The sequence below is a fragment of the Cupriavidus sp. 05T42 genome, from assembly GCF_056396345.1.
In genome coordinates this window covers 1-197,222 of record NZ_JBFTLH010000010.1, presented here as the reverse complement: position 1 = coordinate 197,222, position 197,222 = coordinate 1, and the positions used below count along the sequence as shown (strand labels likewise).

The window sequence follows — 197,222 nt, the reverse complement described above, 5'->3', positions numbered from 1 at the left end:
GCGAGTCGGAACCACCCCTTCCCATCCCGAACAGGACCGTGAAACGACTTTGCGCCGATGATAGTGCGGACTACCCGTGTGAAAGTAGGTCATCGCCAGGCTCTTATACCCAGAACCCCCAGCCCCATAAAGGCTGGGGGTTTTGCTTTTGCGGCGACGATTTCGTTCGCGCCGCGAAGCCCTCGTCATTTCAGCGTCGTATCGCTGTTGTATTCAGGGTACCGGAGTATTCCGGCGCGGATTTCGTTCTGTTATGTTTCCTACAAGCGCCGGGTCTAGGCGCGAAGCAGCGACGAGAAATTGGGTTTAGGGGGTTACATGGCGGCCACGAAGTTATGGCCCGCGCTTGCCAGCATGGCAGGCGTGTTGTTGTTGGCGGGATGTGCATCGAGCGGGGGAAATCCTCCCTTCGATCCGACGAAAATGGTCCCAGTGGCCGAAGTGGATTGCAAGACATTCGCGGCTAAAGCCGGCATGAAGTCGGCTGTTCACGTCGATGCGCTGGAGGCGGCGAATATCGCGACCGTGCTGGCCACGCAGCGGAATGCCGATGCTGAGGCTGGCGGCGACCCCGATGGCGAGGGCGAAGGCAGTGCTGCCGCGCCCGTGGCATTGCCCGAACTTCCTCCATTTTCAGCGTCCGCGTCGCTCGCCAATCTTCCTGCGGGCTGGCAGCCGTGGACGATCAACCGCAACAAGACCCCCACACGCTACACGCTGACCGAAGTGGATCAGCGCCTGGTGCTGCATGCCCAGGCCGACAGTTCCGCATCGGGGCTCTATGTGCCACTGACGCAGCGCGACCCCGGCATGCTTCGCTGGATGTGGAAGACGCGCGACGTGATCCGTAGCGCCGACAACGCGATGGGCCAGCGGGAAGACGCGCCTTTGCGCATCTTCGTCGCCTTTGATGGCGATACGGCCAAGCTGTCGCTGCGCGACCAGCTCATGTACGAAATGGCCCGCATCACCACGGGCCGTGAGATGCCTTACGCCACGCTGATGTACATCTGGGGCGGTCGCCGTCCCGCCGGCGCGGTGTTGAACAACCCCCATACGGATCGCGTCCGCATGATCGTGGTCGATTCGGGCACGCGCCACGCCAATAGCTGGCGCTGCCATGAGCGCGATCTGCGCGCGGACTACCGCAAGGCGTTCGGGACCGATCCCGGCAAGGTCATCGCCGTGGGGCTGATGACCGATACCGACAATACCAAGAGCCGCGCGGAGTCCTGGTACGGGGACATCGTCCTCGATTGACCGGGGGCTAGTCCTGGTCGATTGAGCAAGCGGAGGCCTGGCTTGGCGCCGTGTCCTCGAGCGCGAGCAGGGCGAACGTCGCCAGCCAATGGGTGGCGACGTAGTGGCCGCCCACCGCCTGCGGCAGTGACGCCTCGAGGTGATCGGACCACGCCCGCACAGCCAGCGGCTGGAGCGTCGGGGGCAGGGCGGGCCCCAGCAGCCGCCAGCACCATGCACGGGACAGGTTCAGGCCGTCCAGGTGCGACATCTTCGGGTCCGTGCGATCCGCCACCGTCACCGGCGTCAGCCAGGTCGCCAACTCGGCCTGCCCTGGCGAGAACATCTCCCACCAGTCCCCGAACGAGCAGTCGTCGTCGGTCACCTGCTGCATCAGGACCGCTTCGATCAATCCACCTGACAGGAACTCGTCGCCGCCCGGCTCGTAGCGGGCGGGATACCGTTGATCATGTCCGAACCAGCGGTGCGCGCGCCGGACAATGGCCTTGCGCAGCGCCAGATGCTGCGTGCTACGCGCGAAATGCAGCGCCATCACCAGCGCAAACGCGCTGTTGAAATGGGTGCCGGTCCGCACCGGGAAATCGGCGATTTCGATGGATTCGATCAGACGCAGCGCGAGGTGGTCGGCCAGGGGCGCACAAGCTGCTGCCCATTGCGCTGCCTGTGGGTCGGCAGCGCCCAGCAGCGTCAATTCCGACTGAAGCCGCAGCACCCACGCCCAGCCGTACGGGCGCTCGAACGTGCGCGAGCCCGGACGCTCGAAGTACGCCAACTCCGTCGCCAATGCCTCAGGGCGAAGTTGCGCGTCGAGCGTCTGCCGGATCTGCGGTGCGATCGGCAGGTCCGGGCGCGTCGCCAGCAGTCGCACCAGCAGCCAATGCATATGGACCGACGAATGCCAGTCGTAGCTGCCATAGAAGACCGGATGCGCCACCGCCGGCTCGGTGAGATCGCCGGCACGCGCCATCAGGTGGTCGAGCTTGTACGGATAGGGACGGACGATGTTGTCCAGCGCCACCCGGGCGAAGCCTTCCGCCGTGTTGTCGTCCAACAGCGTATGCGTCATCGCCGGCCTTTCCTATGAGCGGATTCTGAAAAGCTGCCCGCAATCAACGCCAAACTTAGGCGGCAGCGAGCCACTTCTCCACGAGTTTCACGAAGAACGTCGAGCCCACCGGCAGCAGCTCGTCGTTGAAGTCGTAGCTGGGGTTGTGCAGCATGCACGGTCCCATGCCGTGGCCGGCCTCGCGGTGCGTGCCCTCGCCATTGCCGATGAACAGGTAGCAGCCCGGCTTTTCCTGGAGCATGAACGAGAAGTCCTCGGCGCCCATGGTCGGCTCGACGTTGCCGTCCACATGGTCCGCGCCCACCACCTCGCTGGCCACGCCCACCGCGAACTCCGCCTCGGCGGCGCTGTTGATCGTCGGCGGGTAGTTGCGGCGGAATTCGAATTCGATGGTGCAGTCGAACGCCGACGCCACCGCGCGCGACACCTCTTCCATGCGCCGCTCGATCAGGTCGAGCACCGGCACCGTGAACGTCCGCACCGTGCCGCCGATCCATGCCTGATCCGGCACGATGTTGGTGGCATCGCCGGCGTGGAACTGGGTCACGGAGATCACGGCCGTGTCGATCGGCCGCTTGTTGCGCGTGATGATGCCCTGCAGCGCCGAGACGATCTGCGTGCCGGTGAAGACTGGGTCGAAGCCGTTGTGCGGCATGGCCGCGTGGGCGCCCTTGCCCTTCACGACGATGCGGAATTCATTGCTCGATGCCATCAGCGGCCCGGCCGTGGTGCCGAACGAGCCCACCGGCATGCCCGGCCAGTTGTGCATGCCGAAGACGGCATCGCACGGAAAACGCTTGAACAGCCCGTCCTTGATCATCTCGCGCGCGCCGCCGCCGCCCTCTTCGGCCGGCTGGAAGATCAGGTTGACGGTACCGTCGAAATTACGGTGCTCGGCGAGGTAGCGCGCCGCGCCAAGCAGCATCGCCGTATGGCCGTCATGGCCGCAAGCGTGCATCTTGCCGTCGTGCTGCGAGCGATGGCCGAAGGTATTGGCTTCCTGCAGTGGCAGTGCATCCATGTCGGCACGCAGGCCAATCGAACGGCCGCTGTTGCCGTTGCGGATCACGCCGACGAGCCCCGTCGTGCCAAGCCCGCGATGGACCTCGATGCCCCACGATTCCAAGCTTTTTGCGACCAGATCAGCGGTGCGCTGTTCTTCGAAGCAGAGTTCGGGATGGGCGTGGATGTCGCGGCGGAGGGTGCGGATTTCGGCTTGCGCCTGGAGGATTTCTGGGATGAGCTTCATGGTGCCGTACCGGGCAGTGGGATACCCCGATCATACCTGTCTGCCTGCAAAGCGCCAAAGACGGACCTTGGCGCCCCGACTTGGCGCACTGCAGCACAGCACCTCGCGCGCCCGCGCACCCCTCGCCGGGTGGGTTTCCCCGCATGGCGCTGCCGTTCCACTGCTGGAACAGTTCATGCTTGAAGTGCCTGGCCGGTCGCGCCCGGATCCGCGATGCAGAATGGACCGCACCAAAATGCGGCGATTTCTTATTGCGCAGGCGACGACTGCTCCTTATTGTCATTTCAGACTTCCCACAGGGAGAAACGCGCGATGTCCCTTCGCACTGTCAACAAGGTCAAGATCGCCATGAGCAAGAGGGTCGGCAATACCGCCGCCGCCGTGCTGCTGGCGAGCGCCCTCGGCCTCGGCCTGGCCGCGCCCGCCCAGGCGGTCGACCTGAAGATCGCCATGAGTTCGCCGCCGACCTCGATGGATCCGCATTTCTATAACCTGTTCTCGAACATCAACGTGTCCGAACACGTGTTCGACTCCCTGGTGAAGCTCGACCCGGACAGCCGCATCATTCCGGGCCTGGCCGAGTCCTGGAAGCTCGTGAACAACCTCACGTGGGAATTCAAGATCCGCAAGGGCGTGAAGTGGCATGACGGCACCGAGCTGACGACCGAGGACGTGGTCTGGTCGCTCGACCGCCCCGCCACGATCCTGAACAGCCCGGGCAAGTTCGACGTCTATACCAAGGCGATCATCAACAAGAAGGTGATCGATAAGTACACGCTCCAGCTGACCACCAACCAGCCGTATCCGTTGATGTTGAACGACCTGACGTCGATCTTCATGGTGCAGAAGAAGGCCACGCAGGGCCTGACGTCCGACGACTTCGCGCAGGGCAAGGGCATGGTCGGCACCGGGCCGTTCAAGTTCGTGAGCTACGCCCGCGACGACCGGGTCGAACTGGTCAAGAACCCCGACTACTGGGGCCCGAAGCCGGCCTGGGACAAGGTCACGCTGCGCTTCATCCCGAACCCGGCCACGCGCCTCGCCGCGCTGCTGTCCGGTGACGTGCAGGCCATCGAGAACGTGCCGACGCCGGACCTGCCCAAGGTGCGCCAGGACCCGAAGCTGTCGTTCTTCAGCAAGATCTCGCACCGCGTGATCTACCTGTTTTTCGATGCCAAGCGCGACAAGTCGCCGTACGTCACCACCAAGGACGGCCAGCCGATGGATAAGAATCCGCTCAAGGATGCGCGCGTGCGGAACGCCATCAGCATGGCCATCAACCGGCAGGGCATCAAGGACCGGCTGATGGAAGGGCTTTCCGAGCCGACCAACAACCTCGTGCCGCCCACGCTGTTCGGCTACAACCCGGCCCTGAAGACGGTGAAATACGATCCCGAAGGCGCCAAGAAGCTGCTCGCGGAGGCGGGCTACCCCAACGGCTTCGGCGTCACGCTGCACACGCCGAACAACCGTTACGTGAACGATGAGAAGATTGCCCAGACCATCGCCCAGAACCTGACGCGGATTGGCATCGCCACCAAGGTGGAAGGCATGCCGATGGCCACCTATTCGTCGAAGGGTATCAAGCACGAGTGGTCGTTCGGCCTGCTCGGATGGGGCGCCCAGACCGGCGAGGTCAGCTCGCCGCTGCGTGCGCTGCTCGCCTGCGAGGACTCGAAGAAGGGCTTCGGCACGACCAACTGGGGCGAGTACTGCAATCCAAAAATGGACGTCGTACTAGAGAAGGCGCTGGCCACGGTGGAAGACGCTGAACGATCGAAGCTGCTGCAGGAAGCCACGGCCATCGCCATCAACGACGGCGGCATCATCCCGATCCACCAGCAAGTCACCACGTGGGCCACGCAGAAGGGCATCACCTACGTGCCGCGTACCGACGAGCGCACTTATGCGCATAACTTCAAGCCGCAATAAGTCGGCTGGGGTCAATCGGCTGCACTAAGCTAGCAGCGGATGCCGTCGTGCAACGGTCCCTGACCTGGGGACCGTTGCCGGCGAAAGGATAGTGTCTCCACCATGCTGGTTTTCATCATCCGGCGCCTGATGCAGAGCGTGGTCGTGCTCCTCGTCATGTCGCTGCTCGTCTTTCTTGGCGTTTTTGCGATCGGCAACCCGGTCGACATCCTCATCAGTCCGCAGGCGGACCAGGAGGACATCAAGCGCACCATCGCCGCGCTCGGGCTGGACAAGCCGCTCTGGGAACAGTACTGGATCTTTCTGCAGAACGCCTTGCACGGCAACCTCGGCATGTCGTTCGCGCATGGCACGCCCGCACTGAAGCTGATCTTCGAGCGCATGCCGGCGACCATGGAACTGGCCGTCACGGCCATCCTGCTGGCCATCGTTCTCGGCATTCCGCTAGGTCTCTGGGCTGGGCTCCGGCCCACCGGCGTGGCCGGCAAGTCGATCATGACGATATCGATCCTGGGCTTCTCGCTGCCCACGTTCTGGGTCGGCCTGATGCTGATCATGGTGTTCGCGGTGCAGCTTGGCTGGCTGCCGTCGAATGGCCGGGGCGAGACCGTGCGGGTGCTGGGCATCCCGCTCAGCTTCCTGACCGTGGACGGCATCCGCCACCTGATCCTGCCGGCGGTCACGCTGTCGCTGCTGAACATCGCCATGGTGATCCGGCTCACGCGCGCCGGCACGCAGGAGGCCATGCTGCAGGACTACGTGAAGTTCGCCCGGGCCAAGGGCTTGTCGAACTCCCGCATCGTCGGGGTGCACGTTCTTAAGAATATTCTGATCCCGATCGTGACCGTGATCGCGCTCCAGTTCGGCTCGATCATCGCGTTCGCCATCGTGACCGAGTCGATCTTCGCCTGGCCCGGCATGGGCAAGCTCATCATCGACTCGATCCAGTTGCTGGACCGCCCGGTGATCGTGGCCTACCTGATGGTGATCGTGACGCTGTTCATCCTGATCAACCTCGTGGTGGACATCGTCTACAGCATGCTCGATCCGCGCGTGCGCATTGCCGACAACAAGGGCTGAGCCATGAGCGCGAGCACCGTACCGAACCCAACCAAGGAAGTCGCGATCCCGGCCGTGCCGGCGAAGGAGCAGACGCCGTTCCGCCGCTTCGCCCGGCAGTTCCTGGAGAGCAAGCTGGCCGTGCTGGGGCTGGTGACGCTCGGCCTCATCATCCTGATTGCGATCTTCGCGCCATGGCTGGCGCCGCAGAATCCGTACGACCTGGCCACGCTGGACGTGCTCGACGCACGGATGGCCCCGGGCGAACAGGCCGGCAGCGGCCTGACCTTCCTGCTGGGCTCGGACGAGCAGGGGCGCGACATCCTCTCCGCCGTGATGTACGGCCTGCGTATCAGTATCGGCGTGGGGGTGCTCAGCACGGTGATCGCGCTGCTGCTGGGGGCGACGCTCGGCCTGCTGGCCGGCTTCCTCGGTGGCCGCATCGAGGCGCTGATCATGCGCGTGGCCGATCTCCAGCTTTCGTTTCCGCCGATTCTGCTGGCGCTGATCCTGCTGGCCTTCCTGCGGCCGGGCCTCGGCAACATCGTTATCGCCCTGGTGGCGGTGCAATGGGCCTACTACGCGCGCACCACCCGCAGCGCGGCGCTGGTGGAGCGGCGCAAGGAGTACATCGAGGCCGCCACCTGCCTGGGCCTGCCGCCGGGGCGCATCATGTTCCGCCACCTGCTGCCGAACTGCCTGCCGCCGCTGATCGTGATCGCCGCGCTGCAGGTGGCATCGGCCATCACGCTGGAGGCCACGCTGTCGTTCCTCGGGCTCGGCGTGCCGGTCACGGAGCCGTCGCTCGGCTCGCTGATTTCGAACGGCCAGCAGTACATGCTGTCCGGCAAGTACTGGATCAGCTTCTTCCCGGGGATCGCGCTGGTGGTGACCATCGTGTCGATGAACCTCGTGGCCGACCAGTTGCGCGACGTGCTGAACCCGCGCCTGCAAACGCAATGACCGCCCAGGAGCGCGCATGAGCCAACCTACCCTGGTGGTCGAACACCTGAAAACGCAGTTTTTCACGCGCGCCGGCGTGGCCAAGGCCGTGGACGACGTGTCGTTCTCGGTCAACCGCGGCGAGATCATGGGCCTGGTCGGGGAGTCCGGCTCGGGCAAGTCGATGACCGGCTATTCGATCATGGGCCTGATCGATGCGCCCGGCAAAGTCGTCGACGGCCGGATCGCGCTGACCAGCCGCGACGGCGTGACGCGCGACCTCCGCGCGCTCACCCCCGCCCAGCAGCGCGACGTGCGCGGTAACCGCATCGCAATGATTTTCCAGGACCCGATGATGACGCTGAACCCGGTCCTGCGCATCGACACCCAGATGATCGAGGCCGTGCGCGCGCACGACAACGTCAGCAAGCCGGCCGCCCGCGAGCGGGCGCGCAACGCGCTGGCCCGGGTCGGCATTCCCTCGCCGGACGAGCGCCTGACCGCCTACCCGCACCAGTTCTCGGGCGGCATGCGCCAGCGCGTGGCGATTGCCATCGCGCTGCTCAACAAGCCGGACCTGATCATTGCCGATGAGCCGACCACGGCGCTGGACGTGACCATCCAGGGCCAGATCCTCTATGAGATGCAGTCGCTGTGCCGGGAATCGGGCACCGCGCTGATCTGGATCACGCACGACCTGTCCGTGGTGGCCGGGCTCGCGGACAAGGTCTGCGTGATGTACGCCGGCAAGATCGTGGAATCGGGCGATGTGCGCCAGGTGCTGGAGCATCCCGAGCACCCGTACACGCACGGGCTGATCGGCTCGGCGCCGTCGCGCAACCCGCGCGGCACGCCGCTGCGGCAGATTCCGGGGATGACGCCATCGCTGCTGAATCTGCCCGGCGGCTGCTCGTTCCGCGAGCGCTGCCCCTACGCGACCGACATCTGCAAGACCGAACCGCCGCTCGGCACCTCGCCAGACGGCCGGGAGCTGCGCTGCTTCCACCCGGTACTTGCCCAGCAGGAGGCCGCATGAGCCAGTCCGTGATCGATACTCCGGCGAGTGCCGCCAACATCACGCCGACCGAGCCCGCGACGCCTCCCGCGCCGCTGCTGGAGTTGCGCGCGGTGTCCAAGCGCTTCGTCAAGACGCTCGACGTGGCGGCCAAAATCGCCAATGTCTTCGGCGCGAAGCAGCGCGTGGAGGTGGTGCATGCCGTAGATCGCGTGGACCTGGCGATCCGCGCGGGCGAGGTGGTCGGGCTGGTGGGCGAGTCGGGCTGCGGCAAGTCCACGCTGGGCCGGATGGCCGTGGGGCTCCATACGCTGACCGAGGGCGAACGGTTCTGGCGCGGCGTGGATCTGGACCGCCTGCCGCCGGACAAGCGCCGCGAGAAGCAGCTCGCCATCCAGATGATCTTCCAGGACCCGTACGCGTCCCTGAACCCCCGGCTGCGCGTGCTCGATATCGTCGGCGAGGCACCCGTGGTGCACGGCATGGTCGAGAAGGGCGCCCAGAAGACCTATGTGGAAGACATGCTCGTACGCGTGGGCATGGATCCCACCGTGCTGCGCCGCTTCCCGCACCAGTTCTCGGGCGGACAGCGGGCGCGCATCGGCATCGCCCGGGCCTTGGCCGTGAAGCCGGAATTCCTGGTCTGCGACGAATCGGTGGCGGCGCTCGATGTCTCGATCCAGGCCCAGGTCCTGAACCTGTTCATGCGCCTGCGGGAAGACCTGAACCTGACCTACCTGTTCATCAGCCATGACCTGGGCGTGGTCAAGCACATCAGCGACCGCGTGGTGATCATGTATCTGGGGAGGGTGGTGGAGTCGGCGCCCACCGAGGACGTGTTCGCGGCGCCGAACCACCCGTACACGCAGGCGCTGCTGGCCGAGGCGCCCAAGCTGGAAGTGGGCAAGAAGACCTATGTGGCGATCCGGGGCGAGATCCCGTCGCCGCTGAACCCGCCGCTGGGCTGCCACTTCCACCCGCGCTGCCCGCACGCGATGCCGCGCTGCCGGGAGGAACAGCCGATGCTGAAGGAGATCGCGCCGCTACGCTTCTCGGCGTGCCATCTGAACGATATGGCTTGAAAGGGGCCCCTCCGCCCCAGGAGGGGCGCCCCAGGTGCGGTCAGCGAATCACCACGCCGCGCGAGTTGATGATCGTCATTTCGACGAATTTCGATCCCACGTGGTTCTCTGGCCCGTACTGGACGATGAAGCCGCCCAGATCCACGTTGCGCATGCTTTCCACGGCGGTGATGAACTTCTCGCGCGTGACCTCGCGCCCGGTGCGGCGCAGCCCTTCCACGAACGCCTTGGCGGCGATGAAGCCCTCGATACTGGCGTAGTCGAAGTCGTTCTGCTTGCCGGACGCCTGCAGCAGGCGCAGGTACTCGCGCACCACCGGCAGCGTGGCGTTGCCCGGGTGCGGCATCACCTGCGAGATGATCACGCCGCTGCCCAGCGGGCCCACTTCCTTGGCCAGCGCCTGGGTGCCGACGAAGGACACGTTGTAGAACTGGCCGCTGTAGCCGCGCCGCAGGGCTTCCTTCACGAACGCGCCCACGGTGCGGTAGGCGCTGATCAGCACGATGGCGTCCGGGCTGGCCTTCATGGCGCCCTGCATCGCGTCGCCGATCTCCACCGTGTTGCGGATCACCGACTCCTGGGCGACCAGCTTCACGCCGCTGTCGGCCGGGAGCGACTTGATCGCCTGCTCCACCCCGGCGATGCCGGCCTTGCCGTAGGCGTCGTCGTTATAGACCACGGCCACGCGCTTCAGGCCCGTGGTGCGGATCTGGCGCACGATGGCGGAAGTTTCCTCGTCGTAGCCGGCGCGCACGTGGAAGACGTAGCGGCTGCGCGGGTCGCGCAGCGACTGGGCGCCCGTGAACGGGGCGAAGAACGGCACGCGCGCCTGGTTGGCCAGTGGCACGGCGGCCTGGCTGGTCGGCGTGCCCACGTAGCCGAACAGCGCGAAGACGCGGTCTTCCTCGATCAGCTTTTTGGTGTTCTTGATGGCATCGTCCGGCTCGTAGGCATCGTCCAGCGCCTTGAGTTCGATCTTGCGGCCGAACACGCCGCCTTGCTGGTTGATGTAGTCGAAATAAAGCCGCGCGCCCGAGTTCATCTGCTTGCCGAGCACCGCGGTGGAGCCGGTCAGCGCGGCGGACTGGCCGAGCAGGATGGTGTCGGCCGTAACGCCGGTCTCGGCGGCCGTAGTGTTGGCCGCGCTTGCCGCGCCGGATGCGACGACGGCGCACGCCGCCAGCAGGCCGGCAAAGCGCCGGCGCGTGACCCCAGAATGCAAAACCATGTGAATCCCCGTCAAAAAATCCAAAGTGTTCTTGTGCTTCTGTACCCCGCGGCCCCCGCCCGGTCTGTTGCCTGTGAGGGGGTTCCGGCACGGTGGCCGGACTGTCGGGCGGTTTGCCCGGCAGCGCCGGAACATCATAATCGAATACAATCGGAGCCAAACAATTTCTCCCGGTTCGGGACCCTCCGGCGAGGCGCTTGCGCCACAGTCATGCCCCCAGACATGACGGCCGCCTGGCCCGCTCCGTCGCCAGAAATCCATCGCCCCAGGCCCCAAGGCCCCCCAGCCGCCCCACGTCCGACATCACCATGGCCACCCGTATCGTCCGCGCCGCCTGCCCCCACGATTGCCCCGACACCTGTGCGCTGCTCGTCACCGTCGAGGACGGCCGGGCCATCAAGGTGGCCGGCGACCCCGACCACCCGGCCACCCAGGGCGTGCTGTGCACCAAGGTTTCCCGCTATACGGAACGCACCTACCACCCTGACCGGCTGCTGACGCCGCTGCGCCGCGTCGGCAAGAAGGGGGAGGGCAAGTTCGAGCCGATTTCCTGGGACGAGGCGCTCGACGAGGTGGCCCGCCGCCTCGGCGCCATTGCCGCGCGCGACCCGCAGGCCATCATCCCCTACAGCTACGCCGGCACCATGGGACTGGTGCAGGGCGAAAGCATGGCCGCGCGTTTCTTCCACAAGCTCGGGGCTTCGCTGCTGGACCGGACGATCTGCGCCAGCGCGGGCGCCACGGCGCTGCGCTATACCTATGGCGCCAGCGTGGGCATGGACATGGAATACGTGGCCGATGCCAAGCTGGTGATCATCTGGGGCGGCAACCCGATCGCCTCGAACCTCCATTTCTGGACCCGCGCGCAGGAAGCCAAGCGCCGTGGCGCCACGCTGGTCGCCATCGACCCGTATCGCTCCCTGACGGCCGAGAAGTGCCACCGCCACATCGCGCCGATGCCCGGCACCGACGGCGCGCTGGCGCTGGCGATCATGCACGTGCTGATCCGCGACGATTTGCTCGATCACGACTACATCGAACGGCACACGGTCGGCTTTGCCGCGCTGCGCGAGCGGGCGATGGAATTCTCGCCGGCCCGCGCCGCCGAGATCTGCGGCGTGCCGGTGGAAGACATCGAATGGATCGCCGGCCTCTACGGCCAACTCGCGGTGCGTGAGCGCCAGCCAGTGGCCATCCGCCTGAACTACGGCATGCAGCGCGCCCACGGCGGCGGCCAGGCCGTGCGCGCGGTGGCGAGCCTGCCGTCGCTGGTCGGCGCCTGGCGTCACCCGGCGGGCGGCTTGCAGCTATCGACCTCGGGTTTCTTCCCGATCGACCACGCGGCGCTCCAGCGGCCCGACCTGCTGCCAGACTGGCCGCAGGTGCCGCGCACCGTGAACATGAGCACGATTGGCGACGCGCTGCTCGACGACGGCACGGGCGCCCAGGGCCCGAAGATCGAAGCCGTGGTGGTCTACAACAGCAACCCGGTGGCCGTGGCGCCGGAATCGGCCAAGGTGGCGGCCGGCTTCGCGCGCGAGGATTTGTTTACCGTGGTGCTCGAGCATTTCCGCACCGATACGGCCGACTACGCCGATATCGTCCTGCCGGCCACGACCCAGCTCGAGCATGTGGACGTCCACAAAGCCTACGGCCACACCTACTTCCTGGCCAACAACCAGGCCGTGGCGCCGATGGGCCAGGCGCTGCCGAATACCGAGATTTTCCGCCGGCTGGCCGCGCGCATGGGCTTCACCGAGCCGTGTTTTGCCGATAGCGACGAGGCCATCGCCGCGCAGGCCATCCTGCGCGAGGACAAGCGGGCCGAGGGCATCAGCTGGGATTCGCTGCGCGAGCAGGGTTGGCAGAAGCTGAACCTGCCGGCTGCGCCGTTCGCCGAGGGCGGCTTCCCCACGGCATCGGGCAAATGCGAGTTTTACTCCGAGGCGATGGCCCGCGACGGCCTCGATCCGGTGCCGGCCTATGTCCCGCCTTACGAGGCGCCGGCCTCGGCGCCCGAGCTGGCGGCCCGCTATCCGCTGGCGATGATCTCCCCGCCGGCTCGCAATTTCCTCAATAGCTCGTTCGTCAACGTGGACAGCCTGCGCGCCACGGAGGGCGAGCCGCACCTGGACATCCATCCGCTGGACGCCGCCGCGCGCGGCATCGTCCACGGCGCCATGGTCCGTGCCTTCAACGACCGGGGCAGCATGCTGGCCCGCGCCCGCGTGACGGACCGCGCGCGGCAGGGCCTGGTGGTGGGTTTGTCGATCTGGTGGAAGAAGCTGGCGTCGGACGGCAAGAACGCCAACGAACTGACCAGCCAGCGCCTGACTGACCTGGGCCGCGCGCCGGTCTTCTACGACTGTCTGGTCGAGGTGGCGCCCGCGCCGGCCGAGGTGGAGAGGGAGGCCGTGGCGTCATGATGCGCTGGCCGGCCCGCTGGCGCGTGGCGGGCACCCTGGTGGTGCTGGCCGTCGCGGCGCTGGCGGCCGGCTGCGACACGCTCGGCTATTACTATCAGTCGGTCGGCGGCCATCTGGGCGTGATGGCCAAGGCGGAGTCGCTCGACGACGCCATCGACGCCGCCCGCAACGCCAACGACACCCGCCTGGCCCAGCGCCTCACGCTGGCGCGGCAGATGCGCGACTACGCCTCGCGCGAGCTGAAGCTGCCGGACAACGGCAGTTATCGCCGCTACGCCAACCTGCATCGGCCCTACGTGGTGTGGAGTGTGTTCGCCACGCCGGAATTGTCGATGGAGCTGCGCAAGTGGTGCTTCCCCATCGTCGGCTGCATCACGTATCGCGGTTATTACGATCCCCAGGACGCCGAGCAGTACGCCAAGGATCTGCGCCGGGAAGGCTTCGAGGCCTACGTGGCCGGGATCCCGGCCTATTCGACGCTCGGATATTTCGACGATCCGCTACTCAATACCTTCGTCTACCAGCCCGAGGGCGAACTGGCCCGGCTGATCTTCCACGAACTGGCCCACCAGGTGGTCTACGTGCGCAACGACACCGCGTTCAACGAGTCGTTCGCCACCGCCGTGGAGACGGCCGGGGTGGAGCAATGGCTGGTGCACGCTGCCTCAGCGGACGCCCGCGCCAGCTACCAGATCTACGACAGCCGCCGGCGCGACTTCCGCGCCATGCTGCTGCGCACGCGTGACAAGCTCGTGGCGCTGTACCGCGCCCCGCTGGACGATGAGGCCAAGCGCCAGGGCAAGGCGCGGATCTTCACCGAACTGCGCGAAGACTATGCACACAAGCGCGCCGAATGGGGCAACTACAGTGGCTACGACCGCTGGTTCGACCAGCCCCTGACCAATGCCCACCTGGCCGCCGTGGCCACCTACCAGCAATGGGTGCCTGCGTTCACCGCGCTGCTGGCCAAGTCGGGCGGCGACTGGACCCGCTTCTACGCCGAGGCGCGCCGCCTGGGCGACCTTCCGCCGGCCGAGCGCGACGCAGCGCTGCGCCGGCTGGCGCCGCCGGCCACGGAGGTCACGCCACCGTCGCCGCCGCAGCCTCCGCCACCCAAGCCCCTGTCGGCACAATCCCCAGACAAAGGCGATACCGGCCGGTAGAACCCGACGCCTTCCCGCCCAATCCGTCAAGCCGCGTGTTTCCCGATGGTGGAGCGCGCGCCGCATGAGAAAATTGCCCTATGCCACCCCCCTCCAGGAAAACCGGCGCCGTGCCGCGCGCCGATGAAGCCGCCACGCTGGCCGACGACGGTCCGGCGCGCTCGCACGTTGCCGAGCGCCAGGAAGCACGCCGCCGCCAGATCCTGGATGCCGCCGCCCAGCTCTTCTATACGAAGGGCTACCCCGGCATGACCATGAACGACCTGTGCCGGGCGCTCGGCGTCACCAAGCCGGCGGTCTATTACTACTTCGCCGACAAGTACGAGATCTTCGACATCCTGTGCCGCGAGTCGGCCCAGACCTGCCTGCCGGTGATCCGCGAGACGGCCGACCCGGCGCTGCCCGTGCGCGAGCGCCTGCACGCCTGCCTGCTGGAGATGGCGCGGCGCTGCGTGCGCTGCCACGTGGCGGCGGCGCTGAGCTTCCGCGACAACCAGTACCTGAAGCCGGACACCGTGGCGTGGCTCAACACCATGGCGCGCGACTTCTATCGCGACCTCTACGTGCTGCTCGAGGAAGGGCGCGCCACCGGCGTGTTTGCCTTCGGGGATGCCCGCGTGACCGCGCATTCCATGGGCGGCGTGATCGGCTTCATGTACACCTGGCACGAGCCCGGGCGCATGGACGAGGAAACCCTCGCCCAGGAACTGGCGTCCAACATGATGAAGCTGGTGCTGCCGAGCTGAGGCCAGGCGGGGAGCTAGGGGTATTCCCTCGCCGCCACCCCTGAGTGGCGCATAATTCACGATTTCACGATTCCGGTGGGTGGAGGACTTCGTCTAACGTGTTGTCTGGCGAGGCGTGCACGTTTAGCATTCCCAAAAAATCGAACGACCATTCAGAAATTCAGGAGACGGTATGGAAAAGCTGTGGCTGAAACATTATCCGGCGGGCGTACCGGCAGAGATCGACGCCAGTCAGTTCCGTTCGCTGGCCCAGTTGCTCGAGGAATCGTTCCGTACCTACGCCGACCGTCGCGCCTTCATCTGCATGGACCGCGCCATTACCTATGGCGAGCTGGACCAGCTGTCCGCGCACTTCGCGGCGTGGCTCCAGTCACGCGGCCTGCGCCCCGGCGCACGCGTGGCCATCATGATGCCGAACGTGCTTCAGTACCCGGTGGTGCTGGCCGCCGTGCTGCGCGCCGGCTACGTGGTGGTCAACGTCAACCCGCTCTACACGCCGCGTGAACTGGAACACCAGTTGAAGGACAGCGGCGCCGAGGCCATCGTCATCCTCGAAAACTTTGCCGCCACGCTCCAGGCCGTGCTGCCGGCCACGCCGGTCAAGCACGTGGTGGTGGCCAGCATGGGCGATATGCTCGGCACCGTGAAGGGCGCCGTGGTCAATTTCGTCGTGCGCAACGTCAAGAAGATGGTGCCGGCCTGGGAGCTGCCGCACTGCGTGCGCTTCAACGACGTGCTGGCCGAGGGCGCCAAAATGACGCTCAAGCCGGTGGACACTGGCCCGGACGACATCGCCTTCCTGCAATACACGGGCGGCACCACGGGGATCTCGAAGGGCGCCACGCTGCTGCACCGGAACATTGTGTCGAACGTGTTGCAATCTGAAGCCTGGATGCAGCCCGCGCTGGCCAAGGGCGCGCCCATCGACCAGGTCATCACGATCACCGCGCTGCCGCTGTATCACATCTTCGCGCTGACGGTCTGCTGCCTGCTGGGCATGCGCAGCGGCGGCCTGAGCATCCTGATTCCGAATCCGCGTGACATCCCCGGCTTCGTCAAGGAACTCCAGAAGTACAAGTTCAACATGTTCCCGGCGGTGAACACGCTCTACAACGCGCTGCTGAACAATCCGGACATCGGCAAGGTCGATTTCTCGGGCCTGCGCGTGGCCAACGGCGGTGGCATGGCGGTGCAGGAGGCGGTGGCCAAGAACTGGCTGGCCAAGACCGGCTGCCCGGTCATCGAGGGCTACGGGCTGTCGGAGACCTCGCCGTCGGCCACCTGCAACCCCACGGACACGGACACCTTCTCGGGCACCATCGGCCTGCCGCTGCCTTCCACCGAGGTCTCGATCCGCGACGACGACGGCAACGAACTGCCGCTCGGCCAGCCGGGCGAGATCTGCCTGCGCGGCCCGCAGGTGATGGCCGGCTACTGGAATCGCCCGGACGAGACGGCCAAGGTTATGACGCCGGACGGCTTCTTCAAGACCGGCGACATCGGCATCATGGACGAGCGCGGCTACACCAAGATCGTCGATCGCAAGAAGGACATGATCCTGGTGTCGGGCTTCAACGTGTATCCGAACGAGGTGGAAGGCGTGGTCGCGGAGTGCCCGGGCGTGCTGGAAGTGGCAGCCGTCGGCGTGCCGGACCAGCATTCGGGCGAGGTGGTGAAGCTGTTCGTGGTGAAGAAGGACCCGGCGCTGTCCGAGGCCGATGTCATCGCGTTCTGCAAGGAGCGGCTGACCGGCTACAAGCGGCCAAAGTATGTCGAGTTCCGCACCGAGCTGCCCAAGACCAACGTCGGCAAGATCCTGCGCCGCGAACTGCGCGACAGCCGCAAGGCGGCCTAAGCCGCGTCGCAATCCGCTGCGATCAGCCGGGCGCCCTCAGCACTCGTTCGAGGGCGCGATCAGCGGCTGGGGCGCGCCGTCCGGATAGATCACCCGCGCGCAGGCGCCCGGGTCCAGCCCGGCCAGCGCCGGCGCGTTGACGTTCACCACGGTCCCGTCCGCGGCCTGCACCTTGTACAGGAACAGGTCGATCTGCTGCGGCGGCCGGCGGTTGAACAGCTGCGTCAGGTCGATCGAAAATCCCACCCCCACGGCGCTGCCGCCGCGCCCGCCGCCTCCACCCACGCCAGCCGCCCCCACGCCCACGCCATAGCCCGGGTAGCTGCCCCCATCGGGCACCTCCACACGGGTCAGGTACGTTCGCTCGATCACGCGGCCCAGCTTGACCGTGGCATTCATCGGCGCCACCTGCGGGGCGGCTGGCGGCGTCTGGGCACAGCCAGACAGGCCAGCCATCACAGCGGCCGTGGCGAGGGTCAGGATCGGGCGGAACAGGGTTTTCATGGCATCTCAGCCGGCAAGGCTGGTCTTGAGCCGGCCCAGCAGGCGGAACAGCGCGCGGCGGTCCGTCTCGGCCAGTCCGGAAAACAGGTGTTCCACCCAGCTCTCGTGCGCGCGGGCCATGCGCGAGAATGCCTCGCGGCCGGCGGGGGTCAGGCGGATCAGGTAGGCGCGGCGGTCCGTGGGCAACGCCTCGCGCGTGACCAGGCCCTCTTGCTGGAGCTGGTCGGTGATGCCGGTAACGTTGCCGCCGGTCACCATCATCCGGCGGGACAACTCGCCCATCTTGAGGCCCTCGGGGTGGCGGTCGAGCTGGGACATCAGGTCGAAGCGCGGCAGCGTCACCGCGAACTCCTGGCGCAACCGCGAGCGGATGTCGCCCTCCACGAGGTTGGTGCAGGTCAGCAGGCGCAGCCAGAGGCGCAAGGCCTCGTGGCTGGTCTCGCCGACGCGGGTCTCGAGATCTACCGGCGCAAGGTCGGCACTCGGGGGCGCCGCGTTGGCTGTGGGCGAAGTGGGCATTGCGATACCAGGGCAGGCAAAACGTTTGATACCTCAAGTATATGCGCTGGTCCGGTGCAATGCCCCGGAGATCCGCGTTCTGGATCGACGTCCTTAATCGACCTTGGCGCCCGAGTCCTTCACCACCTTCGCCCATTTGGCCGTCTCGGCCCGGATGAACGCCGCGAACTGCTCCGGCGTGTTGCCGACCGGATCGGCGCCCTGGGCCAGCATGCGCTCCCGCACGGCCGGCGTGGCCAGGCTCTTGGCCACTTCCTGCTGAATGCGATGGACGATGTCGGTCGGCGTGCCCGCCGGCGCCAGCAGGCCAAACCACGAGCTGGCCTCGAAGTTCGGCAGCTTGGCGGCGGCCGCCACGGTCGGCAGGTCGGGCAGGGCCGGCGAGGGCTTGGCGCTGGTCACCGCCAGTGCCTTCAGCTTGCCGCTCTTGATCAGTTGCATCGACGAAGGCAGGTTATCGAACATCAGCTGCATGGTGCCGCCGGACAGGTCGGTCAGCGCCGGGCCGCTGCCCCGGTACGGGAAGTGGACCATGAACGTCTTGGTCTGGGTCTTGAACAGCTCGCCGGCCAGGTGGATGGACGTGCCGTTGCCGCTCGACGCCATGTTCAGCTTGCCCGGATTGGCGCGCGCATAGCCGATCAGGTCATTGACGCTGTTGATCTTGTTCTGCTGCGCGAAGGCCGGGTTCACCACCAGCACGTTCGGCACCGACGCCACCTCGGTGATCGGCACGAAATCCTTGATCGGATCGAACGGCAGCTTGGCGTAGAGCGACTGGTTGATGCCGTGCGTGCCGACGGTGCCCATCAGCAGGGTGTAGCCGTCCGAGGCGGACTTGGCGACGATGTCCGTGCCGATATTGCCGCCCGCGCCCGGTTTGTTGTCCACCACCACGTTCCAGCCGGGCAGCTTCGACAGCTCGGCGGCCACGGCGCGCGCGAGGATGTCGGTGGTGCCGCCGGCCGGGAATGGCACCACGAGCCGGATCGGCTTGTTCGGGTACGGATCGGCGGCAAAGGCGGTGGACGCGGGCAGGGCGAGGGAAGCCAGGGCGGTGGACAGCAGCAGCGCAAGGGCGCGCCGGCGGGGGTGGTGCATGAGGGTCTCCTGTTGGCGGCCGGCTGTCTGGTCTTCCGGTCTCGGGGCCATTCTAGTCTCGCCAGCGCCACTTCGCGGATGAGGTGAAGCCCTTACCGACTGTGCCCGGGCGTGTCACGGAAACGAAAAAAGGCGCCCGCAGGCGCCTTTCCTCCCCAATCAGATGCTTCAGGTCAGAACTTGTGGCGGATACCCAGTGCCACGCCGATCTGGCTGTTCTTGCCCTGTTGCATGAAGTAGCCGTTGGCGAAGCTCACGGCCGAGGTATCGAAGTTCAGGCCCGAGTTCTTGGCGTAGCCGGCCGTCAGGTAGACGTCGGTGCGCTTCGAGAAGTTGTAGTCGGCGACGAAGCTGACCTGCCACGGGTTGGCCGGGTTGTCCTGGACGAATGCCGACGAGGCGCGCAGCGTCTTCAGATCGTCGTAGAAGTACGCAAGCGTCAGACCCAGCGGGGCAGTGACCTGGTAGTTCAGGCCAGCCCAGAAGTAGTCGTCGCGCTGGAGCGTGTTGCCGGCGTTGTCCTCGATCATGCCGTAGCGGTAGCCCACCATCGCCTTGAACGGGCCGAATGTGTAGCTGCCGGCCGTGCCGATCTTGCGCGACTTGCCCGCCGAGCCGATCGTGGTGGCCGGACGCCATTCGTCATAGGCCACCGTCAGGCCGAACGGGCCCGAGAGGTACAGCAGGCCGGCGCCGCCGCCCGCGTTGTTGTTGAAGTTGCCGGGGGCTTCGCCAGCCCCTGCGTTGGCCAGCGGCACGGGGCCGATGGCGGCCACGCCGGTGCCGAAGCTCCAGTGCGCTTCAGCGGTGACCGGGCCGAGCACGGCGGTGTACTTGACCGTGTTGTCCGAACGGAAGTTGGTACCCAGCTGGGCCACCACCGGTTCGTAGATCGTGGCATAGCCGGTCGGCGAGAAGTTCGCGAACATGTCGAACATCGTCGTGTACTGGCGGCCGAAGGTCAGGCGGCCGAGCTTGTCGCTCTGCATACCCACGTAGGCTTGACGACCGAACAGGCGGCCGCCTTGCTGCGAGCGGCCATCGTCGAGGCCAAAACCGGATTCCAGCACGAACAGCGCCTTCAGGCCGCCACCGAGGTCTTCGGTGCCACGCAGGCCCCAACGCGAGCCGGACAGGCCGCCGCCGGTCTGCAGGCCGACGCGGCTGCCGCCACCGGGCAGTGACGGCGGGCGGCCATTCGGGCCCCACGTCGCCGGATTGGTATTGAAGCCCGGTGCCAGGTGGTTGTTATATTCGATCGGCACGTCCACGACGCCGTACAGCGTCACGCTCGTCTGGGCGTTTGCCGCGCTGGCAAACGCGCCCATCGCGGCAAGCGCGATTAGCGACTTTTTCATGCTGGGTTATCTCCACTTAAGAATTATTAGATGAAGCGCCGAAGAACCTCCTGAGCCCTCTCTCCACTCTTCTGCGCTTAACTTCCATGGAAGCTGTCGGTCACTCTAGCAAAAGCGCGCATTTTGTTGACCCTGAGGTAAACGTCTTGTCTTGTTTTCACAACTCAGGGTTTCTGGGTACGGAAAACCAGTCCAGGCGCAGCGTTCCGGGCTGCTCGCGGCTTGCCGCCGGGGGCGTGCGGATGGGCGCCGGGTACAATGCGGGGAAATCCCGAGGCGCTGCCGGCCCCGGCCTCCCCCGTTGGTGGGGGATCGGATCGGCCGCGTGAAATGCCGCTCAAACGGGTGCTTGAAGCTTGACGCATCACTGATTGACCGAAATCGACAAGACATCGCAGACATGGATACGCTGATCCGAGAATTCGACGTGGCGCTGCGCGCCATCGCGGGCGCGACCCGGGCCGGCCGGCCGAACCCGGCTGACCGCCTGGCGCCGGAGACGGATGAACTGAGCGCGGATGCACGCCGCCATGTGGCCGGGCTGATGCGCATCAACCATGTCGGCGAGGTCTGCGCCCAGGCCCTGTACCAGGCGCAGAAGATCACGGCGCGCACCGCGCCGGTGCGGGCGCAGATGGATGCCGCCGCGCGCGAGGAGGAAGACCACCTCGCCTGGTGTGCCGAGCGACTGCGCGAACTCGGCTCGCGGCCGAGCCTGCTGAACCCGGTCTGGTACGCGGGCGCGTTCGCCATCGGCTTCCTGGCCGGCCGCGCCGGTGACCGCGTGAGCCTGGGCTTCGTCGCCGAGACCGAGCGCCAGGTCGAGCATCACCTGACCGGCCACCTCGACCAGCTGCCGCCCGCCGATGGCCGCAGCCGCGCCATCCTCGAACAGATGCGCGACGACGAGATCCGCCACGGCGATGCCGCGCGCGACGCCGGCGGCCTGCCGCTGCCCGCCCCGGTACGCGCGCTGATGCGTGCCGCCTCGCGCGTGATGACCACCACCGCCTACCGCATCTGATTCCCACCGGCGGCCAGCCGGATCGGCTGCCCGCCCGGCCTGTGGAAAAGTCCCGTGAGCCCTTGTGCAATCGGGGCTCGCGGCAAAACGTTGTATCCTTCGCGACAACGCGGAACGGAATTCGCCCAGCGTTGTCGGCAGTCCCTCCCTCGGCAGTTCTCAGGTGGTTTCTCTGCTTTGCTCCCTAAGATCTTCATTTCATTAAGGATTCACTTTCGTGGTGCGTGAAGTCAACGCGCTAAGTCTTTGTTCTGATTCAAAAAACACCGTTTTTCGCCCGATGGCGAGCCTTGACCCGCTATACCGCTTCCTCTAAAGTGGGAAATAGTGTGAGGAAGTGTATTTTTGTGTGATAAAGCGGCCTGCGTCTGCGATGATTTGAACAGACCGGACAGGATGGTTCGACCTGCCGCACGGCGCGTAAGCCGTCGGCAACCGGGGGGCATAGCTTGTTTCAGGGAGCATCGGCGCTGTCGCTCGATGCCAAGGGTCGGATGTCGATTCCGGCCAGGCACCGCGAAGCGCTGCAACAGCAGGCCGAAGGCCGGGTGACGCTGACCAAGCACCCGGATGGATGCCTGTTGCTCTTTCCCCGCCCCGAGTGGGAGACCTTCCGTAGCCGTATCGCGGCGCTGCCGATGGATGCGCACTGGTGGAAGCGGATCTTCCTGGGCAACGCCGCCGACGTGGAAATGGATGGCGCGGGCCGCGTGCTGATTGCACCGGAGCTGCGCAGTGCCGCCATGCTCGACAAGGAAGTCATGCTGCTCGGTATGGGCAGCCATTTCGAAGTCTGGGACGCCGCCACCTACGCCGCGAAGGAATCGCAGGCGATGGCACAAGGCATGCCGGACGCATTGAAGAATTTCTCTTTCTGAAGAGGTCATGAGCCCTACCGGAACGCCGGGGTCCACCACCCTGCGCCATCGCACCGTGTTGCTGGACGAGGCCGTCGAGGCGCTCGTCTGGCGGCCCGACGGCGCCTACGTGGACGGCACGTTCGGCAGGGGCGGGCACAGCCGGGCGATCCTGGCCCGGCTGGGGCCAGCCGGCACCCTCGTCGCGTTCGACAAGGATCCGGCAGCAATCGCAGAAGCGGGCACCATCGGGGATGCCCGCTTCTCCATTGAGCACGCGAGCTTTGGCGACATGGCCGGGCGGCTGGCCGACCGTGGTCCGCTGGCTGGCGTGCTGCTCGACCTGGGAATCAGCTCGCCCCAGATCGACGAGGCGGCGAGGGGGTTTTCCTTTCGTTTCGAGGGCCCGCTGGACATGCGCATGGACACCACGCGCGGCATGACTGCCGCCGAGTGGCTTGCACAGGCGGACGAGCAAGACATTGCCAGGGTGATACGAGACTATGGGGAAGAACGGTTTGCTGTACAGATTGCAAAGGCGATTGTTGCTCGCCGGAGCGAACCCGGCGATGGCGGAGCACTCGCCACTACTTCAGACCTTGCCGCGCTCGTGGCGAAAGCCGTCAAAACACGCGAGAAGGGTCAGGACCCTGCGACCCGCACCTTTCAAGCTCTACGGATTCACATCAATCAAGAGCTTGCGGACCTCGAGGCCGGGCTGAAGGCGGCTTACGAGCTGTTGCAGGTGGGGGGCCGCCTCGTGGTGATCAGTTTCCATTCGCTCGAGGACCGCATCGTCAAGCGGTTCATGCAGGCGCACGCGCGTCCGCAGCAGGACGCTGATCCCGCGCTGCGCCGCGCGCCGCTGCGCGCCGCCGACCTGCCGCAGCCTACGCTCAAGCTGCTGGGCCGCTTCAAGCCCGGCGCCGATGAGGTGGCCGAGAACCCGCGCGCCCGCTCCGCCGTGATGCGCGTGGCCGAAAAGCTGCCGGAGGCCCGCCCGGCATGAATCGCCTCACCTTCTTCCTCCTGGCTGCCCTCCTGCTCTGCGCGCTGTCCCTGGTCAGCGCGCAGCACCAGGCACGCACGCTGTTCGTGGCGCTGGAGCGCGCGCAGTCCGAGGAGAAGCAGCTCGATATCGACTGGTCGCGCCTGCAGTACCAGCAGAGCGCGCTCGGCAAGAGCGCGCGCATTGCCGATGCCGCGCGCACCCAGCTCAAGATGGCGCCGGCGCTGGCCGGCCGTACCCAATACCTGCAGGGCGTGGTGCTACCCAACACGCCGCCGGATGCCGAGCAACCGGCCGAAAAACCCGCCGCCGGGGGAGCCGCCAAATGAGCATGGCCCGCCCCTCGCTAAACCGCGCCCGCACTGGCCGCCAGGCGGCTGGTGGCGCCGCACGCCCGCGTACCGGCCAGTTCTCGGCCAGCCCGGTGCTGGGCCTGCGCCTGCCGATGTGGCGCTCCAAGCTGGTGGTGTTCCTGATGTTCGCGGCGTTCGCCGCGCTGGCCGCCCGCGCGCTGTGGATCCAGGGCCCCGGCAACCAGTTCTATGAGGCCGAGGGCAAGAAGCGCTTCCAGCGCACGCTCGAGCTGCCCGCCACGCGCGGCAAGATCCTGGACCGCAACGGGCTGGTGCTGGCCACCAGCCTGCCGGTCAAGGCGATCTGGGCTGTGCCCGAGGACGTCTCCAGCGACATCGAGCCGCAGCGCATCCGCCAGCTGGCGAAGCTGCTGGAGATGTCCGAGAAGGAACTCAAGGCCAAGCTGTCCGAGGACAAGAGCTTCGTCTACCTGAAGCGGCAGGTGCTGCCCGACGCCGCCGACAAGATCGCCGCGCTCAAGATCGAGGGCGTGCACCAGACGCGCGAGTACAAGCGGTTCTACCCGGAAGGCGAGGCGATGGCGCACATCGTCGGCTTCACCAACGTCGAGGACAAGGGCCAGGAAGGCGTGGAACTGGCGCGCGAAGGCGTGCTGGCCGGCCGCTCGGGCGCGCGCCAGGTCATCAAGGACCGGCTCGGCCGGGTGGTGGAGGACGTCGGCATCCTCAAGACCCCGCGCGACGGCGAGGACATGCAGTTGTCCATCGACGCCAAGATCCAGTACCTGGCCTACAACGAGGTCAAGGCCGTGGCCGAGCGCAGCAAGGCCAAGGCGGCCAGCGCCGTGGTGCTGGACGCCCAGACCGGCGAGGTGCTGGCGCTGGCGAACTGGCCCACCTACAACCCGAACGACCGCACCCGCCTCTCCGGCGAGCAGCTGCGCAACCGGGTGCTGACCGATACCTTCGAGCCCGGCTCGATGATGAAGCCGATCTCGATCGGGCTGGCGCTGCAGCTGGGCCGCGTCACGCCGTCCACGGTGGTGGCCACCACGGGCAAGTACCAGTTCGAGGGCGCCACGATCAGCGACACCCACAACTACGGCGCGCTGACGGTGTCGGGCGTGATCCAGAAGTCGAGCAACATCGGCACGACCAAGATCGCGATGCTGATGAAGCCGCAGGAAATGTGGGATATGTATACCAGTCTCGGCCTGGGGCAGGCGCCGAAGATCGGCTTCCCGGGCGCCGTGGCCGGCCGCGTGCGGCCCTGGAAGAGCTGGCGCCCGATCGAACAGGCGACGATGTCGTACGGCTACGGCCTGTCGGTGTCGCTGTTCCAGGTGGCGCACGCCTACACGATCTTCGCCCATGACGGCGAGCTGATCCCGGTATCGATCTTCAAGACCAACGGCCCGGCGACCGGCGAGCGCATCCTCAAGCCGCAGGTGGCGCGCGACGTGCGCGGCATGCTGGAAACCGTGACCGCGCCGGGCGGCACCGCGCCCGAAGCCCAGGTGATGGGCTATCGCGTGGGCGGCAAGACCGGCACGGCATACAAGCACGTGGGCCGCGGCTACGACCGCAGCAAGTACCGCGCGTCGTTCATCGGCCTGGCGCCGATGTCCAACCCGCGCGTGATCGTGGCGGTCAGCGTGGACGAGCCGACCGTCGGCAGCCACTACGGCGGCGCGGTGGCCGGTCCGGTCTTCGCGGCGATCACCGGCGGGGCATTGCGGGCGCTGAACGTGCAGCCCGATTCGCCGATCCGCCAGCTAATGGTGACGGACAAGGTGCAGGAGAGCGAGCCATGGGCCACGACGCCATGACGGCCAAGCCGCTGCTCCCCCTCGAAGTCTCCGCCCAGGCCAGCAACGCGCTGGCCTGGCTGCGTACGCACGCACCCGCCACGGCCCGCCTCACCGGCGATACGCGCCGCCTGCAGCCCGGCGATGTGTTCTTCGCCTACGTGCTCGGTAACGAACGGCTGGCCACGGATGGCCGGCCCCATATCGACAAGGCTATCGCCGCCGGCGCGTCGGCCATCGTCTATGAAGCCGATGGCTACGCCTGGACGCATGGCGATGCCGTGCCGCATCTGGCCGTCTCCCAATTGCACGAACTGGCCGGCCCGATTGCCGCCGGCTGGCATGGCGTGGCCGCGCGCGGCCTGACCGTGACCGGCATCACCGGGACCAACGGCAAAACCTCGTGTGCGCAATGGCTGGCCCGCCTGCTGCAGGCCACTGGCACGCGTTGCGCGACCATCGGCACGCTCGGCACTGGCTTCCCCGATGCCCTGCAGGCCACCGGCTTCACCACGCCGGACGCCGTCCAGCTTCAGGCCAGCCTGGCCGACCTCCACGACGCCGGCGCGCGCGCCATCGCCATGGAGGTGTCGTCGCACGGCCTGGAACAGGGCCGCGTGGCCGGCACCGGGTTTGCCGTGGCCGTGCTGACCAACCTGACGCAGGACCACCTGGACTACCACGGCACCATGGCCGAGTACGAGGCCGCCAAGGCGAGCCTGTTCCAGTGGGAGGGCCTGCGCGCCGCCGTGATCAACCGCGATGACGCGATGGGCCGCCGCCTGCTGGCCAGCAACGCCGCTGCCGTGGCCGCGCCGCAGGTGATCGAATATGGGATCGACGGCGCCGCCGGCGCCTCGGCCGCCCGTGGCCAGTGGCTGCGCGCCACCGGCGTGCGCGCCACGGCCAGCGGCACCGCCTTCCACGTCGACGGCAGCTTCGGCAGCGCCGACGTGACCACGCCGATGATCGGCAATTTCAATGTCAGCAACCTGCTGGCCGTGCTCGGTGCCGCGCTGGCGCAGGGCGTGGCGTGGGATGCCGCGCTCGCCGCGCTGCGCAGCCTGACGCCGGTGGATGGCCGCATGGAGCTGTTCGGCGGGCAGGACGCCCCGCTGGCCGTGGTCGACTACGCCCACACGCCGGACGCGCTCGCGCAGACACTGGCCGCGCTGCGCCCGGTGGCGCAGGCCCGTCAGGGCCGGCTCTGGTGCGTATTCGGCTGCGGTGGCGACCGCGATGCCACCAAGCGCCCGCTGATGGGCGGCGTGGCCGAGCGTCTTGCCGACGACATCATCCTGACCAGCGACAACCCGCGCAGCGAAGATCCGCGCGACATCCTCGAAGCCATCGCCGACGGCATGCAGGACCGTGCCCGCGCCCGGCTGGTCGAGGATCGCGCCGCCGCCATCCTCTATGCCATCAAGCACGCGGCCACGGCCGATGTGGTGCTGGTGGCCGGCAAGGGCCACGAGGCCACGCAGGAGATCCAGGGCAAGAAGCGCCCGTTCTCCGATCGCGAGCACGTACGCCTGACGCTGGGCACGCGGGGGGTGTCGGCATGAACCAGACCACGATGACCAATTTGCAGCAAGCCGCCGGCTGGATGGCCGGCGCCCGCGTGGTGGGTGATGCCTCGCGCACGTTCACGCGCGTGCATACCGACAGCCGTACCGTGGCGCCCGGCGACCTGTTCGTCGCGCTCCAGGGCGAGCGCTTCGACGCCCATGATTTCCTGGCCGATGTGGTCGCGCGTGGCGCGGCTGCCGTGCTGGTGAGCCGCGAGACCGGCCTCGATGTGCCGGCCATCGTGGTCCCGGACACGCGCATCGGCCTGGGTGAACTCGGCGCCGGCTGGCGCCGCCAGTTCACGCTGCCCACGGTGGCCGTGACCGGCAGCAACGGCAAGACCACGGTCAAGGAAATGATCGCGGCGATCTTCGCCGCCGCCGTGGGCGAGCCGGACCGGCTGGCCACGGGGGGCAATCTGAACAACGACATCGGCCTGCCGCTGACGGTGTTGCGCCTGCGCGCGCACCACAAGCTGGCGGTGCTGGAACTCGGCATGAACCATCCGGGCGAGACGGTCTATCTGGCCGGTATCGCCCAGCCGACCGTGGCCGTCATCACCAACGCCCAGCGCGAGCACCAGGAGTTCATGGTCAGCGTGGAGGCGGTGGCGCACGAGCACGCCAGCGCGCTGGCCGCGCTGCCGGCCGATGGCGTGGCCGTGTTCCCGGTGGATGCCGAGAGCGGGGGGGCGCATGCGCAGATCTGGCGCCAGGCGGCTGCCGGACGGCGCGTGATGGCGTTCGGGACCGATGCGTCGGCCGACGTGCGCGCCACGGTGTCGCTCGATGACGGCGTGCAGGTGCTCCATGTGACCGCGCCCGGCCAGACGTTCGACCTGCGCCTGCAACTGCTGGGCGCCCATAACGTGCGCAACGCGCTGGCCGCCACGGCCTGCGCGCTGGCGGCGGGCGTGGACGTGGCCGCCATCCAGGCTGGCATCGCCGGTTTCACGGCCGTGAAGGGCCGCCTGCAGGTCAAGCACACGGCGGCCGGCACGGTCCTGATCGACGACACCTACAACGCCAATCCGGACTCCATGCGCGCCGCCATCGACGTGCTGGCCGGGTTTGCCGCGCCGCGCCTGCTGGTGCTGGGCGACATGGGCGAAGTCGGCAACCAGGGCCCGGCGTTCCATACCGAAATTGGCGACTACGCGCGCACGCGCGGCATCGAGGCGCTCTGGGCCACGGGCCAGCTGGCGCCGCACGCGGTGCAGGCCTACGGGCCGGCGGGCCGCCATTTCGACAAGGCGGAAGACCTGGCGCAGGCGCTGGGCGAAGACAAGGAGGGCACGGTAGCCGGGGCATCGGCCGTGCTGGTGAAGGGATCGCGCTTCATGCGCATGGAACGGATGGTCGATGCGCTGGTCGCAACACCTTCCGCTCACTAACTGAAGACACACGATGTTATTGGCTCTGGCCCAGTGGCTGCAAAACGATTACAGCTTCCTGCGGGTCGTCAACTACCTGACTTTCCGCGCGGTGGCGGCCAACCTCACCGCGCTGGTGATCGGCCTCGGCTTCGGGCCGTGGGTAATCCGTCGCCTGACCGAACTGAAGATCGGCCAGGCCGTGCGCACGATCGGCCCGCAGACCCACCTCGTGAAGTCGGGCACGCCGACCATGGGCGGGGTGCTGGTGCTGCTCTCGATCGGCATTTCCACGCTGCTCTGGTGCGACTGGGGCAACCGCTTCATCTGGGTGGTGCTGCTGGTAACGGTGGGCTACGGCGCCATCGGCTGGGTCGATGACTACCGCAAGGTGGTGTATCGCGACCCGCGCGGCATGTCCAGCCGCGAGAAGTTCTTCTGGCAGACGCTGATCGGGCTGGTGGCGGCGGTCTACCTGGCGTTCTCGGTTTCCGAGGCCAGCAATGTGCGCGTGTGGAGCCTGTTCCTGAGCTGGATCGAGGGTGGCATGTGGGCCGATGTGCCGTACAAGACCAACCTGATCGTGCCCTTCTTCAAGGAAGTGAGCTACCCGCTGGGCGTGATGGGCTTCATCGTGCTGACCTACCTCGTGATCGTCGGCTCGAGCAACGCCGTGAACCTGACCGATGGCCTCGACGGCCTGGTGATCATGCCGGTGGTGCTGGTGGGCGGTGGCCTGGGCGTGTTTGCCTACGTGATGGGTAACACGGTCTACAGCAAGTACCTGCTGTTCCCGCACATCCCGGGCGCCGGCGAGCTGCTGATCTTCTGCTCGGCGATGGCCGGGGCGGGGCTGGCGTTCCTCTGGTTCAACGCGCATCCGGCCAAGGTGTTCATGGGCGACGTGGGCGCGCTGGCGCTGGGCGGCGCGCTCGGCACCATCGCCGTGATCGTGCGGCAGGAAATCGTGCTGTTCGTGATGGGCGGCATCTTCGTGGTGGAAACGGTGTCGGTGATGCTCCAGGTGACCTGGTTCAAGTTCACCAAGCGCCGATACGGCGAGGGCCGGCGGCTGTTCCGCATGGCGCCGCTGCACCACCATTTCGAGCTGAGCGGCTGGAAGGAAACGCAGGTCACCGTGCGGTTCTGGATTATCACGATGCTGCTGGTGCTGATCGGGCTGTCGACGCTGAAGCTGCGTTGACCGGATCCACTCTCTAATTAGTAAGGCGGGAAATCGAAGTGTTTGGCGTGTTGCAGAAACCTCATGTGCTGGTACTGGGCCTCGGCGAGTCGGGGCTGGCCATGTCACGCTGGTGCGGCCTGAACGGCTGCCGCGTGCGTGTGGCCGACACACGCGAGGCGCCCGCCAACCTGGCCTTCCTGCAGGCCGAGCTGACCACGGCCGAATTTGTTGCCGGTCCGTTTGCCGCGAACGTGGATGGCCTGCTGGACGACATCGGCCTCGTGGCGATCAGCCCGGGCCTGTCGCCGCTGGAAGCGGGCACGAAGGCCGTGCTCGACGCCGCCGCCGCGCGTGGCATCCCAGTCTGGGGCGAGATCGAATTGTTCGCCCAGGCGCTCGGCTATCTGGAAGGCGTGTCCGGCTACGCGCCGCGCGTGCTGGCCATCACCGGCACGAACGGCAAGACCACCACCACGGCGCTGACCGGAAGGTTGGTCGAGCGCGCCGGCAAGACCGTGGCCGTGGCGGGCAATATCAGCCCGTCCGCGCTGGACAAGCTGTCGGCCTGCATCGCCAGCGCCATGCTGCCGGACGTCTGGGTGCTCGAACTGTCGAGCTTCCAGCTGGAAACCACCCACACGCTGGCGCCGCACGCGGCCACCGTGCTCAACATCTCGCAAGACCACCTCGACTGGCACGGCAGCATGGAAGCCTATGCCGCATCCAAGGCGCGCATCTTCGGGCCGGCCGACAAGGCGTGCGTGCAGGTGTTGAACCGCAATGACCCCATGACGATGGCCATGGCGCGCGCCGGTACGGCGCTCGTCACTTCGGGTGCGCCGCTGGTCACCTTCGGCACCGATCTGCCCGAGACGGCTGGCAGCTACGGCGTGCTGCGCGAGGGCGGCATGCCCTGGCTGGTGCTGGCCGAACCGGACACCGAGGCCGACGCCGAGCCGAAGCCGCGCCGCCGCAAGGGGGCGCAGGTCGTCGAGGAAGCCGTGCCGGTGCGCCACAAGCGCCTGATGCCGGCCGACGCGCTGCACATCCGCGGCATGCACAACGCCACCAACGCCATGGCCGCGCTGGCGCTGTGCCGTGCCATCGACCTGCCGATGAACGCGCTGCTGCACGGCCTGCGCGAGTATCGCGGCGAGCCGCACCGCGTGGAATGGGTGGCGACGATCGACGAGGTCGAGTATTTCGACGACAGCAAGGGCACCAACGTGGGCGCCACGGTGGCCGCGCTGTCCGGGCTGGACAAGCGCGTGGTCCTGATCGCCGGCGGCGAAGGCAAGGGCCAGGATTTCTCGCCGCTGGCGCAGCCGGTGGCGCAGTACGCGCGCGCCGTGGTGCTGATCGGCAAGGACGCCGGCGAGCTGCGCGCCGCGCTGGCTGACACCGGCACGCAGCTGGTGGACGCCGCCACGCTCGAGGAAGCGGTCGAGAAATCGTCCCATCTGGCCGAGAACGGCGACGTGGTGCTGCTCTCGCCCGCGTGCGCCAGTCTCGACATGTTCCGCAACTACGTGCATCGCGCCGAGGTGTTCCGTGGCGCGGTGGAAGAACTGGCCCTGTCCCGGGGGATCCTGCCATGAGCGACTCGCAGGTCAAGCGCAGCGGTTTCATCGGCGCCACCATCGGCAATGCCTGGGGTGGGCTGCGCGACGCCGTGTCCGGCGTCAAGCCCACGCGCTCCCGCATGATGGAGTACGACCAGCCGCTGCTCTGGGTGGCCATCGTGCTGCTGACGCTCGGGCTGGTGATGGTCTACTCGGCGTCCATCGCGCTGCCTGACTCGCCGCGCTACGCCAACTACCGCGAGAGCCACTTCCTGGTGCGCCACGCGTTCGCGCTGTTCATCGGGCTGTCGGCGGGGCTGGTGGCGTTCCAGATACCGGTCAAGGTCTGGGATAAATACGCGCCCAAGCTGTTCATCATCGCGCTGGTGCTGCTGGTGCTCGTGCTGGTGCCGTTCGTCGGCAAGGGCGTGAACGGCGCGCGGCGCTGGATTCCGCTCGGCGTGATGAATTTCCAGCCGTCGGAGCTGATGAAGCTGGCCGTGGTGCTGTACGCGGCCAACTACACGGTGCGCAAGCAGGAATGGATGCAGACCGTGTCCAAGGGCTTCCTGCCGATGGGCGTGGCCGTGGTGCTGGTGGGCATGCTGCTGCTGCTCGAGCCGGACATGGGCGCGTTCCTGGTGATCGCGGCCGTGGCGATGGGCATCCTGTTCCTCGGCGGCATCAACGGCAAGCTGTTCGCCGGGCTGGTCGGGGTGGCGATCGGCGCGTTCGCGCTGCTGATCACGGCCTCGCCATGGCGCCGCGAGCGGATTTTTGCCTATCTGAGCCCGTGGGAAGAGAGCAACGCGCTGGGCAAGGCGTACCAGCTCACGCACTCGCTGATCGCGTTCGGCCGGGGCGAGTGGACCGGGGTGGGCCTGGGCGGCAGCATCGAGAAGCTGCACTACCTGCCCGAAGCGCATACCGACTTCATCCTGGCCGTGATCGGCGAGGAATTCGGCTTTATCGGCGTGCTGGTGATGATCGTGCTGTTCTACTGGCTCGTGCGCCGCGCCTTCGACATCGGCCGCACGGCGCTCCAGCTCGACCGGACCTTCGCCGGGCTGGTCGCCAAGGGCATCGGCGTGTGGCTCGGCTGGCAGACCTTCATCAACATGGGCGTGAACCTGGGCCTGCTGCCGACCAAGGGGCTGACGCTGCCGCTGGTCAGCTATGGCGGCTCGGGCATCCTGATGAACTGCATCGGGCTGGCGATCGTGTTGCGGATCGACTACGAAAATCGGGTCTTGATGCGCGGAGGGAAGGTATGAGCGATCCGCGCACGCTGCTCGTGATGGCTGGCGGCACCGGGGGCCACGTGTTCCCGGGGCTGGCGGTCGCGCACGCGCTGCGCGACGCCGGCTGGCGCGTGGTCTGGCTCGGCAACCGTACCGGCATGGAAGCCACGCTGGTGCCGAAGCACGATATCCCGATGGAATTCATCCAGTTCGGCGGGCTGCGCGGCAAGGGGCTGATCACCAAGCTGCTGCTGCCGCTGAACCTGCTGCGCGCGTTCTGGCAGAGCATCGGCGCGTTGCGCCGGGTGCGCCCGGACGTGGTGCTGGGCATGGGTGGCTACATCACCTTCCCGGCCGGGATGATGGCATCGCTGCTGGGCCGCCCGCTGGTGCTGCACGAGCAGAACTCGATTGCCGGCCTGACCAACAAGGTGCTGGCCAAGGTGGCCGACCGGGTGCTCTGCGCGTTCCCGGACGCGCTGCCGAACAGCGAGTGGACCGGCAACCCGGTGCGCGAGGAACTGGCGAGCCTGCCGGCGCCCGAGGCGCGCTACGACCATCGCACCGGCCCGCTGCGGGTGCTGGTGGTGGGCGGCAGCCTGGGCGCGGCGGCGCTGAACGACGTGGTGCCGAAGGCCATCGCGCTGCTGCCCGAGGGCCAGCGCCCGGTGGTGCGGCATCAGGCCGGCGCCAAGCAGATCGACATATTGCGCGCCAACTACGCCGCAGCCGGCGTGGCGGGCGACACCGTGCCGTTCATCGACGACATGGCGGCGGCCTATGCCGACGCCGATCTGGTCATCTGCCGCGCGGGCGCGATGACGGTTTCCGAAGTGGCCGCCGCCGGTGTGGCGGCCCTGTTCGTGCCGTTTCCGCACGCGGTGGACGACCACCAGACCACCAACGCGAAGTTCCTGTCGAAGCAGGGCGCCGCGTTGCTGGTGCAACAGAACGTATTGACCGCGGAGGGGCTGGCGCAGACGCTGGCCAGCCTGTCGCGGCCACAACTGAAAGACATGGCGCGCCTGGCGCGCGGCCTGGCCAAACCTGAGGCAACCCGGCGCGTCGCCGAGATTTGCCAAGAGATGGCGGGCCACTGACCTATACGAATCAATGAAGCACATCGTTAAAAACATCCACTTCGTAGGCATCGGGGGCGCCGGCATGAGCGGCATCGCCGAGGTCCTGCTGAACCTGGGCTACAAGGTCTCGGGCTCGGACGTGGGCAGCAACGCCGCCACGCGGCGGCTGGCCACGCTGGGCGCGCGCGTCTTCCATGGCCACGACGCCGGCCATGTGGAAGGCGCCAATGCCGTCGTGGTCTCGACGGCGGTCACCAATGACAACCCCGAGGTGCTGGCCGCCCGGGCGCGCCGCATCCCCGTGGTGCCGCGCGCGATCATGCTGGCCGAACTGATGCGCCTGAAGCAGGGCATCGCCATTGCCGGCACGCACGGCAAGACCACCACCACGAGCCTCGTGGCGTCGGTGCTGGCCGAGGGCGGGCTCGACCCGACCTTCGTGATCGGCGGCCGGCTGAACTCGGCGGGCGCCAACGCGCGGCTGGGCACGGGCGATTTCATCGTGGCCGAGGCGGACGAGTCGGACGCCTCGTTCCTGAACCTGTTCCCGGTGATGGAAGTCATCACCAACATCGATGCGGACCACATGGACACCTACGGGCACGATTTCGCCCGGCTCAAGCAGGCGTTCGTGGAGTTCACCCAGCGGCTGCCGTTCTACGGCATCGCGGTGCTGTGCGTCGATGACCCGAATGTGCGCGAGATCCTGCCGTTCGTCTCGAAGCCGGTGGTGCGCTACGGCTTTGCCGAAGACGCCCAGATCCGCGCGGTCAACGCCCGCCCGGTGGACGGCCAGATGCATTTCACGGTCCATCGGCAGCTCAACGGCCATGCCGAGCCGCCGCTCGACGTGGTGCTGAACCTCCCCGGCCTGCACAACGTGCAGAACGCGCTGGCCGCCATCGCCATCGCCACCGAGCTGGAGGTGCCGGACGCCGCCATCGTCAAGGCGCTGCGCGAGTTCCACGGCGTGGGCCGCCGCTTTCAGCGCTATGGCGAGGTGGCCACGGCCGACGGGCAGGGCACCTTCACGCTGGTGGACGACTACGGTCACCACCCGGTGGAGATGGCCGCCACGCTGGCCGCCGCGCGCGGGGCCTTCCCGGGCCGCCGCCTTGTGCTGGCGTTCCAGCCGCACCGCTTCACGCGGACGCGCGACTGTTTCGAAGATTTCGTGAAGGTGCTCGGCACCGTGGACGCGCTGCTGCTGGCCGAGGTCTACGCCGCCGGCGAGTCGCCCATCGTGGCTGCCGACGGCCGGGCGATGACCCGCGCGCTGCGCGTGGCCAACAAGGTGGAGCCGGTCTTCGTCGAGCAGATCGAGGACATGCCGCAGGCCATCCTGACCGCCGTCCAGCCGGGCGACGTGGTCGTGACCATGGGCGCCGGCACGATCGGCACGGTGCCCGGCCAGCTCGTATCGCAACAAGTTACCCAAGTTAGTCCGGCAGGAGGCCAGGCATGAGCTTCGTCGCCCATCCCAATATCGACCCGAAATCGCTGGGCAAGGTTGGCGTGCTGCTGGGCGGCCGTTCGGCCGAACGCGAGGTGTCGCTGATGTCCGGCAACGGCGTGCTGGCGGCGCTGCGCGCGCGCGGCGTGGATGCCCACCCGTTCGACCCGGCCCTGCAACCGGTGGCCGAACTGGCTGCCGCCGGCTTCGACCGCGTCTTTATCGCGCTGCATGGCCGCTACGGCGAGGACGGCACGATTCAGGGCATGCTCGAGATGCTGGGCATTCCGTACACCGGCAGTGGCGTGCTGGCGTCCGCGCTGGCCATGGACAAGCCGGCCACCAAGCGGCTCTGGATGTCCCACGGCCTGCCCACGCCGCGCTTTGCGGTGCTGCGCCCCGATACCGATTTCAACGCCGTGGTGGCGGATCTCGGCCTGCCGCTGATCGTCAAGCCGGCCCGCGAAGGGTCGTCGATCGGCCTGACCAGGGTCACGGATACCAGCCAGATGCGCGAGGCTTTCGAGAAGGCGGCGGTGCTGGATGACGACGTGCTGGCCGAGAGTTTTATCGACGGCGCGGAGTTGACTTGCCCCATCGTGGGCGAGGGCGCGACCGCCGAAGCGCTGCCGGTCATCAAGATTGTTGCGCCCGAGTCGAACTACGACTATCAAAATAAGTACTTTACTGACGTTACCCAATATCTGTGCCCCTCGACCTTGCCTGAGGCGCTCGAGAACGAGGTGCGCGCCCTGGCCGTAGAAGCGTTCCGTGTGCTCGGCTGCCGTGGCTGGGCCCGCGCCGACGTAATGCTGACCCGCGACAGCAAGCCCTACCTGCTGGAAATGAACACGTCCCCCGGCATGACCGGCCACTCGCTGGTGCCGATGGCGGCGCGCGCGGTGGGCATCAGCTATGAGGACTTCGTGATCCAGGTGGTGGCGCAGGCCACGCTGGACCTGCATCCGAACGAGCACTGGAAGCCCTGATAACCGTAATTCGACGAAAACACAGCTCCTGAACCCGACCCATGTGGCATAACGCGCGCCTCCTCAACCTGATCGCCTCCGTGCTCTACGCACTGGTGGCGCTGATGGCGCTCGGGGCGGGCCTGCTGTGGCTGGCCCAGCGGCCGGTGTTCGCCATCACCCATGTGGAGCTGCACGCGATGGACGGCCAGGCGCTGCGCCACGTGAATGGGCCGAGCGTGCGCGCCAACGCGCTGGGCAAGCTGTCTGGCAATTTCTTTACGTTGGACCTGAACACGGCGCGTCAGGCGTTCGAATCGGTGCCCTGGGTGCGGCACGCGAGCGTCCGCCGCGAATGGCCGAACGGGCTGGCGGTGGAGGTGGAGGAGCACGAGGCGCTGGGTACCTGGGGCAGCCCGGAAAGCGGCCGGCTCCTCAATACCTATGGCGAGGTGTTCGTCGCCAACACCGCCGAGGCCGAGGAAGATGCCCAGCTGCTGGCGCTCGACGGGCCGCCGGACAGCGAGGCCGAGGTGGTCGAGAAGCTGGAAGTCATGCGGCAATGGTTCAAGCCGCTGAAGGCCGAGCCCCTGTCGGTGGCGCTGTCGTCGCGCTATGCGTGGCGGACGCGGCTGTCGAACGGCATGGTGATCGAGCTGGGTCGTGAGCAGACCGATGAGGATCGGGCAGCCATGGAGGCGCGGGTCAAGCGCTTCGTGGCCGCCTGGCCGCAGGTGACCGAGCAGGTGGGCAAGCAGGTGGACTACGCCGACCTGCGCTACCCCAACGGCTTCGCGATCCGCGCGGCCAACGTCAGGTTCCTGACTGACGCCCAGGCTGCCGCGGCAGCCAAGGCGGCGGCCAAGGCCTCCGCAGGACCGGCCCCGGCAACGGTGCCGGCAGGCAATCCCAATAACAATCCGACGCGACTCAAGAGCAAGAACGCGGAGAAAACCCGATGAGCAAGGAATACAAGGACTTACTGGTCGGTCTCGACATCGGCACCTCGAAGGTGGCGGCGGTGGTCGCGGAACTGCGCCCCGACGGCAGCTACGAAGTGATCGGGATGGGCCAGTCCGAGTCCAAGGGTCTGAAGAAGGGGGTCGTGGTCAATATCGAGGCCACCGTGCAGTCGATCCAGCGCGCGCTGGAGGAGGCCGAGCTGATGGCCGACTGCAAGATCGCCGAGGTCTTCACCGGCATTGCCGGCAGCCATATCCGCAGCTTCAATTCGAGCGGGATGGTGGCCATCAAGGACAAGGAGGTCACGCAGACGGACGTGGCCCGGGTGATCGAGACCGCCAAGGCGGTCAACATCCCGACCGATCAGCAGATCCTGCACATCCTGACGCAGGAATTCATCATCGACGGCCAGGAGGACGTGCGCGAGCCCATCGGCATGAGCGGCATCCGCCTGGAGGTCAAGGTCCATATCGTCACGGGCGCGGTCAGCGCGGCGCAGAACATCGTCAAGTGCGTGCGCCGCTGCGGGCTGGAAGTGCATGACCTGATCCTGCAGCCGCTGGCGTCGAGCCTGGCCGTGCTGACGGAGGACGAGAAGGAACTGGGCGTGGTGCTGGTCGACATTGGCGGCGGCACCACGGACATCGCCATCTTCAGCGAGGGCGCGATCCGGCATACGGCCGTGATCCCGATCGCCGGGGACCAGATCACCAACGATATTGCGATGGCGCTGCGCACGCCGACGCCGGACGCCGAGGACATCAAGATCCAGTACGGCATTGCCAAGCAGGCGATTGCCGACCCGGACGACATGATCGAGGTGCCGGGCGTGGGCGACCGAGGCACGCGCACGCTGAGCCGTCAGGCGCTGGCGGCCGTGATCGAGCCGCGCATCGAGGAACTGTATTCGCTGGTGCACCAGGTGGTGCGCGAGTCCGGCTACGAGGAACTGCTGTCGTCCGGCGTGGTGATCACCGGCGGCACGGCGATGATGCCGGGCATGGTGGAACTGGGCGAGGACATCTTCCTGAAGCCGGTGCGCGTGGGTGTGCCCGAGTATCGCGGCAACCTGCACGAGGTGGTGAAGAGCCCGCGCTACTCCACGGTGATGGGCCTGCTGCTGGAAGGCCGGGTGCAGCGCATGCGTGGCCGCAAGGTGGCCGTGCAGAGCGGCTCGGTGAAGCAGGTGTGGACGCGCATGAAGGAATGGTTTGTCGGCAACTTCTGACGCTGGACGTGGTCAGGTTGTTTTAGGGATTTTTTTAGACGTTTTACGAGTCAGCCATGCGTCGCGGTCATCGAATCGCGCGATGGCACGTTGAGCAGGTTTTCTTCTTCTATTTTGGTTTCTTGTTCAGGAACCAAGGGCTGCGGCGGGGAGGCTGCAGCGTTTGGGGACTGATTTTTCACGGAGGCAGTGATGGACTTTGACATGATCGAATCGGAGATGCAGGACGGCACCATCATCAAGGTGGTGGGTGTGGGCGGTGCGGGCGGCAACGCCGTGCAGCACATGATCAGCCGTGGCGTGCAGGGCGTGGAATTCATCTGCATGAACACCGATGCCCAGGCGCTCAAGCGCTCCACGGCGTCGCGCGTGCTGCAACTCGGTAATACGGGTCTGGGCGCCGGCGCCAAGCCGGAGGTGGGTCGCAACTGCGCCGAACAGGCGCGCGAGCAGATCGCCGATTCCCTGCGCGGTGCGCACATGGTCTTCATCACTGCCGGCATGGGCGGTGGCACCGGTACCGGCGCCGCCCCGATCGTGGCGCAGGTGGCCAAGGAAATGGGCATCCTGACCGTGGGTGTGGTCAGCAAGCCGTTCGACTTCGAAGGCGCACGTCGCGCCAAGGTGGCCGAACATGGCTCGGGCGAACTGGAGTCGTCGGTGGACTCGCTGATCGTGGTGCTCAACGAGAAGCTGTTCGAGGTGATGGGCGACGACGCCGAGATGGACAAGTGCTTCCAGTGCGCCGACGACGTGCTGCACAACGCGGTGGCCGGCATTGCCGAGATCATCAACGTTGACGGCCTCGTGAACGTCGACTTCGAAGACGTGAAGACGGTGATGGGCGAGCAGGGCAAGGCCATGATGGGCACGGCAACCGTGTCCGGCGTGGACCGCGCCCGCCTGGCTGCCGAGCAGGCCGTCGCCAGCCCGCTGTTGGAAGGCGTGGACCTGTCCGGCGCGCGCGGCGTGCTGGTCAACATCACGGCCAGCCGCTCGCTGAAGCTGTCGGAAACCAAGGAAGTCATGAACACCATCCGCAGCTACGCCGCGGAAGATGCCACGGTGATCTTCGGTACGGTGTACGACGATTCGATGGGCGACGCACTGCGCGTGACCGTGGTGGCCACGGGCCTGGGCCGTTCGGCCAAGAAGCAGCAGCCGATGACGCTGCTGAAGACCGGCACGGACAACATCCCGATGCAGATGATGGGCGGCATGACCGCTGCCCCGGCGCATGCCTCGCCGGACTACAGCGGCCTGGATACGCCGGCCGTGTGGCGCAGCTCGCGTGAGTCGGCATCGGCTCACGTGGCGGCGCTGCAGGAAAAGGGTGTGGACACGTACGACATCCCGGCCTTCCTGCGCAAGCAGGCGGACTGAGTTGGCTACCGGCAGGGCGGCGGCTGCGGCCGTGCGCCTGGCGGGTTGCACGTGGTCTGATCCGCGAAGCCTGAGCGCTCCCTATCCGCTCGGCATTCGCCAGGACTGACGTAGCCCGTCAGCGCGCCCGGCTGCGCCGCGCCCGCGTCGGCACTGTCTCCGCCCGCATCCCGTTGCCGGGACAGGCGTGCCTTCGGCCGCCTCCCCGGACTGTTCCCGCCTTCCCGCGGCGGGATGCCTCGTCGTCCGCGCGGCGTGCCGAACCGGTGCGCCGCGCAGTCGTTTTTGTGGCCTATGATTGCAGTCAGGGTTTTCACCAGCCCGGACTTTCGTCTTTTTCGGCCTTTAGGAAATCGCCCCCATGATCAGTGTTGGCCAGCGCGTCCCCGACGCCACCCTGTACGAATTCTTCGAAACCGAGACCGGCGGTTGCGCGCTCGGACCCAATGCCTTCCCGGTGGCCGACCTGGTCAAGGGCCGCCGCATTGTCGTGTTCGGCCTGCCCGGCGCGTTCACGCCGACCTGCTCCGCCAAGCACGTGCCCGGTTTCGTCGAGCAAGCCGACCAGTTCCGGGCGGCCGGTGTGGACGAGATCTGGTGCCACGCGGTCAACGACGCCTTCGTGATGGGCGCCTGGGGCCGTGAGCAGCAGACCGGCGGCAAAGTCCGCATGATGGCCGACGGCGCTGCACAATGGGCCAAGGCCCTCGGGCTGGACCAGGACCTGAGCCAGCGCGGCCTGGGCGTGCGCGCCAAGCGCTACGCGATGGTGCTGGACGACGGCGTGGTCACCCACCTGTTCGTGGAAGCCCCCGGCGAATTCAAGGTCAGCAGCGCCGAAGCCGTTCTTGAGGCGTTGCGCGCCTGACACGGATTGGCTCGGCCGGAGTGATGTCTGGCCGACTTTGGTAACACTGGTTAACAACCCGACACAAAGTGGTGCGGCGCAATACACCAAGCGGTGGTAGTATGGCGTTATTAAAATTTGCGCCCAATAGCTTTTTATAATGTGGGCCACCTAAGAGATTGAGGCTGTCATGCTCAAACAGCGCACCATCAAATCCCTGGTGAAGACGGTTGGCATCGGTTTGCACTCGGGTCGCAAAGTGACGCTGACCCTGCGACCGGCCCCCGTCGATGCAGGCATCGTATTCACCCGTGTCGATCTGCCGGAACCGGTGGAAATTCCCGTGGCCGCCAGCGCCATCGGCGACACGCGCCTGGCGTCCGTGCTCCAGAAGAACGGCGCGCGCGTCTCGACGGTGGAACACCTGATGTCGGCCTGCGCTGGCCTGGGCATCGACAATCTCTATGTCGACGTGGATGCCGAGGAAATCCCGATCATGGACGGCAGCGCCGCGTCGTTCGTGTTCCTGCTGCAGTCGGCGGGGATCGAGGAGCAGTCGGCCGCCAAGCGTTTCATCCGCGTGAAGAAGGCCGTGGAAGTGCGCGAGGGCGACAAGCTGGCCCGGCTGGAGCCGTACTTCGGCTTCAAGCTCTCGTTCACGATCGACTTCCGCCATCCGGCCGTCGACAAGACCGGCCAGGCGTTCTCGATCGATTTCGCCGACACGAGCTACGTGCGCGAGATCGCCCGGGCCCGCACCTTCGGCTTCGCCCACGAGGTAGAAGCGCTGCGCGAAATGGGCCTGGCCCGTGGCGGCAGCCTGGACAACGCCATCGTGCTGGACGAGCACCGCATGCTGAACAATGAGGAACTGCGCTACGGCGACGAGTTCGTGCGCCACAAGATCCTCGATGCGATTGGCGACCTCTACGTGGTCGGCCATCCGCTGATTGGCGCCTACGTGGCCAACAAGTCCGGCCACGGCCTGAACAACCAGCTGCTGCGCGCGCTGCTGGCGGACCAGGAAGCGTACGAAATCGTGACCTTCGACAAGCTGGAAGAAGCGCCCGCCGCCTTCCTGCCGCAGGTGCAGCCGGCGTTTGCCTGAGCACCGCGCCCCCGGCGCAAACGACAACGGCCTCCCTTGGGAGGCCGTTTCTATTTAGTACGGCGGCGTCAGCGGTTGCGATGCCGCGCCAGCAACGCCTCCACCGCTTCCTTCAGCGGCGAGGATTCCAGGCTCTGCGCCAGTTGATCCATGCTGGTCAGCCCCACCGGCGGCAGGTTGGCCGTGCGGGGCTGGCGCGTGACCGGACCGGTGTCCCAATCCCCCCGCCCGACCTCCGGTTGTACCCGTACCCGGATTGCGGTAACCTGCGAGCCCCGCTGTTGCAGCCGGGTAAGCAGGGTCGGCACCACTTGCCGCACCCGCGCAGCCGCCGCGCCATGCGCGGCCAGCAACAGCAATGTCGCTTCCGCCTGCGGGCCCCGGTTGTCATGTTTGACACCGGCCACGGCGATCCCGTCCTGCAGGCCGCGGGGCAGGAGCGACAGGACTTCCGCTTCCAGTGACGCCAGTTCGCGCGCCGTCTGCATGAGCGCCGAAACCGGCCCGGACTTGTTCAGCCAATCGTTGAGTGGCTTGGCAACCGGCGTCTGGAGAGCGTGGTGAGTGAACATGCGCATGCGCGCATTCTAGCGCGCAATCCTGGCCACCGAGAGCCGGGATGCCCCGCCCGCATGCGCGACGAGGCCGGTCGGCCTCTTTTTTGTCGGCGAAGGGGGTAGGTCATGCAAATCATCGTGCTGCATCCGCGTGCGCCGCGGGTGTTCCGTCTTCAGCTCACGCCGTTGCGCGCCGGGCTACTTGCCATCGTGCTGTGCCTGCTCGTGGCCGCCGCATCTTCCGCTATCACCTGGTATGTCGCCCGTGCCCAGCCGGGCGCCGAGGCCTCCGGGCAGGCGCGCGACAACGCCTACCTGCGCGCCAACCTCGCCGTGCTGGCTGCCCGCGTCGGCGAACTCCAGGCCCAGATGGTCCGGCTCGATGCGCTCGGCGAGCGCGTGTCCGGCCTGGCCGGCATCGCGCCGCAGGACTTCGACTTCCGCCATCGCCCGGCCCGGGGCGGCCCCGCCGCGGTCGAGCGATCCACCGCGCTGACCCTGCCCGACCTGCGCGACGAACTGGCCCGGCTCGGCAAGCAGGCCGACCATCGCGTCGATTTCTTCGATGTGATCGAAGGGGCACTCATCGACCGCCAACTGCGCGAGCGCCGCACGCCGAGCGTGATGCCGGTGGCGGTGGGCTACGATGGCTCGAGCTTCGGCGCCCGCATCGATCCGTTCTCGGGCCGGCGCACCCGGCACGATGGTGTGGATTTCGTCGCCCCGATTGGTACGCCGATCGTCGCGGCGGCCGGCGGGGTGGTCGTGGCGGCCGAATGGCACCCCGAGTACGGCAACATGATCGACATCGACCATGGTAACGGGCTCAAGACCCGCTATGCGCATGCGTCGAAGTCGCTGGTGAAGGTGGGCGATCTGGTCCGCGCGGGGCAGGAAGTGGCGCGCGTGGGCAGTACGGGCCGGTCCACCGGCGCGCACCTGCACTTCGAGGTCCACGTCAACGGCGTGCCGCGTAACCCGATCGGGTTCCTGACCGCCGCCGCGCCGAACCCGGCCCCGGCACCGGCCATTGCCACGGCGCCCGTGCCGACCGATCGCACTGCCATCCGCTAACTGCGCGGAACATTGAAGGCGGCGGGAGAGTCCCAACCTGTCGAAGGTGGTCTGGCGGCTGTTGCGCCAGCGCAGAAGGAGCCTGTTTGGGTCCCGGCCACGACACCGCCACATGATAAACTCGGCGTTTTGCGCCAATCCACCCATTCCTCGCCGTCGTCCAAGCTGTATCCGGGCCGCGCGCGCAGGGGAAAGCACTCGATGATCACGGGCCTTCTCAAGAAAGTCTTCGGCAGCCGCAACGAACGGCTGATCAAACAATATCGCGGCATGGTCGTGAAGATCAACGCGCTGGAGCCGAAATTCGAACAGCTTTCGGACGACGACCTGCGCGGCATGACCGAGACCTTCCGCCAGCGCCACGCGGGCGGCGAATCGATTGACGCGCTGTTGCCGGAGGCGTTTGCCGTCTGCCGCGAGGCCAGCAAGCGCGTCATGAAGATGCGCCACTTCGACGTGCAGCTGATCGGCGGCATGGTCCTGAACGACAACAAGATCGCCGAAATGCGTACCGGCGAGGGCAAGACGCTGACCGCCACGCTGGCCGTGTACCTCAATGCCATTACCGGCAAGGGCGTGCACGTGGTGACCGTGAACGACTATCTGGCCCAGCGCGATGCCGAGTGGATGGGCCGCCTGTACAACTTCCTGGGGCTGTCGGTGGGGGTCAACCTCTCGCAGATGCCTCATGACGAGAAGCAGCGCGCCTATAACTCGGACATCACCTACGGCACGAACAACGAGTTCGGCTTCGACTACCTGCGCGACAACATGGTCTACGACCCGTCGCAGCGCGTGCAGCGCCCGCTGCACTACGCGATCGTCGACGAAGTGGACTCGATCCTGATCGATGAGGCGCGTACGCCGCTGATCATCTCGGGTCAGGCCGAGAACCAGACCGACCTGTACCAGCGCATGAACGGCATTCCCAAGCTGCTCGTGCGCCAGATCGGCGAGGAAAAGGCCGACGGCACCGGCGTGGAGACGCCCGGCGACTACTACGTCGACGAGAAGGGCCATCAGGTCTACCTGACCGAGGCCGGCCACGAGAAGGCGGAAGAGATCCTGAACCAGCAGGGCCTGATCGGCGAGGGCGAATCGCTCTACGCGCCGCAGAACATCACGCTGATGCACCACCTGTACGCCGCCCTGCGCGCGCACAGCCTGTTCCACCGCGACCAGCACTACGTGGTGCAGAACGACGAAGTGGTGATCGTCGATGAATTCACGGGCCGCCTGATGACGGGCCGCCGCTGGTCCGACGGCCTGCACCAGGCCGTGGAAGCCAAGGAAGGCGTGACGGTCCAGCAGGAAAACCAGACGCTGGCGACCATCACCTTCCAGAACTACTTCCGCATGTACGAGAAGCTGGCCGGCATGACCGGTACGGCGGACACGGAAGCGTACGAATTCCAGGAAATCTACGGCCTCGAGGTCGTGGTGATCCCAACCAACCGCCAGGCCCAGCGCAAGGACCTGCAGGACCAGATCTACAAGACGTCGAAGGAACGCTACGACGCTGTGGTGCGCGACATCCGCGACTGTTTCGAGCGCGGCCAGCCGGTGCTGGTGGGCACGACGTCGATCGAGACGTCCGAGTACCTGTCGGACCTGCTGAACAAGGAAAAACTGCCCCACCAGGTGCTGAACGCCAAGCAGCACGAGCGCGAAGCCGAGATCGTGGCCCAGGCGGGCCGCCCCAAGATGATCACGATCGCCACGAACATGGCCGGTCGCGGTACCGACATCGTGCTGGGCGGCAACGTGGAGAAGCAGGCCGGCTTCATCGAGATCGACGCAAGCCTGTCGGACGCCGACAAGGCCGCCCGCATCGCCCAGCTCAAGGACGAATGGCAGTCTCTGCACGATCAGGTCAAGGCCGCCGGCGGCCTGCATATCGTCGGCACCGAGCGCCATGAGTCGCGCCGGATCGACAACCAGCTGCGTGGCCGTGCCGGCCGCCAGGGTGACCCGGGTTCGTCGCGCTTCTACCTGTCGCTGGACGACCAGCTGCTGCGCATCTTCGCCGGCGACCGCGTGCGCGCGATCATGGAACGGCTGAAGATGCCCGAAGGCGAGCCGATCGAGGCTGGCATCGTCACGCGCTCGATCGAATCGGCACAGCGCAAGGTGGAAGGCCGCAACTTCGACATCCGCAAGCAGCTGCTCCAGTACGACGACGTGGCCAACGACCAGCGCAAGGAGATCTACAAGCTCCGCAACGACGTGCTGGAATCGAACGACGTCGGCGAGATGGTGGGCAACCTGCGCGAGAGCGTGCTGGTGGAGCTGTTCCGCGCCCACGTGCCTGCCGAGACCATGGAAGAGCAGTGGGACATCGCCAGCCTGGAAACGCGCCTGCGCGACGACTGGGGCCTGGACGTGCCGCTGGCCAAGACCATCGAGGGCGCCCAGAGCATCGAGGATGAAGAACTGCTGAATCTGGTGATGACCACGGCGCGCGAAACCTACGACGCCAAGGTCAACCAGGTGGGCCGGGAGTCGTTCGCAGGCTTCGAGCGCTCGGTCATGCTCCAGAGCATCGACACGCACTGGCGCGAGCATCTGGCCGCGCTGGACCACCTGCGCCAGGGTATCCACCTGCGCGGCTATGCGCAGAAGGACCCGAAGCAGGAGTACAAGCGCGAGTCGTTCGAACTGTTCGCGCGCCTGCTGGACGTGATCAAGAGCGAAGTCACCCGCGTGATCTTCAATGTGCAGATCCAGTCGCCGGAGCAACTCGAGCAGGCTTCGGAGCAGATTGAGGAAGGGCTGGCGCATCTGGAGAACGTGCAGTACAAGCACGACGAGTTTGCCGAACGCGCCGAGCCGGTGGAAGACGCCTCGCTGGCGCGCCGTGGCACCGCGCAGGCGGCCATGGCCGCGATGGGCGCGGACATGGCGGTGGCCGGCATGCCGAAGGTTGGCCGTAACGATCCGTGCCCGTGCGGATCGGGCAAGAAGTTCAAGCAGTGCCACGGCAAGCTTAGCTGAGCCGGGGACCCTCTCCCTCTCCCGCGACATCGTCCGGGAGAGGGGAGTCACAGACCGCACAATGCCCGCGCAAGCGGGCATATTTGTCAGATGCAACCAAGGAGCCGCACATGCCCGTGAACCTGCCGCTGCCTCAGGCAGAGAATTTGAAATCCGTTGCCGGCGTGGAGCTGGGTTGGGCCGAGGCGGGCATCCGCAAGGCCAATCGCAAGGATGTGCTCGTGGTCCGCGTGGCCGAAGGCAGCACCGTGGCCGGCGTGTTCACGCAGAACCGCTTCTGCGCCGCGCCGGTGCAGGTTTGCCGCGAGCACCTCGCCACGGGCCCGGGCATCCGCGCGCTGGTGGTCAACACCGGCAATGCCAACGCCGGCACCGGCGAACCGGGCCTGAAGGCCGCGCGCGCCACGTGCGACGCCCTGGCCGCCCAGCTTGGCATCGCCGCCAACCAGGTGCTGCCGTTCTCGACTGGCGTGATCCTGGAGCAGCTTCCGGTCGATCGCCTGACCGCCGCGCTGCCGGCTGCCATCGCCAATGCGCGCGCCGACAACTGGCTGGCCGCCGCCGAGTCGATCATGACCACCGACACGCAGCCCAAGGCCGCGTCGCGCACGGTGCAGATCGACGGCAAGACGGTCACGCTGTCCGGCATCAGCAAGGGCGCCGGCATGATCCGCCCGAACATGGCGACCATGCTCGGCTTCATCGCGCTGGACGCCGCCGTGGCGCAGCCGGTGCTCCAGGCACTGGTTTCGCACGCCGCCGACCATTCGTTCAACAGCATCACCATCGATGGCGATACGTCGACCAATGACTCGTTCGTGCTGATCGCCACGGGCAAGGCTGGCGTGTCCATTGACCGCGCCGACGGCCCGGCCTTCGCCGCGCTGCGCGACGCCGTGACGTCGCTGGCGCAGGAACTGGCCCAGATGATCGTGCGCGATGGCGAGGGTGCCACCAAGCTGATGACGATTCACGTGGAAGGCGGCAACAACGTGGCCGAATGCCGCCAGATCGCCTACGCGGTGGCGCATTCGCCGCTGGTCAAGACCGCGTTCTACGCCTCGGACCCCAACCTGGGCCGCATCCTGGCCGCCGTGGGCTATGCCGGTGTGAACGACCTCGACGTCGATCGCGTGAACCTGTGGCTCGATGACGTCTGGGTGGCCCGCGACGGCGGCCGCAACCCCGACTACCGCGAGGAAGACGGCCAGCGCGTGATGAAGCAGGCCGAGATCACCGTGCGCATCGCGCTGGGCCGCGGCAACGCCGAAGCCACCGTGTGGACCTGCGACCTCTCGCACGACTACGTGTCGATCAACGCCGACTATCGTTCGTAATTTTCTGAATTCGCCCCTGCCATGTCTGACCTTGCTGCCCGCCTCGATAGCTTTCTCGCCCGACTGGAACAATGGCTGCCGCCGCAACTGAGCGACGCGGACTGGCAGGAGGCGGTAGCGTTCCGCTGGCGCAAGCGTCAGAGCCTGTTCGGCAATATCGGCTATCTGCAGGCGATCAAGCAGCTTCCGCCGATCTATCTGGACGATCTCAAGAACATCGAGCGCCAGAAGGACGCCATCGTCGCCAATACGCGCCAGTTCGTGCAGAAGCTGCCGGCCAACAACGTGCTGCTGACCGGCGCGCGTGGCACCGGCAAGTCGTCGCTGATCAAGGCCTGCCTGAACGCGTACGTGAAGCAAGGGCTGCGGCTGGTGGAGGTGGACAAGGACGATCTGGGCGACCTCGGCGATATCGTCGAACAGCTGGCCCAGCGGCCCGAGCGCTTCGTGATCTTCTGCGATGACCTGTCGTTCGAGGAAGGCGAGTCGGGCTACAAGTCGCTGAAGTCCGCGCTGGACGGCTCGGTGGCCGCCCAGTCGGACAACGTGCTGATCTACGCCACGTCCAACCGCCGCCACCTGCTGCCCGAGTACATGAAGGACAACGAGACCTACCAGCACACGGCCGATGGCGAAATCCATCCGGGCGAGGTGGTCGAGGAGAAGATCTCGCTGTCCGAGCGCTTCGGGCTGTGGCTGTCGTTCTATCCGCCCAAGCAGGACGAGTACCTGGCCATCGTCGGCCATTGGCTCGGGCACTTCGGCTGCAGCGCCGAAGACATTGCCGCCGCGCGTGGCGATGCGCTGGTCTGGGCGCTGGAGCGCGGTTCGCGCTCGGGCCGGGTGGCGTGGCAGTTCGCGCGCGACTGGGGTGGCAAGCACGGCAAGCCCTTCGTGGCCGACGTGGGACCCCAGGCATGAGCGGCGCCGGCACGGTAGTGTCCCCGGACGGCCAGGCGCGCCCGGTCACCGAGGTGGCCGTCGGCGTGCTGGTGCGGCCCGATGGCCGCTTCCTGCTGGCGCAGCGCCCGGCGGGCAAGCCATACGAGGGCTACTGGGAATTCCCGGGCGGCAAGCTGGAGCCGGGCGAGACCGTCGAGGCTGCGCTGGCGCGCGAGCTGCACGAGGAACTCGGCCTCGATGTCACGCGCAGCGAGCGCTGGCATACGCTCGAACATGATTACCCGCACGCCTATGTGCGGCTCTATTTCTGCAAGGTCACCGACTGGGTTGGCCAGCCGGTCGGTCGCGAAGGCCAGGCGTTCTCGTGGCAGTACGCCCCGGTCGATGTCGGCCCGCTGCTGCCGGCGACGATCCCCGTCGTGGCATGGCTCGCAGAGGAGCGCCCCACGCCCTGAGTGGCCGCATGCCAGTCCCGTCGCCCCCGTCACCAGAAGTTGAACAACAAACACTGGAGGCCCAATGCAACGTGTCGACCGCATCGACGATGCCATCTCCCTGCCCGAGCTGACGCTGCGCGGCATCATCCTGGGCGCGCTGATCACCGTGGTGTTCACCGCGTCCAACATCTACCTCGGCCTGAAAGTCGGCCTGACCTTCTCCTCCGCCATTCCAGCCGCCGTGATTTCGATGGCCGTGCTGCGGCTGTTTCCGGGCGCCAATATCCTCGAAAACAACATGGTGCAGACGCAGGCGTCCGCCGCGGGCACCTTGTCGTCGATCATCTTCATCCTGCCGGGGCTGGTCATGCTCGGCCACTGGCAGGGATTTCCGTTCTGGCAGACGCTGTCGATCTGCGCGGCGGGCGGCATGCTCGGCGTGATTTTCAGCATTCCGCTACGTCACGCGATGGTCGTAAAGAGCGACCTGCCGTACCCCGAGGGCGTCGCGGCTGCAGAGATCCTGCGCGTGGGCAGCGCCAGCGAGGCGCCCGGCGAGGCCAAGCAGGCCACCGGACTGGCCGATCTGCTAGCCGGCGGCGTGGCGGCGGGGCTGTTCAGCTTCGCCGCGGGCGGGCTGCGCGTGCTGGCCGAAGGGGCCAATGCGTGGCTGGCGGCGGGCGCGTCGGTGGTGCGGCTGTCGATGGGGTTCTCGCTGGCGCTGGTCGGTGCCGGGTATCTGGTCGGCATCGTCGGCGGGCTGGCCATGCTGCTGGGCCTCGTGCTCACATGGGGCGTGGCCGTGCCGTGGCTGACCGCGATTACGCCGATGCCGGCTGGCGCCACGCTGGCGAGCTTCGGCACCTCGGTCTGGAGTACGCAGGCACGCTTTATCGGTGCCGGCACGATCGGGATTGCCGCGATCTGGACGCTCGCCACGTTGTTCAAGCCGATGGTCGAGGGCGTGCGGGCGTCGATGGGTGCGCTGCGCGGGAACAGTGCCGGACAAGGTGCCGGGCAGGGCGGCGAGATCCCACGGACCCAGCGCGACCTGCCGGCGGTCTGGATCGGCGCCATCACGCTGGTGCTGCTCGCGGTGCTGGCGGTCACGTTTGGCCATTTCCTCGCCCCGTCGCCGCTCGATGACGGCGCGATGTGGCGGCTCGTGGCCTGCGCCGTGCTGTTCGCCTTCGTGTTCGGCTTCCTGGTGGCGGCCGCCTGCGGCTATATGGCGGGGCTGGTCGGCTCGTCTGCCAGCCCGATCTCGGGCATCGGCATCATCGCCGTGATCCTGGTGTCGCTGCTGATCCTCGGCGTGGGCACGCTCGATGGGCTGATGGGCACGCCGGAGGGCGGCAAGTTCGCGATTGCGCTGGCGATCTTCACGACGTCGGCGGTGGTGGCGGTGGCGTCCATCGCCAACGACAACCTCCAGGATCTGAAGACCGGCTGGCTGGTCGGCGCCACGCCGTGGCGCCAGCAGGTAGCGCTGCTGATTGGCTGCGCCGTGGGCGCGGCGGTGATTCCGCCGGTGCTGGAACTGCTCTACAACGCGTACGGCTTTGCCGGCACGCTGCCCCGGGCCGATATGGACCCCGGCCAGGCGCTCGCGGCGCCGCAGGCCACGCTGATGACGGCCATCGCCACGGGCATTTTCACGCACCAGCTCAACTGGACCATGATCCTGATCGGCGTGGCGCTGGGCGTGGTGCTGATTGCCATCGACGAAATGCTGCGCCGCCGGGGCGGTGTGGCGCGCCTGCCCGTGCTGGCGGTGGGCATCGGCATCTACCTGCCGCCGACCATCAGCTCCGCGCTGGTGGTGGGCGCGGTGCTGTCGTGGTGGCTGCTGCGGGCCGAGCGCCGCCGCGCCGAGGCGCGCGGCGATGACGTGACGCTGGCGGTGGCGCACGCCGAGCGGCGCGGCACGCTGCTGGCGTCGGGGCTGATCGTCGGGGAGAGTCTGGTCGGCGTGGCGCTGGCGGCCATCATCGGCCTGTCCGGCAAGGAGGCGCCACTGGCGCTGGTCGGCGCAGGGTTTGCCACCACGGCCGAGTGGCTGGGGCTGGCGGTCTTCGTGCTGGTCTGCGTGGGGTTCTGCCGGCGCGTGCTGGCGACGCGGTAGGGCGCGGAGGAGGGGGCGCCGGGCGCCGCTCAGTCTTCCTCTTCTTCAGGCAGGTCCGCCGAGGGCGTCTCGCCGGGCTTGCCGCCGATCACATACTTCTCGGCCGCCCAGGCGCCAAGGTCGATCTGCTTGCAGCGGTCGGAACAGAAGGGACGGAACTTGTTTTCCTGCACCCACGGCACATCCTTGCCGCAGGTGGGACATTTGACGACGGCTGGCATCGGGAAGACTTCAGAAATTGCAGAGCTTGAGCAGGAACGGGATGTCGGCATCGACCGAACGCGGTCGCATGTCGCCGTCCTGCTGGGTGAAACGGACCCAGAGCATGTACTTGTTGGCGCTCATCTCGGGAATGAAGGCCAGCAGCGAGTCGTCGAGGTAGACCTGCATCAGCTGGTAGCTGCGGCCCGACAGCATCTGCTGGTAGCTGCCGCCCGTGGCGATGACTTTGCCGCTCTGGCCGGACTCGCGCAGCAGCCGCAGCACGATCGACGTGCCCATGCGCAGCGACGTGAGCGGGCGCGCCCACTTGAGGATATCAGCCTGACGGTCCTCGGCGGGGCGGTGCTGCCACGCGAAGTAGGCCGGCAGGTCGAATTCGCAGGTGCCGCCCGGGATGATGGCGCGGCTGCGGATGCTCGTGAGCCACTCGTTGTCGGCCAGCAGCTGGCCGGCCTTGCCCACGGTCTGGTTCAGCGCGGTAATGCCCTGTTCGATCTCGGCGATGACGTTGGCCAGCGCGTCCTGGTCGATCTGCGGATTGGCGCGCAGCGGCGAGAGCGCCTGGCGCTGGCGCTCCAGTTCCTTGATCAGGTCAGTCTTGAGGTCGGCGCGGCCGGCCACATCGATGATCTCGAAGATCGTCGTAATGGCCACGTGATGCTGCTGGGGGTGATCCTGCCCGAGGAAATAATCCAGCCGATCGAACAGGTCTTCCAGGCGCAGGAGCGTCCTGATGCGTTCGTTGAAAGGATATTCGTACAGGATCAAGGGAGGTATCCGTGCTGCGCGCCGAGGGGCCGGAAGCCGAAAGGCAGATTCAATCGAGTGCCCGAGGTCGGCGGTCTGGCGGAACTTCGGAAAATCCGTCAGTTAGCACGCTTTTCCCGGCATGTTCAGCGCATTCTATGCGAGTCGCGCCTCAAGGACAAATGCAATCTGCCCGTGCGGCGTACTCGGGGCGCGCCACGCTAGCCGGCGTGCTGACGATAGTAGGCGTCGAGCCGTTCCACCTGGGGCGCGAGGGCCTCGGGCGGGCCGTCGTTGTCGATCACATCATCGGCCACGGCCAGCCGCGCGGCGCGCGTGGCCTGCCGGGCCATGATCGCCAGCACCTGCGCGCGCGTGAAGCCGTTGCGCGCCATGACGCGGGCGATCTGCGTCTCTTCCTGGCAATCGACCACCAGCACGCGGCCCACGCGGGCGCGCCAGGTGCCGGATTCCACCAGCAGCGGCACCACATAGATCAGATACGGATGCTGGCCGCCCGCACGGACGGCGGCGGCGCGCGACTCGGTCAGCGAGCGGATCAGCGGATGGGTGATGCCTTCGAGCGTGGCCTTGGCCGTGGGGTCCGAGAAGACCAGGGCGCGCATGGCGTCGCGGTCCATGGCGCCGTCCGGGCGCAGGCAGCCGGGGCCGAATGCCGCCACCAGCGGGCCGATGGCGGCGCCGCCGGGCGCGGTAATCTCATGCGCGAGCAGGTCAGTGTCGATCAGCGCGGCGCCGCGCGCGGCAAACATGTCGGCAACGCGGGTCTTGCCGGAGCCGATGCCGCCCGTGAGTCCGATTTCCAGCATGGAGAAGCGTGTCGGTAGCGTGGAGGAATGGCGCCAACGATACCAGCTTTCCGGGCAGCGGCTGTCGGTCAGCGGCTGAAGGTCAGCCCCAGCGGCAGCACATCGGCGCCAAAGAACAGCACGATCAGCCCTGCGCCGGCGATGAACGGCCCGAACGGGAACGGCGTCTCGCGGCCCTGGCGCCGCACAACCAGCAGCACGATGCCGAACACCGCGCCCACCACCGACGACAGCAGCACCAGCGCCGGCAGCGCCTGCCAGCCGAACCAGGCGCCCAGCGCGCCCATCAGCTTGAAATCGCCATAGCCCATGCCTTCCTTGCCGCGCACGAGCTTGAACAGCCAATAGACACTCCACAGCAGCAGGTAGCCGGCGGCGGCGCCAATCACGGCATCGGCCAGCGGCGCGAAGGCGCCGTTCAGGTTCAGCAGCAGCCCGAGCCAGAGCAGGGGCAGCGTGATCTGGTCTGGCAGCAACTGGGTGTCGGCGTCGATCATGGTCAGCGCGACCAGGCTCCAGACCATGACGATCGCGGCCAGCGCCTGCACGGTCGGGCCGAAATGCCACATCGCCAGCCCGGTCAGCACGGCCGTGGCCAGCTCCACCAGCGGATAGCGGACACTGATCGGCGCCTTGCAGGCCGAGCATTTCCCCCGCAGGAACAGGTAGCTGACCACCGGCACGTTTTCCCAGGCGGCGATCTGGTGGCCGCAGTGCGGGCAGGCCGAGCGCGGCACCATGAGGTTGTAGCGGTCCGGGTGGGGCAGCGGCTCGTCTCGTAGTTCGGCCAGATAGTTGGCCTCGTCGTATTCCATCATCCGGGGCAGGCGATGGATCACCACGTTGAGGAAACTGCCCACCAGCAGGCCAAGCAGGCCGGCCGCCACGATCAGGAACAGCGGCGGCACGGCTTCAAGCGCGGATACAGCCTGCATCGGTCACACCACCTGGCCCAGCTTGAAGATCGGCAGGTACATCGCCACCACCATGCCGCCAATCAGCACGCCCAGGATCACGATGATCAGCGGCTCGATCAGGCTGGAGATGGCCGCCACGGCGTCATCGACCTCGCGCTCGTAGAATTCCGCCACCTTGAGCAGCATGTTGTCCAGCGCGCCGGACTCCTCGCCGATCTGCGTCATCTGAAGCACCATGTTGTCGAACACGTGCGTGGCCTGCATCGCGTTGGTCAGGCTGGTACCGATCCGCACGGCCTGTTCGATTTCCCGCGTGGCATCGTAATACAGCCAGTTACCGGCGGCGCCGGCCACGGATTCCATCGACTCCACCAGCGGCGTGCCGGCGGCGAACATCGTGGCCAGCGTGCGGGTCCAGCGCGCGATCACGGCCTTGCGGAACAGGCTGCCGAAGATCGGCAGCTTCAGCAGCGCCTTGTCGTGCCAGCGCTGGACCTTTTCCGAGGTCTTGCGCGCCCGGAGGTAGAAGATGATCGAGGCAATCGGTATCCCGATCACCAGATACCAGTACGTGACGAAGAAGTCGGACATGTTGATCACGACCATCGTCGGCGCGGGCAGGGCGGCGCCGAAGCTCGAGAACACGCCCTTGAACGCCGGAATCACGAACAGCATCAGCACCACGGTCACGGCGAAGGCCACGCAGAGCACCGAGATCGGGTAGATCATCGCGGACTTGATCTGGCTCTTCAGCGCGATCGTCTTTTCCATGTAGAGCGAGAGGCGCTCCAGCAGGGCGTCGAGAATACCGCCCTGTTCACCGGCGTCGATCAGGTTGCAGTACAGCGTGTCGAAGTACTTCGGCTGGCGCCGGAACGCAGTGGCCATGCTGCTACCGGCCTCGATGTCGAAGCGGATGTCGGACAGCAGCTGCGTGAAGTTGGGGTTGGCGTGGCCGCGCGCGATGATGTCGATCGATTGCAGCAGCGGAATACCGGCCTTGAGCATCGTCGAGAGCTGACGCGTGAAGTACGCGATGTCCTTCTCGGTGATCTTCTTGCCGCGCGCCGCCTTGCGCTTCTTCATCTTGACGACGGTCAGGCCCTGCTTGCGCAGCGTCGCGACGACCTCCGCCTGGCTTTCGGCCCGTTGCTCGCCCTTGAAGCCCTTGCCCTTCCGGTCCTTGGCTTCCCATTCGAAGATGTACTGCGTGGGCGCCTTCCGCCCTGATTTGGCCCGCGACGGCGCTGCCGTCCGGGCGCCCGCCGCTGGTGCGCGCGTCGCCATGATTTGACCCCCGACTAATGTCTATTGACTATTGTTTTACGTATTGGTGGTCGCCAGCACTTCTTCGAGTGACGTGACGCCCTGTTTGACCTTGAGCAGGCCAGATTCCCGCAAAGATAGCACGCCGTCCCGGCGCGCCTGCTCGGCGATTTGCAGCGCCGTGCCGTGCGACAGAATGATCTGCTGCATCGCTTCCGTGATCGGCATGACCTGATAAATACCGCAGCGGCCCTTGTAGCCGCTGCCGTTGCAGCGCTCGCAGCCCACCGGGTGGTAGGGCTGCCAGCTGCCGTCCGTGTCGGCCTCGGTGAAGCCGGCGTCGAGCAGGGCCGGCTTGGGAATATCGCCGGCGCGCTTGCAGGTGCAGAGCCGGCGCGCCAGCCGCTGCGCCGTGATCATCAGCACCGAGGACGCGATGTTGAACGGCGCCACGCCCATGTTCATCAGGCGCGTGAGCGTGGTCGGGGCGTCGTTGGTGTGCAGCGTGGAGAGCACCAGGTGGCCCGTCTGGGCGGCCTTGATCGAAATATCGGCGGTTTCCAGGTCACGGATTTCGCCGACCATGATGATGTCCGGATCCTGCCGCAGGAACGACTTCAGCGCCGCCGCGAAGGTCAGGCCGGCCTTGTCGTTCACGTTCACCTGGTTGATACCGGGCAGCTGGATTTCCGCCGGATCCTCCGCCGTGGAAATGTTGATGTCGCCCTGGTTCAGCATGTTCAGGAACGTATAGAGCGACACCGTCTTGCCGCTGCCGGTGGGGCCGGTGACCAGCACCATCCCGTACGGCCGCTTGATCACCTCCAGCAGCAGCGCCTTCTGCGCGGGCTCGTAGCCGAGCTGGTCGATGTCGAGCTTGTCGGACGAGGATTCCAGAATCCGCATCACGATCTTCTCGCCGAACAGCGTGGGCAGCGTGGAGACGCGGAAGTCGATCGCTTTCTCGATGACCTCCTTGGCGTCCTTGTCCTTGGGCAGCGAGAGCAGCAGCTTCATGCGGCCGTCCTGCGGCACGCGCTTTTCCGAAATGTCCAGGCGCGACAGCACCTTGATGCGGGTGGCGACCTTGTCGCGGATGTCGAGCGGCGGGCGGGCCACTTCCTGCAGCACGCCGTCCACGCGGAAGCGCACGCGGTAGAAGAACTCGAACGGTTCGAAGTGCAAGTCCGACGCGCCGCGCTGGAACGCCTCGGTCAGCAGCTTCTGGAGGAAGCGCACCACGGGGGCGTCGTCGATCTCGTTGCCCGGCCCGCCCTTGCGGACGCCGGCCGCGGCCGCCACCGGATCGTATTCGATCATCTTGGTGGCGGTGGGCGTCACGGGCGAGATGTTCTTCATCGTCCCGAGCGCCTCGCCGGCGGCGCGCACGTGCTTCATCAGCTTGTCGTGCTCCACCACCACGGTTTCCACCGGCAGGTTGAATTTCTGCTTGATGGCGTCCACGCCGGCCTGGTTGGTCGGGTCGGACAGCGCCACGATGAGCCGGTTCTCACGGCGGCCCAGGGGCAGCAGGCGGTGGGCGTGGAATTCGCGATTGCCGGCCAGCGCGGGCGGCACGCGATTGAGGTTGTACTGGGCCAGGTCCAGCAGCGGAAGCTGGTACTTGTCGGCGGCGAAGATCGCCACGTCGTGGGCAGACATGGTGCCGCTGCCGATGATCTCGTCAATCAGCTGCGACTTCTTCTCCCGGGCCGATTGCTCGAGCTGCGCGAGTAGCGCGGGGGCGATCCGTCGGCTCTGGGCGAGCGCAAGGCCTAGTGTCATGGCGAAATACGAGCGATGAGCGCGCGATCGGATGATGCCGGCCGGCGGCGCGTTTGACTGCGGCGGGATCGGGTGCAGAGGGTCCCGGACCGGGGCAGTTTGCCGCCGGGGTCACTTTTTGTAAAGCGACGGGGCGGGCGCGTTGGCGTTTGCGCGACACGTCCGCAACCCTACTTGCGCGGGGGAGGGGGAAGGGGGGCGGGAAACGAAAAAAGCCGCACATTGCTGTGCGGCTTTTTCGTGGACACCACGCTGGCGCATGACATCGAAATCTGGTCGGGGTGAGAGGATTCGAACCTCCGGCCTCTACGTCCCGAACGTAGCGCTCTACCAGGCTAAGCTACACCCCGATTTCTTGTTACTGCTAGGGTTTTTTCGCGCTGACTTGTCGGTGCGTTGTTACGACTGACGTTGCAGCGAGAAAGCACACAAGTGTATCAGCGTTTCCTTCAGTTGGGAAGGGGGAAATTGCATTGCCGCCTTTTCCGCGGCTTCTGCTTCGTGCTGCGCGGCGGCAAACGTCACCTCCAGCGCGCCGCTGGCATGGATGGCCGAGAAGACTGCATCAAAGTGTTCCGTGCCGCCCTGGACGATGGCCTCGCGCGCGAGTTCGCGCTGTTCCGCGGTGCCGTGCTCGAGCAGGTGGAGCAGCGGCAGCGTGGGCTTGCCCTCGCGCAGGTCGTCGCCGGCGTTCTTGCCCATCTGCTCGGCGCTGGCCGTGTAGTCGAGCATGTCGTCGATCAGCTGGAATGCCGTGCCGATGCGGCGGCCGTACTCGGCCGCGGCTTCTTCCATGGCGGGGTCCGCGCCGGCCAGCACCGCGCCCAGTTCGGCCGAGGCTTCGAACAGCTTGGCGGTCTTGTAGCGGATCACCTGGAGGTAGCGCTCCACGGTCACGTCCGGGTCGTGCATGTTCAGCAACTGCAGGACCTCGCCCTCGGCAATCACGTTGGTCGCATTGGAGAGGATCTCCATGATGCGCATGCTGCCGGCCTCGACCATCATCTGGAAGGCGCGCGAATAGAGGAAGTCGCCCACCAGTACGCTGGCCGCGTTGCCGAACACCGCGTTGGCGGTCTGGCGGCCACGGCGCAACTCGGATTCGTCCACCACGTCGTCGTGGAGCAGCGTGGCGGTGTGGATGAACTCCACCACAGCGGCGAGTTCGTGATGGCGATGGCCCTCGTAGCCGAACGCGCGCGCCGAAAGCAGCAGGATGACCGGACGCAGCCGCTTGCCGCCCGCGCCGATGATGTATTCGCCGATCTGCTCGATCAGGGGCACTTCAGAAGACAGGCGGCGCCGGATGACGGCATCGACGGCGCGCATGTCGGCAGCGACCGGGGCAAGCAAGGCAGTGGCGGAAGACTGGGACAAGATGGAATCACCGGTTCGCAAAACCGGTGGATTATATGCGATCGCGGTGTCGCCATGGCCGCTTGCATGCGGCCAGAACGGCCCAGAAGGGGCGGCGCCTATCTATAATGACGGCATGAACAAGGCCCCTGCCTCCCGCAGGCAGGTCCGCCGCACCGCCTGGTGGGTGGCGTTTGCCGCCCTTGCCGGGTTCCTGCTCGCCGACCTGATCTGATCCGCATTCCGGCGCGAAGTGCGCCAGTCGCCGCTGCGCAACGCTCCGGCAGGCTATGTATTTGTTTCCGTTGGCTTTTCTTTGACCTTTCCGTATCGCGCCCTTTGCGCTTTCTGGAAAACTGGTCTACAATCGCCGGTTCCTTCGGTTGGTTTGCGCTGTATACGGCGAGCCGCCGGACGGCAAAGCAGCAAGTCGGCGCACGAAACGGCGCCGGTCCCGTGAGATACCGGGGCAGCATTCAACGTTTCATTCACATCGAGAGGTTCGACAATGTACGCGGTCGTAAAAACCGGCGGCAAGCAATACAAGGTTGCTGCTGGCGAAAAACTTAAAGTAGAACAGATACCGGCAGACATTGGCGCAGAAATCACGCTGGACCAGGTGCTCGCAGTGGGCGCCGGCGACCAAATCAAGTTTGGTACGCCGCTGGTGAGCGGGGCTTCCGTCAAGGCTACCGTGATCTCCCAGGGTCGTCACGACAAGGTGAAGATCTTCAAGATGCGCCGTCGCAAGCACTACCAGAAGCGCCAGGGCCATCGTCAGAATTACACCGAACTGCGCATCGAAGCCATCGTTGCCTGAGCATTGCTCGGACAACAGGTATTCAACGCAATCAGGTAAACAGGAGTTAAGACATGGCACAGAAAAAAGGCGGCGGTTCCACGCGGAACGGCCGTGATTCGGAATCGAAGCGTCTGGGCGTGAAGGTGTACGGTGGCCAGGCCATCAACGCCGGCGGCATCATCGTTCGCCAACGCGGCACTCGCGTGCACGCTGGTGATAACGTGGGTATCGGCAAGGACCACACCCTGTTCGCACTAGTGGACGGTCACGTGCAGTTCGCCGTCAAGGGCGCTGCCAAGAAGCAGCAAGTCAGCGTCGTTCCGGCGGCCTGATAACAGCCTTTGCAGCCCGAAGGCCCCGCAACACTTGCGGGGCCTTTTCATTTCTGGCATGAATAAAGCCGGCCCGATCCATCTGGGAAGACCAATATGAAGTTCATCGACGAAGCCCGAATCGAGGCGATTGCCGGCAATGGCGGCAACGGGAGTGCGTCGTTCCGGCGCGAGAAGTTTGTGCCCTTCGGTGGCCCCGATGGCGGTGACGGCGGGCGGGGCGGCAGCGTGTTCGCGCAGGCCGACCGCAATATCAACACCCTGATCGACTACCGCTACTCCAAGAAGCACGTGGCCCGTAACGGCGAGAACGGCCGTGGCGCGGATTGCTACGGCGCTGCCGGCGAGGACGTCACGCTGCGCATGCCGGTCGGTACGCTGATCATGGACATGGACACCGGCGAGGTCATCGCCGACCTGACCGAGCACGGCCAGACCGTGTGCCTGGCCGAAGGCGGCATGGGCGGCTGGGGCAACCTCCACTTCAAGTCGAGTACCAACCGCGCGCCGCGCCAGCAGGTCGACGGCAAGCCCGGCGAGCGCCGCATGCTGCGGCTCGAACTCAAGGTGCTGGCCGACGTGGGCCTGCTCGGCATGCCGAACGCGGGCAAGTCGACGTTCATCTCGCATATCTCGAACGCGCGTCCCAAAGTGGCCGACTATCCGTTCACGACGCTGCATCCGAACCTCGGCGTGGTCCGTGTGGACCACGAGCAATCGTTCGTGGTGGCGGACATTCCCGGCCTGATCGAAGGCGCCGCCGAAGGTGCCGGGCTGGGTCACCAGTTCCTGCGCCACCTGCAGCGCACGGGCCTCTTGCTGCACATTGTGGACATCGCCCCGTTCGACGAGAACGTCGATCCGGTGGCCGAGGCGCGTGCCATCGTCAACGAATTGAAGAAGTACGACGAAACGCTGTACGAGAAGCCGCGCTGGCTGGTGCTGAACAAGCTCGATGTGGTGCCGGATGAAGAGCGCGCCACGCGCATGAAGGACTTCGTCAAGCGCTACAAGTGGAAGGGGCCCGTGTTCCACATTTCGGCGCTGACTGGCGAGGGCTGCCGTGAGCTGATCTACGCGATCAAGGACCATCTGGCCGCGATCAAGGCCGAAGAGGCCGCCGCGCTGGCCGAGCCCGATATCCGTCTGGACGACCGCCTGCACAACGTGGCGCCCGATGCCGGCGCTGGCGATCAGGGTGATCAGGGCAACCAGGCCTGACGCCTTGCGGCGAGGGCTAGCCAGTACCGCAGAATAACCAGAACACCCCGGCACCCGGAGACAGGATCCTCGCCATGCAATCGGTCATCGCCCAGGCAAAACGCATTGTCGTCAAGGTAGGCTCGAGCCTGGTCACCAATGATGGGAAGGGGCTGGACCACGACGCCATCGCGCGCTGGGCAGCCCAGATCGCCAAGCTGCGCGGCGCCGGCAAGGAAGTGGTGCTGGTCAGCTCCGGCGCCATCGCCGAAGGCATGCAGCGCCTGGGCTGGGTGCGCCGGCCCAAGGAAATCCACGAATTGCAGGCCGCTGCCGCCGTCGGGCAGATGGGGCTGGCCCAGGTCTACGAAAGCCAGTTCGGGCGCTACGGCATCCGCACCGCGCAGGTGCTGCTGACCCACGCCGACCTGGCCGACCGGGAACGCTACCTGAACGCGCGCTCCACGCTGCTGACGCTGCTCTCGCTCGGCGTGGTGCCGATCATCAACGAGAACGATACGGTCGTGACCGACGAAATCAAGTTCGGCGACAACGACACGCTGGGCGCGCTCGTCACCAACCTGATCGAAGGCGACGCACTGGTCATCCTGACCGACCAGCGCGGGCTGTACACGGCCGATCCGCGCAAGGACCCGAACGCCAGGTTCGTGGACGAGGCGCTGGCCGGCACGCCGGAACTGGAAGCCATGGCGGGCGGTGCCGGGACGTCGATCGGGCGGGGCGGCATGCTGACCAAGATCCTGGCGGCCAAGCGCGCGGCGAAGTCCGGCGCCCACACCACCATCGCCTCGGGCCGTGAGGCCGACGTGCTGGGCCGGCTGGCCGAAGGCGAGGCCATCGGCACCCAGTTGCTGGCGCCGACCGGCCGCCTGACCGCGCGCAAGCAGTGGATGGCAGATCACTTGCAGCTGCGCGGCCGGGTGGTCATCGATAACGGTGCGGTGGAGAAGTTGACCAGCGGCGGCAAGTCGCTGCTGCCGATTGGCGTGGTGGAGGTGCAGGGCGAATTTGCGCGTGGCGAGGTGATCGCCTGCGTGAGCCCGGCTGGCCACGAGGTGGCGCGCGGCATCACCAACTATTCGAGCGCCGAGGCGCGGCTGATTGCCCGCAAGCCTTCGTCCGAGATCGAATCGGTGCTGGGCCACCTGAACGAGCCGGAGCTGATTCACCGGGACAACCTCGTACTCGTCTGATTTCTGACGACAAACCGAGGCAAGATGAAGCAAAACGGCGAGGCCCCAGGGCCTCGCCGTTTTGCATTCCAGCCTTGCCGAAGCGCCGGGTTAGCGGCGCGGCGCGTAGGCGCGCAGGTCCTTGATCATCTTCTCCGGGCTGCCGGCCACGGTGCGGCCTTCGCAGAAGAAGTCGGTGGCCAGCGCGGCCGGGTAGGCGTTGCGGGCGCGGGTTTCCATCCGATACCAGGTGTCGCGGTCGTCGGCCCGGTTCGGAATCCAGGCCGTGGCGCCCTGCGGCAGGGTGGCGTAGAGCTTGCGCTCGAACGCGTCGCAGCGCATGCCTTCGTAGTTCACATTGCGTCCGCCGCCGGGGCTGGTGATGACCACGGTGAAGCGCACCACCTTGTCCGGGCCCACGCTGATGGACTTGCTGTCCACTGCGAAGCGGAAATCCCCGCTGCCGTTGACCGAGAACGGAATCAGGTCCGCTTCCTGGGGCAGCGCCGGCAGGCCGGTGTCGGCCTCCTTGAATACCTTTTCCTCGAACGGGTTGACCCAGGTGGACTCTTCCTCGGGCAGGCCCTTGCTGGTGGTCTTGCAGCCGGCCAGCGCCAGGCAGGCGGCGGCGAGCAACAGACCGGCGCGCACGCGCCGGCCGGTGAAACTAGTCATCGGAACTCCGTTGGGTAGGTGCCGGGCTGGCCGGCGAAGCGGGCACGGCTTCCTGGATCGCCGTGGCGGCGGTCTCAGGCACGACGCCGGACACAGCCATTGGGCGTGCGTCGTCCCCATGCCGGCCCTCGCCGCCATGGTGCCCGTTGTGGCCAGGATGGCCGTGATTCCCGTGGAAACCATGGTGACCATGGGTGCCATAGGGACTCAGCGGCGCGCGGCCACGATTCAGGAAGCGCGACAACTCGGTCAGCGCCATCTGGTAGACATCGCGCTTGAATTCGATGACCGCGTCCAGCGGCACCCAGTACTGGCTCCAGCGCCAGGCGTCGAATTCGGGATGGTCCGTGGCACGCAGGTGGATGTCGCAATCGCGGCAGACCATGCGCAACAGGAACCAGATCTGCTTCTGGCCCTTATAGTGGCCGCGGATTTCGCGGCGGATGAACTTGTCCGGCACCTCATAACGCAACCAGTCGCGCGTGCGACCGACGATCCTGACGTGCTCCGGAAGCAGGCCGACTTCTTCCTGCAGCTCGCGGTACATGGCCTGTTCCGGCGTTTCGCCGTACTTGATGCCGCCCTGCGGAAACTGCCAGGAGTGTTCGCCGATTCGCTTGCCCCAGAAAACCTCGTTGCGTGCGTTGATGAGGATGATGCCGACGTTCGGGCGAAAGCCTTCACGATCGAGCATGACTGCACCTCGAATCCTTTAGAATTACGTCGATTATAAAGGAAGCGCGCGGGTCGGCCTGACGCCGGGAATGCTGGTTTTCCCCGAGCGGGAAGGGCAGTTTCCGGCGCGTCCCGCCAAATGAAATGCCGCGCCTGGCCAGGCCGGCGCTGCCGGGCACTGCCCGACTCACGAGAAAGCAACGGATGAAAGCCTCGCAATTCTTCATTTCCACCCTCAAGGAAGCCCCCGCCGACGCGGAAATCGTGTCGCACAAACTCATGATGCGGGCTGGCATGATCAAAAAGGTCGGCGCCGGCATCTACAGCTACATGCCGGTGGGGCTGCGCGTGATCCGCAAGGTGGAGAACATCGTCCGCGAGGAAATGAACCGCGCCGGCGCCCTGGAACTGTCGATGCCCGTGATCCAGCCGGCCGAACTCTGGCAGGAGACCGGCCGCTGGGACAAGATGGGCCCCGAGCTGCTGCGCCTGAAAGACCGCCACGAGCGCGATTTCGTCATGCAGCCGACTTCCGAGGAAGTGGTCACGGACATCGCCCGCAGCGACATCCGCAGCTACAAGCAGCTCCCGGTGAACTTCTATCAGATTCAGACCAAGTTCCGCGACGAGCGCCGGCCCCGCTTCGGCATCATGCGTGGCCGCGAGTTCACCATGAAGGACGCCTATTCCTTCGACCGGGACCTGGACGGCCTGAAGGGCTCGTACCGCAACATGTACGACACCTACACGCGCATCTTCCAGCGTTTCGGCCTGGAATTCCGCGCTGTGGCGGCCGATAACGGCGCCATCGGCGGCTCGGGCTCGCACGAGTTCCACGTGATCGCCGATACCGGCGAGGACGCCATCGTCTACTGCCCCACCTCGGAATACGCCGCCAACATGGAAGCCGCCGAGGCGCTGCCGCTGGACGCCGCCCGTCCCGCGCCGGCCGAGGCCATGGCCAAGACCCACACCCCGGGCAAGGCCAAGTGCGAGCACGTCGCCGAATTCCTGAACATGCCGCTGGTGCGCACGGTGAAGTCGATCGTGCTGGCCAAGGACACCGACGCCGGCGCCGAGATCTGGCTGCTGCTGTTGCGTGGCGACCACGAACTGAACGAGGTCAAGGCGTCGAAGGTGCCGGGCCTGCTAGATTTCCGTTTCGCGACCGAGAACGAGATCGTCGACACCTTCGGCTCGCCCCCCGGCTACCTCGGCCCGATCGGCACGAAGAAGCCGGTGAAGCTGGTGGCGGACCGCACGGTGGCCAACATGGCCGATTTCTGCTGTGGCGCCAATGACCGCGACTACCACTACACCGGCGTGAACTGGGGCCGCGACCTGCCCGAGCCGATCGTGGCGGACCTGCGCAACGTGGTGGCCGGCGACGCCTCGCCGGACGGCAAGGGCACGCTGGAGATCTGCCGGGGCATCGAGGTGGGCCACGTGTTCATGCTCGGCACCCGGTATTCCGAGTCGATGAGCGCCACCTACCTCGACGAGAACGGCAAGACCCAGCCGATGCAGATGGGCTGCTACGGCATTGGCGTGACGCGGATTCTTGGCGCTGCCATCGAACAGAACTACGATGAGCGCGGCATCATCTGGCCGGCCGCCATCGCCCCGTTCGCGGTGGTGGTCTGCCCGGTCGGCTACGACCGCAACGAAGCTGTGCGCGCGGAAGCCGACCGCATCCATGCCGAGCTGCTGGCGGCCGGTGTCGATGTGATCCTGGACGACCGTGGCGAGCGCCCCGGCGTGATGTTTGCCGACTGGGAACTGATCGGCGTGCCGCACCGTGTGGTGGTGGGCGACCGTGGCCTGAAGGAAGGCAAGGTCGAATACCAGGGCCGCCGCGACGCCCAGGCCACCCCGGTGGCCGTGGCTGACGTGGTGGGCTATATGCGCACCCAGCTGGCCAGCTGAAATCCGCTGTTGAAGTAAGGAAAAGGAAGCCGATGCACGCGTCACGCCTGTTCACCCCCCGCCGCTGGTCCGTGCTGGCCGGCGGCCTGCTGCTGGCCGTCGCGGCGGCCACGGCCCATGCGGGGGCGCAGAAGGAGGAGGCGCTGGCCGACTCCGTGCGCGGCGCGCTGGCGGCGGCCATTGCCGATGGCAGGCCCGTCCGCCCGGCGTTCGCCTCGGGCGGCGAGCGGCTCGGCTACCTGAAATGGCTGGGCGAGATGTCGCGCCGGCTCGAATCCCGGATTCCCGAGCCGCAGATCCGCGTGGAACTGATCGAGACGGTCTACTACGAGGCCAAGCGGGCCGGGCTGGAGCCGTCGCTGGTGCTCGGGCTGGTCCAGGTGGAAAGCGGCTTCCGGAAATATGCGATCAGCTCGGCCGATGCACGTGGGCTGATGCAGGTCATGCCGTTCTGGGTGCGTACCATCGGCGACAGCGACGTGCGCAAGCTGTTCCACCTCCAGAGCAACCTGCGCTACGGCTGCACCATCCTGCGCCACTACCTGGACCGCGAGAACGGCGACCTGTTCCTGGCGCTCGGCCGCTACAACGGCAGCCGGGGCCGGCCGGAGTACCCGAACGCCGTGCTGGGCGCGTGGAAGCGCTGGCAGTATTCGGAATCGACGGTGACGATCGCCGGCGACCCGGGCGCAGCCGCCGTGCCGCCGCCGGCCACCTCGCGCCGCCTGCCGCCGGAGTCCCCTGCGCGCAACCCGTTTTCGCCGCAGCGACTGGCCAATCCGTCATGACATTCGACTCCCGCACCGACGCTGCCGGGGCCGCCGGGCAGGGCTACCACGCCTCCTCGCCGGAACTGGAGCGCTGGCTGGCCCGCCATATCAAGCAGGGATTCAACGCCGATGCGCTGGTGCTGTCGATGCAGCGCGCCGGCTACGACGCGACCTTCGCCCGGGCCATGGTGGCCGATGCGCTGGGCCAGCCGCACCCGGCCACCACCGACGCCACCAAGGCGCCCGCCGCCCGGGTACGGCCGAAGTCCGACATGGTGGGCCCGGACCCCGCCGGCAACGCCATCCGCGACGCGGGCCGGGACATCCCGGTGCTGTTCCGCATCGAGGCGCCGCGCGTGATGCTGCTCCAGGGCCTGTTCAGCGAGGCCGAGTGCGACGCCCTGGTGGCGCTCTCGCGTGACCGCATGCAGCGCTCGTCCGTCGTCAATCCCGCCACGGGTGACGAGAACGTCCACGAGGCCCGTACCAGCACCGGCGCGATGTTCCAGGTCGGCGAGCACCCGCTGCTCGAAGTGCTGGAGGCACGCATCGCCGCCGTGACCGGCGTGCCGATGGAGCACGGCGAGGGCTTCCAGGTGCTCAACTACAAGCCTGGCGCCGAATACCAGCCGCACTACGACTATTTCAATCCGAAGAATCCGGGCGAGGCGCGCCAGATGGCCGTGGGCGGCCAGCGCGTGGCCACGCTGGTGATCTACCTGAACAGCACGCCGGCCGGCGGCGCCACCACCTTCCCGCGAATCGGGCTGGATGTGGCCCCGGTCAAGGGCAATGCTGTGTTTTTCAGCTACAAGCTGCCGGACGGCACGCTGGACGACCGCACGCTGCACGGCGGCATGCCGGTGGTGTCAGGGGAGAAGTGGATTGCCACCAAGTGGCTGCGCGAGCGGCCGTACCGGGTCGGAAGCTGAGTCCGACGGACGGCCGCGCGCCGTAAATCAGGCCAGTCCGGGAGTCAGACCAGCGCGCGGATGGCGCCGAGGTTGCGCCAGTAGCCCTTCACATCCATGCCGCAGCCGAAGACGTAGCGGTCTGGCACCTTGAAGCCGCAGAAGTCCGGGTGCATCGGCTTGGCCTTGAGCAGGGTCTTCTCGCACAGCACGGCGGCGTGGAATTCCTTGGCGCCCATGTCGAGAATGCGCTCGCGGATGGCCGCCATGGTCTCGCCTTCGTCGAGGATGTCGTCCAACACCAGCACCACCCGGTCCTTGACCGACTCGCGCGGCGCCACGCGCCATTGCATCTCGCCGCCCACCGTCTTGTTGTTGTAGCGCGACAGGTGGATGTAGTCGAATTCCAGCGGAAACTGCAGCTTCGGCAGCAGCATGCCGGTGAAGACCACCGCGCCGCCCATCACCGACAGCACGAGCGGGAAGGCATCGCCCATGCGCGCGGTGATGTCATCGGCCATGCGGTCCAGCGAATCCTGCACTTCCGCGGCGCTAACGATTTCCTCGGAACTGGCCCAGAGTTCGCGGGCCTGGTCTGCGGTCATCATCATGTCTCTGTCCTTATATCTGTGGGTCTGGGCGATGCTTAGCGGTTGAACAGGCCCTTCATGCCGCCCTTCATCCCGCCCATCTGGCGCATCATCTTCATCATGCCGCCGCCCTTGAGCTTCTTCATCATGCCCTGCATCTGCTCGAACTGGTTCAGCAGGCGGTTCACTTCCTGCACCGGCACGCCGGCGCCGGCCGCGATGCGGCGCTTGCGGCTGGCCTTGATCAGCTCCGGCTTGGCGCGCTCGGCGGCGGTCATGCTGTTGATGATGCCCTCCATGCGGCGCACCGACTTCTCGGCCTGATCCATATTGGCGCCCTGCGCCTGCTGGGCGAACTGGGCCGGCAGCTTGTCCACCAGGCTGCCGATGCCGCCCATCTTCTTCATCTGGCCGATCTGCGCCTTGAAGTCCTCGAGATCGAACCCGCCGGTCTTCTTGATCTTCTTGGCGAGCTTCTCGGCGGCGTCCATGTCCACGCCGCGCTGGGCTTCCTCCACCAGTGCGAGGATGTCGCCCATGCCCAGAATGCGCTGGGCCATGCGGTCGGGGTAGAACGGCTCCAGGCCGTCGAGCTTCTCGCCCACCCCCACGAACTTGATCGGACGGCCCGTAATGTGACGTACAGACAACGCGGCACCGCCGCGTGCGTCGCCATCGAGCTTGGTCAGGACCACGCCGGTCAGCGGCAGCGCGTCGTTGAACGCCTTGGCGGTGTTCACGGCATCCTGGCCGAGCATGGCGTCGACCACGAACAGCGTTTCCACCGGTTTCAGCTCGGCGTGCAGCGCGGCGATTTCCGCCATCATCGCCTCGTCGATACCGAGCCGGCCGGCCGTATCGACGATCAGCACGTCGTGGTAGTGCTTGCGGGCCCAGTCCAGCGCCGCGCGGGCGATGTCCACGGGCTTCTGGTCCGGCTCGGACGGGAAGAAGTCGGCGCCAACCTGCTCGGACACCGTGCGCAGCTGGGCGATGGCGGCGGGGCGATACACGTCGCACGACACCGTCAGCACCTTCTTCTTCTTGTTCTCCTTAAGCCACTTGGCGAGCTTGCCGGAGGTGGTGGTCTTGCCCGCGCCCTGCAGGCCGGCCATCAGGATGATCGCTGGCGGCTGGACGTTCAGGTTCAGTTCGCCCGATTTCTGCTCGCCCGGCTTGGGGTCGACGGCTTCGTCGCCGCCGATGACCGCGGTCAGCTCGCGCTGGACCACGCCGACGAGGGCCTGGCCCGGGGTGAGGCTGCTGACGACTTCCTCGCCGAGCGCCTTTTCCTTGACGCGGGCGACGAACTCGCGCACCACGGGCAGCGCCACGTCGGCTTCGAGCATGGCAAGGCGCACTTCGCGCAGCATCTCGGCGGTGTTGGCCTCGGTCAGTCGGGCCTCGCCGCGCATGGTCTTGACGACCCGCGCCAGGCGTTGTGTGAGGTTATCCAGCATGGCAGTGGGGAGAGGTTCGGCTCGTGATTCGGCGTGGATGGGGCGCGCGCGTGGCGTTGTCGTGAGGCATCACGGACAAGGGCACGAGGGACAGGCCCTAGGGTAAACTGCGCAAATGGCCATTGTACTGTATGCCTTGACGGCACTTCTCTATTGCGGCCTGGCCTTTCACGGCTGGGCAACGCGCAACCCCCGGCTGGCGGCCGCTGGCGGGGGAGCTGTCGGTCATCCGGGCCATCCGGGCCCCGGCGGGCGCCCTGGCGCCGCCACGGCCGTGCTGATGGCGCCGCCCGGCGATGGCCGCGCGGACGGCCAGCCCGCATGGTGGCACGCCGTGGTGCTCGGCGCGCTGGTCAGCCACGGCATGCTGCTGCACGAAACCATCTTCCCGGCAGACCGCATGATGTTCGGCTTCGCCTTCGCGCTCTCCGCCATGCTGTGGCTGGGCGTGGGCATCTACTGGATCGAAAGCTTCTTCTTCTCGCTGGCCGGGCTCGGCCTGATCGTCTTTCCGGTGGCGATGCTGGCCGGCCTGATGCCGCTGGCCTTCCCGGGCGCGCAGATCCTCGGCTACGCCGCGCGGCCGCTGTTCAAGCTCCATTTCGTCATCGCCAACGTGGCCTATGGGCTGTTCACGCTGGCGGCGTTCCACGCCTTCCTGATGCTGCTGGCCGAGCGCCGGCTCCATGGCTTCAACCGGCCGACCAGCGCCGAAGCATCGTCCGGGCAATGGCTGGGCCGTTGGCTGGACCTGCTGCCGCCGCTGCTGACGCTGGAAAAGCTGCTGTTCCGGCTGATCGCGGCGGGCTTCGTGCTGCTGACGCTGACCATCCTGTCCGGCTTCCTGTTCTCCGAGCAGCTGTTCGCCCGGGCCTTCCGCGTGGACCACAAGACCGTGTTCGCGATCCTGTCCTGGGCGATGTTCGGCGGCATCCTGGTCGGCCGGCATTTCCGGGGCTGGCGCGGGCGCACCGCCCTGCGCTGGGTCATCGCCTCGTTCGGCATCCTGCTGCTGGCCTACGTGGGCAGCCGCTTCGTGATCGAAGTGGTGCTGCACCGCCTCTCCTGATCTAGTGATCTCCTGATCGTCATCGCCCCCATGGCAAGAATCTTCCTCCTGCTGGCCGTTGTGCTGGCGATCATCTGGTGGCTGCGCCAGCGCGCGGCCGCCCGCGACGCGCACGAGCAGCCGACCGCCCGCCCTGGCCCGGCGCAGCGCAAGACCGAAGGCGCGGCATCGTCCGAGCCGATGGTCCAGTGCGCCCAGTGCGGCGTGCACCTGCCGCGTGGCGAGGCCATCGGCTGGAACGGCCTGCACTACTGCCGGCGCAGTCATCTGCCCGATGGCTCGGAGATGTCCGGCCATGGCGACACCGACGCGCGCCCATGACCTCGCGCCGCTCGGCCTGGTCCCGCTTCAACGGCTGGCGCGTGCTGGTCGAGCTGTGGCGCCAACCCGAGCCGCCTGAATTCCACTGGCGCCTGCTGCGCTATTTCTGCTGGACCCGCGCGGCCGTGGCGCTGCTGCTGGTGGGCTACGTGTGGCTGCCGCTGGAACGCGCCGCGCCGGATCCTGGCGTGGCCGCCGGTGCCGCGGCCACCCTCGCCGCCAATCCGCGCATGGCCGCCGCGCTGCCGGTGGTGCTCCCCTACCTCTGCATCGCCATGGTCACGCTGGTGGGCACGCTGTGGCGCCGCCATTTCCATGTGCGCGTGCGCGTACAGGTGATGGTCGACCTGGCGCTGCTGGCCGGGATCTTCGCGGTGGTGGGCCGGCTGGGCAGCCACGCCGAAGGTCTCGCCATGATCTTCCTGCTGCCGGCGCTCGAGGCCGGGGCGTTGACCAGCCTGATGTTCGCGCTGTTCACGGCGGCGGTGTCGGCGCTGGTGGTAATGGGCCAGCCCTTCGTGCAGACGCTGCTGGTGCGCCAGGCCGATGCCAACCTGCTCGGTTCCGGCCTGTTCGGCCTGGTGTTCATGATCGCCGCGCTGGTGATGTACATGCTCGCCAACCGGCAGATCGCCCAGGAGCAGATTGCGCTGGCGCGCGAGCAGGAACTGCGCCTGCAGCAACTGGTGAACCGGCTCATGGTCAACGACATGCAGGACGGCGTGATGCTGGTGCGCGCCAACGGCGTGGTGGTGGCCGCCAACCCCGCGGCCGTGGTGCTGCTGGGCGTGCAGCCGCACGAGCGGATCCGGGAAGGGCAGGTGCGCGCCGGCGAGCGCGACAAGGTGCTGTTCGACCTGCGCCGCATCCCGCGCCTGCAGCCGCTGATGGAAATGCTGCGCGACTGGATCCAGACCAATGACGATGTGCCGCGCATCCTGCAGCTACTGCCGCTGCCGTCGCGCCCGTCGGCGCTGGGTGGGCCGATGCTGCATACCCGCCTGCGGCTGCGCTTCGTGCTGCCGGGGCTGGCCGGGCTGCGCTCCACGCTGGGCGGGGCGCTGACCGCGCCGAGCGCGCTCGATACCGTCGGCTGGAACGACATGTCGCCCGAAGGCGCGGCCCGGCTGCGTCTGGCCATCGCCCAGAACGAGGCCATGGCCTGGAGCCCCGAGGACGAGACGCTGCTGCGCAGCGAGATGCGCGACACGGTGCTGGTCCACATCGAAAGCTGGGAACGGATTGCCGAGCAGGTGCAGCAGGAGAAACTTGCCGGCATGGGCCGACTGGTGGCCAGCGTGGCGCACCAGATCCGCAACCCGCTCGCGGCCATCAGCCAGGCCAACGAGCTGCTGGCCGATTCCGGGGCGGGCGAGGGCAATATCGACGCCCGGCTGCTGCGCATCATCAGCGACAACGTGCGCCGGCTCGATCAGGTGGTGTCCGATGTGCTGCAACTCTCGCGCCGCCCCCGCACCGGCCACAGCGCGGTGGAGCTGGGCCAGGCGCTGCCCGAGATCGTGGAACGCTGGCGGCTGGAGATGCGCTCGCGCGGCGGCCCGCGCGCCGATATCAACGCCAATGCCATCCGCCTCGCCGTGGACCTGCAACGCCCGGTGATCTTCGATGCCGCGCAACTGCAGCAGGTGCTCGGCAACCTGCTCGATAACGCCTGGCGCTATTGCAGCCGGCTGCCGGGCGCCATCCGTCTGCTGGCCCATGCGCTGGATCAGCACCATGCCGAACTGATCGTCTGGAACGATGGCGCCGAGGTCACGCGCGAGCAGCAGCGCAGCCTGTTCGAGCCGTTCTTCACCAGCAACGCCCAGGGCACCGGGCTGGGCCTGTTCATGGCGCGCGAGCTGTGCGGCGCCAATGACGCCCAGGTGCGCTACGGCACCATCGCGCTGGAACCGTTGCTGGATCGCACAGGGCTGCTCGGGCCCGGCGCTCGCGATACACTGCCGGCCAAGGCGTTCGTGCTGACGATGCGGATCGAGACGCCCGACGTTGTAACGGCCGCCCAGGCCTGATCCGCCGCCCCCCGCAACCCAACCCCCACGCCATGTCCGCCAGACCGCCCGTTCCCGATCCGATTCTCGTCATCGACGATGAGGCCGACCTGCGCGAGCTGCTGGACATCTCGCTGCGCCGCATGGGGCACGACGTGGTGATGGCCGGCTCGCTGGCCGAGGCGCGGCTGCGACTGGCGGAGCGCCGCTACAGCCTGGTGCTGACCGATATGCGGCTCGGCGACGGGCTGGGCATCGACATCGTGCGGCAACTGTCGGCCTCGCCCGAGCGCACGCCGGTGGCCGTGATCACCGCCTACGGCAGCGCCGACAATGCCGTCGATGCCCTCAAGGCCGGGGCGTTCGACTACATCGCCAAGCCGGTGTCGCTCGACCAGCTACGCACCCTGATCCTGAACGCGCTGGGTCGCCAGCAGCGCGGCGCGGCGGAGGGCGGCGCGCGCAGCGCCGAGGCTGCCGAGGCCGCTGAAGCCGCCGACCGCGCCGCCGGCCTGCTGCCGGGGCTGTCCCCGGCCATGCAGGACGTGCGCCGCTCGCTGTCGCGGCTGGCGCGCAGCATGGCGCCGGTGGTGATCAGTGGCGAATCGGGCAGCGGCAAGGAGCGCGCGGCGCGCGCCATCCACGCCGTGAGCGCGCGCGCCGCGCATCCGTTCGTGGCCGTGAACTGCGGGGCGATTCCCGAGACGCTGATGGAGTCGGAATTCTTCGGCTACGTGAAGGGCGCGTTCACGGGCGCCGACGCCGAGCGCGGCGGCTTCTTCCACGCCGCGCACGGCGGCACGCTGCTGCTGGACGAGGTGGCGGACCTGCCGCTGACCATGCAGGTAAAGCTGCTGCGCGCGTTGCAGGAGCGACGCGTGCGCAAGATCGGCGCCAGTCGGGAAGACACCGTGGACGTGCGCGTGATGTGCGCGAGCCACAAGGATCTGGCCGCGATGGTCGCCGCCGGATCGTTCCGCCAGGACTTGTACTACCGCCTGAACGTGCTGGAGCTGCGCATGCCGACGCTGCGCGAGCGGGGCGAGGACATTCCGGTGCTGGCGCAGGTCATCCTCGAACACCTGGCCGTGCGCTACGGCGATGCGCGCCCGCGCCGGCTGTCCGGCCCGGCGCTGGCGCGGCTGGCGGCGTACCGCTTCCCCGGCAACGTGCGGGAACTCGAAAACCTGCTGGAACGCGCTTACGCCTTCGCCGAATCGGACGAGATCGCGGTGGCGGACCTCGGGCCGCTCGAAGCCGGCGTGGATCGCGCCAGCCTGCTGCAAGGCGCGCCCGTGCCGGTGCCGGAGACCGCGCCGACCGGTTATGAGACCTGGGGCAGCCCGGCCTGGTCGGCGGCCAGCCTGACGGCGCCGGAGGCGGGGGGTGCCGTGGCCGAGGCGCCGCCGCCGCCCCAGCCATCCATCGATCCGATGGTCGATGCGTTGCGCGACGTCACGTTCCCCATCGACCTGCCGGCCCGGCTCGAGGCCCTCGAGCGCGAATTGATCCTGCGCGCGCTGCGCCAGACCGGCTTTAATCGCACCACGGCCGCGCCGCTGCTGGGTTTGAATTTCCGCCAGCTGCGCTACCGCATCCAGCAACTCGAGATCCGCGACGAACGCGAAGGGCGCGATGGCCGGGAAGGGCGCGACGACAGCGAATCGATGGCGGAAGGCGAGGGCCGCGATGGCTGACGTGGCCGCAGACTGGCTGCCAGACGCCGACGGCTGGGTGCCGGCCGCGCGCCGCGTGCCATCGCCCAACTTCGACACCCGCCCCGAGGGCATGCCCGTCGACGTGGTGGTGCTGCACAACATCAGCCTGCCGCCGGGCCAGTTCGGCACGGGCGACATCGAGGCGTTCTTCCAGAACCGGCTCGACACCGCCCGCCACCCGTTCTTCGAAACGATCCGCGACGTCCGCGTCTCCGCCCACTTCCTGATCACCCGCGAGGGCGAGTTGGTGCAGTTTGTGGCGTGTACGCAACGTGCCTGGCATGCGGGCCAGTCAGCCTATTGCGGCCGCCAGCGCTGCAACGACTTCTCCATCGGCATCGAGATCGAAGGCGCCGACGACCAGCCCTTCACCCTGGGCCAATACGACACCGCCGCCCGCATCGTCGCCGCCCTGCGCACGACCTACCCGATCACCGGCATCGCCGGCCACAGCGACATCGCCCCCGGCCGCAAAACCGACCCCGGCCCGCACTTCGACTGGGACCGATTCGCCAGACTGGCCGATGTGACGCCAGCGCTGCTGCCTTATCGACGGGGTGGTTCCTGACCCGCCGCCCCCTTGTGCACGATGCCTCATATTCAGGCATTCGCCCGCGTGACAGCGATGTGAAATCCCCACACTTGGGCCGCCTATCGGCGACTCGCCACGATTAAAAAATTTTAGAAAATTTGTGCGCTGGCGCACGGGCCGCCGCCATCCCTTGGCGTAGCGCGGCTTGCGGGAATGTGGCGCCGCCGCACACCCCGTCCCCAGACCGGCATCTGACTTGTCAAGACTGGTCTTTCCGATTCGTTTCACTATACTTAGCCCAGTTTTTCGCAGTGACCACTATATCTAGTGGTACTACCGGGGAACCGGCCGAGGTGTGAAGCCTGCGCCGCAATGGATTGCGACGCAGGCGCCACAGTAGTGACGCGGCCGGCGGTATCGCAAGAGTCCCTAGCAGAATGAACGCCTGTGCAGTTTGGTTCTCGCCCCGGCAAGGCCGGTGTCGAGTGTCTTCTGAAGCGCATTTTGCTAGGGACTTTGTCACTTCATTACAAGGGTTAAAACAGGAGTTACCTCATGCAAACGGCCCAGAACGAACAACAAAACACGGGATCGGCGGGCGTTGTCGGCGCCGCCGGAACGTCGCAGCAGACCCCCGCCGCTGCCGGCGCCAACTATCAGGACTACAAGCTCATCCGCCGCAATGGGGCCGTGGTGGCGTTCGAGCCGAACAAGATTGCCGTCGCCGTGACCAAGGCCTTCCTGGCCGTGAACGGCGGCCAGGGCGCTGCCTCCGCGCGCGTGCGCGAGATCGTGGAACAGGTCACCCAGAACGTGGTGCGCGCGCTGCTGCGCAGCCGGCCGAACGGCGGCACCTTCCATATCGAGGACGTGCAGGACCACGTGGAACTGGCGCTGATGCGCTCGGGCGAGCATGAAGTGGCCCGTGCCTACGTGCTGTATCGCGAGAAGCGCACCCAGGAGCGCGCGCAGGCCAATGCGCAGACCGTGGCGCGTGTGCAACAGGGCGTGGCCTTCAACGTGAACGACAACGGCGTGAGCCGCGTGCTGGATCTGGCCGCGCTGCACGAGCTGATCGACACCGCCTGCAGCGGCCTGGGCAACGGCGTGAGCGCCGAGCCGATCCTCAAGGAAACGCTCAAGAACCTGTACGACGGCGTGCCGCTGAGCCAGGTGTACGACTCCGCCATCCTGGCCGCGCGTACCCTGATCGAGAAGGACCCGGACTACAGCCAGGTCACCGCCCGCATCCTGCTGCACACGATCCGCAAGGAAATCCTCGGCGGCGAAGTGACGCAGGCCGAGATGGGCTCGCGCTACGCCGAGTACTTCCCGAAGTTCATCGCCCGCGGCATTCAGGCCGAACTGCTGGACGAAAAGCTGGCCACGTATGACCTGGCCCGCCTGGGCGCGGCGCTGGACGCCTCGCGCGACTTCCAGTTCAACTACCTCGGCCTGCAGACGCTGTACGACCGCTACTTCCTGCACGTGGAAGAGCAGCGCATCGAAATGCCGCAGGCCTTCTTCATGCGCGTGGCCATGGGCCTGGCGCTGGAAGAGCGCGACCGCGAAGCCCGCGCCATCGAGTTCTACCAGCTGCTGTCGTCGTTCGACTTCATGTCGTCCACGCCCACGCTGTTCAACTCGGGCACGCGCCGCTCGCAGCTCTCGTCGTGCTACCTGACCACGGTGTCGGACGACCTGGAAGGCATCTACGAAGCCCTCAAGGAAAACGCGCTGCTGTCGAAGTTCGCCGGCGGCCTGGGCAACGACTGGACCAACGTGCGCGCGCTGGGCTCCCACATCAAGGGCACCAACGGCAAGAGCCAGGGCGTGGTGCCGTTCCTGAAGGTGGTGAACGACACGGCCGTGGCCGTGAACCAGGGCGGCAAGCGCAAGGGCGCCGTCTGCGCCTACCTGGAGACGTGGCACCTGGACATCGAGGAATTCCTCGAGCTGCGCAAGAACACCGGCGACGACCGCCGCCGCACCCACGACATGAACACGGCCAACTGGATTCCGGACCTGTTCATGAAGCGCGTGATGGAAAACGCCGAATGGACGCTGTTCTCGCCCGCCACCTGCCCGGACCTGCATGACAAGGTCGGCAAGGCGTTCGAGCAGGCCTACGTCGCCTATGAAGCCAAGGCTGCCAGCGGCGAACTGAAGCTGTTCAAGAAGGTGCCGGCCATCCAGCTCTGGCGCAAGATGCTGGGCATGCTGTTCGAGACCGGCCATCCGTGGATCACGTTCAAGGATCCGTGCAACATCCGTAGCCCGCAGCAGCACGTGGGCGTGGTGCACAGCTCCAACCTGTGCACGGAAATCACGCTGAACACGAACGAGAGCGAAATCGCCGTGTGCAACCTGGGTTCGGTGAACCTGGTGGCCCACCTGAAGCAGGAGGCCGACGGCACCCACGTGCTCGACCACGCCAAGCTCCAGAAGACCATCCGCACCGCGATGCGCATGCTCGACAACGTGATCGACATCAACTACTACGCGGTGGACAAGGCGCGCAATTCGAACCTGCGCCACCGCCCGGTGGGCATGGGCATCATGGGCTTCCAGGACTGCCTGCACGTGCTGCGCACGCCGTACTCCAGCGACGCCGCCGTGAAGTTCGCCGATACGTCGATGGAAGCGGTCTGCTACTACGCCTACGAGGCATCGAACGAGCTGGCGCAGGAACGTGGCCGCTACAGCACCTACGAGGGTTCGCTGTGGGACCGTGGCATCCTGCCGCAGGACTCGCTCAAGCTGCTGGCCGACGAGCGCGGCGGCTACCTGGAAGTGGACATGTCCTCGTCGATGGACTGGGACAGCCTGCGCGCCAGCATCAAGCAGCACGGCATGCGTAACTCGAACTGCATCGCGATCGCCCCGACCGCGACCATTTCGAACATCATCGGCGTGTCGGCCTGCATCGAGCCGACCTTCCAGAACCTGTACGTGAAGTCGAACCTCTCGGGCGAGTTCACGGTGGTCAACGACTACCTGGTGCGCGACCTCAAGGCACGCGGCCTGTGGGACGAAGTGATGGTGGCGGACCTGAAGTACTTCGATGGTTCGCTGGCCCGCATCGACCGCATTCCGCAAGACCTGCGCGACATCTATGCCACGGCCTTCGAGGTGGAGCCGAGCTGGCTGGTGGAGGCCGCGAGCCGCCGCCAGAAGTGGATCGACCAGGCCCAGTCGCTGAACATCTACATGGCTGGCGCGTCGGGCAAGAAGCTGGACGATACCTACAAGCAAGCCTGGCTGCGTGGCCTGAAGACCACGTACTACCTGCGCACGATGGCGGCCACGCACGTGGAGAAGTCCACGGTGTCGCGCGGCTCGCTGAACGCGGTGTCGTCGGGCAGCGACGGTGGCGTGTCGGCGCTGGAAGCCGCCGCCGCCTCGGCCCCGGCCATGCCGGAAGCCGAAGGCGCGGTCTGCACCATGCGCCCGGGCGACGCCGGCTTCGACGAGTGCGAAGCCTGCCAGTAAGCAAGACGTAACAAGCCCCCCAACGGTTTGCACCCCTCGCCCGCTTGCGGGAGAGGGGCCGGGGGAGAGGGCCGGCGCCCCCATGACGCGGGCGCCAGTGCTGGCCACCGCCAGCCATCTACGAATAACGGAGAAATAACATGCTGAGCTGGGACGACGACGTTCAAGCCAAGCCGCAGGCTGCCCCGCAGCCCGCGCTGCAACCTGCCACCCTGGCCGCCGCTGACGAGCAGGGCGCACTGCCGCCGGCCGCCACGCAGCCGGGCATCCTGGGCAACAACCCGAACGCCGCCGCCGTGCAGAGCGAGCGCCGCGTGAACGCCGCCGACAAGCGCGTGATCAACGGCTCCACCGACGTGAACCAGCTCGTGCCGTTCAAGTACAAGTGGGCGTGGGAGAAGTACCTGGCCGGCTGCGCCAACCACTGGATGCCGCAGGAAATCAACATGTCGCGCGACATCGCCCTGTGGAAGGACCCCAATGGTCTGACCGAGGACGAGCGCCGCGTCATCAAGCGCAACCTGGGCTTCTTCGTCACGGCCGACTCGCTGGCCGCGAACAACATCGTGCTGGGCACCTACCGCCAGATCACGGCGCCGGAATGCCGCCAGTACCTGCTGCGCCAGGCCTTCGAGGAGGCCATCCACACGCACGCCTACCAGTACATCGTGGAGTCGCTGGGCCTGAACGAGGCCGAGATCTTCAACGCGTACCACGAGGTGAAGTCGATCCGCGACAAGGACGAGTTCCTGATCCCGTTCATCGACACGCTGACCGATCCGTCGTTCAAGACCGGCACGCCCGAGAACGACCAGAAGCTGCTCAAGAGCCTGATCGTGTTCGCCTGCATCATGGAAGGCCTGTTCTTCTACGTGGGCTTCACGCAGATCCTGGCGATGGGCCGCCAGAACAAGATGACCGGTGCCGCCGAGCAGTACCAGTACATCCTGCGCGACGAGTCGCTGCACTGCAATTTCGGCATCGACCTGATCAACCAGATCAAGCTCGAGAACCCGCACCTGTGGACGGCCGACTTCAAGGCCGAGATCGCGGAGCTGTTCAAGCAGGCCGTGGACCTGGAATACAAGTACGCCGAAGACACCATGCCGCGTGGCGTGCTGGGCCTGAACGCGCCGATGTTCAAGTCCTACCTGCGCTTCATCTGCAACCGCCGCTGCCAGCAGATCGGCCTGGAGCAGCTGTTCCCGAACGAGGAAAACCCGTTCCCGTGGATGAGCGAGATGATCGACCTGAAGAAGGAGCGCAACTTCTTCGAGACGCGCGTGATCGAGTACCAGACCGGCGGGGCGCTGTCCTGGGATTGAAGTGATGGTGCGCTGACATCCCGGCGAGACAAACAGGCAGGCGACGCGATTGAGCGTCGCCTGTTTTGTTTTGTGGCCACCCGCCGCATTTTTCAGAATCGGCTCACATACCCGGGCCGGAATGCTCCCTACCATCGTCGACAGAGAGGTTCGCTTTCCCTGTCCGATGGACGTTCCAACTAGGAGTTTTCCGATGCAAGCCGTGGTTCTGCACCACCTGGGCGATATTCCGCGCTTCGAGTCCTTCCCCGACCCCGACACCACGCACTGCGAGCGGCTGGTGGGGGTGAGCGCCGCCGCCATCCATGCGATCGACCGGCAGGCCGCCGCCGGGATGCACGCCAGCAGCCCGCTCACGCTGCCGGTGGTGTGCGGGGTGGATGGCGTCGGTCATACGGCCGGCGGCGAGCGCGTCTATTTCAGCGCCACGCGGCGGCCGTTCGGCGCGATGGCCGAGTTCGCGCCGGCGGACTGGGTCGTGCCGCTGCCGGACGGCTTGCCGGGCGAGTTCGCGGCGGCGCTGGTGCGGCCGGCGCTGATGGCGTGGCTGCCGCTGGCGCACCGCGCCGAACTGGAGCCCGGCGAGACGGTGATGGTGCTTGGCGCCACCACGGCGGCCGGGCGCATGGCGGTTCAGGCGGCGCGGCTGCTCGGCGCCAGGCGGGTCATCGCCGCCGGGCACCGCCAGGAGGCGCTGGCCACCCTGGAGGTGGATGCGATGATCGACCTGCGCCTGTCACGCAACGCGCTCGAACACACGTTCTCGGCCTATGCGGAGGAGGGGATCGACGTGATCCTGGACTACATCTGGGGGGAGCCGGTGGAGTTGCTGGCGGCCGCGCTGGCCCGCTCGGACCACGTCGTGCCGTCTCCCGACGACCGCGGCGTGCGGCTGGTCTCGGTGGCCGAGCGGCCCGGGGGCGACATCGTGCTGCCCGCCCAGTCGCTGCGCGAGTCGCGGCTCCGGCTGATGGGCTACGGGCCGTCCAGCTACCCGCCGCTGGACTATGTGCAGGCGTACGTGGAGGACATCCTCATGTACGCGCTGGATGGCGACCTGCGCCTCGACGTGGAGACCCTGCCGATGGCCGAGGTGGCCGAGGCATGGGAGCGGGCGGGGCGGCAGGACCGGCGCATCGTGCTCACGCTGGACGAGCGCGAGGCATGAGGGCCAGCGCCGCCGCCCGGGGCGGGCGGGGGCCTTCCGGTCCTTCCGGGCCGTCAGGCAGCCTTGCGGACCTCGGGCTGGCTGGCGGCGCTGCCGTCGGCCTTGCGCTCGCCGCCGAGCGCGTCGGTCAGGTCGCGCAGCAGGCCGGCCAGTTCGCCCGCCATCAGCGCGAAATCGGCGTCGAAGCGCTCGGCTTCGTCATGCAGCGTGCCGTCGGCCTGTTCCTTGATCACGTCCAGCGGCGCCACGCGCTTGACCGCCAGGTTCTCGGTCAGCACGAAGGACACGCGGTCGTTCCAGGTCATGGCCAGCCGCGTGCAGCGCTTGCCGGCGGCGATATGGCGGCGCAGGTCCTCGGGGTCGAGCGGATGGCGCACGTAACGCACCGTGGCCTTGGATTCGGCGCTCGATTGCAGCTCGATTTCCTGGTCGACGGTGAACCCGGCGGGCGCGGTGTCAGTGGACAGCCATTCGGTCATGGCCGCCACCGGCGACTGGTTCACGTGCAGGCCCGCCACCGGCAGCGGATCGATGGCTTTGAACAGCATGCCGCGCACTTCATCGGCCTTGGCCGTGGCGGCGGCGTCGATGGCCAGCCAGCCGTTCACGGGATCGATCCAGACGCGGGTGTCGCGGCGGATGCTGAAGGCGCGCGGCAGCAGTTCCTCGGTGATCTGTTCCTTCAGTTCCTTGATCTGCTTGCGGCCCGGCTTGAAGCCCTGCTGCTCTTCCAGCTCGGTGGCGCGCGCCTTGGTCACCTGATTGACCACGGTGGCCGGCAGCAGCTTCTTTTCGGTACGGAGCACCAGCAGCATCTGCTTGTTGACGCAGTGCACAAGCTGGCCGTTGTCGCGCGGAGATGCCCAGCCCTGGGTTTGCGGTTCCAGGCTGGTGCCGGGGAAGAAGGCGTGTTTCGCCAGGCTGGCCTCTACGTCTTCGGCGCTGAGGGTCCACGGGGCGGTGAAGCGATGAATCTGGAGATTCTTAAACCACATGAGTATTCGGCCACGAGAACGGAAAGGGTCGAATTCTATCTGGTTGAGCGGGCGGTGCCGAGAAATGGCGGGAAATGGGGCGGGAAATGGGGCGGGAAATGGGGCGGGAAATGGGGCGGCAAGAAAAAGGCGCGCACGGCGCGGAGGTCACGCTCTCCGCGTCAGTGCGCGCCATGCCGCCGGGCCAAGCCGGCGGTGTCGGTGCGGATCGCAATGCGAATGCAAAGCGATCTCAAATATCGAGCTTCGAGATCTTGGTGCCTTCGAGGCTCAGGCCGGCCATCAGACCCGCGTTGGTCATGGCGAAGCCGACAATCGGATGCTGGGCCGTATTGGTGTCCAGCTGCCCGTTGGCGCCGATGGTGGCCAGTGCCACGGTGGCGTCGGCGCCGACCTGCCATCCATTGCTGCGCACGAACTTGTCGTACGAATCCTGCGTCAGGAACATCAGCACGAACGCCTTGGATTGCGCGCCGATCTGCCAGCCGATGGACCCCGAGATGGCGCGGTAGTAGCCGCGATTGGCGCCGCCGGAGCGCAGCACCCCATCGCCATACTCGCCGCCCACCACGAAGCCTGCCGACAGCAGTTTCGGGAAAACCAGGATGCCGCGTGCCTTGTTGCCAAGGTCCTGCGACCCCTTGACCGTGGAATACAGCCGATTCAGCGTGTCCGTGGCGCCGGCGTCAATCTCGCGCCGTTTGGCGGTCTTGTCGCCCGAATCGCCCGGGCCCGTGGTAGTACAGCCGGCGAGCGAAAGCGCGCCAAGGGACAGACCGGAAACCGTGACAAGACCGGCACCGCCAGCGGACAGGAAGGTTCGACGTTTCATTATTTCCTCCAGGAGGGTGGTGTGTTGCAACCGCCTCTAAAGCATAGGCGTCAAGCGCACATTGTTAAATGCGATTTTGTCTGACACTGGGCAGGAGAGACTCTGACACGCGGGCTGACATACTTTCTTGCAAATGCGCCAGCGCACTTTAGGAACCGCCCGCCCGTGCGGACGGTCTGTCGACCATGAAAAAGACATTCGCCCCCCTCTCTCCCTTGATTTCCTTCGGCGCGATCGTGCCCGTGGTGCTGCTGGCGGCGTGCGCGTCCCCGGCCTCCGTGGAGACCCCGAGCCAGAAGCAGGAAGTCGCCACGCTGAACTCAGGCTGGCAGGCCGAACGGGCCAAGTACATGGAATGCGTGCAGGACAAGGCCGACGACGGCGCGAAGGGCAAGGGCACCTCGAAGGATGTGGCCGCCGGCGCCCTCGACGCCTGCAAGGCGCAGCTCGGCGTGATGCACGACGCCTTCCAGTCCTATCTCTCGGCCCAGATGAGTTCGGCGCACGGCCAGACCAGCGCCCGGCAGGCGGCTGACCGCGTGACCACCGACACCCGCGAGAAGGCGCGCACCTACCTGACGCGCTACGTGGAGGTGGAGCGCTACAAGTCCGGCCAGCGCTGATCGCCGGGTCGGACGCTCCCATCCCCTATATATATATAGTCAGAGCATCGCCAGCGGCTCGGCCCGGCGTGGCGGCGGAAACAGCTTGTCGAGTTCGGCAAGCTGTTCTGATGTCAGGGGGTGCTCCAGCGCGCCGAGGTTCTCGCGCAGGCGGTCGCGGCTGCCGGTCTTGGGAATGGCGATGATGTCGTCCGAGGCCAGCAGCCAGGCCAGCGCCGCCTGGGCCGGCGTCATGCCGTGCGCCTTGGCAAAGCGCTGGAGCCCTGCATGGCGCAGCAGCCGGGCTTGCTCGATCGGGGAATAGGCCATGACCGGCACGCCGCGTGCACGCTGCCATGGCAACAAATCGAATTCGATGCCGCGCCGGCTCAGGTTGTAGAGCAGCTGGTTCGCCGCCACTTCGTCGCCGCCCGGCACCTCCCACAGCTCTTCCATATCGGACAGGTCCAGGTTGCTGACGCCGAAATGTCGGATCTTGCCGGCCTCGCGCAGCGCCAGGAACGCCGCCATGGTCTCCTCGAGCGGCACGCCGCCGCGCCAGTGCAGCAGGTAGAGGTCGAGCCGGTCGGTACCCAGCCGGCGCAGGCTGCGCTCGCACGCGGCCACCACGCCCTCGTGGCTGGCGTTGTGCGGGTAGACCTTGCTGACGAGGAACACCTCGTCGCGCCGGCCCGCGATGGCCTCGCCGATCAGCGATTCGGACAACCCCTCGCCATACATTTCAGCGGTGTCGATCAGCCGCAGCCCGAGGTCCAGCCCGAGCCGCAGCGTGGCGATTTCCTCGGCCCGCGTGTTGCGGTGATCGCCGATATTCCAGGTACCCATGCCCAGCGCGGGCACGCGCTCGCCGCCGGGCAGCGTGACGGTCTTCATCGATTGGCTCCGGTGTCATGAGGCGGCGTGCCGGCCACGCCGCGCTCCATCACACTAGTTAACAATGCCGGCCGGCACAAGGTGGCCGGCGCGGCGGAGCCACTCAACCGTGCTGGTGCCGGTATTCCTGGCTCAGTCCGCCATAGCCGTAGGCGGCCGCGCGGGCGTCGATGACGTGGATATACGACACCTTGTTCACATCGCCAATCACCTCGGAGAGCGCGGCGAACGTCTCCTTCAGGTACAGCGCCTTCTCGGCCTTGGTGTTGGTTTCGTCGGTCACGCTGATGTCGAGCTGGAAGGCGTTGCGGCCGTCGCTGCGGTCGGACAGCGCCTTGCCGCCGATGATCCATTGCTCGCGCGGCAGGTAGCCCACCGTGACGGCGATGACGTTCTCTTCCTTGCGCAGGATGCGCTGGGTCAGCTCGGCCACGGTGGCTGCGGCGCGGCGGGTCAGTTCGGCGTCGGGCTGGCCGGAGATCTGGAGGTTGATGTGGGGCATGGCTGGCTCCTTGTTCTGGATGGTGCGAACCGGAAATCGGTGTCGTGGAAACTATCGTAGTGGTCGCCGTTACATCGGAAAAGCAGGAATATGCGATACCATCCATCGGTAACACCGAATCGTAAAAATGCGAGATAGTGGGGTGTGACCAGGGACGGGAGCAGGCGCCATGCGGGGATTCGAGACCGATCAGTTGAAGACTTTCGTGACGGTGGCCGACAGCGGCAGCCTGTCTGCGGCGGCGCCGCGCCTGTTCCTGTCGCAGTCGTCGGTCAGCGAGCAGTTGCGCAAGCTGGAGGAGCGCGCCGGCGTGCCGCTGCTCACGCGCGGCAAGAAGGGCGCGGCGGTCACGCCGGCCGGTGCGCGGCTGTTGGAATACGCGCGCCGCATCCTCTCGCTGAACGACATGGCGATGCAGGAACTGCGCGGCCGCACGCTCGACGGCGAACTGCGGCTTGCCGTGACCGATTACTTCCGGCCGGGCGAGATTGCCGGCATGCTGCGCCGTCTGCGAGACCGCTATCCGTATCTGAAACTGCACGTCACGGTGATGAAGAGCGCCGCGATCGAGGCCGCCGCTGACTTGGACACCTTCGACATCGGCCTCAGCATGCGGCTGATCCGCGCAACGCGCGCCGAACGGTCAGAGCGCGGCGATCGTGCCGGCACGCTGCTGCGGCGTGAAGGGCTGGCCTGGGTGGCCGCGCCGGAGATCGCGGAGTCGCCGCAGCCCACGCTGCCGCTGGTACTACTGCCCGACACCTGCTCGATGCACCAGTTCGTGGTGCAACTGCTCATGCGCCGGAAGCGCGCGTTCGACATCGCCCACTCGGCGTCCGGCGTGGCAGGGCTGCACCTGGCGCTGGCGGCGGGGCTTGGCGTGTCCTGCCTCAATGCGTCGGCCATCGGGCCGGGCGTGACGCCGCTCGATACCGCCGCCGTCTCGCGCTGGCGCCTGCCGGCACTGCCCGATGCCGAGTTCTACCTGCTGCCCGCCCGGCGCGGCGAGAGCGAATTCATCGGCGAAGCGCGCCTCGCGCTGAGCGAGCAGTTCGGCTGACGGCTGTTATCGTTCGACGTAAATGCGCCGCAAGCGGCGCAAATATGTCTGACTTTGCATATTCTTCGCGTGATGCGTTGACCTCGCGTCCCCCAGTAAATGATAATGCGTCGCATTTTCGTAAAAATATTACAACGCATTACAGGGAAATATGAGTCAAAAGCCACATGCGGTGCGGACTGCCGTCCTCGCACTGTTCGCTGCCCACGCCTTGCCTGCCGGCATCGCCCACGCACAGTCGGAAACCCCCGCGCCCGCGCCGCAGGAGCTGCCTGCGGTCACCGTCAAGGCGGACGTCAGCCGGGAGCTTGGCGCCGGCTACAACCCGCCCAACGCGGTCAGCGCCACGCGTACCGAGGCGCCGCTGCGCGACATTCCGCAGACCGTCAACGTGGTCACCAGCGAGGTCATGCAGGACCAGCATGCCAACTCGATGCAGGACGTCCTCAAGAACGTGCCGGGCGTGAGCTTTTCCACCGGCGACGGCCAGCGTGACCAAGTGTCGATCCGTGGCTTCTCGGCCATCGCCGACCAGTTCGTGGACGGCATCCGTGACGACGCGCTGTACTTCCGCGACCTCTCCAACGTCGACCGCGTGGAAGTCATCAAGGGCCCGGCCGCCGTGCTGTATGGCCGGGGCTCGTCCGGCGGCCTGATCAACCGCGTGACCAAGAAGCCGGGCATCGACGTGGCCGACTTCAGCTTCAGCTACGGCTCGTGGGCCGACAAGCGGGCCGAAGTCGACGTCGGCAAGGTGTTCGGCAACGGCGCCGCGGCGTTCCGCCTGACCGGCGCGCTGGAGGATGCCGACAGCTACCGCTCGCAGCAATTCCTGCGCCGCTCGGCGATCGCGCCGTCGCTGGAGCTGCGCCTCGCGCCCCAGACCACGGTGTTGCTGCAGGCCGATTACCTCGAGGACAAGCGCGTTACCGACTTCGGCATTCCGGCGTACCGGGGCCGTCCGGTGAACGTGCGGCCCTCCACCTACTACGGCGCGGCCAACGCGCGCGATGTGGATACCTCGGAGTCGCGCGTGTACTCGGGCACGGCCACGATCAACCATCGCTTCAATGAGAACTGGTCGATCCGCAACGCCACGCGCTACTACCATTACTCGCTCGACCGTAACAACACGCTGTCCGGCACGGTCAACGAGGTGGCCCAGACCGTGTCGTTCAATCGTTCCAATGTGTATCGCGAAGAACACGGCTGGTTCAACCAGACCGACCTGACGCAGAAGGCCACGCTCTTCGGGATGCAGCACGAACTGCTCTACGGGGTGGAAGTCGGCCAGCAGAACAAGGACCTGGTCAACTACTCGCGCAACAACGTGGCCACGGTGAACCTGTTCAACCCGGTGCTGCCCGTGCTGCCGCTGCTGGTGGGCGGCACGCCATCGGCCAACAACCTCGGCATCTTCAAGACGCTCGGCCTGTACACGCAGGACATGATGACGCTGACCGAGCACTGGAAGGCGCTGGTGGGCGTGCGCTACGACCGCTTCGAGCAGGAGACCATCGAGCGCCGGCCGGGCCAGCCCAACCTGGCGCGCACCGACAACAACTGGAGCCCGCGCGCGGGGCTGGTGTGGCAGCCGTCGAAGGTGCAGTCCTACTACCTGTCGTGGAGCAAGTCGTTCCAGCCGTCGGGCGAGAACTTCTCGTTGGCCGCCAACAACGCCGAACTGGCACCGGAGACCACCAACAATACCGAGTTGGGCGCCAAGTACGACTTCCTGGACGGCAAGGCCAGCACCACGGTGTCGGTGTTCCGGCTCGAGCGCAGCAATATCAAGGTGGCGAATGCCACCGGCACGGCCCTGATGCCGATTGGCGAGCAGCGCACCGACGGCGTGGAGCTGAGCGGCGCCGCCGAGCTGGGGCAGGGCTGGAAGGTGCTGGCCGGCTATGCCTACCTGGATGCCACGGTGACGAAGTCGACCGCCGCGCTGGAAGGCAAGCGCGCCACGCTGACGCCGCGCCACTCGGGCAACCTATGGCTGACCAAGTCGCTCGGACATGGCTTTGGCGTGGGTGGCGGCCTGAACCTCGTCGGCGCGCGCATGGCCGATCCGGCCAACACGGTCACGCTGCCCGGCTATGTCACGGCCGACATGATGGCCTGGTACCGCCGGGGCCCGTTCGAGGCCCAGCTCAATGTCTACAACCTCTTCAACCAGGGCTACATCGTCTCCGCGCACGGTTCGAGTCCGAACCTGAACATGCCCGGCGCGCCGCGTAGCGTGGTGGCCACGCTGCGGTACCGGATGTAAGCGGTGCCGGCCTCGCTGGCATAGCAGAAAAACGAAAACGGCCCGTCGATGCGGGCCGTTATCTCGTCACAGCGTCGTCACAGCGTTGTAATCGTTACTCGGCGGTCATGTGCGCGTTCTTCGCCAGGCGACCGAGCCGCTCGCGCTCGGCATGGATGAACGCGACGAAGCTCTCCACCGAGCCGCCCGCCGGCTCGATGCCGTTTGGCAGCAGCCGCTCGCGGATCTCCGGCGTCTGCATGCCGGCGGTCAGCTCCGCATTCAGCCGCTTGATGATCGCCGGATCCGTGCCCTTCGGCGCGAAGATGCCGGCCCAATGGCCGATCCGCACCTCGGGCAGGCCCTGCTCGGCCGTGGTGGGGATGTTGGGCGCGGCAGCCATGCGCTTGTCCCAGGTTGCGCCCAGCGCCTTGAGCTTGCCGGCCTTGATCTGTGGCAATACCACCACGCTGGCCTCCGAAGTCGCCGCCACCTGGCCGCCGATCACCGCCGTGATGCTCTCCGAGCCGCTCTTGTACGGCACCACGGTCAGCTGCGCGCCCTTCTCCTTGAGCATCTCCTCGACGAAGTGGGGCGTGCTGCCGCTGCCGGCGGTGGCGAACGGCGCGCCACCCTGCTTCTTCGAGTACTCGATCAGATCCTTGAGGTTGTTCACCGGCAGCGACGGCGACGCGACGATGACCGACGGGCTGACCGCGATCAGCCCAACCGGCACGAGGTCATCGGGCGCATACGGCATCTTCGTGCGAATCAGGCTGTTGGTGACCGTGCCCACGGCGCCCACCAGGAAGGTGTAGCCGTCCGGCTTGCTCTTGGCGACGTAGTCCGCGCCGACCACGCCGCCGGCGCCCGGCCGGTTCTCGATCACCACGGGCTGGCCGATCCGCTTGCTCACCGCTTCGGCCCCCGCGCGAGCGACGAGGTCGTTGGCGCCGCCTGCCGTGAACGGCACGACGAACTTGATCACGTGGTTGGGCCAGGCGTCGGCGGCATGGGCCGGGGCGGTGCCGCACAGCGCGGCGGTGGCGAGGGCGAGGGCCATCGCCCCGCCATGGATGGGGATACGCATGCTTGTCTCCGGTATCTGTTGTGGTGTGTACCAACGTCGATGGTACCGAATGCGGCTGTCAATTGCCTGACGGCGGATCAGCGCAGCGGGGAGGGCGGCCGGCGCCCGGGGCGGGCGGCGGCGCTATTCATGCTGTGCACAGTGTGACGGCAAGGAGGGAGAGGAGGGCGAGGACGGCGTGCGGGAACCGATGACCGGTCAATGATCGCGTTCCCAGGTCTGGGTGCGGCCGATCAGGCTGATGCCGATGAAGCCGCGCACGTTGAGCTTCTTGCCGTCGTCCGCCAGCGCCATCTTGCACTTGTAAAGCTTGCCGGTCTCGGGGTCGAGGATCTCGCCGCCGGTGTACTCGTTGTCGCCCGTCTTGCGCAGGCCCGTCAGCAGCGTCATGCCGATGACCGGCTGGTCCTTGCGGGCGTCGGTGCACTTGTCGCAGACCTTGGGTTTGCTCTCGGCGGTCTCCACCAGGCTCTTCACGAGGCGCCCGCTGTAGACGCCGTCCTTCTCGGTGATCTCGATCACGCCGCGCGGCTTGCCGGTGGCGTCGTCGATGGTCTTCCACGTGCCGGCCGGCGTGGCCTGCGCGAGCGCCACGGCGCTGGCGGCGAAGGCGGCCGCGAACACGGTGGCGCGCAGCAGCGTGCGTGGGAGGGAAATGCGCATGAGGGTCTCCTGGTTCAGTGTGTCGGGATGGTGCGAAGGTGTCGCGACGCCAATCTACTGGCGCGCGCGCCGCACCGCAATCACCACTGCGCGTTTGCGTACGCACCAGCGGTGCGCCGCCGTCCCCCGCAATCGACCGCCGTACGGGGGTTTGCGGGATTATGCCGTGCAGCATGCGACGCCGCGCGGCGGGGCCGAAGCATTCCTCTAAGGGGAACTCCAGGGTCGTCCGGGCGCCTGCGGACGCTCGGCCGGTACCTCATCGACACCCCATCGGCACGCTGTGTTCTCTGACCACGCAGCGCTGTGTCGCACGCACGCGGTGCGACGCTGCATCGGGTGTGTCGCGGGTGGTGTCGCGCGCTGTCGAAGCGATGCCGGCGCGTGTCGATGACGTGTCGAAGCGTGTCCAAACATCGTCATCGCATCGCGCACGGTGACAAACCGTTGCGTTGACGCATCACTCTTTCGTCGTACTCGCGCAACTGTCGGATCGACGCACGGCGGTGTCGGCGCATGTCCGACGCGATGACATCGAACCCTCGCGCATCGATGCGCGTGAAGCGTGCCGAGCGAGTGCCGGAGCGTCGCCGTGCGAGGCCATCGCGGCGTGCGCGTGCGTGGCCAGCATGCCGTGGCGAGGCACCGTGCGCATTACATGCCATCGCCGTGAAAGCCAACATCCATGCGGCTTTCCGGTGGATCGCGCGGCGCGCCGCCGTGCGTGTTGACGGCGCGTTCGGCAGCCTTCGACAGTGTGCGATCGAGGGCGGCGAGGTGTCACGCGAGGCTGTGCGACGCAGTGCGCGACGCCATCGAATCGACGCGCATCGACCTCGCGGAGGAACTTCGGAAGGCGTGTGGAAGTCGAGATGAACAAGCGTGTCGATGATGCTGTCATCGCGATGCGTGAGCGAAGTAGATCGACTCGCTCGCGCACGCAAGTTTTTTTGCACTTTTTTCTTAACATCATCGAACAAACGAATTATGATTCGCCTTGACAAGAGTCTCAGTTCATTGCATCGACGTATCGCAGCGACAAGCAACAAGCAGAAGCAACGATGATGGCGATGACTCGATGCAGTGAATGCGGGTAGCCGAGGAGCACCAGAACTTTGACGCAGACCAAGCCGAACCGGCTTCTCAAAACGCGTGCAGTCTCCTGTAGCCCAGTGACGGGATGGGCGAGCTACCCCCGAATGATTGCCGTCTGCCGTGCGCGAGGCCATGCCCGCACCGCAGGCCTGCTGACCGATATCTCCTCTTTCCTGGTCGTGCGCCGACGTAACGGGCGGCGCGGGCCAATCGAATATTCCAGGGCGCGGCATGCCCCGGACACCCGCCTGCAGGCTGGCTTTGCCGCCCGCGGGGGTCCGTTGCGCTGCCGCTTGAACGCCGCGTGTCGCGGCATCCCTGTCACCGAATTCATTAGCGTGCGACCGAAGCTGTGCCGTGCGCCGATGAATCGCTCGCTCGACTGGAGTCACGCGGTATCGCGCTTCGGGTCGGTCGGGTCGCCATCCTAGGTCATTCGATATTTCACGCTAGTGAAGGAGTTATCCATGGCAACTGCTGCAAAGAAAAAGCCGGCGGCTAAGAAAGCCGCCAAGCCGGCCGCCAAGAAGGCCGTCGTGAAGAAGGTCGCCGCCAAGAAGGCTGCTCCGGCCGCCAAGAAGGCTGCTGCCAAGAAGGTTGCAACGAAGAAGGTTGCTGCCAAGAAGGTAGCCGCCAAGAAGGCACCGGCAAAGAAGGCCGCTGTGAAGAAGGTAGCCGCCAAGAAGGTTGCAACGAAGAAAGTTGCAGCCAAGAAGGTAGTCGCCAAGAAGGCAGCCCCGGCCAAGAAGGCCGCGGTCAAGAAGGTAGCCGCCAAGAAGGCCCCGGCCAAGAAGGCCGTTGCCGCCAAGAAGCCGGCCGCCAAGAAGGCTGTAGCCAAGAAGGCCGCTCCGGCCAAGAAGGCTGCACCGGCCAAGAAGGCTGCTGCTGCGAAGAAGCCGGCTGCTGCGAAGAAGCCTGCTGCTGCCAAGAAGCCTGCTGCTGCGAAGAAGCCGGCTGCCAAGAAGGCTGCTGCGAAGAAGCCGGCTGCCAAGAAGGCGCCTGCTGCCAAGCCTGCCGCGGCTCCTGCCGTTGCACCCGCTGCTGCTGCAAAGACCGCGCTGAACCCGGCTGCGGCCTGGCCGTTCCCGACGGGTACCCGTCCGTAATCGCTTCGCCTCGTGCGAACGATCACAACTGGGAAGCGCCAGGGCACGCATCGCGTGCCGCACTGACCGGATACCTCGTATCCGGTCCGCAAGACAGCTGTCTTGCCGACCCGCCGATGGCATTCGCCCGGCGGGTTTTTTATCGCCCAAAGAAAAACGCCGCGGCCCGGAGGCGCGCGGCGTTGGGGTCGGGCACGGTGTGCCCGGTCCGGGTGCGTGGTGCGATCAGTGGGTCACGCGCGTCACGCCGCCCGAGGACAGCAGGCGCACGCGCTCGCCGGGTCGGAACGCCTCGTCGGCTTCCTGGGTGATGGCGCGCATCTCGCCGTTGTCGAGCTTCACCGTGATCTCCAGGCCGCGACGCTGCTGGATCTTGTTCTCCGCCGCGCTGCCGGCCAGGCCGCCGATCACTGCGCCCAGCAGGCCCGCCGCAATCGCGCCGTTGCCGCCGCCGATGGTGCTGCCCGCCGCGATGCCGCCGATGGCGCCACCGGCCAGCGTGCCCGCGCCGGTCTGCCCGCCCTGGATCAGCACCTCGCGTACGCCCTCCACCACGCCGTAGCGCACGGTCTGCTCACGCTGGGCCTGGCCCGAGGTGTAGACGCTGTTGGAGTTCGACCAGCTGGCGCAGCCCGAGACCAGGCTTGCCGCCACCAGGACGGCCACGCCGCCGGTGCGGACGATGTTCGGCACGATGTTTCTCATGATTGACTTCCTTCCCGTAAAGACCCGCGCTCCGCGATGTCGGCGGATGCCGGCCGGGCGCCGCCGCCTTGTGGGCACGGCGCCGGCAGCGTCCGGCTTACGCGTAGCGGTAACCGAATGCGGACTGGAACCGGTTGCCGATGTCCTCGCGCGAGAGCCAGTGGTTCTGCGGCCCCTGGCGGGCGATCTTGAGCGCGCCCATGAGCGAGGCGAGGCGGCCGGTGGTTTCCCAGTCCAACCCGTTTTCGATGCCGTAGAGCAGGCCGCCGCGGAAGGCGTCGCCGCAACCGGTGGGGTCGACGACCTGTTCGGCGGGCACGGCCGGAATGGCGTACTGCTGGCCATCGGCAAAGATGCTGGCGCCGCGCTCGCCGTGCGTCACGATGAACGCGCGAACCTTGGCGGCAACCTCGGCGCTGGTCCAGGCCGTGCGGGACAGCAGGACCTGCGCTTCGTAGTCATTGACCGTCACGTAGCTGGCGAGTTCAATGAACTGGCGCAGGTCTTCGCCGTTGAACAGGGGCATGGCCTGACCCAGATCAAAGATGAACGGAATGCCGGCTTCGGCGAACTGCTGCGCGTGGTGCAGCATGCCCTCGCGGCTGTCCGGCGCCACGATGCCCAGGGCGGGCTGGCGGCCGGCCGTCAGCGCATCCTGCACGCTGTTCAGCTGCGACTGGCTCATCGCGCCCGGGTGGAAGGCGGTGATCTGGTTGTTGTCGAGATCGGTCGTGATCATCGCCTGCGCGGTGAAGGTGCCCGGCAGCGTGCGGATGTGATCCGTGACGATGTCGAGTTTGCGCAGGTAGTCCAGGTACGGGCCGGCGTCCTCGCCCACGGTGCCCATCACCACTGGCTCGCCGCCGAGCATCTTGAGCGTGTAGGCGATGTTGCCGGCGCAGCCGCCAAACTCTCGCCGCATGCCCGGCACCAGGAACGACACGTTCAGCATGTGGATCTGGTCGGGCAGGATGTGTTCGCGGAAGCGCCCGTCGAACGTCATGATGGTGTCGTAGGCAACGGAGCCACAGATCAAGCTGGCCATTCTTCCTCGCAATCGAATACGGATGATACGGTTGAAAAAGACGCCGCCCGTGCGGAGACGGGCGGCGGTCGTACTTGTCAGATACCGGTGATGCCGAAGGCCTCCGGCAGCTTACTTCAACGCGGCCAGGGCGGCGTCGTAGTTCGGTTCTTGCTTGATCTCGGGCACGAGTTCGCTGTACTTCACAGCGTTGTTTTCGTCGAGCACGACCACGGCGCGTGCGGCCACGCCGGCCAGCGGGCCGGTCTTGATGTCCACGCCATAGGCGTTCTTGAACTCGGCGCCACGCATGGTCGAGAGCGGCACCACGTTGGCCAGGCCTTCGGCCGTGCAGAAGCGGCCCATGGCGAACGGCAGGTCGGCCGAGATGGTCAGCACCACGGTGTTGTCCAGCGTGCTGGCAGCTTCATTGAACTTGCGGGCGGATGCCTGGCACACCGGCGTATCCAGGCTCGGCACGATGTTCAGCACCTTGCGCTTGCCGGCGAAGTCGGCCAGCTTCACATCCTTCAGGTCCTTGCCCACGAGGGAAAAGTCGGGGGCCTTGTCGCCTGCCTGGGGAAACTTGCCGCCAACTTCGATGGCGTTGCCGCCGAGGGTCACATTGCTCATGGTCACTCCTGTACTGGGATGGGATGTTCGTCCGCGCTGCCCGGTGCGAACCGGCGGCGCGGCGGGGCGCTGGATATCAGGGGTAGAAGATCAGCACGCGGTAGTTGGCCGCCGTCTGGTCTGTCCGGAATCGTACCCGAACCGGCAGCTCGCTGCCCGCGCGCAGGCCCAGCGTTGCGAAGGCACGCTGCGCGGGCTCGAGGTATTCGGTCGGTTGCAGCACGCGGCGCAGCAGCAACTGGTCTTGCAGGTCGGTCATCACCAGTTCGATCGCGGGCAGCGCGGTAGTGGCGCGGCCCTGGTTACGCATGGTGACGGCGAGCTGGTAAACATCGGTCGCCTCGTCCTGTTTCTGAAGCTGGGAGCTGTCGATGCGCAGCGCTTCGAGGTCGCGCCAGGGCGGCACCTCGCAGCCAAGTGGCGCACAGGCGGCCTCGAGCAGCGGACGCAGCACCGGCACGCGGCCGGCCAGCTGGCTGCGGCCGAGGTAGGCGCCCTGCAGCAGCGCGCCGATGGCCAGCAGCACCACGGCGATGCGCACCCAGACGCGCTTGCTGACAGGCACGACCACCTTGGCGCGTGCCGGGCGCGCGCGTTCGCGGTCACGCGCGTGGCGCAGGAAATCGGGGGCGAAGACCGGGCCCGGCGATACCTCGCGGCGGATCCAGTGGCGCGTGGTGGATTCGCGTGCGATGGCATCGGGCGTGCCCTCGCGCGACGTATCGAGCGCATTGGCGCTGGCCGACGCGACATCGTCCTTCCCTTCACGCGCGAATTCCTCGGCCGGCGCCACGGTGGGATCGGCGGCACGCAGGTATTCGCTCGCGCTGCGTACCGGCTCGGTATGCGGGAAGGGGTTGGTCGGCGGCAGCGGCTCGGCCGCCTCCGGCGTGGGGCTGGGGGATGGACTCGAGGACGGCACCGGCGGCCACGCGGCCCTGGCGCTGTACGCGCCGGACGGCGGCGGGCTGGCCGACGCCGGGGCGAATGCCGCAGCGGGGTCGAGTGACGAGTGCGCCGGCACGGCCGGGGCGGGTGCCGCCGGGGCAGGGAGAGGTTCGCCAAAGGCCGAATGATCGAGGGTCGGCCAGGGTGCCGACGGCGCGACAGGCGCGGGCGCTGCGGCTTCCTCTATGGGCTCGGGCTCGGGTTCGGGTTCCGGCTCGGGCGCAACTTCCGCCACGGACGCCGGTTCCGGTTCTGGCACAACCACCGGTTCCGGCTCGACTTCGTTCTCATGTTCCGGCGCCAGACCCAGTTCCACCTCCGGCTGCGGCGCCGGTGGCGCCTCGGGTGCTGGCTCTTGCCGTACCGGCGGCTGCTCGGCCTCCGGCATCATCATGGTCGGCGAATCGAGCGCCGGCACGTCATAGCCGGGATCGAAGCCCGGATCGAACGGCGTTTCCTGCGCATGGGCACGCGCGTTGGCCTGGGCCTGCTCGGCATGGGCCAGCGCAGCGGCCACGCTCGGGCCGGCAGTCGTTGACACCGTCGTCGGCACCGGCGCAGGCGTCGGCGCGGCAGCCGAGGCGGCCGGTACCGGCACTTCAATCAGGTGTTCGCGCGCGTCGAAGACGGTATCGCACTGTCCGCAACGGACCAGGCCCTGGCGCAGGCGCAACTGGTCCGCCACAAGCCGGAACGCGGTGCGGCAGGCCGGACAACGCGTGACAAGCTTGGCGGCAGCCATGGTGTCGAATCAGGAAGGGTTGGCGGAGGAGCTGGCGGCGTCGGCGCGGGTGCCGTGCAGGCAGACCCAGCCTTCCTCGCTGCGCCAGACCGACATGGCCAGCCAGGGCGCATAGGCGGCGGCCACTTCGTCCGCCTGCCGTTCCAGCACGCCCGAGAGGATCAGCCGGCCGCCCGGGCGCACGCGCGCACTGAGCATGGCCGCCATCAGCTTGAGCGGATTGGAGAGGATATTGGCCACCACGAGGTTGTAGGTGGCGTCTGATACGGAATCCGGCAGCGCGAAAGTGGCCGCCACCTGGTTGCGTTCCGCGTTGTAGCGCGACGCCTCCACGGCATTCGGATCGATGTCGATGCCGAGCGTATCGCCCGCACCGAGTTTCTTGGCGACGATGGCCAGGATGCCCGAGCCGCAGCCGTAATCGAGCACGGTCTCGCCGGCCCGCACGTTCTGCTCGAGCCACTGCATGCACAGCCGCGTGGTCGGATGGCTGCCCGTGCCGAAGGCCAGGCCGGGGTCCAGCTCCAGCACCACGGCGTCCGGCTCCGGGGCGTCGTGCCACGACGGCACCACCCAGAGCCGTTCGCCGATGCGGATCGGCGCGAACTGCGACTGGGTCAGGCGCACCCAGTCCTGGTCTTCCACCGCGCGCAACGCGTAGTCCGGCACCGGATCGGCATTCAGCGCGTTGGCGGCCGCAGCCACCACGAGCGCCGGGTCGGTCTCGTCGTCGAACAGGGCCACCACGCGCGAGCGGTTCCAGGCCAGCCGCGTCGGCTCGAGCCCGGGCTCGCCGAACAGCGGCTGCTCATCGGGCGTGTCGGCATCGGCGTCTTCCACCGAGACCGACAGCGCGCCGAGGTCGAACAATGCGTCGGACCAGGCCTCGGCCTGCTCCTGCGCAATTTCGATCACACATTCCTGGAAAGCCACGTGATTCCTTGCTGCGACGATGCCGGCCGAGGCGGGGCCTCAGGCCTTCTCGCCCTTGGCCACGGCCTTCTGGGCCAGGCGGTGTTCAAGATAATGGATGCTGGTGCCGCCTTCGACGAAGTTGGCATCGAGCATCAGTTCGCGGTGCAGCGGCACATTGGTCAGGATGCCGTCCACCACCATCTCCGACAGCGCGATGCGCATGCGGGCGATGGCCTGGTCACGCGTGGCGCCGTACGTGATGATCTTGCCGATCATCGAATCGTAGTTAGGCGGCACGAAGTAGCCATCATACGCGTGCGAGTCCACCCGCACGCCGGGGCCGCCCGGCATGTGCCAGGCGGTGATGCGGCCCGGCGACGGCGTGAACTTGAACGGGTCCTCGGCGTTGATCCGGCACTCGAGGGCGTGGCCCTGGATCTGCACGTCCTTCTGGCGGAAGCGCAGCTTCTCGCCGTAGGCGATGCGGATCTGTTCCTGCACGATGTCGATGCCCGTGATCATCTCGGTGACCGGGTGCTCCACCTGCACGCGCGTGTTCATCTCGATGAAGTAGAACTCGTTGTTCTCGTACAGGAACTCGAACGTGCCGGCGCCCCGGTAGCCGATCTTCTTGCAGGCCTCGGCGCAGCGGTCGCCGATGCGCTCGATCAGGCGGCGCGGGATGTGCGGGGCCGGTGCTTCCTCGATCACCTTCTGGTGGCGGCGCTGCATCGAGCAGTCACGCTCGCCCAGCCAGATGGCTTGCCGGTGCTGGTCTGCCAGGATCTGGATTTCCACGTGGCGCGGATTCTCCAGGAACTTCTCCATGTAGACCTCGGGGTTGCCGAAGGCGCGGCCGGCTTCCTCGCGCGTCATGTTGACGGCGTTGATCAGCGCGGCCTCGGTGTGCACCACGCGCATGCCACGGCCACCACCGCCGCCAGCGGCCTTGATGATGACCGGATAGCCCACGCGGCGCGCGGTGGCCAGGATTTCCTTGGGGTCGTCGGGCAGGGCGCCTTCGGAGCCCGGCACGCACGGCACGCCGGACTTGATCATGGACTGCTTGGCGGACACCTTGTCGCCCATCAGGCGAATGCTGTCCGAGGTCGGGCCGATGAAGACGAAGCCGGACTTCTCCACGCGCTCGGCGAAGTCGGCGTTCTCCGACAGGAAGCCGTAGCCCGGGTGGATGGCCTGGGCGTCGGTGACCTCGGCGGCCGAGATGATGGCCGGCATGTTCAGGTACGACAGCGGGGACGGCGCCGGGCCGATACAGACGGCCTCGTCGGCCAGCTTGACGTACTTGGCTTCCTTGTCGGCTTCCGAGTACACCACCACGGTCTTGATACCCAGCTCGCGGCAGGCGCGCTGGATGCGAAGGGCGATTTCGCCCCGGTTCGCGATCAGAATTTTTTCAAACATGGTCTCTCTCTGCGAGAACGGGTGCCGGCCCGGCAAGTCGGGCCCCGGCGCGGGGCCGGTGTTGCAAAGCAGGGCGCCACGCGGCGGCCTGAAGCGTGCCAAGCATGGGGGAGCAGGGGCGATGCAGGCCCGCCCCGATCCCCGTGCCGGGGCCGATTGGGCGCGGGCGACGGGGGCGCGGCGGGCAGGCTCGCATCAGCCGATCACGAACAGCGGTTGGCCGTATTCGACGGCCTGGCCGTTCTCGACCAGGATTTCCTTGATCACGCCGGCCTTGTCGCACTCGATTTCGTTGAGCAGCTTCATGGCCTCGATGATGCAGACGGTCTGGCCTTCCTTGACGGTGTCGCCCACGTTCACGAACGGGGCGGCGCCCGGCGACGGTGCGCGGTAGAACGTGCCGACCATCGGCGAGGTGACGACGTGGCCCGACGGAACCTGGGCGGCTTCCGGTGCGGCGGCCGGCGCCATCGGGGCGACGGGGGCAGCGCCCGGCAGGGCCTGCATCTGGGGCATGGCCATCGGGGCGGCGATCACCTGGGGCGGCGCCTTGACGATGCGTACCTTGCCGTCACCTTCGGTGACTTCCAGTTCCGAGATGCCGGATTCGGCCACCAGGTCGATCAGCGTCTTCAGCTTGCGCAGGTCCATCTTCTTATCCTCCAGAATCGGGTTGTCCGGTCTCCTCCCGAGGGAAGGAAACGGCGGCGGTGAGTCATTGATTGGTCTGCCGCGCTGGCCGCGAGGCAGGGTCCGGGCATTCCTGATGCTGTGCCGACGCGCGGGCAGCCTTCAATCGCCCGGGGCCGCGGCCGTCTGCCCCAGCACGTATTCCAGCGCCAGCAGGTAACCCTGCCAGCCCAGGCCGCAGATCACGCCCACGGCCTGATCCGAGAAATACGAGTGATGACGGAACGGTTCGCGGCGATGCACGTTCGACAGATGTATCTCCACGAACGGGATCGCCACGGCGGCCAGGGCATCGCGCAGCGCCACGCTGGTGTGCGTATAGGCTGCCGGGTTGATGAGGATGAAGTCCACCCCCTCGCCGCGTGCTGCCTGGATACGATCCACCAGCGCCCCTTCATGGTTGGACTGGAACGTATCAAGATCCAGGCCAGCCGTGGCGGCGCGTTTTGCCAGCGCATCGTTGATGTCGGCGAGCGTCGTGTGCCCGTACGTCTGCGGTTCGCGCGTGCCCAGCATATTGAGGTTCGGTCCATGCAGGACCAGCACCTTCCGGTAGCGCGCGGCGCCGTTTTCGGCGGAAGTTGAAGACACGGTAGCTCGACCAGATCAACGAAATTGCGCGGAGATTACCGTAGCTTAGAGGGATTTGTCTAGCACGCGATACAAGGCCACGTGGCGTGGCCGGCGCATTTCAGAGTCTTCTCACGGAATTTGGTGTCCGCGCGCTCAGACTGGGGTGGTAGTCACCCCATTGAGCGGAGATCCCGGGCAGTTGGGCCGTGTTTCGGCCCAGAAGCCCGATTTCACGCGCCGGGCAGCACCTTGCGCAATTCCTCGGCGTGCACGCGGCCCATCTTGCGGTATTTCACCGAGCCGTCGGGGTTGATGACCACGGTATAGGGCAGGCCACCCTGCGCGTTGCCGAAACTGCGCGACAGCTCGGTGCCTGCGAACCCGGCCACGGCCAGTGGATAGGCCACCGGCACCTTCTTGAGGAACTGCTGGATATTGCTGGCCGAATCGATGCCGATGCCGACGAATTCGACGTTGCGCTGGGCATATTCGCCATGCAAGGCCGTCAACTCGGGCATTTCTTCCACGCACGGGCCGCACCAGGGCGCCCAGAAGTTCACCACCAGGGTCTTGCCGCGCAGCTTGGTCAGATCCAGTTCCACCCCGGCGGGGTCCGGCATCTTGGTCTGGAAGAAGGTCTCGACGGCCTGGTCGGCCACCGGCTTGGGAGATAACACGAAATGACCGACGATGGCGCCGCCAGCGGCGGCCACGATGGCAACGACGAGCCACAGGCCCAGGCGGGAGCGGCGAATGGGGGTGGAGCCGGGTGCGGAGGCGGTCATCTGGGGGCGCTATCTATATAGAGAGGGTTCGGAGGATCAGGGCGCGGGCGGTTCGGCCGGCTCGGGGGTGCTCAGGGCGCGCACGGCGGCCAGGTCGGCACGCGCGACGCGCCCGCTGGCATCCGCCCGCACGGCGCCGCGTTCGTCGATGGCATCGTACAGCGCAATATGAATGCCGACCGGCGCGCCAAGTTCCGCGCGGACCTCGCCGGCCAGCGCGCGGCATTCGCGCGCCGCCGGCCATTGGCCGCGCCACAGGAAGCTCAGCGTCTCCACGTCGCCCCGGCCGGCGAAGTGCCGGCCTTCGCTGGTGTCGAAGTCCACGCCGGCGTTGAGCAGGTGCAGCGCGACGTCCTTGGGACTGTCGCAGAAGCATTGCAGATAGACATCGGAATGCTCGGTGGCCGTGCCGTTGAGCACCGCGCCGACCAGATAAGGCCGGAAACTGGCCAGGTCTTCCATCGCCAGCACGGCCAGCCGGCGCAGCAGCGCAAGGATGCGCGGCTGGCTCTCGGCATGGAACAGTGCCTGGTACGCGCGGACTTCTTCCTCGATCATGTCGTTATCAGGCAGCCATTCGCCGGCAACGCGCATGTCGCCGAGCAGCTGCTTGGCGGCCTTGCGCTTGGCGGTGGCGTAGTCGGCGCCGTCCTCGGCGATCATGCGGGCCGCGGCCTGGGCGATTTCCTCGCGTACGCGGGTCGGGTCGGGGATGTTGCGTCTGGACATGCCGCGATGATACGCCGCTTGCCTGGTCGTGGTGCCGGGCTTGGTGCCGCGGCCGGGTGTCGCAGTCCGGGCGGAGGGCTCGGGTACAATCGACCGCTATCCCGCCCGGCGCCCCGGGCGCACGCCATTTCCCCCGACGCATCCCATGCATATTCACATCCTCGGCATCTGCGGTACTTTCATGGGCGGCCTTGCGGTCCTCGCCCGGCAGGCGGGTCACCGCGTGACCGGCTGCGACGCCAACGTCTACCCGCCCATGAGCACCCAGCTGGAAGCCCAGGGCATCGACCTGATCGAAGGCTTCGACCCGTCCCAGCTCTCGCTGGAGCCGGACCTGTTCGTGATCGGCAACGTGGTGTCGCGCGGCAATCCGCTGATGGAAGCCATCCTCGATCGCAATCTGCCGTACGTCTCCGGCCCGCAATGGCTGGGCGAGCACGTGCTCAACGGCAAATGGGTGCTGGCGGTGGCCGGTACGCATGGCAAGACGACCACCACGTCGATGCTGTCCTGGATCCTTGAGGACGCTGGCTACAACCCGGGCTTCCTGGTCGGCGGCGTGCCACAAAACTTCGGTATCTCCGCGCGACTGACACCATCGGACTTCTTCGTCATCGAAGCCGACGAATACGACACAGCCTTCTTCGACAAGCGCAGCAAGTTCGTCCACTATCGCCCGCGCACGGCCATCCTGAACAACCTCGAGTTCGATCACGCCGACATCTTCCCGGATCTTGCCGCCATCGAGACGCAATTCCATCACTTGGTGCGCACCGTGCCGGGTCAGGGCCGCATCCTCGTGAACGGCGTGGAGCCGGCGCTGGCGCGCGTGCTGGAGCGCGGCTGCTGGAGCGAGGTCGAGCAGTTCGGCGTGGGCGACTGGAAAGAGAGCGATGCGCAGGCGCCGGCCCCGGCGGGCAAGGATGCCTTCGATGTCTGGTTCGGCGATGCGGTGCAGGGCACGGTCGTCTGGGACCTGCAAGGCACCCACAACCGCATGAACGCGATTGCTGCCATCGCCGCCGCCCGCCATGTGGGCGTGACGCCGGCGCAGGCCATCGAGTCGCTGGGTCGCTTCGCCAACGTCAAGCGCCGCATGGAAGTGCGCGGCGTGGCCAACGGCATCACGGTCTATGACGACTTCGCGCACCATCCCACGGCCATCCAGACCACGCTCGACGGCCTGCGCCGCCGGGTGGGCAACGCCCGCATCCTGGCTGTGCTGGAGCCGCGCTCCAATACGATGAAGCTCGGCGTCATGGCCGCGCAACTGCCGGCCAGCCTGGAAGGCGCCGATCGGGTGTTCGGCTACGGTGCGCCGGCGGGCAAGGACGCGCTGGGCTGGAACCTCGGTGAGGCGCTGGCACCACTTGGCGACAAGGCCGCCGCCTATCAGGACCTCGGCGAGCTGGTCGCGGCCGTCACGGCAGCCGCCCGCCCCGGCGACCATGTGCTCGTGATGAGCAATGGTGGCTTCGGCGGCGTGCATCAGAAGCTGCTCGACGCGCTCGCAGCCTGATCAAGAATCGACAAGGGTCCGACGATGCTGCTGTATCTGCACGGCTTCCGCTCCTCGCCGCAATCGTTCAAGTCGCGGCTTGTGCAAGAGCGGATGCGCGCCTGGGGCGTGGAGAAATATTTCGCCTGCCCCACGCTCAATGTCTCGCCGGCCCAGGCCATCGCCCAGGCCGAGGCCGCCATTCGGGGCGCCCGCGCCGGCGGCGAGACGGACATCGCCATCATCGGTTCGTCGCTGGGCGGCTTCTATGCGCGCTGGCTGGCCGAGCGCCATGGCTGCCGTGCGGTGCTGCTCAATCCGGCGATCCATCCGTGGACCGACCTGGAGAAGTACCTGGGCGAGCAGCCGCTGTATCACGGCGGCGGGTCGGTCGTGGTGGAGCGTAGCCACCTTCAGGAATTGCTCGATTTGCGTGTCGAAAAGATCACAAAACCAGCGCGCTATTACCTGCTGGCGGCGACTGGCGACGAGGTGCTCGACTACCGCGAGATGGTCGAAGCCTGCCCGGGTGCCCACATCCGCATCATCGAAGGCAGCGACCACGGCATCAGCGAGTTCGAAGACTACGTGGACGACGTGCTCGCTTTCTGCGGCTACGGCCCCGGCGGCAAGCTGCCCGCCTCCCGCCCGGACCCGGCATGAGCGATTCGCTGTACCGGACGCCGCGCACCGGCGCGTGGCGGGCGCATTTGCCGTTCGATGCCGACATCCCCTTCAACCTGCGCCGCTGGGTGATTGGCGAGGGCTCGCTGACCGCCCGGCTGATGGCCGCCTCCGCGCAGTTCCGCGTCAAGCGGCTCGCCCAGTCGCTCCAACGGCCGTTTGCCGATGAATGGCGGACCATCGGCCTGATCCGGCCCGTGCCGGCCATCACGCGCGAAGTGCTGCTTATCTGCGACGATGTGCCGGCCATCTTCGCCCATACCATCGTCGATCCGCACCACGCGCCGCGCGACTGGCCGTTCCTGCGCGGCTTAGGTGAGCGCCCGCTCGGTGGGGCGCTGTTTATCGATCCGCGCGTGCGGCGCGAGCCGTTCCAGTTTGCGCGGCTGCGTCCGGAGCATCCGCTGCGGCAGGCCCTGGCCCGCGTGGTGCCGGCCATGCAGGATGTGCCGATGCTGCCCGCGCGGCGCTCGGTGTTCCGGCGCGGCGGCGGCACCATGCTGGTGACCGAGGTCTTCCTGCCAGACCTGCTGCGCCGGCCTGCGCCGGCGGCGGTGCGGTATCATCCGGAGTCCGACCGGCCACATCTGCCGGACCCATTGCCATATGGCGGCCCACGGCGCCCATCCATCACGGGCGGTCCGTCGACTCTGCCCGGGAACCCGCTCCCACGCTCACGCGGTGACGGCGCCCGGCATTTCTGAAAGTACCGATCCATGCAGTTGCTGTTTGAAGAAGGCGGCGAAATTCGCGCCGGCACCGTGCTCGCCCAGCAGGGCGAGGCCTACCAGGTGGAATTGCCAGCAGGCAAACGCACCAAGGTGAAGGCGCGCGACGTGCTGCTGCAGTTTGCCCAGCCGTCGGCAATCGAAATGGTGCGGCAGACCGGCGACCTGACCGCCGACATCGACCTCGACTTCCTCTGGGAATGCGCGCCGGCCGAGGAATTCGGCTTTGCCGAGCTGGCCGCCGAATACTACGGCGCCGATGCCGGCCCGGTGCAGCAGGCCGCGCTGGCCATGGCGCTGCATGGCAACCCGGTCTATTTCCGCCGCAAGGGCCGTGGCCGCTACCTGCGCGCCCCGGAAGACCAGCTGCAGGCCGCGCTGGCCGCCGTCGAACGCAAGAAGCAGCAGGCGCTGGTGCAGGCCGGCTATGAAGACCAGCTCAAGGCGCGGACGCTGCCGGACGCGTTCCGGGGCAAGGTGCTGCAACTGCTGTTCAAGCCGGACAAGAACAGCCTCGAATTCAAGGCGATGGACGCCGCCTGCACGGCGCTCGGCATGACGCCGATGCGGCTGATGGTGGCCGTGGGCGGCGTGTCCAGCCCGCGCGCGCTGCACGAGGCCAAGTTCCTCTCCGAATGCTTCCCGAAGGGCACCGGCTTCCCGGACGTGGACGTGCCGGAGCCGGGCGGCGACCTGCCGCTGGCCGACGTGCAGGCGTTCTCGATCGACGATGTGACGACGACCGAGATCGACGACGCGCTGTCCGTCACCGAACTCGACGGCGGCAAGCTGCGCGTGGGTATCCACATTGCTGCGCCGGCGCTGGGCATCAAGCGTGGCGATGCGCTCGACGCCATCGCGCGGCATCGTCTGTCCACGGTGTACTTCCCGGGCGACAAGATCACCATGCTGCCGGACCCCATCGTGGAGCGCTACACGCTCCAGGAAGGGCGCACCTGCCCGGCGCTGTCGCTCTATGTGACGGTGGACCCGAACACACCGGACGGCATCGCCATCACCGCCAGCGAAACCCGCGCCGAGCGGGTGCCGATTGCCGCCAACCTGCGCCACAACCTGCTCGAGGACGTGGTGACCGAGGCCGCGCTGGCCAACGGCACCGGCGACTACCCGTTCCGCTCCGCGCTGACGCACCTGTTCCACCTGGCCAACCACCTGCATGACGAGCGCCAGCGCGCGCGCCTCGCCAGCGGGCTGCGGCCGGAGTCGCACAACCGGGCTGACTACAACTTCTATATCGATCAACTCGAAGGCGGCGCCGAGCGCGTGCGCATCGAGCAGCGCCGCCGGGGCTCCCCGCTGGACAAGATCGTGGCCGAGCTGATGATCCTGGCCAACAGCACGTGGGGCAAGCTCCTGGCCGACCACGGCGTGCCGGGCATCTATCGCACCCAGAAGGCGTGGGGCATGCACCGTACGCGGATGCAGACCTACCCGGCGCCGCATGAGGGGTTGGGCGTGGCGCAGTACGCGTGGAGCACCTCGCCGCTGCGCCGTTACGTCGATCTGGTGAACCAGTGGCAGATCCTGGCGGTGGCGCAGCATGGCGTCACGGCCAAGCTGGTGGCGCCGTTCAAGCCCAAGGATGCCGACCTGCTGGCCGCTGTGGCGGACTTCGAAGGCACCTATGCGGCCTATGCCGAGCACCAGTCGACGATGGAACGCTACTGGTGCCTGCGCTGGCTGGCCCAGGAAGGCCGCGAGAAGCTGATGGCGACCGTGCTCAAGGAAGGCGCGGTGCGCTTTACCGAGATTCCGCTGGTCACGCGCGTGGCGGAACTGGCGCAGGCGGCCCGGGGCACCCAGGTGCTGCTCGAGATTGCCTCGACGGACGAGATTTCGCTGGAAGTGTCGTGCCGCGTGCTTGAGGTCTTCGCCGGGGAAGGCGAAGTCCCCGAGGAAGAGCTGGAGAGCGACGAGGAGGCGGCGGAAGTGTCGGCCGAGGCCGCTGCCGAGGCGGCGGCCGAAGATGCGGCGGAAGCGGCTGCCGAGGGTGGCTCGGAAGGGGCGCCGGAAGGCCAGGAAACCCCGGCCGGGGAGGGCGCCGAGCCCGCCTCGGACGACGAGGCGTCGGCGCCACGCGACACCGGGGCCAGCCCGACGGCCTGACCCCTTCGGAAAAGCAATCCGCTCCCTTACAATCGAAGTCTGATCCGGCCAACCCCGCCTGCGGTGGGGTGGCCGCCCTTCGTATTCACTGTCTGCATTTTCCGGACGCTCCCGCCCACCGCCATCGTGAACGCCGTTCTTGTTGCTCCCCGCCATCCCCTGCAGTGGTGGCATTCCAGCGGCACGCTGGCCAAGGCGCTGGCCGTGTCGGTGGCCATTCACGCGCTGATCCTGATGGTGCGGATTGCCGCGCCCGAAGTCTTCGAGATCAAGCGGTCCGATCCGCAGCTCGACGTGGTGCTGGTCAACTCCAAGTCCGCCGAACGCCCCCGCAACCCGACCGTGCTGGCCCAGGCCAACCTGGACGGCGGCGGCGACCACGACGCCCAGCGTGCCACCACGCCGCTGCCGGCGCAGACCGAGTCCATGGATGGCGACCTGATGCGGCTGACGCAGCGCCGCATCGAGCAACTGGAAGAAGACCAGCGCCGGCTGATGACGCAATCGCGCGAAGCCGCGCCGAGCGTGCGCAGCCAGCCCGTGAAGCCGGGCGAACAGCGGCAGCCGGCCCCCACGCGTGGCCAGGACGACCGCACCGCCGTGACCGAGATGGCACGGCTGGAGGCCGAGATCGGCCGGAACCTGGAGCAGTACGCCAAGCGGCCCAAGCGCATGCAGCTGACCGCGACCAGCGCGCAGGGCGTGGACTACGCCCAGTATTACGACCGCCTGCGCCGCAAGATCGAGACGCGCGGCACGAGCGACTTCCCCCAGCGCAATGGCAAGCCGCTGTACGGCCAGCTGATCCTGGTGATCAACGTCAACCGGCTCGGCAAGCTCGGCTATAACCGCGACGGCTACAACGTCGAGTCCATTGACGTGGCCAAGAGTTCGGGCGACCCCGCGCTGGACCGCCAGGCCGTGGCCATCGTGCGCGCCGCCGCGCCGTTCGGCGCCTTTACCCCGGAAATGCAACAGCGCCAGGACATCCTGGAAGTCATTTCCACGTTCAAGTTCACGCGGAGCGGGCTCGACGTCCGCCTGCAACCCCGTTGATGACCACAGACCTGACTTCCCAGCCGAACCCGCCCGTGCAGCAAGACCGCTACGTGGTGGTGGGCAACCCCGTTTCGCACAGCCGCTCGCCGGCCATCCACGCCGCCTTCGCGCGCCAGACCGGCGAAGCCGTGCAGTACGACCGCCTCGAAGCACCGCTCGGCGCCTTTGCCGACACGGTGCGCCGCTTCCTGGCCGAAGGTGGCCACGGCTTCAACGTGACCACCCCGTTCAAGCTGGAAGCGTACGACCTGGCCGACCGCCTGACCCCGCGCGCCGAAGCCGCGGGCGCGGTCAATACGATGTGGATCGAGGACGGCCTGATCCATGGCGACAACACCGACGGCGTGGGCCTGGTCCGCGACATCCAGGACAACCTGGATGTGCTGCTGGAAGACAAGCGCATCCTGCTGCTCGGCGCCGGTGGCGCGGCCATGGGAGCGATGCTGCCGCTGATCGAGTGCCGTCCGGCGCGGATCGTGGTGGCCAATCGCACCGCTTCCAAGGCGAGCGATATGCTCGAGGAATTCGTCGAAGCGGCCGACCAGTACAACGTGGAACTGTGGGGCGGTGGGCTGGACGCGCTGTCCGCCCTGAGCGAGGAAGAGCGCTGCGACGTGGTGATCAACGCCTCGTCGAGCAGCCTCCAGGGCGAAGTGCCGCCCGTGCCTGACTACCTGCTGGGCGAGGGCGTGCTGGCCTACGACATGATGTACGGCGCCCGTCCGACCGTGTTCCTGGCCTACGCCGCCCAATGGGGCGCGCGCACCAGCGACGGCCTGGGCATGCTCGTGGAGCAGGCCGCCGAGGCGTTCTACAACTGGCGCGGCGTGCGGCCCAACACTGTCCCCGTTCTCGCGGAATTGCGAGCCGGGCTCCAGGCCGAAGCCGCCCGCTGAGGCCACCCGGCTTGGCGCGCCAGCGGACTTCCTCCCGATCGCCGGCGCGTGCCGGCAGCGCGGCCAATCCGCTGCGCTGGCTCGGCTATCTCGCCGGCTGCCTGGTGGCGGGCGTGCTGGCGATGCAGCTCTACTTCTTCCTCCAGATTGCTGCGTGGCAGGTCGTGAACCCATCGTCCACGACCTTCATGCGCGCCGAGCGCTGGCGGCTCTGCGGCGCCAATGTCTGGAGTTGCGGGGTCGAGCGCGAGTGGGTGCGCTACGACGACATCTCGCGGCACCTGAAGCGCGCGGTCATCGCCAGCGAGGACGCGGATTTCGTCAATCATCCCGGCTACGACCTCGACGCGATGCTGACCGCCTGGGAGCGCAACAAGCAGCGCGGGCGCATCGTGCGCGGCGGGTCGACCATCACGCAGCAGCTCGCCAAGAACCTGTTCCTGGCGCCCGAGCAGCACTACCTGCGCAAGGGCCAGGAGCTGGCCATCACGTGGATGCTCGAGTTCTGGCTCGACAAGCAGCGGATCTTTGAGATTTACCTGAATTCGGTGGAGTGGGGCGAGGGCGTCTTCGGTGCCGAGGCCGCCGCCCAGCACTACTTCCACACCTCGGCCGCCAAGCTAGGCGTCGGGCAGGCCGCGCGGCTCGCGGCGGCGCTGCCGGCGCCGAAATGCTTCGACAAGAAGACATATTGCGCCAACGTGCACGTCAACTTCCGCGTCAAGGCGTCGATCATCGCGCGCCGCATGGGCGCGGCCACGCTGCCGGACTAGCGCTTCCGGCAACGGGCGCTGGCGCTGGCACTGACTTCAGCTCAGCCAGCCCTTGCGGCGGAAGTAGATCAGCGGAATCGCCGCCGACACGGCCATCAGCGCGATGGCCCACGGGTAGCCCGCGGCCCAGTCCAGTTCCGGCATCAGCTTGAAGTTCATCCCGTAGATGCTCGCGATCAACGTCGGCGGCATCAGCGCTACCGACACCACCGAGAACAGCTTGATGATCTTGTTCTGGTTGATGTTGATGAAACCGACCGTCGCATCCATCAAGAAGTTGATCTTGTCGAACAGGAACGCGGTGTGGTTTTCGATGGAGTCGATGTCGCGCAGGATCTGGCGGGCCTCGTCCTGCTGCTCGGCGGACAGCAGCTGGCTGCGCATCAGGAACGACACCGCGCGGCGCGTATCCATGACGTTGCGGCGAATGCGGCCGTTCAAGTCTTCCTCGCGGGCGATGGTTTCCAGCACGTCGGCGGCGGCGGCATCGGTCACGTTCTCGGCCAGCACCCGGCGGCTGGCTTCCTCCAGCCGCTCGTAGATCTCCTCGATGGAGTCGGCGGAGTACTCGGCGTCGGTGGCGTACAGGTCCATCAGCACGTCCTTGGCATTGCGCACCGAACCCGGCCGCATGCGCGCGCGCAGGCGCACCAGCCGGAACACCGGCAGATCCTCGTCGTGGATGGAGAACAGCACGTCGCGCGTGAGCACGAAGGCCACGCGCACGTTGCGCGACGCCTCGTCCTCGGCCAGCAGGAAATCGGTGCGGATGTGGATGTTCTCGTCCTCGCCCTCGAAATACCGGGCGGACGCTTCCAGGTCACCGAGGTCCTCGAGTTCCGGCAGGACGACGTTATAGGCTTCCTTGATCCATGCCAGCTCCTCGTCGTCGGGGCTGACGACGTCGATCCAGATGGGCTTGTGCTGCAGCAGCTCATTGCGCTCGTCGACCTGCTCCTGGGCAAGCCGGCCTTTCTGCAGGACGAACAGGTTGATCATCCCTGGGTTCCTTGTTACTGATGGCGCGGTTGTCGATGCATTGAAGACAGGCGCAGGCAAGGCAAGCCAGCCGGGTGACCATGGCGCGGCCACGGGCAAGCGTGATCGCGCTGCGGACGGCCGCAACAAAGCGGCGCGCGGGCAAGGCGATGGCGTTTGCCTGGGTTTGGCTGGCTGGCCGGGAGAGGGAAGATCCGAAGCGCGACACGGCAGTCAGGGCGACGGCCGCAGGGGGAAACGGAAAGACACTCACCCGCAGGTGTCTGCGGGCAAGGACGGCGATAAGCAAGGGCAGGGCCCCGCGGATCGTCGTTACGCAGCCCGCAGTGACATGGCATCCGACGATGTCGCGGTACGACCGCGGCAACTCGAACACCCGATGCTACTGCCCACGTACTTTCTCCGGGATTCTGATGGCCGCGAGTGTAATCCAACGCAGGGGGGCTTGTTAAGCGAAATCTCATCCCGCGCGCCACCCGTTGCGCGCCGCGAACGCCGCCCTACGTTTGGCTTACAGGCGGCGGCGCAGCAGCGGGGCCAGCATCACCGAAGACAGCGCCGCGAACATCAGCACGATGGCCGCGTAGTCCTGCCAGTGCGGCGTCTCGCCGAGCAGCCACATGCCCGAGAAGACCCCCACCACGGGGATGAACATGATCGACAGGCTGGACACCACCGGCGGCAGGCTGCGCGCCAGCGCGAACCAGACCAGGTGGCAGTAGGCGAAGACCACCACGGCGTTATAGGCGATGGCGCCCCATTCCACGGCCGTGGGCATGCGCCAGCCCGACTCCAGCAGCAGCGTGCCGAGGCCCAGGAAGGGCAGGGTGATGGCCAGCATCCAGAACGTGAGCGCGCCGATGGGAATATCCACCTGGGTCCGCTTCATCAACTGGGTGCCGAGGCCCCAGCCGGCCGCCGCCACCAGCATCAGCAAGGTGCCGGCCGGGCTGCCGGTGAGCGCGGCGATCTCGCCCGACAGCAGCAGCACCGTGCCGGCCAGCGCGCAGGCAATGCCGATCCAGGCGGACAGGGCGATGCGGTCCCGGAACAGCACCAGCCCCCAGACCACGGCCCAGATCGGCATGGTGTAGCCGAGGATGGCCGCGCGGCCCGAGGACAGCATCTTGACCGCGCAGATCGCGAACAGGTGCCAGATCACCATGTTCGGGATGGCTAGCTTGATCACCATCGGCCAGCTGGCGCGCGGTACGTGGAGGGATTCCCCGCGCAGCTTCAGCGCCAGTCCCAGCGCCACCAGCCCGCCGGCCATGCAGAGCAGCCGGAAGCCCATGGCCGGGAAATGGGCGACGCCCACCTTCATGATGGGCCAGTTGATGCCCCAGGCGAGCGTGAGGATGACGAGCAGGACGATGCCGCGGCGATCGAGGGTCATGGGAGGCGAGACGGGATTTGGCGACGTAGCGAGGTCGCTCTTATTAAGCGGGAGCGCAAAACCCGAAAACGATAGCACGCAACGGGTAAAATTGCGCCAACGCCATATATCGTGCGCCGGACCGCGCTGCCGGCGCCCCGCGACAACCGGCCGGCGCGCCGCCGCGTTATCCTTGGATAACGTCCGGCCCCCGGGCCTTACCCAACATCGAGCATCCCATGACTTTCACCGAGCAGCTGTCCGCCGCATGGCAGCGTAACGATTCCCTGCTGTGCGTCGGCCTCGATCCGGACCCGGCCAAGCTGCCGCTGTCCCTGACCAGCACGGGCGGCGCGATTTTCTCGTTCTGCCGGGAGATCGTCGACGCCACGGCCGACCTGGTCTGCGCCTTCAAGCCGCAGATCGCCTATTTCCATTCGCAGCGCGCCGAGGACCAGCTCGAGCAACTGATCGAGTACATCCACGATGCCCACCCGGGGATTCCGGTGATCCTGGATGCCAAGCGCGGCGACATCGGCTCCACGGCCGAGCACTATGCCGTGGAGGCGTTCGAGCGCTACCGCGCCGATGCGGTCACGGTCAGCCCGTACATGGGGTTCGATTCGATGTCGCCGTACCTGGCGCATCCGGGGCGGGGGGTGATCGTGCTGTGCCGGACCTCCAACCCGGGCGGCTCGGACGTGCAGTTCCTGCAGGTCGACGGCAAGCCGCTCTACCAGGTGGTGGCCGAGGCCGCGCGCGAGCGCTGGAATACTAACGGGCAGATGGGACTGGTGGTCGGCGCCACGTTCCCGAATGAAATCGCCAAGGTGCGCCAGATCGTGGGTGACATGCCGCTGCTGATTCCGGGCATCGGCGCGCAGGGCGGGGACATCGAGGCCACGGTGAAGGCCGGCCGCACCGCCGACGGCACCGGCATGATGATCAATTCCTCGCGCGCCATCCTGTACGCGAGCCGTGACAAGGATTTCGCCACGGCCGCCCGGAATGTGGCGTTGCAGACGCGCGAGACCATCAACCGCTATCGTCACGGTTAAGCGACGATCAGCGTGATAGCCGCCGGAGCGGGCAGCTTACTGCTCGTTTCGGATCAATTCGAAGAGGCCGCGCATGGCATGCTCCGCGGCCTGGCGGCGGATCTGGGCGCGATCGCCCTTGAACCGCTGCGTCTGCGTCAGCGTGGTAACGCGGTTGCTCCAGCCGAAACAGACCATGCCGACGGGCTTTTCCGGCGTGCCGCCGCCCGGGCCGGCCACGCCGGTAATCGCCAGCGACACCTGCGCGCGGCTGTTCAGCAGCGCGCCCTCGGCCATGGCATGGGCCACTTCCTCGCTGACCGCGCCATGATCGCGGATCAGCTTCGCCGGCACCCCCAGCATCGTGGACTTGGCTTCGTTCGAATACGTGACGAAGCCGCGCTCGAACCAGCCCGACGACCCGGCCACATCGGTGATCGCGGCGGCGACGAGGCCGCCGGTGCACGATTCCGCCGTGGCAAGCATCAGCGAATGTTCCGCAAGGACGGATCCGGCCTGGATGGCAAGCTGGTCAAGCAGGCGACTGACGGACATATCGACGAATCCTTATTTGACGATGCGATGCCCGCTCAGAACGAGCGCCAGAGCGCGAACACGAGCAGGGTGTAGAAGGCCGCGAAGATGTCGTCGAACATCACGCCAAACGCGCCGAGCAGGCCGGGGCCCTTGAGCGTGCGGTCGTAGTAGGCGATGGGTGCGGGTTTGGCGATGTCGAACAGGCGGAACCACAGGAACGCCGCGAACTGGCCCCAGAAGCCGGTGGGGGTGACGAACAGCAGCACCAGCCAGAACGCCACGATCTCGTCCCAGACCATGCTGCCATGGTCATACACGCCCATATCGCGCGCGGTACGCCGGCACGCCCAGATGCCGACGAGGAAACCGCCGGCGATGATCCAGAGCCACGTGGACGGCTCGATCCACATCGAGATCACAACGAACGACAGCCAGCCGTACAGCGTGCCGACCGTGCCCGGGCTGACCGGCGACAGCCCCGAGCCAAAGCCGAGTGCGATGGCGCGTGCGGGATGGCCGAGCATGAAGCGCGCGGTGGGGCGCGTGACGCGCGCGGTTTGTCCCGCTTCCAGCGTGACGGGGGGAACAGGGTCGCGCGGCGCGGCCCCGGGAGGATAGGCGGACATCAGGAGTTGGCTCGTCTGTCTTGCTTTTGTCATATGGCGCGCGGCGGTGGCTCCCGCCGAGCGCATGGCGGCATCATGACATGGCTCGTGCGCGAAGTGTCAGGAAGCGAAGTGGTCGAACGCGGTGCCGCTGAAGGCGTAGGGGTTGCCGTCACCATCCACCAGGCGCAGGCCCGGCTCCGGTGTGATGCTGCCGGCACGCGTTAGCGGCAGGCCGAGTTGCCGGGAGATGCCGGCGATGGCTTCGCGCGCGCCGACGGGCGCCGTGAAGCACAGTTCGTAGTCATCGCCGCCGGCCAGTACGCATTCGCGCTGGCGCGCCAGCGGCTGGGCGCCGAGCACTTCGGAGCGAGGCAGCGCATCCACGTCGATGATCGCGCCCAGCGCCGACCGGGTGAGGATATGGCCGAGGTCGCCGATCAGCCCGTCCGAGATATCGAGCGCGGCATGGGCGATGCCACGCAGCGCCATGCCCAGCGCCACGCGCGGGGTGGGGGTGTCCATGCGCGGCCGGATGATCGTGAAATCCGGCTCGGGCAGCAGCCATTCGCCGCGGCAGTCGCCCAGCGCGAGGCGGGCGTCGCCAAGGGTGCCGGAGATCCAGATATCGTCGCCGGGGCGCGCCGCGTCGCGGCGCAGCGCCTGACGGCCGGGCACATCGCCGAACACGGTAATCGACAGCGTAAGCGGTCCCTTGGTCGTATCGCCGCCGATCAGCTCGCAGCCGTGGGCATCGGCCAGCGCCAGCATGCCGGCGGCCAGTTCGGCCAGCCAGGCGGGGTCCGCCTCGGGCAAGGCGAGCGCGAGCGTGAAGGCGCGTGGTTCGGCGCCCATCGCGGCAAGATCGGAGAGGTTGACCGCCAATGCCTTGTGGCCGAGCGCACGCGGGGGCACATCGGGGAAGAAATGGCGGCCGCTGACCAGCATGTCGGTGCTAATGGCCAGTTGATGGCCCGGACGGCCCTCGATCAGCGCGCAATCGTCGCCTACGCCCAACGCGGCCTTGTGGACCGGGCGGGTGAAGAACTGGCGGATCAGGTCGAATTCGGAAAGCGGGGCGCTGGCGGGGTCCGGCATGGGGGATGGGCGTTTGGCGAAAAAAGCCGTGGGAGATTACCGGTGGTCAAGCCCTTCGGCATGCGGCATATTGTACCGAAACGCAAAGCTGCCCCGCGCAAAACGCTTATTGTGAAATAATATTTCACAATATAAAATGCGCAGTTCAAAAAGCAGAGACAGCGGGTACGTGGAGCCGGCCCGCTCGGTTTTCCGCGAATTTCAGTGCGGCTCCACCGATCGGAAGATGCGCAGATGACCAGTCCTCAGCAGTCCCCGTCCCAAGACGATCTGAAACAACAGCAGCGTGAGGCGCTGCGCAAGGCCGCGCTCGAGTATCACGAGTTTCCGACCCCGGGCAAGATCTCCGTCACCCCGACCAAGCCGCTCTCGAACCAGCGCGACCTGGCCCTGGCCTATTCGCCAGGTGTTGCCGCCGCTTGCGAGGAGATCGTTGCCGATCCGGCCAATTCCTTCCGCTACACCGCGCGTGGCAACCTCGTTGCCGTGATCACCAACGGCACGGCCGTGCTGGGCCTGGGCGACATCGGCGCTGCAGCCTCGAAGCCGGTCATGGAAGGCAAGGCCGGCCTGTTCAAGAAATTCGCCGGTATCGATGTGTTTGACATCGAGATCGACGAAAAAGACCCGCAGAAGCTGGTCGATATCATCGCCTCGCTCGAGCCGACCTTCGGCGGCATCAACCTTGAGGACATCAAGGCGCCGGAATGCTTCTACGTGGAGCGCACGCTGCGTGAGCGGATGAAGATTCCCGTCTTCCACGACGACCAGCACGGCACCGCCATCGTGGTGGGCGCGGCGGTCATCAACGGCCTGAAGGTGGTGGGCAAGGACATCTCCGAGGTCAAGCTGGTCGCCTCGGGCGCCGGCGCGGCCGCGCTGGCCTGCCTGGACCTGCTGGTGGACCTGGGCCTGCCCATCGAAAACATCTGGGTGACCGATCTGGTCGGCGTGGTCTACGAAGGCCGTACCGAGCTGATGGACCCGGAAAAGGCGCGTTTCTCGCAGAAGACCGACAAGCGCAAGCTGGCCGAAGTCATCGATGGCGCCGACATCTTCCTGGGCCTGTCCGCTGCCGGCGTGCTGAAGCAGGACATGGTCCAGCGCATGGCCGACAAGCCGCTGGTGCTGGCACTCGCCAATCCGAATCCGGAAATCATGCCGGAGCTGGTCAAGGAAGTGCGTCCGGACGCCGTGATCGCCACGGGCCGTACCGACTACCCGAACCAGGTCAACAACGTCCTCTGCTTCCCGTTCATCTTCCGCGGCGCGCTCGATTGCGGCGCCACGACGATCACGCGTGAAATGGAAGTGGCCGCCGCGCACGCCGTGGCCGAACTGGCGCGCCAGGAACAGAGCGACATCGTGGCGACGGCCTACGGCATCCAGGACCTGTCCTTCGGTCCGGAATACCTGATCCCGAAGCCGTTCGATCCGCGCCTGATCGTCAAGATCGCCCCGGCCGTGGCCGAGGCCGCCGCCAAGTCCGGCGTGGCCGCGCGTCCGATCGAGGACATGGACGCCTACCGCCTCCAGCTCCAGCAGTTCGTGTACCACTCGGGCACGCTGATGAAGCCGATCTACGCGGCAGCGCGCAAGGTCGAGATGGAGAAGAAGCGCATCGTCTTCGCCGAGGGCGAGGAAGAGCGCGTGCTGCGCGCAGTGCAGGTCATCGTCGACGAAAAGCTGGCCAACCCGATCCTGATCGGTCGTCCGGCCGTGCTGACGCACCGCATCGAGCGCTTCGGCCTGCGTCTGCGCATGGGCGTGGACTTCACCGTGGTCAACCCCGAGCACGACGAGCGTTTCCGGGATTATTCGGAAAGCTACTACAAGATGATGGCGCGCGAGGGCATCACCCAGCAGTACGCCAAGCTGGAGATGCGCCGCCGTACGACGCTGATCGGCGCCATGCTGGTCAAGAAGGGCGAGGCCGATGGCATGATCTGCGGCACGGTCAGCACCACGGCCGCGCACCTGCGCTACATCGACCAGGTGCTGGGCGGCACGAACAAGGTCTACGCGGCCATGAACGGGCTGGTCCTGCCGGGCCGCCAGATCTTCCTGGTGGACACCCACGTCAATATCGACCCGACCGCCGAGGAACTGGCCGAGATCACGATGATGGCGGCGGAAGAACTCAAGCGCTTCGGCATCGAGCCGAAGGTGGGCCTGCTGTCGCATTCGAACTTCGGTACGTCCGAGGCGCCTTCGGCACGCAAGATGCGCGATACGCTCGCCATCCTGCGCGAACGCGCACCGGAACTCGAGGTGGATGGCGAGATGCACGGCGACAGCGCGCTCGACCAGAAGCTGCGTGATTCGCTGGTGCCGGACGGCGCGCTGGTGGGCGAGGCCAACCTGCTGGTGTGCCCGAATATCGACGCAGCCAACATCTCGTACAACCTGCTCAAGGTGGCGGCGGGCAATAACGTGGCCATCGGCCCGATCCTGCTCGGCGTGAAGGAGCCGGTGCACATCCTGACGCCGTCGGCCACGGTGCGGCGTATCGTCAACATGACCTCGCTGGTCGTGGTGGATGCGGCGGCCAAGCGCTGAAGTCGGGTATTTGCCACGCGGTATCAGGAAAGCCGGGTTCGCCCGGCTTTTTTCATGCAGCCGTTCGGGGCATCGTATGCAAGGTTAGTATGCGCCCACATCCAAATAACATATTGAAACAATTGAAGATTTCCGGCGCGGCGGCGCGCAGGGATTGATTATTGGTGGACATGCGCGTAACCTTACGCCTTTGAATGCAGGCGCTCGTCCCGGGCGCGCCGGTGCCCGCGAGCAGGTTTCGCGCGCCGGAATGACCGTCCAACCAATATTTCGATAACGTGGGATCCAGGATTTCCCCGAACCAGACGCAGCGGCAGTCACTTTGGCAGTCCCTGAGCCTGGCACGACGCCTGGGCCATGTGTTGGCGGGCGCGGCGCTGTCGGTGGCCATCGCCACCGGTGCGCAGGTTGCGGTGGCTCGGCAGGCGACGCAGGATCTGGGCGCCAGCATCGACGGCAGGGCGGGAACCATCGCCACGCAGCAGTTGCCCAACGATGCGCGCCAGACACTGGAGCGCATCGAGTCCGGCGGGCCGTTTCCGTTCGACAAGGATGGTTCGCGGTTCGGTAATTACGAACGCATCCTGCCGCAGCAGCCGCGCGGGTATTACCGCGAATACACCGTCAAGAACAGCAACACCAAAAGCCGGAATCGGGGAGCCAGGCGGATCGTTTGTGGTGGGGATCAGCGCGCCGCCAACGACTGCTATTACACGGAAGACCACTACAACAGTTTCAAACGGATAACCAAATGATGACTGACATTTTCGGATTGGGCGACGCCCTTGCCGCCCGCGAGGAGCGCGGCGCCGGAGATGGCTGGCAACGGGCCCACCATCAGGCCCAGAACCTTTATGACAACGTGCTCATGATGCCCCGACAGGAGCTCACGCACAGACTTCCGCCCGCATGCGCGCCCGCCATGGTGACCTGGGCCGACGACGGCACCAGCGAGGGAGCCATGAACCTGTTCAAGACGGTGCGTCCGAACATCGTCCAGTCGATTCGCGCGTTCCGCGTGCCTGAGCTGGCCCACGCGGCCGCCGCGCTGAACCAGCATTTCCTGTACGCCAATTGCGCCCATTGCGCGAGCAAGGCGGAGATCCTTGAGACGATTGCCACGGAATTCACCTTCCCGAAGCATTTCGGCAAGAATTTCGATGCGCTGTCTGATTGCCTGACGGACATGATCCACAAGGCCGGCCCGCAGCCGGGCTTCGTGATCGTGCTGGAAGGACTGCCGATTGCGCAGAAATTCGACAAGGAAGGGCGTGAGGTGCTGCTCGACGTCTTCCGCGACGCGGCCGAGTTCTGGGCCGAGCGCAAGGTCCAGTTCCGGGTGTTCTACTCATTCGCCTGAAGCCGCCTGCTGAATAAGAAATGCCCGCTGTTGCAGCGGGCATTTTCTTTTTGCAGGTTCGGACGGGCAGGTCAGGCCGATGGCGGCAACTGGCCGTTCGGCGTGAGCCGGTCGATCAGCTCGGGCAGGCCCTCGCTGAGGCTGGCCGCCACGTCGTCCTGCGACATGCCCGTGGTTTCCGCCAGCGATTGCAGCGCGCCGCTGCCGCCGAGTGCGCCGCTCAGGTCCGCCGGGCTGACCGGCTCGTTGGCGCCGCCGCCAATCCACGAATCCACCTGCTGGCCGAGACCGGCCTGCGAGAGCATGTCGCGGAGCGCGCCGATGCCGCCCGTGGCCGCACCCATTGCCTGCGCGCTGCCGGTGGCCTCGCCCTGGCCGCCCAGCAGGCCGCCGAGCAGCGAGCCGAGGTCCATGCCGCCGGGCGCCGGCGCGCTGCCACCGCCCAGCATGCCGCCGAGCATCCCGCCCAATCCTCCAAGTCCACCCAGTCCGCCAAGCCCGCCCGCCGCGCCCGGATCGCTCGCGTCGGCCGGCGCCACGCTGCCATCGGCGCCCTGTGTCTTGTTGCGCATCGCCATCATGGCCAGCAGGCCGAGCGCGATCATCAGCTTCGGATTCATGCCGCCCCCGCCGGGCTGGCCATCTTCGCGTTGCCCGCCCAGTTGGCCGAGCACGCCGCCCAGCACGCTATCGAGTAGTCCCATCATCGACTCCTTTGGAGTTTGGAAGGTCAGAATCCGCCAAGTACGGCGTTCAGGGCCGCCAGGCAGGTCAGCCCGGCGGTTTCGGTACGAAGGATGCGCGGCCCCAGCGACACGCCCGTGAATCCGGCGCGGATCGCCGCCGCCTCTTCCTCGGGAGATAGCCCGCCTTCGGGGCCGATCACCAGCGTTACGCCCTGTTCGCGCCAGGCATCGCGGTGCGCGGCGGCCAACTCGGGCAGCGACGCCGACGCGCGTGGCGAAAGCAGCAGCCGCGGCGCACCTCCAGCCGGTTGGGCCGATGCCGCCAGCCACGCTTCCAAGGTAGCCAGCGGCGCCACGTCCGGCAAGCGGTTCCGTCCGCATTGCTCGCACGCGGCCTGCACAAGGGCCTGCCAGTGCGCCTGGCGGCGCGCGGCGCGGTCGCCCGACAGCCGCACGACCGAGCGCGCAGCCTGCAGGGGCTGGATCTCGGTGACGCCGAGTTCGACGGCTTTCTCGATCAGCCAGTCCATCTTGTCGCCGCCGGCCAGCCCCTGCGCCAGCGTCACGCGGTAGGGCAGTTCGGCCTCGGCCGGGTCGTGGCCGGCCACCTGCGCGGTGGCGTGCCGCTTGCCGATGTCCGCCAGCGTGGCCGCGTGGCTGCCGCCGCGGCCGTCGAACAGCGTGATGGCGTCGCCCGGGGCGAGGCGCAGCACCTGGATGTGACGCACCACGGCGTCGGGCAAGTCGAGCACGGCATCGGCAGTCAGTGCCGAGTCAATGAAAAAGCGAGGGGGCATCAGTCAGTCAGGAGTTGGCGGGCGCCTTGGCCGGGTCGAGGCGGGTGGCGAAGCCCCAGCGGTAGCCATCCGGGTCTTCGACCATGCAGTAGCGGTCGCCCCAGAACTGGTCGGCGGGCGGCATCACGCTGATGGCGCCGGCGGCGAGGGCCTGGGCGTAGATGGCGTCCACGTCGCCACAGTAGACATAGAAGGTCTGCGGGGCCTCCACGCCGAGCGAGCGCGGCGTGCGGGCGGTGCTGCCCCAGGCGCCTTCAGGCGCGAACATGACCACGAGTTCGCCCTGGTAGTGCATCTCGGCGTGGGTCGGCACGCCGTTTTCGTCGAGCACATGGCCGGCGGTGAAGCCGAACGCGCGGCTGTAGAAGTCGAGCGCGGCGCGACCACTGGCCACCGTGAGGTACGGGGTCAGCCAGGGCGTGTTGGACGGTCTGGGCATGATGGTCTCCGGATGGGCAGGCGTTTCCGGTGCATGTTACTTGGAGCCGCCGGCGCTGTCGAAGATCGCCTGCAGATGGCGCGGGTGCGTGAACAGCGTCGGATGGAGATCGGCGTGGTAGCAGCGCAGCGCGGACGCAAGCTGCCACTGGCGCAGGCGCGCGGCGATCTGGCTCGCGGGGCAGGCGGCGATGTCGAGTGCGTCGCTGGTCAGCGCGATCCCCCACAGCGCGCCGTAGGCCGGGATGAACGTGGCGAGCGGCGCCACATGGGCGAATAGTTCGCGCAGGCGCGCCAGCAGCAGCCGGGCTGTGTCGGGCCGGTGCAGCGGCGGGCCGAGGTGGATCGACATCGTCCCGCCCGGCGCCAGGCAGCGGCGCGCGGCCTGCAGGCCGTGGAGGGAGAAGAGGGCGGTGGCCGGGCTGCCATCGTCGGCTTCGGTCAGATCGAAGACGATCAGGTCGAAGCGCCGGCCGGCGCGGCCGAAGGCTTCCATCAGCCCGAGCGCGTCGCCGATGGCGATGTGCAGGCGCGGATCGTCGGGCTTGCTGGGCGCACTCAGGGCGCCCTGATGGATGCCCGGCAGCCATTCGCGCGCCAGGCGGACCACCTCGGCGTCCAGTTCGGCCACCACCACCTCGCGGATCGTGGGAATGCGCAGCAGTTCGAAGGCCGAGCCGCCGTCACCGCCGCCCACCACCAGCGCACTGCGCGGGCTGCCGTGCGCCGCGGCCATGGGATGGACCATCAATTCATGCTGGATCCAGGCGTCCGCTTCGGTGCTCATCACGCGGCCATCGAGCCGGAAGATGCGGCCAAATTGGGCGCTGTCGCCAATTTCGATCTGTTGATGGGCGGAACGTGACGCCGCAACCACATGGATATCGCCCAATGTGGCGCCTACGCCGGGTGCCAGCCATTCGGTCCAGCTTTGACGACCCCTTCGAGCCGTGCCCGGGCGTCCGGAAATACCCTCTGCTTCTGCTAAAATTGCGGTTTTCCCGCGCTCAGGTTCTCGCCGCATGTCTGCCCTCGCCCATCCCGCCACCAGCCCTTTCGCCTCGCAGCCCGCCAAATTGATGGCGGACGCCATCCGCGTGCTTGCCATGGACGCCGTCCAGCAAGCCAATTCCGGTCACCCCGGTGCACCGATGGGCATGGCGGATATCGCCGTGGCGCTCTGGGGCCGGCACCTGAAGCATAACCCCACGAACCCGCACTGGCCCGACCGCGACCGCTTCGTGCTGTCCAACGGCCACGGCTCGATGCTGGTCTACGCGCTGCTGCACCTGACCGGCTACGACCTGCCGATCGAGGAACTGCGCAACTTCCGACAACTGCACAGCAAGACCGCCGGCCACCCCGAGTACGGCATCACGCCGGGCGTGGAAACCACCACCGGCCCGCTGGGCCAGGGCATCACCAACGCGGTGGGCATGGCGCTGGCCGAGCGCCTGCTGGGCGAGGAATTCAACCGCCCCGGCTACGACATCGTCAACCATCACACCTATGTGTTCCTGGGCGATGGCTGCCTGATGGAAGGCATCAGCCACGAAGCCTGCTCGCTGGCCGGCACGCTCAAGCTGAACAAGCTGATTGCGATGTGGGATGACAACGGCATCTCGATCGACGGCGACGTGGTGCACTGGTTCGCCGACGACACCCCGAAGCGCTTCGAAGCCTACGGCTGGAACGTGATTCGTGGCGTGGACGGCCATGACGTGGTGGCCGTGGACAACGCCATCGCGCAGGCCAAGGCCAGCGACAAGCCGACCCTGATCTGCTGCCGTACGATCATCGGCAAGGGTGCCCCGAACAAGCAAGGCGGCCACGACGTGCACGGCGCCCCGCTGGGCGGCGCCGAAGTGCTGGCCACGCGCGAGGCGCTGGGCTGGACGCACGCCCCGTTCGAACTCCCGCAGGACGCCTACACCGCCTGGGACGCCAAGACCAACGGCAACGCGCTGGAGCGCGCCTGGAACGCGCTGTTCGAGTCGTACGCCGAAGTGCATCCGTATGAAGCCGGCGAATTCACGCGCCGCATGCGCGGCGAGCTGCCGGGCGCGTTCGACGCCGCCGTGGACGCCTTCATCGCCAAGTGCGAGGAAAAGGCCGAAACGATCGCCACGCGCAAGGCCAGCCAGAACACCATCGAGGCCTTCGGCCCGGTGCTGCCCGAATTCCTGGGCGGCTCGGCCGACCTGACCGGCTCGAACCTGACCAACTGGTCGGGCAGCCAGGCCGTGCGCGTGGACGCCTGGGGCAACCACATCAACTACGGTGTGCGCGAGTTCGGCATGAGCGCCATCATGAACGGCATCACGCTGCATGGCGGCTACATCCCCTACGGCGCCACGTTCCTGACTTTCTCGGACTACAGCCGCAACGCGCTGCGCATGGCCGCGCTGATGCGGATCCGCTCGCTGTTCGTGTTCACGCACGATTCCATCGGCCTGGGCGAAGACGGCCCGACCCACCAGTCGATCGAGCACGTGGCCAGCCTGCGCCTGATTCCGAACATGGATGTCTGGCGTACCGCCGACACCACCGAGACCGCCGTGGCCTGGGCCGAGGCGATCCGCCGCGAGAACGGCCCGAGCTGCCTGATCTTCAGCCGCCAGAACCTGCCGTTCCAGCGCCGCGATGACGTCACGCGCGCCAATATCGCACGCGGCGGCTATGTGCTGCGCGATGGCACCAACCCGCGCACCAAGCGTCCGGACGCGGTGATCCTGGCCACGGGCTCCGAAGTGGGCCTGGCCGTGGGCGCCGCCGAGCAGCTGGCTGCCGATGGCGTGCACGTGCGCGTGGTATCGGTGCCGGCGACGACCGTGTTCGACAAGCAGGACGCCGCCTACAAGGTCAGCGTGCTGCCGGCTGGCGTGCCGCGCGTGGCAGTGGAGGCCGGCGTCAGCGACTTCTGGTGGAAGTACCAGGTCCAGGCGGTGGTCGGCATCGACACCTTCGGCGAATCCGCCCCGGCCGGCGTGCTGTTCAAGCACTTCGGCTTCACGGTGGAAAACGTCGCCGATACCGTGCGCGCCACGCTCGCCCAGTAATTCCCGCCCGCGCGGCAGCCGGTGCGACGCGCCGGTTGCGGCGCCGGCCCCGCTTTCATCGATCGCACTCTAGGAGATAGACATGACCATCAAGATCGGCATCAACGGCTTCGGCCGCATCGGGCGCATGGTGTTCCGTGCCGCCGTGGCCAACTTCAAGGACGTTGAAGTGGTCGCCATCAACGACCTGCTCGAGCCCGATTACCTGGCCTATATGCTCAAGTACGACTCGGTGCACGGCCGCTTTGACGGCGAAGTGGCCGTGGACGGCAACACGCTGGTCGTGAACGGCAAGAAAATTCGCCTGACCGCCGTGAAGGACCCGGCCGAGCTGAAGTGGGGCGAGGTGGGCGCGGACGTGGTCATCGAATCGACCGGCATCTTCCTGACCAAGGAAGGCGCACAGAAGCACATCGACGCGGGCGCGAAGAAGGTGATCATGTCGGCGCCGTCGAAGGACGACACTCCGATGTTCGTGTACGGCGTGAACCACGCCTCGTACAAGGGCGAGGCGATCATCTCGAACGCCAGCTGCACGACGAACTGCCTGGCCCCGGTGGCCAAGGTGCTGAACGACAAGTGGGGCATCAAGCGCGGCCTGATGACCACGGTGCACGCCGCCACGGCAACGCAGAAGACCGTCGACGGCCCGTCGAACAAGGACTGGCGCGGTGGCCGCGGCATCCTGGAAAACATCATCCCTTCGTCGACTGGCGCTGCCAAGGCCGTGGGCGTGGTGATTCCGCAGCTGAACAAGAAGCTGACCGGCATGTCGTTCCGCGTGCCGACCTCGGATGTGTCCGTGGTCGACCTGACCGTCGAACTCGAAAAGTCGGCAACTTACGATGAAATCTGCGCCGAAATGAAGGCACAGAGCCAGGGCGCGCTGAAGGGCGTGCTGGGCTACACCGAAGACAAGGTCGTGGCGACGGATTTCCGTGGCGACGCGCGCACCTCGATCTTCGACGCCGAAGCCGGCATCGCGCTGGATGGCACCTTCATCAAGGTCGTGAGCTGGTACGACAACGAGTGGGGCTATTCGAACAAGTGCCTGGAAATGGCACGCGTGGTGGCCAAGTAATCGTCGCAGGCTGGACGAAGTACGATAAAAAACGCGCCTTCGGGCGCGTTTTTTTTATGGCTGCGAGGCGAGTGGCGGTAGCGGCTGGGCGTCGACGCCGTCGCCATCGACAATGAAATGGCCGCCGGCCACATGGTGGATGGTGCGCAGTGCATCGTGGCCGGCAAAGTGCCAGCGGCCCTCGCTGAACACGCGGCCGTCGGCATGCGCGGCCACCACTTCGCCGAGGAACAGGTCATAGCCGGCCTGGATGGCAGGTTCCGGCAGCAGCCGGCATTCGAGCCACGCGGCACAGCCCTCGAGCAACGGCGCACCGACGACATCGCCCTGGAAAGTCTGCAGTCCGTAGGCGGCGAACTTGTCGATCCCTTGCTGCTCGGAGATGGCCAGGCCAGAACTGGAGCCGAGGGCTTGCGTGACATCCACCTGGCTCACCGTCGGCACGTGCAGCGCGAATTCACCGCTGGCCTCGAGCAGTTGGCGCGTCCACGTGGCTTTGTCGAGCACCACGGCCACCTTCGGCGGTGCGAAGTCCAGCGGCATGGCCCAGGCCGCCGCCATGATGTTGCGCTGGCCGCCATGCGCGGCGCTGACCAGCACGGTCGGGCCATGGTTGAGCAGCCGGTAGGCTTTGGCGAGTTCGACGGGAAGGCGGTGGGACGTCATGGCGCGAAATCGGACGATTCTGAGTGAAAGATGCGGGCTTCCGCTCACTATACGCCGTCGGCGCAAAGGCTACCGGGGCGTCTTTTGACATTATCTGTCGCTATCCAGTCAAATCCCGCCCAATCCGAGCCCTCGTAGTGCGAGAAATGATGAATTTGCTTTTCCCGGTAGTTTTTTTCTCTTACACTCGGAAGAATCTGTTGAACTCTGATGTGCAGCCAGTGAAAGTGGTGGGGCCATCTAAGCGTGGGCATAACAACCGGGCCTGATCATGGTGAATGTGGATACCAAGCTGCTGGTGATTTTCACCGAGCTGCTGAGCAAGCGAAACGCCACATATGTGGCGGAAAAGATGCATATGACCGCACCTGCGGTCTCGCATTCGCTTGGCCGCCTGCGCGAGATCTTCGACGATCCTCTTTTTATCCGCGTGCCTCACGGCCTGACGCCGACGCCGCGCGCGCTGGAACTGGGCCCCAAGATCCGCGACATGCTGGATCTCTGGTCGTCCATCAATGAAGGTGAAGTCGACGACTTCGACCCGGCTATCGCGACCGGCACCTTGAATATCGGCTTTGCCGCCGAACTGGGCGACACGGTCTTCAATCGTTTCATTCTCCGTATCAAGCAGATGGCGCCGGAACTGCACATCCGGCTAGTCGAATCCCATTCGTGGGAATCGGACGTCGCTTCGATGCGCGCCAATGAGCTGGACCTCGCATTTTCGCCATTCCCGACCCGGCATCCGGAGATCGTCGAGGAGATGGTGACGTCGTTGAACCTCTGGGTTTGCGCCCGCAAGGACCACCCGCTGCTCAAGACCGATTTGACGCTTGAGCAATACCTCGATTGCAGCCATATCTTCATGGCGCACTCGGGCGGCGCCGGCCGTCCGGCTCCGTCGCTGATTCCGCTCGATTACGCCCTGCAGCAACGAGGCCTCAAGCGGAATGCGACGCTGACGGTACATTCGTGGCGTGCTCAGGCCGAACTGGCTGCCCAGACCGACATGATCTTCACGGTCAACGCGCTGACCAAGGACATGGCCTGCGAGACCTACGGCCTCAAGGCTTTCCCGCTACCAGCTGAACTCAACACGCTGCTGGGCCTGAACATGTTCTGGCACCGCAGCCGCAACACGCACCCCATGCTGGTATGGGCGCGTGGCCTGTTCCGGCAAGTGGTAGCCGAGTTCGTCGGCGTCCAGGCCGTCACCCCGCGCGGCCTGCGCGTGGTGGAAGAACAGGATCAGGATATTCCGCAGCCGTAATCGGACTCTGCAGCAAGCAGTTAAACGACTCGGGCGCCTTGTGCGCCCGAGTCGTTTTTATTTGTGCCATCGCAAAGTGCCAGCAGTTTCGGACATGTCTCATATCCGGCCAGGTGATGCCCTGCTAGCGTCGCCATTCGCAACCAACCCAGGGAGCAATGAATGGCGCAGGACATTTTCTTGAACCTCAGCGGCATCGCGGGCGAGTCCATCGACGCGACGCATACCGGTGATATCGAAGTGCTCGAGTGGGCGTGGTCCGTCAGGCAACCCGCAAACATGCACGCAGGCAGCGGGGGCGGCGCCGGCAAGTGCGCCGTCGAGGATCTGACGTTTGACCACTATACGGATCGGGCCTCGCCCAATCTTGTCCAGTACTGCCTCACCGGCAAGCATATTGCCCGCGCCATCCTCGTCATGAGAAAGGCGGGCGGATCACCACTCGAATATCTGAAGATGACGATGGAGGACGTGCTGGTCACGCAGGTGGCTCCCGTCTACTACAACACCATGCGCGTGCCGAGGGAGCGCGTGGCGCTGTCGTTTTCGCGATTCCGGCAGGAGTACGTCGTGCAGAACGCGAGCGGCGGCAGTGCGGGGACGGTAGGGGTGGGGTATGACGTCAAGGCCAATGCGGTGATTTGAGGAGAGGTCATGTTGCTTATATCGAAGAGCGGCATCGTTGACGCCGAGCGGGTCAAGGTGAAGATCTTTCCAGGATTGGAGAGAACCCCCATGCTCAAGGTCAACGGGATAGTGGTCCACCAAACGAACTCTTCCACATCGGGCAGTACGTTCGCGCATTATCAGAAGGCGGGAGCGCATGGCGCGCATTTTCTGATCGACAAGGATGGGACGATATACCAGACCGCATCCGTGTATAAGCGTACCAACCATGTTGGCTGGCTTAAATCACGCTGCCTGGAAACCAGCCAGTGTGCGCCTGCCGAATTTCGGGGTGCGCAGAGAATCAAGGGGATCAAGAAGCTCTCCGCGTATGAGCACAAGAAAGAGTCTCCAGCGCGATATCCGGGCAACAATGACTCAATCGGAATTGAAATCGTTGGCCGGGAAATCGGTAAAGTCGAGGGATATGAGGCCGTCAACGAAGCGCAAAATAGATCGTTGCGTTGGCTAGTCAGGGAGCTCGCCGAAACGTTGGGAGTGTCGATGCGCGAAGTGCACAAGCACCCCGACATATCCTACAAAAAGCCGTCGGAAGCGAGGTCGGCGAAATGGCAGGACTGAGAAACGCCGCACTAGCGCTATGTCTCTTGAGTGGGCTAGCAACTCATTCTTACGCTAGAGATGTTAAGAAGGTCGTTGTGGAGAGCGTCGGCCTGAGCGATATAGAGGGGGTTGCCGAGGAGGCCTGCAAAGCGTTTAAGCCAACCGCTTCTCAGATCCGGGCGTATTTCTCAAGAGCTTATCCAGTTGACGGATTCTGGTCGACTAATAAATTCTATTCTCCGTGCCATGCGAAAGGCTCTGTGGAATTTTCCGACGGAAATGCGGGGCGGTGGATCCTGACGTCCAGTGGTATCACCGAGTTGACGTGGAACCTAAACGGGCGGGTCGTGCTTTATCACGAAAAAAATGGATGGAGCGACCCATTTCGAGGCATGTACGACGGGCCAGACGAATAACGCGGCCGAGGGGAGGCGAGGGGTCGACGGCTCGATCTGTCATCCCAAATAAAAAAACCGGCGCCGAGGCGCCGGTTTTTGTTGCCTGCTCGCTGGGCCGTGGCCCGCGGCGGCTTATCGTTTGGGTCTGTGGGGACAGTCGTTCTTGGTGCAGTTGCCGTACAGCGACAATGCGTGTTCCTGCAGTGCAAAGCCGCGCTCGCGCGCAATGCTTTGCTGGCGTTGCTCGATGTCGGAGTCGAAGAATTCCTCGACCCGGCCGCAATCGAGGCACACCAGGTGATCATGGTGCTTGCCTTCGTTGAGTTCGAAGATCGCCTTGCCTGATTCGAAGTTGTTGCGCGACAGCAGACCCGCCTGCTCGAATTGGGTCAGGACGCGATATACCGTGGCGAGACCGATATCCATGTGCTCGTTGAGCAGGATGCGGTACACGTCTTCGGCGCTCAGGTGGCGCTGTTCACTGGTCTGGAAGATCTCGAGGATCTTGAGGCGGGGGACGGTCGCCTTCAGGCCGATGTTTTTGAGGTCCGCCGGACTCGGCATAGGCGTGACTCCCTAGAGTACAATGTCTGGATAGTTGAATCATAAGGGTTTTGGCGACAAAAGTCGCCCCGGTGCCACGGCCTGTACCGGACCCGGCACTATCCTTTCCCGTCTGAAAGCGAGATCCATGCGTTCATTCCGTACGACCGCCATGCGCCTGCCGCTGGTGTCTTCCCTGCTGGCGGCCGCCGTGCTGGCCGGCGCCTGCTCGGCCTATGACAGCACGTCGCGCAAGGTGGCCGACGCCATCACGCCGTATCGTATCAATATCGTACAGGGCAATTTCGTCTCGCGCGAGGCGGCGTCGCAACTGCGCGAAGGCATGACGCGCGATCAGGTCCGCTTCCTGCTGGGCACGCCGCTCTTGACCGACGTTTTCCACGGCAATCGCTGGGATTACGTGTTCTCGTTCCGCCGCGGCAGCACGCCAGTCGTGCAGCAGCGCCGCTACACGGTGTTCTTCGATGGCGACAAGCTGGTCAAGTTTGGCGGGGACGAACTGCCGTCCGAATATGAGCTGATCGCCGAAATCGACGGGATGAAGGCAGCCCTGCGCAACCAGACGCCGGGCAAGATCGTGACGAGTTCGAGCAGCGCACCGGCTGACGCCCCGGCCACGCCGGCACCGGCCGCACCGGCAGGCGCTGCCGATAGTGCCGCCCCCGTGCCGCCGACCGCCGCGCCGGCCCCCGAAGCCGCCCCGGCTCCGGCCACCCCGCCAGCCACGCCCACGCCCGACACGTCCGCCAAACCGGCAAGCTGACCGGCACGCGGCCCGTTGCGGGCCGCGCCCGGACGCCATGCCGCCTCGCCGCCCCGGCCGGGCGGCGCCCCTTCCCCCGACATCGCACAATCACCATGAATATTGCAATCGCAGGCGCTTCCGGCCGCATGGGCCGCATGCTCATCGAACATGTGCTGAATACCGACGGCGTGACGCTGACCGGCGCGCTCGACGTGCCCGGCGCCGCCGCGCTGGGCCAGGATGCCGGGCTATTCCTGGGCCGCGCCACGGGTGTGACGATTTCGTCCGATGTGGACGCCGTGCTCGGCGCCGCCGACTGCCTGATCGACTTTACGCGCCCCGAAGGCACGCTGGCCCACGTGGCGGCGGCGCGCCGGCTCGGCAAGAAGATGGTGATCGGCACCACGGGCTTCGACGCCGCCGGCAAGCAGGCGCTGGCGGACGCTGCCAAGTCGATCGCCATCGTCTTCGCCGCGAACATGAGCGTGGGGGTGAACGCCACCTTCAAGCTGCTGGAAGTGGCGGCAAAGCTACTTTCGACCGGCTATGACATCGAGATCATCGAAGCCCACCATCGTCATAAAGTGGACGCGCCATCGGGCACGGCGCTGGCCATGGGCGAGGTGGTTGCCGGCGCGCTGGGCCGCAGCCTGGACGATTGCGCCGTCTACGCCCGCGAAGGCCATACCGGCCCGCGCGACGCCAACAGCATCGGCTTTGCCACCGTGCGCGGCGGCGATATCGTCGGCGATCACACCGTGATGTTCGCCGGCATTGGCGAGCGCATCGAGATCAGCCACAAGTCGTCGAGCCGCCAGTCGTACGCCGATGGCGCCGTGCGCGCGGCGCGCTTCCTGGCCGACAAGCCGGCCGGCCTGTTCGACATGCAGGACGTGCTGGGCCTGAAGTAAGCCCGGCACACGCCAAAAATTGCCGAAAATGGCCCGCCGCGTGGCCATTTTCAGACTTTTCGCCGTCCGTGGCGGGTGTCCGCCACGGTTATAATCGGCTCTTTCGCAAATCGGTCCGCCCGGCACCCCAGGTGCGCGCGGAACGCCGTCCCCGATCCGACGTCCTGATCCGTCGTACCAAACATGCAAGACAAATATCTTCCTTCCGCCGTTGAACAAGCCGCCCAGCAGCACTGGCAGGCCACCGAAGCCTACAAGGTGGCCGAGCACGCTGTGGGTCCCGACGGGAAGGAGAAGTCGAAGTTCTACGCCTGCTCGATGCTGCCGTACCCGTCGGGCAAGCTGCACATGGGTCACGTGCGGAACTACACGATCAACGACGTAATGGCGCGCTACCTGCGCATGAACGGCCACAACGTGCTGATGCCGATGGGCTGGGACGCGTTCGGCATGCCGGCCGAGAACGCCGCGCTGAACAACCACGTGGCGCCAGCCGCCTGGACCTACGACAACATCGCTTACATGAAGAAGCAGATGCAGTCGATGGGCCTGGCGATCGACTGGTCGCGCGAGGTGGCAACCTGCAGCCCGGACTACTACCGCTGGAACCAGTGGCTGTTCCTGAAGATGCTGGAAAAGGGCATCGCCTACCGCAAGACCGGCACGGTCAACTGGGACCCCGTGGACCAGACCGTGCTGGCGAACGAGCAGGTCATCGACGGGCGCGGCTGGCGCTCGGGCGCGGTGGTGGAAAAGCGCGAAATTCCGATGTATTACCTGCGGATTACCGATTATGCGGACGAGTTGCTCGGTGATCTGGATGCGCTGGGCTGGCCCGAGCGCGTCAAGGTCATGCAGCAGAACTGGATCGGCAAGAGCACCGGCGTGCGCTTCGCGTTCCCGCACAAGATTTCGGGCGCGGACGGCAAGCTCGTCAATGACGGCAAGCTGTACGTGTTCACGACCCGTGCCGACACGATCATGGGCGTGACGTTCTGCGCCGTGGCCGCCGAGCACCCGCTGGCTACCCTGGCCGCGGCGAACAACCCGACGCTGGCCGCCTTCATCGACGAATGCAAGCACGGTTCGGTCATGGAAGCCGACATGGCGACCATGGAGAAGAAGGGCATGCCGACCGGGCTCCAGGTCGAGCACCCGCTGACCGGCGAGCCGGTGGACGTCTGGGTCGGCAACTATGTGCTGATGAGCTACGGCGACGGCGCCGTGATGGGCGTGCCGGCGCACGACGAGCGCGACTTCGCGTTCGCGAACAAGTACCAGCTGCCGATCCGGCAGGTGGTGGACGTCAAGGCCCAGCCGTTCTCCACCGAAGCGTGGCAGGAATGGTACGGCGACAAGGAAGCCGGCAAGCTGGTCCACAGCGGCAAGTACGATGGCCTGGGCTATCAGGCCGCCGTCGACGCCATCGCGGCCGACCTCGCCGCCAAGGGCCTGGGCGAGAAGAAGGTGACCTGGCGCCTGCGCGACTGGGGCATCTCGCGCCAGCGCTACTGGGGCACGCCGATCCCGTTGATCCATTGCGATGCCTGCGGCGTGGTGCCGGTGCCCGAGCAGGACCTGCCCGTGGTGCTGCCGGAAGACCTCGTGCCGGACGGCACCGGCAATCCGCTGAACAAGGACCCGCGCTTCCTGAACTGCACGTGCCCGTCCTGCGGCAAGCCCGCGCGCCGCGAGACGGACACGATGGATACGTTCATCGACTCGTGCTGGTACTACATGCGCTACACGTGCCCGGACGCCCCGACGATGGTCGACGCCCGCAACGACTACTGGATGCCGATGGACCAGTACATCGGCGGCATCGAGCACGCGATCCTGCATTTGCTGTACGCCCGCTTCTGGACCAAGGTCATGCGCGATATGGGCCTGGTCAAGTTCAGCGAGCCGTTCACGAACCTGCTGACGCAGGGGATGGTGCTCAACGAGACCTATTACCGCGAGGACGCCTCGGGCAAGAAGCACTGGTACAACCCGGCCGAGGTGGACGTGCGGACCGACGAGCGCGGCCGCCCGCTGGGTGCCACGCTGAAGGCGGACGGCCAGCCGGTGGTGATCGGCGGCGTGGAGAAGATGTCGAAGTCGAAGAACAACGGCATCGACCCGCAGGCGCTGATCGACCAGTACGGCGCCGACACGGCGCGCCTGTTCGTCATGTTCGCCGCGCCGCCCGAGCAGCAGCTCGAGTGGAGCGGTTCGGGCGTGGAGGGCGCGTCGCGCTTCCTGCGCCGCGTGTGGAACTTCGCCCATGCCAACGCGCAGGCGATTCGTGACGGCGCCGGCACGGCGTTCACGGCCGATGACGCCGCGCTGCGCCGCGACCTGCACGGCGTGTTGAAGCAAGCGAATTACGATTATCAGCGCATCCAGTACAACACCGTGGTCTCGGCCACGATGAAGATGCTGAACGCGCTGGAAGACGCTAAGGGCGCCTCGCCGGCCGCGCGCCGCGAGGGCTTCGGCATCCTGCTGCGCGTGCTGTACCCGGTGGTGCCGCACGTTACGCACGCGCTGTGGCAGGAGCTGGGCTACGCCGAGCAGGGCGGCGACCTGCTGGACGCCGCCTGGCCGCAGGTGGACGAAGCCGCGCTGGTGCGTAGCGAGATCGAACTGGTGCTCCAGGTGAACGGCAAGGTCCGTGGCAGCCTGACGGTGCCGGCCGATGCCGATCGCGCCGCCATCGAGGCCACGGCCGCCGCGAGCGAGATCGTGGCGAAGTTCGCCGCCGGCGCCGCGCCCAAGAAGATCGTGGTTGTGCCGGGCCGACTCGTCAACGTGGTGCTCTGAGGCGCCCGGAAACAAGGGAATTGCGAAGCATGGACGGAATCAACACAGGACGTCGCAGGGTGCTGGCCGCGATGGCGGCAGCCGGCTTGCTGGCCGGCTGCGGCTTTCACATGCGCGGCAACGCCGACTTCGCGTTCAAGCGGCTCTATATCGGCATTCCGCCCAATTCGTTGATGGGGGCGGACCTGCGCCGCAACATCCGCAATGGATCGGACACGCAGATCGTCAACGATATGAAGGAAGCCGACGCGATTCTCGATGTGCTGGGCGACACCCGCGCCAAGTCGATCCTGTCGATCACAACCGAAGGCGTGGTGCGCGAATACCGGCTGACGCAGCGATTCAGCTTCCGCCTGCGCGACCAGGCCGGCAAGGAACTGATTCCGCCGTCGCAAATGGTCCTGACCCGCGACCTGACCTACAACGAAGCCAACACGCTGGCCAAGGACTACGAGGAGCAGCAGCTCTATCGCGACATGCAGCGCGATATCGTCCAGCAGCTGATGCGCCGCCTGGCCTCGGTCAAGGCCATCTGAGGGCGGCTCGACCCCGCCCCGCACCGCGATGCAACTGAAGCTCGACGGACTCGACGCGCACCTGAAGCAGGCCCAGGCCAAGGGCATGGCGCCGCTGTACGTCGTGCATGGCGACGAACACCTGCTGGTGCTCGAAGCGGTAGACCGGCTGCGCCGCACCGCGCGCGAGGCCGGTTTTTCCGAGCGGGACGTCCTCGTGGCGGAGCGCGGCTTCCACTGGAGCCAGCTGGTCGAGGCCCAGCAGTCGATGTCGCTGTTCGGCGACCGGAAAATCGTGGAATTGCGGATCCCGACCGGCAAGCCCGGCAAGGATGGCGGCGAGGCGCTGCGCGCCGTGGCGGCCCAGCCGTCGCCGGACGTGGTGATGCTCGTCACGCTGCCCCGGCTTGATTTCGCCACATCCAAGTCAGCGTGGTTCCAGGCGCTGGAGTCCGCCGGGGTATCGATCAAGGTCGATGCCGTGGACCGCACGCGGCTGCCGGCCTGGGTTGGCGAGCGGCTGGGATTGCAGCAGCAGCGCGTGGAACCGGGCGAGGCCGGGCGCCGCGCGCTCCAGTTCATCGCCGACAAGGTGGAAGGCAACCTGCTCGCCGCCCACCAGGAAATCCAGAAGCTCGGCCTGCTGTACCCGCCCGGCGTGCTTACCTTCGACCAGGTGCACGACGCGGTGCTCAATGTGGCCCGTTACGACGTCTTCAAGCTGTCCGAGGCGATGCTCGGCGGCGACGTGCCGCGCCTCACGCGCATGCTCGAAGGGCTGCGCGGCGAGGGCGAGGCCACGGTGCTGGTGCTCTGGGCGCTGACCGAGGAAATTCGCGTATTATCCAAAGTCCGGCAAGGGCTGGCGGCCGGCAAGCCGGCGGGCGTGCTGATGCGCGAATTGCGCGTCTGGGGCCCACGCGAGCGGTTGGTGCCGCAGGCCGCGCAGCGGTTGGCGCTGCCGCAGCTGGAAGCCGCGCTGGCCATGGCCGCCCGGCTGGACCGGCAGGTCAAGGGCCTATCCGACCTGCCAGGCGCAGGCGGCCTGGGCGGCAGCCTCCCGGCCGAGCCATGGGATGGCCTGCTGCAACTGGCGCTGATGATCGCGCGCCCGGCCTGAGTTTCCGATCGACCGGTCGCCTGACCTACCCGCACGACACCGGCCCCCGGGCCCCCGAGACACTACTACGCAGTCGAGCCAGGAACGCCTGGACACCATCATGACCGAGTTCGATCTCAACGCTTACATGGACCGCGTTGGCCAGCAGGCCCGCGCGGCGTCGCGCGCGATGGCGCGGGCCACCACGGCCGACAAGAACCGCGCGCTGCTGACCATCGCCGCCGCCATCCGCCGGGATGCCGACAAGCTCAAGGCCGTGAATGCGCGCGATGTGGAGCGTGCCCGGGCCAACGGCCAGGACGCCGCGTTCGTGGACCGCCTGACGCTGTCCGACAAGGCCATCGACACGATGGCGGCCGGGCTGGAGCAGATCGCCGCGCTGGCGGACCCGATCGGCGAGATCACCAATATGAAGTTCCGCCCGACCGGCATCCAGGTCGGTCAGATGCGCGTACCGCTGGGCGTGATCGGCATCATCTATGAGTCGCGCCCGAACGTGACCATCGACGCCGCGGCACTGTGCCTGAAGTCCGGCAACGCCACGATCCTGCGCGGCGGCTCCGAAGCCATCGAGTCGAACACGGCACTGGCCGCGCTGGTGGCGGAAGGGCTGTCGTCGGCCGGGCTGCCGGCCGAGGCCGTGCAGGTCATCGAGACCACCGACCGCGCCGCCGTGGGCCGGCTGATCACGATGACCGAATACGTCGATGTGATCGTGCCGCGCGGCGGCAAGAGCCTGATCGCGCGCCTGATGGAAGAGGCCCGCGTGCCGATGATCAAGCACCTGGACGGCATCTGCCACGTCTACATCGACACCGATGCGGACCTGGACAAGGCCATCCGCGTGGCCGACAACGCCAAGACGCAGCGCTACGCGCCGTGCAACACGATGGAAACGCTGCTGGTGTCGCGCGACATCGCCGCCGCCGTGCTGCCGCCGTTGGCCAGCATCTATCAGGAGAAAGGCGTGGAGCTGCGCGTCTGCGCCGCCACGCGCGCCACGCTGGAAGCGGCCGGCTTCGGCAAGCTGGTCGATGCCACCGAGGAGGACTGGCGCCTCGAATACCTGGCGCCGGTGCTGGCCATCCGCACCGTGGACGGGCTCGACGCGGCCATCGACCATATCAATACCTATGGCTCGGCCCACACCGATTCGATCATCACCGAGAACTACACCGCCGGCATGCGATTCCTGCGCGAGGTGGATTCGGCCAGCGTGATGATCAACGCCTCCACGCGCTTCGCCGATGGTTTCGAATACGGCCTGGGCGCGGAGATCGGCATTTCCAACGACAAGCTCCACGCACGCGGCCCGGTCGGGCTGGAGGGGCTGACTTCGTTGAAATACGTCGTATTCGGGCACGGGGAAATCCGGACCTGAGGATTGCCGGCCACGCTTCTTAAATACGCCAAAACAACGTCCACCACCAATGCTCTGGGTCAAGTCGTTCCATATCGTCTTTGTCGTGTCGTGGTTCGCGGGGCTCTTCTACCTGCCGCGCATCTTCGTCAACCTGGCGATGGAGACCGATCCGGCAGGCGTGCAGCGGCTGCTGCTGATGGCGCGCAAGCTGTTCCGGTTCATGACCATGCTGGCCGTGCCGGCCGTGGTGTTCGGGCTGTGGCTGTACCTCGGCTATGGCATCGGACGCGGCACGGGGCAGGGCTGGATGCGCGCCAAGCTGGCGCTGGTGCTGGTGCTGATCGGCTACCACCACGGCTGCGGCGTGCTGTTGCGCAAGTTCGAGCGGGGCGCCAATGCGCGCTCGCACACGTTCTATCGATGGTTCAACGAAGTGCCGGTGCTGGTGCTGCTGGCTATCGTGATCCTCGTGGTCGTGAAGCCGTTTTAAGCGATCTACGATTCAGCGTTCTCCCCCAAAGCCTTACATGAGGTCATGATGAGCAAGCAGGTCGAGTACTTCCTGGCGCCGCAGTCCCCGTTTACCTACCTCGGACATGCCCGCTTCGTCGACATCGCCAACCGCCATAACGCCCAGGTGCTGCTGAAGCCGGTGGATCTTGGCAAGGTGTTCGCGGTGTCCGGCGGCGTGCCGCTGGCGCAGCGTCCGCCGCAGCGCCAGGCATACCGGCTGGTGGAACTCGAGCGTTGGAGCCAGTTCCTGAACATGCCGATGCATCTGCATCCGACGTTCTTCCCGGTGTCCGGCGATGCCGCTGCCCGGCTGATCATCGCCGCGCAACTGGCGCACGGCACGGCGCGCGCGCTGGAGTTGACCGGCGCCATCTGCCGGGGCGTGTGGGCGGACCAGCGCAATATCGCCGATGCGGCCACGCTGGCGCTGATCGCGGACGAGGCCGGCCTGGACGGCGCCAATCTGCTCAAGGCCAGCGAGGGTCAGGCCGTGCAGGCCGCCTACGCGCAGAATACGCAGGACGCGCTCTCCGCCAACGTGTACGGCGCCCCGTGGTTCGTGCTGGATGGCCAGCCGTACTGGGGCCAGGACCGCCTCGATTTCCTGGACCGCGCCCTGGCCGCCGACTAGCGGTCCGCCGCGCGGTCCGCTACGCTAGTCTCACTCCCGTCCGCCACGGCGGACGTTTTTGTTTGCAGGATGTTCTTCCCATGACCCAAGCCTTCTTTGCTCCTTGCCCGCGTGGCCTGGAATCCGCCCTTGCCGAGGAACTGCGGGAAATCGCCCAGTATCCGGCCGTGGTGGCCGCCGCGCCGTTCCAGGTGCATCGCGAGGTGCCGGGCGGCGTGCCGTTCTCGGGCGAGATGGCGGCGGCCTATGCCGTCAACCTGCACTCGCGCATTGCCAGCCGCGTGCTGCTGCGCGTGGCGCAGCGCGGCTACCGGCATGAGGACGATGTCTACGCGCTGGCCCGCCAGCAACGCTGGGATCAGTGGTTTTCGCCGGATGAGTCGCTGCGGGTGGACATCACCGCGCACAAGTCACCGCTGCACAGCCTGAACTTCACCGCGCTGCGCGTGAAGGACGGTGTTTGCGATGCCATGCGCGAGGCGCTCGGCGACCGTCCCAGCGTCGATACGGTCAGCCCGGATGTGCGGATTTATGCGCATTTGACCGAGTTCGACTGCACGCTCTACCTCGACACCACCGGCGAACCGCTGTTCAAGCGCGGCTGGCGCATGGAGAAGGGCGAGGCGCCGCTCAAGGAAAACCTCGCCGCCGGCATCCTGCGGCTGGCGGGATGGGTGCAGGGCCAGACCGCCCGCCCGTTCTTTGATCCGATGTGCGGCAGCGGCACGTTCCTGGTGGAGGCGGCGCAGGTGGCGCTGGGCCTCCCGCCGGGCGGGGCGCGGACCTTCGCGTTCGAATGGCTCAAGGGCATGGACAACAAGGCCTGGCAGGCCCTGCGCGCCGATGCGCAACGCGCCAAGGAGGCGGCGGCCAAGGGCGTGGCGGCGCTGGAGATCGCCGGATCGGACATTTCCACGGACATGCTGACCATGGCGGACGCCAACTGGCAGCGCGCCGGGCTGCCGGGCGAGGTGCCCCTGAAGCAGGTGGATGCGCGCTTTGTGCAGCCACCGTTCGCCACGCCGGGCGTGATGCTGATGAATCCGCCCTATGGCGAGCGGATTGCCGTGCGCGGCGAGCAGCGCCGGGGCGCACTGCCCGAGGCCCCGCGCGACGAGGCCGAGGAGGCCGCCGCGAACCAGTTCGCCAGCGCCTTCGCTACCACCTTGAAGCAACACTTCGCGGGCTGGCAGGCGTGGGTGTTCACGGGCGACCTGAGTATGCCGAAGCGCCTGCGGCTCAAGGAATCGCGCCGCACGCCGCTCTACAACGGCAATATCGAATGCCGGCTGTTCCGCTTCGACATGGTGCGCGGCGGCAACCGCAAGGAAGGCGGGGAAGCGCCGAAGGAATAAGGGGGATGCGGGACGGTCAGGCTTATGCCTGCTTGTTCCGGCCCGTCAGCGCCTCGGGGTTGCGGGCGAAATCGCTCAGGAACCCCTGCAGGCTCACCACCGGCTCCTGGAGCAGGTGGCGCGGCAGGTCGAACAGCGCGTAGAAATACTCCTCGCGCCCTTCGCACCGCTCGGCCGGCAGGCAGTATTGCTCCCAGTCGGCGCACGCCGGCGTGTACATGCCGTTGCCGGGCCAGAAGAACGGCACGATGCGGCCTTCGCGCAGCCCTTCGATCAGCGTGGCCGGCGCCTCGTAGGCTTCGGCCGACTCCACCTGGCTCATCAGCCCGGCGCGCGTCTCGATCACCATCAGCGTGGCATGTCCCTGCGCCGTCAGCAGCAGGATGCCCACCGGATTCGGATACAGGTAGTACTCGACGAAGCCATAGCGCGCGGCGGTCTGGCGCACGCGGTCGGCCATCACCGGATCGGACAGGAACGCGTACGAGTGCCGCGTGAGCAGGTCGCGCAGCGTGCGCGAGATCGCCGCGAAATACTGTTGCTGGAGTGCGTCGATTTCCTGGTCGAGCCGCGCCACCATGTTCGGATCGTGCTTCTTCACATAGCGGTCGATCAGCCCATGGTTGAAGCCTTGCACCGCAATGCTTTCGTCGGCGGTGCCGGTCAGCAGGATGGTCTTGCACGGCAGGTCCTGCAGCGCCTGGCAGAACTCGAGGCCATCCATCTGCGGCATCGAGTAGTCCACCACGATCACCCCGGGCTGCATGAAGCGATGGATGTCGTGGACCTGGCGATAGATGCGGTCCACGTCGAGTTGCACGGTGCGCCGCTCGCTCAGGAAGGTCAGGTCGTCGTGGGTCACGCGCACGGGCAGGAAGGCCGGATGCCGGGTGGCATAGGCTTCGCGGATCCATGTCAGTGCCTCGCGCGGGTCGGTGAAGCTCACCACGGCGCGCGACGCGTCCATCTGGAATGCCAGGCTGTCGATAAACGATTTGCTGTCGTCCACCAGCACCGTCAGGACGGGGTGATGGAAGACCGACAGGTTCCTGTCATGCGGGCTGAATGTCATGGTGCGATCTACGCTGCGGCCGGCAGCGAATGAAGAGCGAGGGTTTGGGGGCCGTGGCAAGCCAGTATAGCGCGCGGATGGGTCCACGCAATGTTGCCGCACCAAAGGAGGCCAAAAGCAAACGGCCGGCGTTGGTTGCCGGCCGCATGTCTTCGATTTCGTTGATTTCAGGTCTTCACGCCGCTTTAATCACCGAGGGTTTCCGGCCTGATTGTCAGTCGGATTCCGATTCCGATTCGGATTTGCGTTCCGCGGTGTCCGGCCTTATTCCACGGCCTTGAACATGTCCTCGACCACCTTCTTGGCATCGCCGAACACCATCATGGTCTTGTCCATATAGAACAGCTCGTTGTCCAGGCCCGCGTACCCGGCCGCCATCGAGCGCTTGTTCACGATGATGGTCTTGGCCTTGTACGCCTCCAGGATCGGCATGCCGGCGATGGGCGACTTCGGATCGGTCTTGGCGGCCGGGTTGACCACGTCGTTGGCGCCCAGCACCAGCACAACGTCGGCCTGCCCGAACTCGCTGTTGATGTCCTCCATCTCGAAGACCTGGTCGTACGGCACCTCGGCTTCCGCCAGCAGCACGTTCATATGGCCCGGCATGCGGCCCGCCACGGGGTGGATCGCGTACTTTACGATCACGCCCTTGTCGTGCAGCTTCTCGGTCAATTCTTTAAGTGCATGCTGAGCACGGGCCACCGCCAGGCCGTAGCCGGGCACGATGATCACGGTTTCGGCATTGCCCATCAGGAACGCGGCGTCGTCGGCCGAGCCGGACTTCACGTTGCGCTGGGCCTGCGCGCCGGCCGGGCCGGCTGCCGCCGCGTCGCCGCCGAAGCCGCCCAGAATCACGTTGAAGAACGAGCGGTTCATCGCCTTGCACATGATGTACGAGAGGATGGCACCGGACGAGCCGACCAGCGAGCCGGCGATGATCAGCATCGGATTGTTCAGCGAGAAGCCGATGCCCGCCGCCGCCCAGCCCGAGTACGAGTTCAGCATCGAGACCACCACAGGCATGTCCGCGCCGCCGATCGGGATGATGATCAGCACGCCCAGCACGAAGGCCAGCGCCAGCATGATTAGGAACGGCAGCCACGCCTGCGATAGGAAGAAGATGATGCCGAAGCCGAACATCGCCACGGCCAGCAGCAGGTTCAGCCAGTGCTGGCCCGGGAACACCACCGGGGCGCCCTGGAACAGCCGGAACTTGTAGCGCCCCGCCAGCTTGCCGAAGGCGATCACCGAGCCCGAGAACGTGATGGCGCCGACGAAGCAGCCGATGAACAGTTCGATCCGGTTGCCGGTGGGAATCAGGTGCGAGCCAGCCGGCGCGATGCCGAACGCAGCCGGCTCCGCCACGGCGGCCACGGCGATGAACACCGCCGCGAGACCGATCAGCGAGTGCATCGCCGCCACCAGTTCCGGCATCTTGGTCATCTCGACCTTGCGCGCCACATAGGCGCCGATGCCGCCACCGACGACCAGCGCGCCGAAGATCAGCGCCAGGCCCGTGCCCACCGACGACTGGGCCGTGCCCGCCGCCAGGAACTCCTCCTTGAGCTTGACGATCAGCGCCAGCGTGGTCACCACGGCGATGGCCATGCCGATCATGCCGAAGGTGTTGCCCTTGCGGGCCGAAGCGGGGTGGGACAGGCCCTTGAGCGCCTGGATGAAGCAGACCGAGGCCACGAGGTACAGCAGCGTGACGAGGTTCATGCTGACGAGTCCGGTCATCGTGCCCCCTCCTTGCCAGCCAGCTTCTTCGGTTCCTTCTTCTTGAACATCTCCAGCATGCGCTGGGTCACGAGGAAGCCGCCGAACACATTGACGGCCGCCAGCGCCACCGCCAGCGTGCCCATGATGCGGCCCACGCTGCCTTCCGTGAGGCCGGCCGCCAGCATGGCGCCGACGATGATGATGGCCGAAATCGCATTGGTCACGGCCATCAGCGGGGTGTGCAGGGCCGGCGTTACCGTCCAGACCACGTGGTATCCCACGTAGATTGCCAGCACAAAGATGATCAGGTTGATCACCGTGTGGTTCACCATCTCCATCGACTTCTCCTCGTTGCTTTCGAATTCTTCGTGCTTCGTATCGATGTGGGACTGCAGGGCCGGCACCGCCACCGCGCCGGGCGGCTCGCCCCGGGCGCGGCTATCGCAAAAAAATCCAGAAAGATCAGTCGATCTTCTTGATTTCCTTGATGCGGTTCTTCTCGTCCACCAGGATGACCTTGGGCTTATAGGTCTTCACTTCCTCGTCGCTCATCGGTGCGTAGGTGCAGATGATCAGGTGGTCGCCCAGGTGCGCGCGGCGCGCGGCGGCGCCGTTCAGCGAGATCTCGCCGCTACCGCGTGCACCCTTGATGATGTACGTGGAGAAGCGCTCGCCGTTCTGTACGTTGTACAGCTCGATCTTTTCGAACTCCTTCATGTCGGCAGCGTCGAGAAGATTCTCGTCGATGCCGCACGATCCCTCGTAATGGAGGTCCGCCTGCGTCACGGTGACACGGTGGAGCTTGGCGCGGAGCATGTTGCGTTGCATGGGTGATACGTCCTTGGTTGAGGCTGGGTGGGCCGTCCGCCGGTGTGTCCTGGCGTGGCGGCTCCGGTTGGGAATCTAGGCGGCCTGCCTGACGAGCTGGCCGTCCTTGCACATCAGGCAGGCGGCGACGATGTCGTCCTCAAGGTTGAGCGTGTAGCGCGCATCCTTGTCGACGATCAGCTTGAGGAAGTCGAGCACGTTGCGCGCGTAGAGCGCCGAGGCGTCCGCGGCGACCATGCCGGCCAGGTTGGTGTAGCCGATCAGGACCACGCCGTGGCGTTCCACGACCTCGTCGGCCACGGTCAGCGGGCAGTTGCCGCCCTGGGCGGCGGCCAAGTCGACCACTACCGAGCCGGGCTTCATCTGCTTGACAGTGTCTTCCTGCAGCAGCACGGGCGCCTTGCGGCCCGGGATCAGCGCGGTGGTGATGACGATGTCGGCCTGCGTGGCGCGCTGGTGCACCAGTTCCGCCTGGCGGCGCATCCAGTCGGCCGGCATGGGACGGGCGTAGCCGCCCACGCCCTGGGCGATCTCGCGTTCCTCGTCGGTCTCGAACGGTACGTCGAGAAATTTGGCGCCAAGCGACTCGATCTGCTCTTTTACGGCGGGGCGGACGTCCGAGGCCTCGATCACGGCGCCCAGCCGCTTGGCCGTGGCAATCGCCTGGAGACCGGCCACGCCGGCGCCAAGGATCAGCACGCGCGCGGCCTTCACCGTGCCGGCGGCCGTCATCAGCATCGGCATGAAGCGCTGGTAGTGGTGCGCGGCCACCAGCACGGCCTTGTAGCCGGCGATGTTGGCCTGCGACGACAGCACGTCCATGCTCTGCGCGCGCGTGGTGCGCGGCGCGGCCTCGAGCGCGAACGCGGTGATGGCCGCACTGGCCATGCGCGCGTTGTTCTCGATATCGAAGGGATTGAGCATGCCCACCAGCACGGCGCCCGGCTTGATCTGGGCGCGCTCGGCATCGTCCGGTGCCCGCACCTTCAGCACCAGCTCGGCGCCGAAGGCATCGGCAGCCGTGCCGATCCGTGCGCCGGCGGCTTCGAACGCCGCGTCGGGAATGCTGGCGCGTACGCCTGCGCCAGCCTGCACCGTGACCTGATGCCCTTGGGCAACGTACTTCTTGATGGTCTCCGGGGTGGCGGCGACGCGTGCCTCGCCTGCCCGCGTTTCCTGCGGGATGCCGATATGCATCGTCAATTTCTCCTTTAGCTGGCGTCGTATCTGATTGGGCGGGCTGACGTCCTGGCCCGTTGGTCCACCGCGGCGCGGCGCACCAATTTTTGCGCAGCTTACCCGAAACTTACGTTCGGTGGTGACTGCCCGGTCGACGATTTGTGCGGTCGCCACGACTCATTTTTGCGACGCATGAAACGACTCGTTTAATGCAGGCAGGATTCCCTCTTGATTCGAACATGTTGCCGGGGCGCCCAATCTTGATGCCGATTTGATGCGCCGCTCCGTATCGTGACGGGTACGCCGCTTTCCCTCTTTTTCGGGGAAGGGCGCCTCCAAACACCCGTTACGCATCCAGCATCCATGATCGCTACCCGCCTTACCGCCCTCGTCCTCCTTGCCGCCCCGTGCGCCACCGCGCTCGCCCAGGAGGCGGAAGCCTCGCCCCACACCTTCACCGCCAATGTCACGCTGGCCAGCGAATACCGCTACCGGGGCCTGATGCAGTCCGACCGCCGCCCGGCCATCCAGGGCGGGTTCGACTACACCCACGCGAGCGGGCTCTACCTCGGCAACTGGAACTCAAGCATCAGCTGGCTTTCGGACAGCAACGCGGAAGTCTCCGCCCCGGTGGAGATGGATTTCTACGGCGGCTTCCGCAACACGTTCAAGCTGGCCGACGCCGAATTCAACTATGACCTCGGCGTGCTCGAGTACTACTACCCTGGCGATTATCCGAGTGGCTTCACGCGTCCCTACACCACCGAGGTCTATGCCGGCATCGGCTACGGCCCAGTGTTCCTCAAGTACTCGCACGCGCTGACCAACCTGTTCGGATTTGGCGACACCAAGAACAGCTACTACATCGACCTCACGGCCAACGTGCCGCTCAATGTGTGGGACCTGACGGTCAACGCGCACGTGGGCTACCAGGGCGTGAAGAACCTCAGCGACGCCTCGTATACCGACTGGAAAATCGGCGTGGCCAAGGACTTCGGCAAGGGCCTGAGCGTGGCCGTAGCCTACCTCGACACCAACGCCAAGCGTGGCACTTATACGAATTCGCATGGCCGCTACATGGGCAAGGCGACCGCGCTCGCGTCCATCACAAAGACGTTCTGACCGGGTTCGACGACGCGGCGTTGATGCGTTGTTGATACCCGGCGCCGCGATTGCTGCATCAATTTGAGACGCCGCTCCCTAGCATGGAGCCATGTTCCACAGACGATCCGCCCCGCGCGGATTCAAGCGTAATGCGACAGTCGCGACAGTCCTCGAGCCTCGCCGTTGCCTTTGCCACCGTCCCGCGCCGCCGCGCCGGGCGTGACGCCCTGCCAGCCTCCGCCGCCAGCGATGGCCACTGGATCCGCCTGCGCCTGGCGGTGGCCTCGGCGCAGGTCTTCATGCTGCGCCAGACGCTGCACGTGGCCATCGGCAAGCTCGCCCGTGTGTATGTGGTGGAGGTGGACCATCGGCACGGGGAAACCACGCTCCATGTGGAAGTGGAGCGCGCCGGCCGCGACGCCGCCATGCACGCCATCATGACCGCGCTGCCGGCCGCCGAGTTCGGCATCACGACGATGCTGGGGAGCGATCATGCCGCGCACTGATTCGGTCATCGGCGATGGCCTGTGGCTGCCGCTGGTCACGCCGCTGCGCCACGGCGCGCCCGACCTGCGCGCCGCCCAGCAACTGGCCGCGCACTATGCTGGCGCCGGTGTGGATGGCCTGATCGTGCTCGGCACGACGGGCGAGGGCGGCCTGCTGACCGAGGCAGAGCGGCTGATGGTCACCGCAGCCGTGCTTGAGGTGGCGCAGGGCCGCATGCCGGTCATGGCGGGCGTGGGCGGCGTGGACACGCGCTCGGTCTGCGAGCAGGTGCGCACGCTGGATCGATTCGACCTCGCCGGCTACCTCGTCCCGCCGCCGTACTACCTGCGCGTGTCGGACGAGGGCATCGCCTGGCACGTGCGCCGCGTGGCCAGCCAGACGGCGCGCCCGCTGATGCTCTACAACGTGCCGAAGCGCACCGGCTCCACGATTTCCCCCGCGCTGGCACTGCGGCTGGCCGACCATCCGCAGGTCGTGGCGATCAAGGAATGCGACCGCACCGGGCTGCGCGCGTTGGCCGGGCAGGATGCCCTGCGCGTGTTCTGCGGCGAGGATGCCGCCATGCTCGACCACCTGCTGGCCGACGGCGCAGGCGTGGTGCCGGCTGCCGCCCATATCCGCCCGGACTTGTTCGTCCGGCTGCTGCAACTGGCCCGCACCGGCTGCGACGAAGCGGCGCGCGCGCTGTTCCGCCAGCTCTCGCCGCTGATCGACCTGATGTTCGCCGAGCCGAACCCCGCGCCGGTCAAGGCCGCGCTGGCGCTGGCAGGCCTGGCCCGCGCCGAGGTGCGCCAGCCGCTCACGCCGGCCACGCGCGCGCTGACGGCCCGCCTGGAAGCGGCCATGGCCCTGCTGCCGCCCGCGGTGTTTCCGCCCTTTCCGCCTTCATCCCTGCACATTCCGACAGCAACCGGTAAAATGCCGGATTGCTTAAAAAATGTGCATCATGTCACGTGAATGGAACGCCAGCGTCACAGTTGCCGCTGTCATCGAACGCGGCGGCCGCTTCCTGTTGGTTGAAGAGGAAACGCGCGACGGCCTGCGGCTGAACCAGCCGGCCGGCCACCTGGAAGCGGGCGAGAGCCTGATCCGCGCCGTCGTGCGCGAGACCCTCGAGGAAACCGCCCACACCTTCGAGCCGCGCGCGCTGATCGGCTGCTATATGAGCCGGGGGCTCTCCTCGCGCGACCAGGGCGACACCACCTATATCCGCTTCGCCTTCACGGGCGACCTCGGCACGCTCGATGAAGGCCGCCAGCTCGATACCGGCATCATCCGCACGCTGTGGATGACCGCCGAGGAACTGCGCGCCTGCCCCGAGCGCCATCGCACCCCGTTGCTGATGGCCTGCGTGAACGATTACCTCGCCGGCAAGCGCTTCGCGCTGGATGTGCTTTATACGCATCCCACAAGCGTGGCGGTCAGCACCGGAGACGCATCGTGAGCGGCAAGCGGGTGGTGGTGGGTATGTCGGGCGGGGTCGATTCGTCGGTCACCGCGTGGCTGCTCAAGCAGCAGGGGTACGAAGTCATCGGCCTGTTCATGAAGAACTGGGAGGACGATGACGACAGCGAATACTGCTCCACGCGCGAGGACTGGCTCGACGTGGTGTCCGTGGCCGACCTGATCGGCGTGGACGTGGAGGCGGTGAACTTCGCCGCCGAGTACAAGGACCGCGTGTTCGCCGATTTCCTGCGCGAATACTCGGCCGGGCGCACGCCCAATCCGGACGTGCTCTGCAATGCCGAGATCAAGTTCAAGGCGTTCCTGGACCACGCGATGTCGCTCGGCGCCGAGACCATCGCCACGGGCCACTATGCGCGCGTGCGGCAGGCGGACAACGGGCGCTTCGAGCTGCTCAAGGCGTTCGACCACACCAAGGACCAGAGCTACTTCCTGCATCGGCTGAACCAGGCGCAGCTGTCGCGCACGCTGTTCCCGCTGGGCGAGATGCCGAAGACGCGCGTGCGCGAGATTGCCGCCGAAATCGGCCTGCCGAACGCGAAGAAGAAGGATTCGACCGGGATCTGCTTTATCGGCGAACGGCCGTTCCGCGACTTCCTCAATCGCTACCTGCCGACCAAGCCGGGGCCGATGAAGACGCCCGAGGGCAAGGTGGTGGGGGAGCACATCGGGCTGGCGTTCTATACGCTGGGCCAGCGCAAGGGCATTGGCCTGGGCGGCAGCCGCGAAGGCAGCGGCGACGCCTGGTACGTGGCGCGCAAGGACATGGCCGCCAACACGCTCTACGTGGTGCAGGGGCACGACCATCCGTGGCTGCTGACGCCGGTGCTGGAAGCGGCGGACCTGTCCTGGGTGGCGGGTGAGCCACCTGCGGCCGGCGCCGAGATGGCGGCCAAGACGCGCTATCGCCAGAGCGATGCGGCCTGCCGCGTGGAAGCGGCCAACGGCGAGGCGCTGAAGCTGGCCTTCGCCGAAGCGCAGTGGGCGGTGACGCCGGGGCAGTCGGCCGTTCTCTACGACGGCGACGTCTGCCTGGGCGGCGGCATCATCCAGTAATTGTCTGATGAGGCACATCGGCGCACGGAGGCGCCGGCGTGCCCAATCTACCGCTCAACCCGCCGAAGGCGGGGCGGTGTCGATGAACGACTGGCGCTTCTCGATCTTTTCCTGGAACGCGGCGAGGTTCGGGTACTGCTCGCGCCAGGCGATGTCCGGGAAACGGAAATCCAGATAGGCCAGCGCGCAGCCCACGGCCACATCGGCCAGGGTGAAATGGATGCCGGTGCACCACGGGCGGTCGCCCAGGCCGGAAGACATCGCGCCCAGTGCGGCGTCGATCTTGGTCCGCTGGCGCTTGACCCATGATTCGCTGCGCTGGCCCTCTTCGCGCTGGGTGGTTTCCAGGCGGACCAGCAGCGCGGCGTCGAGCAGGCCATCGGCCAGGGCTTCCCAGCAGCGCACTTCGAGGCGCTCGCGGCTGCCTTGCGGAATCAGGCGGCCGACTGGCGACAGCGTATCGGCGTATTCGGCGATCACGCGCGAATCGAAGACCGCGCCGCCATCCTCCATGACCAGGCAGGGCACCTTGCCGAGCGGGTTGAACTGGCCGATGATGGTCGCGGGCGACCAGACGTTCTCCTCGATCATCTGGTAGTCGACCTTCTTTTCCGCCAGCACGACGCGCACCTTGCGCGCGTACGGGCTGGTGTGGGACGCATACAGCTTCATGTTCTCCCCTTGAGCTTGTTATGAAGTGCATCGGCGCTCTGTGGCTGCCATGGCGCCCTGGCGGGCGGCATGTCGATGGACTTCATAACAGGCTACTGGAACGGCGAGCGCGAGTATACCCGCGCCGGCCCGCGGATGCCGTGTCAATGCGGCGCTTCGCACGCTCTGTGTCGCCTGACCCATGGCGCGCCGCACAGGCGCGGTGGGCGATGGTAAAATCCCGCGTTGCGCGATGCCGGCCAGCCCTTTGTGGCGTGCCGGCGGCAGGTCCGATGGCGCGCCCGGCGGCTCGCCCCGTGCGGCGCATCGGTCGCTTGAAGCCGCCCGCCTCGCCAGTCTTCGCATGGTTACCGCGCCCCCGCGGAAACCCGTCTTCCCTCTTTCTCCCGGTTGCCAGCATGTCCACCCCATCCCTTTCGCCGCTCACCGCACTGTCTCCCATCGATGGCCGTTATGCCGCCAAGGCCGACGCGCTGCGCGAGTGGCTCTCCGAGGCGGCCTTCATGCGTAATCGCGTGAAGGTCGAGGTCAACTGGCTGATCGCCCTGGCCCAGGCCGGCCTGCCGGACGTGCCGAAGTTCTCGGCCGATTCCGAGGCGAAGCTGCAGGCACTGGTGGAGAACTTCACCGAAGCCGACGCCGCCCGCATCAAGGACATCGAGGCCGTGACCAACCACGACGTCAAGGCCGTGGAGTACTGGCTCAAGGAACAGGTCAAGGGCAACGCCGAGCTGGAGGCCGCGAGCGAGTTCATCCACTTCGCCTGCACCTCGGAAGACATCAACAACACCTCGCACGGCATGATGCTCAAGGGCGCCCGTGACGGCGTGCTGGTGCCCACGCTCCAGCGCGTGCAGGCCCGCCTGGTGGAACTGGCCAAGGCCAACGCTACCCAGCCGATGCTGTCGCGCACGCACGGCCAGCCGGCCAGCCCGACCACGCTGGGCAAGGAAATGGCCAACGTGGCCGCCCGCCTGGCGCGCGCCATCGAGCGCATCCAGCGCGTGGAACTGCTCGGCAAGATGAATGGCGCGGTGGGTAACTACAACGCCCACCTGTCGGCCTACCCGACGTTCGACTGGGAAGCGTTCTCGAAGCAGGTGATCGAGTCGCGCCTGGGCCTGAGCTTTAACCCGTACACCATCCAGATCGAGCCGCACGACTACATGGCCGAGCTGTTCGACGCCATCGCGCGCGCCAACACGATCCTGCTGGACCTGAACCGGGACGTGTGGGGCTATATCTCGCTGGGCTACTTCAAGCAGCGGACCAAGGCCGGCGAGATCGGCTCGTCGACGATGCCGCACAAGGTCAATCCGATCGACTTCGAGAACTCGGAAGGCAACCTCGGCCTGGCCAACGCCGTGCTGCGCCACCTTTCGGAAAAGCTGCCGGTTTCGCGCTGGCAGCGTGACCTGACGGACTCCACCGTGCTGCGCAACATGGGCGTGGCGTTCGGCTACAGCCTGCTGGCCTACGAGGCCTGCCTGCGCGGCCTGGGCAAGCTGGAAACCAATCCGGAACGCCTGAACGAAGACCTCGACAACTGCTGGGAAGTGCTGGCCGAGCCGGTGCAGACCGTGATGCGCCGCTTTGGCGTGCCGAACCCGTACGAACAGCTCAAGGAGCTGACGCGCGGCAAGGGCATCTCGCGCGAGGCGCTGCAGACCTTCGTGTCGGGCCTGGCGATTCCGGACGATGCCAAGCAACTGCTGCTGGACATGACGCCGGCCAGCTACATCGGCAAGGCCGTGGAACTGGCGAACAAGATCTGACGACGCAGGCGGACCCGGAAGGGGTCTGAATCGACGGGAAAGAAGGGCTGGCGTTGCGCTGGCCCTTTTTTTCGCCCCTGCGGCAATGCGTCACATCAAATCATTTGAACGACTTCATGAAGTTCCGCATCTCATAGCGCACGGACGAATGCCAATAATGCGAGAATTCCTGCCAGCAGGGTAGGGCGACACAAGCCCCCGCTGGCCGATGGCCGGTCCGGACGATCGCTATAAGAAAAATCGAAGGGATTCACAGACATGACTTCATACGGGGTGCACAGCGTCGCGCGCAGTCGCGGCGGCAATGGTGCCAATGGCTACACGGCGACCGCTATCGGCCTGCACTGGCTGATCGCGTTCGGCATTTTCGCGGCGTTCGGGCTGGGCCTGTACATGACCGGCATTCCGGGCCTGACGCCGACCAAGCTCAAGCTCTTCTCGTGGCATAAATGGCTCGGCGTGACGATCTTCGCCGTGGCCGTGCTGCGCGTGCTGTGGCGCGCTACCCACGCCGCACCGCCCGTGGCGGCCGGCACGCCGGCCTGGCAGGCCCGCGCCGCCGCCGCCGCGCACCATCTGCTGTATGTGCTGATTATCGTGGTGCCGCTGACCGGCTACTTCTATAGCCTATCGGCCGGCGTGCCGGTGGTCTACCTGGGTCTCTGGAAGATGCCGGTACTGATCGAGGCCAATACCACGCTCAAGCCGATCCTGCAGGCCGCCCACGCCTGGCTCAACTACCTGATGGCAGGTATCGTGCTGCTGCACGCGGCCGCCGCCATCAAGCACCAGGTGATCGACCGCGACGGCACGCTCGCCCGGATGATTCCGTTCCTGCGCTGAATGACATCGTATTTTCCTGAGAGGAGTGCACCGATGAAACGCATGACCCGTCCTGGCGCCATCGTCGTGGCCGCCGCGCTGGCCACGGCCGGCCTTGCCGCCAACCTGGCCTGGGCGCAGATCGACACAGCCAAGAGCACCGTCACCGCCACGGCGCGGCAGATCGGCGTGCCGATGGAAGGCAAGTTCAAGAAATTCGACGCAACGGTCGATTTCGACCCGGCCAAGCTGGCCACGTCGTCCGCCAAGGTGGAAATCGACGTGTCGAGCTTCGAGATCGGCGATGCCGAGACCACCAAGGAGGTCAAGGGCAAGGACTGGTTCGACGCTGCCAAGTATCCCAAGGCCGTGTTCCAGTCCACCGCCATCAAGGCCGGCGCGGCGGGCAAGTACGATGTGACTGGCAAGCTGACCATCAAGGGCAAGACCCTGGACGTGGTGGTGCCTGCCACGTACAAGCAGGACGCGGCAGGGCAGGTGTTCGACGGTGTGCTGCCGATCAAGCGCACCGTGTTCAATATCGGCGACGGCGAATGGAAGGACACTTCCGTGGTGGCCGACGACGTGCAGATCAAGTTCCACATCGTAACCCCGGCGAAGAAGGGCTGAGGCAGGCCGCGTGCCCGCCCATCGATTTCCTCGCTGTATTTCGACTTTCCTCTCCAACCTTTTGACGGGAGACCTAGACATGAAGATGCGCACCCTGTTCGCGGCTGTTGCCGCTGCCTCCGCCACGCTGGCCGCCGGCGCCGCCATGGCCAATGCCGTGACCTACAACGTGGACCCGACCCACACCTACCCGAGCTTCGAGGCCGACCACCTGGGTGGCCTGTCCAACTGGCGCGGCAAGTTCGACAAGTCGACCGGCGTGGTCACGCTGGACCGCGCGGCCAAGGCCGGCACGGTCGAGATCAAGATCGACCCGTCGTCGATCGACTTCGGCAACGCCAAGCTGAACGAGCATGCCAAGGGCCCGGAAATGTTCGACGTGCAGGCCTTCCCGGAAGCCACGTACAAGGGCAAGTTCTCGAAGTTCAAGGGCGACGTGCCGACCGAAGTGGATGGCGTGCTGACGCTGCGCGGCGTGTCCAAGCCGGTGAAGCTGGAAATCCGCCAGTTCAAGTGCATCGAACACCCGATGCTCAAGCGCGAGGCATGCGGCGCCGATGCGGTGGGCCAGTTCAACCGCGCGGACTTCGGCATCGACTACGGCGCGAAGTACGGTTTCAAACAGGACGTCAAGCTGGCGATCCAGGTGGAAGCCGTCAAGGCGGACTAAGTCAGGCGTTTGTTACAAGACGCGAAGGGCCGGCAACACGCCGGCCCTTTTTTTCGTTCCTGCCGATACCCCTCTTCATGGCGCGGAAGCAATGTTGTATGGTTTCCGACAGCCACAGTACAATGGCTCGCCGCAGTCCCACCTTCGGGGGCGCCGCGCCTGCCATTCCTGGCGTGCGTCTGCCCCATAACCGGTCACGCGCATTGTTATGAGTATTGGCTGCATTCCCTGATTCCGGTATCCCCGCCGCAAGCTTCTTGCCTGAGCTGTACCCGGCCGGCCCCTTCGGGTGCCCCGGCCCGCAGCGTTCCCTGGATTTCCCTGGCGCGATACCGTGTACTCCAAAACGCAAATCGATCCGGTAGTTAGCTTCCGCAACTCGCAGGGCGAGCAGGTGCGGGGCACGATCATCAATCTCCAGCGCAAGTCGCTGGTGATGGAAATCTACAATCCTTACTCGATCGTTCAGGTCAGCGAGGTGCTCAGTGAGCTGAGCGTGCGGATGGGGGCGAAGAACGCCTACCTCGGCAAGGCCGTGGTCATGAGCCTGGTGAATACCGGCCTGACCGCCGTGGTCTCCCTGACGCTGATCGACGAATGGCGCGAGCTGACCGACGTCAACGACGCACCGAAATCGGTCGCGCGCGAGGCCGAACTCTTCGTGCAGGACTGGGACACCCGTTTCAATATCCGCCGCGACTACCAGATCGTGGTCAACGAGATGCGCGCGTATCTCTCGGAGGTGTCGCGCTGGGTCGAGCAGGTGGACCTGACCGAGTCGCTGCCGAAGACCGAGGGGCGCCTGCGCGAGGACGTGTTCTACGAGCTGGCCGTGCCGCTGATGGGCAAGGTCAAGGTCTACCTGGACTGGCTCGAGGGCGAGGCCCAGCAGGTGGACCCCGAGATCGCCCCGGTGCACCGTACCTACGCCCAGGCGGCCCTGCACCCGCTGCTGCTGCGAGCCCCGTTCGTCTATCGGACATTTACGAAGCCGCTCGGCTATGCCGGCGACTACGAGATGGTCAACCAGATCCTGAGCGACCCGCAACAGGGGCCGACCACGTACTTCCAGATCGTCAACACGGCGTTTCTGAAGGCGGCGGTGGCCACCGCGCACCGCAACCGGATCGACCTGCTGGTCGATTACCTGACCCGCCAGGCCGAGCGCGCGCGCGCCGAAGGCCGGCCGTTCCGCGTGCTGAACGTGGGCTGCGGGCCGGCGTTCGAGATCCAGCGCTTCGTGCGCGAGTATCCGAATCCGGAACTGCTGTCGTTCCAGCTCGTGGATTTCAGCGAGGAAACGCTCGCTTACACGCGCAGTTCCATCGAGCGCTCGGCGGCTTCGGCCGGGCACAAGGTGTCCGTCGACATGGTCCACCAGTCGGTGCATGACCTGCTCAAGCGCCGCATCTCGCCCGACGACCCCACCACGCGTACGTTCGACGCCGTGTACTGCGCCGGGCTGTTCGACTACCTGTCGGACAAGGTCTGCGCGCGGCTGCTGACCTATTTCGCCTCGCGCACGCGCCCGGGCGGCAACCTGCTGGTTACGAATGTCCACTCCGACAACCCCGAGAAGTTCGGGATGGAGCACCTGCTGGAGTGGTACCTGATCTACCGCGACGAGGCCAGTATGGCCTCGCTGCTGCCGGAGAACTCGAATGCCCACCGACTCTATGTCGATGAAACCGGCGTCAATGTCTTCGCCGAAGCCGCTATCCAGTGACGCCGAGGCGGCGCCGTCCGCCCCGGCCGCGCGTGGCAACGAGCTGTACGCCGGCTACCAGTCCGAACTGGCCGACTTCCGCCTGGCGTTCAGCCGGGGCGGCGCCTACACGGCCATCGTACTGGTGCTGCTGGGCGTAGGGCTCGACTACGGCCAGTATCCGGACAAGCAGCTGCCATTCGCCGTGGCGCGGATCGTGGTGTCGCTGCTGATCGCCGGGGTGATCGTCGCGCTGTACAGCAACGCCGGCCGCCGCTTCGCGCCGTGGCTGACGATGTCGTGGCTGCTGCTGCCGCAGGTCATGATCGCGTGGATGATCTCGCAGACCGAAGGCGTGGAGTCGCCGTACTACGTGGGCCTGAACCTGGCGATCTTCGCCTCGGGTATCGCGCTGCCGTTCGGGCTCTGGCAGAACCTCGTCTTCGGCGTGCTCTCGTACCTGCTCTACGCCGCGGCGTGTTTGCTGCACTCGGGCGGCGTCGAGCCGATGGGCACTTTCATCGTCAATTCGCTGTTCCTGCTCTTTGCCGCGGCGGCCAGTGGCGTGTACACGTTCTTTAATGAACGGGCGCGCTTCATGCTGTTCCGCCTGAAGGCCGAAGTGGCTGACAAGAACACCGAACTCGAGGTCATCAACCGCAAGCTGGTCGATATCAAGGGCCAGATGCTCCAGCAGGAGAAGATGGCGGCCATCGGTACGCTGGCGGCGGGGTTGCTGCACGAAGTCAACAATCCGGTGAACTTCTGCCTGATGGCGATCGAGGTGGCCATGGAGGAACCGGTCACCAAGAACGAGCCGGGCCTCGAGGAATGCCTGGTCGATGCCAAGCAGGGCATGCAGCGCATCCAGCATATCGTCTCCGACCTGAAGACATTCGCCTACCGCAAGCCGGGGGCCGAGGTGGAGGGCACCCCGTTCCTGTTCGAGAAGGCGCTCGACTCATCGGTCCGGCTGACCGCGCACGAGTTGCGCGGCGTAAAGGTCACGCGCGAATTGCCCGACGATACGCTGGTGATGGGCGACGAAGCGGCCATTATCGGCGTGCTGATCAACCTTTTCTCGAATGCCGCGCTGGCCATGCGAAAGGCCGGTACGCAGCAGCCTGCCATCCACACCACGGTGAAGTGGACCGATGGGCGGATGCACGTGGCCGTACGCGACAACGGGCCGGGCATCGCGCCGGAGCATCTCGCGCGCGTGTTCGAGCCGTTCTTCACCACCCGCGAGGTGGGCCAGGGGCTTGGCCTCGGGCTGTCGATCAGCTACGCGGTTGTCGAGCGCCACGGCGGCGTGCTGTTTGCCGAGAGCGAACTGGGCCAGTGGGCCGCGTTCAGCTTCGACCTGCCGCGCGCGGAGTGAGGGGGCAATGAGCGATACCAGCCAGCCGCGCCCGACCGTGCTCTACGTCGATGACGAAGAGATGGCGTGCAAATACTTCGCGCGGGCCGTCGGCAACGAATATGAGGTGCTGTCGGCCACCAGCGCCGATGCCGCCATGGCGGTGCTGCACGCACATCACGCGCAGATTTCTATTCTAGTAACCGATTTCCGCATGCCGGGGCGTGATGGCGGTGATTTGCTGCGCCAGGTGGCGCAGGAATACCCGCATATCGTCCGCCTGCTCGTGACGGCCTATGCCGACAAGGACATGCTGCTGAAGACCGTGAACAGCGGCGAGGTCTTCCGCATCCTGGAAAAGCCGCTGGCCGTGGCCGAGATCCGCGACGTGCTGCGGCTGGCCGGCGAGCGCCACCGGGAACGCGCGGTCCGTCAGCAGCGCCTGATGGCCATCGACGAGACGCTGGCGTTCCTGGCCCATGAGCTGAACACCCCGCTGGCGGCCATCGCCAACTTCGCGCGCGGCATCGGCTCGCGCGTGGCGGGCGAGTACAGCCCGCAGCGCAACGCCGAGATCGGCCATGCTGCCGGTGCGATGCATGACAACGCCCAGTATTGCCTGGCAGTGCTGTCGTCGTTCCTGCAGTCCGTGCGCAGCAGCGCGGGCACGGTGGCGCCCAAGCCGGGTGTTGGGCAGGAGGTCAGCGCGGGCGCGCTGGTGGCATCGCTACTGGATACCTATCCTTTTGCCGATAACCAACGTGACTGGGTGCAAGTTGAGCTGCATGGCGATTTTCCGGTGCCGACGCTGCCGAATTGCGTGGCGCTGGTGCTGTCGTCCGTCATGAGCAACGCGCTGCGGGCGCTGGGCGACGTGCCCACGCCGGCGCTGCGCTTCGTGGTGGTGGCTGGCGAGCGCCCCGAGATCCGTATTGCTGACAATGGTCCCGGCATTCCCCCGGAAGTGATGGACCGGCTGCTTGTGGACCCGGTCACGACGCACGCGGCGGCCGGCGGCAGCGGCCTCGGCATGATTTTCTGCAACCGCGTGATGCAGTCGTTCGGCGGCGGCATCCGCATTGCGTCGGCAACCGGGGCCGGCACCACCGTTACCCTCGATTTCCCAAATTTCAAGAATCGTATGCACAGGAGTGATCGATGAGCGAACTGAATACTACGCAGGCACCCCCGGCGATTCTGTTCGTCGATGACGAGGCCACGGCCGTCAAATACTTCCAGCGCGCCATTGGCCAGCTGGCTCCGGTGGTAACCGGCGGCTCGGTGGAGGAGGGCAAGGCCCTGCTCGACGCCCATGCCGATAGCCTCGCCGTGCTGGTTTCGGACCAGCGCATGCCGGGCGAGTATGGCAATGAACTGCTGCGCTACGCGCGCGAGCGCTACCCGCACATTGTGCGCATCCTGACCACGGCCTATTCGGAACTGGACCAGACCGTGGAAGCGGTGAACCAGGGCCAGATCCATCGCTATATCAAGAAGCCGTGGGATATCACCGCGCTGCGCATGGAGCTGAAGCAGGCGCTGGAGCTGGCCGGGCTGCGCAAGGAGCGTGACCAATTGCTGCGCGAGAAGCTGTCGGTGCTGCAAAAGCAGACCGTGGCCACGCGCGTCGGCATGGTGCAGGCGTTGTGCGCGAGCCTGATCGGCCCGGGCCGCTTCCAGCCGGTGGAAACCTATCTCGCCGGCACCTCGCTGGCTGGCGCGCGCAACGCGGAACCTGACTGGCAACGCCTGGACTACGCCGATCTGGTCGGCGCGGAGAGCCAGCGCAGCGGCACGTTCGGCCACGCAGTGGGCAAGCGGCTCATCGAATTGCGAGGTCGTCTGGCCGGGAAGGGTGCCGCCGACGCGGTGGCGGTCCTCGCCGAAACGCTGGGCGACGGCGCCGTGCGGCGCGACGGCGATACTGTGACCTGGCTGGCCCCGTCGGCGCTCGGCGAGTTCGTTGGCAACCCGGTGGGCGAGGTGGTTTCGGCCGGGCACGCCGACTGGCTGGCCGTTCTGCTATGGATCGAGGAAGCCGGTGGCGCGCTGAAGTTGCAGCGCGAGGCCGATGCCATCTCGGCACGCGCCGGCGTGCGGACCGAGACGTTCGCTTCGGACCGCCTCGCGGTGTGGATCGAGCAGCTGTCGGACTAAGCCTGCGGCATAGCAACGAAAAAGGCGCCCTCGGGCGCCTTTTTCGTTTCCAGCGTGCCAGCAGCCGTCAGGCCTGCGCGCCGAAGTTCGGGTCGTTGCGGTCGTTGGTATCGCCGGGCTTCTTCTCGCCCTTGATCAGGTCCTCGCGCTTCACGCCCAGCCACATCGCCAGCGCCGCAGCCACGAACACCGACGAATAGATACCGAACAGGATACCCACCGTCAGGGCCAGCGCGAAGTAATGGAGCGTCGGGCCGCCGAAGAAGAACATCGACAGCACCATCATTTCGGTCGAACCGTGCGTGATGATGGTCCGCGACATCGTGCTGGTGATCGCGTTGTCGATGACCTCGTGCGTGGTCATCTTGCGGTACTTGCGGAAGTTCTCGCGAATCCGGTCGAAGATCACGACCGACTCGTTGACCGAGTAACCCAGCACCGCCAGCACCGCCGCGAGCACCGACAGCGAGAATTCCCACTGGAAGAACGCGAAGAAGCCCAGGATGATCACGATGTCGTGCAGGTTGGCGATGATGCCCGCCACCGCGAACTTCCACTCGAAGCGGAACGACAGGTAGATCACGATGCCGGCCACCACGCACAGCAGCGCCAGCAGGCCATCCGTGGCCAGTTCCTTGCCCACCTGCGGGCCGACGAACTCCACGCGCTGGAGCTTCACGTCCGGCGTGGCGGCCTGCAGCGCGCCCATGACCTGCTCGCTCTGCTGGGCCGAGGTCACCGGCTTGCCGTCCGGACCCTTCTGCAGCGGCAGACGGATCATGATGTCGCGCGAGGTGCCAAAGTTCTGCACCTGCACGTCGGTGTAGCCGAGCTTGCCGACCTGTCCCCGAATCTTCTCAAGGTCGGCCGCCTGCGAGTAGGTCACCTCCATCACCGTACCGCCGGTGAACTCGATCGACAGGTGCAGGCCCTTCTGCCAGAGGAAGAAGACAGCCGCGGCAAACGTCAGGAAGGAAATCACGTTGAAGACCAACGCGTGCTTCATGAACGGAATGTCGCGCTTGATGCGGAAAAATTCCATGATGTTGTCCTGATGTGTCCGTGCTTACTTGGCGACCGGCGTTTCGGTGTCCGGCTTCCAGATCTGGCCGATGGCCACGCTCTGGAGCTTCTTCTTGCGGCCGTACCAGAGGTTGACCAGGCCGCGGTTGAAGAACACCGCCGAGAACATCGAGGTCAGGATGCCCAGGCAGTGCACCACCGCGAAGCCGCGCACCGGGCCCGAACCGAAGGCCAGCAGCGCGAGGCCGGCGATCAGGGTGGTCACGTTGGAGTCCAGGATGGTGGCCCACGCGCGGTCGAAACCGACCGCGATGGCCATCTGCGGCGAGGCCCCCGAGCGCAGCTCCTCGCGGATACGCTCGTTGATCAGCACGTTGGCGTCGATGGCCATGCCCAGCACCAGCGCGATAGCGGCGATGCCCGGCAGCGTCAGCGTAGCCTGCAGCATCGACAGCACGGCAATCAGCAGCAGCAGGTTCACGCCCAGCGCGGCCACCGAGAACATGCCGAACAGCATGTAGTACAGCACCATGAACACGGCGATGGCGCCGAAGCCATAAGCCACGGAGTCGAAGCCCTTCTGGATGTTGTCCGCGCCCAGCGACGGGCCGATCGTGCGTTCCTCGATGATGTCCATCGGAGCCGCCAGCGAGCCGGCGCGCAGCAGCAGCGCCAGGTCATTGGCCGCCTCGGTCGAGTACGAGCCCGTGATCTGGAAGCTCGAACCCAGTTCCGACTGGATCGTCGCCACGGTCAGGACTTCACCTTTGCCCTTCTCGAACAGCACGATGCCCATCGGCTTGCCGATGTTCTCGCGCGACACGTCACGCAGCACGCGGCCGCCCTGGGCGTCGAGCTTGATGTTGACGGACGGGCGCTGGTTCTGGTCGAAGCCGGCCGAGGCGGATTCGATGCGGTCGCCGGTGAAAATCACCTGCTTCTTGAGGACCACCGGCGCGCCGTTGCCCTGGGTGAACAGCTCGCTGCCGAACGGCACCGGGTCGCCCGGACGCGGGTTGCGCGGCGCGTCGTTGTCGGCCAGGCGGGCCTCCAGCGTGGCCGTGCGGCCGATGATGTCCTTGGCCTTGGCGGTGTCCTGCACGCCGGGCAGCTGCACCACGATGCGGTCCGCGCCCTGTTGCTGGATCACCGGCTCGGCCACGCCGAGTTCGTTCACGCGGTTGTGCAGCGTGGTGATGTTCTGCTTGACGGCGGCGTCCTGCACGGCCTTGCGGGCTGCGTCGGTGAACGTGCCGACCACGTTGTTGCCGTCCATCGTGAACGACAGTTCCCGCAGGCTGTCGGCCAGCACGGCGCGCGCGCGGTCGCCATCGGCGGCGCTGCCGAAGCGCACGATCAGGCGGGCGCCATCGCGGTCGATGCCGCCATGGCGGATGTTCTTGTCACGGAGCAGGGTGCGGGCATCGCCGGACAGGCTGTCCAGCTTCTTGTCCACCGCGCCCTTCATGTCCACCTGGAGCAGGAAGTGCACGCCACCGCGCAAATCCAGGCCCAGGTACATTGGCAGCGCGTGCATCGCGGTCAGCCAGCGCGGCGAACCGGACAGCAGGTTCAGCGCCACCACGTAGGTCGGGTCGGCCGGATCCGGGTTCAGCGCCCGGGTCAGCGCATCCTTGGCCTTGAGCTGCTCGTCCGTGGTGCGGAAACGCGCCTTGACCGAGCCGGACTGGCCGGACACGTCGAAGAACACGCCGTCAGGCTGGAGCTGACTCTGCGCCAGCACCTCCTCCACGCGCTTCTGCATGGACAGGTCGACCTTGACGGTGGCCTTGGCGGACGAGACCTGCACGGCCGGGGCCTCGCCGAAGAAGTTCGGCAGGGTGTAGATGATGCCGATGGCCAGGGCCACCAGGATCACGATGTACTTCCAAAGCGGATAACGATTCATCTCTGGCCAGTCATTGCGGTTGGCGTGGCCGACGGGCGCGCGGGGGGCGCGCCGATCCGGCCGGACCGGTTGGCAAACAGCCGCCTGGCAGCCCTGGCCGGGTCTGGTATGGACCCGCGGGCTGGTTCAGGCGGCTGCTGGGGCATGCGCACGGCAAGATGAACAGCCGTGCTGACGAACATGCCGGGAAAATCAGGCGGGTTCAGGCGCCGCATGCGTGGCGCCCGGCGGGCCCGGTCAGAGCGACTTCAGCGAGCCCTTCGGCAGCACCGTGGTCACGGCATTCTTCTGCACGGTGACTTCGGTGCCTTCGGAGATTTCCACTACCACGTATTGCTCGTTGACCTTGACCACGCGGCCCAGGATGCCGCCGGCGGTGACGACTTCGTCATTCTTGGCCAGCGCTTCCATCATCGCCTTGGCTTCCTTCTGGCGCTTCATTTGCGGGCGGATCATGATGAACCACAGCACCGCAAACATCAGGATGATGGGCAGGAAGCTCATCAGGCCACCCGCCGCGCCACCGGCGCTGGCAGTCTGGGCAAAAGCGTTGGAAATCAGCACGTTACTTCTCCGTCACAAAGGTCAATCAGGGAATCGGGCATTCTATCACCCGTGTTTGTCCCGCCAGAGCATTCTAGGTTCGAATTGCGGGTTTGTTCGGGGTGATTTGCACGTCCTTTTCCAGACGTTGCAGACACCCGCCAACATTCGACCATGCCACCGCCCGAAGTTCATTCGGTTGTCTGGTTTTCAGAACATTCTCAAGCGGCGCCTACTTGGTCCCGCGCGCGCGGTGCTCGGCGAACTGGCGCCGGAACGGCTCGAAGCGGTGCTCCTCGATAGCCGTGCGCATCTCGCGCATCAGTTCCAGGTAGTAATAGAGGTTGTGGATCGTGTTCAGGCGCGCGCCGAGGATTTCGCCCACGCGGTGCAGGTGGTGCAGGTAGGCGCGCGAGAAATTGCGGCAGGTGTAGCAGCCGCAGGTCTCGTCCAGCGGGCGCGGGTCGTTGCGGTGGGCCGCGTTGCGGATCTTCACGTCGCCAAAGCGCGTGAACAGCCAGCCGTTGCGGGCGTTGCGGGTCGGCATCACGCAGTCGAACATGTCCACGCCCGAGGCCACGCCGGCCACCAGGTCTTCCGGCGTGCCCACGCCCATCAGGTAGTGCGGCTTGTTGGCCGGCAGGCGGGGGCCCACGTGCTCCAGCACGCGCATCATGTCTTCCTTGGGCTCGCCCACGGACAGCCCGCCGATGGCGTAGCCGTGGAAGTCCAACTCGGACAGCCCGGCCAGCGACTCGTCGCGCAGATCCTCGAACATGCCGCCCTGGACGATGCCGAACAGCGCGTTCGGGTTGTCCAGCCGCTCGAACTCGTCGCGCGAGCGCTTGGCCCAGCGCAGGCTCATGCGCATCGAGCGCGCGGCCTCGTCGTGCGTGGCGGGGCGGCCATCGATCTCATAAGGCGTGCACTCATCGAACTGCATGACGATGTCCGAGTTCAGCGTGCGCTGGATCTGCATCGAGATCTCGGGCGACAGGAACAGCTTGTCGCCATTCACCGGCGACGCGAACGTGACCCCATCTTCGGTGATCTTGCGTAGTTCTCCGAGTGAAAACACCTGAAAACCGCCTGAATCGGTCAGGATGGGCTTGTCCCAGCCGACAAAGCGATGCAGGCCCTCATGCGCCTCCACCACGTCCAGCCCGGGGCGCAGCCACAGGTGGAAGGTGTTGCCGAGGATGATCTGCGCGCCGATCTCGTTCAGTTCGAGCGGCGACATGGCCTTGACCGAGCCATAGGTGCCCACGGGCATGAAGATGGGCGTCTCCACGACGCCGTGGTTCAGGGTGACGCGGCCGCGGCGGGCGTTGCCATCGGTGGTCAGCAGTTCGAAATCGAGCATTTGGCGGGTCTCAGGTCAGTCCAGGCGGGTCAACAGCATGGCGTCGCCGTAGCTGAAGAAGCGGTAGCGTTGATCCACGGCGTGGCGATAGGTGGCGCGGATGGCCTCCACGCCGGCCAGCGCCGAGACCAGCATCAGCAGCGTGGACTTGGGCAGGTGGAAGTTGGTGATCAGGGCATCGACCAGCCGGAAGCGGTACCCCGGCGTGATGAAGATGTCGGTGTCGCCGCTGTGCGGGGCCAGCGTGCCGTCCGCCGCCGCGGCGGATTCGAGCGCGCGCAGCGAGGTGGTGCCCACGGCGATCACCCGGCCGCCGCGCGCGCGGGTCTCGCGTACCGCCTCGGCCAGTTCGGGCGTGATGGCGTACCACTCCGCGTGCATCTTGTGTTCGGCGAGGTTCTCCGTCCGCACCGGCTGGAACGTGCCGGCGCCCACGTGCAGCGTCAGGAACGCGCGGCGCACGCCCTTGGCATCGAGCCGCGCGAACAGCGCGTCGTCGAAATGGAGCCCGGCCGTCGGCGCCGCCACGGCGCCCGGGTTGCGGGCATAGACGGTCTGGTAACGGGTTTCGTCGTAGGCGTCGGGATCGTGCGTGATGTAGGGCGGCAGCGGCAGGCGGCCGTATTGCTCGATCAGGTCCAGCGCGGGCGCGGGAAAGCGCAGCGTGAAGAACTGGTCGACGCGCGGCCCCACCGTCACGGCGAAGGCATCGTCGGCCAAGTGCAGTTGGCTGCCCTCAACGGGCGTTTTCGACGCGCGCACCTGCGCCAGCACCGTATGGCTGTCGACCACGCGCTCCACCAGCACCTCTACCCGGCCGCCGCTCGGCTTCTGGCCGAAGAAGCGCGCCTTGATCACGCGGGTGTCGTTGAAGACCAGCAGGTCGTTGGGACCGAGGTAGTCCAGCATGTCGCTGAACGCGCGGTCGACCAGACGCACGGCGTCGGCACGGTCTTCCGGCGCGGTCCGCTCCACCACGAGCAGGCGGCTGGCGCTGCGGTCGGGCAGGGCGGATTGCGCGATCAGCTCGGGCGGCAGGGGAAAATCGAAGTCGGATAGCGTCAACATTGCTTCAGAATAGCGGGCACGGCAAGCGGGTGGCGGCACCGGGTTAGGGCGTCGTCACAGGCATGGGTACAATCGGCGAATCCGACATTGTAAGGCTTGGGACGTCCGCGCATCGGCCAGTCCCCCGTTTACCCCCCATATTCACGCGCTGATGCCAGGCACCGCCACCGACTCCCTCGACCGTCGCCACGATAGCGAAAACAGCGAACCCAGCGACCGCAACGACACGTCCGTCGAGCGCGCCCCGAAGGGCAAGCCGGCCGCGCCGGCCAAGCCGTCGTCGGCCGTGGCCCGCCTGGCCAAGCTGGGGCTGCGCCGCCCGGTGGACCTCGTGCTGCACCTGCCCATGCGCTACGAGGACGAAACCGCGCTGGAAACCATCGGCGAGGCCATCCGCCGCGCCGGCATGGGCCTGGCCGCGCAGGTGGAGGGCGAGGTCATCTCGAACGAGGTTACCTTCCGGCCGCGCCGCCAACTGGTGGTCAAGATCGCCGACGACACCGGCGAGCTGACGCTCCGCTTTCTCAATTTCTATGGCAGCCAGACCAAGCAGATGGCCGAAGGCGTGCGCCTGCGCGTGCGCGGCGAGATCCGCGGCGGCTTCTTCGGCGCCGAGATGGTCCACCCGCAGGTGCGCCCCGTGGTGCCCGGCGAGGCCCTGCCAGACCGCCTGACCCCGGTCTATCCCGCCACGGCCGGCATCTCGCAAGCCTATCTGCGCAAGGCGATTGGCGGGGCGATGTCCCGCACGCCGATGCCCGAGACGCTGCCGCAGGCCGTGCTGCAGGGCCCGGTTGCCCAGCTAAAGCTGGCGCCGCTGGCCGATTGCCTGCGCCTGCTGCACAACCCGCCGCCGCAGGAGAGCGAGGCCGCGCTGGCGGACCGCTCGCACCCGGCCTGGCAGCGGATCAAATTCGACGAATTGCTGGCCCAGCAGATCTCGCTGCGGCGCTCGCAGGCCGCGCGGCGCGAGAAGAACGCGCCGTCGATGCCGCGCCACGCGGACGGGCTGCTCACGCGCTTCCTGGCCGCGCTGCCGTTCCGGCTGACCGGGGCGCAGGAGCGCGTGGTGGAGGAGATTGCCGCCGACATGACGCGCCCGCACCCGATGCACCGCCTGCTCCAGGGCGACGTGGGCAGCGGCAAGACCATCGTGGCCGCGCTGGCCGCCTGCCAGGCCATCGACGCCGGTTATCAGGCCGCCCTGATGGCACCCACTGAAATCCTCGCCGAGCAACACTTCCGCAAGCTTTCCGCGTGGCTGGAGCCGCTGGGCGTGCCCGTGGTCTGGCTGGCCGGCAGCCTCAAGGCGAAGGAGAAGCGCGAGGCCGCTGCGCGCGTGGAATCGGGCGAGGCGCAGCTGGTCATCGGCACCCACGCGCTGATCCAGGACACCGTGCGCTTTGCGCGGCTCGGGCTGTCCGTGGTCGATGAACAGCACCGCTTCGGCGTGGCGCAGCGGCTGGCGCTGCGCGGCAAGGCGGGGGAGGCGGACACGAAAGCCGCGCCGGACAAGGTTCCGCATCAACTGATGATGTCGGCCACGCCGATCCCGCGCACGCTGGCCATGACCTACTACGCCGACCTCGATGTGTCCGTGATCGACGAACTGCCGCCGGGCCGCACGCCAATCGTGACCCGGCTCGTCAACGACGCGCGGCGCGACGAGGTGATCGAACGCGTGCACCACGCCGCCGCCGAGGGCCGTCAGGTCTACTGGGTGTGCCCGCTGATCGAGGAATCGGAGGCGCTCCAGCTACAGACTGCCGTCGAGACGTATGAAGCGCTAATCGCCGCGCTGCCGGACCTGCGCGTGGGGCTGGTCCACGGCCGCCTGCCGCCCGCCGAGAAGGCTGCGGTCATGGGCGATTTCAGCGCCAACCGGCTCCAGGTGCTGGTGGCGACCACGGTGATCGAGGTGGGGGTGGATGTGCCGAACGCCTCGCTGATGGTGATCGAGCATGCCGAGCGCTTCGGCCTGGCCCAGCTGCACCAGCTGCGCGGGCGCGTGGGGCGGGGCAGCGCGGAATCGGTCTGCCTGCTGATGTATCAGGCGCCGCTCTCGCCCACGGCGCGCGAGCGGCTGGCCACGATGCGTGAGACCACCGATGGCTTCGAGATCGCCCGGCGCGACCTCCAGATCCGCGGCCCCGGCGAATTCCTGGGCGCGCGCCAGTCGGGCGAGGCCATGCTGCGCTTTGCCGACCTCAACACCGATGCCTGGCTGGTGGACTATGCCCAGGAAGCTGCCGAACTGATGCTGGCGCGCTTCCCCGAGGCCGTGGAAGCGCATCTTCTGCGCTGGCTGGGGGGGCGGGAGCACTTTTTGAAGGCGTGACGGCGCGTAAGACAAGTCTTATATGTGCTTAAGACGATACATTACAGTGCCGATCTGACAGAAGGCGCAATCGAAGTTAAAATCTATCGCCTAACCGAACCTGATAAGTCATGACGCTCACCGAACTCAAGTACATCGTCGCCGTGGCGCGCGAGCGCCATTTCGGCCGGGCGGCCGAGGCGTGCTTCGTTTCGCAGCCGACGCTGTCGGTGGCCATCAAGAAGCTGGAAGACGAGCTGACCGTGCAGATCTTCGAGCGCGGCACCTCCGAGGTGTCGGTGACGGCCATTGGCGAGCAGATCGTGGCCCAGGCCCAGCGCGTGCTGGAGCAGACCATGGCCATCCGCGAGATCGCCAAGCAGGGCAAGGACCCGCTGGCCGGGCCGCTGCGCGTGGGCGTGATCTATACGATCGGGCCGTACCTGTTGCCGATGCTGGTCAAGCAGATGATCGGCACGGTGCCGCAGATGCCGCTGATGCTGCAGGAAAACTATACGAACAAGCTGATCGAACTGCTCAAGCAGGGCGAGATCGACTGCGCGATCATGGCCGAGCCGTTCCCGGATTCGGGCCTGACCGTGCGCCCGCTGTACGACGAGCCCTTCGTGGTGGCCGTGCCGCGCGGCCATCAACTGGCCGAGCAGCGCAGTGTCGATCCGGACGAACTCAAGCAGCAGACCATGCTGCTGCTGGGCAGCGGGCACTGCTTCCGCGACCACGTGCTGGGCGTGTGCCCGGAGCTGTCGCGCTTCTCGCAGGCCGCCGACGGCATCCAGAAGACCTTCGAAGGGTCGTCGCTTGAGACGATTCGCCATATGGTGGCCAGCGGCGTGGGCATTACCGTGCTGCCGCGCACCTCGGTGCCCGACCTGAAGCCGCGCAACGACATGCTCGCCTACGTGCCCTTCGCCGATCCGGTGCCGGACCGCCGCGTGGTGCTGGCGTGGCGCAAGAGCTTCACGCGCCTGCCCGCCATGGAGGCGCTGGCCAATGCGGTGGCGGCGTGCGACCTGGCCGGCGTGAGCCGGATTGGCGACGCGGCGTCCGTGGAAGCGGTGGCCGCCTGAGCGGATTCTCACGACATCCACGTCGACATCGATCACGGCAGGGGCGCTTCCCTGCCGTTTTTGTTTGCGCCGCATTGAGACATAGCCAATCGCTATGCAATAGGTTGATATTATCGAATGTGAAGTTCGATAGATTTTCCTATACTTCACTCATCGACACCCCGCCTGCGGGGCATCCACCGACTGAAGCGGAGAAACACCATGACGATGCTCGACCTGTTCGTGACCGAATTCCAGCAACTGCGCACGGCCGCCGACGAGGGTCCGCGCACCGAGGAAGCCAGCCGCCTGCGCCGCAAGGTGGTGCGCAAGGAGATCGGCATGGCCATCGTCGCGCTGGGCGCGATGGCGATGTTCTTCCACGCGGCGCAGGGTTTTGCCTTCCTCGGCACATAAAGCTAATGCGATAATGGCCGCCGACTGCCCCCCGACAATCTGAATGGCGTGGGCTGGATTCCTCGTGGCTACAAACGGAGCTGAACGACCATGGCAAAGAAGAATGAGATGAGCGTGAACATCGGCATGTCCGACAAGGACCGCAAGAAGATTGCGGAAGGCCTGTCCAAGCTGCTGGCGGATACCTACACCCTCTACCTCAAGACCCACAACTTCCACTGGAACGTGACGGGGCCGATGTTCAACACGCTGCATACGATGTTCGAGACGCAGTACACCGAGCTGGCGCTGGCCGTGGACGCCATCGCCGAGCGGATCCGCGCGCTGGGCTACCCGGCACCGGGCACGTACAAGGAGTACGCGAAGCTGTCGTCGATCGCCGAGGAAGAAGGCGTGCCCGACGCGACCGAGATGATCCGCAAGCTGGTGGAAGGCCAGGAAGCCGTGGTGCGCACCGCGCGCTCGCTGTTCCCGGCCATCGATGCAGCGGGCGACGAGCCCTCGGCCGACCTGCTGACCCAGCGCATGCAGACGCACGAAAAGACCGCGTGGATGCTGCGCGCGATGCTGGCCTGAGTCTGTCTGACCAGCGCACAACGCGTCACGGCTATCCACGCCGCGACGCGTTTTTTGTTTTGTCTCGCCAGAAGTGAACGCAGTCCCCATGTCCGAACATTCCGCCGCCCCGCCGCAACCCCGCCGTCCCGGACGCCTCGCGCTCTACGCGCGGCTGGTGCGGATCGACAAGCCCATCGGTACCCTGCTGCTGCTGTGGCCCACGCTGTGGGCGCTGTGGATGGCTGCCGAAGGGCCGCCCGCCTGGGGTATTTTCTGGATTTTCTTCGTCGGCACGTTCCTGATGCGCTCGTCGGGCTGCGCCATGAACGACTGGGCCGACCGTGACTTCGACAAGCATGTGAAGCGCACCAACGAGCGGCCGCTGACCGCTGGCTACATCGCCGGCTGGGAGGCGCTGGTGGTGGCCGCCGTGCTGGCGCTGGCGGCGTTCGCGCTGATCCTGCCGCTGAACGGGCTGACCAAGGCGCTGGCCGTGGTGGCGGCCGTGGTAGCCGGCACCTATCCGTTCTTCAAGCGATTCTTCGCGATTCCGCAGGCCTACCTCGGCATTGCCTTCGGGTTTGGGATTCCGATGGCGTTCGCGGCGGTGCAGGGGGAGGTGCCCCCCGTGGCGTGGCTGATGCTGCTGGCCAACGTCTTCTGGTCCGTGGCCTACGACACCGCCTATGCGATGGTCGACCGTGACGACGACCTGCTGATCGGCATCAAGACCTCGGCGATCACCTTCGGTCGCTTCGACGTGGCAGCGATCATGCTCTGCTACGCCGGCTTCCTGGGCCTGATGGCCTGGGCTGGCGCGCTGCTGGGGCTGGGCTGGCCGTATTACGCCGGGCTGGTGGGGGCGGCCGGTCTGGCCGGCTACCACTACACGCTGATCCGTGACCGCGACCGCATGAAGTGCTTCGCGGCGTTCCGGCACAACAACTGGCTGGGCGGGGTGGTGTTCGCAGGAACGGCGCTCGCCTACTGGCTGAAGTAAGCGGCCGTTCAGCGTTGGTCCGGACTCCCGCCCGGACTATTCCTCAGTCCGTGCCGAACTCGGCGCCCATCTCGCGGCCCCGGGCCGCCGCCGCGTGCATGGCGCGGACGAAGGCGTCCTGCATCTTGTCCGCGTCCATCGACGTCAGCGCCGCGTAGGTCGTGCCGCCCTTCGATGTCACGCGCTCGCGCAGCAGGGACACCGGCTCCGACGACTCGGCAGCTAGCGCGGCCGCGCCCCGGAACGTCTCCACGCCCAGCTGGCGGCCCTGTTCGGCGGTCAGGCCCATCTCCTTCGCCGCGCGCTCCATGGCTTCGATGAAGTAGAAGACGTAGGCCGGGCCGCTGCCCGAGAGGGCCGTCACGGCGTCGATCTGGTTGTCGTCATCGACCCAGACGCACTGGCCCACGGCTTGCGCCACAGCCGTGGCGATGGCGCGGTCCGCCTTGCTCAGGCCCGGCGCGGCGGCCAGGCCGGTCATGCCCATGCCGGCCAGCGCCGGGGTGTTGGGCATCGCCCGTACCAGGCGCGAGGTGCCCAGCCAGCGGCCCATGTCCTGGAGCCGGATGCCGGCCGCCACGCTGATGATCAGATTGCCCTGGCTGGCGCCCAGATGCGGCACGAGCGGCGCCACGGCGTCGCGGAACTGCTGCGGCTTGACCGCCAGCACGATGACGTGGCTGGCGCCGAAGCGGGCGTCCGGCGCGGCCTGGGTCCGGACGCCGAGCGTCTGTTCCAGCCGCTGGCGGGCATCGTCCGACGGATCGATGACGCAAATGGCGCGCGCGGGCACGCCGCGGGCCACCAGGCCGCCGATCAGGGCGGAGGCCATGTTGCCGCCGCCGAGGAAGCCGAAGGTGAGCGTATCGAGCATGTCTTTCCTTGTCTTTTCCGAATGTTGCCGGGTCGATGCGTGTCGCCCGGCGTTCTTGTGGGTGGGGGGGGCGCTGCGCCGTCAGGCGCGCGCGCCGAAAATCGCGGTGCCGATGCGCACCAGTGTGGCGCCCTCGGTGATGGCCGCGCCCATGTCCGCGGACATGCCCATCGAGAGCGTGTCTACGTGTAGACCGGATTGCCGGAGTTGATCAAGCAACCCGCGCAGCGCCGCGAACGGCCGGCGCTGGGCCTCCGGGTCGTCGGCCGGCGCCGGAATCGCCATCAGCCCGCGCAGCCGCAGGTTCGGCAGGGCGGCGATGGCCTGCGCCAGCGGCAGTACCTCGGCCGGCGCCACGCCGCTCTTGCTGGCCTCTTCGCTGATATTGACCTGGATGCAGACCTGGAGCGGCGCCATGCCCACCGGCCGCTGGGCCGACAGCCGCTCGGCGATCTTCAGCCGGTCGATGGCGTGGACCCAGTCGAACTGCTCGGCCACCGGCCGGGTCTTGTTACTTTGCAGCGGGCCGATGAAATGCCAGGCGATCCGGTCGCGCAGGTCGGCCAGGGCGGCGATCTTGTCGAGGCCTTCCTGGACGTAGTTTTCCCCGAAAGCGGCCTGCCCGGCCTGGAAAGCCGCCCGCACGGTGGCCGGCGCGACGGTCTTGGAGACGGCCAGCAGGGTGACCGCGGACGGGTCCCTGCCGGCTTGTTGTGCAGCCGCCGCGATGTCATTTAGCACGGCTTGCAAGTTGGCGGCGATTACAGACATAATCCGGCGGACATACCAAAGAAGTACACAACAACAAGTCGTATATTAGGGTGGGGTCATTATAGATGGACATCGCGCAGCTATTGGCTTTTGCGGTCAAGAACAAGGCATCCGATCTCCACCTCTCGGCAGACATGCCGCCGATGGTGCGTATTCACGGGGATATGCGGCGGATCAACGTGGCGGCCATGGGCCACAAGGACGTCCACGCCATGGTGTACGACATCATGAGCGACGTTCAGCGCAAGAGCTACGAAGAACGCCTCGAGGTCGACTTCTCGTTCGAGATTGCCGGCCTGTCACGGTTCCGGGTCAATGCCTACACCACGCAGCGCGGCTCCGCCGCCGTGTTCCGGACCATTCCGTCGAAAGTCCTGACGCTCGATGACCTCCATGCACCGGCCGTGTTCGCGGACCTCTGCATCAAGCCACGCGGTCTCGTGCTCGTGACCGGCCCGACCGGCTCGGGCAAGTCGACCACGCTGGCGGCCATGGTCGATCACCGCAACGACAACGACATGGGTCACATCCTCACGGTGGAAGACCCGATCGAATTCGTCCACACCTCCAAGAAAAGCCTGATCAACCAGCGCGAACTGGGCCCGCACACGCATTCGTTCTCGAACGCGCTGCGCTCGGCGCTGCGTGAGGATCCGGACGTGATCCTGGTGGGCGAATTGCGTGACCTGGAAACCATCCGGCTGGCGCTGACCGCCGCCGAAACCGGCCACCTGGTCTTCGCCACGCTGCACACGAGTTCCGCCGCCAAGACCATCGACCGGGTCGTGGACGTGTTCCCGCCCGAGGAAAAGGACATGGTGCGGACCATGCTGTCGGAATCGCTCGAGGCCGTGATCTCCCAGACGCTGCTCAAGACGCGCGACGGCAACGGCCGGACCGCGGCGCACGAGATCATGATCGCCACGCCCGCCATCCGCCACCTGATCCGCGAGAACAAGATCGCGCAGATGTACTCGATGATGCAGACGTCGAGCGGTATGGGCATGCAGACGCTCGACCAGTGCCTGAGCGACCTGATCAAGCGTGGCATGATCAACTACAACGACGCGCGGGCGATTGCCAAGAATCCCGACGCCTTCATGGGCTAAGGGGAGGCCGACGCCATGCTCGACCGCGAATCCGCCGCGAAGTACATCAACGACCTGCTAGAGCTGATGGTCAACAACCGCGGCTCGGACCTGTTCATCACGTCCGAATTCCCGCCGGCCATCAAGGTGGACGGCAAGATCACGCCCGTCTCTCAGCAGCCGCTCAACCCGGCGCAGGCGCTGGGCCTGGTCCGTTCGATCATGAACGAGCGCCAGGTGAAGGAATTCGACGAAAGCCGCGAGTGCAACTTCGCGATTACCGCGCCGAACGCCGGGCGCTTCCGCGTCTCGGCCTTCATCCAGCAGGGCAAGGCCGGCATGGTGGTGCGGACGATCAACACGCGCATTCCGTCGGTGGAAGACCTGGACCTGCCCACGTCGCTCCATGAGATCGTCATGGCCAAGCGCGGGCTGGTAATCGTGACCGGCGCCACGGGCTCGGGCAAGTCCACCTCGCTGGCGGCCATGCTCGACCACCGCAACGCGCACTCGTACGGCCACATCATCACGATCGAGGACCCGATCGAGTACGTGCACGCGCACCAGAACTGCGTCGTCACGCAGCGCGAGGTCGGCATTGACACCGAGTCGTGGCACGTGGCGCTGAAGAACACCCTGCGCCAGGCGCCGGATGTGATCCTGATCGGCGAAATCCGCGACCGCGACACCATGGAATACGCGATGCAGTACGCCGAGACGGGCCACCTGTGCCTGGCCACGCTGCACGCCAACAACGCCAACCAGGCCATCGACCGGATCATCAACTTCTTCCCCGAGGAGAAGCGCCAGCAGCTGCTGATCGACCTGTCGCTGAACCTCAAGGCGATGATCTCGCAGCGGCTGCTGCCGCGCGCCGGCCGCAAGGGCCGCGTGCCGGCCGTGGAGATCATGATCGGAACGCCGCTGGTGGCCGACCTGATCTTCAAGGGCGAGATCCACGAGCTCAAGGAAGTTATCAAGAAGTCCCGTGAGCAGGGCATGATCTCCTTCGACCAGGCGTTGTTCGAACTGTACGAGGAAGAGAAGATCGCCTACGAGGACGCGCTCAAGAACGCCGACTCGCTGAATGACCTGCGCCTGATGATCAAGCTCCACAGCGCCCGCCACCGCGACGCCGACCTGGGTGCCGGCACCGAGCACCTGAACGTCATTTGATCGGACGACCGGCGGGCGCGGTATGCTCGCGGTTGTCTGCAATGCATTCTCCGGAGCCGCCATGAGCAACGTCTACCAGTTCGAAGCGAAGTCCCTGTCCGGCCAGCCGGTGCCGCTGGCCGATTTCCACGGCAAGGTGCTGCTGATCGTCAACACGGCCAGCGAGTGCGGCTTCACGCCCCAGTACGCCGGGCTGGAGGCGCTGCACGAGGCCTACGAGCCGCGCGGCCTGGCGGTGCTCGGCTTCCCCTGCAACCAGTTCGGCAAGCAGGAGCCGGGCGACGCGGCGCAGATCGGCCAGTTCTGCGAGACGCGCTTCCAGGTCAAGTTTCCGATGTTCGAGAAGATCGAGGTCAACGGCGCCGGTGCCCATCCGCTCTACAAGTGGCTGACCTCGGAAAAGCCCGGCGTGCTCGGCACCCAGGGCATCAAGTGGAACTTCACCAAGTTCCTGCTGCGCCGCGATGGCACGGTCTTCAAGCGCTACGCACCGACGACCAAGCCCGAGGACATCCGCGCGGATATCGAGACGCTGCTGAGCGATCCGGCAGCCTGATGGGTCAGCCGGGCCTGACTGGCCTCAGCCCGGCATATCGGACTGCACCGCGCGCAGGAAGCCGTTGAGCGAGCGGTCCGGCGTCTCGTGGAATTGCTCGTCGAGGATCTCGATGGTGCGGCAGCGGTCCAGCCGGAAGCTGCGATAGTCGGACCGCGCCGTGCACCACGCCGCCAGCAGCCAGACATTGCCCCAGAAGAACAGCCCCAGCGGCTGCACCACGCGCTCGGTGACGCGCTGCTGGGCATCGATATAGTCGAGCCGCAGCAGCCGTTGCGCGCCAATGGCGCCATGCACGGTGTCGAAGGCCTCGCGCACGGCCGGATGGTTGAGGTACTCGGGCGCGAAAATCCGGCTCTGCTGCGCCGCCACGCGGCGCGGGGGCGGCAGGGCGGCCATCAGCTTCTCCAGCGCCGGATCCGCCGCCGCGGCCAGCGCGCCGCCGCCCCAGGCCTTGAGCAGGCGCAGGCCGGCGACCATCGCTTCCACTTCCATCGCGGTGAACATCAGCGGCGGCACATCGTAATCCGGCCGCAGCCGGTAGCCGATGCCAGCCTCGCCCTCCACAGGCACCCCCGACAGCGACAGCGCCTGGATGTCACGGTAGACCGTGCGCTCGGACACGCCTAGCCGCTGCGCCAGCAATGCCGCCGTGGTCAGCCGGCGGCCACGCAGGACCTGCACGATCTGGAAGAGGCGGTCGGCACGGCGGCTCATGGGCTGGGGAAGAATGAAGGAGGCGGGGGGCCGGATGGGCGCATCATGCCCGCCGGCTCCTGACAGCGTACTGTCAGGAGGGTGTCAGGGGTGGCAGGGGAACCCGCCCCGGTCAGTGGGGCATCCATGCCGCCAGCACCGGCACCACGATGGCGGTCAGCACGCCGTTCAGGCCCATGCCCAGCGCGGCGAAGGCGCCGGCCTCCTGGTTGACCTGGAACGCGCGCGCCGTGCCGATGCCGTGGGCCGCCACGCCGGTGGCGAAGCCGCGAATCACGTAGTCGCGCACGCGCAGCATGTTGAGCAGGCCGGTGGTGCTGACCGCGCCGATGATGCCGGTGGCCATCACCAGCACGGCCGTCAGCGAGGGCAGGCCGCCGATCTTCTCGGACACCCCCATGGCGATCGGGATCGTGACCGACTTGGGCGCCAGCGAGCGCACCACCTCGGGCGACGCCCCCAGCGCGTAGGCGATGCCCACCGCCGACACCACGGCCACCAGCGATCCCGCCACCAGCCCGCAAAGCAGCGGGAAGACGTGCGCGCGCAGCTTCGGCAACTGGGTGTAGAGCGGCACCGCCAGTGCCACCGTGGCCGGCCCGAGCAGGAAGTGGACGAACTGCGCCCCGTCGAAGTAGGTCTTGTACGGCGTGCCGGTCACGGTCAGCACGGTGACGAGGATGGCCACCGAGATCATCACCGGGTTGGCCAGCGGCGAGTACCGCGCGCGCTCGTAGATCCGGAACGCGAAGACGTAGGCGATCAGCGTGGCGGTGAGCCCGATCAGCGGGCTGGCCGACAGGTAGACCCAGATCTCGTTCAGACGCGGCGACATCATGGCTGCGCCCCGCTATCGGCAGCTTCGGCGGCTTCGGCCTGGGGCGGCGCCGGCTTGCGCATCAGCGCCCGGGTGACCAGCGCGGTCACGACGATGGCCAGCCAGGTGGAGATGACCAGCGCGACGACAATCGGCATCCATTCGCCGCCAATCCGGTTGGCGTGGACCATGATGCCGACGCCGGCCGGCACGAACAGCAGCGACAGGTGCTTGAGCAGCTCGCTGGTGGTGTTCTGGATGATGGGGAGCAGGCGGTTGTCGAAGACCAGCCAGCCGAAGAGCAGGAGCATGCCGATCACAGGACCGGGCACGGGCAGGCGCAGCGCGTAGCTGATCACCTCGCCCACGGTCTGGAAGACCAGCAGGATGGCAAACGTCTGGAGCATGGGGGCGCATCAGGGTCGAAATGTGCCGACATGGTACTCCGATGGCGCGGGCCGTGTTTTGCTCCCCCCTCCCTTTGGGAGAGGGGCTGGGGGAGAGGGCAGGCGCATCCACGAAGCGTCACCGCCCAGTTCGCTCAATCCCTCTCCCCCGACCCCTCTCCAACAAGCGGGCGAGGGGAGAACTCCCTACGCGCAGACCATGCGCTCCACCAGTTCCACCCAGTGCATCACCGGCGTGTCGGTGCCGCTTTGCAGGTGCGTGATGCAGCCAATATTGGCCGAGACGATGGCATCGGGCGAGGAGGCCTGGAGCTTGGCGAGCTTGTCGTCGCGCAGCGGATAGGACAACTCCGGCTGCAGCACCGAGTACGTACCCGCCGAGCCGCAGCACAGGTGGCTGTCGGCGCAGAGCCGCACCTCGATGCCCAGGCCGGTCAGTAGCGCCTCCACCTTGCCGCGGATCTGCTGGCCGTGCTGAAGCGTACAGGGCGGATGGTAAGCCACGCGCCGGCCCTCGCGCGGCACGGCGCCGGCCAGCTTGTGCAGGTCGTCGGCGAAGTCGGGCAGGATCTCGGACAGGTCGCGCGTCATCGCCGAAACCCGTGCCGCGCGCTCCGCGTAGGCGCGGTCGTGGCGCAGCAGGTGGCCGTAGTCCTTCACCATCACGCCGCAGCCGGAGGCCGTCATGACGATGGCCTCCGCGCCGGATTCGATATAGGGCCACCAGGCGTCGATGTTGGCGCGCATATTGTCCAGCCCGCCGTCGTGGTCGCCGGTGTGGAAGCGGATCGCGCCGCAGCAGCCGGCCTCGCTCGCCACCACCAGTTGCACGCCGAGCTTGTCCAGCACGCGCGCGGTGGCCACGTTGATGTTGGGCGACATCGCCGGCTGCACGCAGCCGTCCAGCAGCAGCATCTTGCGGGTGTGCGTGGTGCGCGGCCACGGCCCCGTCGGCGAGGTGATCGCCGGCAGCTTGTTGCGCAGCGCCACCGGCAGCATCGGACGCATCATCTGGCCGAGCTTCAGCGCCGGGCCGAACAGCTTCGGCCGGGTCAGCCCCTCGCGCAGCAGCCAGCGCGCCATCCGCTCTTTTGCGGGGCGGTGGATGCCTTGCGCCTCGAGCCGCTCATCCACCACCTTCCGGCCGATGTCGACCAGCCGCCCGTACTTCACGCCGGACGGGCAGGTCGATTCGCAGTTGCGGCAGGTCAGGCAGCGGTCCAGGTGCAGCCGCGTGCTTTCCGTCACGGGCTGGCCCTCGAGCATCTGCTTCATCAGGTAGATGCGGCCGCGCGGGCCGTCCAGCTCATCGCCGAGCAACTGGTAGGTGGGGCAGGTGGCGGTGCAGAAGCCGCAGTGCACGCACTTGCCGACGATGGACTTGGCTTCTTCGCCTTCGGGCGTGTTGCGCAGGAATTCGGCCAGTGTGGTTTGCATGGTTCGGGGGGCTTGGGCGGTGGGCGGCTCAGAGGCCGGTGTACAGGCGCTGCGGATTGAAGATGCCGGCGGGGTCGAAGGTGGCCTTCAGCCGCTTGTGGATGGCGGCCAGCGGGGCCGACAGCGGCGTGAACACGCCGACTGCCTTGTCGCCGTTGCGGAACAGCGTGGCGTGGCCGCCGGCAGCCTGGGCGATGGCGCGCACCGAATCGGCCGAGACCGTGGCGGGGTCGCCCTCGGGCGCCAGCCACCAGCGCTGGCCGCCGCCCCATTCCACAAGCTGCGCGCCGGGCAGGTCCAGCGGCGGGGCGATGGGCGGCACGGCAATGCGCCACAGTGCGCGGCCATGGTCTTTGGTGTGGGCCGGGGCGAAGAAGGGGTGGGACTGCTCGCGCAGCGCGGCCCAGAGCGCGAGCGCCTCGCCGGGCTCGACGCGATCGCCGCCCAGCTTCTCGCACGCGGCGCGCACGGCCGCCGTGGCGCCCGAGAGCCGCACGTCAAGCACGCCGTCCTGCCACGCCGACGCCGCGATCGGCAGCGGCTGGCCGCCCCAGCGGTTCAGGCGCTCGATGGCTTCGGCCTGCGGCAGCGCAAAGCGGAGCGTGGCGTCGTCGAACGGTATCGGCAGCACCTTCAGCGAGACCTCCAGGATCAGGCCGAGCGTGCCGAGCGAGCCGGTCAGCAGCCGCGAGACGTCATAGCCGGCCACGTTCTTCATCACCTGCCCGCCGAAGTTGAGCACCTCGCCGCGCCCGTCCATCAGCTGCACACCGAGCACGAAATCGCGCAGCGCGCCCACCGACTGCCGGCGCGGGCCGGACAGCCCGGCCGCCACGGCGCCGCCCAGCGTGGCGATGCCGGGCGCGGCGAAATGCGGCGCCTCGAAGGCCAGCATCTGGCGACGTTCGGCCAGCGCGGTCTCGATCTCGGCCAGCGGCGTGCCGCAGCGTGCCGTGACCACCAGCTCCGCCGGGTCATAGTCGACGATGCCGGCGTAGGGGCGGGTGTCGAGCACGGTGCCGACCAGCGCCTGGCCGTAGAAGTCCTTGCTGCCGCCGCCGCGCAGGCGCAGCGGGGCGCGGCTGTCGCCGGCCTGGCGGATGGCATCGCGAAAGGCGTCGAGTGTGGCTTCCATATGGGGGACCCTTGGCGTTTTTTGTTGGGTTGTCGTCGAATCAGGGCTGGCGCGGCGGCGTCTTGCCGGGGCCGCCGAGATCCTCGAACCCCGTCGGGTTCTCGACCTGATAGGGAGGCAGCACCGTCCCGCAATGCTTGCAGAAGCCCGCGTCGGGGTCGTGCCCCTCGGTCAGGCAGTGCTCGCAACAGCGCGTGGTCAGCGGCCGCCGGATGATGCTGGCCGCCAGTTCCGCGCCGACGATGCCGGTCGGGAAGGCGATGATCCCGTAGCCGAGCAGGATGGTCAGCGAGGTGATGAACTGCCCGATGGGCGTGCGCGGCACGATGTCGCCGAAGCCGGTCGTGGTCAGCGTGACGATGGCCCAGTACATGCTGACCGGGATGCTGGTGAAGCCGTGCCGCGGGCCTTCCACCACGTACATGATCGTGCCGAGGATGATCGTGATGATGAACACGGTGCCCAGGAACACGAAAATCTTGCGGCGGCTGTTGGACAGCGCCATGGCCAGGATCTGGGCTTCCTCGAAATAGACCGTGAGCTTGAGGATCCGGAACACGCGCAGCAGCCGCAGCAGCCGCACGTCGATCAGGAAGGCCAGTTCTGGCACGAAGAACGCGGCCCAGGTCGGGATGATCGAGATGAAGTCGATGATGCCGAAGAAGCTGAACGCGTAGCGCAGCGGCCGGCGCACCACCAGCAGCCGCATCACGTACTCGGCCGTGAACAGCAGCGTGAACATCCACTCCAGCAGCGTGAACGCCAGCCCGGCGCGCGCGTTGATCGACGGCACGCTGTCCAGCATCACGATGGCCACGCTGGTCACGATGGCGATCAGCAGCACGATGTCGAACAGGCGCCCCTGGCGCGTGTCGGCCTCGAAGATGATCGTGTACCAGCGCTGGCGCCAGCCGGCTTCGGGCTGGCCCAGGCGCTGCCGGGTGCGCGCGTTGAGGAAGCGCTCCTGGCGGGCGTCCCGTTGGTGGGTGTTGGGGTTGGGCATGGGTGGCGATGGTGAGCGGGTAGCGGTGGGGCGCGTGGCCCGCCCGGTACCCGCCCGCGCTCAGAAGCGCGGCAGGTCCGGATGCGGCAGCAGGCCGCGCCTGACGTGCATCTTGCCGTACTCGGCGCAGCGCGCCAGCGTCGGGATGGCCTTGTCCGGGTTCAGCAGCCGGGCCGGGTCGAAGGCGGCCTTCACGCCGAAGAACGCATCGCGCTCGGCCGGCGAGAACTGCACGCACATCGAATTCAGCTTCTCCACGCCCACGCCGTGCTCGCCGGTGACGGTGCCGCCCAGTTCCACGCAGGACTCCAGGATGTCGGCACCGAACAGTTCGGCGCGATGCCATTCGTCGAGGTCCTCGCCGTTGAACAGGATCAGCGGGTGCATGTTGCCATCGCCGGCATGGAAGACGTTGATGCAGCGCAAGGCGTACTTGCGTTCCATCGCCTCGATCCGCTTGAGCAGCGTGCCGATGTGCTTGCGCGGGATCGTGCCGTCCATGCAGTAGTAGTCGGGCGAGATGCGCCCGGCGGCCGGGAAGGCGTTCTTGCGCCCGCTCCAGAAGCGCAGCCGTTCGGCCTCGCTCTGCGACACCGTGATCCGCGTGGCGCCCGAGCGGCGCAGCACCTCGCTCATCCGCTCGATCTCCTCGGCCACTTCCTCGGGCGTGCCGTCCGATTCGCACAGCAGGATGGCGGCGGCGTCGAGGTCGTAGCCCGCCTTGACGAACTCCTCCACGGCGGCCGTGGCGGGCTTGTCCATCATCTCCAGGCCGGCCGGGATGATGCCGGCGGCAATCACGTCGGCCACGGCGTTGCCGCCTTTTTCCACATCGTCGAAGCTGGCCATGATGACCTGCGCGAGCTGCGGCTTGGGAATCAGCCGGACCGTGATCTCGGTGGCGACGGCCAGCATGCCCTCGGAGCCGATCAGCGTGGCCAGCAGGTCCAGTCCCGGCGCGTCGGGCGCCTCGGAGCCGAAGACCACCACATCGCCCTCCATCGTCACGGCGCGCACGCGCAGCACGTTGTGCACGGTGAGGCCGTACTTGAGGCAGTGCACGCCGCCCGAGTTCTCGGCCACGTTGCCGCCGATGGAGCAGGCGATCTGCGAGGACGGGTCGGGTGCGTAATAGAGATTGTGCGGCGCGGCGGCCTCGGAGATGGCGAGGTTGCGCACGCCGGGCTGGACCACGGCGGTGCGCGAGTAGGAATCGACCGAGAGGATGCGCTTGAACTTGGCCAGCGACAGCACCAGCCCGCCGGCGATGGGCATCGCCCCGCCCGAGAGGCTCGTGCCGGAGCCGCGCGGCACTACCGGCACCCCGAGTTCGTGGCACAGGCGCAGGATGGCGCAGACCTGTTCCTCGGTGTCGGGCAGGACCACGGCGTCGGGCACCTGGCGGTAGGCGGCCAGGCCATCGCACTCGTACGGCACGGTGTCCTCGGCCTTCCAGAGCACGGCGGCAGGCGGGAGGATGCGGGCCAGGCCGGCCAGCAGCGCGGCGCGGGGGCCGTCGGCCTGCGTGGCAGCGCCGGCCAGGGTGTGGGCGTCTTGCGGGGCGTTCATGGCAACTCCTTGACGAGCCGGCCGCCGCGCATCGCTTCACGCACCCGGCCGGGACGGCAGACTATAGCGCAGGCCCCCTGCCACGGGAGCCTTCGCCCACGTGAATTCGGCATGGCAAGCCGATCAAAACTGCTCATGCCATGCGCCCCGGCCCGGCTGGCGCGCGCTTCTCTCTCCAGCCTAGTGGCCCGGACGCTACCAGTCCAGCCCGAGCAGCCAGTCGACGAAGTAGCGCGCCTCTGGCTGGAGCGGCGCTTGCTCGCGCTCGACGATGTAGTAGCCGTGCGGCGAGACCGATTCCACATCGAGCAGCTTGACCATCTGTCCGGCGGCCAGCCACTGGCGCGCCATGCGCTGGCGCACCAGTCCCACGCCCTGGTTCGAGACGATGGCTTCCAGCATCAGGCCGATATCGTTGAATTGCGGGCCGGTCTGGGGCTCCGGCCAGTCGAGCCCGGCGGTCTCGAACCACGGCCGCCACGGCTCCAGCGGACTGCGCAGCAGCACGAGGTTGTGCAGGTCGTCTGGCTTGGCGATGGCGCGCCCGTTGACCCGCTCGTAGTACTCCCGCCCGCACGCCGGAAACACCGGTTCGACTAGCAGTTTCGTGGTTTTGAGGCCCGAATAGCGTCCCGTGCCGTAGCGGATCTCGACATCGGTGTCCTCGGCCTTCACATCGAGGAAGGGCACGGACAGGTGCAGTTCCAGGTCGATATGGGGGTAGAGCGCGCCGAACTCGGGCAGGCGCGGCACCAGGTGCTGCCGGCCGAACGTCGGCGGAATGGCCACCCGCAGCCGCGTGCGCAGCTTGTTGTACTCGGGGCGGGCCAGTTCGTTGAGGGACTTCAGCGCGTCCTGCACATTGCGCTGGTAGCGCGTGCCGGCGGCGGTGAGCCGCAGCGCGGCGTTGGAGCGCACGAACAGGTCGTCGCCCCATAATTCCTCCAGATTCTTGATGCGGTGCGAGACCGCGCTGGGCGTGACGGACAGTTCTTCCGCCGCACGCGCGAAGCTGCCAAGCCGCGCGGCGGCCTCGAACGCGATCAGCAGGTGCAGGGGCGGGACGCGGTGGAACACCGATGCCATGGCGCGGGCCCCCGGTCAGCGCGCCGCGCTGAAGATCTTGCCCGGATTCAGAATCTGATTGGGATCGAGCGCCGCCTTGATCGCCCGCATCAGGTCCAGTGCGTCCTCGCCGTGCTCCTGCACGAGGAAACCCATCTTGTGCAGCCCCACGCCGTGCTCGCCGGTGCAGGTGCCGCCCATGGCCAGCGCCCGTTCGACGATGCGGCGGTTGATGTCCTCCGCCTCGGCCATTTCCTCGGGCTTGGCCGGGTCGACCAGGATCGCCACGTGGAAGTTGCCATCGCCGACATGGCCGACGATGGGGCAGGGCAGCTGCGAGGCGTTCAGGTCGCGCTCGGTCTCGGTCACGCAGTCGGCCAGGCGGGAAATCGGCACGCAGACGTCGGTTGTCACGGACTTGCAGCCGGGCTTGAGCTGCAGCATCGCAAAGTAGGCCGTATGGCGCGCATTCCAGAGCCGGCTGCGGTCTTCGGGGCGCGTGGCCCATTCGAAGCCCTGGCCGCCGTGCTCGTCGGCAATCTGCTGCACGGTTTCGGCCTGCTCGCGCACGCCGGCCTCGGTGCCGTGGAACTCGAAGAACAGGTGCGGGGTTTCCGGCAGCGTGAGGTTGTCGTGGCGGTTGATCGCGCGGATGGCCAGCGCATCGACGAACTCCACGCGGGCCACCGGCACGCCAAGCTGGATGGTCTGGATCGTGGCGCGCACGGCGTCGCCCATGCTCGGGAACGCGCACACGGCGGCCGAGATCGCTTCCGGCTGCGGGTAGAGCCGCACGGTGACCTCGGTGATGATGCCGAGCGTGCCTTCGCTGCCGACGAACAGCCGGGTCAGGTCATAGCCGGCCGACGACTTGCGCGCCTGGGTGCCGGTGCGGATCACGCGGCCGTCCGCCGTGACCACGGTCAGGGCCAGCACGTTCTCGCGCATCGTGCCGTAGCGGACCGCGTTGGTGCCGGAGGCGCGCGTGGCGCACATCCCGCCCAGCGAGGCATCGGCGCCCGGGTCGATCGGGAAGAACAGCCCGGTGTCCTTGATTTCCTGGTTCAGCTGCTTGCGGGTCACGCCCGGCTGCACCGTCACGGTCAGGTCCTCGGGATGCACCGCCAGCACGCGGTTCATCTGGGAGAGGTCCAGGCTGATGCCCCCGGCCACGGCCAGCAGGTGGCCTTCGAGCGACGATCCGGCGCCGTAGGGGATCAGCGGCACCCCATGCTGGTTGCAGAGGCTGGCCAGTTCGGCGATTTCCTCGGTGGTGTGGGCGAAGACCACGGCGTCCGGGGCGGCGGGCGGGAACGGGGATTCGTCGCGGCCATGGTGGGCGCAGACGCCGGCCGAGGTGGAAAACCGTTCGCCGAAGCGGGCGGCCAGTGTCTCGGCCAGGGCAACGGGAAGGGGACGGCGCGCCAGGGCGGCGGCGGGCGTGGGGTGGTTCATGCTTTTGTCTCCGGCGAATCCCGCCATTCTACGCCGTCCGCGTCACGCGGCGGACCGCATCGCGGCGCCCGGAACCCGCCCCGAAGCCCGGGTTCGGGGCCATAATTGCGCCACTTCAAACCAAGACGAGGGAGACCGGCATGGGTAACCGCCTGTCCAAGATCGCCACCCGCACCGGTGACGCCGGCACCACCGGGCTGGGCGACGGCAGCCGCACGGGCAAGAACAGCGAGCGCATCGCCGCCATCGGCGACGTGGACGAACTGAATTCCCACATCGGCCTGCTGCTGACCGAGCCGGACCTGCCGGATGACGTGCGCGCCGCCCTGCTCCATATCCAGCACGACCTGTTCGACCTGGGCGGCGAGCTGTCGATTCCGGGCTACACGCTGCTCAAGGAAGCGCAGGTGATCCAGCTGGACGACTGGCTGGCGCACTACAACGCGAACCTGCCCCGGCTGGCGGAGTTCATCCTGCCGGGCGGCAGCCGCGCCGCCGCCCAGGCCCACGTCTGCCGTACGGTGTGCCGCCGGGCGGAGCGGGCGCTGGTGGCGCTGGGCGCCACCGAGGCCCTCAACGAGGCGCCGCGCCAGTACCTGAACCGGCTCTCGGACCTGCTGTTCGTGCTCGCCCGGGTGCTGAATCGGGCCGGCGGCGGCACCGACGTCCTCTGGCAGCGCGAGCGGCAGTCCTGATATCCGCCAAAAAAGATAACAATAAGCCACTTTTTGGCCGCTCCCGACGCAGGCACGGTGCTACCCCGCAAAACCGAGAAAATTACTCGGAATTGCGGGTTCTGCCCTTGAAATGCCCCCGGACGGCCACATTTCGCACTCAGGTTGAATTGCAGCCGCTGCGCCAAAGCAGGGCTCAATAGGAGAGAACACAAATGGGTAAGATCATCGGTATCGACTTGGGTACCACCAATAGCTGCGTTGCGATCCTGGAAGGCAACACGCCGAAGGTCATCGAGAACGCCGAAGGCACGCGCACCACCCCGTCGATCATCGCCTACATGGAAGATGGCGAGATCCTGGTCGGCGCGCCGGCCAAGCGCCAGGCGGTCACGAATCCGCGCAACACGCTGTACGCCGTGAAGCGCCTGATCGGCCGCAAGTTCGAAGAAAAGGAAGTGCAGAAGGACATCGGCCTGATGCCCTACGCCATCGTCAAGGCCGATAACGGCGACGCATGGGTGGGCGCGCGTGACCAGAAGCTGGCCCCGCCGCAGGTGTCCGCCGAAGTGCTGCGCAAGATGAAGAAGACCGCCGAGGACTACCTGGGCGAGCCGGTGACCGAAGCCGTGATCACCGTGCCGGCTTACTTCAACGACTCGCAGCGTCAGGCGACCAAGGACGCCGGCCGCATCGCGGGCCTGGACGTCAAGCGCATCATCAACGAGCCGACTGCCGCCGCGCTGGCGTTCGGCATGGACAAGAACGAGAAGGGCGACCGCAAGATCGCCGTGTATGACCTCGGCGGCGGCACGTTCGACATCTCGATCATCGAGATCGCGGACGTGGACGGCGAGAAGCAGTTCGAAGTGCTGTCGACCAACGGCGACACCTTCCTCGGTGGCGAGGACTTCGACCAGCGCATCATCGACTACATCATCGGCGAGTTCAAGAAGGACCAGGGCGTTGACCTGTCCAAGGACGTGCTGGCGCTGCAACGCCTGAAGGAAGCCGCTGAAAAGGCCAAGATCGAGCTGTCCAGCTCGCAGCAGACCGAGATCAACCTGCCGTACATCACGGCGGATGCCTCGGGTCCGAAGCACTTGAACCTGAAGATCACGCGCGCCAAGCTGGAAGCGCTGGTGGAAGACCTGATCAAGCGCACGATCGACCCGTGCCGCACCGCCATCAAGGATGCGGGCGTCAAGGTGGGCGATATCGACGACGTGATCCTGGTCGGCGGCATGACCCGCATGCCCAAGGTGCAGGAGCAGGTGCGCGAGTTCTTCGGCAAGGAAGCGCGTAAGGACGTGAACCCGGACGAAGCCGTGGCCGTCGGTGCCGCCATCCAGGGCTCGGTGCTGTCGGGCGACCGTACCGACGTGCTGCTGCTGGACGTGACGCCGCTGTCGCTGGGCATCGAGACGCTGGGCGGCGTGATGACCAAGATGATCAGCAAGAACACGACCATCCCGACCAAGCACGCACAGGTCTTCTCGACGGCTGACGACAACCAGCCGGCGGTGACGATCAAGGTGTTCCAGGGCGAGCGCGAGATGGCCAGCGGCAACAAGCTGCTGGGCGAGTTCAACCTGGAAGGCATTCCGCCGTCGCCGCGTGGCACGCCGCAGATCGAGGTCTCGTTCGACATCGACGCCAACGGCATCCTGCACGTGGGCGCCAAGGACAAGGCCACCGGCAAGGAAAACCGCATCACTATCAAGGCGAACTCGGGTCTGTCGGAAGACGAGATCCAGCGCATGGTGAAGGACGCCGAGGCCAACGCCGAGGAAGACAAGCGCGCCCGTGAGCTGGCCGATGCCCGCAATCAGGCCGATGCGCTGGTCCACTCGACCCGCAAGGCCGTGATCGAGCATGGCGACAAGCTCGAGGCCGGCGAGAAGGAAAAGATCGAAGTCGCGATCAAGGAACTGGAAGACGCCGCACGCGGCGGCGACAAGGCCGAGATCGAAACCAAGATCAACGCGCTGTCCGAAGCGAGCCAGAAGCTGGGCGAGAAGGTCTACGCCGACATGCAGGCCAAGGCCGGTGAAGCCGGCGGTGCAGCCGGTGCCGCGGGCGGCCAGCAGCAGCAGTCCCAGGCGCAGCCGCAGGACGATAACGTCGTGGACGCCGAGTTCAAGGAAGTGAACGACAAGAAGTAAGCGGGAATCAGCGGGAGCGGCGCAGGTGCATCCAGCGCCACTCCCGCCCCGACGCCGGGCGATGGTGTTCTGACACAGGGTGAGAAACCGTGGTCGAACACCTCGCTCGGCTTTTTTGCTATTCGCCCGACCGGTGATTCTTTGCCGGGCAGGCCAATCAGGTAAGAGCCACCATGGCAAAACGTGACTATTACGAAGTGCTCGGGGTAGGCAAGAACGCGAGCGACGAAGAGATCAAGAAGGCTTATCGCAAGCTCGCGATGAAGTACCACCCGGACCGCAATCCGGACAGCAAGGAAGCGGAAGACAAGTTCAAGGAGGGCAAGGAAGCGTACGAGATGCTCTCCGACCCCGAGAAGAAGGCGGCCTACGACCAGTATGGCCACGCCGGCGTGGACCCGAACATGGCTGGCGGCTTCGGCGGCGGCCAGGGCTACGGCGGGTTTGCCGAAGCCTTCGGCGACATCTTCGGCGACATCTTCGGCCAGCAGGGCGGCCAGCGTCGCGGCAACGGCCCGCAGGCCTACCGTGGCGCCGACCTGCGCTACAGCATGGAAATCTCGCTGGAGCAGGCCGCGCATGGCCACGAGGCGCAGATCCGCGTGCCGCACTGGGAAGACTGCGAACACTGCCACGGCAATGGCGCCGAGCCGGGATCGTCGGTGGAAACCTGCCCGACCTGTAACGGCGTGGGCCAGGTGCGTGTGTCGCAAGGCTTCTTCACGATGCAGCAGACCTGCCCGAAGTGCCACGGCAGCGGCAAGTTCATCCCCAAGCCGTGCGTGAAGTGCCATGGCCAGGGCAAGCTGAAGTCGCAGAAGACGCTGGAAGTGAAGATTCCGGCCGGCATCGACGAAGGCATGCGCATCCGCTCGTCGGGCAATGGCGAGCCGGGCATCAACGGCGGCCCCCCGGGCGACCTGTATGTGGAAGTGCACATCAAGGCGCACGAGGTATTCGAGCGTGATGGCGATGACCTGCACTGCCAGATGCCGATCTCCTTCGCCACGGCGGCGCTGGGCGGCGAACTGGAAGTGCCGACGCTGGGCGGCCGCGCCAGCTTCCCGGTGCCGGAAGGCACGCAGGGCGGCAAGACGTTCCGGCTGCGTGGCAAGGGCATCAAGGGTGTGCGGTCGGGCTATCCCGGCGACCTCTACGTCCATGTGAACGTGGAAACGCCGGTCAAGCTGACCGAGGCCCAGAAGGACATGCTGCGTGAATTCGACCGCTCGGTGCACGAGGGCGGCTCGCGCCACAGCCCGCAGGAGCAGTCCTGGCTGGACAAGGTGAAAAGCTTCTTCAGCTAAATCGCCGGATTGCCCGGCAGGCAGGACGATGAAACCGGCCACGTGACCAGCGTGGCCGGTTTTTTCATGCCCGGCGCGGCGATAATGCGGCATTGATGCACCCTGCCGAGTTGCCGTGGTTCCGCCGTCCCCCGCCCCCTCCAGCGCCAGTTTCGACCCCTTCGTCCTGCTTGACGATGCCGCCGCCGCACCCGGCGTGGCGGCGTCGCGCCTCTATACGGGGTTTGTCCAGGCCGATGTCCTGCCCGCCGGCACCGATCCCGCCACGCTGGATGCGCTGCTGGCCGCCGGCTGGCGCCACGGGCTGCATGCCACGCTGTTCGCGCCGTACGAGTACGGCGGGGCGCTGGTCGGGGCGCCGGTCCATTGCGGCGATGCGCTGCCGTTCCATGACGGCGCGCTGCAACTGCTCTGGTTCCGCGACCTGGCCCGGCTTGACGGCGACGCCGTAGGCGCATGGCTGGCCGCGCGGGCAGAATCCTCCCCGGCCGGGGCGATGGACGTACGCGCCGAGCCGTCGCACGCCGTCTACGCGGACGCCATCGCGCGCATCCACGCCTATATCGAGGCCGGCGATACCTATCAGGTGAATTTCACGCAGCGGCTCCGCTTCTCCGCCTTCGGCGACCCGGTGACGTTCTACGCCGCGCTGCGGGCCGCGCAGCCGGTGCCGTTCGGCGTGCTGGCCTGGCTACCCGGCGATGGCTGGGTGCTGTCGCTATCGCCCGAGCTGTTCGTCGAACACGACGGCGCCGGGCATCTGGTGACCCGGCCGATGAAGGGCACCGCGCCGCGCATCGGGGACGCCGAGCAGGATGCCCGCGCCGCGCGCCGGCTGGCTGCCGACGCCAAGAACCGGGCCGAAAACGTGATGATCGTCGACCTGCTGCGCAACGACCTGGGCCGCATCGCCCAGCCCGGCAGCGTGGCCGTGCCCGACCGCTTCGTGGTCCAGCCATTCGGCCGCGTGCTGCAGATGACCTCCACCGTGACGGCCACGGCGCGGCCCGGCACCGGCTTCGGCGCGCTGATGGCGGCGCTGTTCCCATGCGGCTCGATCACCGGCGCGCCCAAGCGGCGGACCATGCAGATCATCGCCGAACTGGAAACCGCGCCGCGCGGCCTCTACACGGGCGCCATCGGCTGGCTCGATGCGCCGGCCGATGGCCAGCCCTGCGGCGCCTTCGGCATGTCCGTGGCCATCCGCACGCTGGTGCTGGGGCCGCAGGGTGACGACGGCCTGCGCCGGGGCGAGATGGGGGTGGGCGGCGGCATCGTCCATGACAGCGTGGCCGCCGACGAATTCGCCGAGTGCGGCTGGAAGGCGCGCTTCCTGACTGCGCACGATCCCGGCTTCACGCTGTTCGAGACCATGCACGCGCGCGATGGCGTGGTGCTGCACCGCGAGCGCCATCTGACGCGGCTGGCGCATTCCACGGCCGTGTTCGGCTTCGCGTTCGACCAGCCCGCCGCGCGGGCGGCCATGCAGGCCGAGGCAGGGCGGCTGGGCGATGGCGACTGGCGGCTGCGGATGGCCGTCGACAAGGCCGGCGCGCTGGCCTTCGCGAGCGGCCCGCTGGCGCCGCGCGCCGAGCCGGTGGCGCTACTCGACCTGGCCGCGACGCCCTTGCCGGTGGCCGACCCGATGCGCCGCCACAAGTCCAGCGCCCGCGCCACGTTCGATGCCGGCTGGCAGGCGGCCGAGCGCGAGGGCGGCTTCGACGCGCTGTTCTTCAACACGCGCGACGAGTTGCTCGAAGGCGGACGCAGTTCGGTGTTCGTGAAGGTGGGCGGGCGCTGGCTGACGCCGCCGCTGTCGGCGGACATCCTGCCGGGCGTGATGCGCGCCGTGGTGCTCGAAGCGGGCGACGCACTGATCGACGGCCCGATCGAACAGGCCGTGGTCACGCGTGAGATGGTGCGGCACGCCGAGGCCATCGTCCTCGCCAATGCGCTGCGCGGGACGATGCGGGCGCGGCTGCGCTAAATAGGAAGCGTAGGCGCCAGCCGCCTACCGATGCCGCGTATCGAGCCGGCCGTCCCCCAGTTTCCATCTGACCACCCCGGGCAGGTTGATCAGTTCCCGGTCGTGGCAGACCATCACCACGGAGCGGCCTTCCGCCGCCAGTTCCCCGATCAGCGCAATCACCTGCTCGCGCGCGTGGCCGTCGAGGTTGGAGGTCGGTTCGTCGAGCAGCAGCAATTCCGGCTCCAGCACCTTGGCTCGCGCCAGCGCCACGCGCTGGACTTCGCCGCCGGACAGCTTCTCCGGCGCGGTGTCCTGCACATGGACGATGCCGGCCCAGCCCAGCGCCGCGCCCACGCGTCGCTCGATCTCGTCGTGCGCCACGCCCCGGGCCCGCAGGCCATAGGCGATGTTGTCGCGTACCGAGGTGCGGAACAGGTAGGGATGCTGGTGCATATAGGCCACGCGCTGGCGCAGCGCGGGCGGGAGCGGCGTCAGCGGCGCCTCGCGGTGCTTGCCGCCTTCGTCTTGCCACGCCACGGTCGCGCCCGGTGCCGGCTCCAGCCCGGCCATCATCCGCAGCAGCGTGGACTTGCCCGCGCCGTTCACGCCGGTCAGCGCCACGGCGGCGGCGCGCGGGAATACCAGTTCGGGGATGTCGAACAACTGGCGAGCGCCGACGCGCCGCGCCAGACCCCGCACCGTCAGCAGTGCGCTGGTCATCGCCGGAACCCTCCCGCGCCTTGCAGCCAGGCGAGCATGATGTTGACGGCCAGCGCCAGCGCCACCAGCACGATGCCGAGCGCGATGCCCTGCGCGAACTCGCCCTTGCTGGTCTCCAGCGCGATGGCCGTGGTGATGGTGCGCGTGGAGCCTTCGATATTGCCGCCGATCATCAGCGCCGAGCCCACCTCGGCAATCACGCGCCCGAAGCCGGCCACCACGGCCGCCATCAGGCCGAAACGCAGTTCGCGCAGCACGGTGAAGAAGGTGCGCCAGCGGCCGGCGCCGAGCACCCAGGCGGTCTCGCGCAGGCGCGGATCCGCCGCCTGCATGGCCGCGAGCGAGAACGCCAGCACCACGGGAAAGCCGATCACGGCCTGCCCGAAGACCATGCCGGATGGGGTGAACAGCAGGGAGAAACTACCCAGCGGCCCCTGCCGCGTGAACAGCAGGTAGAGCACCAGGCCAACCAGCACCGTCGGGAACGACAGGAAGGCCTGCGCCAGCACCACCACCACGCGCCGGCCGGGAAAGGCATGGGTGGCGATCAGGTAGGCGGCGCCGATGGCCGGCACGGTAGCCAGCGCCAGGCCAAGCACCGCCACCATCAGCGAGGTCCAGACGATGAACCATAGCGCGCCGTCCCCGCTGCCCAGCAGGCGGAAAGCGTCCAGCGTGGCCGTGCCGATCTCCACGTGGGCGCGCTCAGGCGGAGAACGTGTGCTCGACGGCCGGGAAGCTCCCGTCCTTCACGGCGGCGACATAGGCGCGCACGGCGGCCTCGATCGAGGTCTGGCCGTCCATGAAGTTGCGCACGAACTTGGCCTTGCGGCCCGGATAGATATTGAGCATGTCCTGCAGCACCAGCACCTGGCCGGAACAGTCCACGCCGGCGCCGATGCCGATGGTCGGAATCGTCAGCTGTGCCGTGACCTCGCCAGCCAGCGCGGCCGGCACGGCTTCCATGACGATCAGCTGCGCACCGGCGGCCTGCAGCGCCAGCGCGTCACGCTTGAGCTGCGCGGCGCCGGCATCGGTCTTGCCCTGCACCTTGAAGCCGCCCAGCGCGTGCACCGACTGCGGGGTCAGGCCGATGTGGGCGCACACCGGAATGCTGCGCTCGACCAGGAACTTCACGGTGGGAGCGAGCCAGTCGCCGCCTTCCAGCTTCACCATCTGCGCGCCCGCGCGCATCAGCGCGGCGGCGCTCTCGAAGGCCTGCGTGGGCGTGCCGTAGGTGCCGAACGGCAGGTCCGAAACCAGCAGCGCGGTCTGGTTGCCGCGCGCCACGCATTCGGTGTGATAGACCATGTGCGGCAGCGTGACGGGCAGCGTGGTCTGCTGGCCCTGCATTACGTTGCCGAGCGAATCGCCGACGAGGATGACTTCCACGCCGCAGAAATCGAGCAGTGCGGCGAAGCTCGAGTCGTAGGCAGTCAGCATGACGATCTTGTCGTCCGCGGCACGCATGGCCTGGAGCTTGGGAATGGTGACGGTCTTGCGGGAGGGGTCGAGGAGGTAACTCATGGCAGTGCCCGTGGGGGTGTGTGGCTGCCTGGGCCTGAGGCGGGCAGGGCGGTCAGGGGGCCGCGAGATTCAGGAAGGCCTTGCGGCCCCGCATGTTCTCGATGCGCGACAGTAGTGTACGGAAATCGCCGTCGTTGTCCACCGGATTGAAGCGCGCGGTGTCCACGATCAGGACCGGCGCCTCGTCGTAGCGGTGGAACAGTTCGCCGTAGGCGTCGGTCAGCCGCTGGAGGTAGGTTTCGTCGATGCCGGACTCGCCAGGCAGGCCGCGTCGCGCAATCCGCTCGCGCAGCAGCGACGGCGTGGCCTGGAGCATGATGACCAGGTCCACGCGCTGGGCCGGCACCTGGAGCCGGGCGGCGAGCGCGTCGTAGAGCGCGAGTTCGTCGGCTTCGAGGGTCAGCGCCGCATAGAGGCGGTCACGTGCGTAGAGGAAATTGCCGATCACGCGCTGGCCGGCCAGCAGCGCGGCCTGCCATTGCTGGATCTGGGTGGCGCGCTGGTCCAGGCAGTGCAACTGCATCGGCAGTGCATAGCGCTGCGGCTCGCGGTAGAAGCGTTCGAGGAAGGGGTTCTGGCGTGCGCCGTCAGGCAGTTCGCCGGCCTGGAGCGTGCGGGCCAGGCGCTGCGCCAGCGAGGTCTTGCCGGAGCCGACGGGCCCTTCGACGACGATGCGGCGCAGATGGTCGAGCATGGCTCGTGGGGTGCCGATGGATCAGGCGTGGATCACGCCTGCGTGCCGCCTTCCTGAAGGCGGGGGCATTTGCATGAGGAAAACTTCTCGATGCGCTGGTCGCGCACGCCGGGCAGGAAGTCCGCCGCGCGGCCACGGCCCGGGATGACCAGTTCGCCGTCCAGCTCCACCAGCGGCACCAGCACGAAGGCGCGCTCGGTGATGCGTGGATGCGGCACGGTCATCGCCTCGGAGTCGATCCGGTCGGCGCCGAACAGCAGCAGGTCGAGGTCCAGCGTGCGCGGCGCGTTGTGAAACGGGCGCTCGCGGCCGAACTGGTCCTCGATGTGGTGGCAGATGCGCAACAGCTGCGGCGCGGTGAAGGACGTCTCCACCTTCACCACGGCGTTGAAGTAGTCGTCGCCGCTGGCGTCGACGGGTGCGGTGCGGTAGAACGAGGACTTGGCCAATACCGTGATGCCGACCTGCTGGGCCAGGCACACGATGGCGTCCTTCAGTGCCTGGCGGGCATCGCCGAGATTGGCGCCGATGCCGATAAAGGCAAGTGTCATGTTATTCCTCCGGCTGGGCGCGGCCGGACTCCGATGCGGCTTGACCCCCCTCCGCCGCGTCCGTGTCGCCCCGGGAAGAAACTTTATCCGATTTCCGCGGACCGCGCCGACGACGCTTCTTGCGCGCCGGGCCCTCGCCATCGACGCCCGCGAAGCCTTCGCCCTCGTCGGCACCCTGGCCGCCCTGGCCACCGGCGGCGCCCGAGCCACCCTTGCCGCGCTTCTGGCGGGTGGCCTCGATCATGTCTTCGCGCGTATCGGGCGGCGCGTTCTGGAAGTCGGTCCACCATTGGCCGATTTCAGCCGGCTGTTCGCCCGATTCGCAGCGCAGTTGCAGGAAGTCATAGCCGGCACGGAAGCGCGGCGATTCCAGCAGGCGGAACGGCATGCGGCCCACGCGCTTCTCGAAGCGCGGCTGCATGCCCCAGATGTCGCGCATGTCGGTGACAAAGCGGCGCTGGATGGCCAGTTGGCCGGTCTGCTTCTCCAGCACCATGTCCATGGCCGTGTTGAGCGCCGCAATCGCGTGCTCGCCCTCGTCGCGCAGCTTGTTCCAGCGTTGCAGCACGTGGTGCCACAGCAGCGCGGCGAACAGGAAACCGGGCGACACCGGCTTGCCGGCCTGCACGCGGCGGTCGGTGTTGTCGAGCGCCAGCTGCACGAAGCGCTGGCCCATCGGCTGCTCCAGCGCCACGTCCAGCAGCGGCAGCAGGCCCTTGTGCAGGCCGGCCTTGCGCAGCTCCTGCAGCGAGGCCCAGGCGTGCCCGGACATCAGCAGCTTCAGCATTTCGTCGAACAGGCGCGCGCTCGGCACGTTGTGGATCAGCGGGGCCAGTTCGGCGATGGGCTCGCGCGTCGCTTCGTCGATCGAAAAACCTGTCTTGGCCGCGAAGCGCACCACGCGCAGCATGCGCACCGGGTCTTCGCGGTAGCGCGTGACCGGGTCGCCGATCATCCGCAGCGTGCGCGCGCGGATGTCTTCCATGCCGTGATGGTAGTCATGCACGGTCTGCGCGGCCGGGTCGTAGTACATCGCGTTGATCGTGAAGTCGCGGCGCTCGGCGTCCTCGGCCTGGGAGCCCCAAACGTTGTCGCGCAGCACGCGGCCGCTGGCGTCGATCGCGTGCGTCTTGCTGTCCAGCTCGGCGCGCTTCAGGCGGCGGCCTTCGGGCAGCGTCTCGCTGGCAATGGCGTCCACCAGCGCGCGGAACGTCGAGACCTCGATGATTTCCTGCTCGCGGCCGCCGTAGAACGTCACGTGCACGATCTGGAAGCGCCGGCCGATGATGCGCGAGCGGCGGAACAGTGCCTGCACCTCTTCGGGCGTGGCGTTGGTCGCCACGTCGAAGTCCTTCGGCTTGATGCCGAGCAGCACGTCGCGCACGGCGCCGCCGACGATGAAGGCCTGGAAACCGGCCTGCTGGAGCGTGGCGGTGACCTTGACCGCGTTGCGCGAGAGCAGCGTGGGGTCGATCTGGTGTTCGTCCACGTTGACGATGCGCTGCGTATGGGCGCGCCCGGTGCGGCGCAGCTTGGGGCCAGGCTTGCCGAGCAGCCGGTTGATGAGCTTCTTGATCACGTCAGAACAGGTCCATGATGCGCCAGCCGGCCGCGGCCGCATGGTTGCGCAGGCGGTCGTCGGGATTGGCGGCGATCGGCTCGCTGACCTTTTCCAGCAGCGGCAGGTCGTTGGCGGAATCGCTATAGAACGTCGTGGTGCCGAAGTCTTCCCACTGGGTGCCGAGGCCCTTGAGCCACTGCTCCACGCGGGCGATCTTGCCCTCGCGGAAGCTCGGCACGCCGAAGACCTCGCCCGTGAAGGCGCTTTCCGGCTTGCCGTCGGACGTGGCCGGCTCGGTGGCGATCAGGTGCTTGATGCCGAAGGCCTGGGCGATCGGCGCGGTGACGAAGCTGTTGGTAGCCGTCACCACAGCGCACAGGTCGCCCGCCTCCAGGTGCTTGTAGACCAGCGCCTTGGCCTGCGGGGTGATGACCGGGTCGATCACCTCGCGCATGAAGCGCTGGCGCCAGGCGTCCAGCCGGTCACGCGGATTGGCAGCCAGCGGGGCCAGCGCGAAGCGCAGGAACGCCTGGATATCCAGGGTGCCCGCCTTGTATTGCCCATAGAACTCGTCGTTCTTGCGACGATAGGATTCCTCGTCGACAACGCCCATGCGGACCAGGAAGCGGCCCCATTCGTGGTCGCTGTCGGTGGGGATCAGGGTGTGGTCGAGGTCAAACAGTGCCAGATTCATGGGCGGCGATTTTACATTAAGGTACACATGGCGGTTGGCGCGGCTTGGCGCGCCAGGACCATTTTGGGAGCGGATTTCGTGCCAGCTTCGGCGCGGATTCGCGATTTATTCGCGGAATTCCGCAAACATCTCGCGCAGCAGCGGCAGGGTGACCGCGCGCTTGCGCTCGAGCGAATACGTGTCCAGCGCGTCCAGCAGGGCCATCAGGCTGGGCATGTCGCGGTAATGCCGCGTGACCAGCCAGTGGGGGATTTCGGGCGATAACTGCAAGCCACGCTCGCGCGCGGCCTGCAGCAGGGCGGCCATCTTGTCGTCATCGGACAGCGAGGCCACCTGGTAGACCAGCCCCCAGCCGAGCCGGGTGCGCAGGTCTTCACGTACCGGCATGGCACGCGGCGCCAGGCCGCCCGCCACCACCAGCGCGGTGCGCACGTGGGCGCGCACCTCGTTATACAGCGAAAACACGGCGATCTGTCGCGCTTCGTCGAGCAATTCCACATCATCGACGGTGTAAAGCCGGCAGGACGGGTCGAAATTGAAGTCGGCGAGCGCGTGGTGCGGGCTCAGGTAGCGGCAGTTCAGGCCGGTATGGAGCGCCGCGTCGCACACTGCGTGCAGCAGGTGGGTGCGCCCCGAGCCGACCTCGCCCCACAGGTAGATCAGCCGGTCGTTGGCGTGTTCCTGGGCGATGGCGGCCGGCAGCTCGCGCAGGCGCTGCACCGGCTCCCGGTTCGAAGCCACGAAAAAGTTCTCGAACGTGGACGGCGGCGGGCTGCCGAGCTCGAGCGAAAGCTGCTTATGACGCGATGACATGACGTTTTCGTAACTTCCTACCTCGGTTCCATCAGTTTCTGTGGGCTTCAATCAGTTGCGATACAGATCGCTAGCCATGTAAACGCGCCGGATCTGCCGCGCGCCGACCAGCAGCACCGCACAGGTCGGCAGGGCCAGCAGCACGCCGAAGAAGCCAAACAACTGGCCGAATGCCAGCAGCGCGAAGATCACCACCAGCGGGTGCAGCCCGATGCGCTCGCCCACCAGGCGCGGCGTCAGGTAGAAGCTTTCCACGAACTGCCCGATGCCGTATACCACGGCCACGGCGCCCAGCCCGTACAAATTGCCGAATTGCAGCAGCGCAGCCAGGATCGCCAGCGCTAGCCCCAGCCCGAAACCGATGTACGGGATGAACACGGCCAGCCCGGTGAACACGCCCACCGGAACGCCCACCTCGAACCCGGCGATGGTCAGCCCGATCGAATAAAGTGCAGCAAGGATCACCATAACCAGGATCTGGCCGCGCAGGTACTGGGAAAGCAGCGCATCGGTCTCATTCGACAGCTCGCGCACCTTCGGCACCCAGCGGCGCGGCACCAGCCGCTCGATACGCCGCATGACCATATGCCAGTCCATCATCAGGTAATACATGACGATGGGGATGATGAACAGCATCCCGAACACGCTGATCAGGGCCGAGCCGGACACCTTCGCATAATTCAGCAGCACCTGGAACAGGTCTTCCGGGCTCGCCGCGAAGCGGTCCTGGAGCATGTTGCGCAGGCCGGGGAAGTCAAAGCGCACGCGCACCCCCAGTTCTGCCAGGCGGGGCGACACCACATTGTTGAGCTTTTGCAACAGCAGCGGCACCTGCTCGCGGATCTGCGGGATCTCGCGCTGGAGCACGGCGATCAGCAGCAGCACCAGCAGCACCACGATAATGGTCAGCAGGCCGATCATCAGCGTCACGCCGATAAAGCGCGGCACGCGGCGGCGCTGCAGCCAGTCCACGCCCGGCGTGAGAATGTACGCAAAAATGAACGCGAACAGGAAGGGCGTGAGCACCGGCGCCAGCGCCACGATGGCGGCGAACAGGCCGGCGGCCACGACGATCCAGATTAGGATACGTTTGGAGTCTGGCGAGAGCAGGGGAGCGTTCATCGAAAGGGTCCGGAAACCGCCGGGCGGGGCACTTTGGCCGGTCTGGTGACCGGGTGTCGCCGCGAAACTGGTAGCCGGGAGCCTGTATCCGTTAAAATCGCGATTCTAACGGACTCGCGCCCGCCCTCCGTGGCGCCGGGCGCCGTAATCCACACTTTACCTCGTCAAAGACAAGCAGGATCTCATGAGCGCATCCCAGAACGCCGGCCAGGCAGGCCTTTCCTACCGCGATGCCGGTGTTGACATCGACGCCGGCGACGCGCTGGTAGACCGCATCAAGCCGTTCGCCAAGCGCACCATGCGTGAAGGCGTGATGGCCGGCATCGGCGGATTCGGCGCGCTGTTCGAACTCTCGAAGAAGTTCCAGGAGCCAGTGCTGGTGTCCGGCACGGACGGCGTGGGCACCAAGCTCAAGCTGGCCTTCCAGCTGAACCGCCATGACACCGTGGGCCAGGATCTGGTGGCGATGAGCGTCAACGACATCCTGGTGCAGGGCGCCGAGCCGCTGTTCTTCCTCGACTACTTCGCCTGCGGCAAGCTGGACGTGGACACGGCCGCTACCGTGATCCAGGGCATCGCCCATGGCTGCGAACTGGCCGGCTGCGCGCTGATCGGCGGCGAGACCGCCGAAATGCCGAGCATGTACCCGGACGGCGAGTACGACCTGGCCGGCTTCGCGGTGGGCGCGGTGGAAAAGCGCAAGATCATCGATGGCAGCACGATTATCCCGGGCGACGTGGTGCTGGGCCTGGCTTCGTCGGGCGCGCATTCGAACGGTTACTCGCTGGTGCGCAAGATCATCGACGTGGCCAAGCCGGACCTGAACGCCGACTTCCACGGCCAGCGCCTGCAGGACGCCATCATGGCGCCGACGCGCATCTACGTGAAGCCGCTGCTCTCGCTGATCGAGACGCTGCCGGTCAAGGGCATGGCCCACATCACCGGCGGCGGCCTGACCGAGAACGTGCCGCGCGTGCTGGCGGACAACGTCACCGCCGTGATCCAGAAGGATGCCTGGACGCTGCCGCCGCTGTTCCAGTGGCTCCAGGAGCAAGGCCGCGTGGCCGATGCGGAAATGCACCGCGTGTTCAACTGCGGCATCGGCATGGTCGTGATCGTGGCGAAGGAAGACGCCGAACGCGCGATCCGTCACCTCCAGGCGGCTGGCGAAGCCGTGTGGCAGATCGGCGAAATCCGCGAACGCGAGGAAGGCCAGGCTCAGACCGTGGTGGTCTGAGCGCGGTCCAATCCCTCGCAGGATGGCAAAACGCCCGATGGCAATGAACTGCACCCCAAAAGTTGGACACCAACTTTTGGGGTGTTTTCATGTATCGGTACTCGGAGCAGTTCAGGCTGACAGTTATCCAGAGCTACCTGGACGGTCAGGCAGGCTATGGTGAGATCGCCAAACGCCATGAAATAGACA

Annotated in this window: 183 protein-coding genes, 1 tRNA gene, 1 rRNA gene and 1 pseudogene; 107 read left to right on the top strand and 79 right to left on the bottom strand. The window is 66.7% G+C overall.

Annotation, left to right across the window (positions count from 1 at the left end; all coding sequences use genetic code 11):
• Together rrf and AC1EJR_RS16200 are read left to right on the top strand one after the other, a co-directional pair.
• A 5S ribosomal RNA gene (gene rrf, locus AC1EJR_RS16205) occupies positions 1-101 on the top strand; the annotation flags it as partial.
• Between the two features lie 217 nt (positions 102-318).
• Entirely contained in the window at positions 319-1,260 is a 942-nt protein-coding gene (locus AC1EJR_RS16200) for a DUF3047 domain-containing protein (RefSeq protein ID WP_177219979.1), read from the top strand.
• A 7-nt stretch (positions 1,261-1,267) separates the two neighbouring features.
• Here AC1EJR_RS16200 and AC1EJR_RS16195 read toward each other — a convergent pair whose 3' ends face one another.
• Entirely contained in the window at positions 1,268-2,326 is a 1,059-nt protein-coding gene (locus tag AC1EJR_RS16195) for a DUF2891 domain-containing protein (RefSeq protein ID WP_092298487.1), read from the bottom strand.
• Between the two features lie 55 nt (positions 2,327-2,381).
• Positions 2,382-3,575: a M20 aminoacylase family protein gene (locus tag AC1EJR_RS16190; RefSeq protein WP_092298490.1), complete on the bottom strand. Its 1,194-nt coding sequence runs from the start codon at positions 3,573-3,575 to the stop codon at positions 2,382-2,384.
• A 348-nt stretch (positions 3,576-3,923) separates the two neighbouring features.
• Between AC1EJR_RS16190 and AC1EJR_RS16185 the strand changes: the two genes are divergently transcribed.
• The 5 genes from AC1EJR_RS16185 to AC1EJR_RS16165 all read left to right on the top strand — a co-directional run bounded on the left by AC1EJR_RS16185 (position 3,924) and on the right by AC1EJR_RS16165 (position 9,605).
• Positions 3,924-5,507 (top strand): ABC transporter substrate-binding protein, encoded by a 1,584-nt coding sequence (locus tag AC1EJR_RS16185; protein WP_092298966.1) that lies wholly within the window; start codon positions 3,924-3,926, stop codon positions 5,505-5,507.
• Positions 5,508-5,609: 102 nt separating this feature from the next.
• A complete protein-coding gene (locus AC1EJR_RS16180; protein WP_092298493.1) occupies positions 5,610-6,587 on the top strand; it encodes an ABC transporter permease in 978 nt (325 codons plus the stop codon).
• A 3-nt stretch (positions 6,588-6,590) separates the two neighbouring features.
• Positions 6,591-7,529 (top strand): ABC transporter permease, encoded by a 939-nt coding sequence (locus AC1EJR_RS16175; protein WP_092298496.1) that lies wholly within the window; start codon positions 6,591-6,593, stop codon positions 7,527-7,529.
• Between the two features lie 16 nt (positions 7,530-7,545).
• Positions 7,546-8,544 carry an ABC transporter ATP-binding protein gene (locus tag AC1EJR_RS16170; RefSeq protein WP_454757352.1) on the top strand — a complete coding sequence of 333 codons (999 nt, stop codon included), beginning with the start codon at positions 7,546-7,548 and terminating at the stop codon, positions 8,542-8,544.
• Positions 8,541-9,605, top strand: coding sequence for an ABC transporter ATP-binding protein (locus tag AC1EJR_RS16165; protein WP_441592184.1), 1,065 nt, complete (start codon positions 8,541-8,543; stop codon positions 9,603-9,605). The genes AC1EJR_RS16170 and AC1EJR_RS16165 overlap by 4 nt, the downstream gene beginning before the upstream one ends.
• A gap of 40 nt (positions 9,606-9,645) precedes the next feature.
• Here AC1EJR_RS16165 and AC1EJR_RS16160 read toward each other — a convergent pair whose 3' ends face one another.
• Positions 9,646-10,833 carry an ABC transporter substrate-binding protein gene (locus AC1EJR_RS16160; protein ID WP_092298504.1) on the bottom strand — a complete coding sequence of 396 codons (1,188 nt, stop codon included), beginning with the start codon at positions 10,831-10,833 and terminating at the stop codon, positions 9,646-9,648.
• A 308-nt stretch (positions 10,834-11,141) separates the two neighbouring features.
• Between AC1EJR_RS16160 and AC1EJR_RS16155 the strand changes: the two genes are divergently transcribed.
• From AC1EJR_RS16155 to AC1EJR_RS16140, 4 genes are all read left to right on the top strand, one after another.
• Positions 11,142-13,259 (top strand): molybdopterin-containing oxidoreductase family protein, encoded by a 2,118-nt coding sequence (locus tag AC1EJR_RS16155; RefSeq protein WP_441592186.1) that lies wholly within the window; start codon positions 11,142-11,144, stop codon positions 13,257-13,259.
• On the top strand, positions 13,256-14,422 hold the full coding sequence (locus AC1EJR_RS16150; RefSeq protein WP_477113396.1) for an aminopeptidase: 1,167 nt from the start codon (positions 13,256-13,258) through the stop codon (positions 14,420-14,422). The genes AC1EJR_RS16155 and AC1EJR_RS16150 overlap by 4 nt, the downstream gene beginning before the upstream one ends.
• Positions 14,423-14,502: 80 nt before the next feature.
• Positions 14,503-15,168, top strand: a complete 666-nt coding sequence (locus AC1EJR_RS16145; RefSeq protein WP_092298513.1) for a TetR/AcrR family transcriptional regulator — start codon at positions 14,503-14,505, stop codon at positions 15,166-15,168.
• Between the two features lie 172 nt (positions 15,169-15,340).
• Positions 15,341-17,023, top strand: a complete 1,683-nt coding sequence (locus AC1EJR_RS16140) for a long-chain fatty acid--CoA ligase (RefSeq protein WP_092298515.1) — start codon at positions 15,341-15,343, stop codon at positions 17,021-17,023.
• 36 nt (positions 17,024-17,059) lie between these two features.
• On the opposite strand, the gene AC1EJR_RS16135 is transcribed toward AC1EJR_RS16140, so the two are convergent.
• The 4 genes from AC1EJR_RS16135 to AC1EJR_RS16120 all read right to left on the bottom strand — a co-directional run bounded on the left by AC1EJR_RS16135 (position 17,060) and on the right by AC1EJR_RS16120 (position 20,505).
• The gene (locus tag AC1EJR_RS16135) at positions 17,060-17,527 is read right to left on the bottom strand and encodes a hypothetical protein (RefSeq protein WP_092298518.1); all 468 of its coding nucleotides are present in this window, start codon (positions 17,525-17,527) and stop codon (positions 17,060-17,062) included.
• 6 nt (positions 17,528-17,533) lie between these two features.
• Positions 17,534-18,046 carry a MarR family winged helix-turn-helix transcriptional regulator gene (locus tag AC1EJR_RS16130; protein WP_092298520.1) on the bottom strand — a complete coding sequence of 171 codons (513 nt, stop codon included), beginning with the start codon at positions 18,044-18,046 and terminating at the stop codon, positions 17,534-17,536.
• A 93-nt stretch (positions 18,047-18,139) separates the two neighbouring features.
• Positions 18,140-19,147: a tripartite tricarboxylate transporter substrate binding protein gene (locus tag AC1EJR_RS16125; protein WP_477113395.1), complete on the bottom strand. Its 1,008-nt coding sequence runs from the start codon at positions 19,145-19,147 to the stop codon at positions 18,140-18,142.
• 173 nt (positions 19,148-19,320) lie between these two features.
• Complete coding sequence (locus AC1EJR_RS16120; protein WP_092298524.1) at positions 19,321-20,505, bottom strand: porin; 1,185 nt, start codon at positions 20,503-20,505, stop codon at positions 19,321-19,323.
• Positions 20,506-20,905: 400 nt separating this feature from the next.
• Here AC1EJR_RS16120 and coq7 point away from each other — a divergent pair, with 400 nt between their 5' ends.
• The 15 genes from coq7 (at position 20,906) to ftsA (ending at position 38,141) form a co-directional block, all read left to right on the top strand.
• Positions 20,906-21,529, top strand: coding sequence for a 2-polyprenyl-3-methyl-6-methoxy-1,4-benzoquinone monooxygenase (gene coq7 / locus AC1EJR_RS16115; RefSeq protein ID WP_092298526.1), 624 nt, complete (start codon positions 20,906-20,908; stop codon positions 21,527-21,529).
• Positions 21,530-21,978: 449 nt separating this feature from the next.
• Positions 21,979-22,407, top strand: coding sequence for a division/cell wall cluster transcriptional repressor MraZ (mraZ, locus tag AC1EJR_RS16110; RefSeq protein ID WP_092298529.1), 429 nt, complete (start codon positions 21,979-21,981; stop codon positions 22,405-22,407).
• A 7-nt stretch (positions 22,408-22,414) separates the two neighbouring features.
• Positions 22,415-23,395 carry a 16S rRNA (cytosine(1402)-N(4))-methyltransferase RsmH gene (rsmH, locus tag AC1EJR_RS16105; protein WP_092298532.1) on the top strand — a complete coding sequence of 327 codons (981 nt, stop codon included), beginning with the start codon at positions 22,415-22,417 and terminating at the stop codon, positions 23,393-23,395.
• Complete coding sequence (gene ftsL, locus AC1EJR_RS16100) at positions 23,392-23,724, top strand: cell division protein FtsL (RefSeq protein WP_092298535.1); 333 nt, start codon at positions 23,392-23,394, stop codon at positions 23,722-23,724. The genes rsmH and ftsL overlap by 4 nt, the downstream gene beginning before the upstream one ends.
• A complete protein-coding gene (locus tag AC1EJR_RS16095; RefSeq protein ID WP_454757350.1) occupies positions 23,721-25,538 on the top strand; it encodes a peptidoglycan D,D-transpeptidase FtsI family protein in 1,818 nt (605 codons plus the stop codon). The genes ftsL and AC1EJR_RS16095 overlap by 4 nt, the downstream gene beginning before the upstream one ends.
• Positions 25,535-27,082 (top strand): UDP-N-acetylmuramoyl-L-alanyl-D-glutamate--2,6-diaminopimelate ligase, encoded by a 1,548-nt coding sequence (locus AC1EJR_RS16090; RefSeq protein WP_441643935.1) that lies wholly within the window; start codon positions 25,535-25,537, stop codon positions 27,080-27,082. The genes AC1EJR_RS16095 and AC1EJR_RS16090 overlap by 4 nt, the downstream gene beginning before the upstream one ends.
• Positions 27,079-28,479 (top strand): UDP-N-acetylmuramoyl-tripeptide--D-alanyl-D-alanine ligase, encoded by a 1,401-nt coding sequence (locus AC1EJR_RS16085; protein WP_477113393.1) that lies wholly within the window; start codon positions 27,079-27,081, stop codon positions 28,477-28,479. The genes AC1EJR_RS16090 and AC1EJR_RS16085 overlap by 4 nt, the downstream gene beginning before the upstream one ends.
• A gap of 13 nt (positions 28,480-28,492) precedes the next feature.
• Entirely contained in the window at positions 28,493-29,662 is a 1,170-nt protein-coding gene (mraY, locus tag AC1EJR_RS16080; protein WP_092298544.1) for a phospho-N-acetylmuramoyl-pentapeptide-transferase, read from the top strand.
• A gap of 38 nt (positions 29,663-29,700) precedes the next feature.
• Complete coding sequence (murD, locus tag AC1EJR_RS16075; RefSeq protein ID WP_441643925.1) at positions 29,701-31,242, top strand: UDP-N-acetylmuramoyl-L-alanine--D-glutamate ligase; 1,542 nt, start codon at positions 29,701-29,703, stop codon at positions 31,240-31,242.
• Positions 31,239-32,480 (top strand): putative lipid II flippase FtsW, encoded by a 1,242-nt coding sequence (gene ftsW, locus AC1EJR_RS16070; RefSeq protein ID WP_092298550.1) that lies wholly within the window; start codon positions 31,239-31,241, stop codon positions 32,478-32,480. Before murD ends, ftsW begins: the two co-directional genes overlap by 4 nt.
• The gene (murG, locus tag AC1EJR_RS16065) at positions 32,477-33,547 is read left to right on the top strand and encodes an undecaprenyldiphospho-muramoylpentapeptide beta-N-acetylglucosaminyltransferase (protein ID WP_477113391.1); all 1,071 of its coding nucleotides are present in this window, start codon (positions 32,477-32,479) and stop codon (positions 33,545-33,547) included. Before ftsW ends, murG begins: the two co-directional genes overlap by 4 nt.
• A 13-nt stretch (positions 33,548-33,560) precedes the next feature.
• Positions 33,561-34,994 carry a UDP-N-acetylmuramate--L-alanine ligase gene (gene murC, locus AC1EJR_RS16060; RefSeq protein WP_092298556.1) on the top strand — a complete coding sequence of 478 codons (1,434 nt, stop codon included), beginning with the start codon at positions 33,561-33,563 and terminating at the stop codon, positions 34,992-34,994.
• Entirely contained in the window at positions 34,991-35,971 is a 981-nt protein-coding gene (locus tag AC1EJR_RS16055; protein WP_477113390.1) for a D-alanine--D-alanine ligase, read from the top strand. Before murC ends, AC1EJR_RS16055 begins: the two co-directional genes overlap by 4 nt.
• 41 nt (positions 35,972-36,012) lie before the next feature.
• On the top strand, positions 36,013-36,912 hold the full coding sequence (locus tag AC1EJR_RS16050) for a cell division protein FtsQ/DivIB (protein ID WP_454757348.1): 900 nt from the start codon (positions 36,013-36,015) through the stop codon (positions 36,910-36,912).
• Positions 36,909-38,141 carry a cell division protein FtsA gene (gene ftsA, locus AC1EJR_RS16045; RefSeq protein ID WP_092298565.1) on the top strand — a complete coding sequence of 411 codons (1,233 nt, stop codon included), beginning with the start codon at positions 36,909-36,911 and terminating at the stop codon, positions 38,139-38,141. Before AC1EJR_RS16050 ends, ftsA begins: the two co-directional genes overlap by 4 nt.
• Positions 38,142-38,191: 50 nt before the next feature.
• On the opposite strand, the gene AC1EJR_RS16040 is transcribed toward ftsA, so the two are convergent.
• On the bottom strand, positions 38,192-38,347 hold the full coding sequence (locus AC1EJR_RS16040; protein ID WP_177219980.1) for a hypothetical protein: 156 nt from the start codon (positions 38,345-38,347) through the stop codon (positions 38,192-38,194).
• On the opposite strand from AC1EJR_RS16040, the gene ftsZ reads away from it, so the two are divergent.
• The 3 genes from ftsZ to lpxC all read left to right on the top strand — a co-directional run bounded on the left by ftsZ (position 38,334) and on the right by lpxC (position 41,479).
• Complete coding sequence (gene ftsZ, locus AC1EJR_RS16035; protein WP_092298568.1) at positions 38,334-39,524, top strand: cell division protein FtsZ; 1,191 nt, start codon at positions 38,334-38,336, stop codon at positions 39,522-39,524. The genes AC1EJR_RS16040 and ftsZ overlap by 14 nt on opposite strands.
• Positions 39,525-39,885: 361 nt before the next feature.
• The gene (locus AC1EJR_RS16030; protein WP_092298571.1) at positions 39,886-40,392 is read left to right on the top strand and encodes a peroxiredoxin; all 507 of its coding nucleotides are present in this window, start codon (positions 39,886-39,888) and stop codon (positions 40,390-40,392) included.
• A gap of 169 nt (positions 40,393-40,561) precedes the next feature.
• The gene (lpxC, locus tag AC1EJR_RS16025) at positions 40,562-41,479 is read left to right on the top strand and encodes a UDP-3-O-acyl-N-acetylglucosamine deacetylase (RefSeq protein ID WP_092298574.1); all 918 of its coding nucleotides are present in this window, start codon (positions 40,562-40,564) and stop codon (positions 41,477-41,479) included.
• Positions 41,480-41,547: 68 nt separating this feature from the next.
• Here the strand turns inward: lpxC and AC1EJR_RS16020 are convergent, their stop codons facing one another.
• A complete protein-coding gene (locus AC1EJR_RS16020; protein ID WP_092298577.1) occupies positions 41,548-42,057 on the bottom strand; it encodes a DciA family protein in 510 nt (169 codons plus the stop codon).
• Between the two features lie 105 nt (positions 42,058-42,162).
• Between AC1EJR_RS16020 and AC1EJR_RS16015 the strand changes: the two genes are divergently transcribed.
• The 6 genes from AC1EJR_RS16015 to AC1EJR_RS15990 all read left to right on the top strand — a co-directional run bounded on the left by AC1EJR_RS16015 (position 42,163) and on the right by AC1EJR_RS15990 (position 50,906).
• Positions 42,163-43,110 (top strand): M23 family metallopeptidase, encoded by a 948-nt coding sequence (locus AC1EJR_RS16015; protein WP_092298580.1) that lies wholly within the window; start codon positions 42,163-42,165, stop codon positions 43,108-43,110.
• 201 nt (positions 43,111-43,311) lie between these two features.
• Complete coding sequence (secA, locus tag AC1EJR_RS16010) at positions 43,312-46,104, top strand: preprotein translocase subunit SecA (RefSeq protein WP_441643922.1); 2,793 nt, start codon at positions 43,312-43,314, stop codon at positions 46,102-46,104.
• A 110-nt stretch (positions 46,105-46,214) separates the two neighbouring features.
• Positions 46,215-47,441: a bifunctional glutamate N-acetyltransferase/amino-acid acetyltransferase ArgJ gene (gene argJ / locus AC1EJR_RS16005; RefSeq protein WP_092298587.1), complete on the top strand. Its 1,227-nt coding sequence runs from the start codon at positions 46,215-46,217 to the stop codon at positions 47,439-47,441.
• A gap of 21 nt (positions 47,442-47,462) precedes the next feature.
• Positions 47,463-48,362 (top strand): ATP-binding protein, encoded by a 900-nt coding sequence (locus AC1EJR_RS16000; protein ID WP_092298590.1) that lies wholly within the window; start codon positions 47,463-47,465, stop codon positions 48,360-48,362.
• Positions 48,359-48,799 carry an NUDIX domain-containing protein gene (locus AC1EJR_RS15995; RefSeq protein WP_092298593.1) on the top strand — a complete coding sequence of 147 codons (441 nt, stop codon included), beginning with the start codon at positions 48,359-48,361 and terminating at the stop codon, positions 48,797-48,799. The genes AC1EJR_RS16000 and AC1EJR_RS15995 overlap by 4 nt, the downstream gene beginning before the upstream one ends.
• A 64-nt stretch (positions 48,800-48,863) precedes the next feature.
• Positions 48,864-50,906: an OPT family oligopeptide transporter gene (locus AC1EJR_RS15990; RefSeq protein ID WP_441643921.1), complete on the top strand. Its 2,043-nt coding sequence runs from the start codon at positions 48,864-48,866 to the stop codon at positions 50,904-50,906.
• A gap of 29 nt (positions 50,907-50,935) precedes the next feature.
• On the opposite strand, the gene AC1EJR_RS15985 is transcribed toward AC1EJR_RS15990, so the two are convergent.
• The 8 genes from AC1EJR_RS15985 to ispB all read right to left on the bottom strand — a co-directional run bounded on the left by AC1EJR_RS15985 (position 50,936) and on the right by ispB (position 58,002).
• Positions 50,936-51,127 carry a DNA gyrase inhibitor YacG gene (locus AC1EJR_RS15985; protein WP_092298599.1) on the bottom strand — a complete coding sequence of 64 codons (192 nt, stop codon included), beginning with the start codon at positions 51,125-51,127 and terminating at the stop codon, positions 50,936-50,938.
• A 10-nt stretch (positions 51,128-51,137) separates the two neighbouring features.
• Positions 51,138-51,896 carry a cell division protein ZapD gene (gene zapD / locus AC1EJR_RS15980; RefSeq protein WP_092298602.1) on the bottom strand — a complete coding sequence of 253 codons (759 nt, stop codon included), beginning with the start codon at positions 51,894-51,896 and terminating at the stop codon, positions 51,138-51,140.
• A gap of 200 nt (positions 51,897-52,096) precedes the next feature.
• The gene (gene coaE / locus AC1EJR_RS15975) at positions 52,097-52,705 is read right to left on the bottom strand and encodes a dephospho-CoA kinase (RefSeq protein WP_092298605.1); all 609 of its coding nucleotides are present in this window, start codon (positions 52,703-52,705) and stop codon (positions 52,097-52,099) included.
• A gap of 68 nt (positions 52,706-52,773) precedes the next feature.
• On the bottom strand, positions 52,774-53,640 hold the full coding sequence (locus AC1EJR_RS15970) for a prepilin peptidase (protein WP_092298608.1): 867 nt from the start codon (positions 53,638-53,640) through the stop codon (positions 52,774-52,776).
• A 3-nt stretch (positions 53,641-53,643) separates the two neighbouring features.
• Positions 53,644-54,909 (bottom strand): type II secretion system F family protein, encoded by a 1,266-nt coding sequence (locus AC1EJR_RS15965; RefSeq protein WP_092298611.1) that lies wholly within the window; start codon positions 54,907-54,909, stop codon positions 53,644-53,646.
• Positions 54,910-54,945: 36 nt separating this feature from the next.
• Positions 54,946-56,673 (bottom strand): type IV-A pilus assembly ATPase PilB, encoded by a 1,728-nt coding sequence (gene pilB, locus AC1EJR_RS15960; protein WP_092298614.1) that lies wholly within the window; start codon positions 56,671-56,673, stop codon positions 54,946-54,948.
• 273 nt (positions 56,674-56,946) lie between these two features.
• Positions 56,947-57,023: transfer RNA gene (locus AC1EJR_RS15955), tRNA-Pro, on the bottom strand.
• A 49-nt stretch (positions 57,024-57,072) separates the two neighbouring features.
• The gene (ispB, locus tag AC1EJR_RS15950; RefSeq protein ID WP_477113388.1) at positions 57,073-58,002 is read right to left on the bottom strand and encodes an octaprenyl diphosphate synthase; all 930 of its coding nucleotides are present in this window, start codon (positions 58,000-58,002) and stop codon (positions 57,073-57,075) included.
• Between ispB and AC1EJR_RS15945 the strand changes: the two genes are divergently transcribed.
• The 5 genes from AC1EJR_RS15945 to proB all read left to right on the top strand — a co-directional run bounded on the left by AC1EJR_RS15945 (position 57,980) and on the right by proB (position 61,577).
• Positions 57,980-58,264, top strand: a complete 285-nt coding sequence (locus AC1EJR_RS15945; RefSeq protein WP_143093927.1) for a hypothetical protein — start codon at positions 57,980-57,982, stop codon at positions 58,262-58,264. The two genes, ispB and AC1EJR_RS15945, sit on opposite strands and share 23 nt — an antisense overlap.
• A gap of 273 nt (positions 58,265-58,537) precedes the next feature.
• Positions 58,538-58,849 carry a 50S ribosomal protein L21 gene (rplU, locus tag AC1EJR_RS15940; RefSeq protein ID WP_006576525.1) on the top strand — a complete coding sequence of 104 codons (312 nt, stop codon included), beginning with the start codon at positions 58,538-58,540 and terminating at the stop codon, positions 58,847-58,849.
• A 53-nt stretch (positions 58,850-58,902) separates the two neighbouring features.
• Positions 58,903-59,163 carry a 50S ribosomal protein L27 gene (gene rpmA, locus AC1EJR_RS15935; RefSeq protein WP_061955320.1) on the top strand — a complete coding sequence of 87 codons (261 nt, stop codon included), beginning with the start codon at positions 58,903-58,905 and terminating at the stop codon, positions 59,161-59,163.
• 96 nt (positions 59,164-59,259) lie between these two features.
• A complete protein-coding gene (gene cgtA, locus AC1EJR_RS15930; protein WP_441592217.1) occupies positions 59,260-60,384 on the top strand; it encodes an Obg family GTPase CgtA in 1,125 nt (374 codons plus the stop codon).
• 74 nt (positions 60,385-60,458) lie between these two features.
• Positions 60,459-61,577 carry a glutamate 5-kinase gene (gene proB / locus AC1EJR_RS15925; protein WP_092298623.1) on the top strand — a complete coding sequence of 373 codons (1,119 nt, stop codon included), beginning with the start codon at positions 60,459-60,461 and terminating at the stop codon, positions 61,575-61,577.
• Between the two features lie 90 nt (positions 61,578-61,667).
• On the opposite strand, the gene AC1EJR_RS15920 is transcribed toward proB, so the two are convergent.
• Both AC1EJR_RS15920 and AC1EJR_RS15915 read right to left on the bottom strand, forming a co-directional pair.
• Positions 61,668-62,231 (bottom strand): CNP1-like family protein, encoded by a 564-nt coding sequence (locus tag AC1EJR_RS15920; RefSeq protein WP_092298626.1) that lies wholly within the window; start codon positions 62,229-62,231, stop codon positions 61,668-61,670.
• Entirely contained in the window at positions 62,224-62,925 is a 702-nt protein-coding gene (locus AC1EJR_RS15915) for an RNA pyrophosphohydrolase (protein WP_477113387.1), read from the bottom strand. Before AC1EJR_RS15915 ends, AC1EJR_RS15920 begins: the two co-directional genes overlap by 8 nt.
• Positions 62,926-63,110: 185 nt before the next feature.
• Here AC1EJR_RS15915 and AC1EJR_RS15910 point away from each other — a divergent pair, with 185 nt between their 5' ends.
• From AC1EJR_RS15910 to AC1EJR_RS15900, 3 genes are read left to right on the top strand one after another with little or no spacing between them, the layout of a single operon-like run.
• Entirely contained in the window at positions 63,111-64,832 is a 1,722-nt protein-coding gene (locus tag AC1EJR_RS15910; protein ID WP_477113386.1) for a proline--tRNA ligase, read from the top strand.
• Between the two features lie 32 nt (positions 64,833-64,864).
• A complete protein-coding gene (locus tag AC1EJR_RS15905; protein WP_092298635.1) occupies positions 64,865-65,620 on the top strand; it encodes a lytic transglycosylase domain-containing protein in 756 nt (251 codons plus the stop codon).
• Entirely contained in the window at positions 65,617-66,534 is a 918-nt protein-coding gene (locus AC1EJR_RS15900) for a 2OG-Fe(II) oxygenase (RefSeq protein WP_441592221.1), read from the top strand. Before AC1EJR_RS15905 ends, AC1EJR_RS15900 begins: the two co-directional genes overlap by 4 nt.
• 44 nt (positions 66,535-66,578) lie before the next feature.
• Here AC1EJR_RS15900 and AC1EJR_RS15895 read toward each other — a convergent pair whose 3' ends face one another.
• Together AC1EJR_RS15895 and ffh are read right to left on the bottom strand one after the other, a co-directional pair.
• Entirely contained in the window at positions 66,579-67,121 is a 543-nt protein-coding gene (locus AC1EJR_RS15895) for a hypoxanthine-guanine phosphoribosyltransferase (RefSeq protein ID WP_092298972.1), read from the bottom strand.
• Between the two features lie 38 nt (positions 67,122-67,159).
• A complete protein-coding gene (gene ffh, locus AC1EJR_RS15890) occupies positions 67,160-68,563 on the bottom strand; it encodes a signal recognition particle protein (RefSeq protein WP_092298641.1) in 1,404 nt (467 codons plus the stop codon).
• 115 nt (positions 68,564-68,678) lie between these two features.
• Between ffh and AC1EJR_RS15885 the strand changes: the two genes are divergently transcribed.
• From AC1EJR_RS15885 to AC1EJR_RS15850, 8 genes are all read left to right on the top strand, one after another.
• Positions 68,679-69,632, top strand: a complete 954-nt coding sequence (locus AC1EJR_RS15885) for a cytochrome C assembly family protein (RefSeq protein WP_092298643.1) — start codon at positions 68,679-68,681, stop codon at positions 69,630-69,632.
• A gap of 30 nt (positions 69,633-69,662) precedes the next feature.
• Complete coding sequence (locus AC1EJR_RS15880; protein WP_092298645.1) at positions 69,663-69,953, top strand: PP0621 family protein; 291 nt, start codon at positions 69,663-69,665, stop codon at positions 69,951-69,953.
• Entirely contained in the window at positions 69,950-71,986 is a 2,037-nt protein-coding gene (locus AC1EJR_RS15875) for a sensor histidine kinase (RefSeq protein WP_477106052.1), read from the top strand. The genes AC1EJR_RS15880 and AC1EJR_RS15875 overlap by 4 nt, the downstream gene beginning before the upstream one ends.
• Before the next feature lie 32 nt (positions 71,987-72,018).
• Entirely contained in the window at positions 72,019-73,662 is a 1,644-nt protein-coding gene (locus AC1EJR_RS15870) for a sigma-54-dependent transcriptional regulator (protein WP_092298649.1), read from the top strand.
• Positions 73,655-74,251, top strand: a complete 597-nt coding sequence (ampD, locus tag AC1EJR_RS15865) for a 1,6-anhydro-N-acetylmuramyl-L-alanine amidase AmpD (protein WP_441592224.1) — start codon at positions 73,655-73,657, stop codon at positions 74,249-74,251. The genes AC1EJR_RS15870 and ampD overlap by 8 nt, the downstream gene beginning before the upstream one ends.
• Before the next feature lie 519 nt (positions 74,252-74,770).
• A complete protein-coding gene (locus tag AC1EJR_RS15860) occupies positions 74,771-77,707 on the top strand; it encodes a ribonucleoside-diphosphate reductase subunit alpha (protein ID WP_092298652.1) in 2,937 nt (978 codons plus the stop codon).
• A 140-nt stretch (positions 77,708-77,847) separates the two neighbouring features.
• Positions 77,848-79,032: a ribonucleotide-diphosphate reductase subunit beta gene (locus AC1EJR_RS15855; RefSeq protein WP_092298654.1), complete on the top strand. Its 1,185-nt coding sequence runs from the start codon at positions 77,848-77,850 to the stop codon at positions 79,030-79,032.
• A gap of 193 nt (positions 79,033-79,225) precedes the next feature.
• Positions 79,226-80,200, top strand: coding sequence for an MDR/zinc-dependent alcohol dehydrogenase-like family protein (locus tag AC1EJR_RS15850; protein WP_092298656.1), 975 nt, complete (start codon positions 79,226-79,228; stop codon positions 80,198-80,200).
• A 53-nt stretch (positions 80,201-80,253) separates the two neighbouring features.
• On the opposite strand, the gene AC1EJR_RS15845 is transcribed toward AC1EJR_RS15850, so the two are convergent.
• Together AC1EJR_RS15845 and AC1EJR_RS15840 are read right to left on the bottom strand one after the other, a co-directional pair.
• Complete coding sequence (locus tag AC1EJR_RS15845) at positions 80,254-81,195, bottom strand: recombination-associated protein RdgC (protein ID WP_441592228.1); 942 nt, start codon at positions 81,193-81,195, stop codon at positions 80,254-80,256.
• Positions 81,196-81,427: 232 nt separating this feature from the next.
• Positions 81,428-82,027, bottom strand: coding sequence for a BPSL1445 family SYLF domain-containing lipoprotein (locus tag AC1EJR_RS15840; protein WP_092298659.1), 600 nt, complete (start codon positions 82,025-82,027; stop codon positions 81,428-81,430).
• Positions 82,028-82,212: 185 nt separating this feature from the next.
• Between AC1EJR_RS15840 and AC1EJR_RS15835 the strand changes: the two genes are divergently transcribed.
• Positions 82,213-82,650, top strand: a complete 438-nt coding sequence (locus AC1EJR_RS15835) for a hypothetical protein (protein ID WP_255370931.1) — start codon at positions 82,213-82,215, stop codon at positions 82,648-82,650.
• A gap of 39 nt (positions 82,651-82,689) precedes the next feature.
• Here AC1EJR_RS15835 and AC1EJR_RS15830 read toward each other — a convergent pair whose 3' ends face one another.
• Both AC1EJR_RS15830 and AC1EJR_RS15825 read right to left on the bottom strand, forming a co-directional pair.
• Entirely contained in the window at positions 82,690-83,523 is an 834-nt protein-coding gene (locus tag AC1EJR_RS15830) for an aldo/keto reductase (protein ID WP_092298661.1), read from the bottom strand.
• A gap of 103 nt (positions 83,524-83,626) precedes the next feature.
• A complete protein-coding gene (locus AC1EJR_RS15825) occupies positions 83,627-84,025 on the bottom strand; it encodes a tautomerase family protein (RefSeq protein ID WP_092298663.1) in 399 nt (132 codons plus the stop codon).
• Positions 84,026-84,194: 169 nt separating this feature from the next.
• Here AC1EJR_RS15825 and AC1EJR_RS15820 point away from each other — a divergent pair, with 169 nt between their 5' ends.
• Together AC1EJR_RS15820 and AC1EJR_RS15815 are read left to right on the top strand one after the other, a co-directional pair.
• The gene (locus tag AC1EJR_RS15820; RefSeq protein WP_092298665.1) at positions 84,195-85,085 is read left to right on the top strand and encodes a LysR family transcriptional regulator; all 891 of its coding nucleotides are present in this window, start codon (positions 84,195-84,197) and stop codon (positions 85,083-85,085) included.
• Between the two features lie 151 nt (positions 85,086-85,236).
• On the top strand, positions 85,237-87,357 hold the full coding sequence (locus AC1EJR_RS15815; protein ID WP_092298667.1) for a TonB-dependent receptor: 2,121 nt from the start codon (positions 85,237-85,239) through the stop codon (positions 87,355-87,357).
• Positions 87,358-87,451: 94 nt separating this feature from the next.
• Here the strand turns inward: AC1EJR_RS15815 and AC1EJR_RS15810 are convergent, their stop codons facing one another.
• Together AC1EJR_RS15810 and AC1EJR_RS15805 are read right to left on the bottom strand one after the other, a co-directional pair.
• Positions 87,452-88,426 (bottom strand): Bug family tripartite tricarboxylate transporter substrate binding protein, encoded by a 975-nt coding sequence (locus tag AC1EJR_RS15810; protein WP_441592231.1) that lies wholly within the window; start codon positions 88,424-88,426, stop codon positions 87,452-87,454.
• 198 nt (positions 88,427-88,624) lie between these two features.
• The gene (locus tag AC1EJR_RS15805) at positions 88,625-89,089 is read right to left on the bottom strand and encodes a DUF2147 domain-containing protein (RefSeq protein ID WP_092298671.1); all 465 of its coding nucleotides are present in this window, start codon (positions 89,087-89,089) and stop codon (positions 88,625-88,627) included.
• Positions 89,090-90,651: 1,562 nt separating this feature from the next.
• Between AC1EJR_RS15805 and AC1EJR_RS15800 the strand changes: the two genes are divergently transcribed.
• Complete coding sequence (locus tag AC1EJR_RS15800; protein ID WP_092298675.1) at positions 90,652-91,290, top strand: histone H1-like DNA-binding protein; 639 nt, start codon at positions 90,652-90,654, stop codon at positions 91,288-91,290.
• Positions 91,291-91,515: 225 nt separating this feature from the next.
• Here AC1EJR_RS15800 and AC1EJR_RS15795 read toward each other — a convergent pair whose 3' ends face one another.
• From AC1EJR_RS15795 to AC1EJR_RS15750, 10 genes are all read right to left on the bottom strand, one after another.
• A complete protein-coding gene (locus tag AC1EJR_RS15795; RefSeq protein WP_369823518.1) occupies positions 91,516-91,995 on the bottom strand; it encodes an outer membrane lipoprotein in 480 nt (159 codons plus the stop codon).
• 97 nt (positions 91,996-92,092) lie between these two features.
• Positions 92,093-93,040 carry a carbohydrate kinase family protein gene (locus tag AC1EJR_RS15790; RefSeq protein WP_092298678.1) on the bottom strand — a complete coding sequence of 316 codons (948 nt, stop codon included), beginning with the start codon at positions 93,038-93,040 and terminating at the stop codon, positions 92,093-92,095.
• 111 nt (positions 93,041-93,151) lie between these two features.
• Positions 93,152-93,652 (bottom strand): thiol peroxidase, encoded by a 501-nt coding sequence (gene tpx, locus AC1EJR_RS15785; protein WP_092298681.1) that lies wholly within the window; start codon positions 93,650-93,652, stop codon positions 93,152-93,154.
• A 76-nt stretch (positions 93,653-93,728) separates the two neighbouring features.
• On the bottom strand, positions 93,729-95,342 hold the full coding sequence (locus tag AC1EJR_RS15780) for a DUF3426 domain-containing protein (protein WP_477113384.1): 1,614 nt from the start codon (positions 95,340-95,342) through the stop codon (positions 93,729-93,731).
• A 9-nt stretch (positions 95,343-95,351) separates the two neighbouring features.
• Positions 95,352-96,275 carry a 50S ribosomal protein L11 methyltransferase gene (gene prmA / locus AC1EJR_RS15775; RefSeq protein WP_477113383.1) on the bottom strand — a complete coding sequence of 308 codons (924 nt, stop codon included), beginning with the start codon at positions 96,273-96,275 and terminating at the stop codon, positions 95,352-95,354.
• A gap of 39 nt (positions 96,276-96,314) precedes the next feature.
• Positions 96,315-97,682, bottom strand: coding sequence for an acetyl-CoA carboxylase biotin carboxylase subunit (accC, locus tag AC1EJR_RS15770; RefSeq protein WP_092298690.1), 1,368 nt, complete (start codon positions 97,680-97,682; stop codon positions 96,315-96,317).
• A gap of 195 nt (positions 97,683-97,877) precedes the next feature.
• A complete protein-coding gene (accB, locus tag AC1EJR_RS15765) occupies positions 97,878-98,333 on the bottom strand; it encodes an acetyl-CoA carboxylase biotin carboxyl carrier protein (protein WP_092298693.1) in 456 nt (151 codons plus the stop codon).
• 141 nt (positions 98,334-98,474) lie between these two features.
• Positions 98,475-98,963 (bottom strand): type II 3-dehydroquinate dehydratase, encoded by a 489-nt coding sequence (aroQ, locus tag AC1EJR_RS15760; protein ID WP_177219981.1) that lies wholly within the window; start codon positions 98,961-98,963, stop codon positions 98,475-98,477.
• A 212-nt stretch (positions 98,964-99,175) separates the two neighbouring features.
• Positions 99,176-99,730 (bottom strand): TlpA family protein disulfide reductase, encoded by a 555-nt coding sequence (locus AC1EJR_RS15755; protein WP_092298696.1) that lies wholly within the window; start codon positions 99,728-99,730, stop codon positions 99,176-99,178.
• A 36-nt stretch (positions 99,731-99,766) separates the two neighbouring features.
• Positions 99,767-100,459, bottom strand: a complete 693-nt coding sequence (locus AC1EJR_RS15750; protein ID WP_477113382.1) for a UDP-N-acetylmuramate--alanine ligase — start codon at positions 100,457-100,459, stop codon at positions 99,767-99,769.
• Positions 100,460-100,604: 145 nt separating this feature from the next.
• On the opposite strand from AC1EJR_RS15750, the gene mpl reads away from it, so the two are divergent.
• The 7 genes and pseudogenes from mpl (at position 100,605) to mtgA (ending at position 108,224) form a co-directional block, all read left to right on the top strand.
• On the top strand, positions 100,605-101,978 hold the full coding sequence (gene mpl / locus AC1EJR_RS15745) for a UDP-N-acetylmuramate:L-alanyl-gamma-D-glutamyl-meso-diaminopimelate ligase (protein WP_477106044.1): 1,374 nt from the start codon (positions 100,605-100,607) through the stop codon (positions 101,976-101,978).
• A 24-nt stretch (positions 101,979-102,002) separates the two neighbouring features.
• Positions 102,003-102,620: a YqiA/YcfP family alpha/beta fold hydrolase gene (locus tag AC1EJR_RS15740; protein ID WP_092298705.1), complete on the top strand. Its 618-nt coding sequence runs from the start codon at positions 102,003-102,005 to the stop codon at positions 102,618-102,620.
• Positions 102,617-103,189: pseudogene (locus AC1EJR_RS15735) on the top strand (chorismate--pyruvate lyase family protein); the annotation flags it as partial. The gene AC1EJR_RS15740 and the pseudogene AC1EJR_RS15735, both read left to right, overlap by 4 nt.
• 168 nt (positions 103,190-103,357) lie before the next feature.
• On the top strand, positions 103,358-105,496 hold the full coding sequence (locus tag AC1EJR_RS15730) for a ribonuclease catalytic domain-containing protein (protein ID WP_092298711.1): 2,139 nt from the start codon (positions 103,358-103,360) through the stop codon (positions 105,494-105,496).
• Positions 105,497-105,622: 126 nt separating this feature from the next.
• Positions 105,623-106,552: an energy transducer TonB family protein gene (locus AC1EJR_RS15725; RefSeq protein ID WP_477113381.1), complete on the top strand. Its 930-nt coding sequence runs from the start codon at positions 105,623-105,625 to the stop codon at positions 106,550-106,552.
• Positions 106,552-107,451, top strand: coding sequence for a shikimate dehydrogenase (aroE, locus tag AC1EJR_RS15720; protein WP_092298714.1), 900 nt, complete (start codon positions 106,552-106,554; stop codon positions 107,449-107,451). Before AC1EJR_RS15725 ends, aroE begins: the two co-directional genes overlap by 1 nt.
• 71 nt (positions 107,452-107,522) lie before the next feature.
• Entirely contained in the window at positions 107,523-108,224 is a 702-nt protein-coding gene (gene mtgA, locus AC1EJR_RS15715; protein WP_441592375.1) for a monofunctional biosynthetic peptidoglycan transglycosylase, read from the top strand.
• 36 nt (positions 108,225-108,260) lie between these two features.
• On the opposite strand, the gene corA is transcribed toward mtgA, so the two are convergent.
• Both corA and AC1EJR_RS15705 read right to left on the bottom strand, forming a co-directional pair.
• Positions 108,261-109,223: a magnesium/cobalt transporter CorA gene (gene corA, locus AC1EJR_RS15710; RefSeq protein WP_092298717.1), complete on the bottom strand. Its 963-nt coding sequence runs from the start codon at positions 109,221-109,223 to the stop codon at positions 108,261-108,263.
• Positions 109,224-109,734: 511 nt separating this feature from the next.
• A complete protein-coding gene (locus tag AC1EJR_RS15705) occupies positions 109,735-110,619 on the bottom strand; it encodes a DMT family transporter (RefSeq protein ID WP_092298720.1) in 885 nt (294 codons plus the stop codon).
• 218 nt (positions 110,620-110,837) lie between these two features.
• Between AC1EJR_RS15705 and pyrF the strand changes: the two genes are divergently transcribed.
• On the top strand, positions 110,838-111,656 hold the full coding sequence (gene pyrF / locus AC1EJR_RS15700) for an orotidine-5'-phosphate decarboxylase (protein WP_092298723.1): 819 nt from the start codon (positions 110,838-110,840) through the stop codon (positions 111,654-111,656).
• A gap of 36 nt (positions 111,657-111,692) precedes the next feature.
• Here pyrF and AC1EJR_RS15695 read toward each other — a convergent pair whose 3' ends face one another.
• The 3 genes from AC1EJR_RS15695 to thiL all read right to left on the bottom strand — a co-directional run bounded on the left by AC1EJR_RS15695 (position 111,693) and on the right by thiL (position 113,875).
• On the bottom strand, positions 111,693-112,190 hold the full coding sequence (locus tag AC1EJR_RS15695) for a CinA family protein (protein ID WP_092298726.1): 498 nt from the start codon (positions 112,188-112,190) through the stop codon (positions 111,693-111,695).
• A gap of 35 nt (positions 112,191-112,225) precedes the next feature.
• Positions 112,226-112,798, bottom strand: a complete 573-nt coding sequence (locus AC1EJR_RS15690; RefSeq protein WP_092298728.1) for a phosphatidylglycerophosphatase A family protein — start codon at positions 112,796-112,798, stop codon at positions 112,226-112,228.
• Between the two features lie 99 nt (positions 112,799-112,897).
• Positions 112,898-113,875: a thiamine-phosphate kinase gene (gene thiL / locus AC1EJR_RS15685; RefSeq protein ID WP_092298731.1), complete on the bottom strand. Its 978-nt coding sequence runs from the start codon at positions 113,873-113,875 to the stop codon at positions 112,898-112,900.
• Positions 113,876-114,109: 234 nt separating this feature from the next.
• Here thiL and AC1EJR_RS15680 point away from each other — a divergent pair, with 234 nt between their 5' ends.
• The 3 genes from AC1EJR_RS15680 to AC1EJR_RS15670 all read left to right on the top strand — a co-directional run bounded on the left by AC1EJR_RS15680 (position 114,110) and on the right by AC1EJR_RS15670 (position 117,794).
• Complete coding sequence (locus AC1EJR_RS15680) at positions 114,110-116,434, top strand: NADP-dependent malic enzyme (protein ID WP_092298734.1); 2,325 nt, start codon at positions 114,110-114,112, stop codon at positions 116,432-116,434.
• Positions 116,435-116,793: 359 nt separating this feature from the next.
• A complete protein-coding gene (locus tag AC1EJR_RS15675) occupies positions 116,794-117,189 on the top strand; it encodes a guanyl-specific ribonuclease (protein WP_477105719.1) in 396 nt (131 codons plus the stop codon).
• The gene (locus AC1EJR_RS15670) at positions 117,186-117,794 is read left to right on the top strand and encodes a barstar family protein (RefSeq protein ID WP_092298740.1); all 609 of its coding nucleotides are present in this window, start codon (positions 117,186-117,188) and stop codon (positions 117,792-117,794) included. Before AC1EJR_RS15675 ends, AC1EJR_RS15670 begins: the two co-directional genes overlap by 4 nt.
• A 71-nt stretch (positions 117,795-117,865) precedes the next feature.
• On the opposite strand, the gene AC1EJR_RS15665 is transcribed toward AC1EJR_RS15670, so the two are convergent.
• From AC1EJR_RS15665 to AC1EJR_RS15650, 4 genes are read right to left on the bottom strand one after another with little or no spacing between them, the layout of a single operon-like run.
• A complete protein-coding gene (locus tag AC1EJR_RS15665) occupies positions 117,866-118,498 on the bottom strand; it encodes a YidB family protein (protein WP_092298743.1) in 633 nt (210 codons plus the stop codon).
• A gap of 26 nt (positions 118,499-118,524) precedes the next feature.
• Positions 118,525-119,277 carry a 16S rRNA (uracil(1498)-N(3))-methyltransferase gene (locus AC1EJR_RS15660; RefSeq protein ID WP_092298746.1) on the bottom strand — a complete coding sequence of 251 codons (753 nt, stop codon included), beginning with the start codon at positions 119,275-119,277 and terminating at the stop codon, positions 118,525-118,527.
• Positions 119,278-119,284: 7 nt separating this feature from the next.
• Positions 119,285-119,716, bottom strand: a complete 432-nt coding sequence (locus AC1EJR_RS15655) for a VOC family protein (RefSeq protein WP_092298749.1) — start codon at positions 119,714-119,716, stop codon at positions 119,285-119,287.
• A 36-nt stretch (positions 119,717-119,752) separates the two neighbouring features.
• Positions 119,753-120,607 carry a spermine/spermidine synthase domain-containing protein gene (locus AC1EJR_RS15650; RefSeq protein WP_477113380.1) on the bottom strand — a complete coding sequence of 285 codons (855 nt, stop codon included), beginning with the start codon at positions 120,605-120,607 and terminating at the stop codon, positions 119,753-119,755.
• A 130-nt stretch (positions 120,608-120,737) separates the two neighbouring features.
• Between AC1EJR_RS15650 and tkt the strand changes: the two genes are divergently transcribed.
• A complete protein-coding gene (gene tkt, locus AC1EJR_RS15645; RefSeq protein WP_177219983.1) occupies positions 120,738-122,774 on the top strand; it encodes a transketolase in 2,037 nt (678 codons plus the stop codon).
• An 82-nt stretch (positions 122,775-122,856) separates the two neighbouring features.
• Positions 122,857-123,855, top strand: coding sequence for a type I glyceraldehyde-3-phosphate dehydrogenase (gap, locus tag AC1EJR_RS15640; RefSeq protein ID WP_092298755.1), 999 nt, complete (start codon positions 122,857-122,859; stop codon positions 123,853-123,855).
• A gap of 54 nt (positions 123,856-123,909) precedes the next feature.
• Here gap and AC1EJR_RS15635 read toward each other — a convergent pair whose 3' ends face one another.
• Positions 123,910-124,521, bottom strand: a complete 612-nt coding sequence (locus AC1EJR_RS15635) for a flavin reductase family protein (RefSeq protein WP_092298758.1) — start codon at positions 124,519-124,521, stop codon at positions 123,910-123,912.
• A 271-nt stretch (positions 124,522-124,792) separates the two neighbouring features.
• On the opposite strand from AC1EJR_RS15635, the gene AC1EJR_RS15630 reads away from it, so the two are divergent.
• From AC1EJR_RS15630 to AC1EJR_RS15620, 3 genes are all read left to right on the top strand, one after another.
• On the top strand, positions 124,793-125,791 hold the full coding sequence (locus AC1EJR_RS15630) for a LysR family transcriptional regulator (RefSeq protein ID WP_092298761.1): 999 nt from the start codon (positions 124,793-124,795) through the stop codon (positions 125,789-125,791).
• A 162-nt stretch (positions 125,792-125,953) separates the two neighbouring features.
• Positions 125,954-126,436, top strand: coding sequence for an Hcp family type VI secretion system effector (locus AC1EJR_RS15625; protein ID WP_092298763.1), 483 nt, complete (start codon positions 125,954-125,956; stop codon positions 126,434-126,436).
• Between the two features lie 9 nt (positions 126,437-126,445).
• Positions 126,446-127,039, top strand: coding sequence for a peptidoglycan recognition protein family protein (locus tag AC1EJR_RS15620; RefSeq protein ID WP_477113379.1), 594 nt, complete (start codon positions 126,446-126,448; stop codon positions 127,037-127,039).
• 512 nt (positions 127,040-127,551) lie between these two features.
• Here AC1EJR_RS15620 and fur read toward each other — a convergent pair.
• Entirely contained in the window at positions 127,552-127,983 is a 432-nt protein-coding gene (gene fur, locus AC1EJR_RS15615) for a ferric iron uptake transcriptional regulator (RefSeq protein WP_092298769.1), read from the bottom strand.
• Between the two features lie 127 nt (positions 127,984-128,110).
• On the opposite strand from fur, the gene AC1EJR_RS15610 reads away from it, so the two are divergent.
• The 9 genes from AC1EJR_RS15610 to AC1EJR_RS15570 all read left to right on the top strand — a co-directional run bounded on the left by AC1EJR_RS15610 (position 128,111) and on the right by AC1EJR_RS15570 (position 137,941).
• The gene (locus AC1EJR_RS15610; protein ID WP_092298771.1) at positions 128,111-128,746 is read left to right on the top strand and encodes an outer membrane protein assembly factor BamE; all 636 of its coding nucleotides are present in this window, start codon (positions 128,111-128,113) and stop codon (positions 128,744-128,746) included.
• 95 nt (positions 128,747-128,841) lie between these two features.
• Positions 128,842-129,639 carry a 4-hydroxy-tetrahydrodipicolinate reductase gene (dapB, locus tag AC1EJR_RS15605; protein ID WP_092298774.1) on the top strand — a complete coding sequence of 266 codons (798 nt, stop codon included), beginning with the start codon at positions 128,842-128,844 and terminating at the stop codon, positions 129,637-129,639.
• Positions 129,640-129,822: 183 nt separating this feature from the next.
• On the top strand, positions 129,823-132,444 hold the full coding sequence (gene leuS / locus AC1EJR_RS15600; RefSeq protein WP_477105714.1) for a leucine--tRNA ligase: 2,622 nt from the start codon (positions 129,823-129,825) through the stop codon (positions 132,442-132,444).
• 29 nt (positions 132,445-132,473) lie between these two features.
• The gene (locus tag AC1EJR_RS15595; protein ID WP_454757338.1) at positions 132,474-132,980 is read left to right on the top strand and encodes an LPS-assembly lipoprotein LptE; all 507 of its coding nucleotides are present in this window, start codon (positions 132,474-132,476) and stop codon (positions 132,978-132,980) included.
• A 28-nt stretch (positions 132,981-133,008) separates the two neighbouring features.
• Entirely contained in the window at positions 133,009-134,079 is a 1,071-nt protein-coding gene (holA, locus tag AC1EJR_RS15590) for a DNA polymerase III subunit delta (RefSeq protein WP_092298784.1), read from the top strand.
• A 100-nt stretch (positions 134,080-134,179) separates the two neighbouring features.
• Positions 134,180-135,460 carry a glutamate-5-semialdehyde dehydrogenase gene (locus tag AC1EJR_RS15585; RefSeq protein ID WP_092298787.1) on the top strand — a complete coding sequence of 427 codons (1,281 nt, stop codon included), beginning with the start codon at positions 134,180-134,182 and terminating at the stop codon, positions 135,458-135,460.
• Positions 135,461-135,509: 49 nt separating this feature from the next.
• A complete protein-coding gene (locus AC1EJR_RS15580) occupies positions 135,510-135,932 on the top strand; it encodes a CopD family protein (RefSeq protein ID WP_477113378.1) in 423 nt (140 codons plus the stop codon).
• 48 nt (positions 135,933-135,980) lie between these two features.
• Positions 135,981-136,586, top strand: coding sequence for a 2-hydroxychromene-2-carboxylate isomerase (locus AC1EJR_RS15575; RefSeq protein ID WP_092298793.1), 606 nt, complete (start codon positions 135,981-135,983; stop codon positions 136,584-136,586).
• A gap of 80 nt (positions 136,587-136,666) precedes the next feature.
• The gene (locus AC1EJR_RS15570; RefSeq protein WP_477113377.1) at positions 136,667-137,941 is read left to right on the top strand and encodes a THUMP domain-containing class I SAM-dependent RNA methyltransferase; all 1,275 of its coding nucleotides are present in this window, start codon (positions 136,667-136,669) and stop codon (positions 137,939-137,941) included.
• Positions 137,942-137,963: 22 nt separating this feature from the next.
• On the opposite strand, the gene AC1EJR_RS15565 is transcribed toward AC1EJR_RS15570, so the two are convergent.
• From AC1EJR_RS15565 to AC1EJR_RS15545, 5 genes are all read right to left on the bottom strand, one after another.
• Positions 137,964-139,013: a response regulator gene (locus AC1EJR_RS15565; protein ID WP_092298799.1), complete on the bottom strand. Its 1,050-nt coding sequence runs from the start codon at positions 139,011-139,013 to the stop codon at positions 137,964-137,966.
• A 264-nt stretch (positions 139,014-139,277) separates the two neighbouring features.
• The gene (locus tag AC1EJR_RS15560) at positions 139,278-140,753 is read right to left on the bottom strand and encodes an NAD(P)(+) transhydrogenase (Re/Si-specific) subunit beta (protein ID WP_092298802.1); all 1,476 of its coding nucleotides are present in this window, start codon (positions 140,751-140,753) and stop codon (positions 139,278-139,280) included.
• Positions 140,750-141,073: an NAD(P) transhydrogenase subunit alpha part 2 gene (locus AC1EJR_RS15555; RefSeq protein ID WP_092298993.1), complete on the bottom strand. Its 324-nt coding sequence runs from the start codon at positions 141,071-141,073 to the stop codon at positions 140,750-140,752. Before AC1EJR_RS15555 ends, AC1EJR_RS15560 begins: the two co-directional genes overlap by 4 nt.
• Positions 141,074-141,197: 124 nt before the next feature.
• Positions 141,198-141,563, bottom strand: a complete 366-nt coding sequence (gene panD, locus AC1EJR_RS15550; RefSeq protein ID WP_092298805.1) for an aspartate 1-decarboxylase — start codon at positions 141,561-141,563, stop codon at positions 141,198-141,200.
• Between the two features lie 75 nt (positions 141,564-141,638).
• Positions 141,639-142,760 carry a Re/Si-specific NAD(P)(+) transhydrogenase subunit alpha gene (locus AC1EJR_RS15545; RefSeq protein ID WP_092298808.1) on the bottom strand — a complete coding sequence of 374 codons (1,122 nt, stop codon included), beginning with the start codon at positions 142,758-142,760 and terminating at the stop codon, positions 141,639-141,641.
• A gap of 345 nt (positions 142,761-143,105) precedes the next feature.
• Between AC1EJR_RS15545 and AC1EJR_RS15540 the strand changes: the two genes are divergently transcribed.
• The 5 genes from AC1EJR_RS15540 to mnmA all read left to right on the top strand — a co-directional run bounded on the left by AC1EJR_RS15540 (position 143,106) and on the right by mnmA (position 146,873).
• A complete protein-coding gene (locus AC1EJR_RS15540) occupies positions 143,106-143,864 on the top strand; it encodes a TorF family putative porin (RefSeq protein WP_477147302.1) in 759 nt (252 codons plus the stop codon).
• Positions 143,865-143,995: 131 nt separating this feature from the next.
• Entirely contained in the window at positions 143,996-144,352 is a 357-nt protein-coding gene (locus tag AC1EJR_RS15535; protein WP_092298814.1) for a hypothetical protein, read from the top strand.
• Positions 144,339-145,310 (top strand): 4-hydroxy-tetrahydrodipicolinate synthase family protein, encoded by a 972-nt coding sequence (locus AC1EJR_RS15530; protein WP_092298818.1) that lies wholly within the window; start codon positions 144,339-144,341, stop codon positions 145,308-145,310. The genes AC1EJR_RS15535 and AC1EJR_RS15530 overlap by 14 nt, the downstream gene beginning before the upstream one ends.
• A complete protein-coding gene (locus AC1EJR_RS15525) occupies positions 145,291-145,797 on the top strand; it encodes an NUDIX hydrolase (RefSeq protein WP_092298821.1) in 507 nt (168 codons plus the stop codon). Before AC1EJR_RS15530 ends, AC1EJR_RS15525 begins: the two co-directional genes overlap by 20 nt.
• Positions 145,794-146,873: a tRNA 2-thiouridine(34) synthase MnmA gene (gene mnmA / locus AC1EJR_RS15520; RefSeq protein WP_092298824.1), complete on the top strand. Its 1,080-nt coding sequence runs from the start codon at positions 145,794-145,796 to the stop codon at positions 146,871-146,873. The genes AC1EJR_RS15525 and mnmA overlap by 4 nt, the downstream gene beginning before the upstream one ends.
• Positions 146,874-146,927: 54 nt before the next feature.
• Here the strand turns inward: mnmA and AC1EJR_RS15515 are convergent, their stop codons facing one another.
• On the bottom strand, positions 146,928-147,545 hold the full coding sequence (locus AC1EJR_RS15515; RefSeq protein ID WP_092298827.1) for a glutathione S-transferase C-terminal domain-containing protein: 618 nt from the start codon (positions 147,543-147,545) through the stop codon (positions 146,928-146,930).
• Between the two features lie 398 nt (positions 147,546-147,943).
• Here AC1EJR_RS15515 and purB point away from each other — a divergent pair, with 398 nt between their 5' ends.
• The 8 genes from purB to AC1EJR_RS15475 all read left to right on the top strand — a co-directional run bounded on the left by purB (position 147,944) and on the right by AC1EJR_RS15475 (position 156,664).
• Positions 147,944-149,320 carry an adenylosuccinate lyase gene (purB, locus tag AC1EJR_RS15510; RefSeq protein ID WP_092298830.1) on the top strand — a complete coding sequence of 459 codons (1,377 nt, stop codon included), beginning with the start codon at positions 147,944-147,946 and terminating at the stop codon, positions 149,318-149,320.
• A gap of 258 nt (positions 149,321-149,578) precedes the next feature.
• The gene (locus tag AC1EJR_RS15505; RefSeq protein ID WP_441592270.1) at positions 149,579-150,163 is read left to right on the top strand and encodes a cytochrome b; all 585 of its coding nucleotides are present in this window, start codon (positions 149,579-149,581) and stop codon (positions 150,161-150,163) included.
• Positions 150,164-150,196: 33 nt separating this feature from the next.
• Positions 150,197-150,772: a YceI family protein gene (locus AC1EJR_RS15500; RefSeq protein WP_092298836.1), complete on the top strand. Its 576-nt coding sequence runs from the start codon at positions 150,197-150,199 to the stop codon at positions 150,770-150,772.
• 79 nt (positions 150,773-150,851) lie between these two features.
• Entirely contained in the window at positions 150,852-151,442 is a 591-nt protein-coding gene (locus tag AC1EJR_RS15495; protein WP_092298839.1) for a YceI family protein, read from the top strand.
• 334 nt (positions 151,443-151,776) lie between these two features.
• On the top strand, positions 151,777-153,168 hold the full coding sequence (locus tag AC1EJR_RS15490; protein WP_092298842.1) for a class I SAM-dependent methyltransferase: 1,392 nt from the start codon (positions 151,777-151,779) through the stop codon (positions 153,166-153,168).
• Entirely contained in the window at positions 153,140-154,528 is a 1,389-nt protein-coding gene (locus AC1EJR_RS15485; protein ID WP_255370932.1) for a sensor histidine kinase, read from the top strand. The genes AC1EJR_RS15490 and AC1EJR_RS15485 overlap by 29 nt, the downstream gene beginning before the upstream one ends.
• Positions 154,529-154,535: 7 nt before the next feature.
• Entirely contained in the window at positions 154,536-155,669 is a 1,134-nt protein-coding gene (locus AC1EJR_RS15480; protein ID WP_092298845.1) for a hybrid sensor histidine kinase/response regulator, read from the top strand.
• Complete coding sequence (locus tag AC1EJR_RS15475; protein ID WP_092298848.1) at positions 155,666-156,664, top strand: response regulator; 999 nt, start codon at positions 155,666-155,668, stop codon at positions 156,662-156,664. Before AC1EJR_RS15480 ends, AC1EJR_RS15475 begins: the two co-directional genes overlap by 4 nt.
• A gap of 67 nt (positions 156,665-156,731) precedes the next feature.
• Here AC1EJR_RS15475 and secF read toward each other — a convergent pair whose 3' ends face one another.
• From secF to queA, 5 genes are all read right to left on the bottom strand, one after another.
• Positions 156,732-157,706 (bottom strand): protein translocase subunit SecF, encoded by a 975-nt coding sequence (secF, locus tag AC1EJR_RS15470; RefSeq protein ID WP_092298851.1) that lies wholly within the window; start codon positions 157,704-157,706, stop codon positions 156,732-156,734.
• Positions 157,707-157,730: 24 nt separating this feature from the next.
• Complete coding sequence (secD, locus tag AC1EJR_RS15465; protein ID WP_092298854.1) at positions 157,731-159,596, bottom strand: protein translocase subunit SecD; 1,866 nt, start codon at positions 159,594-159,596, stop codon at positions 157,731-157,733.
• Between the two features lie 237 nt (positions 159,597-159,833).
• Complete coding sequence (yajC, locus tag AC1EJR_RS15460) at positions 159,834-160,160, bottom strand: preprotein translocase subunit YajC (protein WP_092298857.1); 327 nt, start codon at positions 160,158-160,160, stop codon at positions 159,834-159,836.
• Positions 160,161-160,371: 211 nt separating this feature from the next.
• Entirely contained in the window at positions 160,372-161,502 is a 1,131-nt protein-coding gene (tgt, locus tag AC1EJR_RS15455) for a tRNA guanosine(34) transglycosylase Tgt (RefSeq protein WP_092298860.1), read from the bottom strand.
• 15 nt (positions 161,503-161,517) lie between these two features.
• On the bottom strand, positions 161,518-162,570 hold the full coding sequence (gene queA, locus AC1EJR_RS15450) for a tRNA preQ1(34) S-adenosylmethionine ribosyltransferase-isomerase QueA (protein WP_477113374.1): 1,053 nt from the start codon (positions 162,568-162,570) through the stop codon (positions 161,518-161,520).
• Positions 162,571-162,721: 151 nt separating this feature from the next.
• On the opposite strand from queA, the gene recG reads away from it, so the two are divergent.
• From recG to ubiA, 5 genes are all read left to right on the top strand, one after another.
• Positions 162,722-164,908, top strand: a complete 2,187-nt coding sequence (gene recG, locus AC1EJR_RS15445) for an ATP-dependent DNA helicase RecG (protein ID WP_477113373.1) — start codon at positions 162,722-162,724, stop codon at positions 164,906-164,908.
• 110 nt (positions 164,909-165,018) lie between these two features.
• Positions 165,019-165,975, top strand: coding sequence for a LysR substrate-binding domain-containing protein (locus AC1EJR_RS15440; protein WP_092298869.1), 957 nt, complete (start codon positions 165,019-165,021; stop codon positions 165,973-165,975).
• Positions 165,976-166,176: 201 nt separating this feature from the next.
• On the top strand, positions 166,177-166,371 hold the full coding sequence (locus tag AC1EJR_RS15435) for a hypothetical protein (protein WP_092298872.1): 195 nt from the start codon (positions 166,177-166,179) through the stop codon (positions 166,369-166,371).
• A 90-nt stretch (positions 166,372-166,461) separates the two neighbouring features.
• Complete coding sequence (locus tag AC1EJR_RS15430; protein WP_092298875.1) at positions 166,462-166,947, top strand: Dps family protein; 486 nt, start codon at positions 166,462-166,464, stop codon at positions 166,945-166,947.
• 88 nt (positions 166,948-167,035) lie between these two features.
• The gene (ubiA, locus tag AC1EJR_RS15425; RefSeq protein ID WP_477113371.1) at positions 167,036-167,929 is read left to right on the top strand and encodes a 4-hydroxybenzoate octaprenyltransferase; all 894 of its coding nucleotides are present in this window, start codon (positions 167,036-167,038) and stop codon (positions 167,927-167,929) included.
• Between the two features lie 43 nt (positions 167,930-167,972).
• On the opposite strand, the gene proC is transcribed toward ubiA, so the two are convergent.
• Both proC and AC1EJR_RS15415 read right to left on the bottom strand, forming a co-directional pair.
• Complete coding sequence (proC, locus tag AC1EJR_RS15420) at positions 167,973-168,803, bottom strand: pyrroline-5-carboxylate reductase (protein ID WP_477113370.1); 831 nt, start codon at positions 168,801-168,803, stop codon at positions 167,973-167,975.
• An 81-nt stretch (positions 168,804-168,884) separates the two neighbouring features.
• The gene (locus tag AC1EJR_RS15415; protein ID WP_092298884.1) at positions 168,885-169,574 is read right to left on the bottom strand and encodes a YggS family pyridoxal phosphate-dependent enzyme; all 690 of its coding nucleotides are present in this window, start codon (positions 169,572-169,574) and stop codon (positions 168,885-168,887) included.
• 65 nt (positions 169,575-169,639) lie between these two features.
• Here AC1EJR_RS15415 and AC1EJR_RS15410 point away from each other — a divergent pair, with 65 nt between their 5' ends.
• The 3 genes from AC1EJR_RS15410 to AC1EJR_RS15400 all read left to right on the top strand — a co-directional run bounded on the left by AC1EJR_RS15410 (position 169,640) and on the right by AC1EJR_RS15400 (position 172,394).
• Positions 169,640-170,683 carry a type IV pilus twitching motility protein PilT gene (locus AC1EJR_RS15410; RefSeq protein WP_092298887.1) on the top strand — a complete coding sequence of 348 codons (1,044 nt, stop codon included), beginning with the start codon at positions 169,640-169,642 and terminating at the stop codon, positions 170,681-170,683.
• Positions 170,684-170,698: 15 nt separating this feature from the next.
• Positions 170,699-171,838 carry a PilT/PilU family type 4a pilus ATPase gene (locus AC1EJR_RS15405; RefSeq protein ID WP_092298890.1) on the top strand — a complete coding sequence of 380 codons (1,140 nt, stop codon included), beginning with the start codon at positions 170,699-170,701 and terminating at the stop codon, positions 171,836-171,838.
• Positions 171,839-171,899: 61 nt separating this feature from the next.
• Entirely contained in the window at positions 171,900-172,394 is a 495-nt protein-coding gene (locus AC1EJR_RS15400; RefSeq protein WP_092298893.1) for a glutathione peroxidase, read from the top strand.
• A 24-nt stretch (positions 172,395-172,418) separates the two neighbouring features.
• Here the strand turns inward: AC1EJR_RS15400 and AC1EJR_RS15395 are convergent, their stop codons facing one another.
• The 9 genes from AC1EJR_RS15395 to AC1EJR_RS15355 all read right to left on the bottom strand — a co-directional run bounded on the left by AC1EJR_RS15395 (position 172,419) and on the right by AC1EJR_RS15355 (position 181,999).
• Positions 172,419-173,111: a helix-turn-helix transcriptional regulator gene (locus AC1EJR_RS15395; protein WP_092298896.1), complete on the bottom strand. Its 693-nt coding sequence runs from the start codon at positions 173,109-173,111 to the stop codon at positions 172,419-172,421.
• 112 nt (positions 173,112-173,223) lie between these two features.
• Entirely contained in the window at positions 173,224-173,949 is a 726-nt protein-coding gene (locus AC1EJR_RS15390) for an LrgB family protein (protein ID WP_092298899.1), read from the bottom strand.
• Complete coding sequence (locus AC1EJR_RS15385) at positions 173,946-174,335, bottom strand: CidA/LrgA family protein (protein WP_092298902.1); 390 nt, start codon at positions 174,333-174,335, stop codon at positions 173,946-173,948. Before AC1EJR_RS15385 ends, AC1EJR_RS15390 begins: the two co-directional genes overlap by 4 nt.
• Before the next feature lie 186 nt (positions 174,336-174,521).
• Entirely contained in the window at positions 174,522-175,772 is a 1,251-nt protein-coding gene (gene glcF, locus AC1EJR_RS15380; RefSeq protein WP_092298905.1) for a glycolate oxidase subunit GlcF, read from the bottom strand.
• A 28-nt stretch (positions 175,773-175,800) separates the two neighbouring features.
• Positions 175,801-176,907: a glycolate oxidase subunit GlcE gene (glcE, locus tag AC1EJR_RS15375; RefSeq protein ID WP_477147301.1), complete on the bottom strand. Its 1,107-nt coding sequence runs from the start codon at positions 176,905-176,907 to the stop codon at positions 175,801-175,803.
• 40 nt (positions 176,908-176,947) lie between these two features.
• On the bottom strand, positions 176,948-177,910 hold the full coding sequence (locus AC1EJR_RS15370) for an ion transporter (protein ID WP_092298912.1): 963 nt from the start codon (positions 177,908-177,910) through the stop codon (positions 176,948-176,950).
• Between the two features lie 60 nt (positions 177,911-177,970).
• Entirely contained in the window at positions 177,971-179,479 is a 1,509-nt protein-coding gene (locus tag AC1EJR_RS15365; RefSeq protein ID WP_092298915.1) for an FAD-linked oxidase C-terminal domain-containing protein, read from the bottom strand.
• A 195-nt stretch (positions 179,480-179,674) separates the two neighbouring features.
• Positions 179,675-180,565, bottom strand: a complete 891-nt coding sequence (locus AC1EJR_RS15360; RefSeq protein WP_092298918.1) for a LysR substrate-binding domain-containing protein — start codon at positions 180,563-180,565, stop codon at positions 179,675-179,677.
• 15 nt (positions 180,566-180,580) lie between these two features.
• Positions 180,581-181,999: an FAD-binding oxidoreductase gene (locus tag AC1EJR_RS15355; protein ID WP_092298921.1), complete on the bottom strand. Its 1,419-nt coding sequence runs from the start codon at positions 181,997-181,999 to the stop codon at positions 180,581-180,583.
• Between the two features lie 140 nt (positions 182,000-182,139).
• Between AC1EJR_RS15355 and AC1EJR_RS15350 the strand changes: the two genes are divergently transcribed.
• From AC1EJR_RS15350 to AC1EJR_RS15335, 4 genes are all read left to right on the top strand, one after another.
• Positions 182,140-182,694, top strand: a complete 555-nt coding sequence (locus AC1EJR_RS15350; RefSeq protein WP_092298924.1) for a cob(I)yrinic acid a,c-diamide adenosyltransferase — start codon at positions 182,140-182,142, stop codon at positions 182,692-182,694.
• A gap of 194 nt (positions 182,695-182,888) precedes the next feature.
• Positions 182,889-184,838: a molecular chaperone DnaK gene (dnaK, locus tag AC1EJR_RS15345; RefSeq protein ID WP_477113368.1), complete on the top strand. Its 1,950-nt coding sequence runs from the start codon at positions 182,889-182,891 to the stop codon at positions 184,836-184,838.
• Between the two features lie 173 nt (positions 184,839-185,011).
• Positions 185,012-186,145: a molecular chaperone DnaJ gene (dnaJ, locus tag AC1EJR_RS15340; RefSeq protein WP_092298930.1), complete on the top strand. Its 1,134-nt coding sequence runs from the start codon at positions 185,012-185,014 to the stop codon at positions 186,143-186,145.
• Positions 186,146-186,260: 115 nt separating this feature from the next.
• Positions 186,261-188,132, top strand: a complete 1,872-nt coding sequence (locus tag AC1EJR_RS15335; RefSeq protein ID WP_454757331.1) for a chorismate-binding protein — start codon at positions 186,261-186,263, stop codon at positions 188,130-188,132.
• Positions 188,133-188,156: 24 nt separating this feature from the next.
• Here the strand turns inward: AC1EJR_RS15335 and AC1EJR_RS15330 are convergent, their stop codons facing one another.
• From AC1EJR_RS15330 to AC1EJR_RS15290, 9 genes are all read right to left on the bottom strand, one after another.
• Complete coding sequence (locus AC1EJR_RS15330; RefSeq protein WP_092298936.1) at positions 188,157-188,834, bottom strand: energy-coupling factor ABC transporter ATP-binding protein; 678 nt, start codon at positions 188,832-188,834, stop codon at positions 188,157-188,159.
• Entirely contained in the window at positions 188,831-189,529 is a 699-nt protein-coding gene (locus AC1EJR_RS15325) for an ABC transporter permease (protein WP_092298938.1), read from the bottom strand. The genes AC1EJR_RS15330 and AC1EJR_RS15325 overlap by 4 nt, the downstream gene beginning before the upstream one ends.
• Before the next feature lie 10 nt (positions 189,530-189,539).
• Positions 189,540-190,361 carry a 3-methyl-2-oxobutanoate hydroxymethyltransferase gene (panB, locus tag AC1EJR_RS15320; RefSeq protein ID WP_092298941.1) on the bottom strand — a complete coding sequence of 274 codons (822 nt, stop codon included), beginning with the start codon at positions 190,359-190,361 and terminating at the stop codon, positions 189,540-189,542.
• Positions 190,362-190,413: 52 nt separating this feature from the next.
• Complete coding sequence (locus tag AC1EJR_RS15315) at positions 190,414-191,055, bottom strand: deoxynucleoside kinase (RefSeq protein WP_092298944.1); 642 nt, start codon at positions 191,053-191,055, stop codon at positions 190,414-190,416.
• Positions 191,056-191,087: 32 nt separating this feature from the next.
• Entirely contained in the window at positions 191,088-191,606 is a 519-nt protein-coding gene (folK, locus tag AC1EJR_RS15310) for a 2-amino-4-hydroxy-6-hydroxymethyldihydropteridine diphosphokinase (protein WP_092298947.1), read from the bottom strand.
• A gap of 1 nt (position 191,607) precedes the next feature.
• A complete protein-coding gene (gene pcnB, locus AC1EJR_RS15305) occupies positions 191,608-193,185 on the bottom strand; it encodes a polynucleotide adenylyltransferase PcnB (RefSeq protein ID WP_441592287.1) in 1,578 nt (525 codons plus the stop codon).
• 1 nt (position 193,186) lies between these two features.
• Complete coding sequence (locus AC1EJR_RS15300; RefSeq protein ID WP_092298953.1) at positions 193,187-193,861, bottom strand: histidinol-phosphatase; 675 nt, start codon at positions 193,859-193,861, stop codon at positions 193,187-193,189.
• A gap of 105 nt (positions 193,862-193,966) precedes the next feature.
• Entirely contained in the window at positions 193,967-194,674 is a 708-nt protein-coding gene (gene hda, locus AC1EJR_RS15295) for a DnaA regulatory inactivator Hda (RefSeq protein WP_092298957.1), read from the bottom strand.
• Between the two features lie 51 nt (positions 194,675-194,725).
• A complete protein-coding gene (locus tag AC1EJR_RS15290) occupies positions 194,726-195,796 on the bottom strand; it encodes an AI-2E family transporter (protein ID WP_092298960.1) in 1,071 nt (356 codons plus the stop codon).
• 184 nt (positions 195,797-195,980) lie between these two features.
• Here AC1EJR_RS15290 and purM point away from each other — a divergent pair, with 184 nt between their 5' ends.
• Together purM and AC1EJR_RS15280 are read left to right on the top strand one after the other, a co-directional pair.
• Positions 195,981-197,033 (top strand): phosphoribosylformylglycinamidine cyclo-ligase, encoded by a 1,053-nt coding sequence (purM, locus tag AC1EJR_RS15285; RefSeq protein WP_092298963.1) that lies wholly within the window; start codon positions 195,981-195,983, stop codon positions 197,031-197,033.
• Between the two features lie 89 nt (positions 197,034-197,122).
• Positions 197,123-197,222 (top strand): transposase (locus AC1EJR_RS15280; protein ID WP_477109968.1); only part of this gene is annotated, 100 nt, incomplete at its 3' end.

Coding starts and splice junctions, on each gene's coding strand:
- AC1EJR_RS16200 (WP_177219979.1), top strand. CDS start 319: ATGGCGGCCACGAAGTTATGGCCCGCGCTTGCCAGCATGGCAGGCGTG.
- AC1EJR_RS16195 (WP_092298487.1), bottom strand. CDS start 2,326: ATGACGCATACGCTGTTGGACGACAACACGGCGGAAGGCTTCGCCCGG.
- AC1EJR_RS16190 (WP_092298490.1), bottom strand. CDS start 3,575: ATGAAGCTCATCCCAGAAATCCTCCAGGCGCAAGCCGAAATCCGCACC.
- AC1EJR_RS16185 (WP_092298966.1), top strand. CDS start 3,924: ATGAGCAAGAGGGTCGGCAATACCGCCGCCGCCGTGCTGCTGGCGAGC.
- AC1EJR_RS16180 (WP_092298493.1), top strand. CDS start 5,610: ATGCTGGTTTTCATCATCCGGCGCCTGATGCAGAGCGTGGTCGTGCTC.
- AC1EJR_RS16175 (WP_092298496.1), top strand. CDS start 6,591: ATGAGCGCGAGCACCGTACCGAACCCAACCAAGGAAGTCGCGATCCCG.
- AC1EJR_RS16170 (WP_454757352.1), top strand. CDS start 7,546: ATGAGCCAACCTACCCTGGTGGTCGAACACCTGAAAACGCAGTTTTTC.
- AC1EJR_RS16165 (WP_441592184.1), top strand. CDS start 8,541: ATGAGCCAGTCCGTGATCGATACTCCGGCGAGTGCCGCCAACATCACG.
- AC1EJR_RS16160 (WP_092298504.1), bottom strand. CDS start 10,833: ATGGTTTTGCATTCTGGGGTCACGCGCCGGCGCTTTGCCGGCCTGCTG.
- AC1EJR_RS16155 (WP_441592186.1), top strand. CDS start 11,142: ATGGCCACCCGTATCGTCCGCGCCGCCTGCCCCCACGATTGCCCCGAC.
- AC1EJR_RS16150 (WP_477113396.1), top strand. CDS start 13,256: ATGATGCGCTGGCCGGCCCGCTGGCGCGTGGCGGGCACCCTGGTGGTG.
- AC1EJR_RS16145 (WP_092298513.1), top strand. CDS start 14,503: ATGCCACCCCCCTCCAGGAAAACCGGCGCCGTGCCGCGCGCCGATGAA.
- AC1EJR_RS16140 (WP_092298515.1), top strand. CDS start 15,341: ATGGAAAAGCTGTGGCTGAAACATTATCCGGCGGGCGTACCGGCAGAG.
- AC1EJR_RS16135 (WP_092298518.1), bottom strand. CDS start 17,527: ATGAAAACCCTGTTCCGCCCGATCCTGACCCTCGCCACGGCCGCTGTG.
- AC1EJR_RS16130 (WP_092298520.1), bottom strand. CDS start 18,046: ATGCCCACTTCGCCCACAGCCAACGCGGCGCCCCCGAGTGCCGACCTT.
- AC1EJR_RS16125 (WP_477113395.1), bottom strand. CDS start 19,147: ATGCACCACCCCCGCCGGCGCGCCCTTGCGCTGCTGCTGTCCACCGCC.
- AC1EJR_RS16120 (WP_092298524.1), bottom strand. CDS start 20,505: ATGAAAAAGTCGCTAATCGCGCTTGCCGCGATGGGCGCGTTTGCCAGC.
- coq7 (WP_092298526.1), top strand. CDS start 20,906: ATGGATACGCTGATCCGAGAATTCGACGTGGCGCTGCGCGCCATCGCG.
- rsmH (WP_092298532.1), top strand. CDS start 22,415: ATGAGCCCTACCGGAACGCCGGGGTCCACCACCCTGCGCCATCGCACC.
- ftsL (WP_092298535.1), top strand. CDS start 23,392: ATGAATCGCCTCACCTTCTTCCTCCTGGCTGCCCTCCTGCTCTGCGCG.
- AC1EJR_RS16095 (WP_454757350.1), top strand. CDS start 23,721: ATGAGCATGGCCCGCCCCTCGCTAAACCGCGCCCGCACTGGCCGCCAG.
- AC1EJR_RS16090 (WP_441643935.1), top strand. CDS start 25,535: ATGACGGCCAAGCCGCTGCTCCCCCTCGAAGTCTCCGCCCAGGCCAGC.
- AC1EJR_RS16085 (WP_477113393.1), top strand. CDS start 27,079: ATGAACCAGACCACGATGACCAATTTGCAGCAAGCCGCCGGCTGGATG.
- mraY (WP_092298544.1), top strand. CDS start 28,493: ATGTTATTGGCTCTGGCCCAGTGGCTGCAAAACGATTACAGCTTCCTG.
- ftsW (WP_092298550.1), top strand. CDS start 31,239: ATGAGCGACTCGCAGGTCAAGCGCAGCGGTTTCATCGGCGCCACCATC.
- murG (WP_477113391.1), top strand. CDS start 32,477: ATGAGCGATCCGCGCACGCTGCTCGTGATGGCTGGCGGCACCGGGGGC.
- murC (WP_092298556.1), top strand. CDS start 33,561: ATGAAGCACATCGTTAAAAACATCCACTTCGTAGGCATCGGGGGCGCC.
- AC1EJR_RS16055 (WP_477113390.1), top strand. CDS start 34,991: ATGAGCTTCGTCGCCCATCCCAATATCGACCCGAAATCGCTGGGCAAG.
- AC1EJR_RS16050 (WP_454757348.1), top strand. CDS start 36,013: ATGTGGCATAACGCGCGCCTCCTCAACCTGATCGCCTCCGTGCTCTAC.
- ftsA (WP_092298565.1), top strand. CDS start 36,909: ATGAGCAAGGAATACAAGGACTTACTGGTCGGTCTCGACATCGGCACC.
- ftsZ (WP_092298568.1), top strand. CDS start 38,334: ATGGACTTTGACATGATCGAATCGGAGATGCAGGACGGCACCATCATC.
- AC1EJR_RS16040 (WP_177219980.1), bottom strand. CDS start 38,347: ATGTCAAAGTCCATCACTGCCTCCGTGAAAAATCAGTCCCCAAACGCT.
- AC1EJR_RS16030 (WP_092298571.1), top strand. CDS start 39,886: ATGATCAGTGTTGGCCAGCGCGTCCCCGACGCCACCCTGTACGAATTC.
- lpxC (WP_092298574.1), top strand. CDS start 40,562: ATGCTCAAACAGCGCACCATCAAATCCCTGGTGAAGACGGTTGGCATC.
- AC1EJR_RS16020 (WP_092298577.1), bottom strand. CDS start 42,057: ATGCGCATGTTCACTCACCACGCTCTCCAGACGCCGGTTGCCAAGCCA.
- AC1EJR_RS16015 (WP_092298580.1), top strand. CDS start 42,163: ATGCAAATCATCGTGCTGCATCCGCGTGCGCCGCGGGTGTTCCGTCTT.
- secA (WP_441643922.1), top strand. CDS start 43,312: ATGATCACGGGCCTTCTCAAGAAAGTCTTCGGCAGCCGCAACGAACGG.
- argJ (WP_092298587.1), top strand. CDS start 46,215: ATGCCCGTGAACCTGCCGCTGCCTCAGGCAGAGAATTTGAAATCCGTT.
- AC1EJR_RS16000 (WP_092298590.1), top strand. CDS start 47,463: ATGTCTGACCTTGCTGCCCGCCTCGATAGCTTTCTCGCCCGACTGGAA.
- AC1EJR_RS15995 (WP_092298593.1), top strand. CDS start 48,359: ATGAGCGGCGCCGGCACGGTAGTGTCCCCGGACGGCCAGGCGCGCCCG.
- AC1EJR_RS15990 (WP_441643921.1), top strand. CDS start 48,864: ATGCAACGTGTCGACCGCATCGACGATGCCATCTCCCTGCCCGAGCTG.
- AC1EJR_RS15985 (WP_092298599.1), bottom strand. CDS start 51,127: ATGCCAGCCGTCGTCAAATGTCCCACCTGCGGCAAGGATGTGCCGTGG.
- coaE (WP_092298605.1), bottom strand. CDS start 52,705: ATGCTGGAAATCGGACTCACGGGCGGCATCGGCTCCGGCAAGACCCGC.
- AC1EJR_RS15970 (WP_092298608.1), bottom strand. CDS start 53,640: ATGCAGGCTGTATCCGCGCTTGAAGCCGTGCCGCCGCTGTTCCTGATC.
- AC1EJR_RS15965 (WP_092298611.1), bottom strand. CDS start 54,909: ATGGCGACGCGCGCACCAGCGGCGGGCGCCCGGACGGCAGCGCCGTCG.
- pilB (WP_092298614.1), bottom strand. CDS start 56,673: ATGACACTAGGCCTTGCGCTCGCCCAGAGCCGACGGATCGCCCCCGCG.
- AC1EJR_RS15945 (WP_143093927.1), top strand. CDS start 57,980: ATGACGGCATCGACGGCGCGCATGTCGGCAGCGACCGGGGCAAGCAAG.
- ispB (WP_477113388.1), bottom strand. CDS start 58,002: ATGCGCGCCGTCGATGCCGTCATCCGGCGCCGCCTGTCTTCTGAAGTG.
- rplU (WP_006576525.1), top strand. CDS start 58,538: ATGTACGCGGTCGTAAAAACCGGCGGCAAGCAATACAAGGTTGCTGCT.
- rpmA (WP_061955320.1), top strand. CDS start 58,903: ATGGCACAGAAAAAAGGCGGCGGTTCCACGCGGAACGGCCGTGATTCG.
- cgtA (WP_441592217.1), top strand. CDS start 59,260: ATGAAGTTCATCGACGAAGCCCGAATCGAGGCGATTGCCGGCAATGGC.
- proB (WP_092298623.1), top strand. CDS start 60,459: ATGCAATCGGTCATCGCCCAGGCAAAACGCATTGTCGTCAAGGTAGGC.
- AC1EJR_RS15920 (WP_092298626.1), bottom strand. CDS start 62,231: ATGACTAGTTTCACCGGCCGGCGCGTGCGCGCCGGTCTGTTGCTCGCC.
- AC1EJR_RS15915 (WP_477113387.1), bottom strand. CDS start 62,925: ATGCTCGATCGTGAAGGCTTTCGCCCGAACGTCGGCATCATCCTCATC.
- AC1EJR_RS15910 (WP_477113386.1), top strand. CDS start 63,111: ATGAAAGCCTCGCAATTCTTCATTTCCACCCTCAAGGAAGCCCCCGCC.
- AC1EJR_RS15905 (WP_092298635.1), top strand. CDS start 64,865: ATGCACGCGTCACGCCTGTTCACCCCCCGCCGCTGGTCCGTGCTGGCC.
- AC1EJR_RS15900 (WP_441592221.1), top strand. CDS start 65,617: ATGACATTCGACTCCCGCACCGACGCTGCCGGGGCCGCCGGGCAGGGC.
- AC1EJR_RS15895 (WP_092298972.1), bottom strand. CDS start 67,121: ATGATGACCGCAGACCAGGCCCGCGAACTCTGGGCCAGTTCCGAGGAA.
- ffh (WP_092298641.1), bottom strand. CDS start 68,563: ATGCTGGATAACCTCACACAACGCCTGGCGCGGGTCGTCAAGACCATG.
- AC1EJR_RS15885 (WP_092298643.1), top strand. CDS start 68,679: ATGGCCATTGTACTGTATGCCTTGACGGCACTTCTCTATTGCGGCCTG.
- AC1EJR_RS15880 (WP_092298645.1), top strand. CDS start 69,663: ATGGCAAGAATCTTCCTCCTGCTGGCCGTTGTGCTGGCGATCATCTGG.
- AC1EJR_RS15875 (WP_477106052.1), top strand. CDS start 69,950: ATGACCTCGCGCCGCTCGGCCTGGTCCCGCTTCAACGGCTGGCGCGTG.
- AC1EJR_RS15870 (WP_092298649.1), top strand. CDS start 72,019: ATGTCCGCCAGACCGCCCGTTCCCGATCCGATTCTCGTCATCGACGAT.
- ampD (WP_441592224.1), top strand. CDS start 73,655: ATGGCTGACGTGGCCGCAGACTGGCTGCCAGACGCCGACGGCTGGGTG.
- AC1EJR_RS15860 (WP_092298652.1), top strand. CDS start 74,771: ATGCAAACGGCCCAGAACGAACAACAAAACACGGGATCGGCGGGCGTT.
- AC1EJR_RS15855 (WP_092298654.1), top strand. CDS start 77,848: ATGCTGAGCTGGGACGACGACGTTCAAGCCAAGCCGCAGGCTGCCCCG.
- AC1EJR_RS15850 (WP_092298656.1), top strand. CDS start 79,226: ATGCAAGCCGTGGTTCTGCACCACCTGGGCGATATTCCGCGCTTCGAG.
- AC1EJR_RS15845 (WP_441592228.1), bottom strand. CDS start 81,195: ATGTGGTTTAAGAATCTCCAGATTCATCGCTTCACCGCCCCGTGGACC.
- AC1EJR_RS15840 (WP_092298659.1), bottom strand. CDS start 82,027: ATGAAACGTCGAACCTTCCTGTCCGCTGGCGGTGCCGGTCTTGTCACG.
- AC1EJR_RS15835 (WP_255370931.1), top strand. CDS start 82,213: ATGAAAAAGACATTCGCCCCCCTCTCTCCCTTGATTTCCTTCGGCGCG.
- AC1EJR_RS15830 (WP_092298661.1), bottom strand. CDS start 83,523: ATGAAGACCGTCACGCTGCCCGGCGGCGAGCGCGTGCCCGCGCTGGGC.
- AC1EJR_RS15825 (WP_092298663.1), bottom strand. CDS start 84,025: ATGCCCCACATCAACCTCCAGATCTCCGGCCAGCCCGACGCCGAACTG.
- AC1EJR_RS15820 (WP_092298665.1), top strand. CDS start 84,195: ATGCGGGGATTCGAGACCGATCAGTTGAAGACTTTCGTGACGGTGGCC.
- AC1EJR_RS15815 (WP_092298667.1), top strand. CDS start 85,237: ATGAGTCAAAAGCCACATGCGGTGCGGACTGCCGTCCTCGCACTGTTC.
- AC1EJR_RS15810 (WP_441592231.1), bottom strand. CDS start 88,426: ATGCGTATCCCCATCCATGGCGGGGCGATGGCCCTCGCCCTCGCCACC.
- AC1EJR_RS15805 (WP_092298671.1), bottom strand. CDS start 89,089: ATGCGCATTTCCCTCCCACGCACGCTGCTGCGCGCCACCGTGTTCGCG.
- AC1EJR_RS15800 (WP_092298675.1), top strand. CDS start 90,652: ATGGCAACTGCTGCAAAGAAAAAGCCGGCGGCTAAGAAAGCCGCCAAG.
- AC1EJR_RS15795 (WP_369823518.1), bottom strand. CDS start 91,995: ATGAGAAACATCGTGCCGAACATCGTCCGCACCGGCGGCGTGGCCGTC.
- AC1EJR_RS15790 (WP_092298678.1), bottom strand. CDS start 93,040: ATGGCCAGCTTGATCTGTGGCTCCGTTGCCTACGACACCATCATGACG.
- tpx (WP_092298681.1), bottom strand. CDS start 93,652: ATGAGCAATGTGACCCTCGGCGGCAACGCCATCGAAGTTGGCGGCAAG.
- AC1EJR_RS15780 (WP_477113384.1), bottom strand. CDS start 95,342: ATGGCTGCCGCCAAGCTTGTCACGCGTTGTCCGGCCTGCCGCACCGCG.
- accC (WP_092298690.1), bottom strand. CDS start 97,682: ATGTTTGAAAAAATTCTGATCGCGAACCGGGGCGAAATCGCCCTTCGC.
- accB (WP_092298693.1), bottom strand. CDS start 98,333: ATGGACCTGCGCAAGCTGAAGACGCTGATCGACCTGGTGGCCGAATCC.
- AC1EJR_RS15755 (WP_092298696.1), bottom strand. CDS start 99,730: ATGACCGCCTCCGCACCCGGCTCCACCCCCATTCGCCGCTCCCGCCTG.
- AC1EJR_RS15750 (WP_477113382.1), bottom strand. CDS start 100,459: ATGTCCAGACGCAACATCCCCGACCCGACCCGCGTACGCGAGGAAATC.
- mpl (WP_477106044.1), top strand. CDS start 100,605: ATGCATATTCACATCCTCGGCATCTGCGGTACTTTCATGGGCGGCCTT.
- AC1EJR_RS15740 (WP_092298705.1), top strand. CDS start 102,003: ATGCTGCTGTATCTGCACGGCTTCCGCTCCTCGCCGCAATCGTTCAAG.
- AC1EJR_RS15730 (WP_092298711.1), top strand. CDS start 103,358: ATGCAGTTGCTGTTTGAAGAAGGCGGCGAAATTCGCGCCGGCACCGTG.
- aroE (WP_092298714.1), top strand. CDS start 106,552: ATGACCACAGACCTGACTTCCCAGCCGAACCCGCCCGTGCAGCAAGAC.
- corA (WP_092298717.1), bottom strand. CDS start 109,223: ATGATCAACCTGTTCGTCCTGCAGAAAGGCCGGCTTGCCCAGGAGCAG.
- AC1EJR_RS15705 (WP_092298720.1), bottom strand. CDS start 110,619: ATGACCCTCGATCGCCGCGGCATCGTCCTGCTCGTCATCCTCACGCTC.
- pyrF (WP_092298723.1), top strand. CDS start 110,838: ATGACTTTCACCGAGCAGCTGTCCGCCGCATGGCAGCGTAACGATTCC.
- AC1EJR_RS15695 (WP_092298726.1), bottom strand. CDS start 112,190: ATGTCCGTCAGTCGCCTGCTTGACCAGCTTGCCATCCAGGCCGGATCC.
- AC1EJR_RS15690 (WP_092298728.1), bottom strand. CDS start 112,798: ATGTCCGCCTATCCTCCCGGGGCCGCGCCGCGCGACCCTGTTCCCCCC.
- thiL (WP_092298731.1), bottom strand. CDS start 113,875: ATGCCGGACCCCGCCAGCGCCCCGCTTTCCGAATTCGACCTGATCCGC.
- AC1EJR_RS15680 (WP_092298734.1), top strand. CDS start 114,110: ATGACCAGTCCTCAGCAGTCCCCGTCCCAAGACGATCTGAAACAACAG.
- AC1EJR_RS15670 (WP_092298740.1), top strand. CDS start 117,186: ATGATGACTGACATTTTCGGATTGGGCGACGCCCTTGCCGCCCGCGAG.
- AC1EJR_RS15665 (WP_092298743.1), bottom strand. CDS start 118,498: ATGGGACTACTCGATAGCGTGCTGGGCGGCGTGCTCGGCCAACTGGGC.
- AC1EJR_RS15660 (WP_092298746.1), bottom strand. CDS start 119,277: ATGCCCCCTCGCTTTTTCATTGACTCGGCACTGACTGCCGATGCCGTG.
- AC1EJR_RS15655 (WP_092298749.1), bottom strand. CDS start 119,716: ATGCCCAGACCGTCCAACACGCCCTGGCTGACCCCGTACCTCACGGTG.
- tkt (WP_177219983.1), top strand. CDS start 120,738: ATGTCTGCCCTCGCCCATCCCGCCACCAGCCCTTTCGCCTCGCAGCCC.
- gap (WP_092298755.1), top strand. CDS start 122,857: ATGACCATCAAGATCGGCATCAACGGCTTCGGCCGCATCGGGCGCATG.
- AC1EJR_RS15635 (WP_092298758.1), bottom strand. CDS start 124,521: ATGACGTCCCACCGCCTTCCCGTCGAACTCGCCAAAGCCTACCGGCTG.
- AC1EJR_RS15630 (WP_092298761.1), top strand. CDS start 124,793: ATGGTGAATGTGGATACCAAGCTGCTGGTGATTTTCACCGAGCTGCTG.
- AC1EJR_RS15625 (WP_092298763.1), top strand. CDS start 125,954: ATGGCGCAGGACATTTTCTTGAACCTCAGCGGCATCGCGGGCGAGTCC.
- AC1EJR_RS15620 (WP_477113379.1), top strand. CDS start 126,446: ATGTTGCTTATATCGAAGAGCGGCATCGTTGACGCCGAGCGGGTCAAG.
- fur (WP_092298769.1), bottom strand. CDS start 127,983: ATGCCGAGTCCGGCGGACCTCAAAAACATCGGCCTGAAGGCGACCGTC.
- AC1EJR_RS15610 (WP_092298771.1), top strand. CDS start 128,111: ATGCGTTCATTCCGTACGACCGCCATGCGCCTGCCGCTGGTGTCTTCC.
- dapB (WP_092298774.1), top strand. CDS start 128,842: ATGAATATTGCAATCGCAGGCGCTTCCGGCCGCATGGGCCGCATGCTC.
- leuS (WP_477105714.1), top strand. CDS start 129,823: ATGCAAGACAAATATCTTCCTTCCGCCGTTGAACAAGCCGCCCAGCAG.
- AC1EJR_RS15595 (WP_454757338.1), top strand. CDS start 132,474: ATGGACGGAATCAACACAGGACGTCGCAGGGTGCTGGCCGCGATGGCG.
- holA (WP_092298784.1), top strand. CDS start 133,009: ATGCAACTGAAGCTCGACGGACTCGACGCGCACCTGAAGCAGGCCCAG.
- AC1EJR_RS15585 (WP_092298787.1), top strand. CDS start 134,180: ATGACCGAGTTCGATCTCAACGCTTACATGGACCGCGTTGGCCAGCAG.
- AC1EJR_RS15580 (WP_477113378.1), top strand. CDS start 135,510: ATGCTCTGGGTCAAGTCGTTCCATATCGTCTTTGTCGTGTCGTGGTTC.
- AC1EJR_RS15575 (WP_092298793.1), top strand. CDS start 135,981: ATGAGCAAGCAGGTCGAGTACTTCCTGGCGCCGCAGTCCCCGTTTACC.
- AC1EJR_RS15570 (WP_477113377.1), top strand. CDS start 136,667: ATGACCCAAGCCTTCTTTGCTCCTTGCCCGCGTGGCCTGGAATCCGCC.
- AC1EJR_RS15565 (WP_092298799.1), bottom strand. CDS start 139,013: ATGACATTCAGCCCGCATGACAGGAACCTGTCGGTCTTCCATCACCCC.
- AC1EJR_RS15560 (WP_092298802.1), bottom strand. CDS start 140,753: ATGACCGGACTCGTCAGCATGAACCTCGTCACGCTGCTGTACCTCGTG.
- AC1EJR_RS15555 (WP_092298993.1), bottom strand. CDS start 141,073: ATGGAGATGGTGAACCACACGGTGATCAACCTGATCATCTTTGTGCTG.
- panD (WP_092298805.1), bottom strand. CDS start 141,563: ATGCAACGCAACATGCTCCGCGCCAAGCTCCACCGTGTCACCGTGACG.
- AC1EJR_RS15545 (WP_092298808.1), bottom strand. CDS start 142,760: ATGCATATCGGCATCCCGCAGGAAACGCGGGCAGGCGAGGCACGCGTC.
- AC1EJR_RS15540 (WP_477147302.1), top strand. CDS start 143,106: ATGATCGCTACCCGCCTTACCGCCCTCGTCCTCCTTGCCGCCCCGTGC.
- AC1EJR_RS15535 (WP_092298814.1), top strand. CDS start 143,996: ATGCGACAGTCGCGACAGTCCTCGAGCCTCGCCGTTGCCTTTGCCACC.
- AC1EJR_RS15530 (WP_092298818.1), top strand. CDS start 144,339: ATGCCGCGCACTGATTCGGTCATCGGCGATGGCCTGTGGCTGCCGCTG.
- AC1EJR_RS15525 (WP_092298821.1), top strand. CDS start 145,291: ATGTGCATCATGTCACGTGAATGGAACGCCAGCGTCACAGTTGCCGCT.
- AC1EJR_RS15515 (WP_092298827.1), bottom strand. CDS start 147,545: ATGAAGCTGTATGCGTCCCACACCAGCCCGTACGCGCGCAAGGTGCGC.
- purB (WP_092298830.1), top strand. CDS start 147,944: ATGTCCACCCCATCCCTTTCGCCGCTCACCGCACTGTCTCCCATCGAT.
- AC1EJR_RS15505 (WP_441592270.1), top strand. CDS start 149,579: ATGACTTCATACGGGGTGCACAGCGTCGCGCGCAGTCGCGGCGGCAAT.
- AC1EJR_RS15500 (WP_092298836.1), top strand. CDS start 150,197: ATGAAACGCATGACCCGTCCTGGCGCCATCGTCGTGGCCGCCGCGCTG.
- AC1EJR_RS15495 (WP_092298839.1), top strand. CDS start 150,852: ATGAAGATGCGCACCCTGTTCGCGGCTGTTGCCGCTGCCTCCGCCACG.
- AC1EJR_RS15485 (WP_255370932.1), top strand. CDS start 153,140: ATGTCTTCGCCGAAGCCGCTATCCAGTGACGCCGAGGCGGCGCCGTCC.
- AC1EJR_RS15480 (WP_092298845.1), top strand. CDS start 154,536: ATGAGCGATACCAGCCAGCCGCGCCCGACCGTGCTCTACGTCGATGAC.
- AC1EJR_RS15475 (WP_092298848.1), top strand. CDS start 155,666: ATGAGCGAACTGAATACTACGCAGGCACCCCCGGCGATTCTGTTCGTC.
- secF (WP_092298851.1), bottom strand. CDS start 157,706: ATGGAATTTTTCCGCATCAAGCGCGACATTCCGTTCATGAAGCACGCG.
- secD (WP_092298854.1), bottom strand. CDS start 159,596: ATGAATCGTTATCCGCTTTGGAAGTACATCGTGATCCTGGTGGCCCTG.
- tgt (WP_092298860.1), bottom strand. CDS start 161,502: ATGCTCGATTTCGAACTGCTGACCACCGATGGCAACGCCCGCCGCGGC.
- queA (WP_477113374.1), bottom strand. CDS start 162,570: ATGTTGACGCTATCCGACTTCGATTTTCCCCTGCCGCCCGAGCTGATC.
- recG (WP_477113373.1), top strand. CDS start 162,722: ATGCCAGGCACCGCCACCGACTCCCTCGACCGTCGCCACGATAGCGAA.
- AC1EJR_RS15440 (WP_092298869.1), top strand. CDS start 165,019: ATGACGCTCACCGAACTCAAGTACATCGTCGCCGTGGCGCGCGAGCGC.
- AC1EJR_RS15435 (WP_092298872.1), top strand. CDS start 166,177: ATGACGATGCTCGACCTGTTCGTGACCGAATTCCAGCAACTGCGCACG.
- AC1EJR_RS15430 (WP_092298875.1), top strand. CDS start 166,462: ATGGCAAAGAAGAATGAGATGAGCGTGAACATCGGCATGTCCGACAAG.
- ubiA (WP_477113371.1), top strand. CDS start 167,036: ATGTCCGAACATTCCGCCGCCCCGCCGCAACCCCGCCGTCCCGGACGC.
- proC (WP_477113370.1), bottom strand. CDS start 168,803: ATGCTCGATACGCTCACCTTCGGCTTCCTCGGCGGCGGCAACATGGCC.
- AC1EJR_RS15415 (WP_092298884.1), bottom strand. CDS start 169,574: ATGTCTGTAATCGCCGCCAACTTGCAAGCCGTGCTAAATGACATCGCG.
- AC1EJR_RS15410 (WP_092298887.1), top strand. CDS start 169,640: ATGGACATCGCGCAGCTATTGGCTTTTGCGGTCAAGAACAAGGCATCC.
- AC1EJR_RS15405 (WP_092298890.1), top strand. CDS start 170,699: ATGCTCGACCGCGAATCCGCCGCGAAGTACATCAACGACCTGCTAGAG.
- AC1EJR_RS15400 (WP_092298893.1), top strand. CDS start 171,900: ATGAGCAACGTCTACCAGTTCGAAGCGAAGTCCCTGTCCGGCCAGCCG.
- AC1EJR_RS15395 (WP_092298896.1), bottom strand. CDS start 173,111: ATGAGCCGCCGTGCCGACCGCCTCTTCCAGATCGTGCAGGTCCTGCGT.
- AC1EJR_RS15390 (WP_092298899.1), bottom strand. CDS start 173,949: ATGATGTCGCCGCGTCTGAACGAGATCTGGGTCTACCTGTCGGCCAGC.
- AC1EJR_RS15385 (WP_092298902.1), bottom strand. CDS start 174,335: ATGCTCCAGACGTTTGCCATCCTGCTGGTCTTCCAGACCGTGGGCGAG.
- glcF (WP_092298905.1), bottom strand. CDS start 175,772: ATGCAAACCACACTGGCCGAATTCCTGCGCAACACGCCCGAAGGCGAA.
- glcE (WP_477147301.1), bottom strand. CDS start 176,907: ATGGAAGCCACACTCGACGCCTTTCGCGATGCCATCCGCCAGGCCGGC.
- AC1EJR_RS15370 (WP_092298912.1), bottom strand. CDS start 177,910: ATGCCCAACCCCAACACCCACCAACGGGACGCCCGCCAGGAGCGCTTC.
- AC1EJR_RS15365 (WP_092298915.1), bottom strand. CDS start 179,479: ATGAACGCCCCGCAAGACGCCCACACCCTGGCCGGCGCTGCCACGCAG.
- AC1EJR_RS15360 (WP_092298918.1), bottom strand. CDS start 180,565: ATGGCATCGGTGTTCCACCGCGTCCCGCCCCTGCACCTGCTGATCGCG.
- AC1EJR_RS15355 (WP_092298921.1), bottom strand. CDS start 181,999: ATGAACCACCCCACGCCCGCCGCCGCCCTGGCGCGCCGTCCCCTTCCC.
- AC1EJR_RS15350 (WP_092298924.1), top strand. CDS start 182,140: ATGGGTAACCGCCTGTCCAAGATCGCCACCCGCACCGGTGACGCCGGC.
- dnaK (WP_477113368.1), top strand. CDS start 182,889: ATGGGTAAGATCATCGGTATCGACTTGGGTACCACCAATAGCTGCGTT.
- dnaJ (WP_092298930.1), top strand. CDS start 185,012: ATGGCAAAACGTGACTATTACGAAGTGCTCGGGGTAGGCAAGAACGCG.
- AC1EJR_RS15330 (WP_092298936.1), bottom strand. CDS start 188,834: ATGACCAGCGCACTGCTGACGGTGCGGGGTCTGGCGCGGCGCGTCGGC.
- panB (WP_092298941.1), bottom strand. CDS start 190,361: ATGAGTTACCTCCTCGACCCCTCCCGCAAGACCGTCACCATTCCCAAG.
- AC1EJR_RS15315 (WP_092298944.1), bottom strand. CDS start 191,055: ATGCTCGACCATCTGCGCCGCATCGTCGTCGAAGGGCCCGTCGGCTCC.
- folK (WP_092298947.1), bottom strand. CDS start 191,606: ATGACACTTGCCTTTATCGGCATCGGCGCCAATCTCGGCGATGCCCGC.
- AC1EJR_RS15300 (WP_092298953.1), bottom strand. CDS start 193,861: ATGAATCTGGCACTGTTTGACCTCGACCACACCCTGATCCCCACCGAC.
- hda (WP_092298957.1), bottom strand. CDS start 194,674: ATGTCATCGCGTCATAAGCAGCTTTCGCTCGAGCTCGGCAGCCCGCCG.
- AC1EJR_RS15290 (WP_092298960.1), bottom strand. CDS start 195,796: ATGAACGCTCCCCTGCTCTCGCCAGACTCCAAACGTATCCTAATCTGG.
- purM (WP_092298963.1), top strand. CDS start 195,981: ATGAGCGCATCCCAGAACGCCGGCCAGGCAGGCCTTTCCTACCGCGAT.